Genomic DNA, 189,294 nt, shown 5'->3' with positions numbered 1-189,294 from the left:
CTAATAGGCCGAGGGCTTGTCCTCAGTTGCTCGCGTCCACTGTGTTAGTTCTGAAGCAACGAACAGTTGCTGGTTTCTAGAGCTAGAACACAACTACAGAGTGTGCTTGTTCGCTCGAAACCGATAGGGTTTCGGTGGTCATAGCGTTAGGGAAACGCCCGGTTACATTCCGAACCCGGAAGCTAAGCCTTTCAGCGCCGATGGTACTGCAGGGGGGACCCTGTGGGAGAGTAGGACGCCGCCGAACAATTCTTCAGGACCCCTGGTCCCAGCGTTCACGCTGGGACCAGGGGTCCTTTTGTTTTTTGCTTCACTTTTCCGATGCGCGGCCGAGTGCCGGCTGCGCGAGAATGACTGCAGTACCCGAAGACAGGAGTCACACCGATGTCCACCAACTCTCCCGACGACCGTCCGGAGCGCGAGCCGCGTCGCAGGGACGGTGCCGGTGGCGACCGGGGCGGCTTCCGTGGGCCCCGCCGTGACGACAACCGCGGTGGCGACAACCGTGGCGGTGGCTACCGCCGCGACGACCGCGGTGGCGACAACCGTGGCGGTGGCTTCCGTCGCGATGACCGTGGCGGTGACAACCGCGGTGGTGACAACCGTGGCGGTGACAACCGCGGTGGTGGCTTCCGTCGTGACGATCGCGGTGGTGACAACCGCGGTGGTGGCTTCCGTCGCGATGACCGCGGTGGTGACAACCGTGGCGGTGACAACCGTGGTGGCGGTTTCCGTCGTGACGATCGCGGTGGCGAGCGTCCGTCGTTCCGTCGTGACGACCGTCCCTCGTACGGGCAGCGTGACGACCGCCGTGACGACAACCGCGGTGGCGGCTTCCGCCGTGACGACCGCGGTGGTGACAACCGCGGCGGTGGCTTCCGTCGCGATGACCGCGGTGGTGACAACCGCGGTGGCGGCTTCCGTCGCGACGACCGTCGTGACGACCGTCCCTCGTCGTTCCGTCGTGACGACCGTCCTTCCTACGGGCAGCGTGACGACCGTGGTGGCGACAACCGTGGCGGTGGCTTCCGTCGTGACGACCGCGGTGGCGACAACCGCGGTGGCGGCTTCCGTCGTGACGACCGTCCCTCGTACGGGCAGCGTGACGACCGCCGTGACGACAACCGCGGTGGTGGCTTCCGCCGTGACGACCGTGGTGGCGACAACCGTGGTGGCGGCTTCCGTCGGGATGACCGTCGTGACGAGCGTCCGTCGTCGTTCCGTCGTGACGACCGTCCCTCGTACGGGCAGCGTGACGACCGCCGTGACGACAACCGCGGTGGTGGCTTCCGCCGTGACGACCGTGGTGGCGACAACCGTGGCGGTGGCTTCCGTCGCGACGACCGTCGTGACGAGCGTCCCTCGTCGTTCCGTCGGGACGACCGCCCCTCGTACCCCTCGCGTGACGACCGTGGCGGCGACAACCGCGGTGGCGGCTTCCGTCGCGACGACCGCCGTGACGAGCGTCCCTCGTCGTTCCGCCGGGACGACAGCCGTGGCGGTGGGTTCCGTCGCGACGACCGTGGTGGCGACAGCCGTGGCGGCGGCTTCCGCCGTGACGACCGGGGCGGCGACCGTGGTGGGTACCGCGGCCGTGACGACCGCGGTGGCTTCGGGCGCCGTGACGACCGGGACCGTGGCGACCGCGCGCCCATCAAGCGTCTGCCGATCCCGCCGGAGGTCACCGGTGAGGAGATCGACCCGGACGTGCGTCAGGAGCTCATGAGCCTTCCCAAGGGGCTCGCCGAGGACGTCTCGCGCAACCTGGTCATGGTCGCCCAGCTGATCGACGAGGACCCGGAGAAGGCGTACGGCTACTCCAGGGTCGCCCTGCGGCTCGCGTCCCGTGTCGCTGCCGTCCGCGAGGCCGCCGGCTTCGCCGCGTACGCGACGCAGAAGTACTCCGAGGCGCTGGCCGAGTTCCGCGCCGCGCGCCGGATGAGCGGCGGTGTCGAGCTGTGGCCCGTCATGGCCGACTGCGAGCGCGGCCTCGGCCGCCCCGAGCGGGCCCTCGCCATGGCCGGTGAGCCCGAGGTGTCGAAGCTGGACAAGGCCGGGCAGGTCGAGATGCGGCTCGTCGCCGCCGGGGCCCGCCGGGACCTGGGGCAGCTCGACGCGGCCATCGTGACGCTGCAGAGCCCCGAGCTCGCCTCCAGCGCCGTGCACCCGTGGACCGCGCGTCTGCGGTACGCGTACGCCGACGCGCTGCTGGCCGCCGGTCGTGAGCGCGAGGCCCGGGAGTGGTTCGCCAAGGCGCTGGAGTCCGACAAGGACGGTGCCACGGACGCGTCCGACCGCCTCGCCGAGATGGACGGCGTCGAGTTCGTCGACGCGTTCGACGAGGACGAGGACGAGTCGGACGCGTCGCCGGCGTCGGACATCGTCGATGTCGAGCTCGACATCGACGAGGACGAGGACCTCGACGACGAGGACGATGACGAGGACGACCGGGACAGCGACAAGGGCTGATCCGGCGCACACGTGAGAAGGGCGGCACCCGACGGGTGCCGCCCTTCTTCGTTTCGGTGCGCTCAGTCCAGCGCCAGGCTTCTCAGGACCAGGCCCGTCGCCGGCTTCGGGCCGAAGGAGGTCGACTTGCGGGGCATCGTGACGCCCTGGCGGGCGAGGTCGCGGACGACCTCCTCCTGGACCGGGTGCATGAGGACCGCCGTACCGCCGCGGCGTTCCGCCTGGGCGACCGCGGCCTCCGTGTCGTGGATGTAGGCGATGTCCTCGGGGGCGTCCGGGATGTGCCAGACGTGCTCCAGGAGGGTGGAGTGCAGGACCGTCGCGTCCAGGGTCCGCCACGCCCGGGGGCGGTCCGTGCGGATCGTGCGCTCCAGGAGGGCGGGGTCCGGGCGGTCGAGGAGGTGGAAGGCGCCGTCGCCCGCGAGGAGGAAGGCGTTGCCCTCGGCCGTGGCCTCCGCGAGGGCCTCCAGGGCCGCGGGGAGAGGCTGGTCGATGCGGCGGACCCGGAACGAGCCGCCGAGGGCCGTGAGGGCGTCGGCGACCGGCAGGCGGTTGAGCAGACGGTGGATGGCGCGGACCCGCAGCGGGTAGCGGGCGGTGTCGATGAGGAGGACCAGGCCGTAGTTCCAGGGGCCGGGTGCCGCGTGCTCCTCGCGCAGGCGGAGGTACGTCGCCCAGCGGTGGTGGCCGTCGGCGATGAGGGCCTGGTGTCGCGTCAGTTCACCGGCGATCGTGGCGAGTTCGGCGGGGTCCGTGACCGACCAGAGGCGGTGCTGGAAGCCGTCCTCCGTGGTGGTGGAGAGCAGGGGCTCGCGCCGGACGGTGCGCTCGATGACCGCGTCGGCGCCGCCCTCCTCGTCCCCGACGTAGGTGAGGAGCAGGGGCTCCAGGTTGGCCGCCGTGGTCCGCATCAGGGCGGCGCGGTCCTCGACGACGTGCGGCATGACGTCCTCGTGGGGGAGGACGATGCCCTCCGCCGGGGTGGAGAGCTCCAGCGCGCCGATGACGCCGCGCTGGAGGATGCCGTCGCCGTGCTGCTCGTACACGTAGAGCGCGGGCTGCGGGTCCGGGGCGAGGACGCCGTCCGCGAGCCAGCGGTCGAGGGTGACGGCGGCCTTGCGGTGGCGGGTGCCGGCGGTGATCGCCTGCGGGAGGATCAGCCGGACGATGTTGTGCGGATCCGCGGACTCCAGATGGAGCAGTCCGTCAGGTCGTACGACGACGTCGTAGGGAGGGGACGTCACGGCGGCGAGGCTGCCGACCCGCTCGGGGACGTATCGAAGTCCGCGGAACGGGGTCAGGCGCAGGCCTGTGGCGTCGTCGCGGACGTCGTCGGCCGCGTGACCTGATGTGTTCATCCTGTCATCGTATGTGGGCGGGCATGAGCGATGATCGGGAGAGTGGGGGAATTCACCCGGTGATCTGAGGAGTGTGCGGTGACGGTGCGGAACGGCCAGGGACGGCGCGACGGCGGCAGGAAGTACCCGGGAGCCAGCGCGGTCGCCCTGAGCGAGGCGTACGACACGGCGCTCCTCGATCTGGACGGTGTCGTGTACGCGGGCGGGGAGGCCGTGCCGCACGCCGTGGAGGCGCTCGGGGTGGCCCGCGCCGGCGGGATGCACCTGGCCTACGTCACCAACAACGCGCTGCGGACGCCGGACGAGGTGGCGGAGCATCTGACCGAGCTGGGAGTGCCGGCGGAGGCCGGGGACGTGGTCACCTCCGCGCAGGCGGTGGCCCGGCTGATCGCGGACGAGGTGCCGGCGGGGTCCAGGGTGCTGGTCGTCGGCGGCGAGGGGCTGCGGGTGGCGCTGCGCGAGCGGGGTCTGGTGCCGGTGGAGTCGGCGGACGACGACCCGGTGGCGGTCGTGCAGGGGTACGGCGGGCCGGGGATGCCGTGGGCGCGGTTCGCGGAGGCGGCCTACGCGGTGGGGCGTGGGGTGCCCTGGTACGCCTCGAACACGGACCTGACGATTCCCGGGGCGCGGGGGATCGGACCGGGGAACGGGGCGGCGGTGGAGGTCGTACGGATCGCCACCGGGGGCCGGGCGGAGCCGAAGGTGGCGGGGAAGCCGCTGCCGCCGATGCACCGGGAGACGGTGCTGCGGACAGGGGCGGAGCGGCCGCTGGTGGTGGGGGACCGGCTGGACACGGACATCGAGGGCGCGTTCAACGGCGGGGTGGACTCGCTGCTGGTGCTGACCGGGGTGACGGACGTGGCGCAGTTGCTCGCGGCCGTGCCCGAGCACCGGCCCACGTATGTGGCGGCGGATCTCCGGGGGCTGCTGACGGGGCAGCCGGAGGTCGTCGCGGACGGGGACGGGGGCTTCGTGTGCGGGGGGTGGCGGGCCTCCGTGAGGGGCGGCGAGCTCGTCCTCGTCGGCGTGCCGGGCGAGGGGGCCGATGTGATGGACGGGGTGCGGGCGCTGTGCGGGGCGGCCTGGTCGGAGGCGGACCGTCCGGGTGGGGGCGTGCCGGAGGCGGGGAAGGCGCTGGCGCTGCTGGGGGTGTGAGGTCCCGGCACCGCGGACGGAACGTGAAGTTGGGTAGGCTAACCTAACTCCGCGTGGGTCGTGGTCGTCACCGCCGGATCCGGCCACGGACGAGAAAGCGGGAGTGCGGGTATGGACGGTCGGCAGCAGCAGCGCCTGAGCGCGGAATCGGTCACCCTGGCGTACGAGCAGCGGGTCATCGCCCGCGAGCTGTCCGTCGCGATCCCCGACAACTCGTTCACCGTCATCGTGGGGCCCAACGCCTGCGGCAAATCCACCCTCCTCCGCGCGCTCTCCCGGATGCTGAAGCCCAGCGAGGGCCGTGTCCTGCTCGACGGGCAGTCGATCCACACGATGCCCGCCAAGAAGGTCGCCAAGACCCTCGGGCTGCTGCCCCAGACGTCCGTGGCCCCGGACGGCATCACCGTCGCCGACCTGGTCGCGCGCGGCCGCTACCCGCACCAGGGGCTGCTGCGCCAGTGGTCCCCGGAGGACGAGCGCGTCACGCGCGAGTCCATGGCGGCCACGGGCGTCGCCGAGCTGGCCGACCGGTACGTGGACGAGCTCTCGGGCGGTCAGCGCCAGCGCGTCTGGATCGCCATGGCGCTCGCCCAGCAGACGCCTCTGCTGCTGCTCGACGAGCCCACCACGTACCTCGACATCCAGCACCAGATCGACGTCCTCGACCTGTGCGCCGAGCTGCACGAGACACAGGGGCGGACGCTCGTCGCCGTCCTGCACGACCTCAACCACGCGGCCCGGTACGCGACCCATCTCATCGCGGTCCGCGACGGCGAGGTCGTCGCCGAGGGCCCGCCGTCGGAGGTGGTGACCGCCGAGCTGGTCGAGCGGGTCTTCGGGCTGCGCTGCCAGGTCATCGACGACCCCGAGACGGGGACGCCGCTGGTCGTGCCGGCCGGGCGGAAGGCGCGGGCGCGGACGGCCGTGGTGGCCCAGACCGGGGAGGCCGCCCCGCAGGAGCCCGCGCTGCGGAAGTGACGGGGGCGGGGCGGCTAGAGGAGCGACCGCAGCCGCAGGAGGTCGCGGAAGCCGGCCTCCAGCCTGACCCGGCCGCCGGCCCAGGCCTTCGCGAAGTTCAGCTTGCCGTCCACCATCGCCACCAGATCGTCGCCGGTCATCGAGAGCCGGATCTGCGCCTTGGCCGGCGGCGGGCCCTCCACCGTGCCGTCGACCCGGATCCGGCCGTCCGCGAGACGGCCCGTGAACGTCGTGTCGAGGTCGGTGATGTGGCAGCTCAGGCTGCGGTCGAGCGCGGCCGCACCGCGCACGCCGTCGTCGGCCCGCGCGAGATTGTCCGAAAGTCTGTCCAGTGCGCCGCGGCACTCCGTGATCGTCGCCATCGCCGTCGACGGTACCCCAGGGCTTCGCGGTAGCGTCGGGGCATGAGTGATGAGATGCCGGAGCCCGTCGAGCGGGCGGTGGAGGAGCCCGGCGACGCCGCCGAGGAGACGTACGAGCCCGCGGGGCCCGCGCCGCTCGGTGTCGCCCCGGAGCTCACCGGCCATCCCGCCGTCGACGCCCGTCTCGCGCGTCTCGCCGAGGTGGACCACCTCCCGGCGGACGGACACCTGGAGGTGTACGAGGATGTACACCGTGGACTGCGCGCCGAGCTGACCTCGCTCGACACGCACCCCGCCCCCCGTCCGTACGACAACAGGAGCTGAACCGAACGTGGCAGGAGTGGCACGCCGCCGTCTCGACGCCGAGCTGGTCCGGCGCAAGCTCGCGCGCTCGCGCGAGCACGCCAGCCAGCTGATCGCCGCGGGCCGGGTGACCGTCGGCAAGACCGTCGCCACCAAGCCCGCCACCCAGGTGGAGACCGCCGCGGCCATCGTCGTCGTCCAGGACGACTCCGACCCCGACTACGTCTCGCGCGGCGGCCACAAGCTCGCCGGCGCCTTCGCCGCCTTCGTGCCGCTCGGCCTGAAGGTCGAGGGCCGGCGCGCCCTGGACGCCGGAGCCTCCACCGGCGGCTTCACGGACGTCCTGCTGCGCGCGGGCGCCGCCCATGTCGTCGCCGTCGACGTCGGCTACGGACAGCTCGCCTGGTCGCTGCAGAGCGACGAGCGCGTCACCGTGAAGGACCGCACGAACGTACGCGAGTTGACGGTCGACGCGATCGACGGCGTCCCGGTCGACCTCGTCGTCGGCGATCTGTCCTTCATCCCGCTCGGTCTCGTCCTGCCCGCCCTCGCGGCCTGCACGGCGCCCGGCGCCGACCTCGTCCTCATGGTGAAGCCGCAGTTCGAGGTGGGCAAGGAGCGGCTCGGCACGGGCGGCGTCGTACGGTCCACCGAACTCCGCGCGGACGCCGTGAAGAACGTGGCCCGGCAGGCCGGCGAGCTCGGCCTCGGTGTCCTCGGCGTCACCGCCAGCCCGCTGCCCGGCCCCTCGGGGAACGTCGAGTACTTTCTGTGGCTGCGGGCAGGCGCGCCCGCGCTGGATCCGGCGGACGTCGACCGCGCCGTGGCGGAGGGACCTCGTTGAGCTCAACTGCAGCAGCACCATCGGGAACAACACGCACCGTCTTCCTGCTCGCGCACACGGGCCGGCCGGCCGCCGTGCGCAGCGCCGAACTGGTCGTCCTGGGGCTGCTGCGCTGCGGCATCGGCGTCCGTGTCCTGGAGGCCGAGGCCGCGGACCTGCCGCTGCCGCCGTCCGTCGAGAAGGTGCCGGAGGCCTGCTCCGACGCGCTCGACGGCTGTGAACTCCTCGTCGTCCTCGGCGGCGACGGCACCCTGCTGCGCGGCGCCGAGTTCTCCCGCGCCTCCGGCGTGCCCATGCTCGGCGTCAACCTGGGGCGCGTCGGCTTCCTCGCGGAGGCCGAGCGCGACGACCTCGACAAGGTCGTCGACCGGGTCGTCACCAAGGCGTACGAGGTCGAGGAGCGGATGACCCTCGACGTCGTCGTGTACGAGAACGGCGACGTCCTCCACCGCGACTGGGCGCTCAACGAGGCCGCCGTGCAGAAGGTGTCGCCGGAACGGATGCTGGAGGTCGTGCTCGCGATCGACGGACGCCCGGTGACCGGCTTCGGCTGCGACGGGGTGATCTGCGCGACACCCACCGGCTCCACCGCGTACGCCTTCTCGGCGGGCGGTCCCGTCGTCTGGCCCGAGGTCGAGGCGCTGCTCATGGTCCCCATCGGGGCCCACGCCCTCTTCGCCAAGCCGCTGATCACCACCCCCGAGTCGGTGCTCGCGGTCGAGGTCGAGCCGCACACCCCGCACGGCGTGCTGTGGTGCGACGGGCGGCGGACGGTGGAACTCCCGGCGGGGGCGCGCGTCGAGGTCCGGCGGGGCGCCGTGCCGGTCCGGCTCGCCCGGCTGCACCACGCCTCCTTCACGGACCGGCTCGTCGCCAAGTTCGCCCTGCCCGTGTCGGGCTGGCGGGGCGCTCCGCGCTGACGTCCCGCGTCGGCGCCGTACCGTCCCTCCGGCCCGAACGATCGCCGCGCCGGAGAGTTACGCCCGGGGGCGATGTCGCATCGGACCCGGGAAACCTCGTATGGTCTGGGGCGTGCTGGAGGAGATGCGGATACGGTCGCTCGGGGTCATCGACGACGCGGTGGTCGAGCTGTCGCCCGGCTTCACCGCGGTGACCGGTGAGACCGGTGCGGGCAAGACCATGGTCGTGACCAGCCTGGGGCTGCTGCTCGGCGGACGTGCCGACCCGGCCCTGGTGCGGATCGGCGCGGCCTCGGCCGTCGTCGAGGGGCGGATCAGCGTGCCCGCGGGCGCGCCCGCCGCCGTACGCGCCGAGGAGGCCGGTGCCGAGCTCGACGAGGGCGTGCTCCTCGTCAGCCGTACCGTCTCGGCCGAGGGACGCTCGCGCGCCCACCTCGGCGGGCGCTCCGTGCCCGTCGGGCTGCTCGCCGAACTCGCCGACGAGCTCGTCGCCGTCCACGGCCAGACCGACCAGCAGGGCCTGCTCAAGCCCGCCCGGCAGCGCGGCGCGCTCGACCGGTACGCGGGCGAGGCCGTCTCCGCGCCGCTCGCCGCCTACGGCGAGGCGTACCGCCGGCTGCGCGCCGTCACCGGCGAGCTGGACGAGATCACCACCCGGGCCAGGGAACGCGCCCAGGAGGCCGATCTGCTGCGCTTCGGGCTCGGTGAGATCGAGGCCGTCGCCCCGCTCCCCGGGGAGGACGCCGAACTCGCCGCCGAGGCCGAGCGGCTCGGTCACGCCGAGGCCCTCGCCTCCGCCGCCGCGCTCGCGCACGGCGCGCTCGCCGGGAACCCGGAGGACCCCGAGGCCGTCGACGCCACCACGCTCGTCGCGGGCGCGGGCCGGGCCCTGGAGGCCGTACGGTCGCACGACCCGGCGCTCGCCGGGCTCGCGGACCGGATGGGCGAGATCTCCATCCTGCTGTCGGACGTGGCGCAGGAGCTGGCCGGGTACGCCGACGACCTGGACGCCGACCCGCTGCGGCTCGCCGCAGTCGAGGAGCGCCGGGCGCTGCTCACCCAGCTCACCCGGAAGTACGGGGCGGACATCGCCGCCGTCCTCGCCTGGGCCGAGGAGAGCGCGGGACGGCTCGGCGAGCTCGACGGGGACGACGACCGGATCGAGGAGCTCACCGCCGAGCGGGACCGGCTGCGCGACGAGCTCTCGGTGCTCGCGCAGCGGCTCACCGACGCGCGCACGGAGACCGCCGCCCGGTTCGCCGACGCCGTCACCGCCGAACTCGCCTCGCTGGCCATGCCGCACGCGCGCGTGTCCTTCGCCATCGCCCAGACCGAGGACCCCGAGGGCGTCGAGGTCGGCGGCCGTCGTGTCGCCTACGGGCCGTCCGGGGCCGACGAGGTCGAGCTGCTGCTCGCCCCGCACCCCGGCGCCCCGCCCCGGCCCATCGCCAAGGGCGCGTCCGGTGGTGAGCTGTCCCGGGTGATGCTCGCCGTGGAGGTCGTCTTCGCCGGGGTCGACCCGGTGCCGACGTACCTCTTCGACGAGGTCGACGCGGGCGTCGGCGGCAAGGCGGCCGTCGAGATCGGCCGCCGGCTCGCCAAGCTCGCCAGGTCCGCCCAGGTCGTGGTCGTCACCCACCTCCCGCAGGTCGCGGCCTTCGCCGACCGGCAGCTGCTCGTCGAGAAGACCAACGACGGATCCGTGACCCGGTCCGGCGTCACCGTCCTGGAGGGCGAGGAGCGTGTCCGGGAGCTGTCCCGGATGCTCGCGGGCCAGGAGGACTCCGAGACGGCCAGGGCCCACGCGGAGGAGCTGCTCGCCACGGCCCGGGCCGACGCGTGACCCCGGTCGCGGGGAGGGCCGGTCTCGGGCGGATCGGTACGTTCGCCGCGGCCTTCGGCGCGGCCCGGCTCGCGTACGGGCAGCTGAGGCGGCGGCCTCCGGGGAACCCGCGGAGCTGGGAGCGGACCAACCACGCGGGCCGGCCGGTCACGCTGCTGGCCGGACCGGCCGTCGCGTTCGGCTCGGCGGTCGCGGTCCTGCCCGCGGTTCCCGCCGCCGCCCTGCCCGTCGCGGCGGCGGCCGTGTGCGGGAGGTACGACGACCTGCGCGGCGACCACCGGCGCGGGTTCCGGGCGCATCTGGGGGCGCTCCGCGAGGGTGAGGTGACCAGTGGGGCCGTGAAGCTGTTCGGCATCGGTGCGGCCTCCCTCGTCGCCGGGGCGCTCCTCAAGGAGAAGCCCGTCGACAAGGTCCTCGCCGGAGTCGTCATCGCCGGCACCGCGCACCTGGTGAACCTCGTGGACGTACGGCCGGGGCGCGCGGGCCTCCTCGTGCTCGGGCTCGGCGCGCCGGGGCTGCTGCGGGGACCGCTCGCCGCGGCGCCGATGGGGGCCGCGGCGGCGCTCCTCGGCGACGACCTCGGCGAGGAGACCATGCTCGGCGACACCGGCGCGCACGCGCTCGGCGCCGCCGTCGGCAGCGCCGTCGCCGTCTCCAACGGGCGGCTGGGGCTCGCCGCGCACGCGGCCGGCCTCGTCGCCGCCGCCGTGTGGGGGGAGCGGGCCGCCTCCGCCTGAGGGCGTGGGTGGGGTGCGGGGCGCGGGCGGCGTGCTCGCGCGCTCACCCGTGTGGGTGAACCCGTGGGGTGAGTGCCCGCGTCGTACGCCTACCGCACAGGGGAACGACGCCGTTTCGGTGCCGGAACGTGCGTACGGTCGGTGGCACGGACTGGCATCCTTGGGCGCGTGACACAGCTCCGTACGGTCCAAGTGCTGGGCGGCGGCGGTGCGGGCAGCAGCGCGCACGTCCGATCACTTGCCTCGGGGCTGGTGGCGAGGGGCGTGCGGGTGACCGTGTGCGCCCCGGCCGAACTCGACCGCGCATACGACTACCTGGGCGCCGGCGCGCACTTCGTGCCCCTGCCGCGCCTCGGCGACCCCGCGACCGTGACCGCGCTCCGCAACGCCTGCATCGGCGCGGACGTGGTCCACGCGCACGGGCTCCAGGCCTCCGTACGGGCCGCGCTCGCGCTGGCCGGCGGCGGCCGGGCCCCGCTGGTGACCACCTGGCACAGCCGGAACCACGTGGACGGGGCGCGGGGCGGGGTCCTGCGGCTCCTGGAGCGGAAGGCCGCGCGGGCCGCGACCGTCGTCCTCGGCACCTCCTCCGAACTCGTCGACCGGGCCCGGCGGCGCGGGGCCCGCGACGCCCGCCTCGCCCCCGTCACCGTGCCCGCCGCCCGCGGGCCCGTCTGCCTCCACGACGGCAAGGCCCGCGCCGAACTCGGCGCCGTCGACCGGCCCCTGCTCATGGCCGTCGGCGCGCTCGAACGCGGCCGGGGGTACCGGACGCTGCTCGACGCGGCCCGGGAATGGCGCGACCTCGACCCGCAGCCACTGCTCGTGATCGCCGGGGAGGGCCGCGAACGGGCCTTCCTGCAACGGCGGATCGTCGAGGAACGGCTCTCCGTGCGGCTCATCGGACGCCGGGACGACGTCGCCGAGCTGCTCGCCGCCGCCGACGTCGCCGTCCTGCCGTCGCGCTGGGAGGCCCGCTCCCTGCTCGCGCAGGAGGCGCTCCGGCTCGGGGTGCCGCTCGTCGCGACGGCGGTCGGCGGCGTGCCGGAACTCGTCGGCGACGCGGCGGAGCTGGTGCCGTACGGGGACGCGCGGGCCCTGGCGGGGGCGGTGCGGGGACTCCTGGACGACGTGGACCGTCGGATGGACCTGGCGGCGGCGGGGCGGGTGCAGGCGACGTCCTGGCCTACGGAGGACGAGACGGTGGCGCATGTGCTGTCGGTGTACGACGAGCTGTCGGGACGGTGACCCTGCGGCGCCGTTGTGGGCAGCTGTTCCGCTGGGGCGGAACGGGTGGGCACAACGGAACGGCGCCCTTGCCGGCGCCAGAGGCTTCCGCGCCTGGACCCGCACCCCGTGCACCGTCACGTGGGGTGCGGGTCCAGGCGCGGAACGCGGAGGCGCCGCGAAGGGCGCCGTCCCGTGTGCCCACCCGTCCCGCCCTGCGGGACGATTGCCCACACGGCGGTGGGTGCCGCCCGCAACGGTGGGGCTACGGTGTGTGGCGGCGGGCTCTGAGGGCCAGGGAGAGGGCCAGGACCGTCTGGGGGTCGTCCAGGTCCGTGCCCAGGAGTTCGGAGATGCGGGCCAGGCGGTTGTAGAGGGTCTGGCGGTTGAGATGGAGCTCGCGGGCCGTCTCCGCCTTGCGGCCCGCGTGGGCCAGGTACGTCTCCAGGGTGGGCAGGAGCGGCGGGCGGGACGTGCGGTCGTGGTCCCGCAGGGGGCCGATCGCGCGGTCCACGAAGGCCGCCAGGTCCGGGTGGTCGCGGAGGCGCCACAGGAGCAGGTCGATGTCCAGGCGCCGGGCGTCGTACCAGGGGAGGTCCGAGAGGCCCTGCGCCGCCGTCGCCGTCTCCGCCGCGTGCCGCAGGCCCGCCGAGGCCGCCGCCCAGCCGCCCGCGACGCCGACCACGACGACCGGCGGGTGCGCCCCGGCCCGTTCCAGACCGGCCCGCTCCACGCCCGCGCGCAGCGCCGCCGCCACCCGGTCCGCGACCGCCGTGCGTTCCGATTCCGAGCGCAGGCCCAGGAGCAGAGGGACACGGCCTTCCACCGGGCGGACGCCCAGCAGGGCCGGGACGCCCACCGAGGACAGTTCCTCCAGGACCGCCCGGGCCAGGAGCGCCCAGTTGCCCGAGGGGGACAGCTCCGAGGCCAGGCGCATGACCACCGGGAGGAGCGGGCCGTCCCCGGGCTTGAAGCCCAGGACCCTCGCCTGCGCCGGGGCGTCCTCCGCCGAGATCCGGCCCTCCGCGAGATCGGTCAGGAAGTCGCCCCGGCCGCGTGCGGCGAGCTCCTCCTCCTGGCGTGCCTGCATGAGGACGACCGCGAGGAGCCCCGCCGCCCGCTCGGCCGCCATCCGGTGGACGGGGGAGAGGGCACCGGAGACCGCGAGGAGGACGAGGCGGGCCCGGACCGAGCCCGTACCGGGGCCGCCGCCGGGCACGTCGACGAGGACCGTGCCGGTGGGCGGGCCGGACTCGCGGGCCGCCCGCTGGCCACGCAGTCCGTCCCACACCTGGAGCGGGTCGGCGGGCGCGGACTCGGTGCCCGCCGCGTACAGCAGCTGTCCGTCGGCGGTCTCCAGGAAGACCGGGTTGGCGGCGAAGTCGGAGAGGATGCGGAGCACCTGCGGGACCCCGCCGCCGCCGAGCAGTGCCTCCGTGCACTGGCGGTGGACCTCCTCGGCCTGCCGCTGGAGGGCGTAGTGGCCGTTGACGATCTCGGTGTGGATCTCCTCCGTGACGGCGACGAAGGGGACCTCGCGGTGGAGCTGGACGAGCGGCAGCCCGGCCGCCCGCGCGGTCTCCACTATCGTCGCCGGGAGGCGGGCGAAGCGCGGGCCCAGTTCGACGACGAGCGCGGCGATGCCCCGGTCGGCGAGCCTGCGGACGAACGCCCGCTGTTCGGCCGGGCGGGTGCCCAGGCCGAGGCCCGTCGTGAGCAGCAGCTCGCCGCCCTTGAGCAGCGACGCGATGTTCGGCACCTCGCCCGCGTGCACCCAGCGCACCGTGCGGTGCAGCCGGTCGGCGCCGGCCACGACCTCCGGGAGCCCGCCGCGCAGTCCGGGGAGTTCCAGCGCCCGCTGCACGGTGATCCCGCCCTGATTGTCCATGGGGCCGGACGCTACCCGCGTCCGTGTTTCGGCGACATCACCCCACGGTCACGGCACCGGACAGTTCGTACACCGGGGCGACAACTCGTCGTCCCATGGCGGGAATTGTGCGACCGCATGTCGATTGTGGCCTACGTCACTCGCGAGGATCCTCTCGGGCCATGGCAGAGAACCCCACCCCAGAGGTCCACCGGCTGAAGGCGAACTCGGTCGGACTCGTCGGCGTCGTCTTCATGGCCGTCGCCACCGCGGCCCCGATCACGGCCATGACCGGAAACCTCCCCATCGCCGTCGGCTTCGGCAACGGTACCGGCGCCCCCGCCGGATATCTCTTCGCGACGCTCGTCCTGACCGTCTTCTCGGTCGGCTACGTCGCCATGGCCAAGCGGATCACGGCCGCCGGTGCCTTCTACGGCTACATCTCGCACGGCCTGGGCCGGATCGCCGGCATGGCCTCCGGCATGCTCGCCGTCCTCGCCTACATCGTCTTCGAGGCGTCGATCGTCGGCGTCTTCGCCTACTTCGCGAAGACGACCGTCGCCGACCAGCTCGGCGTGGACCTGCCGTGGATCCTGTACGCGGCGGTCATGCTGGCCGTCACCGCCGTCCTGTCGTACTTCGACATCAACCTGACCGCCAAGGCCCTCGGGGTGATGCTGATCGCCGAGATCGCCGTCCTCTTCGCGGTCGCCACCGCCGTCCTGATCGCCGGCGGCGGCCCCGACGGCATCCCCGTCGAGCCGGTCGACCCCAGGAACGCCTTCACCGGCACCTCCGCCGGGCTCGGCCTCTTCTTCGCCTTCTGGTCGTGGGTCGGCTTCGAGTCGACCGCGATGTACGGCGAGGAGTCCCGCGACCCCAAGCGGGTGATCCCGCGCGCCACCCTGATCTCCGTCATCGGCGTCGGTCTCTTCTACATCTACGTCTCGTGGATGACGATCGCAGGGAACGGGCTCGCCGGATCGGTGAAGCTCTCCGCCTCCTCCTCCCCGCTCGACCTGTTCTTCGCGCCCACCGAGACCTTCATCGGCGCCTGGGCCGTCGACGCCTTCCAGTGGCTGCTGCTCACCGGCTCCTTCGCCTGCGGCATGGCCTTCCACCAGTGCGCCTCCCGCTATCTGTACGCCATCGGCCGGGAGGGCTTCCTCCACCCGGCGCTCGGCCGGACCCACGCCCGGCACGGCTCGCCGTACATCGCCTCGTACGTGCAGAGCGCGATCGCCGTCGCCCTCGTCGCCGCCTTCTGGCTCACCGGCCAGGACCCGTACATCCACCTCTACACGCTGCTCGCGATCCTCGGCACGATGGCGATCCTGATCGTCCAGACCCTCTGCTCCTTCGCCGTCATCGGCTACTTCCGCAGGAACCACCCCGAGGACCGGCACTGGTTCAGGACCCTCACGGCCCCGCTCCTCGGCGGTGTCGGCATGATCGCCGTCGTCGTGCTGCTGATCATGAACATGGAGACCGCGGCCGGTCTCGCCGCCGACTCCCTGTTCTTCGAGGCGATCCCCTGGATCGTCGGAGCCGTCTTCTTCGGCGGCCTCGGCCTCGGCTTCTACCTCAAGGCCAGGCGGCCCGAACGCTACGAGATCATCGGCCGGATCGTCCTGGAGGACGCCGCCGAGCGCACCGACGATGGAGCCCCCGTCCCCGCCCCCGTACCCCAGAGCTGATCCCACCCACCTCCAGGAGCGCCCCATGGCACGCACCAACCCGATGCACCTCCTGAAGAACCTCGCCGCCGAGCACGCCGCCGCCCGACGGCTGAACATCCCCGTCGACGAGCTGCGCGGCAGGAGAGCCGACGCCCTCGGACGCCGGTCCCTGCTCAAGTACGCCACCGCCGCCGGCATCGCCGTCGGTGTCGGTTCGGCCGCCCCCGCCGCGGCCGCCACCCCGACCCCACCCGTGAAGAGCACCGCGCGCGTCGCCGTCGTCGGCGCCGGGATCTCCGGCCTCACCGCCGCCCTCACCCTCCAGGACGCCGGTCTCAGCCCCGTGCTCTACGAGGCGAACCCGTCCAGGGTCGGCGGCCGCATGTGGACCCAGCGGGACCACTGGGCGTACGGCCAGACCTCCGAGATCGGCGGCGAGCTGATCGACACCGGCCACAAGAAGATCCTGGAACTCTGCCGCCGCTTCGGCCTCGCCACCGAGGACTTCCTCGGCGGCGGACCCAACGGCGCCGAGGAAGTCCTGTGGTTCGGCGGCGCCTACTACCCGCGGGACCGGGCCGACGAGGACTTCAACGCCGTCTACCAGTCGCTGCGCCGCGACCTCTCCGACGCCGGTGAGGTCACCTGGAACCGGACCACCCCCACCGGCACCGCCCTCGACGACATGTCGGTGTACGAGTGGATCGAGAGCCGGGTCCCGGGCGGGCACTCCTCACCGCTCGGCCGCTTCCTCGACGTCGCCTACAACGTCGAGTACGGCGCCGACACCACCGAACAGTCCTCGCTCGCCCTCGTCCTGCTCATGGGCTACCAGACCAATCCGGGCAACTTCAACGTCTGGGGCCTGTCCAACGAGCGCTACCACGTCGTCGGCGGCAACGACCGGCTCCCGAACGCCGTCGCCGCAGCGCTCGCCCCCGGCACCCTGAGGATGGGCTGGTCGCTGAACGCCGTACGGGCCGAGGCCGACGGCACCCAGACGCTCACCTTCACCGAGGCGGGCGCCACCCGGACCGTCACCGCCGACCACACGATCCTCTGCGTCCCGCTGCCGATCCTCCAGCAACTCGACCTCTCCCGGGCCGGGTTCGACCCCCTCATGCGCAACCTCCTGCGGGACGCCCGCATGGGCCACTGCACCAAGCTCAACATGCAGTTCGCCACCCGGCCCTGGCGCGGCACCGGCGCCTGGCCGGGGGTCTCCGCCGGCGACTGCTTCACCGACACCGAGGTCCAGCAGACCTGGGACACCACCAAGGTCCAGGGCGGCACCGGCGGCATCCTCCTCCAGTACGGCGGCGGCAGCCTGGCCCGGAACCTGAACCCGGCCGGCCCGTTCTCCACCGAGTCCGACCCGTACGTACGGAACCTGGTCACCCGTCATCTGGCCGGCATCGACGCCTTCTTCCCCGGCACCTCCCGCGCGTACACCGGCCGCGCCCAGCTCTCCGCCTGGCACAAGAACCCGTACTCCCTCGGCGCGTACTCCTGCTGGCCCGTCGGCTACCTCCACCGCTACGCCGGGTACGAGGGCACCGCCCAGGGCAACGTCCACATCGGCGGCGAGCACTGCTCGTACGACTTCCAGGGCTTCATGGAGGGCGGCGCGACCGAGGGCGAGCGCGCCGCCAAGGAGGTGATCACCGCACTGCGCTGAGCCGGCTCAGCCGGCCGGGACGATGTTCTGGTTGTACCGGAACACGTTGTCGGGGTCGTACCGGGCCTTCACGGTGGCGAGCCGGCGGTAGTTCCTCTCCCCGAAGGAGGAGACGATCCGCTGCTCGCCCTCGGCGCCGACGAAGTTCAGATACGTCGCGTCGATCGCCCACGGCCGCGCGTCGGCCCGCACGTCGTGCACCCACTGCCTCGCCGCCTCGTCGAACGCCGGGTCCTCCCAGGTCGCGAAGGGGTGCACCGCCCACGGCGCGGTGCGCCACGGCTGCGGGTACTGCGAGGGCCCGGCGGCCACGGCCCCGCCCATCAGGAACAGCACGTGCTGGGTGGCCGTGGACGCCGGGATGCCCGCGCCGCGGTCGCAGAAGACGTCCACGGCCTCGTCGGGGAACTCCCTCAGGTACTCGGCCGACCAGTAGTTCCGCAGCCCCGGCGGGTCGTCCATCATCGACTGCAGGTCCGCGTACGGGATGTCCGTGACGACCTCCACCGCGGGCTTCAGCGCGAACAGCGGCGCCGCGAACGCGCGGAGCTCCTCGACCGGCCCGGCGTACGTGAACAGCGCCCCGCAGACCAGCTTGCCGACCAGGTCCTCCGGGATGAACGGCTCCGGGGGCGCCGGCATGTAGATGGCGCCACCGCCCATCTCGTCGGGCGCGACGGCGCCGAGGTCGCGGAAGGTGCGCACCACCTCGGGCGCGTTCTCGGGCAGGAACAGCAGCATCGACATGCTCATCCGGGGCAGCGGGTGCACCCGCATCGTCAGCGAGGTCGCCACCCCGAAGTTGCCGCCGCCGCCGTGCAGCGCCCAGAACAGCTCCGGGTTCTCCTGCGCGTCCGTGTGGACGTGCTTGCCCTCGGCGGTGACCAGGTCGGCGGCGAGCAGGTTGTCGCTGGCGAGACCGAACTTCCGCTCCAGCCAGCCCGAACCGCCGCCCAGCGTGAAGCCGCCGACGCCGGTGGTGGACACCCGCCCGCCGGTGGTCGCCACGTGGAACGGCTGGCACGCGTGGTCGAGATGGGCCATGGTCGCCCCGCCCTCGACCCGTACCGTCATGTCCTCCGGGTCCACGACGACGCCGTGCATCCGGCGGAGGTCGACGACCAGCGCGCCGTCGATCATGGAGGTCCCGGCGACGCTGTGCCCGCCGCCGCGGACCGCGATCGGCAGGTCCGCCTCGCGGCCGAACAGGATCGCGTTGGACACGTCGGCCTGGGTGGCGCACTGGGCGATCACCGACGGGCGCCGGTCGATCATGCCGTTGTGCAGGGTCCGGGCCTCGTCGTAGCCCGGACCGCCCGGGGTGATCACCTCGCCGGCCAGGTCCTCGACCAGTCCGGCCAGGGCGCTTTCGGAGACATGGGGAGCCATGGGAGCCCCCCTTTCGTGCGGGGGGACGGGACCTTCTCATCGTAGGTCCGGGTGCCGTCCCCCGCGCGGGACCGGCTCAGCCCCCGTACGCCCCGCTCGCCGTGAGCCGCAGCGCCGTGTCGATCAGCGGGACGTGGCTGAAGGCCTGCGGGAAGTTGCCCACCTGTCGCTGGAGCCGCGGGTCCCACTCCTCGGCGAGCAGCCCGAGGTCGTTGCGGAGCGCGAGCAGCTTCTCGAAGAGGGTGCGCGCCTCGTCGACCCGGCCGATCATCGCCAGGTCGTCCGCCAGCCAGAACGAGCAGGCGAGGAACGCGCCCTCGTCGCCCTCCAGGCCGTCGACCCCGGCCTCCTCGCCGGCCGTCGGATAGCGCAGCACGAAACCGTCCTCCGTGGACAGCTCGCGCTGGATCGCCTCGATCGTGCCGATGACCCGCTTGTCGTCCGGAGGCAGGAAGCCCATCTGCGGGATCAGCAGCAGCGAGGCGTCCAGCTCCCGGGAGCCGTACGACTGCGTGAAGGTGTTCCGCTCCTTGTCGTAGCCCTTCTCGCAGACGTCCCGGTGGATCTCGTCGCGCAGCTCGCGCCAGCGCTCCAGCGGGCCGTCGGCGTCCCCGGACTCGATGAGCTTGATCGTGCGGTCGACGGCCACCCAGGCCATCACCTTGGAGTGGGTGAAGTGCCGGCGCGGGCCGCGGACCTCCCAGATGCCCTCGTCGGGCTGGTCCCAGTTCTTCTCCAGGTAGTTGATCAGCTTGATCTGGAGCAGGGAGGCGTAGTCGTTGCGGGACAGGCCCGTCATGTGCGCGAGGTGGAGGGCCTCCGTGACCTCGCCGTAGACGTCCAGCTGGAGCTGGTTCGCGGCACCGTTGCCGACGCGGACCGGGCCGGAGTTCTCGTACCCCGGGAGCCAGTCGAGCTCCGCCTCGCCGAGCTCCCGCTCGCCCGCGATGCCGTACATGATCTGCAGGTTCTCCGGGTCGCCCGCGACGGCGCGCAGCAGCCAGTCCCGCCAGGCGCGGGCCTCCTCGCGGTAGCCGGTGCGGAGCATCGACGAGAGGGTGATCGCCGCGTCCCGCAGCCAGGTGTAGCGGTAGTCCCAGTTCCGGACGCCGCCGATCTCCTCCGGCAGCGAGGTCGTCGGCGCGGCGACGATCCCGCCGGTCGGCGCGTACGTCAGCGCCTTCAGGGTGATCAGCGAGCGGACCACGGCCTCCCGGTAGGGGCCGTGGTACGTGCAGTGCTCGACCCACTCGCGCCAGAAGTCGGCGGTCGCCTCCAGCGAACCCTCCGGGTCCGGGAGCGCCGGCGGCTCCTTGTGGGAGGGCTGCCAGGAGAGCGTGAAGGTGATCCGCTCGCCGGGCGTGACGGTGAAGTCGGAGTACGTCGTCAGGTCCTTGCCGTGGGTCTCCGCGTCGGTGTCCAGCCACACCGAGTCGGGTCCGGCGACCGCGACCGTGCGGTCCCCGACCTTGTGCACCCAGGGCACGATCCGGCCGTAGCTGAAGCGCATCCGCAGCGAGGACCGCATCCGCACCCGGCCCGAGACGCCCTCGACGATCCGGATCAGCTGCGGCGCGCCGTCGCGCGGCGGCATGAAGTCGGTCACCCGGACCGTGCCGCGCGGGGTGTCCCACTCGGATTCCAGGATCAGCGAGTCGCCCCGGTAGCGGCGACGGTCGGCGGGGGCCGGCTCCGCGTCCGCGGGACCCGCCGGGCCCACCCGCCAGAAGCCGTGTTCCTCGGTGCCGAGCAGCCCGGCGAAGACCGCGTGCGAGTCGAAGCGGGGGAGACACAGCCAGTCGACGCTGCCGTCCCGGCAGACCAGTGCTGCGGTCTGCATGTCTCCGATGAGTGCGTAATCCTCGATGCGCCCGGCCACGTGCTTCACTCCAGTCGAACGGCCACGTCCGCCCCTGAGGGGCGCTTGCTACTGATCTGCGTGATGTCTGTCTGTGCGGTGTCAGCCAGGCCAGTGTGCGGGATGAGCCGGCCTGCGCGGCGGGCGATGCCGGCCTTCTCGGCGGCGGGTGTCCGAGCAGAATACGTGTCGCCCAGGCGACCGTAGTGATCACACGGGCGGCGCGCTGCGCCACACGGGTGAGCTGCGCCTTCCCCCGGCCGCGAAGGCCGCGTCGCCGTCCGTGAACACCCGACTGCCGCGTGTGGCCGGAAGCGGTCTCCTGATGTCGCTGATACCCTGGTACCCCGTGGACCGGTGGGAAACGGCGACAGCCGAGGACCCCGAAACCGCAGCGACGGCACCCCCCGATTCTTCCGGAGGGGGCGCCGGTACGCACCTCCAGAACGCGACCACGGGAGCCCCCTCTTGGCGATGCCGCCCAACACCACGACGACCAAGCACATCTTCGTCACCGGGGGTGTCGCCTCCTCGCTCGGCAAGGGGCTGACCGCCTCCAGCCTGGGTGCGCTCCTCAAGGCCCGCGGCCTGCGGGTCACGATGCAGAAGCTCGACCCGTACCTGAACGTCGACCCGGGCACGATGAACCCCTTCCAGCACGGTGAGGTGTTCGTCACCAACGACGGCGCCGAGACCGACCTGGACATCGGCCACTACGAGCGCTTCCTCGACGTCGACCTCGACGGCTCGGCCAACGTCACCACCGGCCAGGTCTACTCGCAGGTCATCGCCAAGGAGCGGCGCGGCGAGTACCTCGGCGACACCGTGCAGGTCATCCCGCACATCACCAACGAGATCAAGGGCCGCATCCGCCGCATGGCGACGGACGACGTCGACGTCGTCATCACCGAGGTCGGCGGCACGGTCGGCGACATCGAGTCGCTGCCCTTCCTGGAGACCGTCCGCCAGGTCCGCCACGAGGTCGGCCGCGACAACGTCTTCGTCGTGCACATCTCGCTGCTGCCCTACATCGGCCCCTCCGGCGAGCTGAAGACCAAGCCGACCCAGCACTCCGTCGCCGCCCTGCGCAACATCGGCATCCAGCCCGACGCGATCGTGCTGCGCGCCGACCGCGAGGTCCCGACCGCCATCAAGCGCAAGATCTCGCTGATGTGCGACGTCGACGAGGCCGCGGTCGTCGCCGCCATCGACGCCCCGTCGATCTACGACATCCCGAAGGTGCTGCACACCGAGGGCCTGGACGCCTACGTCGTCCGCAAGCTCGACCTGCCCTTCCGCGACGTGGACTGGACCGTCTGGGAGGACCTCCTGGACCGCGTCCACAACCCGGAGCACGAGGTCACCGTCGCGCTCGTCGGCAAGTACATCGACCTGCCCGACGCCTACCTGTCGGTCACCGAGGCCATGCGCGCCGGCGGCTTCGCCAACAAGGCGCGGGTCAAGGTCAAGTGGGTCACCTCCGACGACTGCAAGACCCCGGCCGGCGCCGCGAAGCAGCTCGGCGACGTCGACGGCATCCTCATCCCCGGTGGCTTCGGCGACCGCGGTGTCTCCGGCAAGGTCGGCGCGATCCAGTACGCCCGCGAGAACAAGGTGCCGCTGCTCGGCATCTGCCTCGGCCTGCAGTGCATCGTGATCGAGGCCGCCCGGAACCTGGCCGACATCCCCGAGGCCAACTCCACCGAGTTCGACCCGGCCACCGCGCACCCCGTCGTCTCCACGATGGAGGAGCAGCTGGCCTACGTCGAGGGCGCCGGTGACCTGGGCGGAACGATGCGCCTTGGCCTCTACCCGGCGAAGCTCGCCGAGGGTTCGGTCGTCCGCGAGACCTACAGCGACGAGCCGTACGTCGAGGAGCGCCACCGCCACCGCTACGAGGTGAACAACGCCTACCGCGCGGAGCTGGAGAAGAAGGCCGGTCTGGTCTTCTCCGGCACGTCCCCGGACAACAAGCTCGTCGAGTTCGTCGAGTACCCGAAGGACGTCCACCCCTACCTGGTCGCCACGCAGGCGCACCCGGAGCTGAAGTCCCGCCCGACCCGCCCGCACCCGCTCTTCGCGGGCCTGGTGAAGGCGGCCGTCGAGCGCAAGACGGGCAAGTCGGCGAAGTAACCCCTGGGGGTTAACGTTGCCGGGGTACGGGTTCCCTCACGGGTCCCGTACCCCGGTTCTCGTTTGTGGTTCGTTCGTGGTCGTTCGTGGTTCGTACGTGGGAGGACAGCTCATGCGGCAGGTGCAGGACACCCCGGAGGAGTGGCGGGTCGTCGCCACCACCACCCCCTTCCAGGGCAACAAGACGAGCGTCCGCACGGACGACGTCGTCATGCCGGACGGCTCGGTCCACCGCCGTGACTACCAGGTCCACCCCGGCTCCGTGGCCGTCCTCGCCCTGGACGAGCAGGACCGCGTGGTCGTCCTCCGGCAGTACCGGCACCCCGTACGGCAGAAGCTCTGGGAGATCCCGGCCGGGCTCCTCGACGTGCCCGGCGAGAACCCGCTGCACGCCGCCCAGCGCGAGCTGTACGAGGAGGCGCACGTCAAGGCGGAGGACTGGCGGGTCCTGACCGACGTCTACACGACGCCCGGCGGCTGCGACGAGGCCGTACGGATCTTCCTGGCGCGTGACCTCGCCGAGGCGGAGGGCGAGCGCTTCGAGGTCTCCGAGGAGGAGGCCGACATGGAGCTCGCCCGGGTGCCGCTTCCGGATCTGGTGCGGGGCGTGCTCGCCGGCGAGCTGCACAACAACTGCCTGGTGGTCGGGGTGCTGTCGCTGATGGCGGCGCGGGCGGGGGAGGGCCTTGACGCGCTCCGTCCGGCCGACGCCCCGTGGCCGGCCCGACCGTTCGAGGCATGACCGCGCGAGGCGGTCTGAAGATCTGCTGATCCGATCGGGGGATCCGTCCGCCCTGCTCCGCCAGGTCCGCCTCGCGCCCTGAACTACGCTCGGAATCGCCCGTGCGGAGCCCCCCGCGGGATCGGCTCGTGCGCAGGTGGACGGGAGCGTGGCCCGTGACGGATCAGGCGGTGGCGGCGGCCGGCAGCCGGCAGTTCTTCGGCCGGCAGCGGGAGTTGAAGGCCCTGCGCGCCGACATCGAACGGACCGGCCTCGACACCCTCACCGGCCGCAAGGCACCCCGGGCCCGGGTCCTGCTCATCGCCGGCAAGCCCGGCTCGGGACGGTCGGCGCTCGCCGACGAGCTCGCCGCCGGGCTCGCCGACCGCTACCCCGACGGCGTCTTCCGCGCCCGGCTCACCGAGCCCGGCGGCGATCCCGTCCCCACCGCGCGGGCGGCTCAGGAGCTGCTCGCCGCGCTCGGTGTCGCCGAGCCCCCCGGGGCCGGCGAGGACGAGCTGACGGAGCTGGTCCGGGGCGCCCTCGCCGACCGCCGCGCCGTCCTCGTCCTCGACGACGCCGTCGACGCCGAGCAGGCCGACCCGCTGATCCCCGACAACCCCGACGCCCTGGTGGTGGGGGTCGCCCGCGGGCCGCTCACGGGGATCCCCGACGTACGGCCCTGCACCCTCGGCGGACTCGACCCCAAGTCGGCCATCGAGCTGCTGACCTCCTTCACCGGCTCCGTCCGCATCACCGTCGACCCGCAGGCCGCCGAGACCCTCGTCGAGGAGTGCGGGGGACTGCCCGCCGCGGTCGTCCTCGCCGGCGGCTGGCTGTCCGCACAGCCGAAGGCCTCCGTCGCCGACCTGGCCAAGCGGCTGCGCGGGCTGAGCGGCGATCCCCTCACCCGGACCTTCCTGCTCGCGCACGACGCGCTGCCCGCCACCGCCGCCCGGATACTGCGATTCCTCGCCCTGGCCCCGCTGGGCCGGGCCGACGCGCACACCGCCTCCGCCCTGGCCGGCTGCTCGGTCTCGGCGGCGGCGACCACCCTCGCCGACTTCGCCGCCCTGGGGCTCGTCTCGGGCGGCGAGGACGGGCAGTACGAGGTGCGCGCGCATCTCGTCCCCCTCCTTCGCGCTCAGCTGGAGGAGCGCGACCGGCCCGCCGAGGTGCAGCTCGCCCGGGCCCGGATGCTGGAGCGGACCGTACGGCTCCTCCAGTCCTGCCGTGCGGTCACCGAACCCGAGGGCTCGCCCGCCCGGCGGAAGCTGGCCGGTCTGCCGCGCGCCCTGCGTTTCCCGAGCACGGCCGCGGCCGCCGCCTGGCTGGACTCCCGGCGGCCCGTGCTGCTCGCCTCCGCCCGCCTCGCGGTCGCCGACGGCGAGCTCGACACCCTCGCGCGGCGGCTCGTCGCGTCCCTGGTCAGGGCGCTCGCCGCGCACCGGGGCGCGGAGGCCGCCGCTCCGGAGCTGTACGGCCTGCACCGGCTGGTCCTCGACGTGGCCGAGCGGCGGGGGCTGCACCGGGAGCGGGCCGCCGCCCTGCTCAACCTGGCCGATCTGGATGCCAGGACCGGCAGGACGAAGGACGCTCTGCTGCGATATCGGTCGGCTTTGGATGCCGGACGCGCAGCAAATGACCCGTACGCGACCGGTCGCGCAATGGAATCCGTAGGCGGGTCCTATCAGGAGCTGGGGGACTGGCAGCGGGCCGGCGACTGGTACGGGCGCGCGCTCGCCCAGCGCCTCGCCCGGGACGAGCGTGCCGACCAGGCCCGGCTGTACGCGCGCCTCGGAGCCGTGCAGACCTACGCGGGGCGGTACGGGGAGGCCCTGCGGAGCTGGCGGGCCGCCGCGGCCGGATACCGGCGGCTCTCCGATCTCCCGGGCTACGCGCGGGCGTTGAGCGAGGCGGCCCGGGTCCAGGAGTACGCGGGACGGCCCGAGGAGTCCCTGCGGACCTGCGAGGAGGCGGTGGAGTGGGCCCGCAGGGCCCAGGACACGCGGCTCCAGGCCGCGCTCCAGCTGCGGCTGGCCGACACCCTCGACCGGCTCGGAGACCCCGCCGCGGCCGGATTGCACCGGTCGGCGGCTGAGAGACTCCTGGAAACGGAACCATCAGCCTGCGAAATCCGTAGTGGCTCCGTCGAAGATTAGTACTTTGAAAGGCTAGACAGCAGGAACTCCTTCATTAGACTGGGTGCGCCGCGTTCGAACGTGGTCTGCCCCGGTGCGCCGCAGTGCATCCGGGTATGTATCGCAGTGCCCCATGTATCCCCCCTGATTCAAGGACCGTGATCGACGATGAAGGTCGGCATCCCCCGCGAGGTCAAGAACAACGAGTTCCGCGTGGCCATCACCCCCGCCGGTGTCCACGAGCTCGTCCGCCACGGCCACCAGGTCTTCGTCGAGCAGAACGCCGGTGTCGGCTCCTCGATCACGGACGAGGAGTACGTCTCCGCCGGTGCCGAGATCCTCGCCACCGCCGACGAGGTCTGGGCCACCGCCGACCTGCTGCTCAAGGTCAAGGAGCCCATCGCGGAGGAGTACCACCGCCTCCGCAAGGACCAGACGCTCTTCACCTACCTGCACCTCGCCGCCTCCAAGGAGTGCACGGACGCGCTCCTGGAGTCCGGCACCACCGCCATCGCGTACGAGACGGTCGAGACCGCGAACCGCGCGCTCCCGCTGCTCGCCCCGATGTCCGAGGTCGCGGGCCGCCTGGCCCCGCAGGTCGGCGCCTACCACCTGATGCGCTCGGTCGGCGGCCGCGGTGTCCTCCCCGGCGGCGTCCCCGGCACCCACGCCGGCGAGGCGGTCGTCATCGGCGGCGGCGTCTCCGGCTGGAACGCCACCCAGATCGCCGTCGGCATGGGCTTCCACGTGACCCTGCTCGACCGTGACATCAACAAGCTCCGCGAGGCCGACAAGATCTTCGGCACCAAGGTGAAGACGATCGTCTCCAACGCCTACGAGCTGGAGAAGGCCGTCGTCGAGGCCGACCTCGTCATCGGCGCCGTCCTCATCCCGGGCGCCAAGGCCCCGAAGCTGGTCACCAACGAGCTCGTCGCCAAGATGAAGCCCGGAAGTGTCCTTGTCGACATTGCGATCGACCAGGGCGGCTGCTTCGAGGACTCGCACCCGACCACCCACGCCGAGCCGACCTTCCAGGTCCACAACTCGGTCTTCTACTGCGTCGCCAACATGCCGGGCGCGGTCCCGAACACCTCCACCTACGCCCTCACCAACGCCACGCTGCCCTACATCGTGTCGCTGGCGAACAACGGCTGGGTCGAGGCGCTGCGCCGCGACTCCGCGCTCGCCCTGGGCCTCAACACCCATGACGGCAAGGTGGTTTACAAGGAGGTCGCCGAGGCGCACGGCCTCGAGCACGTCGAGCTGAGCAGCCTCCTGGCCTGACCCCCGAAGGCTCTTTGACGGAGGCCCCGTCAACGCGTGCCGTCAATATCACGCACCCGGCCGGACCTTGTTCGACAAGGTCCGGCCGGCCGTGTCTCCGGCCCCGCCGAAACGTTCGGGCAACTCGCCTCGAACGTAACCCTTTAACCGTTTCGCACACCCCTGAAACGTGTGGATGCATGCCTGCGCACCCTTGACAGAGAGGTGTTCGGTTGCCGACACATCGGGCCGGGTCCGGCGGATTGTGTTGCTGCGGAGCGGTGACACGCCATAGAGTCGCCAACCGTCGGCATGGTGCCACGCTGACCTATCGATAAATGTTCCTGGTGACATCCAAGGAGGTAAGACGACTTGTGAATGAGTCGACAATTACTCCCGGGAGCGGCGCGCCAGGTGCCCCGATCGGCTCCGTCGCGGTGCGGACCTTCGCGACGCACCAGCCCATGACGAGTGCCCACACGATGAAGACGATGGACGGCCTACACGTGAACGCCACGGCCGGCAACGAGATGGGCCGAGAGTCCACCCACTTCGCCGCCTATGACGAGGTGCCCGAGGGGCACTTCTACGACCCCGACGCCGAGTACGAGCCCGACCCGGAGTACGCGGCCACCCTCGCACCCGACGCTGCCCGCCAGCGCCGCGAGCGGATCGGCCCCACCGGACGGCCCCTGCCGTACTTCCCGATCCCGGGTCCCCTGACCGACCACGGACCCGCGAAGATCATCGCGATGTGCAACCAGAAGGGCGGCGTCGGCAAGACCACGTCGACCATCAACCTGGGTGCCGCGCTCGCGGAGTACGGACGACGGGTGCTGCTCGTCGACTTCGACCCGCAGGGAGCCCTGTCGGTCGGCCTCGGCGTGAACCCGATGGAGCTCGACCTCACCGTCTACAACCTGCTCATGGAGCGGGGCATGTCGGCGGACGAGGTGCTCCTCAAGACCGCCGTGCCCAACATGGACCTGCTGCCGAGCAACATCGACCTCTCGGCCGCCGAAGTCCAGCTGGTCAGCGAGGTCGCGCGCGAGTCCACGCTCCAGCGCGCCCTGAAGCCGCTGATGAACGACTACGACTACATCGTGATCGACTGTCAGCCCTCGCTCGGCCTGCTGACCGTGAACGCCCTGACGGCGGCTCACAAGGTCATCGTGCCGCTGGAATGCGAGTTCTTCGCGCTGCGCGGAGTCGCGCTGCTCACCGAGACCATCGAGAAGGTCCAGGAGCGGCTCAACCCCGAGCTGGAGCTCGACGGCATCCTCGCCACGATGTACGACTCCCGGACCGTGCACAGCCGTGAGGTCCTCGCGCGCGTCGTCGAGGCCTTCGACGACCACGTGTACCACACGGTCATCGGGCGGACCGTGCGCTTCCCGGAGACCACGGTCGCCGGCGAGCCCATCACCACGTACGCCTCCAACTCCGTGGGCGCCGCCGCCTACCGTCAGCTCGCCAGGGAGGTGCTCGCCCGGTGTCACGCCGAGTGAGTCTGCCCGGAGCCGACGAACTCTTCCGTACGACCGGGGGGACGGCGCTCCAGGCGTCCGCACCCCGCCGGGCGGTCCCGGCACCGGCTGCCGAGAGCGACACGGCGGCGGCCGAGGGCTCCGCGGAGCACACCGCGGCGGACTCCGAGGCCGCGGAACCCCGCGCGCGGACGGCCGAGCCCGAGGGACCGGCCCCCAAGGCCGCCCCCACCGCCTCGGTGCCCGCCCCCGCGGCGGCGGCCCGGCGGCGCGGCGGCCGCACCGCGAACCGGCGGCCCAGCGGCCGCGAGCGCCACGACGAGAAGATCACGGTCTACGTCTCCGCCGAGGAGCTGATGGACCTGGAGCACGCCCGGCTCGTGCTGCGCGGCGAGCACGGTCTCGCCGTCGACCGGGGCCGGATCGTCCGGGAGGCCGTCGCGGTCGTCCTGGCGGACCTGGAGTCCCGCGGCGACGCGAGCATCCTCGTCCGCCGTCTGCGCGGTCGCTGACGGTAGCCTGCGGGCTGCCGTTCTCCTCGTTCCCCCCTGGACCCCCATGCACCACGCCCCTGACGAAACGTCCCGCCCGCCGCGCCGCCGCCTTCTGGGCCGCGGCCCGGGCGAGCCGGCGGAGGCGGAGGCGCCGGTGCCGGGTGTCCTCCCGACCGCACCCGCCGACGAACCCCCGCCGGCGGGGGCCGGGGCCGCGGGGGACGAGGTCGGGGACGGGCGGTTCACCGTGCGTCTCTCGAACTTCGAGGGGCCCTTCGATCTGCTCCTCCAGCTGATCACCAAGCACAAGCTCGACGTCACCGAGGTCGCCCTCTCCCAGGTCACCGACGAGTTCATGGCCCACCTGCGGGCCCTCGGGCCCGACGGGGACCTCGACCAGACCACCGAGTTCCTCGTCGTCGCCGCCACCCTGCTCGACCTCAAGGCCGCCCGGCTGCTCCCCGCCGCCGAGGTGGAGGACGAGGCCGACCTCGCCCTCCTGGAGGCCCGCGACCTGCTCTTCGCCCGCCTCCTCCAGTACCGCGCGTACAAGCGGATCGCCGCGATCTTCGAGGAGCGGTGGGAGGCCGAGGGCCGCCGCCACCCCCGTACCGTCGGACTCGAACCCCACCACGCCGAGCTGCTCCCCGAGGTCGTCATCTCCATCGGCGCCGAGGGCTTCGCCAGGCTCGCCGTCAAGGCCATGCAGCCCAAGGCCGAGCCCCAGGTGTACGTGGACCACATCCACGCCCCGCTCGTCAGCGTCCGGGACCAGGCGGCGGTGGTCGTCGCGCTGCTCCGCGAGCGCGGGACGGCCGTCTTCCGGGAGCTGATCGAGGACGCCGGCGACACCCTCACCGTCGTCGCGCGCTTCCTCGCCCTCCTGGAGCTCTACCGGGAGAAGGCCGTCGCCCTCGACCAGGAGACCGCCCTCGGGGACCTCACGGTCTCCTGGACCGGCGGGGAGACCGACCCGGCCGCGGCCGTGACCGACGAATTCGACCAGGAGGCCACCGCATGAGCGACCTCAAGCCCGCCCTCGAAGCCGTCCTCATGGTCGTCGACGAGCCCGCCACCGAGGCCCACCTCGCCAAGGTCCTGGAGCGCACCCCGCGCGAGGTGGCCGACGCCCTCCACGAGCTGGCCGACGAGTACACCTCCCAGGGCCGGGGCTTCGAGCTGCGGCGGGTGGCCGGCGGCTGGCGCTACTACACCCGGGCCGCCTTCGCCCCCGCCGTCGAGGCCTTCGTCCTGGAGGGGCAGCAGGCACGGCTCACCCAGGCGGCCCTGGAGACCCTCGCGGTCGTCGCGTACCGCCAGCCGGTCAGCCGTTCCCGGGTCTCCGCGGTCCGCGGAGTCAACTGCGACGGGGTGATGCGGACCCTCCTCCAGCGGGGTCTGGTGGAGGAGGCGGGCGCGGAACCCGAAACAGGTGCGATCCTGTACAGGACGACGAACTACTTCCTGGAGCGGATGGGCCTGCGAGGCCTGGACGAACTCCCCGAGCTCGCGCCCTTCCTCCCCGAGGCGGAGGCGGTCGAGCCGGACTCGCTGGAAGGGGTTCCGTCGTTCGATCCGGATGCGCCGGATCGTGAGGACGACGACAAGACGGAAGTTTGATGCGAAGCAGCAGCGGCAGGAACAGCAGCGGAAACAACGGCGGGAGCCGTGGTGGCAACAGCGGCGGCCGCGGCGGCAGCAGCGGCGGCGGCCGTGGTGGCAGCGGCTCCGGCGGCGGTTACCGGGGCTCCGGCGGTGGCTCCGGCTCCGGCTCCGGTGGCGGCGGCTACCGGGGCGGCAGCGGGGGCTCCGGCTCCGGCGGTGGCGGTTACCGGGGCGGCAGCGGCGGTGGCCGCGGCGGCAGCGGTGGCGGCTACCAGGGTGGCGGCGGTGGCGGCTACCAGGGCGGTGGCGGCCGTGACGACCAGAAGCGCCAGAGCAACCCGCGCCGGCCTCGTCCCGAGGAGCGCTCCTACGACGTGAGCGGCCCGACCGAGGCCCCGCGGAAGGGTCGCGGCTCCGCGGCCCGCGGCGGCGCCAAGGGCGGCCCCAAGGCCCCCCAGGGCGGCACCCCGCCCCGTCGTGGCCCGCACGGGCAGCGTCAGGCCCCGGCCCGTTCGCGCGAGCTCGACGCCAGGATCGAGGAGCGCAACCGGGAGCGGTACGCGGACCGGCCGCAGATCAAGACCCCCAAGACCTTCCCCGGCGCCGAGCAGGAGGGCGAGCGGCTGCAGAAGGTCCTCGCCCGCGCCGGCATGGGCTCGCGGCGCGCCTGCGAGGAGCTCATCGAGCAGGCCCGTGTCGAGGTCAACGGCGAGATCGTCCTGGAGCAGGGCAAGCGCGTCGACCCGGAGAAGGACGAGATCAAGGTGGACGGCCTGACCGTCGCCACCCAGTCGTACCTCTTCTTCGCGCTGAACAAGCCGGCCGGTGTCGTCTCCACCATGGAGGACCCGGACGGCCGCCAGTGCCTCGGCGACTACGTCACCAACCGCGAGACCCGGCTGTTCCACGTCGGCCGGCTCGACACGGAGACCGAGGGCATCATCCTGCTCACCAACCACGGTGAGCTGGCCCACCGCCTCACGCACCCGAAGTACGGCGTGAAGAAGACGTACCTGGCCGCCATCACCGGCCCGCTGCCCCGCGAGGTCGGCAGGCGCCTGAAGGACGGCATCGAGCTGGAGGACGGCTACGCCCGCGCCGACCACTTCCGCGTGGTCGAGCAGACCGGCAAGAACTACCTGGTCGAGGTCACCCTCCACGAGGGCCGGAAGCACATCGTGCGCCGGATGCTCGCCGAGGCGGGCTTCCCGGTCGAGAAGCTGGTCCGCACCGCCTTCGGCCCGATCGCCCTGGGCGACCAGAAGTCGGGCTGGCTGCGCCGTCTCACCAACACCGAGGTCGGCATGCTGATGAAGGAAGTCGGCATGTAAGGCCCTGTTGCCGCTCTCCGAGGAAGCCCGTGACCGCCCGGCGGTCACGGGCTTCTCCGTGTTCCGCGCCCGGACGCGGGGTTCCGCGCGCCCGGCCTTGTGGCCGCGGCCCGGCAGCCTTTATAGTCAATATGACTCTTAAGGAGGCGGGTGTGAGCCTCGCAGACACGGCCGGACCGTCGCGTTCCGACGCCGGCCCGCAGACCGTCCTCACCGCCCCCGCCGCGCACGGCCGGCGGACCTGGACCCACGGGGGTGGACCAGGCTCCGACGGCCCGCTCACGGCGGGGGCGGTGAGGACCCGCACCCCCGCGGTACGCCCCGAGGCGGCGATATGAAGCGCTACGGCCACGGCCTCGTCCCCGGCAGGTTCCATCCGCCGCACGCCGGCCACCACCACCTCGTCCGCACCGCGCGCGACCGCTGCGAGCGCCTCACCGTGCTCGTCCGCGCCTCCGCCGCCGAGAGCCTCCCCCTGGACGACCGGCTCGCCTGGATGCGCGAGATCCACCCCGACGTCCTCGTCGTCGGCGCCGTCGACGACGCCTCCGATCCCGAAGCCCCCGCGGCCGCCCTCAGAGCCGCCGTCCCCGAGCCCGTCGACGCCGTCTTCACCACGGAGCCGTCCGGGGCGGGGCTGGGCCGTCGCCTCGGTGCCGAGACCGTCCTCGGCGACCGGGCCCTCCCCCTCACCGACGCCGCCGTCCGCGCGGACCCCGCCGGCCACTGGGACCTCCTGGAGCCGCCGGTACGGGCCGCGCTCACCCTGCGGATCGTCGTCCTCGGAGCCGAGTCCACCGGCACCACCACCATGGCCCGCGCCCTCGCCGACCACTACCGGCGGCGCGGCGGCGTCTGGACCCGCACGCGCTGCGTACCGGACTACGCGCGCGCGTACGGCGCGCTCAGGCTCGCCGAACTCCGCGCCGCGCACCCCGCCGCCGACCCGTCCGACGTCACCCTCCGCTCCTCCGACTTCCCCGTCATCGCCCAGCGCCAGGCCGAACTGGAGGAGGAGGCCGCACGGGACGGCTCGCCCGTCCTCTTCTGCGACACCGACGCCTTCGCCGCCACCATCCGGCACGAGCGGTACACGGGCACCACCAGCCCCGCCACCGGCGAGATCGCCGCCCACGGACGGCAGCGCCTCTGGCTCCTTACCGACCACCGGGGCGTCACGGCCGAGCACGCGGGGCCGCCCGACGGGGAGCACCTGCGGCCCTGGATGACCGCACGCCTCCTCACCCAGCTCGCCCACACCGGCCGCCGCACGGCCGTCCTCACCGGCCCCCACGAGGAGCGCCTCGCGGCCGCCGTCGCCGCCGTCGACGGACTGCTCGCCGAGGGCTGGCACCTCACCGACACCCCGCCGGAGCGACGATGACCACACCCCGCGCCCCCGAGGGCTACGACCCGTACGCCTTCGCGCCCTTCGCCGTCACCGTCGACCTCGCCGTCCTCACCCTCCGCGAGGAGCGCCTCCACGTCCTGCTCGTCGAGCGCGGCCAGGAGCCCTACGCGGGCGCGTGGGCCCTGCCCGGCGGATTCGTGCTGCCCCGCGAGTCCGCGGAAGCGGCCGCCCGCCGCGAACTCGCCGAGGAGACCGGGCTCTCCGAGGCCACCGTCGCCGGCCTCCACCTCGAACAGCTCCGCACCTACACCGAACCGGACCGCGACCCGAGGATGCGGGTCGTCTCCGTCGCCTTCACCGCGCTCGTGCCCGATCCGCCCGAACCGCGCGGCGGCGGCGACGCGGCCCAGGCCCGGTGGATCCCGTACGGGACGCACGGGCACCTCGCCTTCGACCACGACCGGATCCTCGCCGACGCCCACGAACGGGTCGGCGCCAAGCTCGAGTACACCTGCCTCGCGACCGCCTTCTGCCCGCCCGAGTTCACCCTCGGCGAGCTGCGGCAGGTCTACGAGACGGTCTGGGGCGTCGAACTCGACCGCCCCAACTTCCGGCGCAAGGTCCTCACCACGCCCGGCTTCGTCCAGGCCGTGGAAGGACCGCCGCGCCTCACCGGCGGACGGGGGAAACCGGCCGCTCTCTACCGGGCGGGCGAGGCCACGACCCTCCACCCGCCCCTCCTGCGACCGGAAGGACGCCCCGCATGAACCTCGCACGCACCGCCACCAAGCAGGCCGCGACCGGCTCTCTGATCGGACTCGCGCTCGGCGACGCGCTGGGATTCCCGACCGAGTTCAACGACGTTCCGTCGATCCTCGCCAAGGTCGGGCCCTGGCGAGAGATGGAACTGCCCGTCAGGAACGGGAAGGCGTACGTCACCGACGACACCCAGATGACCCTCGCCTTCGCCCGGGGCATCCGCACGGCCATGGACCGGGGCGTGCTCGCGCCGCTCCGGCTCGCCCGTCCCGTCCGCGACGAGTTCGTCGACTGGTACCACTCCCCGGAGAACAACCGGGCCCCCGGCAACACCTGCCTCCGCGCCTGCCTGCTTCTCGACGGGGACCGGCCCTGGCAGGACGCCAGCCAGATCCACTCCAAGGGCTGCGGCGCCAACATGCGGGTCGCGCCCATCGGGCTCGTCCCCGGGCTCAGCGAGGAGCAGCGGGCGGGCGCCGCCCAGCTCCAGTCGGGCCTGACCCACGGCCACCCCACCGCGCTCGCCGCCTCCGACCTCACCGCCCGCGCCGTGTACCTGCTCGCGCAGGGCGTGGACCCGGCCGGGCTCGTCGGACAGCTGCGCTCGTACGCCTACGAGAACCGCTCCGTCTACCGCGAGCACTGGCTCGGCGACCTGTGGACCCGCTCCCAGGACCCCTCCGCCCGGCACTTCGCCGAGCGCGGCTGGGACGAGTGCCTGGCGGTCCTGGAGCGCCTGGAATCCGTCCAGCGCACGGCCGATCCGGAGCTCGACCCCTGCGCGTACACCGGCGACGGGTGGATCGCCGAGGAAGCCCTCGCGACCGGCCTCCTCTGCTTCCTGCTCTTCCCCGACGAGCCCCTCACCGCCCTCCGCCGCGCCGCCTGCACCCGCGGCGACTCCGACTCGATCGCCGCCCTCGCGGGAGCCTTCGCCGGAGCCCACCTCGGCGCGGACGCCTGGCCGAAGGAATGGGCGGAGCGCGTCGAGTACCGCAGCGACCTGCTGACCTTCGGCGCGCTCTGGGACGCTTGACCCATGACGCTCACCCTGACCCCGGACCTCTCCGCCGTCGTCGCGGAACAGCCCGACCCCCTGCTCTTCGCGACCGTCTCCGGCGCGCACCTGTACGGCTTCCCGTCCCGCGACTCGGACGTGGACCTGCGCGGCGCGCACCTGCTGCCCGTGGACGCCCTGATCGGCCTCCGCGAGCCCGAGGAGACCCGCAGCCGGATGTGGGACCGGGACGGCGTCGAGATGGACCTCGTCACCCATGACCTGCGGAAGTTCGCCCGGCTGATGCTGCGGCGCAACGGCTACGTCCTGGAGCAGCTCACCTCCCCGCTCGTGGCGCACACGACGGAGACCCACGCGGAACTCGTCTCGCTCGTGCCGCGGCTGCTCACCCGCCATCACGCCCACCACTACCGCGGCTTCGCCGGGACGCAGTGGCGGCTCTTCGAGAGCAGCGGCGAGCTCAAGCCGCTGCTCTACACCTACCGGGCGCTGCTCACGGGCATCCACCTGATGCGCTCGGGCGAGGTGCAGGCCCATCTGCCGACCCTGGTGGGGGAGGTGGCCGAGGCTCCCGCCCGGCTGCCCGAGCTCGTCGAGGCGAAGGCGGCCGCCGAGCACGGGCGGGCCGATGTGGACCCCGAGGCCGTACGGGCCGAGACGGAGGCCCTGCACGGCGTCCTGGACGAGGCCCAGGCGGCCTCGGGACTCCCGGAGTCGGTGCACGTCCACGACGCGCTGCACGACCTCGTCGTACGGGCCCGGCTAGAGCACGTCGAGGGCTGAGGCCCGGCGGGCGCGGGTCAGGTAGTCCTGGATCCGGGGCTCGTCCGGGGCATCCGGGAGGGGGGTCCGGTCGTGGGCACGGTCGGCCTCCTCCTGGAGGCGGTTCATCCAGGACTCGACCTCGGCCCAGGGCACCTCGCCGCGCTTGACCTCCAGGAGGCGCTCGCGGTCCTCGCCGACGTCGATGCGGAGCTCGCCCGTGCGCAGCAGGTCCCGGCAGCTGGTCAGGAGCCGCAGCAGATGCATGGCGTGCTTCCAGCGCGGGTGGCCGTACTGGCGGACGTCCGCGTCGAGCTTCCGGCGCTGGCCGCCCGCGTACCGGACGAAGGTCTGGTGGGCCCGGCGGGACAGGAACGCGCTCCGCAGGGAGAGCAGCTCGCGGCCCCGGTCGTCGACGTGCGTGACCACGGGGGAGTGGAGGCACTCCAGGACGTTCGGGTTGTTGCGCAGGGCGAGCTCGCAGAAGCGTTCCAGCTCCCAGCTGAACTGCTCCTCGGCCGGCCCCTCCACATGAGCCGGAGGCTTGTCGAAGCGCCAGAACAGCGGCGTCGGGGCGAGGTAGACGCCCCGTACGTCCGTGTCGCTCCCCTCGGTCGCCAGACCGAAGGCGCGCGAGCCCATCACGCAGGAGTAGATCGTGTGCTCGCGCACCAGCTCTTCCGGAGTCATGCCGGGCAGGTTACGCGAGGGTGATCTCCTCGCCGGAGACATCGATCTGCTCGGCCGGCAGCGGCCGGGGGGCCGGTCCCGCAGCCACCGAGCCGTCGGCGATGCGGAACTTGGAGCCGTGGCAGGGACAGTCGATCGTGCCGTCCGCGACCTTGTTCACGATGCACCCCTGATGGGTGCAGATCGCGGAGAACGCCTTGAACTCGCCCGCTTCGGGCTGGGTCACGACCACCTTCTTCCCCGTGAAGACCGTGCCCCCGCCCACCGGGATCTCGGAGGTCTTCGCCAGCGGGGTGCCGCCGCTCGCGGCGGCACGGGTGCTCGGTGCCGGTGCGGTGCCGGCCGGGGCGCTCGTGCTCGTCCCGCCGTCACCCCCGTCGTCCGAGCCGCAGCCCGTCGTCAGGGCCGCCGCGGCGAACAGGACGGTACGACGTGTCGTGGCGCTTGAAGTCATGCCGTCAGCTTGGTCGCGCACCGCCCCCGGGCCCCGCAACACGCCTGCGCGCGCGGCCCGGCTCCCCCGCACGGCCGTCCCCGCCCGCCGCCTACGCCGAGTGGCGGAACACCCCGGTTCAGGTGACATTGGGCGTGTTCCGTACCGGACGAAAGGCAGGACCATGGCGGGTAACGACCTCGGCAGTCTCCTCGGGAGCCTCCTCGGAGGCGCCGGAGGACAGAGCGGCGGCGCCGGCGGCATCCTCGGCTCCCTCCTCGGGGCCCTCGCCGGCGGCAAGGGCGCCGGCGGAGGCGGGGACGGCTCGAACCCCCTCGGCGGCCTGCTCGACATGCTGACCAGGTCCGGCCTCACCGACCAGACCCGGTCCTGGGTCGGCACCGGCGACAACCAGGCCGTCAGTGGCGCCCAGATCGCCGAGGCCCTCCCGGACGACACCCTCCAGAAGGTCGCTGCGGAGGCCGGCGTCAGCCCGCAGGAGGCCGCCGACGAGATCGCGGCGTCGCTGCCGCAGGCCGTCGACAAGCTGACGCCGAACGGCTCGCTCCCGCAGGGCGCCTCCCTGGAGGAGATCATCCGCCGGCAGCGGCTCTGACCGCCGCACGGCGCCCGCCCCGTCTCGGAGGGCGGGCGCCGCGACGCGCCGTCCCCGCCGCTGACTAGGCTGAACGGAGCACTGACGCAGGCGAAGGAGCACGACGTGGCGGTACGAGCGGTCCGAGGAGCCGTCCAGCTGGAGCGGGACGAGGCCGGACACATGCGCGAGCAGGTCGAGGAGCTGCTCACCGCCGTCCTCGAGCGCAACGGGCTCACCACCGACGACCTCATCAGCATCTGGTTCACGGCCACGCCCGATCTGCACAGCGACTTTCCCGCCGCCGCGGCCCGGCACATCGGGATCGTCGACGTTCCCCTGATCTGCGCACAGGAACTCGACATCGAGGGTGCGATGCCCAGGGTCGTCCGGCTCCTCGCCCACGTCGAGACCGAACTGCCCAAGTCCCGGATCGCGCACGTCTACCTCGGCGCCGCGTCCGCCCTGCGCAAGGACATCGCCCAGTGAGAACAGCGCTCGTCATCGGTACCGGCCTGATCGGCACCTCCGCCGCCATCGCCCTGGCGGGCCGCGGCGTCACCGTCCACCTGCGCGACCACGACCCGGCGCGCGCCCGCACGGCCGCCGCGCTCGGCGCGGGCACCGACGAGGCGCCCGAGGGCCCCGTGGACCTCGCCATCGTCGCCGTGCCCCCGGCGCACGTGGCCGCCACCCTCGCCGAGGCCATGAAGGCGGGCCTGGCCCGCGGCTACCTGGACGTCGCCAGCGTCAAGGGCGGACCGAAGCGGGAGCTGGAGGCGCTGGGCCTCGACCTCACCGCGTACATCGGATCGCACCCCATGTCCGGCAAGGAGCGCTCGGGCCCGCTCGCCGCCACCGCCGACCTCTTCGAGGGCCGGCCCTGGGTCCTCACCCCGACCCGGGACACCGACACCGAGGTCCTCAACCTCGCCCTGGAGCTCGTCGCCCTCTGCCGGGCCGTCCCCGTCGTCATGGACGCCGACGCCCACGACCGGGCCGTGGCCCTGGTCTCCCACACCCCGCAGCTGGTGTCCTCCATGGTCGCCGCGCGCCTGGAGGAGGCCGAGGAGTCCGCCGTACGGCTCTGCGGGCAGGGCATCCGCGACGTCACCCGGATCGCCGCCTCCGACCCGCGCATGTGGGTCGAGATCCTCTCCGCCAACCCCGGCCCCGTCGCCGACGTCCTCGCGGGCGTCGCCGCCGACCTCGACGAGACCGTCCGCGCGCTGCGGTCCCTCCAGTCCGCCTCCGCGGACGAGCGCCGTGACGGCGCGACGGGCGTCGAGGACGTCCTGCGCCGCGGGAACGCCGGCCGGGCGCGCGTGCCCGGCAAGCACGGTGCCGCGCCCACGGCCTACGAGACCGTCGCCGTCCTCATCAGCGACCAGCCGGGCGAGCTCGCCCGCATCTTCGCCGACGCGGGCCGGGCGGGCGTCAACATCGAGGACGTCCGCATCGAGCACGCGACGGGGCAGCAGGCGGGTCTGGTCCAGCTGATGGTCGAGCCGTCGGCGGCGCCGGCGCTGGGGGCTGCGCTCCAGGAACGCGGCTGGTCCCTCCGCACGAGCTGAGGCGCGGCGCGCCGGCCCGTGTGGGCCCGCGCCCCGGCCCGTGGCCCACAACGGGCGGGCCCGGCCCGCGACGGGCGGGGCCGAATGGGGGTCGGGGACTCGGTAACCTTGTGGGGGTCCCCCGCATACCGCCGGGCCCTACCGCTCACCCCAGGAAGGTGTTCCCACCGTGGATTCCGTGATCGTCGCCATCGACGGGCCCTCCGGCACGGGCAAGTCCAGCACCTCCAAGGCGGTCGCCGCCAAGCTGGGGCTGAGCTACCTCGACACCGGCGCCCAGTACCGGGCGATCACCTGGTGGATGATCAGCAACGGCGTCGACGTCACCGACGCCGAGGCCGTCGCGAACGCCGCGTCCAAGCCGGTCATCGTCTCCGGCACCGACCCGGGCCGGCCGACCATCACCGTCGACGGCGCCGACGCCTCCGGCCCCATCCGGACCGAGGAGGTCACCTCCAAGGTCAGCGCCGTCAGCGCCGTCCCCGAGGTGCGGAGCCTGATCACGGAGCTCCAGCGGTCCATCGCGAAGGGCGCCGAGCACGGCATCGTCGTCGAGGGCCGGGACATCGGCACCACCGTCCTGCCCGACGCCGACCTGAAGATCTTCCTCACCGCCTCGCCCGAGGCCCGTGCCGCCCGCCGCTCCGGCGAGCTCAAGGGCGTCGACGTGCACGCGACGAAGGAAGCCCTGATCAAGCGGGACGCGGCCGACTCCAGCCGCAAGACCTCTCCGCTCGCCAAGGCCGGTGACGCCGTCGAGGTCGACACCACCGAGCTCACCCTGGACCAGGTCATCGAGTGCGTCGTCACCCTGGTGGACGAGAAGAGGGCGGCCGCCAAGTGACCGTGCCCTCCGAGAAGGGCGCCGCCGTCGGCCGACGTATCGGCATCGGGCTGATGTACGGCTTCTGGAAGCCGCGCGTCCTCGGCGCCTGGCGGGTGCCGACCGCCGGACCCGTCATCCTCGCCGTCAACCACGCGCACAACATCGACGGCCCCATGCTCATGGGCACCGCCCCGCGACCCGTGCACTTCCTGATCAAGAAGGAGGCGTTCGTCGGCCCGCTCGGCAGCTTCCTGGAGGGCATCGGGCAGCTCAAGGTGGACCGTGACAGCACCGACCGCGCGGCGATAGGCAACGCCCTGGGCGTCCTGGAGCAGGGCGGCGTCCTCGGGATCTTCCCCGAGGGCACCCGCGGCGACGGCGACTTCGCCTCGCTCCGCGCGGGCCTGGCGTACTTCGCCGTCCGCAGCGGTGCGCCGATCGTCCCCGTGGCCGTCCTGGGAAGCACCGAGCGCCGCGGACGGTTGGTCAAGGCACTGCCTCCGCTGCGCGGCCGCGTCGACGTCGTCTTCGGGGACGCCTTCGAGGCGGGGGACGGCTCCGGCCGCCGCACCCGCAAGGCGCTCGACGAGGCCACCGTACGGATCCAGGGGAAGCTCACCGACCACCTGGAAAACGCCAGGCGCCTCACCGGGCGCTGAGCGAGACTCTCAGTAGTGGGCCCCGCCGCCCGGGGACCCACCGACCACGAATGATCAAGGAACGGACTTCATGAACGACCAGCACGACCACGGGGCACTTGGCGACGCCGAGTACGCGGAGTTCATGGAGCTCGCCGCGGAAGAGGGCTTCGACGTCGAGGACGTCGAGGGCGCGATCGAGGAGGCCGGCCACGGCCCGCTCCCCGTTCTCGCCGTCGTCGGCCGCCCGAACGTCGGCAAGTCGACCCTGGTGAACCGCATCATCGGCCGCCGCGAGGCCGTCGTCGAGGACAAGCCGGGCGTCACCCGCGACCGCGTCACCTACGAGGCCGAATGGGCCGGCCGCCGCTTCAAGGTCGTCGACACCGGCGGCTGGGAGCAGGACGTCCTCGGCATCGACGCCTCCGTCGCCGCCCAGGCCGAGTACGCCATCGAGGCCGCCGACGCCTGCCTCTTCGTCGTGGACGCCACCGTCGGCGCCACCGACACCGACGAGGCCGTCGTCAAGCTGCTCCGCCGCGCCGGGAAGCCGGTCGTCCTGGCCGCCAACAAGGTCGACGGCCAGTCCGGCGAGGCCGACGCGGCCATGCTCTGGTCCCTGGGCCTCGGCGAGCCGTTCCCCGTCTCCTCGCTGCACGGCCGTGGCACCGGTGACCTCCTCGACGAGGTCCTGCGGAAGCTGCCCGAGGCCCCCGAGCAGCGCTTCGGCAACGCGGTGGGCGGCCCCCGCCGCATCGCCCTCATCGGCCGCCCGAACGTCGGCAAGTCCTCCCTGCTCAACAAGGTGGCGGGCGAGGACCGGGTCGTCGTCAACGAGCTGGCCGGCACCACCCGCGACCCGGTCGACGAGCTCATCGAGCTCGGCGGCGTGACGTGGAAGTTCGTCGACACCGCCGGCATCCGCAAGAAGGTCCACCTCCAGGCGGGCGCGGACTACTACGCCTCCCTGCGGACCGCCGCCGCCATCGAGAAGGCGGAGGTGGCCGTCATCCTCATCGACACCACCGACAACATCTCGGTCCAGGACCAGCGCATCATCACGATGGCGGTCGAGTCGGGCCGCGCCATCGTCATCGCCTACAACAAGTGGGACGAGCTCGACGAGGAGCGCCGCTACTACCTCGAGCGCGAGATCGAGACCGAGATGCAGCAGGTCGCCTGGGCGCCCCGGGTCAACGTCTCCGCCCTGACCGGCCGCCACATGGAGAAGCTGGTCCCGGCCATCGAGACCGCCCTCGCCGGCTGGGAGACCCGCGTCCCCACCGGCCGGCTCAACGCGTTCCTGGGCGAGATCGTCGCCGCCCACCCGCACCCGGTCCGCGGCGGCAAGCAGCCCCGCATCCTCTTCGGCACGCAGGCCGGCACCAAGCCGCCCCGCTTCGTCCTCTTCGCCTCCGGCTTCCTGGAGGCCGGCTACCGCCGCTTCATCGAGCGCCGGCTGCGCGAGGAGTTCGGCTTCGAGGGCACCCCGATCCACATCTCGGTGCGGGTGCGCGAGAAGCGCGGCCGCAAGAAGTAGCACCCACGGAGTGACGTACGGCTGAGGGCCGGGGCTCGGTCGAGCCCCGGCCCTCAGCCGTACGTCCGTGCTGTTCCGGGCTAGAGACCCCTGCGGGGTCCCGGGGGGAGCGCCGCTGGGGTGTGGGGGTGCTGCTGCGCCGACCACGCCGCCGGGTACGCGGCCGCGTGCCGGTGCCCCTGCCCGTACACGCCCGTGCTCAGGACCGTGCCGAAGGCCCGGAAGCCCAGCTCCTCCTCGCCGCTGCGGTCGCCCGGCAGCGTTCGGAACGACCTGCGGTACTCCGAGTACAGGGCGTCGTAGATCGGCGTGGGCGAAGGGCCCGCCGTGACGTCCTGCGCGGGGCGCATCGAAGGGATCTGGCTCGGATACGGCTGGAGGAACGGGTCGTATGGGTGCACATAGGTGCCAACGACACCGACGCCCGTCGGATGCGGGCGGCTCTCCGAAAGGGGAGCGCCCCGGGGACGTGGAACGGTCGGAACACCCGCCCTCGCCCCGGGGAGCCGCGCCCGCCCTATGCCGGGCCGGCCGTCCTCCATCAGGTGCCGGCCAGCGGCATCGCGGCGGCCACCAGACGGCCGTTCGCGGCGGCCTTCTCCAGGGCGTCGCGCAGCAGGTCCTCGCGCGGCTGCTGGCCGATCGAGCCCACCGGGGCGGCGAAGACCAGGACGGTGTGCGACTTGTTGGCCGCCGCGCGCCAGCCCTCGGTGACCTGGAGCGGCTGGTGCGCCTGCCACCAGGCGGCCTGACCGGCACCGCCCGGCCCCGGCTGGAGCACGGAGTGCAGCTGGCCCATGGCCACCAGCACCGACCAGCCCGGCAGCACCGCCGGCTTCTGGCTCAGGTCCATGACCGGCTGGAAGCCCTGGTCGGCCAGGAGCGGCAGGAACTCGTCGGTGAGGCCGTCCGAACCCGGACGGGCCACCGGGGCGGTCGGCTCCACGACGAGCGCCGGGTGCAGCTCGCCGTCGATCAGGACGAGACCGCTGGTGACCCCGAGCACCGCCTGCTCGGGGTGGGCGGCGGAGAGCGCGTCGGCGGCGTCGGAGGCCGTGATGGAGGCGACGGCGCCCTGGAGCTGCTCCTCGGCGACGCGGACGACCTGCGACGGGATGCAGCTGGCGTGGGCGAACGCGAGGACAGCGGTCTCCTCGCCGACGAACAGCACCGTGCTGGTGCGCTCCTGCTCGGAGTCCCCCGGCGTGCGGCAGGAGGTGCAGTCGTAGCTGCCCGGGGCGTTGTCGCCGGCGAGCAGCCGGTCCGCTTCTTCGTCGCCGATCTCGGCGCGTACGTCCTCGCTGACGTCGAGCATGCGCGGCACGGGGGCTCCCTGGACTCGGTACGGGGGGGGACGCCGGGCCGTTCCCGGGCGCCTCATGCCGAGTTCAACGGGTCAGCCTCGGCCGGGGTCACGCGCGGAAGCGAGGCAACTTGCCGGCGGCTCGTGCGGGAGGGGCGTTCCGGGGCGTGACTCCGACCGGGTGGGGTGTGAACAGTGTTCCGCGCGGCACGGGCCGGGGGTGCCGGGAGGCTGCCTAGCCTTCCCCGATGTCGAAGATCCGATTTTGGACAGCCGGTTCCCTCGTGGCGGCGTCCGCGGCCGCGCTCCTGACCCTGGCCCCGGCGCCCGCCCTCGCCCGGGACGCGGCCCCCGTACCGGAGGACGGGCCCGCCGCCTCGGTCATGGCCCGGGAGGCCGTGGCGGGGGCCCGCGAGGAGGCCTCGGCCGCGCTCCAGGGCGCGGCGGACGCGTTCCGGGAGGCCGCTTCCGTGCCCGCGTACGCCTGCGCGGCGGACCAGTGGCCCTGGGGATGCGTCGCCGAGTGCGAGAGCAGCGGGAACTGGCACACCAACACCGGCAACGGCTTCTACGGCGGACTCCAGTTCTGGCACCCCACCTGGGTGGAGCACGGCGGACTGAAGTACGCCCCGCGCGCCGACCTGGCGACCCGGCAGCAGCAGATCACCGTCGCCGAGGAGGTGCTCCGCACCCAGGGGTGGGGGGCCTGGCCCGTCTGCTCCCAGCGGTACGGCCTGTACGGGCGCGTCCACACCGTCCAGGCCGGCGACACGCTCGGCTCGATCGCCCGCCGCTTCGGGATCAAGGGCGGCTGGCAGGCGCTGTACGCGGCGAACCGGAGCCTGATCGGGCCCGACCCGAACCGGATCGTCGTCGGCACCATGCTGCGGATCGACCCGCTCTGACCCGGGGGCGGCGGCCGCCGTCAGACGTACTCGGCCGGCTCCCCGCTCGACGCGCGGGAGCCGCGCCGCAGCTCGTGCACGAGCGAGCCGGGCGGCAGCCCGTCCGGCACGCGCTGCTCGGCCAGGACCACGGCCGCGCCGTGCTCCGCGGCCAGCGCCGCGAGCATCCGGTACGTACGGGCCGCGACCGGCGGGGCCATGCCGAGCGACGGCTCGTCGACCAGCACCACGCGCGCGCGTGTGAGGAAGGCGCGGGAGAGGGCCACCATCCGGCGCTCCCCGCCGGACAGGGTCCCGGCGGTCCTGGACAGGAGGGGGACGAGCTCGGGGTACGGGGCGCCGGCGTCGGGCGCGCCGGCCCCGGGTGCGGCGAGCGCGAGGTTCTCGGCGACGGTGAGTCCCGCGTACACCGCCCGCAGGTCCGGCACGAAGCACAGACCGCGGCGTGCCCGCGCGCGTGCCGAGAGGCGGGTCACGTCGTCCCCGCGCCACTCGACCCGGCCCGCCGAGAGCCCCACGGTCCCGGCCAGGGCGCGCAGGGCGGTCGTCCGGCCCGCGCCGTTGCGGCCCAGGAGAACGGTCACCGTCCCGGCGGGCACGGGCAGGTCGAGGCCGTGCAGGGCCTCCAGCGGGCCGTAGCGGACCCGCGCGGCGCGCAGGGCGATCTCGACGCTCACGACAGGATCCGGCCCCCCTCCATGGTGTGCACCGTGTGCGCGATCCCGGCGACCAGATCCGGGTCGTGCTCGACGACGAGGACGGTCAGGCCGTCCGCCGCCAGGGCCGCCAGGATCCGGGCGAGGGCGGCCGTCTCGGCGGCGTCGAGCCCGGCCGCCGGTTCGTCCAGGAGGACCGTGTGCGGCCGTCCGGCCAGCGCGCGGGCCAGTTCGACCCGGCGGAGCGTTCCGGTGGGCAGGTCCGCCGCCGCCCGGTGCCGTACGGGCCCGGCCAGTCCGAACAGCCGCAGACTCCGCTCCACGGCGGCCGGGTCCCCGCGTCCGCGGTTCTGCTCCTGGCCGAGGCGGACGTTCTCCTCGACGGTGAGCGACGGGAAGACGGCCAGCCGCTGGAAGGTCCGGGCGATCCCGAGGCGGGTCCGGGCGTGCGCGGACCGGGAGGTGATGTCGGTGCCGTCGAGGGTGACGCGGCCCTCGCCGCGGCGGGGGCGGAGGGTCCCGGCGAGACAGTCGAAGAGGGTGCTCTTGCCGGCGCCGTTGGGGCCGACGAGGGCCGTGACGCGGGCGGGGGCGAGGGCGAGGGTCACGTGGGAGAGGGCGGTGACCCCTCCGGGGTAGGTGAGGGTGAGGTCGTGGACGCGCAGCCCCTCACGTGGGGCGGGCGCGGGGCCCTCGGCGGGCGGCGCCCCGCCTCCGGCCGGGACGGACTTCCCGCCCGCACCGCCCGTGCGGGTGGTGGGGGCCGCAAAGTCGGCGGTCGGCGGGTCGTGGCCGGGCGCCCGGCCTCGGGCCGGAGGGGGGTTCCTGTCCGTGCTCGTCGGCAGACGTGCGGGTCCTCCCGCGGGGGCTGCCGTGCCCTCGGCGGCCGGTGGGCTGTGGCGGCCCGTCCGGCCTCCGGTCGGACCCGCGTCGGTCCGGCCGCCCGCGAGGGGCCGTGCCTGTCGTGAGGCCGAGGGCAGCAGGTTCATCAGTGGGGGGACACGGCCCGTCATCGCCGCCAGGAGGCCGATCAGGGCCGCCGCCGTGCCCGCCTGGGGGCCCGCGTCCAGGGTGATCAGGAGCGCCGCCGCGGCCAGCGGGGTGAGGAGGCTGTCGGCGCCGAGGACCAGGACGGCCGCGAACCAGAGCAGGCCGCGGACCGGGTCGTACTGCTCCGGGTCGAAGGCCCGCAGGCCCAGGCCGAGGAGCCCGCCGCCGAGGGCCGCCAGGGCCGCGCCGAGGACGAAGGCGAGCAGCTTGAGGCGGGGCACCGGGACGCCCGCCGCCTCGGCGCCCGGCTCGTGGTCCCGCAGGGCGGCGAGCGCGCGCCCCGTGCGGCCCCGGCGGAGGGCCGCCACCAGGCCGAGGCAGCCGGCCAGCACGACCAGCTCCAGGGCGTAGAAGGCGCGGTCGTCGGAGAGGCCCGCGGGGCGGCCGAGGGACAGGCCCGCCGTCGCGTACGGCTGGGTGAGGACGAAACGGCTCACCGCCACCCCCACGGCGAGGGTCGCCAGGGCGAGGGCCAGGCCGTGCCGCCGGATCGCCGGCCGGCCCGTCACCAGGCCCGTCACGGCCACCATCGGCACGGCGAGGACCAGCGCGAGCAGCGTGGGGATCCCGGCCGACGCGAGGAGCGCCGTGAACAGCGCGCCGAGCCCCGCGTACGCCGCCTGGCCCAGCGCGATCTGGCCGCCGCGGCCCGCCACCACGACCAGCGACAGGAGGATCACGGCGAGCGCGGGGACCTGCACCGCCGTGTGCAGGTCGGAGCCCGCGAGCCCGAGGGGGAGGAGGAGCAGGACGCCCACCACGAGCCACAGCGCCGGCGGCACGTGGGCGGCCCGCGCCGGCGGCGGCAGCGCGTCCCGGCCCTTGCCGCCGACGCCCGGCAGGACGAGCGCCGCCACCAGGAGCGCCACCACGAACAGGTTCGCCCCGACGGCCTGGAGCAGCGGTCCGGCCCAGCCCTCCGGGTGCAGCCGGGTCAGCTGCGCCTGGGCGACGCCGATCGCGAGCGCGGCCGCCACCGCCACCGGCAGCGACCGCATCCGGGCGATCACCGCGACGGCGATCACCTCGACGACGAGCAGCGGCATCCCGTACGGGTCGAGCCGTACGTACGGGGCGAGCAGGACGCCCGTGAGCCCGGCCGTGAACGAGCCGAAGGCCCAGCCCGCCGCCGCGACCCGGTCCGCGTCGATCCCGGCGAGGACGGCGAGCGGACGGTTGTCGACGACGGCCCGCAGCTCCCGGCCGAACCGCGTCCACCGGGTCACCGCGCCCACCAGGCAGGCCAGCGCCACCACCGCCGCGAGCTGGGTCCACGGATCGTCGCCGAGCAGCACCGGCGCGTCGTCCCGTGCCCCCGGGCCCCACAGCAGCACCGCCCCGCCCACCAGCAGGACGAAGACGCCGATCGTCGCCACCAGGGTCTGTGCCGGGTTCGAGCCGAGGAGCGCCAGCGGACGGAAGACGCCGCGGTCGAGGACGAGGCCGAGGGCCGGTGCCACGACCAGGAGCGTGACCAGAGCCCCCAGAGGCAGCGGCCAGCCCTCCTCGACCACCAGCTGGCGGAGCACGTACGCGCAGATCATGGCGACGGCGCCGTGCGCCAGGTTCAGCACCCCGGTCGCCCGGTAGGTGACGACGAGGCCGATGCCGGTGAGCGCGGCGGCGCTGCCGACCGCGAGGCCGGCGAGCGTCAGCTCGTACGTCAGGGAGGTCACGGCTCGCACACCGGGCAGGGGGCGAGCTCCGCGTCCCCCGCCTCCACGGCGTCCGCCCGGCCGGCCACCAGGGGGCAGTCCGGGCGGTGCGCGAGGGTCCCGCCCGGGACCCGCAGGACGGGGCCGTCCGAGGACGGCGGGGGAGTATCGTCCGGGTCGGGGAGCCGCGGCTCCCGAGGGCGTACGGGAAGCAGCGCCGCCGCCCCGACGAGGACCGCGCCCGCCACGAGCAGCGCCGCCCCCGGCACCGTGCACGAGGCCAGATAGGGCAGCTGACGCTCCGCGAAGCGCTCGCCGGAGATCCCGTACCAGCCGAGCGCGCACAGCACCGCGCCCCCGGCGGCCGCCGCGAGACCGCTCCACAGCAGGGTCCGGGATGTCGGCACGGAGACCTCCCTCGTCTCTTCCTTGCACTATGCCCCGATCCGTCCCACCCTGGTAACACCAGCCGCTCCGGACTGGCGGGACACCCGGTGGTGAGCCAGATGGATGTCGAACGACGCGGTGGGCGCTCGCGCCTCGCGGTCCTCGGGGCCGTCGCCGTCCTCGCCCTGGCGCCCGCCCTCGCGAGCTGCTCGGACGACGACGGCGGGACGAGCGGCGGCACGGTCTCGTCCTCCCCGCCGACCGCCACGACGGCCGAGCCGCCGACGGCGGACGCGCCCGGCGATCCGGTCGCGGCCAAGGCGGAGATCACCAGGAACTGGGCCGCGTTCTTCGACGCGAAGACCCCCGTCGCCGAGAAGGTGAAGCTCCTGGAGAACGGGGAGCAGCTGCGCCCGGTGCTCGCCGCCTTCGCCGCCGACAAGAACGCGGCCATGACCACCGCGAAGGTCACCGGCATCGAGTTCACCTCGGCCACCGACGCGAACGTCACCTACGACCTGCTGGTCGGCGGGGCCCCGGCCCTGTCCGGCTCCCAGGGCACCTCCATCCTCCAGAACGACACCTGGAAGGTCTCCGTGAAGACCCTGTGCGGCCTGGTCGAGCTGAGCGGTGTCACCGTCCCGGGCTGCTGAGGCCGTCGCGGCGCTGCTCCTGGCCCTGCTGCTCGCCCTCCTCACGGGATGCGGCAGCCGGCTCCCGGAACGCGCCTTCGAGACGCGGCCCACCGCCACCCCCTCCGGCGGTGAGCCGCTCCGCGTCGGGATCATCACCAGCGCCACCAGCCCGGTCGGCGGGCAGACCTTCACCGGTCCGCGCGACGGGGCCCGCGCCTGGTTCGACGCCCTCAACGCGCGCGGGGGCCTCGACGGACGCAGGATCGAGGTCGAGACCTGCGACGACGGCGGCAGCGGCGTCGGCAACAACGCGTGCGTGCACCGGCTGATCGACGAGCGCCGAGTCTTCGCCCTCGTCGCCACCACCGCCCTGAACTACGCCGGCGCGCCCCTCGTCGCCCGGGCCGGCGTCCCCGACATCGGCGGCCAGCCCCTCACCCCCGCCTACGACACCTATCCGCACCTCTACGGCATCTACGGCAGCTCCGCCCCGCGCACCGGCCGCGAGCCCGGCTGGGGCGGCACGCTCTACGGCGGTACCGAGGTCTACCACTGGTTCCGCGAGGAACTGGGCGCGCGGACCGCCGCCGTCGTCTCCTACAACCAGGCCGCCTCCGCCGCGTACGCCCGGCTGGTCGCACGGGGACTGCGCGCCGAGGGCTACCGCGTCGTCGAGGAGCAGGTCGACTTCGCCCTGCCCAACTTCCGTGCCGTCGCCGCCGATCTGCGGGCCGAGCACGTCGACGTGCTCTTCGACGCGATGGACACCCACGGCAACGCGCGCCTGTGCGAGGCGATGGAGACACTCGGGGTCAGGGTCGCCGCCAAGGTGACCAACGTGCAGAACTGGTCCTCGGCCGTCCCCCGCGACTACGCCCGGGCGCCCGGCTGCCGGGCCGCGCTGTGGGCGACGGGCTCCAGCCGGAACTACGAGGACACCGGGCACCCGGCGGTCCGCGAGTTCCGTACGGCGATGGGCGACCGGCCCCCGTCCCAATGGCAGTTGGAAGGGTGGGCGGCGGCGATGTGGTTCACCGACGCGGCCCGCTCCTGTCTCGACCGGGGCGCGCTCACCCGGGGCTGCGTCGAGGAGTTCATGAACCGTCCGGAGCCGTACACCGCGCGGGGACTGCTGCTCCCCGTACGGTTCGAACGCCTGGCCAGGCCGCCCGAGACCCGGAACACCTGCCTGTCCGTGGCCCGTTGGCAGGACGGGCGCGGCTGGGTGAGCCAGGGCGACATGACGGAGAACTGCGCGACCGTCCCCCAGCTCGGCTACCGCCCGTGAACGGCGCCCCCCCGCACCGGCAGTACAGTCGGGCACCGACCGACCGAATGAATGAATGACTGACCGGGGGGAACCGGCAGCGCGATGCGTATCTCCTTTCTGCTCCACAACGGCTACCACTACGGCGGGACGATCCGGACCACGTTCACCCTCGCCGAGGAACTGGCGGAACGCCACGAGGTCGAGATCGTCTCGGTGTTCCGCCACCGCGACCGCCCGATCCTCGGACTGCCCTCGGGGGTGACCCTGCGTCACCTCGTCGACCTGCGCCGGGACAGCCCCGGATACGACGGCGACCACCCCGACTTCCACCGTCCCGCCGAGGTCTTCCCGCGCGGCGACGGCCGCTGGAAGCAGTACAGCGCGCTCACCGACGCGCGGATCGGGGAGCACCTGCGCGGGGTGGAGGCCGACGTCGTCGTCGCCACCCGCCCCGGGCTCAACGTGCAACTCGCCCGGCAGGCCCGGCGGGGGCCGGTCCTCGTCGGCCAGGAGCACCTGATACTGGACGGCCACAGCTACCGGCTGCGCCGGGACATCGCGCACGAGTACGCGCTCCTCGACGCGGTCACCACGGTCACCGAGGCCGACGCCCGCGCCTACCGGAAGCTCGGCCTGCCCGGCGTACGGATCGAGGCCGTGCCCAACAGCGTGCCCGCGCCCTCCGTGGGGCCCGCCGACCCCGCGGCGAGAACGGTCGTCGCGGCGGGCCGGCTGACCCGGGTCAAGCGGTACGACGTGCTGATCGACGCCTTCGCGTCCGTGGCCGCGGACCATCCCGACTGGAAGCTGAGGATCTACGGCTCCGGCGACGCCGTCCAGGACCTCAAGGGCCCGCTGGCCCGGCAGATCAAGGACCTCGGCCTCGACGGGCAGGTCTTCCTCATGGGCACCGTCACCCCGATGGAACCGGAGTGGGCCAAGGGCTCGATCGCCGCGGTGACCTCCCAGCGGGAGTCCTTCGGCATGACGATCGTCGAGGCCATGCGGTGCGGACTGCCGGTGGTCTCCACGGACTGCCCGCACGGGCCGCGCGAGATCATCGAGGACGGCGTCGACGGGCGGCTCGTACCGGTCGACGACGTGGCCGCGGTCGCGGGAGCGCTGCGGGAGCTCGTCGAGGACGACGAACTGCGGGCCAAGACGGGGCGGGCCGCGCTGACCGCGTCCGAGCGGTTCGATCCGGTGCGGGTCGCGGCGCGGCACGAGGCGCTGTGGGCGGAGCTCGTCGCGGGGGGCGCTTCTCGGCGGACGCACTCGGGCGGGCGGGTTCGGGTGCACCGGGGGGTGGGGCGTCTGGTCGACGCGGTGTACGCCCAGAAGGCGAGAGCGGGCCGCCTGATCCGCCGCCTCCGCTGACGGACCGGCCCCCCCCGGTGTGGGCAGGCGTTCCGCATGGGGGTCCCCCCTGGACGAAGTCCTTGGGGGAGGGACAGGTGGGCACACGGGACGGCGCCCTCCAGCGGCGCCTCCGCGTTCCGCGCCTGGACCCGCACCACCAGCGCCGGTGCACGGGGGTGCGGGTTCGAGCGCGAGAACCTCTGGCGCCGGCAAGGGCGCCGTCCGTTGTGCCCACCCGTTCCGCCCTGGGGGCACCTCCCGGACGAAGTCTGGGGGAGGAACGCATGCCCACAACGGGCGGGGCGCCGCCCACAACGGCGGGGGCTTGCGGACCGAGGGTGTCCGCATGGGCTGGGAGACTCGGGGCATGTTGGAGACCTCCGCTCGATTGTTGCGGCTGCTTTCGTTGCTTCAGGCTCACCGCGAGTGGTCCGGTGCCGATCTCGCCCAGCGGCTCGGCGTGACCGCGCGCACCGTGCGCCGGGACGTCGACCGGCTGCGGGAGCTCGGGTATCCCGTGCACGCCAGTCCCGGCACGGGCGGCGGGTACCAGCTCGGGGCCGGCGCCGAGCTGCCGCCGCTGCTCCTCGACGACGAGGAGGCCGTCGCGGTCGCGGTCGGGCTGCGGTCCGCCGCAGGCCAGGGCGTCGAGGGCATCGGCGAGAGCTCCGTCCGCGCCCTGGCGAAGCTGGAGCAGGTCCTGCCGGGCCGGCTCCGGCGCCGGATCGGGGCGCTCAACGCGTTCACGGTGCCCCTGCTGCGTACCCCCAGGGACCGGGTCGACCCGGCGGTCCTCACCGAGCTGGCCAACGCCTGCCGGGACAGCGAGCGGCTCCGCTTCGCCTACCGCGACCACGGCGGCACGGCCACCCGCAGGACCGTCGAGCCGCATCGTCTGGTCTGCACGGAGCGGCGCTGGTACCTGGTCGCCTGGGACGTGGACCGGGGCGACTGGCGTACGTTCCGGGTGGACCGGATCGAGCCGACCCCGCCGCACGGCCCCCGCTTCCCGCCCCGCGAGCCGCCCGCCGAGGACCTGGCCGCCTACGTGGCGAAGGGCGTGTCCGGCACGGCCTACGCGCAGGAGGCGACGGTCCGGCTCTTCGTCCCGCTGGCCGAGGCGGCCGCCGTCGTCGGCCCGCTGGACGGCGTGCTGACGGCGGAGGGCGAGGGCGCCTGTCTGCTGCGGACCGGGGCGCGCAGCCTCGACTTCATGGTGTTCCACGTGATGTTCATGGGCTTCGACTTCGAGGTGGTCGAGCCGCCGGAGCTCGTGGAGGCGGTGCGGACGCTCAGGGACCGGTTGTCCCGTGCCCTCGACCGGACGGACGGCGGTCCGGAGGCGGGGCGGTGACCCGCATCCGCTCGTAGGCGGCGAACTCCGGGTGGTGGAGGTCGAAGGCGGGGGCCTCGGAGCGGATCCGGGGGACGGACTCGAAGTTGTGCCGGGGCGGCGGGCAGGAGGTGGCCCACTCCAGGGAGCGCCCGAAGCCCCAGGGGTCGTCGACCTCGACCTTCTCCCCGTGGCGCCAGGTCCGCCAGACGTTGTAGAGGAACGGCAGCGTGGAGATCCCGAGCAGGAAGGCGCCGATGGTGGACACGGTGTTGAGCGTGGTGAAGCCGTCGGCCTGGAGGTAGTCGGCGTACCGCCGGGGCATGCCCTCTGCGCCGAGCCAGTGCTGCACCAGGAAGGTGAGGTGGAAGCCGGTGAAGAGGGTCCAGAAGTGGATCTTCCCGAGCCGTTCGTCGAGCATCCGGCCGGTGAACTTGGGCCACCAGAACGAGAAGCCCGCGAAGGTCGCGAAGACGACCGTGCCGAAGACCGTGTAGTGGAAGTGGGCGACCACGAAGTACGAGTCGGTGACCTGGAAGTCCATCGGCGGCGAGGCGAGGATGACGCCGGTGAGCCCGCCGAGGAGGAAGGACACGAGGAAGCCGACGGACCAGAGCATCGGGGTCTCGAAGGAGAGCGAGCCGCGCAGCATCGTCCCGGTCCAGTTGAAGAACTTCACCCCGGTGGGCACGGCGATGAGGAACGAGAGCATCGAGAAGAACGGCAGGAGCACCGCGCCCGTCGCGAACATGTGGTGGGCCCAGACCACCACCGAGAGGCCGGTGATCGCCATGGTGGCGCCGACCAGGGTCGCGTAGCCGAAGATCGGCTTGCGGGCGAAGACGGGGATGATCTCGCTGATGATCCCGAAGAACGGCAGCGCGATGATGTAGACCTCGGGGTGGCCGAAGAACCAGAAGAGGTGCTGCCAGAGCAGCGCCCCGCCGTTCTCGGGCTGGAAGACCACGGAGCCGAGGCGCCGGTCGGCCTCCAGGACGAGCAGCGCCGCCGCGAGGACGGGGAAGGCGGCGAGCACCAGGATCGCGGTGAAGAGGACGTTCCAGGTGAAGATCGGCATCCGGAACATGGTCATGCCGGGCGCCCGCATGCCGACGATGGTGGCGAGGAAGTTCACCGAGGTGAGGATCGTGCCGAAGCCGGAGAGCGCGAGTCCCATGATCCACAGGTCGACGCCGACGCCCGGTGACCGCTCCAGGCTGTTGAGCGGGGCGTAGGCGGTCCAGCCGAAGGCGGCGGGTCCGGTCGGTGTGAAGAAGGAGCCGAGCACCATCAGGCCGCCGAGGAGGAACAGCCAGTACGAGAACATGTTCAGCCGCGGGAAGGCGACGTCGGGGGAGCCGATCTGCAGCGGCACCAGTTCGTTCGCGAAGCCGGCGAAGGTGGGCGTGGCGAAGAGCAGCAGCATGATCGTGCCGTGCAGGGTGAAGGCCTGGTTGAACTCCTGGTTCGAGACGAGCTGCAGCCCCGGCCGGGCCAGCTCGGCCCGCATCACCATCGCCAAGAGCCCGGCGAGCAGGAAGAAGACGAAGGAAGTGGCCAGATAGAGGTGGCCGATCTTCTTGTGGTCGGTCGTGGTGAGCCAGTCGATCAGGATGCGTCCGTGCCGTTCCCGGGCCGATTCGGTGGTCGCGGTCACTGTCCCGTTGCCCATCGCTGCCTCCGGCTCGCCGTCGTCCCGGCTCCGCGTCTCCGGGCGTTCGGCCAGCGTAAGCATTGTGTAAGGGAAGAGTGTGCGCCTCGCGTGCGCGTCGCCGCGACAATTCGGGACGGGCGGGCGGGACGGGGTGAATTGACGGTGCCTTACCTGCGCTTCCGCGCCCTTCGTGCGAACTGATGGCGGCCGCTCGGAATTACTGGAGAAACGGCCGGAAACCCGCCCTGCGGCCGATGCCGGGCCGGTCGAACTTATGTCGAGAACTTGTGACACAAGCGTGACCGCCAAGGGACTAACGTGGTGTTCATGTCACCCACTTCGCGCACTCCCGAACCGCCCCGCGACGCTCCCGAGTCCTATGTGGGCCTCGACGCCGGGGGGGCCGAGCGGCTCGCCAGGGCCCGTGGCTGGAGCGTCGTCCGCTCCCTGCCGCCCGGCTCGATCATCACCATGGAGTACCTGTCGGGGCGCATCAACTTCGAGGTCGAGGACGGCGCCGTCACCCGCTGCTGGCTCGGCTGAGGCGCGGGCGGGACCGCACGCGGAAGGGCCCCGGCCGATGTGGCCGGGGCCCTTTCCCGTACGCGGAGAAGCGCGGCGGAGGGGTGCGGATCAGCCGCGGGTCACCGGGGCGCCGCGACCGCCGCCCACCGGGGCGCGCCGGCCGCCGGCCACCCCCACGGGCTCCCGGGCGGGCTCCTCGGGCACGGGCGGGCGCGGCGGGAAGAACCCGGGGCGCGGGCCGCCGGAGGCCACGGGCAGCGAGGGCACCAGACGGCGACGCTCGCGCAGCCGCTCCCGCATCCGGTCGCGCGCGGCGAGGATCCAGGCCTCCGCCACGGCGATGACCGGCTCGCACCAGGGCAGCGCGAGCAGGACGAGGAGGCCGGCGGCCCAGCCGAGCAGGACGTCGCTCAGCCAGTGCGTGCCGAGGTAGACGGTGGTGAGACCGACGCCGAGCGCGACCACCGCGGAGAGGGCCGACAGATAGCGCCGGGCCCTCGGGGTGGTCGCCAGATAGGCGAGGATGCCCCAGGTCACGACCGCGTTGGCGGTGTGCCCCGAGGGAAATATGTCGCCGCCCGCGAAGAGCTCCGCGGAGCCGACCTGGGTCGCGTAGTGAGGTCCGAGGCGGCCGAGCCCGAGCTTGACCGCGCCCACCGAGACGTTGAGCAGCAGAAGGGCGGCGCCGAGGCACAGCAGGGGGCGCAGGGTGTGCTGGCGCCAGGAGCGCCAGCCCAGCCAGGCGGCCACCATGACGGCCGTGGGACCGCGCTGGCCCAGGACGACGTAGTAGTCGAGGAAGCCGTGGATCTCGGGCCACTGCTGGTACGGCCGGAAGAGCATGATCTTCCAGTCGAGGGTCACCAGCCACGTCGACAGCAGGACGGCCACGACGATGGCGAGATAGAACGCCGACGTCCCGCCGAAGAGGGCGAGACGCGTGCGGGTCATCCGCGGGACCTCTATCTTCGGCGGTTCCGGCTCCCGGTCCAGCCGGGCAAAGATGTCGGTACGCACCCAATCGACGTTACAGGGAGTGAGAAGCAGACCCGGTCGTTCCGCTCCCTTCGTGATGACCATGTGATGTGGAGTGGGTCTCACCCGGTGGTCTATTCCAGGCGTCCGTCGGGAAATCCGATGACCTTCAGCCCTATTGCCGCGCGGGTCGATTCCGGAAGCGTGTTTGAATGCGCGGGAATTTCCTCAAACAGGCGTCCGTGCGGAATTCCATGCGACGCGCGGCCCGCGCCGAGTGGCGTACGCCACACCGCGAGGCCCACCGGGGTGAGAGCTGCACCACGCGCTCGGGGCTTGAACTCGCGTACGCTGACGGCTCACTCGCCCGTCGATGCCGGGCCGCCCCAGGGGCATACGCCCTGGTCGGGGCCCGCCGAGCGCGAGAGCTTCACTGGGAGGTACGTACATGCAGCGGACGAACACGGCCCAAGGGCGATCGCGTGGCGCCGTCGGCGTCGGCGCCAACCGCTGGGTCGTCCTCCTCGTCCTCTGCGTCAGTCTTCTCCTGGTCGCCCTCGACGCGACCATCCTCCACGTCGCGGTCCCCTCGCTCACCGAGGACCTGCGCCCCAGCTCCACCGCGCTGCTCTGGATCGTCGACGCCTACCCCCTGGTCTGCGCGTCGCTGCTGATCCTCTTCGGCACCCTCGGCGACCGGGTCGGCAGACGGAGGGTCCTCCTCCTCGGCTACGCGCTCTTCGGCATCGCCTCGGCGGTCGCCGCGCTCGCCACCGCGCCCGAGGTCCTCATCGGGGCCCGCGCGCTGCTCGGTGTCGGCGGCGCCATGATCATGCCCGCCACGCTCTCCATCCTCCGGACGGTCTTCCCCGACCGGAGGGAGCGCGCCACCGCGATCGGCATCTGGACCGCCACCGCCGCGATCGGGGCCGCCACCGGGCCGGTGCTCGGCGGCTTCCTCGTCGAGAACTACTGGTGGGGCTCCGTCTTCCTCATCAACATCCCGCTGATGGCGCTGATCCTCCCCCTCGGCCGCCGCCTCCTCCCCGAGTCCCGGGGCGCCGCCGACGGCCCCTGGGACGTGCTCGGCGCGCTGATGGCCGCGGGCGGCGTGCTCGGCTGCGTCCTCGGCGTCAAGCGCGCCGGGGCCGGCGACCCGCTGCTCGCCCTCCCGACCGCGGGGCCCCTGCTGCTGGGCGCCGCGCTCCTCGTCCTCTTCGTCCGGCGGCAGAAGCGGCGCGCGCACCCGCTGATCGACATGCGGCTCTTCTCCCGGGCCGCCTTCACCACCTCGGTCGGCTGCATCGTCATCGGCATGCTGGCCCTGGTCGGCCTGGAGCTCATCGCCGTCCAGTACCTCCAGCTGGTCCTCGGCCTCAGCCCCCTGGAGACCGGGCTCCGGCTCCTCCCGCTGACCTTCGCCGCCATGGCCGCCGGCGCCACCGGCTCGTACACCCTGCGCAGGATCGGGCCGCGCCGGATGGTCGGCTGGGGCTTCCTGCTCACCGCCGGCGCCGTGCTGCTCCTGACACTCATGGGGCAGCACGACCGGCCGCTGCTCCTCACGGCGGGATTCGTACTGCTCGGCTTCGGCCTGCAGACCACGCTCTTCTCGGCGTACGAGTCGATGCTCAGCGAGGCCCCGCAGCGGAGCGCGGGCGGTGCGGCGGCGATCGGCGAGACCTCGTACCAGCTCGGCGCGGGCATGGGCATCGCGCTGCTCGGCAGCGTGATGAACGCGGCGTACGCCCCCGGGCTGGCCTCGGTCCCCGGGGTGCCGGCGGAGGCGAGCCGGGCCGCGGCGAACTCGCTCGGCGAGGCCTACAAGGTCGCGGATCAGCTCGGCGGTGCGGCCGGTGACGCCCTGCACCAGGCCGCCCGGCACTCCTTCGTGACCGGTCTGCACGTCACGCTCTTCGTGAGCGCCGCGCTGCTGCTCGTCGGCGCGCTGATGGCCCGGCGCCTGCCGGAGGTCATGGAGTGTCCGGTGGATCCGGAGGATGCCTTCGACGCACTGGAGGCCGAGGGGGCGCTCGCGGGCCCGGAGAACACGGACGGGGCCGCGGAGCCCCGGGACACGACGGAGCCGCCCGCCCCGTCGGAGCTTCCCGTCTCCCCGGAGGGGACGGGGTCGCCGCGGGTGCCCGCGACGCGGGAAGCGATCGAGCCCGCCGGCTCGGGACGTCCGGCGCACTGACCCGACCCCGTCGGGAGGTGCCCGGCCGGGCCGGCGGACCCGCTCAGCTCTGGTTGAAGAAACCGTCCTGCCGACGCCGGCCCGTCTCACCGCTGACGATCTGGGTGTCGGCGGGGGTCAGCAGGAAGACCCGCGTCGCCACGCGCTCGATCGAGCCGCGCAGACCGAAGGCGAGACCGGCGGCGAAGTCGACGACGCGCTTGGCGTCGTTCGGCTCCATCGCGGTCAGGTTCACGATCACCGGAACCCCGTCCCGGAAGAGCTCGCCGATGCCCCGGGCGTCCCGGAAGCCGTCGGGGGAGACGGTGGCGATCCGGCGGCCCCGCTCCTCGGCGGTGTCCGTGGCCACCCGGACCCGGGGGTCCGTCACCCAGGCGTCGCCGCCCTCGGCACCGTCGGCGTACTCGTCGTCGTAGTAACGCTCGTCGTTGTCCTCGACGAGTCCCAGCCAGGCACTCGCCTTGCGCACCGATCCCATGGACGCCTCCTTTCAGCGCGGTCACTTGTGGTTCCGCAATCCCTATCGTCGTCCATGATGCGGATCGCGCGCCAAGTGGATAGGCGCCGCGCAGGGGATTCGTGACGGTACTGGTGCAGAACGTGAGGGCCGTTTCCTGGCGATTCGTCAGGAAACTTGCGGTATGCGGGGCCTGACGGAGGGCCATGTAGCTGAAAATATGAAAGTCGGGCTGGAAGGGTGACGGCGGGCGCGTACGGGTGAACGGGTCTCCTCGCTACGATGCCGCGAGGCCGCTCGGCGGACCTTCACCCGCCTCAGCCCACGACTCACGGGGGAGTCCTTGTTCGGAATCGTCAGACCCTGCACCCACCGGCTCACGGACGGGCTCAAGACCGAGTGGATGGCCCATCTCTGCGGCCTCTGCCTGGCACTGCGCGCCGACCACGGCCAGTTCGCCCGGGTCGTCACCAACTACGACGGGCTCATCGTCTCCGTCCTGACGGAGGCTCAGACCGGGGTCACCGAGGCGGGCCGCCGCACGGCCGGGCCCTGCGCGCTGCGCGCCATGCGGACCGCCCCCGTCGCCCGCGGCGAGGGCGCCCGGCTCGCCGCCACCGTCTCCCTCGTCCTCGCCTCGGCGAAGGTGCGGGACCACGTCGCCGACCGGGACGGCCTGTTGGCCCGCAGGCCCGTCGCCGCCGCGGCCCGCCGCGTCGCCCGCTCCTGGGACAAGGCAGGGGCCAGGACCGGCCGGGACCTCGGCTTTGACACCGCCGTCCTCGTCGACGCCGTCGACCGCCAGACCGGCATCGAGGCCCTCGCGGGCCCCGGCACCTCCCTGCTCACCGTCACCGAGCCGACCGAGACGGCGACCGCGGCCGCCTTCGCGCACACCGCCGTCCTCGCGGGCCGGCCGGGGAACGCGGCGCCGCTCGCCGAGGCGGGCCGCCTCTTCGGCCGGCTCGCCCACCTCCTCGACGCCGTCGAGGACCAGGCCGCCGACGCCACCACCGGAGCGTGGAACCCGCTCACCGCCACCGGCACCTCCCGCGAGGAGGCGCGCCGGCTCGCCGACGACGCCCTCCACGGCATCCGCCTCGCGCTGCGGGACGCCGAGTTCGCCGACGACAAGCTCGCCCACGTCCTCCTCGCCCACGAGCTGCGCACCTCGATCGACCGCGCCTTCGGCACGACCCGCTGCGCGCACGGGGCGGGCCAGGGACCGGTGCCGGGGAACCCGTACGGGGGCGGGGCGCCCGGCCCGTACGGCGCGCAGAACCCCTACGGCGGGAACCCGTACGGAGGCGGAAACCCCTACGGGGGCGGGCCCATGGGTCCCGGGGGACCTGGCGGCCCCGGCGGACCCGGCGGCCTGCCGCCGCAGTTCGGCGGTGGCGCGCCGCAGGCCCCCAAGCCGCGCGGCTTCCTCGCCGGGTGCGCCATGTTCACCTGGCTCTTCTGCACCTGCCAGATCTGCTGCGCCAAGGAGTACGAGGGCCCCTGGTCCCGCAAGAAGCGCGAGGGCTGCTGCCGGGACTGCGACTGCGGGAACGGCGACTGCGGCGGCTGTGACTGCTGCTGCCCCTGCGACGGCTGCTGACCGTCCGCCGGGTCCCCGCCGGAGCCCCGGGTGCCGTCACTTCTTCGGCGCCGGGATCTCCGGCGGGGAGATCTGCGACCGCTCGATGCCCGAGGCCGTCACCCCCCACTTCCTCAGGATCCTGTCGTACGTCCCGTCGGCCTTCAGTCCGTTCACCGCGGCCTGGAAGGCCGGCGCGAGCGGGGTGCCCTTCCTGAAGGCGAAGCCGACGTCGAGGCGGCGGTACTCGTTGAGGAACTTCAGGTTCTCCTGCTGCGTCACCGCGTACCGCACGCCGTTGATCGTGTTCATCACGACATCGCTGCGGCCCTGCTGGAGCGACATCCAGATCGCCCCGGTCTCGCTGTAGACGTTCACCTCGTACGCCGGCTTCCCGGCCTCCGCGCACCGGCCCTTGTTCTTCTCCAGGGTCCGTTCGAACGTGGTGCCGGCGTTCACGGCCACCTTCAGGCCGCACAGCTGCGTGAGGTCCGTGACCGCCTTCAGGGTGCTGTCGGCGCGCGCGGCGAAGCCCTGCCCGTCGTTGATGTACGTCACGAAGTCGATGGTCTTCCGCCGCTCCTCGGTCACGCCGAAGTTCCCGGTGCCCACGTCGTACTTGCCGCTGCCCAGCGCCGGCAGGATCGCCTCGAAGCCGACCACCTCGCGCTTCAGCTCCAGACCGAGCGCCTTCGTCACGGCGGCCGAGAAGTCGGCGTCCACCCCGACGACGGTCCTGCCGTCGGGCAGGTAGGCGGCGCTGGGCGGATTGCTCACCGAGGCGGCGAACGTCAGGCTGCCGCGCTGCCGCACGTCGGCGGGGAGCAGCTTCGCCGCCGCCTCGTTCTTCCTCACCGCCGCCACCACGTCCTCGGTCGGCAGCGCGCCCTTCGCGGCGCCCGGCGCGCCCGAGGCCCCGGCCGGGGCGGTGGCGGGCTCGCCGCCCGAGCAGGCGGTGAGGCCGAGCGCGGCCGCGGTGATCAGGGCGAAGACGAGGGTGGTGCGTGCGGTGCCGGAACTCGTGCGCGTACTCATGGCTTCGGGTTCTCCAGGAATTTCTCGAACGGCAGCGGGCCGATCGACTCGGGATCGGCGGACACGTCGAAGAGCGGGCGGTAGCCGCTCGCCAGGTAGAGGCCCTTGGCCTCGGGCTGGCGCGGCCCCGTCGTCAGGTAGATGCGGGAGTAGCCGCGGGCGGCGGCCTCCCGTTCGAGCACGGTGAGGACACGGCGGGCGAGACCGCGCCTGCGGTGCGCCGAGTGCGTCCAGATCCGCTTCAGCTCGGCGGTGTCCTCGTCGTAGCGGCGGTAGGCGCCGCCCGCCACGGGCCGGCCCTGCTCCAGGAGGAGAAGGAAGGCGCCGTGCGGAGGGGCGAACTCCGCCGCCGGATAGCGGCTCAGATCGTGTGCGGAGCCGTACCGGGTCGTGTACTCGTACGCCAGCTCGTCGAGGAGCGGGCGGGCCAGGGGGTCGGTGGTCGTGGTCCGGTGCACGGACAACGCGAAGGTCATGACGGTCCTTCAGGGCGAAGGAGGAGACAAGGAACGCAAGGCAGGGCGAGGGGAGGGGAGAGCTCAGGCACTCACGAGGGGCCCGGGTGTGAAGGCGCCGCGGAAAACATCACGCGGGCAGGGAGAAGCAGAAGGTCGGCTCAACAGGAAGAGGACCACACGCGACCGAAGTCGATGTGGGAGCGCGTGACCAGCTGCTGCGGATGCATGGCCCCAGTGGAACAGGCATCCGGTCCCGCGTCAACCGCGATGAGACGTACGGCTCACAGTGCGGACACCCTTGACAGCGGGGCGTGTTGACCGCATAGCCTCGAAGGGCGGATCGGGCTGAGGGGCCCGGATCCGCGGTTCAGCGTGTGAAGGCGCACCCCGTGTTCGATCCGCCCTCTGGCATCCACGGAGCCCTCGCATGTCCGCGACCCTCGTCAAAACGCCTTCCACGGCCCCGCCGGCCGAACCACCCCCGCGCATCGTCCCCACCCGCCGCACCGGCCAGTGGGTGGCCGCCGGAGCCGTCCTCGTCCTGCTCGCGCTCGGGCTCGTCTCGGTCGTCCGCAACAAGGCCTTCCAGTGGGACGTCGTCGCCGAGTACTTCACCTCCGCGTCCGTCCTGCGCGGCCTCGGCCTCACCCTGTGGCTGACCGCCCTCGTCATGGCCCTCGGCTTCGTCCTCGGCACCCTGCTCGCCGTCCTCAGACTCTCCGCCAACCCCGTTCTCCGTGCGGTCAGTTGGGGCTACGTCTGGTTCTTCCGGTCCACCCCGATCCTGGTCCAGCTGCTCTTCTGGTTCAACATCGGCGTGCTCTACCCGCAGATCCTCGGCGTGAACACGGTCAACCTCCTCGGCCCCGTCGCCGTCGCCGTCATCGGCCTCACCCTGCACGAGGCCGCCTACGCCGCCGAGGTCGTCCGCGGCGGCATCCTCTCCGTCGACCGGGGGCAGATCGAGGCCGCCCAGTCCCTCGGCCTCGGCCGGTGGCGCCGGCTCTCCCGGATCGTGCTGCCGCAGGCCATGCGCGCGATCGTCCCGCCCGCCGGGAACATGCTGATCGGCACCCTCAAGGGCACCTCGATCGTCTCCGTCATCGCCGTCCAGGACCTGCTCTACTCGACCCAGCTCGTCTACCACCGCACGTACGAGATCATCCCGCTGCTGCTCGTCGCCACGCTCTGGTACGTCGCCGTCACCTCCGTCCTCTCCCTCGGCCAGCACTACGTCGAGCGGCACTACGCCCGCGGAACGGCCGGTGCGCGATGAGCCCGCGCCGCTCCCTCGTGATCGTGGGCGCCGGGCCGCGGGGGACCGGCTTCCTCGAACGGCTCGCCGCCAACCTGCCCGAGCTGTACGGCGACGAGCCCCTCGACGTCCACCTCGTCGACCCGCACCCGCCCGGCCCCGGCCGGATCTGGCGCACCGCCCAGTCCCCGCTGCTCTGGATGAACTCCCAGGCCGAGGACGTCACGATGTTCACCGACGAGACCGTCGACCTCGAAGGACCCGTCCGCCCCGGACCCACCCTCGCCGAATGGGCCGGCATCGACGGCCGCACCTTCCCCACCCGGCCCCAGCAGGGCGCCTATCTGCGCTGGGTGTACGAACGGGCCCGCGCCGCCCTGCCCGCCTCCGTCACCGTGCACGAGCACCGCACCACCGCCCTGCGGGTCAGCGGCCCCCGCGACGGACGCCAGCGGGTCTGGCTGGCGGGCACCGCCGTCCCCCTCCTCGCCGACCTCGTCGTCCTCACCGTCGGCCACCTCGACGCCGAACCCGACCGGGAGCAGCGGGAACTCGCCGCCTTCGCCGCCCGGCACCGGCTCGTCCACCTCCCGCCCGACTTCACCGCCGACACCGACCTCGCCGCCCTGCCCGCCGGCGAACCCGTCCTCGTCCGCGGCTTCGGCCTCGCCTTCGTCGACCTGATGGTGCTGCTCACCGAGGGCCGCGGCGGACGGTACGAGGGCGAGGGCGAAGCGCTCGTCTACGTCCCCTCCGGCGAGGAGCCGGTGCTGCACGTCGGATCACGCCGGGGCGTCCCGTACCACTCGAAGATCGGCTACGTCCTCGACGGCGAACGTCCCCCGCTGCCCCGCTTCTTCGGCACCGAGCAGACCGACGCCCTGCTCGGCCGCGCCGGGCCGATCGACTTCCGGCGCGACGTCTGGCCGCTCATCGACAAGGAACTCGGCTGGGCCCACTACCACCGGCTCTTCTCCACCCACCCCGAGCGGACCGCGCTCGCCTGGAGCGACTTCGAGAAGGCCTACGAGGAGGCGCCGCCGCGCGGGGCCGAGCTCGCCGCGGTCGTCGCCGCCGCCGTCCCGGACCCCGCCGACCGGCTCGACCTCGACGCCCTCGACCACCCCCTGGACGGCCTCCGCTACGACTCCGCCGAAGCGCTCCAGCAGGGCCTGCGCGACTACATCACCGAGGACCTGACCCGCCGTCACGACCCGGCCCACAGCCCCGACGCCGCCGTCTTCGCCGGCCTGCTCTCCGTCTACGGCCAGCTCCTGCGCCTCGGCAAGCGGCTGGACCCCGGCAGCTGGTGGCACGGCTTCTTCAGCTACCTCGCCTCCGGGCCGCCCGGCCCCCGGCTGCGGCAGCTCCTCGCCCTCTCCCGCGCCGGTGTCGTCCGCTTCCTCGGCCCGCAGGTCACCGTCGAGACCGACGAGGAGCGAGGCCTCTTCCGGGCCGCGTCCGCCGCCGTACCGGGGGAGTGGACCGAGGCCCGCGCCCTCGTCGAGGCCCGGATCCCCGACCCCACCCTGGAGCTCACCGGCAGCACGCTGCTGCGCGCCCTGTACGAGGAGGGGACCAGGGCCACCACCGGCGGCCTCCTCGTCGTCGACCCCGTCGACGGCAGGATCCTGGAGCATGACGGGCGCCCGCACCCGCGCCGCTTCGCCCTCGGCCCGCACACCACCGCCCGCACCGGGAGCGCCTTCACCCGGCCCCGCACCGGCGGGGTCGCCTTCGGGCAGAACGACGTCACCGCGCGGGCCGCCCTGGCCTTCCTGCGCGACCGGGAGTGTCGGCTCCCCGCCCCGCTCAGCGCCTGAACCGCGCCCCCTTCTGCTCCCCGTGCCCCGTTCCCGAGGAACCGCCATGTCTCTCACCAGCGATCCGCCCGCCACCGAAGCCGTCACGAAGGACCCCGGCGCCGACGCGTCCGTGCCCGCACTCGTGGTCGTCCCGGTGCGCCACCCCTGGCGCTGGGTGGCCGTCGCCGCCACCGCCGTGCTGCTCGTCCAGTTCGTCCACGGGCTCGTCACCAACCCCGGCTGGGAATGGGACGTCTTCGCGGCCTTCTTCACCACGGAGACGATCCTCCACGCCGTCTGGGTCACCCTCCAGCTCACCTTCTACGGCACCGCGCTCGGCTTCGCGATCGGCATCGTGCTCGCCTTCATGCGGCTGTCCGCCAGCCCGTTCCTGCGGTCGGTCGCCTTCGGCTACATCTGGGCCTTCCGCTCCATCCCGCTCATCGTCCAGCTGCTCTTCTGGTTCAACCTGGCCTACCTCTACAAGGAACTGAGCATCGGCATCCCCTTCGGGCCGAGCTTCCTCTCCTTCGACACGATGGGCCTCGTCGGCGAGATGGGCGCCGCCGTCCTCGGACTCGCCCTGCACCAGGCGGCCTACGCGGCGGAGATCGTCCGGGGCGGCGTGCTCGCCGTGGACGAGGGCCAGCTGGAGGCCGCGGCCTCCCTCGGCATCCCCAAGCTCCGGCAGGTGCGGCGGATCGTGCTGCCGCAGGCGATGCGCTCGATCCTGCCCAACGCCGCCAACGAGATCATCTCGCTCTTCAAGGGCACCTCGATCGTCTCCGTCATGGCGATCGGCGAACTCTTCTACCAGGTCCAGGTCGTCTACGGCCGCAACGGACGCGTCGTCCCGCTCCTCATGGTCGCCACCGCCTGGTACGTCCTGCTCACCACCGCGCTCTCCGTCGTCCAGCACTACGTCGAACGCCACTACGCGAAGGGGAGCGTCCGATGAGCTCCGTCACCAAGACCGCCGACCCCGTCGACGGGACCACCACCGCCAAGGTCGAGATCCGCGCCGTCCACAAGCGCTTCGGCGCCCTCCACGTCCTGCGCGGCATCGACCTCGACGTCCGGGCCGGCGAGGTCACCGTCGTCCTCGGCCCCTCGGGCTCCGGCAAGTCCACCCTGCTGCGGACCATCAACCACCTGGAGAAGGTCGACAGCGGCACGGTCGGCGTGGACGGCGTCCTCGTCGGCTACCGCCGCTCCGGGAACAAGCTCTACGAGCTGCGCGAGCGCGAGATCCTCAGGCAGCGCACCCGGATCGGCTTCGTCTTCCAGAACTTCCACCTCTTCCCGCACCTCACCGTCCTGGAGAACATCGTCGAGGCGCCCGTCTCGGCCCTGAAGCGCCCCCGCAAGGAGGCCGAGGCCGCGGCCCGGAAGCTGCTGGAACGCGTCGGACTCGCCGACAAGGCGGAGGCGTACCCCAAGCAGCTCTCCGGCGGACAGCAGCAGCGGGTCGCCATCGCCCGCGCGCTCGCCCTGGAACCGAGCCTGCTCCTCTTCGACGAGCCGACCTCCGCGCTCGACCCCGAACTCGTCGGCGAGGTCCTCGACGTCATCAAGGACCTGGCCGCCTCCGGCACCACCATGATCGTCGTCACCCACGAGATCGGCTTCGCCCGCGAGGTCGCCGACACCGTGGTCTTCATGGACGAGGGCCGGATCGTCGAACAGGGCTCGCCGGCCGAGGTGCTCGACAGCCCCCGCCACGAGCGGACCCGCGCCTTCCTCTCCAAGGTCCTCTGACCACCCACCCCTTCACAGGAGCTGTACTGCCATGAAGACCCGTCGCACCCTCCTCACCGCCCTCGCCTCGCTCACCGCCCTCGGGCTCCTCACCGCCTGCGGCTCGGGCGACGCCGCCGTCGGCGAGATCAAGCCGGAGGGCCAGAAGGACACCGGCATCAACGTCGGCCCGAACCAGAACCGCGTCCACACCGCCAAGGTCGACGCGATCGCCGGCAAGCTGCCCGAGGCCGTCCGCAAGAGAGGCACCCTGATCCTGGGCGTCTCCGCCAAGAGCAACCCGCCGCTCGCCTTCCGCGCCACCGACGACAAGACGCTGATCGGCGTCGAGCTCGACCTCGCCACCCTGGTCGCCGACACCCTCGGCCTGAAGCCCGAGTTCAACGCGGTCTCCTGGGAGAACCTCTTCGTCGGCCTGGACAGCGGCAAGTACGACGGCGTCTTCTCCAACGTCACCGTCACCGAGGAGCGCAAGGACAAGTACGACTTCGCGACCTACCGCCTCGACGACCTCGCCTTCGAGGCGAAGAAGGGCTCCGGCTGGACGGTGAAGGGCCCGGAGGACGTGTCCGGGAAGCGGATCGCCGTCGGCAGCGGCACCAACCAGGAGAAGATCCTCGTCGACTGGTCCCGGCAGAACGAGAAGGCCGGCCGCAAGGGCGTCGACATCAAGTACTACGACAACACGACCGACTACTACCTCGCCCTCCAGTCCGGCCGGATCGACGGCTACCTCGGCCCCAACCCCACCGTCGCGTACCACGTGGCCTCCGCCGGACAGACCGAGGCCGTCGGCAAGTTCTCCGGGGCGGGCGCCGGGCTCCAGGGCAAGATCGCGGCCACCACGAAGAAGGACAGCGGCCTGGTCGCCGCCTACGCGGCCGCGATCGACCACATCGTCGAGAACGGCACGTACGCACAGGTCCTCAAGCGGTGGGGGCTGAGCACCGAGGCGGTGGAGAAGTCGGAGATCAACCCGCCCGGCCTGCCCCGCACCAAGAACTGACCCGCGCCCCATCTGTTCCGAGAGAGACCGCATGACCACCAGCACCCGACCGCTCCATCTCGCCGCCGAGCTCGCCCCGGGCTCCGGCCGGGCCGATCCCGGTCCGCACACCGCCGCCCGTACGGTCGCGCTCGCACGGCTCGCCGAGGCCGCCGCGCTCGATTTCCTCACCCACGACGACTCCTTCGCCGGGCCCGGGCTCGACGCGCTCGCCGTGCTCGCCCGGGTCGCCCCCGAGACCCGTTCCGTCGGGCTCGTGCCGACCGTGACCACCACCCACACCGAGCCGTTCCACGTCCAGGCCGCCGTCGCCACCCTCGACTGGGTGAGCCGGGGCCGGGCGGGCTGGCGGATCGCGGTCTCTCCGACGGGGGCCGAGGCCCGGCTCCTCGGCCGCCGCCCGGCCCCGCCCGCCGCCGAACTCTGGCAGGAGGCGGGCGAGGTCGCCGAGGTGTCCCGGAAGCTGTGGGACAGCTGGGAGGACGACGCCGAGATACGGGACGTGGCGACCGGACGGTTCGTCGACCGCCGCAAGCTGCACCACGTGGACTTCCAGGGCGCGACCTTCTCGGTCAAGGGCCCCTCGATCGTGCCCCGGCCGCCGCAGGGCAACCCGGTGACCGTCGTCGACGCCACTCGCCCGGCCGCCCGGGACACCGCGGCCCACCACGCCGACGTGGCCCTGATCAGGGCCACGTCCGCCGAGGAGGCCGCAGCCCTCCGCGCCGAACTGCGCCGGGGGGCCCGCGCCCACGGCCGGGACCCCGGGCAGCTGCGCGTCCTGCTCTCGCTGACCGTCGACCTCGACGCGTACGAGGGCGGGCCCGGGGCGCTCGCCGAGCTGATCGCCGGCTGGCACGGGGGCGGCGCGGTGGACGGCTTCCACCTCGTGCCGGCCGTGCCGGAGCGGGACCTGGAGCGGTTCGCCGCGGGGACGGTGCCCCGGCTCAGGGACCGCGGCCTGTTCCGTACGGCCTACGAGGGCACCACCCTCCGCGACCACCTGGGACTCGCCCGCCCCCTCAGCCAGTACGCCACGACGGGAGCAGGCGCATGAGCACCGCCACGGGCCGGAAGCAGATCCATCTCGCCGCGCACTTCCCCGGCGTCAACTCCACCACCGTCTGGGCCGATCCGCGCTCCGGCTCGCAGATCGACTTCTCCTCCTTCGAGCATCTGGCGAGGACCGCGGAGCGCGGGCTCTTCGACTTCTTCTTCCTGGCCGAGGGGCTGCGGCTGCGCGAGCACGCGGGGCGCATCCACGACCTGGACGTCGTCGGCAGGCCCGAGTCGATCACCGTCCTGAACGCGCTCGCCGCGGTCACCGACCGGCTGGGCCTGGCGGCCACCGTCAACGCCACCTTCAACGAGCCGTACGAACTGGCCCGGCGGCTCTCCTCGCTCGACCACCTCAGCGCGGGCCGGGCCGCCTGGAACGTGGTCACCTCGTCCGACGCCTTCACCGGCGAGAACTTCCGGCGCGGCGGCTATCTGGACCGCGCCGACCGGTACACGCGGGCCGCCGAGTTCCTCGGCACCGTCCGGGAGCTGTGGGACTCCTGGACACCGGACGGCGAGCCGGGGCCCTTCGCGCACAGCGGGCCGCAGTTCCGGATCGAGGGCGAGTTCCCCGTACCGCGCTCGCCGCAGGGGCAGCCGGTGGTCATCCAGGCCGGGGACTCCGCCGAGGGGCGGGAGTTCGCGGCCTCGGCCGCCGACGTGATCTTCACCCGCCACTCCACCCTGGAGGCCGGCCGGGAGTTCTACGCCGACGTCAAGGGGAGGCTCGCCCGGTACGGGAGGGCACCCGGCGACCTGAAGATCATGCCGGGGGTGACGTACGTCCTCGGCGACACCGACGCCGACGCGCAGGAGCGGGCAGCCGAGATCCGCCGGCAGCAGGTCTCCCCGCAGAACGCGATCCTCGCGCTCGAACAGGTCTGGGGCCGCGACCTGTCCGGATACGACCCCGACGGCCCGCTCCCGGACGTCGACCCCGACCCGGACTCCACGCTGGTCCAGGGCAGGGTGCGGGTCGCCGACCCGGTCGCGGTGGCGAGGAGGTGGCGGGCGCTCTCCGAGGAGAAGGGGCTCTCGATCCGTCAGACGGTCATCGAGTCCGGCAGCCGGCAGTCCTTCGTGGGCTCCCCGGCGACGGTCGCGGCGGCCCTGGAGGAGTTCGTCGCCGCCGACGCCGCCGACGGCTTCATCCTCGTCCCGCGCCTCACCCCCGGCGGCCTCGACGCGTTCGTCGACCGGGTCGTCCCGCTGCTCCAGGAGCGCGGGGTCTTCCGTACGGAGTACGCGGGCACCACGCTGCGGTCGCACCTCGGGCTTCCCGAGCCCGTATGGAAAGGTGGAACACCATGAGCACGGATCCACAGCAGGACTGGCAGCACTGGCACGAGCAGCGCGAGGCCGCGGTCGCCTCTTCGTACGGCCCGCTCTCCCTCACGGGCACCCACTGGCTCGCGGACTTCCCCGAGGGGCGCATTCCGGCCGTTCCCGGTGAGTGGCGGGAGGACGGTGACGAGGTGGTCCTGACGGCGGGCGCCGAGGACGGGCTCAGTGTCGACGGCAAGCCCTTCACCGGCACGGTCCGGCTCACCGCCGACCACGGCCCGGTCCACGAGTCCCGGGTCGAGTCCGCGGGCCGGCGGCTCATGGTGCTGCGGCGCGAAGGGCTCTGGGCCGTGCGGGACTTCGACCCCGGCTCGGAGGCGCGCCGCGCCTTCCGGGGCATCGAGGCCACCCCGTACGACGCGCGCTATGTGGTGCCCGGTGTGTTCCGTCCGTACCCGGAGACGCGCAGCGTACGGGTCGAGAACGCCGACGGGCGGGAGCGCGGCCTCGGTCTCTCCGGGGAGCTGGTCTTCGAGCTGCACGGGGGCGAGCACGTCCTCCAGGTGGCGGTCGAGGACGACGGTTCCCTGTGGGCGGTCTTCGCCGACGCCACCAGCGGCCGGGACAGCTACCGCTTCCGCTTCCTGCGGCCGGAGGCTCCGGCGGCGGACGGCTCGGTGACGGTCGACCTCAACCGCGCGCTGCTGCCGCCGTGCGCCTTCGCGGACCACTTCATCTGCCCCTTCCCGCCGCCGGGGAACACGCTCGACACCGCGGTCGCGGCGGGGGAGCGGCAGCTGAGCCCGGCCTGAACAGGTCTTTCTCTGTCCGGTGTACGGACGACGGGCGCCCCCGGCCACGACGGCCGGGGGCGCCCGTGCGTAAGGCGGTCTTGTGCGCCCGCCCGGGGAGGGCCACTATCACTGGCAGCACATGTCAGGAACACGTCATCTGATGGCGCCTCACGGGCCTGCCCCCGGGGCCCCTCCGCTTCCCGGAAGGAAGTGAGGGTGCCCGAGGCGCTCGCCGCGTACCGGGTCGGCCCCGGCCGACCTGCCCCACCGCTGATTCCCCCCACCGTTGGATCCCCCCACAGGAGGAACAAGAAGTGAGGACCACGCGCACCACCCCCACGAAGAAGTTCCGGCTGCTCGCCCTCACCGCCGGTCTCGTCGCCGCCGCCGCGACCCTCGGCGTCCCCACCGCGAACGCCGACTCCGCGCAGACGTTCAGCGCCACCCAGCTCTCCGCCGCGGGCGACGCCGTCCTCGCCGCCGACGTGGCCGGCACCGCCTGGCGCGTCGACACCGCCACCCGCACGCTCGTCGTCACCGCCGACTCCACCGTCTCCCCGGCCGAGATCGCGAAGATCAAGCAGCGGGCCGGGGCCAACGCCGGTGCGCTGCGCATCGAGCGCACCCCCGGCACGTTCAACAAGCTGATCTCCGGCGGCGACGCCATCTACGCGAGCAGCTGGCGCTGCTCCCTCGGCTTCAACGTCAGGGACGGCGCGGGGAACTACTACTTCCTCACCGCCGGTCACTGCACCGACGGCGCGGGCACCTGGTGGTCCAACTCCTCGCACACGACCGTCCTCGGCACCACCGCCGGGTCGAGCTTCCCGACCAACGACTACGGCATCGTGCGCTACACCAACACCTCCGTGACCAAGTCCGGCACGGTCGGCAGCGTCGACATCACCAGCGCCGCCAACGCCACCGTCGGCATGTCCGTCACCCGCCGGGGCTCCACCACCGGCATCCACAGCGGCACGGTGACCGGCCTGAACGCCACCGTGAACTACGGAGGCGGCGACATCGTCTACGGCATGATCCAGACCAACGTCTGCGCCGAGCCCGGCGACTCCGGCGGCCCGCTCTACTCGGGCAGCCGGGCGATCGGCCTCACCTCGGGCGGCAGCGGCAACTGCTCCTCGGGCGGGACGACGTTCTTCCAGCCCGTGACGGAGGCGCTGAGCGCGTACGGGGTCAGCGTCTTCTGACCCCGGCTCCGCGCGGTCCCTCCGGCAGCCGACGCCTGCCGGAGGGACCGCTGCTTCCTGGGTCTTCTCCGTGTCCTCTACGCCGGAGGTCCGCCGACCTCCGAGGCGATCGGCTCGGCCTTCGGCGTCCGCTTCACCGAGGACAGCACCAGGGTGACGGCCGCGCCGACGATCGCCCAGACCGAGAGGACCGCCATCGAGGCGGTCATGCCGTTGCCCTTGAAGTACGCGATCGAGCGCGCCGCCCAGGTGCCCGCGCCCGGGGGCAGATACGGGCCGATCGCCCTCCAGAAGGGCGGCAGCATCGGCAGCGGGAAGGCGCCGCCCGCGCTGGGGTTGCCCGCGATCACGATGAGCAGGATCGCCAGGCCGATGCCGACGATCCCGAACACGGACTGCAGGGCGAGGGTGGCGGCACCCACCGCGAAGACCACCAGGGTGCCCAGGCCCCACAGGGCCGCGACGCTGCCGGGCAGGGCGCCGAGGATCGGGCCGACGATGATCGCGCCGCCGAGACCGCCGAGGGCCGAGTAGAGCGCCAGGACCCCGAGGCGGATGATCGCGCGCTCCCGGTTGGCGGGCCGGGATCCGGCGCTGATCGCCAGGATCGCGGCGCAGATGTAGCCGCCGACGCACCAGCCGATGACCAGGTAGAAGGCGGAGAGCCCGTTGAAGTCCTGGGAGGAGGAAGGGGCCACGTCGACGGTCCGCACGAGACGCTGGTTGGCCGCCTCCAGCTCCGTGATCATCGCCTCCAGGGTCGCGGAGAGCACCTTGCCGCCGCCGGAGGCGACGAGCAGGGTGTCCGTGCGGCCCCGGGGGTCGACGATCAGTGCCCCGTCGATGTCCCGGTTCAGGACCTGGTCCCGCGCCTCGGCCTCGTCCGCGACCACGCGCGGGTCGAGGGGGTCGCCGGGCAGCTTCCCCAGCCGGTCCGCCACGGCGGTGGCGACCTGCTGCTGAGGGGCGACCACGCCGAAGGGGACGTCCGTGGGTTTCGGATTGTGCAGGGCCCCGACGTACGAGGTGATGAACAGGAGCTGAAGGGCGAAGACGCCGACCACGAGCAGGGCGGCTCGGGGGGTGACGGCGCTTTTCAGTTCATCGACGAGGCTCATGCCCCCCACGCTCGGGGGCGGGGGGCGTCCCCGCAGGCGGGTGGGGGCCGAATGGCTGACCGGTTCCGCTTATCGTACGGACGTTCGAAAATGAGTTAGGGTGGAAGCGAGGGGGTGGGAACGTATGTACGAATTCGATGCGGGAGTGCGGGAGGTGCGCCGGCCATGCCAGGTTTCACGCATCTGCACACCGCCTCGGGCTACTCCCTGCGCTACGGCGCCTCGCACCCCGAGCGCCTCGCCGCCCGCGCCGCCGAGCGGGGCATGGACGCCCTCGCCCTGACCGACCGCGACACCCTCTCCGGCGCCGTCCGCTTCGCCAAGGCGTGCGAGAAGGAGGGCGTCCGCCCCCTGTTCGGCGTGGACCTCGCGTACGAGACCCCCGACGCCCCCGGACCGGACGGCCGGGACCCCGCCGACCGGGGATCCGTCCGCCGGGTGCCCGTCCGGGGCGGGGCCTTCGTCGACGAGTCCGCGCCCCGCGCCCTCTTCCTCGCCCGCTCCCGCACCGGCTGGGCCACCCTCTGCGCGATGGTCACCGCCGCCCACGCCGGGGGAGCGGAGCACCCCCTGCTGCCCAGGGCCGCCCTGGCCGGCGACGGCGTGTCCGTGCTGCTCGGCCCCGCCTCCGACGTCGGCCGCGCCCTCGCCGCCGGCCGCCCCGACCGGGCCGCCCGGCTGCTCGCCCCCTGGCGCGAGCGGTACGGCGACGCGCTGTGCCTGGAGGCCGTCCAGCACGGGCGCGCCGGCACCGGCCCCGGTTCCCTGCGGCTCGCCGCCCGTACCGTCGGCTTCGCCGCCGAGCAGGGCGTCCGGCCCGTCCTCGGCAACGCCGTCCGTTACGCCGACCCCGGCCAGGGCCCGGTCGCCGACGTCCTCGACTCCGCCCGCCGCCTCGTCCCCGTCGACCCCCGCAAGGAGCTCGACAGCGGAGAGGCCTGGCTCAAGGGCGCCGACGACATGCTGGCCGCCGCCGAGCGGATCGTCGAGGCCGCGGGCTTCCGCCGGGACGCCGCCCACCGCCTGCTCGACCGGACCGGGGAGGTCGCCGCCGCGTGCCTGGTCGACCCCGAGGACGACCTCGGCATCGGCTCCGCGCACTTCCCGGAGCCGTACCTCGTCGGCGCGGAGCACCGCACCGCCCAGCGCGTCCTCGCCTCCCGGGCCGCCGCCGGCATGATCCTGAAGGGGTACGAGAAGCGGCGCGGCTACTGGGACCGGATGCACCGCGAGCTGGACGTCATCGCCCACCACGGCTTCGCCACCTACTTCCTGACGGTCGCCCAGGTCGTCGACGACGTCCGGTCCATGGGGATCCGGGTCGCCGCCCGCGGCTCCGGCGCCGGCTCCCTCGTGAACCACCTCCTCGGCATCGCCCACGCCGACCCGGTCGAGCACGGCCTGCTGATGGAACGGTTCCTCTCCACACGCCGCACCGCCCTGCCCGACATCGACATCGACGTGGAGTCCGCCCGCCGCCTGGAGGTCTACCGGGCGATCATCGACCGCTTCGGCACCGAACGGGTCGCCACCGTCTCCATGCCCGAGACCTACCGGGTCCGCCACGCGGTACGGGACGTGGGCGCGGCCCTCTCCCTCGACCCGGCCGAGACCGACCGGATCGCCAAGGCCTTCCCGCACATCCGCGCCAGGGACGCGCTCGCCGCCCTCGACGAACTGCCCGAACTGCGCGAACTCGCGGGCGAACGCGAGAAGTTCGGCCGGCTCTGGGAGCTGGTCGAGGCGCTCGACGCGCTGCCGCGCGGAATCGCCATGCACCCCTGCGGGGTCCTGCTCTCGGACGCCTCGCTGCTCACCCGTACCCCCGTCGTCCCCACCAGCGGCGAGGGGTTCCCCATGTCCCAGTTCGACAAGGAGGACGTGGAGGACCTCGGACTGCTCAAGCTCGACGTCCTCGGCGTGCGCATGCAGTCCGCCATGGCCCACGCCGTCACCGAGGTCGAGCGCGCCACCGGCATCCGCCCCGACATCGACGCGGTCCCGGAGGGCGACCCCGAGACGTACCGGCTCATCCGCTCCACCGAGACCCTCGGCTGCTTCCAGATCGAGTCCCCGGGCCAGCGCGACCTGGTCGGCCGGCTCCAGCCCGCGACCTTCCACGACCTCGTCGTCGACATCTCGCTCTTCCGGCCCGGGCCGGTCGCCGCCGACATGGTCCGCCCCTTCATCGAGGCCCGGCACGGCCGCGCCCCCGTCCGCTACCCGCACCCCGACCTGGAGGAGACCCTGAAGGAGACGTACGGCGTGGTCGTCTTCCACGAGCAGATCATCGAGATCGTACGGATCATGACCGGCTGCGACCGGGCCGAGGCCGACCAGGTGCGGCGCGGGCTCTCGGACCCGGGGTCGCAGGGCCGGATCAGGCTCTGGTTCGCCGGCCGGGCCTCGGCCCGGGGATACGCTGACGAGGTCGTCGCCCGCACGTGGGAGATCGTCGAGGCCTTCGGCTCGTACGGCTTCTGCAAGGCGCACGCGGTGGCCTTCGCCGTGCCGACGTACCAGTCGGCCTGGCTCAAGGCGCACCACCCGGCCGCCTTCTACGCGGGGCTGCTCACCCACGACCCCGGCATGTACCCCAAGCGGCTGCTGCTCGCGGACGCCAGGCGGCGCGGGGTGCCGGTGCTGCCGCTCGACGTGAACCGGTCGGCGGTCGCCCACCGTATCGAACTGGTGTCCGATGATCCGAAGGTGTGGGGCCTCCGGCTCGGCCTCGCCGACGTCCACGGCATCAGCGAGAACGAGAGCGCCCGCATCGAGCACGGACAGCCCTACGCCTCCCTGCTCGACTTCTGGGAACGGGCCCGCCCGCGCACCCCCGTCGCCGAACGGCTCGCCCAGGTCGGCGCGCTCGACGCCTTCGGCGCCAACCGCCGCGACCTGCTGCTCCACCTGACCGAACTCCGCCGCATCCACCGGGGAGCCGCCTCCCACGGCGGCCAACTGCCCCTCGCCCAGGGCGGGAAGACCGCCCCCGTCGGCCTGCCCGACCTCGACGACGCCGAACGCCTCAGCGCCGAACTCGGCATCCTCGGCATGGACGCCTCCCGCCACCTCATGAGCGACCACCACGCCTTCCTCCGCGAGCTCGGCGTCGTCTCCGCCCAGCGGCTGCGCTCCGCCGCCCACGGGCAGACCGTCCTCGTCGCGGGCGCCAAGGCCGCCACCCAGACCCCGCCCATCCGCTCCGGGAAACGCGTCATCTTCAGCACCCTCGACGACGGCACCGGCCTGGTCGACCTCGCCTTCTTCGACGACGCCCACGAACGCTGCGCCCACACCGTCTTCCACTCCTGGCTGCTGCTCGTCCGGGGCGTGGTGCAGCGGCGCGGCCCGCGCAGCCTCAGCGTGGTCGGCTCCGCCGCCTGGAACCTCGCCGAACTGGTCGAACTGCGGGCCTCCGGCGGCCTGGACGCGGTGGGGGAGCGGCTGTCCGAACAGCGGCTGTCCGAACAGCGGCTGTCCGAACAGCGGCAGGAGAACCGCCCGGCCGACAACGGACGCCGGATCACGATGCCCACCGGATACGAGATGAACCCCTGGGCCGACCTCCGGCCGGCCGGGGAAGGCGCCGCGACGCCGTCGCGGAAGCTGTGGCACAGCAGCCCCGGGAGCGCCGGATGATCCTCTGCGTACGGTTCCGCCTGGAACCGGCGGACGAAGCGGTACTGCCCCGACTGGTCGACCTGCTCGGCGAGTTCACCCCCGTCGTCGAGGCCGCACCGCCCTGCGAGGCGCTCGCCGACGTGCGCGGCGCGCTGCGCTACTTCGGCCGCACCCCCGCCGAACTCGCCTCGGTCATCCGGGTCCGCGCGCTCGCCCTGTACGGCGTCGACTGCGTCATCGGCGCCGGCCCCAACCCGATGCTGGCCCGGCTGGCGGCCCGCGAGGCCACGCCCGGCACCACCCTGGTCGTCGAGGACCCGGCGGCCTTCCTGCGCGACCGGCCGGTCGTCGCCCTCGACGGCGTCGGCCGCGCCACCGCCAGGACCCTCTGCGGCTACGGACTCGACTCCGCGGGCCGCGTCGCCGACGCGCCGCTCGCCGTGCTCCAGCGGCTCGTCGGGGCGAAGGCCGGCCGCGAGCTGTGGGAGCGGGCGCGGGGCATCGACCGCACCCCCGTCGTGCCGCACGCGGTCTCCCGGTCGGCGGCCGCCGAGCGCGCCTTCCCGCACGACGAGACCGACCGGACCGCGCAGCGCAGGGCCCTCCTCTCGCTCGCCGGCGAGCTCGGCGCCCGGCTGCGGACCGAGGGCCAGGTCTGCCGCTCGCTCGCGGTCACCGTGCGGTACGCCGACCGCAGCACCACGACCCGGAGCCGTACCCTGCCCGAACCGACCGCCCACTCGGCGGCGCTCACCGCCCTCGCCTACGCCGTCCACGACTCCCTCGGCCTCCAGCGGGCCCGGGTGCGGGGCATCGCGCTGCGCGCCGAGGGCCTGACGGACGCCGAGGGGGCCGCGCACCAGCTGTCCCTGGACCCGGCGGACGAGAAGACCCGGCGGATCGAGGCGGTGGCCGACCGGGCACGGGCGAGATTCGGCCCGCGGGCGATCCTCCCGGGCTCCCTCGCGGCCTGACCGCGCGCCCGCCGGCGCCGTGGTGACGACACATCACTTTTTACCGACGCGTAACTTCCCAGCCGAGGCTACCCGTGCGTAATTTGGCTGGAGAGCATCCCCACTTGTGGTCCGGACCGCAGGGCACAGCACCCCCACCTTCCCCTTGAGCCGCAAGGAGATCGCCCGATGCTGCCCCCGAAGTCCTGGAAGCGCGCTGTCAGAGCGCTGTCCGTCCTCCTGCTGACCGCCGCCGCCACCCTCGCCCCCACCGCCGCCGCCCAGGCCGCCGCCGCCCCCAGCCGCGGCTGGAACGACTTCTCCTGCAAGCCGTCCGCCGCGCACCCGCGCCCCGTCGTCCTCGTCCACGGCACCTTCGGGAACTCCGTCGACAACTGGCTGGCCCTCGCGCCCTATCTGGTCAACCGGGGCTACTGCGTCTTCTCGCTCGACTACGGCCAGCTGCCGGGCGTTCCCTTCTTCAACGGACTCGGCCCCATCGCCGCGTCGGCCGGACAGCTCGACACCTACGTCGACCGCGTCCTCGCCGCCACCGGCGCCCCCGAGGCCGACCTCGTCGGACACTCGCAGGGCGGCATGATGCCCCGCTGGTACCTCAAGTTCCTCGGCGGGGCCGAGAAGGTGAACACGCTCGTCGGCATCGCCCCCGACAACCACGGGACCACCCTGCTCGGCCTCACCAAGCTCCTGCCGTACTTCCCCGGGGCCGAGGACCTCATCAGCTCCACGACCCCCGGCCTCGCCGACCAGATCGCCGGCTCGGCCTTCATCACCCAGCTCAACGCGGGCGGCGACACCGTGCCGGGCGTCCGCTACCACGTCATCGCGAGCCAGTACGACGAGGTCGTGACTCCGTACCGCTCCCAGTTCCTGAGCGGCCCGAACGTCACCAACGTCCTCATCCAGGACAAGTGCGCGCTCGACCTGTCCGAGCACGTGGCCATCGGCACGGTGGACCGGGTCACCTTCCACGAGGTGGCCAACGCCCTCGACCCGGCCCACGCGACCCCGACGACCTGCCTCTCGGTGGTCGGCTAGCCGCGGGTCCGGCGCCGCCGGGCCGTCGAGAAGAGCAGGGCCGCACCCAGCGCGAGACCGGCGGCGCCACCGACCGCGACGTACGGGGTGGCGGCGTCGCCGCCCGTCTCCGCCAGCTCCACACCGGAACCCGAACCGGCGGCGGGGGCGGGCGCGTCGGGAGCGGTACCGCCCGTGGACGTGCCGCCCCCGGACGTGCCGGACGACGGTGCGGTGGGTGCGGGGGCCGTCGTCCCGTGCCCGCCGTGCCCGCCGTGCTGGACCGTGGACTTGTCCGCGCCGTCCTCGATCTGCTTCTCGGTGGGCGCGGAGGCGGTCGGAGCGGGAGCGGTCGGGGCGGGGTCCTTCGTCGCCGGGGCCTTACCGCCGTTGTCCTGCCCGAACACCACGTCGGAGCAGGTGTAGAACGCCTCGGGGGAGTCGGAGCGCTGCCAGATCGAGTAGATGAGGTGGCGGCCGGACTTCTTCGGCACGGTCCCCTGGAACACGTAGTCGCCGTTCTGCATCCCCGGGTCCGTCACCGTCACGAACGGCTTCGCCTCCAGGTCCGACCACTTCAGCGGCTTCGACGGGTCGTAGCCGTCCTTCGTCACGTACAGCGCGAACGAGCCCTTGTGCGGGGCGGTCCCCTTGTAGCGGAAGGTGTGGGAACCGGAGCTCAGCTTGCTGGCCGGCCAGTCGGCGCGCGCCAGGTCCAGACCCCGGTACTTGTCGTTGCCGGCGCTGCACAGCTTGCCGTCCGGGATCAGCTGCCGGTGCTGCCCGGCCGCGTTGGCGATGTTCACCGCGTTCCAGTCGTAGAACGCCTGCTTCCCGCTCGCCGCGACGGCCGCCTTGCAGGCCGCCGACGTCGGCGCCTCGGGCCCCTCCGCGTAACAGGCCGCGACCCGGCTCACGGGATCGGTCATCGAACCGTGCGCGAACGCACCGGGCGCGACGGCGAGACCGGACAGGACCAGACCGGTGGTGACGACGGCCGTGGCCGTACGGCGAGAGGTCATGGGGGGACAACTCCTTCACGAGGGTGTGTGGGGGGTTGCCACGGAAGCTAGCCGACCCGGTCGGCGAAAAACCGTCCGGAGAGCGGTATGCGGCGATCCTTAGGACCGCTTTAAGGAACCGGTAAGAGTGGCCTCAGAAAGGGCCGGCGACGCCGATCCGGGGGCCAGGCCGGTGGTTGGCGCGATTCCTCCGTAGCGGCCGGGCCTGCCCGGATACTCTGGGGCGACAGATGACAACCGGCTTGAGGGGGCGGGTTCTTGGATCCGGAGCTGGCCGTGCTCGCGGGCACGGCGGGGACGACGTTGGTCACCCTGCTGACGACCGAGGCGTGGCAGCGCGTCAGCGACGGGATCACCTCGCTGTGGCGTCGCGCCGAGCCGGCGCGGGCCGAGGCGATCTCCGCCGAGCTCGAAGTGACCCGGACGGACCTGCTGGCCGCGCGGGACGGCGGCGATCTCCAGGTCGGCAGCGAACTGGGGGCGGAGTGGCAGGGCCGCATCCGGCGGCTGCTCGTGACCCACCCCGAGGAGGCCGCGGCGCTCCGGAGGCTGATCGACGAACTGCAGCCGCTGACGCCCGACGCCCCGTCGGTGAACCAGCACGCCACCGCCTCCGGACACTCCCGGGTGTACCAGGCGGGCCGCGACCAGCACATCGACCAGCGATGAGCGGCGCCAACGACGCACGGGCCGACGGGTACGGACGGGTGTACCAGGCCTCGGGCGACCAGCACATCGTCGAGCACCATCACCACGCCCCCGAGTGGGCGGGTCCCGACTCCGTACGCCACCCGGCGGTCGGCCGCGCACCCGTCGTACTCCGCGACCGCGTCGGCGAGATGGACCGCCTGCGAGCCGCCGTCGAGCCCGGCGTCGGGAACCGCGCCTATGTCCTCCACGGCATGGGCGGCTGCGGCAAGACCGCCGTCGCGTACACCCTCTTCCGCCATGCCACCCAGCACGCCGAGCGCATCGGACTCTGGGTCAACGCCTCCGACCCGGCCTCCTTGCGGGCAGGCATGCTCGCCGTCGCGGCCGACCGGGGCGCCACCGACGCCGAACTCACCGGTGCGCGCAGCGGGCTTCGCCCCGCCGCCGATCTCGTCTGGCAGTATCTCGACGCCTCCGACCGGCCTTGGCTGCTCGTCCTGGACAACGCGGACACCCCTGCCGTCCTCCGCGACGGCGGGTGGCTGCGGACCAGTCCCACGGGCATCGTCATCGTCACCACCCGTCAGGCGGCGGCCCACTGGTGGCCGGGTGCCGAGCTCCTCCAGTTCGGTGTCCTTCCACGCGAGGACGCCGCTCTCGTGCTCCAGGATCTCGCCCCCCACGCGGGAAGCATGGAGGAGGCGGCAGAGGTCGCCGACCGTCTCGGACGCCTCCCCCTGGCGCTCACCCTCGCCGGCGGCTTCCTCGCCCACCAGGTCATCGACCCGTGGAACCTCGCCGACTACCGGCACGGGCTCGACGGCGGCACCGGCTTCCACCCCATCGAACTCCTGGACCGGGGCGCCGATGCGGGCACGGACTCCCGGCAGCTGCTCAGCCGCACCTGGCAGCTCTCGCTCGACGCCCTCACCGCGCAGGGCCTCCCCGAATCGACCGTCCTGCTGCGCCTGCTCGCCTGCCTGGCGGGGGACCCCCTTCCGCTCACCCTCCTCGCCGGCGCCGAACTCGGCACGGAGCTCCACCCCTCGCGCGTCGAATCCGCCCTGCGCGGCCTCCTCGACCACTCGCTCACCGAGCTCGTACCGGGAACGGTGCGCTGCCTGCGCGTCCACGGGATCCTCCTCGACAGTGTCGCCCGGGCGACTCCCGACGACCGGCGCGAGCGGCTGGCGACGGCGGTCGCCCGCCTCCTCAGAGCCGTCCTGCCGGAGGTTCCCGAGCGGGGCGAGCAGGATCCGGCGGTGATCCTGTTGGCTCCCCACGTCATCGCGTTCCTGCGGCGCGTGACCGACTGGGGCGCCGCCCCGGCCGTCGTGGAGGACGCGGCCGACTGTGCCCTCCGGCTCGTCATCGCGGTGCACAGGTCGGGGGACTACGCCTCCGCGCTCACGCTGGCGAGGGAAGCCCTCGAACTCGCCGTCCGCGGCCTGCCCGACAACAGTGTGTTCGTTCTGAGGCTTCGCATGCGGGCGGGGCGCGCGCTCTTCAGGCTCGGGCGGTTCGAGGAGTCCGAGACCGTTTACGAAGAGGTGCTCGATGACTGCGAGCGGCTCCTCGGACCTGAGGACCCGGACACGCTGGAGGCGTGTCTGCGGCTGGCACTCGTGATGCCCAACCGTGGTCGGCTCCAGGAATCGATGGTCCTGAAGAGGCGGGCGGCCCGCGGTCGGGAGGAGACCCTCGGGAGGTCCCACCCGCTCACGCTCATCGCCCGGAAGTACATCCTCGAGACAGCCGGGCGCCCGGAAGCGGACGCGCTGCCGGACCGGGACGAGATCCTCGCCACGGGCCCTGCCGTCATCGCGGACTGCATCCGTGCCACCGGGGAGGATCACCCCATGACACTCGGAGCCGAGCTGAACTACGCGTTCGCGCTCTCCGCCATGGGAAGGCCGGCCGAGGCACTGCCCCACGCAAGGAGGGCGCTTACCGGATACGAGCGCCTCTTCACCCCTGATTACCCCCTGCTGCTCAACGCGCGACAGAACCTCAGCGTGGCGCTCCACGCCCTGGGACGGCACGCCGAAGCAATCGAGCAGGGAGAGATCCTGGTCGATGGCAGGATCCGGGTGCTGGGCCCGGCGCACCCGTGGACGGTCCACGCCGAGGAACTCCTCCACGAGTACCGGAACGCCGCCGGCTCCTCCTGAGAGCGCCTCACCCCAGCCGCCGGTACCGCCGCTCCGGCCGGCCCGTGCCGCCGTAGCGGAGGGTGACCTCCGCGCGGCCCGTCTCCGCGAAGTACTCCAGGTAGCGGCGGGCGCTCACGCGGGACAGGGAGCCCGCTTCCGCGCACTCCGTCGCCGACAGGCCCTCCGGGTGCGCCCGGAGGACGGAGTCGACCAGGTCGGCCGTGGGGGCGGCGAGACCCTTCGGGAGCTCGCGGGAGCCGCGGGGGCGGGTGCCGAAGATCTGGTCGACGTCCTCCTGGCGGGCCTCGTCGAGCTCGTCGAGGCGGCTGCGGAGGGAGGCGACGTGCCGCAGCTGCTCGTGCAGGGCGGCCTGGGTGAACGGCTTGATCAGATAGTGCAGGGCCCCGGCGCGCAGCGCCGAGCGGATCGTGCCCACGTCCCGCGCCGCCGTGATGAAGAGCGCGTCCATGCCCAGACCGGCGGCGCGCAGCTCGCGCAGCACCCGCACCCCGTCCATGTCCGGCAGGAAGACGTCGAGGAGCACCAGGTCGGGGCGGAGCCGGTCGGCCGCGCGGAGCGCCTCGGCCCCGCTGTGGGCGACCCCGGACACGGTGAAGCCCGGCACCGCCGACACGTAGCGGCAGTGCAGCTTGGCGACCATGAAGTCGTCGTCCACGACCAGCACCTTCGTCACGCCGACCCACGCTAGGTCCCGACCACAACGACCACAACGTCCGTTGATTGCGGAAGAGAGACAGCTTCTTAACGCGAGGGCAACATGTGGGCCACCTCACACCCCCTTTTCCCTCCTATCTGAGAGGCGGCACACGTGCGGTTGCGCACCCCCTTCGCCCTCGTCGGGGCGGCTCTCCTGGTGCTCGTGGGTCCGCCGCTGCTCAGCCCGGGCACCGGCTCCGACACGGGCACCGCGATACCCGGCCTGCGCTTCATGGTCCCCAACACCCCCGGCGGCGGATACGACATCACCGCCCGCACCGCGGCGAAGAACGCCGAGGAAGCCGGCCTCACCGGCGACGTCGAGGTCTTCAACCTGCCCGGCGCGGGCGGCACCGTCGGCCTCACCCGGCTCGTCGGCGAACGCGGCAACGGCCGCCTCGCCATGTCCATGGGCCTCGGTGTCGTCGGCGCCGTGCACACCAACAAGACGCCCAGGACCCTCGCCGACACCACCCCGATCGCCCGGCTCACCGAGGAGCAGGACATCGTCGTGGTCGGCAAGGACTCCCCGTACAAGACGATCCAGGAGCTGCTCGCGGCCTGGAAGAAGGACCCCGGCAAGCTGCCCGTCGGCGGTGGCTCCTCGCCCGGCGGCCCCGACCACCTCGCCCCGATGCTGATGGCGCAGGCCGCCGGGATCGCGCCGAAGGACGTCAACTACGTGCCCTTCGACGGCGGCGGCGAACTCCTCGCCTCCATCCTCGGCAACAAGGTCGGCTTCGGCGTCTCCGGCGTCGGCGAGTACCTCGACCAGATCAAGGCGGGGGAGCTGCGCCTCCTCGCCGTCACCGGCCCCGAGCGCGTCCCCGGCCTCGACGCCCCCACGCTCCGCGAGGCCGGCCTCGACACCGAGTTCACCAACTGGCGCGGCATCGTCGCCCCGCCCGGCCTCTCCGACGCCGAGCGCGAGAAGCTCGTCGCCCTCGTGACCGAGCTGCACGACTCCCCGCAGTGGCGCGAGTCGCTGAAGACACACGGCTGGAACGACGCCTTCCTGCCCGGCGCGGAGTTCGGCACCTTCCTCACCGAGCAGGACCGGCGGGTCGGCTCCGTCCTCAAGGAGCTCGGACTGTGACCACCACCGCCAAGACCCGGCCGACGACCGGATCCACCGTGAAGACCTGGCTGCGGGGGCGATCCGAACTCGGCGTCGGCGCCCTGCTGTTCCTGCTGGGCGTCCTCGTCCTCACCGACGCCCTCACCCTCGACGCCGATGTCGCGGGACGCGGCCCGGTCGGCCCCGCGACCGTGCCCGTCGTCGTCGGCTGCGGTCTCCTCGCCGTCGCCGTCCTCCTCACCGTCGACGTGCTGCGCGGCGGCCGGGGCGAGGCGGAGGGCGGCGAGGACGTCGACCTGACCGAACCCGCCGACTGGCGCACCGTCCTGCTCCTCGCAGGCGTGTTCCTCGCCTTCGCCGTCCTCATCGGCCCCCTCGGCTTCCCCCTCGCCGGCGCCCTCCTCTTCTGGGGCGCGGCCTACGCCCTCGGCAGCCGGCACCTCCACCGGGACCCGCTGATCGCGGCCGTCCTCTCGCTCCTCACCTACGCCGTCTTCGACCAGCTGCTCGGCGTCCCGCTGCCCGGCGGCCCGCTGATGGGAGTGATCTGACATGGATTCCCTGAACTCCCTCATCGACGGCTTCGGGACGGCCCTCACCCCGATGAACCTGCTGTGGGCCGCCATCGGCGTGCTCCTCGGCACGGCCATCGGCGTCCTGCCCGGCATCGGCCCCGCCATGGCCGTCGCCCTGCTGCTCCCCGTCACCTACGGGCTCGAACCGACCGGCGCGTTCATCATGTTCGCCGGCATCTACTACGGCGCCATGTTCGGCGGCTCCACCACCTCGATCCTCCTCAACACCCCCGGCGAGAGCGCGGCCGTCGTCGCCGCCATCGAGGGCAACCCGATGGCCAAGGCCGGCCGCGGCGCACAGGCCCTCGCGGCCGCCGCCATCGGCCACTTCGCCGGCGGCATGATCGGCACGATCCTGCTCGTCGTCCTCGCCCCGACCGTCGCCGCGCTCGCCGTCGACATCGGCGCCCCCGACTACCTCGCCCTCATGGTCCTCGCCTTCATCGCGGTGACCTCCGTCCTCGGCTCCTCCCGCATCCGCGGCCTCGCCTCACTGCTCATCGGCCTCACGATCGGTCTGGTCGGCCTCGACCAGATGACCGGGCAGCAGCGCCTCACCTTCGGCTCCCTCCAGCTCGCCGACGGCGTCGACGTCGTCATCGTCGCGGTCGGACTCTTCGCGATCGGCGAGGCCCTCTGGGTCGCCGCGCACCTGCGCCGCACGGCGGGGGAGGCCATCCCGGTCGGCCGCCCCTGGCTCGGCGGCGACGACGTGCGGCGCACCTGGAAGTCCTGGCTGCGCGGTCCCCTCATCGGCTTCCCGTTCGGCGCGATCCCGGCCGGCGGCGCGGAGATCCCGACCTTCCTCTCGTACGTCACGGAGAAGCGGCTCTCGAAGCACAAGGACCAGTTCGGCAAGGGCGCCATCGAGGGCGTGGCCGGACCCGAGTCCGCCGCCTCGGCCTCCGCCGCCGGCACGCTCGTCTCCATGCTGACCCTCGGCCTGCCCACGACCGCCGTCGCCGCCGTGATGCTGGCCGCGTTCCAGCAGTACGGCATCCAGCCCGGCCCGCTGCTCTTCGAGCGGGAGCCCGAGCTCGTGTGGGGCCTCATCGCCTCGCTGTTCGTCGGCATGGTGCTGCTGCTCGCGCTCAACCTGCCGCTGGCGCCGGTCTGGGCCAAGCTGCTGCGCATCCCGCGCCCGTACCTCTACGCCGGCATCCTCTTCTTCGCCGCCGTCGGCGCGTACGCGGTGGGCGGCGAGGCGCTCGACCTGGTCGTGCTGCTCGTCATCGGCCTGATCGGCCTCGGGATGCGGCGCTACGGCCTTCCGGTCCTGCCGGCGGTCATCGGTGTCATCCTCGGCCCGGCCGCCGAACAGCAGCTGCGCCGCGCGCTCCAGATCAGCGACGGCTCGCTCACGGGCCTGGTGAACACCCCGTTCTCGGTCACCGTCTACACGGTCGTCCTCGTGCTGCTCGCCTGGCCGCTGGTGAGGAGGGCGACCGCCCGGCGCACTCCGCACTGACCGTACGACGGTATGCGCGGCCGTCTCCAACTCGCCCCCGATGGGGTGAGTCTCGGACAGTCGGAGGCCGGATCCGGTATCCCTGGCGGGCAGCACCTTCCCCCCCCACCCCCGAAGGGACCCCCACCCATGCGCGTCCGACTCGTCCTCGCCGCAGCAGCCCTGCTCACCGCTGTCGTCGCCCCTCTCGCCCACGCGCGAGGGGCCGACGGCCTCACCGTCGACGAGTACGGCACCGTCGCCGACGCGACGGTCACCGTCTCCGGCACGTACCGCTGCCTCGACGACAGCGAGGGCCCGGTCTTCGTCAGCTCCACCCTCAAGCAGGGGAGCCGTTCCACCGGCATCGGCGGCACCCGCGCCGTCTGCGACGGGCACCTCCACACCTGGACCAACAGCGCCGTCGTGAAGGAGCCCGCCTACCGTCCGGGAGCCGCCCGGGTCGAGGCCACCCTCCTGCAGCTCACGGCCGGCGAGTCGGGCCTGCCGCTGCCCGGCTTCCGCGCCGCCGAGCAGGCGGACGTCGAACTGCGCTAACCCAGCAGGTCGATCAGGCCCTTCCGGCCGAGCACCTCCAGCTCGTCGAGGGCCACCACGGCACGGGCCGCCGCCTCCGGGTCGGAGGCGGCGAGACCGCTCGCCGCGAACTCGTCCTCGTCGAGCCGCAGCACCTCGCTGCCGTCCGCCGACACCCACAGGTCCAGGTCCAGGTCCTCGACCGCCACCCCCGAACCGTCGATCACGGCCGGCCGGGTGATGTCGCAGTACCAGCCCTTCAGGGAGCCGTCGGCCGACCACACCTCCTTGACCGTGAACCAGCGGTCGCGCCAGTAGTGCTCCACGAACACGTCACCCGGCTCGAAGCGCACGAAGCCGAAGTCCCGCACCCCCTCGGCCGCCCACGGGGCGCGCACCGAGAGCCGGGGACCCTCCTCCGACAGCACCTCGGCCGGGTAACGGATCTTCGTCCGGCCCGCCTTCGTCAGGGTGATCTCAATCGATCGTCCGGACATGCCGCACCTCCGTCGCGCCGATCTCGTATCCGAACCATTCGTTGATCGCCAGCATCGGCCCGTTGTCCGCGTCGTTGCTCGTGAACGCCTCCACGCAGCCCGCGGCCCTCGCCCGGTGCAGCGAGGCGTTCTTGGCGAGCTTCGCGAGCCCGCGCCCCCGGAACGCGGGCGCGGTACCGGTCATCCCCGAGGAGTACCGGCCCAGACCGTCCGTCTGCGCCGCGGTGAAGGCCGCCGGCACCCCGTCCACCACGGCGACCGTCGTCAGCGCCCGGTCCAGCAGCGGATGGCCCCAGGTGGCCTCCAGCCAGTGCGCGTAGTCGTCCAGCTCCGCGCCGACATCGCCCGGCTCGTCCGCCGTCGTCACCGAGTCCAGCTCGAACAGCGGCCGGGGATCGGCCGCGAAGTCCTCGGCCGTACGCAGCTCGACACCGGCCGGCAGGTCCTCCAGCGGCGGCAGCTCGGCCGTCGTCAGGTCGAGCCGCAGGAAGTGCGCGGAACGGCTGGGCGCGTAGCCGCGCCGCTCGGCCCACGCGCGGCTCGCCGGCTCGTCCACGACCCAGCTGTACAGCGTGTGCGCTCCCCGCTCGGCGAGGTGCTCCTCGGCGGCCCGCAGCAGCAGCGTCCCCGCCCCGAGGCCCAGGCGCCGGGGGTCCACGTACACGTTGACGGAGCCGATCCCGGGCTCCGGGGCGTCGTGGGCGATTCTCAGCTGCACGGTCCCGATGACCTCATCGTCCTCGGTCACGGCGACGAGGGGGCGTGCGTGGCTGTCGGGGTGGGCGTGCGCCCAGTCGAAGGCGCACTGCTCGGCGGTCGCGAGCATGTGGGGCACCGCGGCGCGGCGGACCCGGGCGAAGCCCTCGGCGTCAGAGGGCCGTACATCACGGACGATCACAGTCATGGGGTGGCACGCTACGGGCGCGGGACGCACCGCCGCCTCCCATTTTCCGGTGGGGTGGGGGCAGAATCGGCGGGGTGACACTCACCATCGCCGTGGACCACGGATCCACCACCGCTCCCTACGAACAACTGCGAGCCCAGATCTCGGAGCGGGCCCGGTCGGGCAGACTGCCGGTCGGATACAAGCTGCCGACGGTACGGGGGCTCGCGGAGCAGCTGGGCCTCGCCGCGAACACGGTCGCCAAGGCGTACAAGGCCCTGGAGGCCGACGGAGTCATCGAGACGCGCGGGCGCCACGGCACCTTCGTCGCCGCCGCCGGTGACGCGGCGACCCGCCGCGCCGCCACCGCCGCCGCGCAGTACGTCGAGGAGGCCCGCCGTCTGGGCCTCAGCCGCGAGGCCGCGGAGGCGGCCCTGAGCGAGGCCCTGCGGGCGGCGTACGACGACTGACGGGACCGTCCGGTACGGGGCAGGGGACGGGCGTTCCGGACCGGCGGCTCCTTCTCCGGGCGTTACAGGTAGAGACCCGCCCCCGCCGTGCGGGGCTCCGGGAGGTCCGCCGAGGGCGTGCCGCGGCGCAGCGCGAACAGCTCCGCCAGCGTCGCGCCCTCGCGCGGCACGTCCTCCTCGCGGCCGAGCCACTCCACCGACTCGGCCCGGCTCAGCGGCCCGACCTCGATCCGGGCCAGGCAGCGGCCCGGTCGGACGACCGCCGGATGCAGCCGCTCCAGGTCCTCGTTGGTGGTGACGCCGACCAGGACGTTGCGCCCCTGGCCGAGCAGCCCGTCCGTCAGGTTGAGCAGCCGCGACAGGGCCTGCCCCGCCGTGTGCTTCGCCCCGCCCCGGATCAGCTCGTCGCAGTCCTCCAGGAGCAGCAGCCGCCAGCGCTCCTTCGACGTGCCGTCGTCCTCGCCGATGGCGATGTCCATCAGATAGCCGATGTCGTTGAACAGCCGCTCCGGGTCGAGCACGCAGTCCACCTGGCACCAGTCCTGCCACGCGCGGGCCAGCGTCCGCAGCGCCGAGGTCTTGCCCGTGCCCGGCGGACCGTGGAGCAGCAGGAGCCGGCCGGTGATGTCCTCGGGGGTCACCTTCATCAGCCGGTCCATCGCGTCGGCCACCGGCGCCGCGTAGTTGGGCCTGACCTCCTCCCAGGTCCCGGCGCTGATGCTGCGGGTCATGCGGCGCGGGCCGCGCTGCGGAGCCACGTACCAGAAGCCCATCGTCACGTCGTCGGGCTCCGGCTCCGGCTCGTCCTTCGCCCCGTCCGTGGCCTCGTCGAGGATCCGCTTCGCCAGCTCCGGGTCGGTCGCCGTGACGGTCACGTCCGCCCGCCGGTTCCAGCGGGAGGAGAGGATCGTCCAGCCCTCGCCCTCGGCGAGCACCGAGCTGCGGTCGTCGTCCTTGGCGGCCCGCAGCACCCGGGCCCCCTCGGGGAGCAGCGTCGCGTCGGGCTTCGCCCGGTCCAGGGTGGTGCTGTGCGCGTGGGGCTGCTCCCCGGTCGCGAAGCGGTCGAGGAACAGCGCGTCCAGGACGTCCCCCGGCGAGTCGCTGTCGTCGAGGTTGACGATGACGGGCAGCGACGTGGTCGGTGACTGCCGCGAGACGGACGGTACGGAGGGGGTGTCAGACATGGCGCCCATGATCCGGCAGGCGAGGGGACCGCGCACCGGGTTTTGCGGCCTCGGCCCGCAGCCCTGCGAGGTCTCATCAAATGGCTTGATCTCGACGGTCCCTGACGGAGGATCGGCTGACGTTCACTCCCAGTTTTGACATGAACACTTCCGGTCCGGCGGATCCGATGCTACTACCTGGTAACGCAGAGATCCTGCTACAGGGAGGTTCCATGAGACTGTCCCGTTTTGCCGCCCTTTCGTCCTCGCTCCTGCTCGGCGCCGTCCTCGCCCTCACCGGGGCGGGCGCCGCCCAGGCCGCCGAGACCGCCGCACTCGACTACGTGGCCCTGGGGGACTCGTACTCCTCCGGTGTCGGCTCAGGGAGTTACGACAGCGCCAGCGGCGACTGCAAGCGCTCCACGAAGGCGTATCCGGTCCTCTGGAAGAACGCGAACGCCCCCTCCTCGTTCGCGTTCACCGCCTGCTCGGGCGCCCGAACGGGTGATGTGACCGCGAATCAGCTCGGACCCCTCTCGGCCGCCACCGACCTGGTGTCCCTCACGATCGGGGGAAATGACGCCGGTTTCGCCGACGTCATGACGACCTGTGTGCTGCAGTCCGAGGCCACCTGCATCAGCCGTGTGAATCAGGCCAAGGCCTACGTGGACTCCACGCTCCCCGGCAAGCTCGACTCCGTCTACAACGCCATCAGCGGCAAGGCCCCCGCCGCCCACGTCGTCGTCCTCGGCTACCCGCGCTTCTACCAGCTCGGCGGCGGCTGTGTCGCCGGCCTGAGCGAGAACGAGCGCAGTGCCATCAACGGCGCCTCCGACTACCTCAACGCGGCCGTCGCCAAGCGAGCCGCCGACCACGGCTTCACCTTCGCCAGTGTCGTCCCCGCCTTCACCGGGCACGAGATCTGCTCGGGCTCCGCCTGGCTGCACAGCGTCAACTGGCTCAACATCGGCGAGTCGTACCACCCGACCGCCGCCGGACAGTCCGGCGGCTACCTGCCCTCCTTCAGGGGCGCGGTGTAGCCGGTCCGTCGCCGGCGCCCGTGGCGCCGGGCCCCGCCGGAGCGGTGCTCGTGACACCGGCCGGCCCCGGCCCGGTGTCCGGTCCGTCGTCCCGAACCGCCTGATACACCAGCACGCCCACGATCAGCAGCGCCCCGACGATCCCGGCCACGAGGACGGGTCCCCGTCGGGGCGCCGCGCGTCGCGGCCCCGTCCGTCCGGCCGGCGCCGGCGAGGTCCCGGCCCGTGAAGGGGCGCCGTCGTCGTCGCCCCGGCCGGTCCGGGGCGGGGTGGACGCCGTCACCGGCTCCGCCTCCGTCCTCCGCGTGCCCGTCGCGGCCACCTGGCGCAGCTCGCCCTCGACCTGAGCGGCCGTCACGGTGAGCTCCTCGCCCGTCAGCTCGTCGACCACGGCACCCAGCGCCCCGGACCGGTCGTCCGCCGCCGCCTCCAGGAGCGCCCCGAGGGTGCGCAGATCCGTCTCCGGGCCGGTGTCGGCCGGCGCGCCGCCGAACCCGGTGACGACGACCCGCCCGTCGTTCGCGAGGAGCACCTGCCCCGGCCCCACGCCCCGGTGCGGTACGCCCGCCTCCCGGGCGGCCCGCAGGCCGGCCAGGACCTCGGCGCCGACCCGTGCGGCCTCCCGCTCGGGCAGCGGACCGCCCGCGTCCAGGGTCTCGGCGAGGCTGAGGCCGCGGACCAGCTCGGTCACGACCCAGGGCCGGCCGTCCTCGGTGGCCACGCCGAGGACCCGTACGACGGAGGGGTGGGAGATCCGGGCGGCGGCCCGGGCCTCGCGCTCCCGTCGCGCGTACAGCAGGGGCACCTCGTCGGCGGGCAGTCCGGCCGGGGCGCGGAACTCCTTGAGGGCCACCTCGCGGCGGTCCGTCTCGTCCAGGGCGCGCCAGACGGTGCCCGTGGTCCCCTCGGCGAGGACGTCGAGCAGCCGGTAACGACCCGCGATCACCGTCATGGATCCACGGTAGCCGAGGGGGGTTCCGCCGGCTCCGGTCCTGCGCCGGTCCGCGCCCCGAGGTGCTGCGGTGATCTTGGTGGTGGAGATCACACCGGTCCGCGTGTCCGTGGATGACGGTCCGGAGTGCAGGATGGTTCGTGATGGTTCGGCAGGTGTTCGAGTGCTGTCCAACTCGCCCTGGAATCAGATGTATTCGGACAGTGACCGTCAACCCCCGTACGAGTGCGGTGAATCCCGCCGCCGGGATACACGGGTGTCGCGATGGAGCGATAGGGTTAACCTGCCCGGGCCGGGTGCCCTTGTACGGGTGGGGAGTGACATGGAACAGATAGCAATGCGCAGCAGGCCGCGAGTGCCTGCCATCACCTGCGGGAGCAGCGCGACCAGTTCGCGGCTCGACCGCCATCTCGCGGTGCTCGGCGGCCCCGCCGTGCCCCAGCGCGAGGTGGCCGAGGCGACGCTGCTCATGCGGGAACTGACGGCGCGTTCGCACGAGGCGCCGGTGCACAGCCACCGCAGCCGCAGCGCGCGGGTCTCGCTCTTCGCCCCGCTCCGCCGACTGCGCCGCTCGCTCTTCGGCACGCGCCACTAGCGGGCCGTCGGCCGGGACGGAGCCTTCGGCCGCCCGTACGGCCCCGATCGCGACCCCGCCGGACGTGTCCCCGCCCGTCCGGCGTTCCGTCCTGCCCCGGGACGTCCCGCCCAGCCGTGCGGCGGCCCCGTGCCCCGCCCGTGCTCGCCCCGCTCCCCGTCAGGCGATCACGCCCGCGCCCCGCAGCTCCTTCACCTCCGCCTCCGGCACCCCGAGCTCGGCCAGCACCTCGTCCGTGTCCTGCCCGAGGGCCGGGATCCGGTCCATCCGGGGCTCCGGCGCGTCCGGGAACACGATCGGCGGCAGCAGCGAACGCAGCGGTCCCACCGGGGACTCCACCGCCCGCCAGCGGTCACGGGCCGTCAGCTGCGGATGATCCGCCAGCTCCGCGACCGAGTTGAGCCGCGCGCAGGCGATGCCCGCCGCGTCGAGCCGGGCCAGCGCCTCGGCCGCCGTCAGCGGGGCGAGCGCCGCCGCGACCACCGCGTCCGTCGCCGCGCGCCCCGCCACCCGCGCCGTGTTCGTCGCGAACTCCGGGTCCCCGGCCAGCTCGGGCCGGCCGAGGACCCGCTCGGCGAGCCGCCGCCACTCCCGGTCGTTCTGCACGGAGAGCAGCACCAGACCGCCGTCCGCCGTCGGATAGGCGTCGTACGGGGCGATCACCGCGTGCGCGAGCCCCGTGCGCGCCGGGGTCGTGCCCCCATGCATCCCGTGGTGCAGCGGATGCCCCATCCACTCGGCCAGCGAGTCGAGCAGGGAGACCTCCACCGGACCGCCCCTGCCGGTCGTGCCGCGCCGGACGAGGGCCGCGAGGACGCCGGAGAAGGCGTACATCCCGGCCGCGATGTCGGCGGCGGGGATCCCCGACTTGACCGGATGCTCGGGCGTGCCGGTCACCGACACCAGGCCCGCCTCGCACTGGACGAGCATGTCGTACGCCCGCTTGTGCGCGTACGGCCCCTCCGCCCCGTACCCCGAGACGTCCACCGCGATCAGCCGCGGGTGCGCCGCGCAGAGGGTGGCGGCGTCGAGGCCGAGGCGGGCCGCCGCGCCCTGCGCCAGGTTCTGCACGAAGACGTCGGCGCCGGCCACCATCCGCCGGACGAGCGCCAGGCCCCGGGGGTCCTTGAGGTCGACCGCCACCGACTCCTTGCCGCGGTTGCACCACACGAAGTGCGAGGCCAGGCCCCGGGCGGCCGTGTCGTACCCCCGGGCGAAGTCCCCGCCGTCGGGGCGCTCGATCTTGACGACGCGCGCGCCGAGGTCGGCGAGCTGGCGGGTGGCGAAGGGGGCGGCGACGGCCTGTTCGACGGCGACGACCGTGACCCCGGCGAGGGGGAGTGGCTGAGTGCTCATGACCGTCCTGCCTACCGTGCCCGTACGCCTCCTGTCATCAGGGGGTACGTCACGCGGGCCCGTCAGCCCCGGGCGTAGCGGCGCACCGCGAGCGGGGCGAAGACGGCGACGAGGCCGAGCGACCAGAGCAGCGCGCCCGCGACCGGGTGGGCCACCGGCCAGGCCGCGTCCGCCGGGACCTGCGCGTTGCCGAAGAGCTCCCGTACCGCCGTGGTGACCGCCGAGATCGGGTTCCACTCGGCGACCGTCCGCAGCCAGCCGGGCATGCCGTCGGTGGGGATGTACGCGTTCGAGAGCAGCGGCAGCATGAACGTGGCGCTGCCCAGCTGCCCGGCCGCCTCCTCGCTCTTCGACGCCAGGCCGAGCAGGATGCCGACCCACGTCGTCGCGAAGCGGAAGAGCAGCAGCAGGCCGAAGGCGCCCAGGGCCTCGGGGAGCGTGCCCTCGATCCGCCAGCCCATCGCGAGGCCGACGAGGATCAGCGGGATCGTGCCGGCGGCGCTCGCGAGGAGGTCGGCGAGCGCCTGCCCGAGGGGGACGGCGGCCCGGCTCACGGGCATGGTCCGGAAGCGGTCCATGACGCCCCGGTGGGAATCCTGCGCGGCCTGGAACATGCCCGTCATCAGGCCGCCCGCCGCTGTCGCGACGAGCATGCCGGGGACCAGGAAGGCCCGGTACTCGGCGCCGGGCGCGGCGAGCGCGCTGCCGAAGACGTACCCGAAGAAGAGCAGGAAGACGATCGGCATCGTCTGCGTCATGACGGTGATCGCGGGCGCGTGCCTGATCCGCTGGAGGTGGCGGCCGAGGACGGCGGTCCCGTCGTGCACGAGGGCGCTCACGCGACGAGCTCCTTCCGGTCGGTGAGGCGCAGGAACACCTCGTCGAGGGTGGGCGGACGCAGCGAGGCGTCGATGATGTGGACCCCGGCGGCGTCGATCTCCCGGACGATCCGGGGGAGGGTGAGCGTGGTGTCCGTGGTCACCGCGCCGACCGTGCGCCGCTCGGCGTCCAGGACCGGCACCGAACCGGTCAGCTGGTCGAGGACGGCCGCGGCCGCTTCGAGGGACGACGGGCCGGCGACGACGACCTCGGCGTAGCTGCCGACGAGCGCCTTCAGTTCGGCCGGGGTGCCGCGCTGCGCGGCCCGCCCCTCGTCGATCAGCACGATGTCGTCGGCGAGCTGGTCGGCCTCCTCCAGGTACTGCGTGGTGAGCAGCACGGTCGTGCCCTGGTCCGCCAGCTCCCGCACGGCGTCCCAGATCCCGTTGCGGCTGTGCGGGTCGAGTCCGGTCGTGGGCTCGTCGAGGAAGAGCACCCGCGGCGGCACGAGGAGGCTCGCCGCCAGGTCCAGGCGGCGCCGCATGCCGCCGGAGTAGGTGCGGGCGGGCCGTCCGGCCGCGGCGGTCAGGCCGAACCGCTCCAGGAGCTCGTCGGCGCGGGAGCGCGGGGCGCGCAGGAGCCGGGCGAAGAGCCGCAGGTTCTCGGCTCCGGTGAGGTCGCCGTCGACGGAGGCGTACTGCCCGGTGACCGCGATCCGCTTCCGTACCCCCGCCGGGTCGCGCACCACGTCGTGGCCCGCGACCAGCGCGCTGCCCGCGTCGGGCGTGACCAGCGTGGTGAGGACGCGGACGGCGGTGGTCTTGCCGGCGCCGTTGGGGCCGAGGACGCCGCAGACCGTGCCCTCGGGGACGGCGAGATCGAGGCCGCGGAGGGCGTGGACGTCGCCGTAACGCTTCCGCAGGCCTTCACTAAGTACAGCGTACGTAGTCGTCATGGCGTGACCATACCCCACTACGTACGGCGTACGTAACTACGATGGGGAGCGAGGTGATGATCCATGGCGGGCCGAGCGGCCGAACCGGAAGTGATCTGGGCGCGGCCCGAGCGCGCGGGCCGCGGCCCGAAACCGGCCTACAGCCGGCGGGACATCGTGGACGCGGCCGTCCGCATCGCCGACGCGGACGGCATCGACGCGGTCTCCATGCGCCGCGTCGCCGCCGAACTCGGCTGCGGCACCATGTCGCTCTACAACTACGTCCCCCGCAAGGAGGACCTGTACGAGCTGATGGTCGACGCCGTCAGCGGCGAGTACGACCTCCCCGAGGAGCCCAGCGGCGACTGGCGCGCCGACATGACCGCGATCGCCCACCAGAGCCGCGCGATCATGTACCGCCACCCCTGGCTGGCCCGGGTGATGACCACCGCCTACGGCTTCAGCCCCAACGCCCTGCGCTTCCTGGAGTGGTGCCTCGGCTGCCTCGCCCCGCTGGACGTGCCCGCCGGGCTGAAGATGCAGCTGATCGCCATGGTCAACGGCACCGTCATGGCGACCGTCGCCAACGAACAGGCCATCGCCGAACGCGCCCGCGGACTGCCCTGGTCCGAGGCGGAGGAACAGGCGGTGCGCGGTGCCTACCTGATGGGGCAGGTGGCCACCGGCCGCTACCCGCACCTCGCCGGACTGCTCGCCGAGGCCCCCGCCGCCCCCGTCGACGCGGACGAGATCTTCGCGATGACCATCGCCCGCCTGCTCGACTCGTTCGCCCCTCCCGTCACGGGAGAGCCGGTCACGGGAGAGCCGGTCACAGGAGAGCCGGTCACAGGAGAGCCGGTCGCAGGCGAGCCGGTCACGGGAGAGCCGGTCATAGAAGCATGAACTGCCCCTCCGGGCCCTCCTCCTGATGGTCCAGCACGGACGCGGGACGGCGGGACCGGTCCGGCGGCGGCAGCACCCCGGCGGCGCGCAGCTCCTCCCGGCCCACCGCCCTCTCGGCGAAGCGGGCCCGCTCCGGCTCCCGCGACCCGAGCAGCGCGAGCACCGTGACCAGGTCGAGCAGCTCCGAGGTCCACTCCTGCGGCCAGGCCGCCGGCCCGATCGCCTCCAGGGAGCCGCGCTCCGCCGGGGCCGTCCGGTGCGCGAACCACTGCTCCAGGACCCGCACCCCGCCGACCCGGAACTCCCAGGCCTCCGCCGGTACGGGGGAGATCAGGCCCCCGCCGACGTCGAGCGCCTCGGCCTCGGGGTCGTACGTCATCGCCGCAGGCCGCGCCGGGACCGCCGCCCGCACATAGGGCCGGCGCCCACCCGGCAGCCGGGGCCTCGTCCCGCTCAGGGCGCCCCGCAGCTGCACATCGGCGAGCTCCCGGCCGAGCGCCACGCCCGCCGCCCACGCCTCCGGGTCCGCGGGAAGCGGGACACGGCACCCGGCGGGGGAGGGCAGGGCCGCCGCCACCGTCCACGCCAGCCAGTCATGGGCGTCGACCTCGCGCCCGTACCGCTTCCCCAGGAAGCCCAGCAGGCCCGGCGCGAGATTGGGCTCCAGGCCCCCGGGACGCCGGAACAGCGGCCGGATGCGGCCCGGCCGGCCCGCCGGGGAGCGTCCCTCCGGCAGCGCCGCCGTCACCAGGAGCGCGGGCCCCGCCGCCCCCGGCACGTACCCCTGCTCGACGGCGAAGAGCTGCGGCTCCCCGGCGACCCGCCACAGCTCCGGGCGGGCGGTGTCGATCAACCGGTGGTCCGGCAGCAGCCACTGCTCGTCGAAGGGTCCGTGCGCCACCCGCACCGGATCCGGGCACGGCCCCGCCTCGCGCGCGAACCGCGCGGTGCCGGTGCGCTGCCCGGGCAGCGCACCCACCGCGCTCGCCTGGGTCCGCGCCCGGCTCGGCCGGAAGAGCGCCTCCCGCTCGGGGCCCTCGGCGGCCACCAGCCGGTCCCAGCGGATCCGCAGGGTGCGGGCGTCGGGGGCGACGATCCAGGACCGCCCGAACCGCAGCGGTGCCACGGACCACGGCATCAGCTCGTCGAGGAGAGGGGCGTCATCGGCGCGGGGGGCTTCCGCTCGGGGGGCTTCCGTCACGCCCCGCATGCTAACGACGGCTGTCCGTGCGCTTCCACCGTCAGCGCGCTTCGACCGGACCGCGCTTCGACCGGACCGGGCTTCGGTCGGTTACTGCGCTTCGACCGTGACCGTGAAGGAGAAGCGGTCGCCGCGGTAGCGGATGCGGGCCACGTCGACGACGCGTCCGTCCTCGTCGTACGTCACGCCGGTGTAGTGGAGGATCGGGGACAGCAGCGGGACCTGGAGCAGCCCCGCCGTCTCCGGGTCCGCGAGACGGGCCTCGACGGTGTCGGTGATGCGGCTGATCCGCACCCCGACCACGTCCCGCAGCACCTTCGTCATCGGCCAGCGCTTCAGATCGGCCGGGTCGATCGCGGCGGCGAGCTCGGGCCGCACCGCGTTCTCCGCCCAGTTCGTCGGCTCGCCGCTCTCCCCGTCGCTGCGCAGCCGCCGGTACGCCATGACCTCCGGCACGTCCGGGAAGTACTCCGCGAGCTCCCCGGGCACCGGCTCGGTGCCGTGCCCGAGGACCGTCGTCCGCTCGCCCGACTGCTGGGCCACGATCGCGTCGATCGAGCCGAGCAGCCGGCGCGGGGTGGAGCGCCGGGCGCCCGGCTCGATGAAGGTGCCGCGCCGCCGGTGCCGGCTGATCAGGCCCTCCGCCTCCAGCTCCTTGAGGGCCTGGCGCATGGTCAGCACGCTCACGCCGTAGTGGGCCGCGAGCTGCTCCTCGGTGGGCAGCCGCAGCGAGGCGTCGGGCGTGCGGCCCAGTATCGAGGCGCGCAGCGACTGCGAGACCTGATACCAGAGCGGCAGCTTGCGGTTCAGGACCAGTGAGTCGGGAGCGAAGGCGGTCACGGGATCTCCGTACGAAGGCTACGGGCTTACGGCCGAGACATTACGGCCGGAAGTGGCGCTCAAGACCCTGCCATACGTCGTCGTATCCCTTCTGCAGGTGGTCGGCGCCCGCGGCCTGCGGGGTCGCGGTCACCGGCCAGCGGGTCTCGAACATGAAGGCAAGGCCGTCGTCGATCTTGTGCGGCTTCAGCTCGGCGGCGCTGGCCCGGTCGAAGGTCTCCCGGTCGGGGCCGTGCGCCGACATCATGTTGTGCAGCGAGCCGCCGCCCGGCACGAAGCCCTCGGCCTTGGCGTCGTAGGCCCCCTCGATGAGGCCCATGTACTCGCTCATCACGTTCCGGTGGAAGTACGGCGGGCGGAAGGTGTCCTCGCCGACCAGCCAGCGCGGGGCGAAGACCACGAAGTCGACGCCCGCGAGCCCCGGGGTGTCGGAGGGCGCGGTGAGGACCGTGAAGATCGACGGGTCGGGGTGGTCGTAGGAGATCGTCCCGATGACGTTGAAGCGGCGCAGGTCGTAGACGTAGGGGGTGTGGTTGCCGTGCCAGGCGACGACGTCCAGCGGCGAGTGGCCGTACGTCGCCGACCACAGGTTGCCGCAGTACTTGTTGACCACCTCGACCGGGCCCTCGACGTCCTCGTAGGCGGCGACCGGCGCGCGGAAGTCACGGGCGTTGGCGAGGCCGTTGGCGCCGATCGGGCCGAGGTCCGGGAGCTGGAACGGGGCGCCGTAGTTCTCGCAGACGTAACCGCGGGCCGTCTCGTCGAGGAGCTCGACCCGGAAGCGGACGCCGCGCGGGATCAGTGCCACCTCGCCCGGGTGGGCGGCGAGGAGGCCCAGCTCGGTGCGGAGGAGGAGGCCGCCGCGCTCCGGGACGATCAGCAGCTCGCCGTCGGCGTCGCCGAAGACCCGCTCCATGGAGGCGTTGGCGTGGTACAGGTGCACGGCCATACCGGTGCGCTGCGTCGCGTCGCCGTTGCCGCCGAGGGTCCACAGACCCGCCAGCCAGTCGGTGCCGGGCGCCGGCTCGGGCAGCGGGTTCCAGCGCAGCCGGTTGGGGTCGGGCACGGTCTCGGTGAAGGGGGCGCCGGCGAGCGTGCCGTTGTCGATCCGGGTGAACGGCGGGTGCGCGGCCGAGGGGCGGATCCGGTAGAGCCAGGAGCGGCGGTTGTGGGACCGCGGCTCGGTGAAGGCACTGCCGCTGAGCTGCTCGGCGTAGAGACCGAGGGGTGCGCGCTGCGGCGAGTTGCGGCCGTCCGGCAGCGCGCCCGGGACCGCCTCCGAGCTGTGCTCGTTGCCGAAACCGGTGCTGTAGGTGAGCGCCTCGGCCGTCTTCCTGGCCTGCTCCGTGGTCATCGCCCGCTCCTGTCCTGAGCCCACAAGGGAATCCTATGGATGACCGTAGGATTCCGCGCGGCCTACGTCAACGGGGCGCCGAGGGCCCGTGCGCGGATTGGTGCGTGCGCGGGGGTTCAAAAAGATGAACATTGCTCTACTCTCACGCGCATGTCGTGGACCCGAAGGTTCGTCTCCGTGCTCTCGGTCGTGCTCGTGGCGCTCGCCGCGGCCCTGTTCACCGCTCCTGGCGCCCAGGCCCACGAGGAGCGGCCCGTCACCTTCCCCGACGGATCCGGCAGCGTGCCGAAACTCCGCACGGGCGAACCCGACCTCCTCGTCTGCAAGACCGACCGGGCCGACTTCGAGCGCCGGATCTCCGGCTTCCCGGCCGGCCTCAAGGCCCGCAACCTCGCCCTCTTCGAACGCTGCGTCCGCGGCGGCCACCGCCACCTCCAGCAGGCCGTCGACGCGGTCGACCGGCCCGGCCTCACCATCGCCGTCCTCCCCGGCCTCTACGAGGAGGAACCCTCCCTGCCGCCGCCCACCGGAGCCTGCGCCACGCTCAAGGCCCCGAAGTCCGCGCTCGGCTACCAGATCCTCAGCTACGCGCAGCAGCTCCAGTGCCCGCACAACCAGAACCTGGTCGCGATCCTCGGCAAGAAGAACCTCCAGATCGAAGGCACCGGCGCCTCCCGCCTCGACGTCGTCGTCGACGCCAAGTACCAGAAGCTCAACGCGATCCGCGCCGACGGATCCGACGGCGTCTACTTCCGCAACTTCACCGCCCAGCGCACCACCTTCAACTCGCTGTACGTGCTCGCCGCCGACGGCTTCGTCATCGACGACGTCCTCACCCGCTGGAACGACGAGTACGGCTTCCTGACCTTCGCCTCCGACCACGGCCTCTACAAGAACTGCGAGTCCTACGGGAACGGCGACTCCGGCATCTACCCCGGCTCGGCCTCGGACATCAACGACGCCCGCGGCTACGACGTCCCCCGCTACTCCATCGAGATCACCGGCTGCCGCAGCCACCACAACATGGTCGGCTACTCCGGCACCGCCGGGGACTCCGTCTGGGTCCACGACAACGAGTTCGACCACAACATGGGCGGCGCCTCCATGGACTCCGCCTTCCCCGGCCACCCCGGACTGCCCCAGAACCACGCCCGCTTCGAACGCAACCTGATCCACGACAACAACCAGAACTACTACCCCCACGTCGCCGACGGCACCTGCGCCAAGCCGCCCGTCGACCGCGGCTACGAACAGGGCGTCGTCTGCCCCCAGATCTCCATGCCGCCCGGCACCGGCATCATCACCGCCGGAGGCAACTGGAACCTCTACGAGAACAACTGGGTCTACGGCCACCAGCGCGCCGCCTTCTTCCTCAGCGCCGTCCCCGCCTTCATCCGCGGCGAGTCCGCCTGGGGCAAGCAGACCGACACCTCCCACCACAACCGCTACGCCGGCAACCACCTCGGCGTCGACAAGGCCGGCAACGCCCGCCCCAACCGCACCGACGTCTGGTGGGACGGCCAGGGCGGCGGCAACTGCTGGCAGTCCGACGCGGGCGCCGCCACCCCCGGCGCCCCGCCCACCTGCGGCGCCCGCCGCGGCGAGGTCTCCGGCAACACCGACCGGCTCGTCGGCGAACCCGCCAAGCTCGCCCAACTCCTCGTCTGCGCCGACTACAACGTCCAGGCACGCCGCCTCCCGGCAGGCTGCGACTGGTACGGCGCCCGGGGCCTCCAGCGCGTCGAGACCCAGCTCGCCCTCGGCAGCGCCCTCGTCCTCGCCCTCGCCGGCGGCGCCCTCTGGTGGCGCCGGCTCCGCGGCAACCGCCTCGCCGGCGCGGCCACCCTCACCGGCCTCGTCGGGCTCGCCCTGGACGTCGCCGGCTCGACCCTCGCCCTCACCCCGACCCTCCTCCCCGCCGTCGCGCTGCTCCTCACGGGCGTGTGGTGGACCCTCATCGGCCTCGCCCTGCGCCCCACCCGCCCCGTCCTCGCCTGGACCACGGTGGCCCTCGGCGCCCTCACCCTGCTCGACGCCTTCGACAAGGCGGTCCTCATGGTCCCGGGCATCCCCGTCAGCCCCGCCTGGCTCCGCCTCCTGCTCGGCGTCGTCTGGGTGCTCTGGGCGGTGATCGCGGCCGGCACCCGCCCCGACCGCACCCCGGAGCCCCCGCCCGAGCCCTCAGCCGAGCCCCCGTCCGAGCCTCCGTCCGACCGCCCGGACACGGTGACGGCATGACGCTCCCGCGCGCCACCGCCTCACGCGCCCCCGCCCCGCAGCGCATCCACGGGTCGCCGGCCGCCACCCGTCCTCCGGCGGCCGCCACTCCTCCTCCGGTCGCCGCCGCTCCTCCGGTCGGCGCCGCCTGTCCGGTCGCCGCCGTCCCTCCGGCCGCTACTCCTCTTCCGGTCGCCGCCGCTCCTCCACCCGCCCCTGCTCCGCGGGTGCCCGTCGCCCCTCTGGTCGCCGCCGTGACCCTCGTGGCCCTGCTCCTCACGGGCTGCGGCGGCCGGGCCACCACCCACCACAAACCCGGCACCAGCCACCAGGAGGCCACCGGCAGCAGCGGCACCCTCCTGGCCGCCCGGGACGAGGGCGGCCACCGGCTCCGAGAGCTCCCCGCGGCGGACGCGCCCACCGTCAGGGCCGAGGCCCTCCCCGACTCCGAGGGCGGCTGGAACGTCCACCTCACGGTGGAGAGGTTCCGCTTCACCCCGGAGAGCACCGGCGGCGCGGCCCTCCCGGGCCGGGGTCACGCCCGCCTCCTCGTCGACGGCAGGGAGACCGCCCGCCTGTACGGCCCCTGGGGCTACGTGCCGCCCGGCGCCCACACCCTGACCGTCCGGCTCCACGCGGATGACCACACCGTCTGGGCCGTCGCCGGCGCCCCCGTCCAGGCCACCGTCAGCCTGGGCGGCAGCCCCTCCGCTTCGGCGCCGCCGAGCCCCTCCGCTTCCGCGCCGCCGAGCCCCCGGCCGACGGAGCCCGGCCGGACCGTCAGCCTCACCATCACCGGAACGACCGTCCAGCCACCTCCCTCCCGCATCGAGTTGAAGAAGGGCGAGCGCCTCACCCTCCGTGTCACGAGCGACCGCGCCGACACGCTCCACGTGCACGGCTACGACCGTGAACTGCCCCTCTCTCCCGGCACGCCCGCGACCCTCACCCTCACCGCGGACCGCACGGGCCTCTTCGAGGTCGAGACGCACGAGTCCGGACTCGTGCTGACCCAACTCGTCGTCCGATGACGGCCCTCTCCGTCGCCGCCCCTGCCCACGCCGGCCCCCTCGGGCTTCCGCTCGCCCACGGCGTGGGCTCCCGGCACGACCTCCCCCTCTCTCCCTTCTACGCCTACGCAGGTGCCTTCACCGCCCTCCTCGTCTCCTTCCTCGCCCTCGGACTGCTCTGGTCCTCCTCCCGCTTCCGCGGTGACCTCTCCGGCCGCCCGCTCCCGGCCGCCCTCCAGTGGGTGGCGGACGCCCCGGTCACCCGCACCGCCCTCCGCCTCCTCGGCGCCGCGACCGCCCTCGTCTTCCTCCTCCACCTCCTCCTCGGCCCCGACGACCCGGACCGCAACCCCGCCCCCGGCGCCCTCTACGTCCTCCTCTGGGTCGGACTCGTCCCCGCCTCCCTCCTCCTCGGTCCCGTCTGGCGCCTCCTCAACCCCCTGCGCGCCCTCCACGCCCTCCACCCGCCACGGAACCCGCGCCCCCTGCCCGCCTCGCTCGGCATCCGGCCCGCCGCCGCCGGACTCCTCCTCTTCACCTGGCTGGAGCTCGTCGCCCCCGACAACGCCTCCACCACCACCCTCCTGATCGCCCTCGGCATCCACACCGCCGTCCAGCTCCTGGGCGCCGCCCGCCACGGCGACCGATGGTTCGCCCACGCCGACCCCTTCGAGGTGTACTCCTCCCTTCTCGCCCGGCTCTCACCCCTCGGCCGTCGCGCCGACGGCCGGCTCGTCCTGCGCTCCCCCTTCCACGGCCTCGACTCCACCCCGCAGACCCCCGGTCTCGTGGCCACCGTCTGCGTCCTCCTCGGCTCCACCGCCTACGACGGCCTCTCCGACAACCCCCGCTGGATCACCACCCTCCAGACCTCCTCCCTCGGTCCCGTCCCCACCGCCACGCTCGGCCTCGTCGCCGCCGTCGCCCTCGCCGCCGCCTGCTACGGCCTCTGCGCCGGCGCCCTGCGCCTGATGAACCCCGGACTCACCACCCCGCTCACCTCCTTCGCCCACTCGCTGCTGCCCATCGCCCTCGGCTATCTCGTGGCCCACTACTTCTCACTTCTCGTGACCGAAGGGCCACGTACCGTCATCATGGCAGCGGGCACTGACAACGCCCCCTCACCCGCTCCACCGCTGGGTCCCGGAGGCCTCGCCACCCTCCAGGTCGCCGCGATCGTCACCGGCCATGTCCTCGGTGTCGTCGCCGCGCACGACCGGTCCGTGCGCCTCTTCCCGCCCGCCCGGGCCGTCGCCGGCCAACTCCCCCTGTTCGTGCTGATGATCGCGTACACCCTCGGCGGCATCGGCCTGCTGATCGCCTGACCGATCGCCTCGACCGGACCGGAGCGGCATCATGGACCCCGTGCCTCAGACCCGCCCCCGAACCCAGCCCGCGCTCCGCCGCGCCCCCGTGCAGCAGCGCAGCGCCGAGCGACTGGCCCGGATCCTCGACGCCTGCGCCGTACTCCTCGACGAGACCGGGTACGAGCAGTTGAGCACCCGCGCCGTCGCCGCAAGGGCCGGAGTGCCCATCGGCTCCGTCTACCGCTTCTTCGGCAACAAGCGGGCGATGGTCGCCGCCCTCGCCCACCGGAACCTCGACCGGTACGCGGAGCGGGTCTCGGACCGCCTCGCCGGGACGCCGATCCTCGACGCGCACGGCGCCATCGACGGTGTCCTCGACGAGTTCATCGAGATGAAGCGGACCGTCCCGGGCTTCGCCCTCGTCGACTTCGGCGTACCCGCCGCCGCACCCGGAGAGGCCGCGCAGGACGGCCCGGCCGAGGGGCAGGCGGAGGCCGCCGCCGAGGACCCCAACCGGCTTGTCGCCGAACGGATCTGCGCGCTCCTCGCCACCCACCTGGGCCGCGTCGCCGACGAGGACCTGCACCGGAAGGTCCTGGTGGGCGTCGAGACCGCCGACGCCCTGGTCCGGCTCGCGTTCCGCGCGGACCCCGCCGGGGACCCCGCGCTCGTGGCCGAGACGCGGTGTCTGCTCCACGCGTATCTGGCGCCCTCGCTCGCGTGACCTTCCGCAGGCCCCCTCCCGCCCATGCCTACCGGTCGGTATGCTCGGCGCCACCCGACGCCCCCAGGGAGACGCCATGCCCACCGCTCTGCGCATCTGCCCCCTCTGCGAAGCGACCTGCGGACTGACCCTGACACTCGACGGGAGCCGCGTCACCGGGGCGCGCGGCGACCGCGACGACGTCTTCAGCAAGGGGTTCATCTGCCCCAAGGGCGCCTCCTTCCCCGAGATCGACGCCGACCCCGACCGGCTCCGCACCCCCATGGTCCGCAAGGACGGCAGGCTCCAGGAGGCCACCTGGGCCGAGGCCTTCGACACGATCGCCGCCCGAATCCGGCCGATCGTCGAGGAATACGGGCCGGACTCGGTGGGTATCGTCCTGGGCAACCCCAATGCGCACACGATGGCCGGCGCCCTCTACCCGCCCCTGCTGATCGGTGCGTTGCGGACGCGGAACCTCTTCACCGCGTCCACGCTCGACCAGATGCCCAAGCACGTCTCCAGCGGCCTGCTCTTCGGAGACCCCTTCGCCGTCCCCGTGCCGGACCTGGACCGCACCGACCACCTGCTGATCCTCGGAGCCAACCCGCTGGACTCCAACGGCAGCCTGTGCACCGCCCCCGACTTCCCCGGCAGGCTCAAGGCGCTGCGCCGGCGCGGCGGCACCCTCACCGTCGTCGACCCCCGGCGCACCCGCACCGCCCGCCTCGCCGACCGGCACGTCGCGATCCGCCCCGGCGCCGACGCTCTGCTCCTCGCCGCCCTCGTCCACACCCTCTTCGACGAGCGGCTCACCGACCCCGGCCCGCTCGCCGACCATGTGGAGGGCATCGAGGAGGTACGGGCCGCGGTGCGGGAGTTCAGCCCCGAGGCGGTCGCCGCCGCCTGTGACGTCGACGCGGACACCATCCGCGCCCTCGCCCGCGAGCTCGCCGCCGCGCCCACCGCCGCCGTCTACGGGCGGATGGGCAGCTCCACCGTGGCGTACGGCAGCCTCGCCAACTGGCTCGTCGACGTCCTCAACGTCCTCACCGGCAACCTCGACCGGCCCGGCGGCGCGCTCTTCCCGCTCTCCGCCACCGCGCCCGCCCCGCGCCCCGCCGGACCCGGCAGGGGCTTCGCCCTCGGCCGCCGGCACAGCAGGGTCTCGCACCACCCTGAGGCCAAGGGCGAGTTGCCGCTCGTCGCCCTCGCCGAGGAGATCGAGACGCCGGGGGAGGGGCGCATCCGCGCGCTGATCACCGTCGCCGCCAACCCCGTCCTCTCGGCGCCCGACGGGGACCGCCTCGACCGGGCCCTCGGCTGCCTCGACCTGATGGTGGCCGTCGACCCGTACCTCAACGAGACCACGCGCCACGCCGATGTCCTGCTGCCCCCGCCGCCGCCCTCCCGGAGCGCCCACTTCGACTTCGCCTTCAACGCCTTCGCCGTCCGCGACCAGGCCCGTTACACGCCGGCGGTCGTACCCCTCGAAGCGGACCGCATGGACGAGTGCGAGATCCACGCGCGGCTGATCCTCGCCGTGTCCGGGATGCACGGCGCCCCGCCGTCCGCCGTCGACGACCTCGCCATCGACACGACCCTCGCCAAGGCCGTGACGCAGGAGCACTCGCCGGCGTACGGGGCGGATCCCAAGGAGTTCGCCGCGCGGCTCACCGGAGCCAGCGGAGCCGAGCGGCGACTCGACCTGATGCTGCGGCTCGGCCCGTACGACCTCACCCTCGACGAGTTGAAGGCCCACCCGCACGGCATCGACCTCGGGCCCCTGAAGCCGCGCCTGCCCGCGCTCCTCAAGACCCGCAGCGGACGGATCGAACTCTTCCCCGCGCCCCTCGCCGCCGACCTGCCCCGGCTGCGCGCCGCCCTCGACGCCGTACCGGAGCCGGGGACCCTCCAGCTCGTCGGGCGCAGGCATCTGCGCTCGAACAACAGCTGGCTGCACAACACGCCCGCCCTGGGCGGGGGTTCGAACCGCTGCACCCTTCAGGTGCACCCCTTGGACGCGGAGCGGCTCCGGCTGGCCGACGGCGGGGTCGCCCGGGTGAAGGGGGAGGGCGGCGAGGTGGAGGTGCCGGTGGAGGTCACCGACGGCGTACGACCGGGTGTCGTCAGCCTTCCGCACGGCTGGGGGCACGACCGGCCGGGCACCCGGCTCGCCGTCGCGTCCGCGCGCCCCGGCGTCAACGTCAACCAGCTGCTCGACGGGTCCCGGATCGACCCCCTCTCCGGCACCGCCGTGCTGAACGGCTTTCCGGTGGAGGTGTCACCTCTGGAGGCACCCGCCCAGTCGCCCGTGTCGTCGCCGCCGTCCGCGCCGTCCTCGCCGCGGTAGGGCAGGCTGCCGATCACCCCTGCTGTGACCTGGGGTTTTGCTCGTATTGCTCACGCGTCAACATCTTGTTAACGGCGGAAGAGGGCACCTACCGTCATCCGGACCGCCGCTCGGCGGCAGTTCAAGGGTGAACGTGAGGTGTCCTCCATGCTGACCGTCCTCGGCTTCGCCATGATCGCGACCTTCCTGGTCCTGATCATGTTGAAGAAGATGTCGCCGATCGCGGCACTCGTACTGATTCCCGCGTTGTTCTGCGTCGCGGTCGGGCAGGGGGCCCAGCTCGGCGACTACGTCATCGAAGGTGTCGGCAAGCTGGCGCCGACGGCCGCGATGCTGATGTTCGCGATCGTCTACTTCGGCGTCATGATCGACGTCGGTCTCTTCGACCCGATCGTCCGGGGGATCCTGCGCTTCTGCAAGGCCGACCCCGTGCGGGTCGTCGTGGGTACGGCGGTGCTCGCCGCGATCGTCTCCCTGGACGGCGACGGCTCGACCACCTTCATGATCACCGTCTCCGCGATGTATCCGCTGTACAAGCGGCTCGGGATGAGTCTGGTGGTCATGACGGGTGTCGCCGCCACGGCCAACGGCGTCATGAACACCCTGCCGTGGGGTGGCCCCACCGCCCGGGCGGCGACCGCGCTGAAGCTGGACGCCGCCGACATCTTCGTGCCGATGATCCCCGCGCTCGGCGTGGGCCTGCTCTTCGTCTTCGTCCTCGCGTACGTGCTCGGCCGCCGCGAGCGCAAGCGCATCGGCTACCTGACCCTCGACGAGGCCCTGGTCCCGGAGGCCGACGCGGTGCTGGTCACGGCCGGCGGCGGCAAGGGCGGGGACGGCGGCAGGAAGGCGACGGGTGTCACCGGCGACGCTCCCGGGGCGGTGACCGGCGCGGGCGAGGCCGACGGGTTCAAGGGCCTCGACCCGAACCGCGCGACGCTCCGCCCCCGGCTGTACTGGTTCAACGCCGCCCTGACGGTCGCCCTGCTCGCCGCGATGATCCTCGAACTGCTCCCGATCCCGGTGCTGTTCCTCCTCGGCGCCGCCCTCGCGCTGACCGTCAACTACCCGAAGATGGCCGAGCAGAAGGAGCGCATCGCCGCCCACGCGGACAACGTCCTCAACGTCGCCGGCATGGTCTTCGCCGCCGCCGTCTTCACCGGCGTCCTCACCGGCACGGGCATGGTCAAGCACATGGCCGACTGGCTCGTGGGCGCCATCCCCGAGGGCATGGGGCCGCACATGGCCCTGGTCACCGGTGTGCTGAGCCTCCCGCTCACGTACTTCATGTCGAACGACGGCTTCTACTTCGGTGTCCTTCCGGTCCTCGCGGAGGCGGGTGCGGCGCACGGCGTGTCGCCCCTGGAGATCGCCCGGGCCTCGCTGGTCGGACAGGCCCTGCACATGTCGAGCCCGCTGGTGCCCGCCGTGTACGTGCTCGTCGGCATGGCGAAGGTGGAGTTCGGCGACCACACCAGGTTCACGGTGAAGTGGGCCGCGCTGACCTCGCTGGTCGTGCTGGCGGCCGGGATCCTGTTCGGGATCATCTGACCCGGACCGGACCCGCCGCAGGTCACTCGGGGTGGCGGGGACGTGGGCCGGACGAGTGGAAGTCGGAGGGTGGCGCGGCCGGGTCGCCACCCTCTGTGTCCATGTTGTGACAGATAGTCGGATTATCGCAGTAATGCCCGACGTGTTCACGACTGGAGGAGCTCCACCATGACGACACCCCCCACCCGCACTCTGCTCCGTGCCACGCTCGCCACCCTCGCGCTCGGCGCGGTGACCCTCGCGGGTGCCCCGCAGGCCTTCGCCGCACCGGGCGACAACGGCGACGTCAAGGTCCACCGGCAGGGCACCCCCGACACCAGCCAGGCCAACGAGCCCCAGGTCGGCTGCATCTTCCGCTTCGCCGCGTTCAACTTCGACGGTCTGCAGAGCATCCAGTGGAACATCTACGAGCAGCCGGGCCAGCCAGGCAACCAGGATCCCTCGTTGAAGAACGGCAGCATCGCCGTCGACAGCAACGGTGACGGGCACACGGACGACATCACCGGCCTGCCGACCGGCATGTACAAGGTCGAGTGGACGTGGGAGGGCCAGAACGGCGCGGCGAAGTCGAAGGTCTTCCGGGTCGACTGCCCGCCGGTCAACGGGAACGGTGGAAACGGCAACGGGGGCAACGGCAACGGCGGGAACGGGAACGGCGGTAACGGCAACGGGGGGAACGGCAACGGCGGGAACGGGAACGGCGGTAACGGCAACGGAGGCAACGGCGGCGGGCACGGCCACGGCAAGCCCCCGCACGGCGCCGTCGGCGCGGGCGGCGGCGGCAGCGCGCAGATCGCCGCCGAGGACTCCTCCGCCTTCGGCGTCGGGGCGGCCGTCGCCGCCGGCCTCGCCGGAACGGCCGGACTCGTCCTGATCCGCCGCTCGCGCCGCCGGGGCAATGGCGCCGCGTAGGTCCCGCTTCACGCGCAGGCAGCGCCGCCTGATCCGGCTCACCAGGACCGTGGTGATCACCACGGTCCTGGTGACCGGGGGCGTCTGGTGGGCCGGTGACGAGGAACCGGCCGACCCGCCGCTCGCCGCCGGCCCGACCGCTTCCGGAGCGGCCGCTCCCGACCGGGCCGGGGCGGCGGCCGGAGCGCCGGCCGCCGTGGACCACAAGGCGAAGACCAGGGCGCTGCCCAAGGCCACGCCCCCGCCGCGGCCCGCACCCGAGCCCGCGCCGCTGGCCCGTTCGCGCCCCGTCACCGTCGCCGTACCGGCCATCACCATCGAGGCCCCCGTGATCGAGCTCGGCCTCGACGCCACCGGACGGCTCGCCGCGCCGCCCGTCGACAACCCCCGGGTCGTCGGCTGGTACGCCCAGGGCCCCACTCCCGGTGAGCGCGGGACCGCCGTCGTCGTCGGTCACCGCGACACCCGCACCGGGCCCGCCGTCTTCCTCAACCTCAACTCGCTCAGCTCCGGCAACACCGTCCGGGTCGCCCGTGCCGACGGCAAGGTCGCCGTCTTCACGGTCGACCGCGTCCGGACGTACGCCAAGAACGACTTCCCGGACAAGGAGGTGTACGGAGCCACCGGGCGGCCCGAACTCCGGCTGCTCACCTGCGGCGGATCCTTCGACCGCGGCAAGGGCTACGAGGCGAACATCGTCGTCTTCGCCCACCTCACCGAGATCGCCCAGAAGATCTGACGGGGCAGGCGCCGCCGCCCCGCACGTCCGAACCAGCACCCGTACAAGAAGAGACACCAGCACCCACGCCCCGGTCGACGGATCCAGCCGCTCCGTCGACCGGGGCGTGCGTCGTGCCGCCCCCGTCTCCGGGGGCGGGGCAAGGGGGGTTCCGCCAGTTCCGGCGGCGTACGGCTGTGCGGGGCCGACGTGGACAGTCCGTGGGCCGGGGCGGCACGATCGAGCGGCGCCGTGGCGCGCCGCCGGGTGAGACCGGGGGCACTCCCGGGGACCCTGGCGCCCGAAAACTAACAGCGCTAGTTTGGGTCGCGACGGCGAACCGGCCGGTAGCGTCCGGTCGGCAGGCAGGCACGTGAGGAGACAGCGGATGAAGGCCCACGACGCGATGTACATCGGCGGGGAGTGGCGCCCCGCCTCCTCCACGGACACCATCCCGGTGCTGAACCCGGCGGACGAGCAGGTCATCGGCCATGTCCCGGCGGGCACCGCCGAGGACGTCGACGCCGCCGTACGCGCCGCCCGCGCCGCGCTCCCCGGCTGGGCGGCCACCCCGCCCGCCGAGCGCGGAGCCCGGATCGCCGCCCTCCGCGACGCGCTCGCCGCGCGCGCGGAGGAGATCGCCGCCACCGTCACCGCCGAGCTGGGCGCCCCGCCGCAGCTCGCCGCCGCCGTGCACGCGGGCCTGCCGATCGCCGTCGCCGGCTCGTACGCCGAGCTCGCGGCCACCCACCCCTTCGAGGAGAAGGTCGGCAACTCGACCGTCTACGCCGAGCCGGTCGGCGTCGTCGCCGCGATCACCCCCTGGAACTACCCGCTCCACCAGATCGTCGCCAAGGTCGCCCCGGCCCTCGCCGCCGGTTGCACCACGGTCCTCAAGCCCGCCGAGGACACCCCGCTCACCGCGCAGCTCTTCGCCGAGGCCGCCCACGAGGCCGGCCTGCCCGCCGGCGTCTTCAACCTGGTCACCGGCCTCGGCCCGGTCGCCGGCCAGGCGCTGGCCGAGCACCCCGACGTGGACCTCGTCTCCTTCACCGGCTCCACCGCCGTCGGCCGCCGCATCGGCGCCCTCGCGGGCGGCGCCGTCAAGCGGGTCGCCCTCGAACTCGGCGGCAAGTCCGCGAACGTGATCCTGCCGAGCGCCGACCTCGCCAAGGCCGTCGCCGTCGGCATCGCCAACGTCATGTCCAACTCCGGCCAGACGTGCAGCGCCTGGACGCGGATGCTGATCCCCGCCGACCGCTACGAGGAGGCGGTGGCGCTCGCCGCCGAGGCCGTCGCCAAGTACGTCCCCGGCGAGCGCGTCGGTCCCCTCGTCAACGCCAAGCAGCAGGCGCGCGTCCGCGGATACATCGAGAAGGGGATCGAGGAGGGCGCCCGGCTCGTCGCCGGCGGCCCCGAGGCCCCGCGCGAGACCGGCTACTACGTCTCCCCGACCGTCTTCGCCGACGTCACCTCCGACATGACCATCGCCCAGGAGGAGATCTTCGGCCCCGTGGTCTCCCTCCTCCGGTACGAGGACGAGGACGAGGCCCTCGCCATCGCCAACGGCACCGTCTACGGACTCGGCGGAGCCGTCTGGGGCGAGCCCGAGGCGGCCGTCGCCTTCGCCCGCCGCATGGACACCGGCCAGGTCGACATCAACGGAGGCCGTTTCAACCCGCTGGCCCCCTTCGGCGGATACAAGCAGTCCGGCGTCGGCCGGGAGCTCGGGGCGCACGGCCTCGCCGAGTACCTCCAGACCAAGTCCCTCCAGTTCTGAGCGCAGAAGGAGCAACGAGCGTGATCCGCGCCGCCGTCCTGCCCGCCGTCGGCTCTCCCCTGGAGATCACCGGCATCGAACTCCCCGAGCCCGGCCCCGGCCAGGTACGGGTCCGGCTCGCCGCCGCAGGGGTCTGCCACTCCGACCTCTCCCTCACCAACGGCACCATGCGCGTCCCCGTCCCGGCCGTCCTCGGCCACGAGGGCGCGGGCACCGTCGTCTCCGTCGGCGAGGGCGTCACCCATGTCGCCCCCGGCGACGGCGTCGTCCTCAACTGGGCGCCGTCCTGCGGCAGCTGCCACCCCTGCTCGCTCGGCGAGGTCTGGCTCTGCGCGAACGCCCTGACCGGCACCGCGAACGTGCACGCCCGCACCGAGGACGGCACCGAGCTCCACCCCGGCCTCAACGTCGCCGCCTTCGCCGAGGAGACGGTCGTCGCCGCGAACTGCGTCCTGCCCGTCCCCGACGGGGTGCCGCTCACCGACGCCGCCCTCCTGGGCTGCGCCGTCCTCACCGGCTGGGGCGCGGTCCACCACTCCGCCCGGGTCCGGGAGGGCGAGACCGTCGCCGTCTTCGGTGTCGGCGGGGTGGGTCTCGCCACGCTCCAGGCCGCCCGGATCGCGGGCGCGTCGACGATCGTCGCCGTGGACGTCTCCCCGGAGAAGGAGGCGCTCGCGCGGGCGGCCGGTGCCACCGAGTACGTCGTCGCCTCCCAGACCACCGCCAAGGAGATCCGGAAGCTGACCGGGGGCCAGGGCGTCGACGTGGCCGTCGAGTGCGTCGGCCGCGCCGTCACCATCCGCACCGCCTGGGACTCCACCCGGCGCGGTGGCCGCACCACGGTCGTCGGCATCGGCGGCAAGGACCAGCAGGTCAGCTTCAACGCCCTGGAGATCTTCCACTGGGGCCGCACGCTGGCGGGCTGCGTCTACGGCAACTCGAACCCGGCCGAGGACCTGCCCGTGCTCGCCGACCACATCCGGGCCGGCCGGCTGGACCTCGGCGCCCTCGTCACCGAGCGGATCACCCTGGACGGCATCCCGGGCGCCTTCGAGAACATGCTCGCGGGCAAGGGCGGCCGCGCCCTCGTCGTCTTCTGACCCCCGACGCGCGGAAGCCCGTACCGGCGAGCCGTCCGGTACGGGCTTGCGCGCGTCAGAGGTCCAGCACGAGACGGTCGCCGCGCGAGCGGCCCACGCAGATCATCATCGTCGTCCCCGAGGCCTTCTCGTCCTCGCCGAGGACGGAGTCGTGGTGCTCGGGCGTCCCGGCGAGCACCTTCGTCTCACAGGTGCCGCACCAGCCCTCCTCGCAGGAGTACGCCACACCCGGCACCACCTCGCGCACGGTGTCGAGCAGGGTCCGGCCGGGCTCCACGCGCAGAGTCCGCCCGGTCCGCCGCAGCTCGACCTCGAAACCGCCCTCGCCGGAGGGCCTCTCCACCGGTGCCGCACCGAACCGCTCCATGTGCAGCGGCCCCGCCCAGCGGTCCTCGACCGCCCGCAGCAGCCCCTCCGGGCCGCAGCAGTACACGGCCGTGTCCGCCGGCAGCCCGGCGAGGACACCGTCCAGATCGGGCAGCCCCGCCGTGTCCTGCGGGACGAGCGTGACCCCGGGCAGCGCGGAGAGCTCCTCGCGGTACGCCATGGAGGCGAGGCTCCGGCCGCCGTAGAGCAGGGACCACGAACCCGGCGGCAGGGAGCGGATCATCGGCAGCAGTGGGGTGATGCCGATGCCGCCCGCGACGAACAGATAGCGCTCGGCGGGCACCAGCGGGAACCGGTTGAACGGGCCCCGGACCTCCAGGACCGTGCCCTCCCCGACGGAGGTGTGGATCTCCTCGGATCCGCCCCGTCCGCCGGGCTCCCGCAGCACCCCGAGCCGGTACGCGGTCCGGTCGGCCGGGTCGCCGCAGAGCGAGTAGTGCCGGACCGCGCCGGACGGCAGCGTCACCTCCAGATGCGCGCCGGGCTCCCAGGGCGCGAGGTCGGCGCCGGTGGGGTCGGCGAGCAGCAGCCCGCGGACCCCCTCGGCCTCCCGGACGACGGAGCCGACGATGAGCGGGACCCTGGTCATGGCATCACCTCGATGTCGCGGACGGCGGAAGCAGCGGCTCGGGCCACACCCGGCACAGGGCCCCGTACAGCACGGCGGCGACCACGAAGGAGGCCGGCAGGCTCAGGTCCACCCCGCCGGTGACGCCGGTCAGCGGCCCGGTGTACAGCGGGTTGTTGACCCACAGGATCCCGACGACCGAGCCGGCCGCGAAGGCCGTGGCGGCCCTCGGGTTGACCCCGCCCGTGTACCAGTACCGTCCGCCGCCGCCCGTGGTGAACGCGCGCAGCGCCTCCGCGTCGTACCGGCCGCGGTGGAGCACGTAGCCGACGGAGAGCACGGCCGCCCACGGGGCCACGACCGTGAGCAGCAGGGTCACGAACGCCGACATGGCGTCCATGGCGTCGTACACCACCGCCCCGAGGTACAGCACGGCCGCCGCGAGCAGCGCGACCACCGTGGTCACGGCGGCCCGCGAGGAGCGCCAGAACACCGAGTTGGCGGAGAGCCCGGCCGCGTACAGGCAGAGACCGGCCTGCGGGAGGGTGCCCGCGAAGCCGAAGACGACCACCGCCACCGCGAACCAGCCCGGCACCGCGTCCGTCAGCCCCTGCAGCCACGGCTCGTCGGGCACGGGGAAGAGCGTCGTCACGTACGCGCCGGTGAGCAGCGCCGCGAGACTGCTGAGGAACATCGAGATCCCGCTCGCCCGCACCACCCGGCCGGTGGAGGTGCCGGCCGGCATGTAGCGGGTGTAGTCGCCCTGGAAGGTGGCGTACGACAGGGGCACGGTCGCGGACGCGGTCGCCGCGAGCAGCCACGTGTGCAGCGTGCTGTCGAGCGCCAGGGCCCCGCCCGCGTATCCCGCGTCGAACCGGGGGGCGAGCACGAGGGCGGTGCCGAGCAGGACCGCCCCGCCGGTGACCGCCGTGATCCGGTACGTGCGGACCAGCGTCTCGTGGCCGCGGACGGCGACCAGCGCGACCGCCGCCGCCGTCACGAACATCGCCACGGTCAGCGCGCCCGGACCGGTCGGCGTGGAGAAGAGCCGGTGCCCCGCGACCATCACGGCCGTGCCGCCCGTCCACACCGCGATCGCGAAGAAGCCGAGCGCCGTCACCACCGTGAGGACGTTGCCGACGACCCTGCCCCGCACCCCGAAGTGCGCCCCGCTCGACACCGGATCGTTGGTGCCGGTGCGGACGCCGAACCGGGCGAGCGGTGCGAGCAGCGCCGTCCCGACGGCGACGCCCACGGCGATCGCGCTCGCCGACGCCCACCAGCCGAGTCCGAAGACCACGGGCAGCGCGCCGAGCACGACCGTGCCGAAGGAGAACTGCGCGGAGGGCCAGATCCAGCCGAAGTCCGCCGGCGTCGAGGTGCGTTCCGCCTCGGGCACCGGCGCGATGCCGTCGTGGTCGACCGCCGCACGGGGCGGCGTCACGGTGGACGCCGCCCCGGTCGGTGTGGTGGTCATGAGGCGCCCCCGGAGCGGTCCTCGGGACGGTCCTGGCCGGGCAGCACGTCGACCACCCGGAGGGCGGCGCAGGCCGCCCCCGAGGTGCGCTCGCCGCTGGTCAGGTCGAAGGTCGTGTGGTGCAGGGGGCAGGTGATGCGCAGCCTGTCCCCGTCGACCCTGCCGTACTTGAGCCGGCCGCCGCGGTGGGGGCAGACGGCGGCCGCGAGGACCTTGCGGCCGGCGACCTCGACCAGGACCAGGTCCTCGGTCACCTGGCGGACGGTGGGCTCGCCGGAGCCCCGCCGCCCGGCGGGCACGGCCGTCATGCGACGGTCTCCCGCGCCCGCGCGATCGCCGTCTCCGTGGCCTCGCCGACGATGTCGGAGGCCAGCCGCACGCCCGCCCAGATCTTCGCGAGGTCCGGCTCCTCGAGCGCGCGGATCGCCGTACGCATGTGGTTGCTGTGGTACGAGTCGATGTACAGGTGCTCGGTGTAGTAGGCGTCGTGGACGATCCCCAGCCGCCGCGCCGCCCGGGCGAAGCTCTGGAAGGCGTACAGGACGCTCGTCTCGAAGTAGGCGTACGCCCCCAGGAAGTACTGGGGGGACGGCGCCCGGCTCGCCAGCCAGTGGAACATGTTGACGTAGGCGTAGCACTCCGGGGACGTGTCGTCGAGGTAGTCGTCGAGCCGCAGGCTCATCCCGAGCTCGGTGAGCAGGTCCCGGTAGAGCTGGGAGTGCGCCTGCTCCTCGTTGCCGCAGCCGAGTTCGTCGATGAGGACCCGGAAGACGGCCATCGCCGAGCGGTACGGCAGCCGGGGGACGACCGGGAGCAGCGACTCGGACTCGGTGAGCCCGTCGAGGGCGAACTCCCGCACGACCACCTTGAACTGGTCGAGCGTCGCGTGCTCGGCGAGGAAGGTCGCGCTCTCCGGGAGTGCGGCCTCCTCCTCGGACAGGAACTCCTTGAGTGCCTGGAGCAGCTCGCCGGCCGAGCCGAAGCGGGGCGCGGAGGCCTCGTAGGCGCGCGCCTTGGGCAGGATCCACCGCTCCTCGATCGCGGTCATCGAGCCGTAGTCGCCGAGGTTGGGCACCCGCCGGTAGAGGGCGTGCAGTTCGCGCTGGGCGGTCGCGGCCGGGGCCGCGACCGAGTGCGCGGTCACCGGGACGGAGGAGGCGGTGGGGGAGGCGGGGGTGGTGCTCATGCCGCCTTCGCCTCCTCGTGCGTGGTGGGGGAGCTGATCACGCCGCGCTCGTGGAGTTCCTTCTTGACCCAGCGGTACCAGTCGTCGCGGAAGACGCCGTACTTCTCGCAGACGGTGTTGATCTCCGCCTGGCGGTCCGGGGTCGGGTCGACCAGCATCGCGTTGCACAGACCCGGTTCGAGGTTGGCCAGCGGGCCGATGAAGCCCTGGATGCCGCGGGCGTCGACCAGGAGGTTCTCCCAGCCCTCGAAGACGGGGATGCCGGTGCCGGCCTCGGCCATCCTGCGGGTGAAGGCGGCGTCGCCGCTCGACTCCTTGATGCCGACGATCCCGGGGATCTCCTTGCAGATCCGGATCAGGGTCTCGAACTCGATCCGATTGCCCGACAGCGCCTCCTCGTTGTAGAGGAAGATCGGTATGTCGAGGGCCGCGCGGATCGCCCGGTAGTGCTCGACGATCTGGTCCTGCGTCACGTCGGCGCCGAACGGCGTGGTGACGACGACGGCGTCGGCGCCGATCTCGGCGGCCGTGCGGGCCCGGTCGACCACCGAGGCGGTGTCGGGGAGCTGGATCCCGGCGAGCACGGGGAGGCCGTCGGCGTGCTTGACGGTGTACGTGACGACGTCCTGCCACTGCCGGGCGTCGAGCTTCCAGCCCTCGCCGGAGGTCAGGGCCGGCATGAGGCCCGTGACCTCGGCCCGGATGTGGTCCAGGAGCCGGACGACGCTCTGCTCGTCGACGGTGCCGTGCTCGTCGAGAGGGGTGATCAGCGGGACGACGGTCCCGGAGTAGGTGTCAGGCATGACTGGGGTGCCCTTCGGAATGTGTTCAGAGGGTGTCGGAGTCGACCTTCAGCACCAGCGAGCGCTGGTAGAGGTCCTCCAGGTACGCGGGGAACGAGGGCTCCGCGCCGGTGCCGATCGGCACGACGGGCAGGCCGTCGGCCGCCTTGAGCAGCCGGGGGCTCGCCGTGTGCAGCACGCCCCCGCGGCCGATGACCTGGGCGAGCAGCAGGCGTTCGTGCGTGGGCAGTCCGTCGAGCTCGGGGGTGGTGAAGGCCCGCCGGAGGTCGTCCTCGTCGTACGGGACCCGGTCGATGGCCAGGTCGGTGTGGAGGACGTCCATGAACGGGTAGTAGTCGTCCTGCACGCCCCGCTCGTAGCCCCACACGAGGTCGTCGCAGCGGCCGACCTGCTCCCAGTTCATGAAGACCCGGCCGGCGTCCCCCGCGGCGAGACGGGCCGCGAAGAAGGACTTGGCGGCGACGCGGACGGTGTCGTCCTCGCTGTGCATGCCCATGAAGAGCGTGGCGTCGATGAACACCGTGGGGGCGTGCTCGGTCGCCTCGGGGGTGGCGTCAGGCCGCATAGCGCTCGAGCACCTTCCGCATCCGCTCCATCGCGCCGGCGAAGACCTCGGGCTCGCGGGCCAGGGCCAGGCGGACGAAGCGCTCGCCCTTCTCCTTGGTGTTCCAGTAGAAGAAGGTGCCCGGCAGGACGTACACCTCCTCGTCGAAGAGGACGGCCTGCAGCTGGGTGGCGGTCAGGTGCTCCGGCTTGATGCGGAACCAGGCGACGCTGGTGCCGACGACCGGCTCCTGGAACTCCAGGATGGTGCCGTCGAGGGCGGCGCGGGCGGCGTCGCCGTTGGTCCTGATGATGTCGCGGACCGAGGCGAAGCCGTCGGTGATGGAGTCCTCGATGTACTGCGTGACCATGTTGAGGACGAACGGCGACACGTTCAGGAGGACGCTGGTGTGGAGGTTGTAGACCTCCTCCTGGATGTTCCGGCTGGCGGTGATCATGGCGCACTTGGCGTCCTGGATCGGCCAGGTCTTGCCGGTGTCCTCCATGACCATGTAGGTGACGCCGGACTCCTCGAGGAGCTTGTAGATGTCGACCCGGCCGATGCCCTCGTCGCAGAGCGCGAAGGAGGCGAAGCAGAAGTCCATCACGAGGACCTTGTCGTGGTCCACGCAGTAGCGCACGACCTCGGCGAAGCCCTCCAGCTTCTCGGCGAGCAGGGTGAACCCGGTCGGGTTGTTGGGGTCGACCAGGTAGATCGCGTCCGCGTCGATCGACTCGACGAGGCGCTCGTAGATGGCGTCCTTGTCGTGCAGCACCGACTCGTCGACCGGCCCGAGCGGCACCTGCATGTTGCGCAGCAGGTCGACCAGGTTGTCGAAGCAGGGCTCCACCAGCTGCACCGACATGCCGCGCTGCTTGAGGAACATGCCGGCCACCATCGTGGAGACGCTGGCGGAGTACGAAAGAAGCGTGCGGTCCATCGCCCGGGCGGTGGGCTGCTGGTGCAGGCGGAAGAAGGCGTCGACGAACTGGCGCTCGAAGTGCGCCTGCTGCTTCGACTCGGACTCGTGCCAGAGCTCCGGAAGCCGCGAGACGATGCGCTCCTGCGAGGCGGACTGACGCTGGTGGGTGTGGGCGTCGGCCAGGTTGAACCGGGTCTTCAGGGCCTCGATCTCGTGCTGGGTGAGGTCGACGAAGGTGCTGACGTCTGCCTTGTCGGTCAACGACATGAAGAACTCCCGCTGTCGATACGAAACTCGTCCGGAATTCCGGCGGCGTGAATGACTGTAGGAGCTTCGAGCGGCCTTGCGAATAACGGCCGGGTCACGCAATTAATAATCACCGCGATGTTCTGCGGAGGGAAAAAAGGAACGACGGCCAGGCATTCCTCGAATAGGAATGCCTGACCGTCGTTCGCCTTGTTCGGCCGCGCCGGCGGCTTGTTCCGCTATTCAGTGGCGGCCCGCAGCAGGATGTCTTCGTACACCTTCGGGTCGTCCGAGGCGATGACCGGCCAGCCGATGCCGTACGCCCCCTCCCAGCCCACGTCGATGCCGGGGTTGGCGTGGTCGGAGCCGTCGGGCAGGAACAGGTGGGGGCTGCAGTTCACGCGGTCGCTCTTCGACAGCGCGGCCTGGTCGGCGAGGGTCCGGCGGGCCCGCCCGTCGTCCAGCGCCTCGGTGAGGGCGTCGACGTCGACGGCGCCCGTCTCCGCGGCCACGTCCAGGATCACCTTGCGGTGGCTGATGCAGCGCGACTCGGCCCAGAAGGCCCGGCGCAGCCCGAGGTCGAGCTGCTCCGAGGCGTTCAGGCTCTGCTCCTTGGCGGCGAGCACCGCCTCCAGGGCGGGCAGCGTCGTCGAGGGGTACAGCCAGTCCTTGGCCTGCCACAGCTGCCAGCCGGCGGCCGGCTCCAGGCTGGCCATCCGGGCGACCTCGCTGTCCGTGCCGGGGCGCGGGCTCGGGGCGTCGTTCAGCAGTTCCAGGGGGAAGGCGCGCAGGTCGAAGGAGACCTGCTCCTCCAGGCCGAGGCGGGCCCGGGTGGCGTGCAGCCGGTGGATGGCGATGTGCGCGAAGGAACACCAGATGTCGGAGAAGACGGTGACGACTCCGCGCGGCGGGGTCAGGTCGGCGGTGGTCGGGTCGGACATGGTTCTCCTCGGTTCAGGTGCGCGGGCGGAGCGGTGCTCAGCCGGCGGTGGACTCGTGGGCGTCGAGCGCCGCCTCGAGGTCGAGGTCGGCGCCCGGCAGCCAGGCGGGCAGGGACGGGATGCGGGCCATCGCCTCGAAGAGCCGGGGCACGGCGGCCTCCTCGACGGTCGGCCCGTGGGCGCTGAGCAGCCGCGCGGGGCGCAGTGCGGCCAGCTCGTGGACGGGACGGAGGAACTTCGCCTCGTCGACCAGCGCGGTCCACGGGGCTATCGCACGGTTCAGGACCTCGAAGCCGTGGAAGAATTCCTCTTCGGAAAGGTCGGTGAAGTCCTGGCGAATTTCTTCGACGACGGTGCCGAAGCTGTCGGAGCTGTAGAGCGTTCCATCGGAATGGTCGAACACTGCGAGGGTTCCGGGTGAATCGAAGGTGGGCGGCCGGTGAAAACTCAGCTCACGGTCTCCGACTTTCACGCGATTTCCCGGGTTCGCGGTTACTACCCGTTCCTGCGGAATGCTGAACTCTTCCGATATTCGCGTCAGTGATATCGCGTTGGCGAGCACCTTCGCCTGCGGCGCGGCCTCCAGGATCCGGGCGAGGGCGCCGGTGTGGTCGCGGTCGTCGTGGGTCACGACGACCCAGCGCAGATCGGCCGGGTCGATCAGCGACCAGAGGGAGTCCAGGAAGCCCTCCCGGTCGACGGGCATGCCGGTGTCCACGAGGAGCGGCTCTCCGGACCGTAGGAGGAAGGCGTTCACCGGCTGGTCGCCGAGACCGGGGATCGGCAGGGCCGAGGGGAGGACGTGGATGTCCGGCCCGGCGGTGTAGGACGTCTTCATGATCAGCCTTTCATGAGGCACCGATCGGGCCGGGGCCCCCGGGCGGGGACCCGGGGGAGGCCGGCCTCGGTCAGACGAGCTGGATGGTCAGGGAGCCGGCGATCAGCAGGGCGAGGCCCAGGGCGCGCGGCTTGGTCAGGGAGCGCTGCGGGAGCTTGAACAGGCCCTTGTGGTCGATCAGGGCCGAGGTCAGCTGCTGCCCCGTCACGGTCAGGGCGATGGTCACGGCCGCGCCGATGGTGGGGATGAGCAGGAAGGTGCCGGTGACGTACGCGGCGGCGCAGGCGCCACCGAGCCAGCCCCACCAGGGCATCTTCTTCAGCGGGGCGATCTTGGGCTTCGGGGTCTTCCGGGTCGCGTAGAGCACGAGCAGGACGACGGCGATGGTGAAGGTCGCCACGGCGAAGCTGATCACGGCGACGGTGATGGGCTCCTTCAGCTGGGCGCGCAGCTGGGCGTTGACCGCACCCTGGATCGGCAGCACACCGCCGGCGACGATGCCGAGGACGAGCCAGCCGGCGCGGCCGGCGCTCGACATCTTGGGCGCGCCGGGAGGGGCCGCGGCCTTCATGCCCCGGATGATCACGACGATGCCCGCGAGGACGGCGAGGGCGCCGAGGACGATGCCGACGCTCAGGTCCTTCTGCTTGAGGCCGAGGAGACCGAAGAGGTCGAGGGCGAGCGAGGCGAACATCTGGCCGGTGACGAAGAGTCCGACGGCGGCGAGGGCGCCGAGCCGTGGGAACAGCAGGATGCCGCTGGTGATGTACAGGGGGCTGGCGAGTCCGCCGAGCAGCTGCCACCACTCCACGTCGGGCAGCTTGCCGAGCGCGCCGAGCGCGCCGGCCGCCACCGCGAGCACGACGAGCAGCGTGGTCGCGACGCCGAGCTGGATGGTCGAAGCGCCGTACGGGGTGCCGACGGCCGAGTTGAGCTGGAGGTTCACCGAGGCCTGGACGGCCAGGAGGCAGCCGACCAGCAGGGCCGCGGCGAGGAGCGCGGTGTGCATCTGGATCTCCCTGGGGCGGGATGGCGAGCGGATAAGTGGACACTGAGTCCGTTTAGCATGCCATGCAACATGGCAAACGGACAAGGTGTCCACTTAGCCCCGGGGGAAGTAAGGTCTGGTCCATGAGCGAGGAAGAGCAGCGAGGTCGTGGAGCCTCCTCCGTGCACCGGGTCGGCGGGCTCCTCGGTGATCTGCAGGCCGCGGAGGAGCAGCCGGTCGCCCCGCGCAGACGTGCGGACGCGGAGCGCAACCGCGCCCAGATCCTGGCCGCGGCCGAGCGGCTCTTCGCCGAGCAGGATCCGCGGTCGGTCACCATGGACCGGATCGCCAAGGCCGCGGGCGTGGGCCGCGCCACGCTGTACCGGAGCTTCCCCGATCCGTCCTCGGTCGCCGTGGCGCTGCTCGACGAGCACGAGCGCCGGCTGCAGGGGCAGCTCATCTACGGACCGCCGCCGCTCGGCCCCGGCGCGCCGGCGGGGGAGCGGCTCGCGGCGTTCTACCTGGCGATGCTCGATCTGCTGGAACGGCATCTGCCGCTGGCCCTGGGGGCGGAGACCGGTCCCGCGCGCTTCCGGACGGGTGCCTACGGCTTCTGGCGCGTCCACGTCCGGACCCTGCTGGTCGACCACGGGGTCGGGGACCCGGATCCGCTGATCGACATCGCGCTCAGTCCGCTGTCGCCCGAGCTCTTCCAGTTCCAGCGGCACGAACTCGGCCTGTCGACCGAGCGCATCGGGCGTTCACTGGCGGACTTCGCGCGCCAGTTGCTGCAGTCAGGAGGCGGTCGCTGACCGCCCCTGCGACGAGGCCTTCGAGGAGGTCTTCGACGGCGCCGGGGTCGCCGGGCCGGCCGGGTGGACGAGCCCGGGCAGGATCAACTCCCAGATGCGGCGCAGTCGTTCCTCGGCCGGATCGTGCAGGGCTCCGCTCTCCGCGGGCCAGAGCCCGTCGGCCGGCGCGCTCGGCAGGCGCATCTCCAGCTCGACCCCGGTGATCACGTAGCCGATCAGCGCCGCCACCGCCGTCGCGTCCACGCCCGGCCGCAGGGCGTTCTCCGCCACCGCGTAGCGCGCCAGACGGCCCACCTCGCGCCGCCAGGGGCAGTCCTGCCCGGGTCCGGGGTCCGTCGACTGCAGCTCGCGGGCGAGGCGTTCACCGGCCCGCGCCATGTGATCGGTCTCGAAGAGCCGGATCAGCGCATGGGTCGTGATGACCAGCTTGTCGATCGCGGTGCCGCCCACCCCCTCGGTGGATAAGCAGGCCGATTCGACCGTGATCCGGGTGACCGCACGGGCCCGCCCGCGCACCGCGGTCGCCAGGTCCGCCTTGGTGGCGAAGTGGAAGACCAGGGCGCCCGTGGTCACCCGGGCCTCGCCGGCGATCCGCGCCAGGGACGCCCGCTCGTAGCCCACTCTGTCGAACACTCGCGCCGCCGACGACAGGATCTCCTGTCTCGTCCGCTCCGCCCGCTGCTGAATCGCCATGAGCTCCCCCGTGGACTCGCGAGAAAAAGCCGGAGCCGGAGCGTTATCTTCCGGCCCGCGCCTGTGACCGACTCGAAACTATCCGGCCGGGGAGCGGCGAAACGTGGCTTCTCGTCCGCCCGGCCGGAACTGGGGCTTGACGCGCGTCCTTCTCCCAGGTCGCGGGCGCCCGGCCCGTGCGGACCGCCCGCGAACTGACCGGAACCGGGGGTATGGCCTGTCAGGTGGATTCAGCCGTTCCGGCCGTCACGGAAGCCCGCGCCCGGGAGCGGGATACGGCCACGCCCGCCAGGCACAGCGCACCCCCGGCGAGCGTGAGCACGCCCGGCAGCTCGCCCAGGAACACCCAGGCGAGGACCACGACCAGGGCGGGCACGGCGTACGTCGTCGCGCCCATCCGCCCCGCGGTGGTCCGGGCCAGGGCGTAGGCCCAGGTCGTGAACGCGAGGGCGGTCGGGAACACCCCCAGGTAGACCATGTTCAGGGTCGCCGACAGCGGGGCCCGGCCCGCCTCCTCGACCAGCTGCCCCGCGAACGGGAGACAGGCCACCGCCCCCACCAGGCAGCCGAAGGTCGTCACCTGGAGCGCGCTGCCGTGCGCGAGCGCCGGCTTCTGGGCCACCACCCCGCCCGCGTACGCCACCGCGGCGAGCAGGCAGAGGACCACCCCGAGCACGGAGGCGTGCGCGCCGGGGCCGCCGCCGGACATCGACAGGCCGACGGTCACCGCGCCGGCGAAGGAGACCGCCATGCCCGCGAGCAGCCGGGGCGGCAGCGACTCCTTGAGGAACCGCGCGCCGAGCAGGGCGATGAGGATCGGTCCGATGTTCACCACCATCGCCGCCGTGCCCGCGTCGACCTCCTGCTCGCCCCAGTTCAGGACCACCATGTACACCCCGAACCAGAGCAGCCCCGAGGTCACGATCCCCGGCCAGGCGGCCCGCGGCGGGAGTCCCTCCCGTCGCACCAGGAGCACGGTCCCGAGGACGAGAGCCCCGGCGAGCAGCCGGCCGAGGGCGAGGGCGCCGGGGGAGTAGGCCGCCCCGGCGCTGCGGATGGACACGAAGGCGGAGGCCCACAGGACGACGGTGACACCGGCGGCGGCGAGCGCGAGCCGGGCGGGTTGCTTCTGCATGGCTCGACCGTAGGGTGCGGACCCTTCGGCGTTCACCGCAATATCGAGGGGTGCGTGGGCGGGCACCCCGGCCCGCCCGCCCCGCTCATCGCAGCGCCGCGGCCGCGATACCCAGGCCGGCCCGCAGGGCGGTCTCGCCCTCCGGTGTCACCTTCACCGCGCGCTCGGACCCGATGCGGACGCACCACCCGGCGTCCAGCGCGTGCCGGCACAGTGCGGCGCCCGCGATCCCCGCGAGGTGCGGGCGGCGCTCGGTCCAGTCCAGGCAGCCGCGCGCGACGGGCCGCCGCCCCTTCCGTACGAGGGCGATGCCCTGCTCGTCGAACCAGGCGAGGCCCCGGTCGGTGAGCGCGAACCCGGTGTCCTGGCGCAGCAGTCCGCGCTCCGTCATCGCGTCGGTGATCGCGATGCCGAGCCGTCCCGCGAGGTGGTCGTAGCAGGTCCGGCCGCGCGCCATCGCCTGCCCGGCGCTCGCGGCCCGCAGCGAGCGCGGCGGCGCGGGCACCTCGGGCTCGGACCGGGCGGCCAGGTCCTCGACGAGGTGCGCGATCCCGGGGTCGGCGAGGCGCACGTACCGGTGCCGTCCCTGCCGTTCCTCCGCGAGCACCCCGCCCGCGACCAGTTTCCCGAGGTGCTCGCTGGCGGTGGACGGCGCCACCCCGGCGTGCCGGGCGAGCTCCCCGGCGGTCCAGGCCCGGCCGTCGAGCAGGGCGAGCAGGAACGCGGCGCGGCTCTCGTCCGCGAAGAGCGCCGCGAGCGCGGCGAGATCACTGGCTGCCATGGCTCAAGCCTGCCGCACTCACGCTTCGGCGGTGGCCGAACTGTGAGATGTCCGGGGGCGGGCCGGGAGCGCCTCGTACTGGAGCCGCAGACCGTCGAGCAGTGCCGTCAGGCCCGTCTCGAAGGCGCCCTCGTCGACCTTCTGGCGGTGCTCCGCGAGGAGGTGGGCCCGGCCGAGGTGGGGGTAGTCGGCCGGGTCGTAGGCCGTCTCGTCGTCGACGAAGCCGCGGGCGAAGGAGCCGAGGGCGGAGCCGGTGATGAAGTACCGCATCAGCGCCCCGATGGAGGTGGCCTGGGCCGGGGGCCATCCCGCGCGGACCATCGCGCCGAAGACGGCGTCGGCGACCTTCAGGCCGGCCGGGCGGCGGCCGGGGCCCTGGGCGAGCACGGGGACGATGTGCGGGTGGTCGGCGAGGGCGGCGCGGTAGGAGACCGCCCAGTCGTGCAGGGCGGTCCGCCAGTCCCGGCCGTCGTCCTCCGCGAACATCGACAGGTCGATCTTCGCGCTCACCGCGTCAGCGATCGCGTCGAGGATCTCGTCCTTCGTGCGGAAGTGGTTGTAGAGCGAGGGCCCGCTCACCCCGAGTTCGGCGGCGAGCCGCCGGGTGGAGAGCGCGGCGAGGCCCTCCGCGTCCACGAGCGCGCCCGCCGTCTCGACGATGCGTTCTCGGCTGAGCAGGGGCTTGCGCGGTCGGGCCATGGCGCACATAGTAGGCCCGCACAGCAAAAACTAGCAGTGGTAATTAAATGGCCGAGTGGGGTGGCACCGCATGAATCTGGAACTGAGCGAGGAGCAGGAGGCCGTACGGCGGCTCGCCGAGGACTTCGTCGCACGTGAGGTCACCCCGCACGCCGTCGCGTGGGACCGCGCCGAGGAGGTGGGCCGGGGCATCGTGAAGAAGCTCGGCGCCGTCGGCTTCCTCGGGCTCACGATCCCGGAGGAGTACGGCGGTTCGGGCGGCGACCACCTCGCGTACTGCCTCGTCACCGAGGAGCTGGGGCGCGGCGACTCCTCCGTCCGCGGCATCGTCTCCGTCTCCCTCGGCCTGGTCGCCAAGACGATCGCCTCCTGGGGCACCGAGGAGCAGAAGCGGGAGTGGCTGCCCCGGCTCGCGTCCGGCGAGGCGCTCGGCTGCTTCGGCCTGACCGAGCCGGGCACCGGCTCCGACGCCGGGAACCTGGCCACCCGCGCCGTCCGGGACGGCGACGCGTACGTCGTCGACGGCAGCAAGATGTTCATCACCAACGGCACCTGGGCCGATGTCGTACTGCTCTTCGCCCGCACGAACGACACCCCCGGCCACAAGGGCGTCTCCGCCTTCCTCGTCCCCACCGACACCCCCGGCCTCACCCGCCGCCCCGTCCACGGCAAGCTCGGCCTGCGCGGCCAGGCCACCGCCGAACTCGTCCTGGAAGGCGTCCGCGTCCCGGCCGGAGCGATGCTGGGCCCCGAGGGCAAGGGCTTCGCCGTCGCCATGTCCGCTCTCGCCAAGGGGCGCATGTCGGTCGCCGCCGGCTGCGTCGGCATCGCCCAGGCGGCCCTCGACGCGGCCGTACGGTACGCGGGGGAGCGCGAGCAGTTCGGAAAGCCCATCGCCTCGTACCAGCTGGTCCAGGAGCTCCTCAGCGACATCGCCGTCGACGTGGACGCCGCCCGGCTGCTCACCTGGCGGGTCGCCGACCTGATCGACCGGGGCCAGGACTTCGCCACCGCCGCCTCCAAGGCCAAGCTGTACGCCTCCGAGGCCGCCGTCCGCGCCGCGAACAACGCCCTCCAGGTCTTCGGCGGCTACGGCTACATCGACGAGTACCCGGTCGGGAAGCTGGTGCGTGACGCCCGCGTCATGACCCTGTACGAGGGCACCAGCCAGATCCAGAAGCTCATCATCGGCCGCGCGCTGACGGGGGTCTCGGCCTTCTGAGTACCTCGCTGAGTACGCGGACGGATGTGGCACCGGCCACATCCGTCCGATGCTGTGCGGCATGAGCGACACACCGGTCAAGCAGCAGAACACCGCCGCCTACTACATGCAGGCGGTCATCTCCTTCGGGATCGCGATCGCGGCCGTGGCCGTCGGGATCTACCAGCTCGACGCCAGTGGCTGGGTGCGGGCCTTCCTCGCCATCGCGGTCCTCTACCTCACGACCTCGGCCTTCACCCTCGCCAAGGTCGTCCGCGACCGCCAGGAGGCCGGCCAGATCGTCAGCCGGGTGGACCAGGCCCGCCTGGAGAAGCTCCTCGCCGAGCACGACCCCTTCCAGAAGCTCTGAGCGCGGGATCTCGCGGGCCGAGAAGATCTAAGCGCTTGCTCACCCTCGTTGTATGGTGTTCGTCCTGACGGGGTCCGAGAGGGAGTGTGGGATGAGCGCGGCGGAGGAGACGCCCGGGGGCGAGGACATGCCCTGGGGCGAGGTCACGCCCGAGGCGGCCCGGCGGCTGCTCGTGGCCGCCGTCGAGGCGTTCGCCGAGCGCGGCTACCACGCCACCACCACCCGGGACATCGCGGGACGCGCCGGGATGAGCCCGGCCGCGCTCTACATCCACTACAAGACCAAGGAAGAGCTGCTCCACCGGATCAGCCGCATCGGTCACGACAAGGCCCTGGAGATCCTCCGGGCCGCGGCCGACGGCGAGGGCACCGCCGCCGAGCGGCTCGCCGACGCCGTGCGCTCCTTCGTCCGCTGGCACGCCGAGCGCCACACGACCGCGCGCGTCGTCCAGTACGAGCTCGACGCCCTCGGCCCCGAGCACCGCGCCGAGATCGTCGAGCTGCGCCGCGAGTCCGAGGCCGTGATCCGGCGGATCATCAACGAGGGCGTCGCGGCGGGCGAGTTCGCGGTGTCGGACGTGCCCGGCACCACGGTCGCGGTGCTCTCCCTCTGCATCGACGTCTCGCGCTGGTTCAACACGCAGGGCCGCCGGACCGCCGACGAGGTCGGCGCGCTCTACGCCGACCTCGTCCTGCGGATGGCCGGCGCTCAGAAGTAGTAGCGGGAGACCGACTCGGCGACGCAGACGGGCTTCTCGGAGCCCTCGCGCTCCACGGTCACCGCGGCCGTCACCTGCACGCCGCCGCCCGCCTCCTCGACCTTCGTCAGGACGGCGGTGGCGCGCAGTCGCGAGCCGACCGGGACCGGGGCGGGGAAGCGGACCTTCTCCGTCCCGTAGTTGAGGCCCATCTTCATGCCCTCGACCCGCAGCACCTGCGGGACGAACAGCGGCAGCAGCGACAGCGTCAGGTAGCCGTGCGCGATCGTCGTGCCGAAGGGGCCGGCGGCGGCGCGCTCCGGGTCCACGTGGATCCACTGGTGGTCCCCGGTCGCCTCGGCGAAGAGGTCGATCCGCTTCTGGTCGATCTCCACCCAGTCGCTGTGCCCCAGCTGCTCGCCGACCCCCGCGCGCAGCTCCTCGGCGGAGGTGAAGATCCTCGGCTCGGCCATGTTCCCTCGTCCCTTCTCGTACGGCATACCTAATGGTCGGTATCTAAGCGCTTGCTCAGCATGTGGGCTGCGGAGGCCGCTGTCAACGGCCGCCAACGACAGACCAGTAGGGTTCCCCGAGTGCCGCAGATTCCAGAGAAGATCCACGAACTCACCGTCGGCCAGCTGTCCGCCCGCAGCGGGGCCGCCGTCTCCGCCCTGCACTTCTACGAGGCGAAGGGGCTCATCAGCAGCCGCCGCACCGCCGGCAACCAGCGGCGCTACGGCCGCGACACCCTCCGCCGGGTCGCCTTCGTCCGGGCCGCGCAGCGGGTCGGCATCCCCCTGGCCACCATCCGGGAGGCGCTGGCCCAGCTCCCCGAGGAGCGCACCCCCACGAACGAGGACTGGGCCCGCCTCTCCGGGGCCTGGCGCACCGAACTCGACGAGCGCATCAAGCAGCTGGGCCGGCTGCGCGACCACCTGACCGACTGCATCGGCTGCGGCTGCCTGTCCCTGGAGACCTGCGTCCTGTCCAACCCCGACGACCGCTTCGGCGAGCAGATGGCGGGCTCCCGCCTCCTCCCCGTACGCCGCCCGGCGGCCGAGGGCGCCGCCGACTAGAAGCCCGTCCGCCCGTACGCGAGGGCCGCCGTCACCAGTTCGGCGTTGGAGCGCGCCGGGGTGCCGTCCGGCAGGAGCAGGGTGTCCTCCAGACCGATCCGGGCACCGGCACCCAGGCGGCGGGCGAGCCGCAGCACCGGCCAGGCGCCGTCCTCCTCACCGTGCAGCAGAACCGGGAGACCGTGCACCTGTACCGGGAGGCCGTGCGGCGGCGCGGGGGCACTGTGCACCTGTACCGGGAGACCGTGCGGCGGCGCCGGGGGACCGTGCACCTGTACCGGGGGACCGTGCGGCGGCACGGGGAGACCGTGTGCCGGCGCCGGGCGCCCCGGCTGCACGGCGAGCGTCGAGAGCAGGGCGCGGGCCGCGGCCTCCGGATCGCCGTCCGAGCCCGCTGCCGTCACCCTCACCAGGACCCGCCGCACCCCCGGCGCCGGCGGGGAGCTCGCGAACCGCTCCGGGCCGTCCGTACCGGACCACAGCGCGGCCTCGACCCCGACCCCGCGCTCCAGGAGCGCTGCCACCACCGCCTCGGCACCCGGCTCGTGCCAGTCGACCGACACCAGATCGGGGAGCACCGTCCAGGACCGGATCCGCTCCACCCGGCGGCCGGGCTCGGGCTCGGCCGACGCCGCCGTCGTGACCGGCACCGGGGCTCCCGCCACCGCCGACACGGCCGGCCGCAGCTCCGCCAGGACCGGCGCGAGCACCCGGGGGGAGAGCGAGGTCCGGCCGCACGGCGTGCGGGGATGCACCCGCACCTCCCCGGCTCCCGCCGCCACCGCCCGCGCCGCGGACTCCGCGAGCGACTCCGGCGACATCGGGACGACCGCCGAATCCCCCGGCCCCCGCGAGCCGTTGAGACACACCTGCAGCACCGCGGGCGACGCCCGCCTCACGCCGCCGAGGCCAGCGGCCGGCTCCGGTCCCCGCGCGCCCGGGCCAGCGCCCCCGAGGTCAGCACCGCACGCGGGACGCCCACCCCGCAGTCCCCGCACACCGGACCGAGCCACGGGTCGTACGGGTCACCCGGCCCGGCCCACTCGATCCGCGGCCCCGCGCACACCGGACACGCCTCGCCCGGCCCCCGTTCGAGGGCGCCGATCAGCCGCCGCAGCACCTCCGGCAGCGGGTCCGAGGGGTGCACCGCCGGGTCGCCGCAGCGGACCACGCCGTTCCCGCCCCAGACGCGCCGGTGCCATGCGTCGAGCGCGCCGAGCCCGCGCAGCCCCTCGTGCTTCTCGCGCCGCCGCCGGGCGGCGAACCGCTCCTCGTACGCGAGCCACACGGCCCGCGCCTCCTCCAGCTCGTCGAGCGCGGCCACCAGCCGCCCCGGGTCGAGCTCCCGGTCCTCGGGACCGAATCTGTGCCTGCGGCACAGATGGTCCCAGGTCGCACGGTGTCCGTACGGCGCGAACCTCTCCAGGCACTTGCGCAGTGAATACCTGCGCAGCGCCGTGTCGCACCCCGGATCGCGCACCTGTCTCGCGAGACTCCGGAAACCGGCCATCACTCGCCACCTCCGCCGCTGGTCCTTCCGCGCTATCAGAGGGACGAACGAGCGCCCCGCCGTGTTCCATCGAAATTCCGATGGCAGCCATCAGCGGGGTGGAAGAGACGCCCGTCACCCTGCGGAACCAGCGCGTCCGGTGGGTTCTAGCGGCCCGTCCGGGCCGCCGAGACCACCACCCGGGCCAGTTCCGGCCGGCAGATGTCGCTGTGCGAGCGGACCACGTCGGCCACGTCCACGCTCACGCACCCCGAGCCCGGCACCCCCTCGCGCAGGACGTCCGCGAGGCCCCGTCGCACGCCCTCCGGCACCGCCCGCACGCCGTCGTGCCCGATCGCGCCCCAGCGCGGGTCGTCCGCGCCGATCAGCCCCGACCCGGTGCCGGTCAGCGACGCGGAGTCGTTCGCGAGCCGGGACGCCAGCGGGTACATGACCCCCAGCGCCGTGTCGTGCCGCGAGTAGCAGGCCACCACCGGCCCCCGCACCCGGTGCTGCAGGTCCCGCAGCGAACCGGACCGGCCGGGGTCGTGCGGCAGCCGCGCCGCGAACGCGTAGTGCGAGAGGGATCCCTGAAGGAGCGTCAGGGAGGCCACCGGCCGGGCCCCGGCGGGCAGCCCCCGCAGCGCGTACGCGACGAGCCGGGCCCCCATGCTGTGGCCCACGAGGTGGACCCGGAGCCCGGGGGCGGCGCGCGCGACCTCGCCGAGCAGCGGTCCGAGCCCCTGCTCGCCGACCCGCCCGGCCCGCTTCTTCATCACGTAGTACGTGGCCTGCCGCAGCACCTCCTTGGCGCCCTTCCAGTACTTCCTCAGGCCCCCGCCGAAGGCCTCCGCCGGGAGCGTGCCGGCGCTCTCCAGGGCCTCGGTGAACAGGGCGCACACCTCCACCGGGTCCGCGACCAGGAACTCCGGAACCGCATCCGGGACGGCCACGCCCTCCAGGCCCACGCCCTCCAGGCCCACGCCCTCCAGGCCCACGCCCTCCAGGCCCACGCCCTCCACGCCCACGTCGATCAGTTCCCGCAGCAGCGCCCCGAACTCGGCGAACGCCGCCTCCTCCGGCGGCGCCGCGGCCAGCAGCTCCGTGAGCCGCCCTATGACCGGCTCCTTCTCCGGAAGGACCGTCACCAGGGCCCGGTAGTCGGGCACCGGCTCGTCCGTGAACATCATCGAGGGCCAGATCACCCCCGCGTACCCCGCCTCCACCCCGGGCGCGAGCAGCCCGGGGAAGGGCTCGAAGAAGTCGGAGCAGAGACGGGTGGCGCCCGACGGGGAGTTGTTCCACCCGTGCGCGAACACCACCAGGTCGCCGACGCCCCGGCGCGCCAGCGCGACGAGCTCCGAGGCCTGGCCCGGCGGCCCGTCGCCGTCCTTGTCGAAGGTGATCTCCCGGTACGGCTCCACACTCATCCCGGTCACGACCAGACCGTCCCTCCACGTCGAGGGGGCCGCAGCGCCGAGTGCGCCCCGTGCGCGGGCGGCGGCTCCTTGGCCAGCATGCCCGCGCACGGGACCGTCCAGACGTCCGAGGGACCGTCAGCGCAGCCGTGCCGCCGAGATCCTCGGGAAGTGGATCAGGAGGTCGTACGCGGTGGAGTACCGCACGGACGCGACGTCGCCCTCCCAGGGGAACGCCGTCCCGATGTGCCGGGTCGGCCGGGGCACGCCCAGCCAGTCGCGCGCCGCCGGAGCCGTACGCCTCAGGTCCAGGTAGAACGGGCCGGACGCGACCCGGTCCAGGGTGTCGGCGCTGCTGCCGGGGCCGAGCGGGGCGACGGTGAAGGCCCGGAGCGGTTCGCCGGGGGCCGTGGTGTCGTGCGCGTTGAAGGAGCCCTGTCCGAAGGAGGCGCCCACCGTCACGTAGTCCCGGCCGAGGGCGTCCCGCAGGAACGCGCCCTGGGTCCGCGGGTACTGGTCCGGCGTCGCCGTCTCGTAGCCGACGTGCCCGTTGTGCGCGGAGAGCACCATCCGGTCGCCGGTCGCCCGCTGCCACCACACGGTGTTCTCGGCCATGATGCGGTCGCGGTAGAGCATCGCCGCGGCGACCCCCTCCGGCGTCGTCAGGTCGTGGGCGTACTCGGTGCCGGACTGGGCGATCGCGCGCGCGTGCTGCACCGCCCACAGGTGCGCCTCCCGCGCTCCCGGGCCCTTGCCGGGGCTCTGCCGCTCCAGGAGGGCGAGGGCGCGGTTCACGTCGCCGGCCATCCGCTGCCGTTCGGGGCGCGGCTTCTCCATGTAGCCCTTCATCCAGGCCTCCACCGAGCCCGTGGGGCGCGAGTCCCGGTACAGCTCCCGGAAACGGGGGAGGAGCGCCGGGTGGACCCGGGCGACGTACGAGGTGACGGCGTCGAAGAGGTTCGGTCCCGCGTAGCCGAGGTCGTTGCCCATGAAGCGGACCTGGTGTCCGGGGTGGAGCTGGTTGTACCTCCGCATCCACCGGAACAGGTCGAGGTACTCCTCGGTGTTCCAGAGGCGGTACGACTCCTGGAATTCGTCCCGCATGATCTCCCGGATGTCGCCCCGGCCGGTGCGGACCCACTCGTCGACGAGGAGCCCGGTGGACCAGGGGGCCTCCAGGGCGAAGGTGGTGAAGCCCCGGGACTCCACGAGGTGTTCGAAGATCCGGTGCTTCGCGGTGAAGAAGTCCGCCGAGCTGTGGGTGGCCTCGCCGATGCCGACGACCTCGGCCGAGCCGATCATCCGGTCCAGCGGGCGCAGATCGGTCAGGGGCCGGGCGGAGCGAGCGAGTTCGCGCGCGGGATCGGGGCCGGCCGGGGCGGTGGCGGCGCCCGCGGCGGGCGCCAGGGAGCCCAGGCAGGCGGCGAGGAGGAGCCCGACGAGCGGCAGACGACGGCGTCGTAAGGAGAGGTTCATGGGGCAAGCGTGGTCGGCGGGACGCCCGGGGGACATCCCGCCCGCACCCGTACCGGACGGGGGGCAACCCCCACCCGGCGAGACCGGTCAGCGGTACAGCAGATACTCCTCGCGCACCGACCGGAACGCCGCCAGGTCCGTCTCCCACGCCCCGACGACCTCGTCCACGCCCGCGCCCGCGTCGATCAGGGTCCGCACCCGGGTCGAGCCGGTCAGCTTGTCGATCCAGTGGTCCGCCCGCCAGGCGAAGCCGGACCACGAGCTCCGGGCCGTGACCAGGAGCCCGATCCCCGTCCGTACCGGGTCGAAGGACGCACGGTCGTGGACGTGCAGCTGCACGCCGCCGACCGTCTTCCCCTGGAACTTGGAGAAGGTCGGGGCGAAGTACGCCTCGCGGAACCGGACCCCGGGCAGGCCGAGGGCGTTCGCCGCCTCCGCCCACCGCCGGTCGATCCCCTCGGCGCCGAGGAGTTCGAAGGGGCGCGTGGTGCCCCGCCCCTCGGAGAGGTTGGTGCCCTCGAAGAGACACGTGCCGGAGTACACGAGCGCGGTGTCCGGCGTCGGCATGTTCGGGCTGGGCGGCACCCACGGCAGCCCGGTCGCGTCGAAGAAGTCCGACCGCCGCCACCCCGTCATCCGTACGGTCTCCAGGGCGACGGGCGCGGCCAGGAACTCGCGGTCGAACAGCCCGGCCAGCTCGGCGACCGTCATGCCGTGCGCCTGCGCGATCGGCTCCCGCCCGACGAAGGTCGCGAACGCCCGGTCCAGGACGGGACCGAGCGCGGCCCGTCCGGTCACCGGGTTCGGCCGGTCCAGGACCACGAACCGCTTCCCTGCGAGGGCGGCGGCCGCCATGCAGTCGTACAGCGTCCAGATGTACGTGTAGAAGCGGGCGCCGACGTCCTGGATGTCGAAGACGACCGTGTCCACCCCGGAGGCGGTGAAGGCGTCCGCCAGCGGCTGCCCGCTCTTCAGATACGTGTCGTAGACGGGCAGCCCGGTCGCCGGGTCGTCGTACCGCCCCTCGGAGCCGCCCGCCTGGGCGGTGCCCCGGAAGCCGTGCTCGGGGCCGAAGACGGCGACCAGGTCCACCCGCTCGTCGGCGTGCATCACGTCCACGATGTGGCGCGCGTCCAGGGTGATGCCGGTCGGGTTGGTGACGACGCCGACCCGTTCGCCCGCGAGGAGGGCGTATCCGTCGGCCGCGAGCCGCTCGAAGCCGGTCCGCACATGGCCGTGACCCCCGGGCGCGGCGGAGGCGGGGGCGGCCGTGGTGGCCGCCGCCGCCCCGAGGGCGCCTCCGGCGGCCAGCAGACTCCGTCGCGACAGGCTCATGCGGGACCTCCTCGGTGTGGCATGGGCACGCACGCTAGCGCTCCTGACGGCCCCGGGGAACGAGGCGTGCGGAACGGGTCTTCCGCCTCTCCATACCGACCGGTTAGTCTGTCCCGGTCTTCGCAGCGTGCCGTCACGGCGCGCCGTCACAGCCGAGAGGTGGGTCCATGGCCGCGGACACGAACGAGCTCCAGGGCGCCGGTGTCGTCGTCACCGGAGCGGGCGGCGGCATCGGCGCCGCCCTCGCCCGCCGCTTCGCCGCCGAGGGGGCCCGGGTCGTCGTCAACGACCTCGACCCCGGGCGCACCAAGGCCGTCGCCGAGGAGATCGGCGCCGTCCCCGTCCCCGGCGACGCCTCCGCCGTCGTCGACGAGGCCCGCGAGGCCCTCGGCGGCACCGTCGACGTCTGGTGCGCCAACGCCGGACTCTCCTCGCCCGGTGACGCCTTCGCCGACGAGGACGTCTGGGCCGCCGCCTGGGACGTCAACGTCATGGCCCACGTGCGCGCGGCCCGCGCCCTCCTCCCGGAGTGGCTGGAGCGCGGCAGCGGCCGCTTCGTCTCCACCGTCTCCGCCGCCGGACTCCTCACCATGATCGGCGCGGCGCCGTACAGCGTCTCCAAGCACGGCGCGTACGCCTTCGCCGAATGGCTCTCCCTCACCTACCGCCACCGCGGCCTCAAGGTCCACGCCATCTGCCCGCAGGGCGTCCGTACGGACATGCTCACGGCCGCCGGATCCGCCGGCGAGCTCGTCCTCGCCCCCACGGCCATCGAGCCCGAGGACGTCGCCGACGCCCTCGTCGACGCCATCGGGGCCGACCGCTTCCTCGTCCTGCCCCACCCCGAGGTCGCCGGCTACTACCGCAATCGCGCCACCGACCCCGAGCGGTGGCTCGGCACGATGAATCACGTCCAGCGGACCTGGGAGACGGGCACCCGTCAGCCGTAGGCCCCGGCGGATGGGAAGATCTACCGGCGGGAACGCGTTCCCGTGACCGAAAACGATCAGTGAGGAAGGTGGCGGAGCATGGCCAGGACGACGGACGGGAGCGGCGCACCCGTCCCCCAGCGACTCCTCGCCGCCGCCACCCGGCTCTTCGCCGAGCGGGGCTACGACCGCACCTCCGTCCAGGAGATCGTCGAGGCCGCCGGGGTCACCAAGGGTGCGCTCTACCACTACTTCGGCTCCAAGGAGGACCTCCTCCAGGAGGTCTACTCCCGGGTCCTGCGCCTCCAGCAGGAGCGGCTCGACGCCTTCGCGGACGCCGACGCGCCCGTCGAGGAGCGGCTGCGCGCCGCCGCCGCCGACGTCGTCGTCACCACCATCGAGAACCTCGACGACGCCGCCATCTTCTTCCGCTCCATGCACCACCTGAGCCCCGAGAAGAACAAGCAGGTGCGGTCCGAGCGCCGCCGCTACCACGAGCGCTTCCGGGCGCTGATCGAAGAGGGCCAGCGGGCCGGGGTGTTCTCCACCGCGACCCCCGCCGACCTCGTCGTCGACTACCACTTCGGCTCCGTGCACCACCTCTCCACCTGGTACCGCCCGGACGGCCCGCTCACCCCCGAGGAGGTCGCCGGCCACCTCGCCGACCTCCTCCTCCGGGCCCTCCGCCCCTGAGACCCCTCCCACCCCCGCGCGGGATGCCGGTATAACTGGCCCCGTGGACGGGGCGGGCGGGGCGCACGGGACGGACGAGCGGGTCGACCTCGACCGCAGGCTCGTCCTCGTCGGCACCGGCGACTACCGGCACGCCCCCGAACTGCCCCTAGCCGCCGAGGAGTTGCGCGCCGCCGTCCGGCTCTTCGGCGGACTCGGCTACCGCGTCGACGAGCGGATCGCCGACACCGGCCTCGGCGCGACCCGCGACCTGCTCCTCGACTGGGCCTACCGGACACGGCCCACCGGCACCGCCGTCGCCGTCTACTGGACCGGCCACGGCCTCGCGGGCCCCGACCGGCGGCACTACCTGCTCTGCTCCGACAGCCACCCCGACCGTCTCGCCGGAACCGCCCTCGCCGCCGAGGACCTCACCCGCTACGTCCTCGAATCGGGCGCCGACCGGGTCCTCCTCGTCATCGACACCTGCTGGGCGGGACAGGGCGGCACCGACGCCGCCGGCGCCGCCGAACGGCTGCGCACCGCCCTCCGGCAGGGCGCCGCCGGCAGCCGACGCCTCACCGACTTCGCGGTGATAGCCGTCGCGCGGGCCGGCGAGACCGCCTCCCCGATGGTCTTCGCCGCCGCCCTCGAGACCGCGCTCGCCCGGCTCTCCGTCTCCCACAAACAGCGCTACCTCTCCGTGGAACAGGTCGTCGACACCGTCAACGACGTCTACCGGACCGCGGGCGTGCGCCAGACCGCCCGCGCCCACGTCGAGACCGAGGGCTACGCCTTCTTCTCCTTCGAGAACACCGGCTACCGCCCCGAGGCCCGGTACGACGAGGGCGACGTCGCCGAACTGGCGGCCCGGCTCGCCCGCACCGGCCCCGAGGGCCTGCGCCGCCGCGCCGACCTGGAGAACCACTTCGCCCCGCGCGGCCAGGGCTTCGAGCACGCGGCACCCGGACGGCACGGCTCGTACTTCGTCGGCCGCACCGCCGAACTCGACCGCGTCGGCCACTGGCTGGCCCACGGCGACCCCGAATGGGGCCGCGGCGTCCTCGTCACCGGCGGCCCCGGCGTCGGCAAGTCCGCCCTCCTCGGCAAGCTCCTGCTCCGCGCCACGGCCCGCACGGCCGACACCCCCGCGCCCACCGCCGTCCACGCCCGGCACCGCTTCCTCGAAGACCTCGTCACCGCGGTCGCCGACGCCGCCGGGAGCAGCGCCACCACCCCCCAGGCCCTCCTCGGCGCCCTCGCCGCCCGCCGCACCCCGCTCCACCTCATCGTCGACGCCCTCGACGAGGCCGGCGAGGCCCACGGCGACGACACCGAGGCCCGGCGGATCACGACGGAACTGCTCCGCCCGCTGCTCCGCGTCCCCTGCGTCCGGCTCCTCGTCGGCACCCGCCCGCACGTCCTGGACGCGTTCGACGGCGAACCGGCCGTCCTCGACCTCGACGCCTTCCGGGACAGCAGCGGCCAGGACGTCGCCGACTACGCCCGCCGCCTGCTCCAGGCACCCGACGGACCCGGCAGCCGTGGCCCCTACGACGACGCCGGTGCCGAGACCGTGGCCCGGGAGATCGCCGCCCGGGCCGCCGGCAGCTTCCTCTCCGCCCGGATCGCCGCCCGCTACCTGGGCCGCGCCGCCAAGCCCGTCGACACCACCGCACCCGACTGGCACGCGCGCGTGCCCGAGGTCGGGGAGACCCCCGGCGTCACCTTCCTCCGCGTCCTGCGCCACCAGCTCGGCCCGGACACGGCACGCGGCCTCGCCCTGCTGTCCGCCCTCGCCCTCGCCGAGGGCCCCGGCCTTCCCCCGGACCACGTCTGGCGCGCGATGGCGACGGCCTGCGCGGCGGAACCGGACACCGCCTTCGCCTGGGACGACATCGCCTGGCTGCTCGGCGCCGTCGGCGAGCACCTCGTCGAGGAACTCGACCCCGACGGGCGCTCCGTCTACCGGCTCTACCACCAGGCGTACGCGGACGCCCTGCGCGCCACGCTCGCCCCGACGACCCGCACCCGCGTCGCCCACGCCCTGGCCGCCCTCGTCCCGGACACCCGACAGGCCCCGGAGGACCTGGACGGGCCGGAGGACTCGCACGGGGAGCACCTGGACGTGCCCGAGGACTCACACGGGGAGCACCTGGAGGTGCCCGAGGACCCGCCCGGGCCGGAGCACCCGCACGGGCCCGACGACCCTCCAGGGCCCGAGGCTCCACACAGACCCGACGACCCTCCCGGCCCCCAGGACCGCCCGCCCCGCCGGGACTGGGCCGCCGCGCCCCCGTACGTACGCCGCCATCTCGCCGAGCACGCCGAGGGTACGGAGCTGCTCGACGCCCTCGCCCTCGACCCCGCGTACCTGCTCACCGCCGGGACCTCCGCCCTCCAGCGGGTCCTGAACCGGGCCACGACCGAGCCCGCCCGGGCCGCCGCCCGCGCCGTCGCCCACTGCGCCGCCCTCCTGCGCAGCAGCACCGACCCCGGCACCCGCGCCGCCCAACTGCGCCTCTCCGCCTTCCAGTCCGGCGCCGTGGAGCTCGCCGCGGCCGTGCGGCACCGGTATCCCGAGCTCCCCTGGGACACCGAGTGGGCCGAACTCGCCCCCGTGCCCTACACCACCCTCGGCACCTTCGACGGCGGCGTGGACGGTGCCGCGGTCGTCGCCGCGCACGGGCGCCCCGCCCTGGTGACCGCCGAGCGCGAGGGGCCCGTACGGGCCTGGGACGCCGAGGGCGGTGAACTCCTCGCCGAACTCCCCGGCGACCTGGGCCGGATCGCCGCCGTCCACGGCTGCCCCACCCGTCCCTGGGCCGCCCTGAGGACCGCCGAACGGATCTGGATCTGGGACGTGGAGAGCCGCGACCTGATCGGCGCCCCGGCCGCGCCGCCCCACACGGTGGACTGCGCGGTCACCGACCTCGCGGGGGAGTGCCTGATCGCCGCGCTCGACCGGCGGGGCACGGTCACCCTGATGACGGCATCGGGCGAACACCTGCCGCTCACCCTGCGGGCGGGCGCGCGCCGGTCGCTCCTGTGGCGCGCCTTCGACGGCGACCGGCTGGCCGTCGCGCACCACGAGGGGCGGCTCCGTGTGGCCGTGACCCGGGTCCACCGGTGGACCGAGAGGTCGCGCAGGGCCCGCCTCACGGTCTGGGAGCTCGGCGGCGCGTCCGCCGGCACCCTGACCGTCGGGCGGACGTCGCACCGCGCCCTGCGCGGCCGTGACGTGGAGGCCCTCGCGCTCCACCGGGACACGGTCGCCGTCGCCACCCATCTCACCCTGGCCGGGCCCCTGGTGGGGACCTGGTCCAGCGTCCGGTCCGACGCCGTCCGCCTCGTCGAGTGGTCGGGGCACCCCCACGGCCCCGCCCTGCTGATCGCCCCGGGCGACGGACCGGCGTCCGGACCGGGTGCCGGCGGTCCCCGGTCCGGGGCCGGGCTGATGTGCCTCTCGGCGACGGAGTACGCCGTGACCGCCCGGGGTGCCGACGGCATCGTCCTCGGCAGAACCCGCACCGACGCGCCCGTGTGCCGCCTCCTCGCGGCCGGCCAGGGGCCCCACGGGCTCCGGCTGGTCTCCCTGGGTGCCGACGCCTGGTCCGCCAAGGGCTGGCACCTCGAACCGCCGGCCGAGGAGGGGGAGGCCGCCGACGATCCCGCGACGACCGTCCGGGCCGGGTACCGCTCCGGCCGGCCCGTCGTCGTCGTGCGGGACGCCGACGGCACGCGTCTCCTGGACGGCGCGAACGGCGCCGTGCTGGACCGCATGGAGGCGCGGGACGACGGCCCGGTCGTCGACGCCCACCCGGGTGCCCCGGTCCTTCTCCGGGACCCGCCGGCCAGGAGGAAGAGGCAGCGGAAGCGGCAGGCGGTCGGGGTGCGGTTCTGGTCGAGCGGGCCGCCCGTCTCCTTCCCCGCCATGCGAGGACTGGCCGGTGCCTTCCCCGTACCGGGCGTCGGGCCCACCCGGTTCGTCGCCTGTTTCACCCACTACGAGAAGGGCGAGCACCACCTCGCCCTGCACACGGCCGACGGCCGCGTGAAGGATGCCGTGAACGTCGGACTGAACGTGGTCCGTGCGGTACGGCTCGTGCCGGACGGCGCCCGGGTCTTCGCCGTCGTCGTCGGGTACCGGTACCGGAGCGACGGGAGCAGCGACGAAGCGCCGCCGCCCGAGCCCTTCCTGGAGGTGCGCTCGGTGCCGGACGACACGGTCCGCTTCACCATGCACCTGAGGACGGTGGAGGTCGTCCACGACCTGGGCCGGTGGCCGCGGGGCCCCGTCCTGGGCTACGTCACGAGCGACGGCGAGCTCGCCGTCCGCACCCGGTTCCCCGCCTCGTTCAAGGTGGACGCGGGGAAGCCGGACATCGTCACGCGCCCCGACCGGGTCCGTGTCACCGCCCTCCGGCTGCAGACCAGGAACGGCCGCCCGACGGTCCTGACCGCCGGTGCCGACGGCGGCCTGACGCTGTTCGCCGCCGACACCACGGAGGTCCTGCACCGGATCCACCTCGGCGGGGAGATCCTGGGCATGGACTGGCTCGACGACGAACGGCTCTGCGTCCACACCGCCACGGGCATCCTCTGCCTGCGCCTGTCCTGAGGCGTCAGAGGTACTTCTTCAGCTCCCGGCGCGCCAGGGACCTCTGGTGCACCTCGTCCGGTCCGTCCGCCAGCTTCAGCGTCCGCGCCGCCGCCCACAGTTCGGCCAGCGGGGTGTCCTGCGAGACTCCGCCCGCCCCGTGCGCCTGCACGGCCTTGTCGATGATGTCGACGACCGCGCGCGGGGTCGCGATCTTGATGGCCTGGATCTCGGTGTGCGCGCCCCGGTTGCCGACGGTGTCCATGAGCCAGGCCGTCTTGAGGACGAGGAGCCGCAGCTGCTCGATGGTGACCCGGGCGTCGGCGATCCAGTTCTGCACGACGCCCTGCTGGGCGAGCGTCTTGCCGAAGGCGGTACGGGAGACGGCGCGCCGGCACATCAGCTCGACCGCCCGCTCCGCCATGCCGATGAGCCGCATGCAGTGGTGGATGCGGCCGGGGCCGAGCCGGGCCTGCGCGATGGCGAAGCCGCCGCCCTCCTCGCCGACGATGTTCGCCGCCGGGACCCGGACCCCGTCGAAGATCACCTCGGCGTGGCCGCCGTGGTAGTGGTCCTCGTACCCGTAGACCCGCATCGCGCGCCGCACCTCCACGCCGGGGGTGTCGCGCGGCACCAGGATCATCGACTGCTGACGGCGGAGGTCCGGCCCGTCGGGGTCGGTCTTGCCCATGACGATGAAGATCCTGCAGTCGGGGTTCATGGCCCCGGAGATGTACCACTTGCGGCCGTCGACGACGTAGTCGTCGCCGTCCCGCCGGATCCGCGTCTCGATGTTGGTCGCGTCGGAGGAGGCGACCTCGGGCTCGGTCATCGCGAAGGCCGAGCGGATCTCGCCGGAGAGGAGCGGCTCCAGCCACTGCTTCTTCTGGGCCTCGTCGCCGAACTGGGCGAGCAGCTCCATGTTCCCGGTGTCCGGGGCGGCGCAGTTGAGCGCGGTCGGGGCGAGCTGCGGGCTGCGGCCGGTGATCTCGGCGAGCGGTGCGTACTGGAGGTTGGTCAGCCCGGCACCGTACTCGGCGTCGGGAAGGAAGAGGTTCCACAGGCCCTGCCGCTTGGCCTCGGCCTTGAGCTCCTCCACGACCGGCGGGGTGTCCCAGGGGGAGGCGAGCAGCGCGCGCTGCTCCTCGGCGACGGTCTCGGCGGGGTGGACGTGCTCGTCCATGAAGGCGAGGAGCTTCTCGCGCAGTTCCTCGGTGCGCGCGTCGTAGGCGAAGTCCATGGTGGGTCAGCCCTCCTGAAGGGTGGTCAGGCCGTGCTCGATGAAGACGGGGACGAGTTCGCCGATGCGGTCGAAGCCGGCGCCGACGGTCTGCCCGAGGGTCCACCGGTAGTGGATGCCCTCCAGGATCACGGCGAGCTTGAACCAGGCGAAGGCCGTGTACCAGGCGAGGGCGGAGGTGTCGCGGCCCGAGCGGGCCGCGTAGCGCTCGACCAGCTCGGCGGCGCTCGGATGCCCGGGGGCCGTGGCGGTGGTGGAGATGGGGGAGTCCGGCAGGTCGAGCGGCGTGCTGTACATGACGAGGAGGCCGAGGTCGGTGAGCGGGTCGCCGAGGGTGGACATCTCCCAGTCGAGGACGGCCCGGATCCGGTCGTCCTCGCCGACCAGGACGTTGTCGAGCCGGTAGTCGCCGTGGATCACGGTCGGCGGGGGAGAGGCGGGCAGCGCGCGCCCGAGGGCCGCGTGGAGCTCCTCGATTCCCGGGAGCTCGCGGCCGCGCGAGGCGTCGAGCTGCTTGCCCCAGCGGCGGAGCTGCCGGTCGAGGAAGCCCTCGGGGCGCCCGAAGTCGCCCAGGCCCACCGCCGCCGGGTCGACGGCGTGCAGGTCGACGAGCGTGTCGACCAGGCCGAGGACGGCGGCACGGGTGCGCTCGGGGCCGAGCGGGGCGAGCTGGCGGGCCGAGCGGTACGGCGTCCCGTCGACGAACTCCATGACGTAGAACGGCGCGCCGAGCACCGAGTCGTCCTCGCAGAGCAGGACCGTCCCGGGCACGGGCACGTCCGTCGCGTGCAGGGCGCTGATGACGCGGTGCTCGCGCCGCATGTCGTGGGCGGTGGCGAGGACGTGGCCGAGCGGGGGCCGGCGGACCACCCAGCGGCCGGTGCCGTCGCTCACGATGTACGTCAGGTTCGACCGGCCGCCCTCGATCAGCCGTGCTTCGAGGGGGCCGGACACCAGTCCGGGCCGCTCGCGGTCGAGGAATCGGCGCAGCTGCTCGGGGTCGAGTCCTGGCGGCGGGGCGGAACTCATGCGTGCGTACCTCCGGATCGGCTTCGGTCGGCGTTCATGATGACCGACCAGTCGGTATGTCGTCCAGGGGGGTGCCGGGAAAGCGTGTCCCGCGCTCTGGTGGTCGGTCGCATGGCTGAATAGAGTTCACATATGGATGCGAAGCTGATCGTCGACGAAGTCCGGCTGACCCCGATCCTCATCTCCGACCCGCCCCTCCTCAACACCCAGGGCGTCCACCAGCCCTTCACGCCCCGACTGGTGGTCGAAGTGATCACCAGGGGAGGGGTGAGCGGACTCGGCGAGACGTACGGCGACGGCGTCTACCTCGGTCTCGCCCGGCCCCTGGCCGAGGCACTTCCGGGCCGGATGGTCACGGATGTGAACGGTCTCTTCGCTCTGGCGGCCGAGACCGCGGGCGCGCCGCGGCAGGACGCGGACGCGGGGGTCGACGCGAGCGGCCTGCGCGGGGTCCGTACCGCCGACAAGCTCCGCCTCTCCGTGGTCTCCGCCTTCGAGACCGCCTGCCTCGACGCCCTCGGCAAGACCCTCGGACTGCCCGTCCACGCCCTCCTCGGCGGCAAGGTCAGGGACGAGGTCGAGTACAGCGCGTACCTCTTCCACAAGTGGGCGGGCACGGACGACTGGGGCGCCGCCCTCGACCCGGCCGGCGTGGTCGCCCAGGCCCGCCGCTTCGACCGGGAGTACGGCTTCCGCTCCTTCAAGCTCAAGGGCGGCGTGTTCGAGCCCGAGCGGGAGATCGCCGCGATCCGGGCGCTCGCCGAGGCCTTCCCCGGCCGCCCGCTCCGCCTCGACCCCAACGGGGCCTGGTCCGTGGAGACCTCGCTCGCCGTCGCCCGTGAACTGAAGGACGTCCTGGAGTACCTGGAGGACCCGGCGAGCGGCACCGCCGCCATGGCCGAGATCGCCGCCCGCACGGACCTCCCGCTCGCCACCAACATGTGCGTGACCACCTTCGAGGAGATCCCGCGCGCCTTCGCCGGGAACGCGGTACGGATCGTCCTCTGCGACCACCACTACTGGGGCGGACTCCACCGCACCCGCGAACTGGCCGCGCTCTGCCGGACGTTCGGTGTCGGGCTCTCCATGCACTCCAACACCCACCTGGGCATCAGCCTCGCCGCCATGACCCAGGTCGCCGCCACCCTGCCCGGCCTCCACCACGCCTGCGACACCCACTACCCGTGGCAGACGGAGGACGTCGTCACCACCCGCCCCGTCTTCCGCGCGGGCCGCCTCGCGGTCTCCGACGCCCCCGGGCTCGGCGTCGACCTGGACCGCGAGGCGCTGGCCGTCCTGCACCGCCGCTGGCTGGAGGACGACGGCACGTACCGCGACCGGGACGACGCGGCCGCGATGCGGGCGGTGGATCCGGACTGGACCCCAAGTCGCTGGTGAAAGATGCCCGTCGAGGGCAGAAGGCAGGCCCGGGCCGGACCGCTGTCCGACCTGGGCCCCGGAGGCGTGCTCCTTCTTCAGGGTGCTACTTCTTGCAGAGCGCCGACGCCAGTACGGCCGCCGCTCCCGCGTTGTAGCCCTTCTCGTAGTTCGGGTCCAGCGCGGCCACACCCTGCTTGGGCGCGTCCTTCTTGCAGTCCGCCTTCGTGTCGGCGACACCCTGCCGGTAGCCCGCCCGGTACTGCTCCTGGGCGTCCTTCTGGTCGGTCTCCTTGGCCGTGCCGCAGGTGGCCTCGGGAACGCCGGGCTGGAGCGCCGTGATCGTGGCGCCCGCGGGGAAGAAGCCGGTGCTGGAGAACTCGCCGTTGGCATTCGTCTTCAGGGACGAGGTGTGGGTGTTGTTGGCTTCGAGGAAGATCGTCTTCCCGGGCTTCCAGCCCTTGCCCGAGACGTCGAACTTGCCCGCCGTCTTGCTGTCCGTCACCGTGCAGGTGGCCGACGGCACTGCCTGCGCCGAGCTCATGGTGAGCGCCACGGACCCCAGCAGCAGCGAGGAGATGGTCAGCGGAGCCAACACGGCCAAGCGGATTTTCCTGGTCACTTTTCTTCCCTCCGGTGGCAGGCTCGCACCCTCGGGCACGGGCCGAGAGGTTGAAGGCACGGAGGGGCGCAGCGATGAACAGGTATCCGCGTCTCTTCGACGCGAGCGGGTGGGGCCGTCCACGGCCCCGTCCTCGTACGGCTGCCCACCCCATCCGTGGCGGCCCTGAGGGACCTCAAGCCCTTCCATCCTCTCGCGGCCCACCTGGCCTGTCGATTCGGGCCCGGCCCGGCCACTATGCGTGACAGGCCACCGGAACCCCGCCGTTCATCGCCGCCATGTCCCCGAACACCGCCACCGGGTCCAGCGGCGCGCCCTCCGGCAGCCCCTCCAGCTCCGCGTACGCACGGTGCAGGTTCGCCACGAGCCGCTCGCTCTCCCGCCACGCCGCGAACTCGCCCGGCTCCGCCCGCCGTGCCGTCTCCAGCGGCGTCTCGCCCTTCGCGTACCCCTCGGAGGCCAGCTCCCCCACCCAGCGCAGGTACCGCTCCGTGGTGTCGTACACCGAGGGGTCGGTCACCCGCCCGTGCCCCGGCACCACCGTCGGCGCGTCGAGGGAGCGCAGCAGGTCGAGCGCGCGCAGCGAACCGGCCAGCGAACCCATCGGCAGGAACGGCGTCCCCCCGTGGAAGACCAGGTCGCCGGTGAACACGACGCCCTGCTCCGGGAGATGGACGATCGAGTCGCCCGTGGTGTGCGCGGCGCCCGGGTGGATCACCCGCACCTCGATCCCGCCGACGTACAGCGTGAGCCGCTCGCTGTACGTCACGGTGGGCGGCAGGATGTCGACCCGCCCGAAGTCGGTCTGCGGCCACAGCAGATGGAGCTGGTGCCCGGCCGCGAGCTGCTCGGACCGGCAGTTCTCGTGTCCCACGATCCGCGCCTCCGGGCTGAACACCCCGTTGCCGTAGGTGTGGTCGCCGTGGTGGTGGGTGGTGACGATGGTCCGCGGCAGCGGCAGGCCCTCGGCGAGCACCGCCTCGCGCAGCAGCCGCGCACGGCGTTCGGTGGCGGCGGTGTCGACGAGCAGCGACTCGTCCGTGTCGCCGATGAACCCGGCGTTGTTCAGGCACCAGCCGCCGTCGGGCTGGACGAAGGCGTGCACGTGCGGAGCGAGCGCGACCACATAGGGATCGGTGGCAGACAAAGGAATTCCCCCGGATGAGAGCCCGACTGGACAGGGGAAGAGTGCCAGGCGCCGCCCGCCGCTGAAAACCCGGAACCGTTCATCCCGCTTCCTCCTCGTCCCACCCCTGCGCCGCCACGAACGCGTCCCCGTACTCCGCCGACCACCGGCCCAGCGCCTCGATCGGCCCGAGCAGCGAACGCCCGAGCGCGGTCAGCGCGTACTCGACCCGGGGCGGCGTCTCCTCGAACGCCCGCCGTTCCACCAGCGCGTACCCCTCGAGGCGCCGCAGCGTCTGCGTCAGCACCTTCGCGCTGATCCCGCCGATCGCCGTCCGCAGCTCGCCGGGCCGGCGCGGCCCCTCCGCGAGCGCGTACAGCACGACCCCGTTCCAGGTGTGGGCGAGCAGGTCGAAGCCGAGCCGCGCCCGGCAGTCCGCGAGAAGCCGGTCGGGAACCATGCGGTAAGTCGCCCCCTGCCTACGGTCGTTCACGACAGCACGCACAACGGTACGTGAGGGAGGACGCCCCATGCGGGTGGGAGTACTGGGCACGGGAGCGATGGCACGGGCGCTCGGCGGAGGATGGGCCCGGGCGGGCCACGAGGTGCTCGTCGGCGGACGGGACGCGGAGCGGACCGCCGCGCTGGCCGCGAGCACGGGGGCCAGGCCGGGCACCCTCGCCGAGGCCGCCCGCTTCGGCGAGGCGAGCCTCCTGGCGCTGCCGTACGACGCGGTCCTGCCGGTCCTCGGGACGGCGGGGACCGCAGGCTCGTTCGACGGGCGGATCCTGATCGACTGCACCAACGCGGTCGGCCCGGGCCCCGTCCTCACCACCGGAGAGGGCCCCGGCGCCGCACGGGCGCTCGCCGCCGCCACCGGCGCCCGGGTGGTCAAGGCCTTCAACCACCTCACGCCCGCGGTGTGGAGCCGTACCCCGCCCGTCTTCGCGGACGGACCGGTCGCCGTCCCCCTCTGCGGGGACGACGAGGAGGCGCTCGCGCTCGTCTCCACCCTCGCCTCCGACCTGGGCTGCGCCCCCTTCGTCGCCGGCCCGCTGGCCCACGCGGACCTCCTGGAGGCGGCCACCGCCTTCCTCATCGGCCTCTGGACCTCGGGCCGCGACCCGCGCGCCATGCTCCCGCCGCCGGCGGCACTCGGCGGCTGACGGGACGGCCGCCGCCCCGGCTTGCGGACGGGACCGGACGCACCGAGGGTCGGAGGTATGAAGGCGATCAGCTACAGGCGGTACGGCGGGCCCGAGGTCCTGGAGTACGGCGAGCTGCCCGAGCCCAAGATCGGACCGGACGCGGTCCTGATCGAGGTGCGGGCGGCCGCCGTGAACCCGGTCGACTGGAAGTGCCAGGCCGGATACCTCGACGGCATGATGGACGCGGTCTTCCCCGTCGTCCCCGGCTGGGACGTCTCCGGCGTCGTCGTCCGGCTCGGCGTCTCCGTACCCGAGTTCGCCGTCGGCGACGAGGTCATGGGGTACGTCCGCGAGGACTTCCTCTCCCGGGGCACCTTCGCCGAGTACGTCGCCGCCCCCGTCCGCACCCTCGCCCGCAAGCCCCGCACCTTCGACTTCGAGGAGGCCGCGGCCCTCCCGCTCGCCGGCCTCACCGCGTACCAGGTGCTGCATCAGGACCAGGCCCTCGCGGTACGCCCCGGCGAGACCGTCCTCGTGCACGCGGCGGCCGGCGGGGTCGGCTCGATGGCCGTGCAGATCGCCCGCCACCTCGGCTGCCGGGTCATCGGCGCGGCCAGGGACGCCGGCCTGGAGCGGGTCGCGGAGCTCGGCGCCGAGCCCGTCCGCTACGACGAGGAGACGTTCTCCGACCAGGTCCGGGCCCTCGCCCCGCTGGGCGTGGACGCCGTGCTCGACACCATCGGGGGCCCGTTCCTGAAGCTCTCCGCCCGGCTCCTCGCCCCGCAGGGACGCCTGGCCTCGATCGCCGACGGCGAGGTCCTCGCCCTCGGCGGCCGCTACTTCTGGGTCCGCCCCGACGCCGCCGACCTCGCGGCCCTCGCCGATCTGGCCGACGCGGGCGTCCTCACCGTACGGGTGGCCAGGTCGTTCCCCCTGGAACAGGCGGCCGAGGCCCAGCGCGCCAACGCGGCGGGCGGCCTCAACGGCAAGGTCGTGGTGACCGTCCCGTAGGACGTGTCCGGAAAGTCCCGCCTGGCTCGCCCCAGGACCGCCTCACCAGATCACCGCCGCCCCGAAGACCGCGAGCGCGATCGTGCACACCGCCGCGAGCAGCGCGCCCCGGTGGGAGAGCGGGAGCGGCCGCGCCGCCCCCAGGGCACGGATCCGGCGGTGGGCCACGGCCAGGAAGGCGACCCACACCAGGGACGAGAGCGCGAGCCCGGTCAGTTCCTTCGCCGTGATCTCGTCGCTGACGGTCAGCTTCACGGCGAGCACCGCGACGACCGTGCACGACAGGGTCGTACGCCGCCACGCGAGCCGGGTCCGCTCCGGCTGGAGCCCGGGATCCCGGGCCTCGGCCGCCGCGTTCACCGCCCGGCCCAGCCGAAGACGACGAGGACCACCATCGCCAGCGCCACGACGGCCACGGAGAGGCTGAGCACCGCCGGGAACCGGGACACCGGCAGGTCCTCGCCGCGCCGCATCGCCCGCTCGCAGCGCACCCAGTGGTTCACCGCCCGCAGGGCGCACAGCACGCCGCCGGCCAGCAGCGCGAGCGCGAGCCCGACGCGCACGCCCCAGCGCAGGTCCGGCAGGAACTGGTCGACGGCGAAGCCTCCGCCGACGAGGGCGAGCGCGGTCCGGATCCAGGCCAGGAAGGTCCGTTCGTTGGCGAGGGAGAACCGGTAGTCGGGGGTCTCGCCCTCGTCCCGGATCCGCTGCGGCGCGAACCACAGCCGCAGGCTCTGCACGAAATCGCTCACCCGTGCACCCTAACGGCCGGACGATCACCCCGCCGGACGCGCACCGCGCAGCAGCTCGTACGCGGCGAGGCCGTCCGGCACCCACTCCCAGGCGCCCGGCTCGCCGGGCAGCCGCTCGGCCAGCTCCCCGTCGGTGAGGAAGCCGTGCCAGGCGACCTCCTCCACCTGCGGGCTGACCGGCAGCTCGCAGCGCACCTCGTAGACCGCAGACCACCACTTCCCGGCCACGCCCCCGGAGTCGTACAGGAAGCGCAGCACCGGCTCGGGGCGGGGCAGCCCGGAGACCCCGAGCTCCTCCTCGGCCTCCCGCAGCGCGGCCTCGTCGTAGGACTCGCCCGCGCCGACGACCCCGCCGACGAACATGTCGTACATCGAGGGGAAGACCAGCTTCGTCGGCGTCCTGCGGTGGACGAAGACCCTGCCCCCGGCGTCGCGGACCCGGACGAAGACGCAGCGATGGATCAGGCCCCGTGCGTAGACCTCGCCGCGCGGGGCCCGCCCGACCACCCGGTCGTGCTCGTCGACGACGTCGAGAATCTCCTCGGAGGCGCTCATGCCCCCATGAAATCACTGCCCCATGACGTACTTGACGGTCGGGCCGGTCGTCCAGCCGCCGTCCACGGCCAGCTCCGCGCCCGTCACGTACGAGGCGGCGTCGGAGAGCAGGAAGACGACCGCGCCCGCGATCTCGTCGGCCTCGCCGACCCGGCCCATCGGCGTGTTCGGGTACTTGCCCTCGCCGCGCTCGATGCCGACGGAGGCGGTCATCGGGGTGTACGTCATACCGGGGTGGACGGAGTTGACGCGGATCTTCGCCGTGCCGAGCTCCACCGCGCCGATCTTCGTCAGGCCGCGCACGCCCCACTTGGAGGCGCCGTACCCGGCGGTCAGGGCCAGGCCCATCAGACCCGCGGCCGAGGAGATGTTGACGATCGAGCCGCCGCCGGCCTCCTTCATCGCCGGGATCGCGGCCTTCATGCCGATGAAGACACCGGTCAGGTTGATGTCGAGGACCTTGCGGAAGTGCTCGACGGACTCGGTCTCCAGGAACGCGCCGGTGGAGATGCCGGCGTTGTTCACCAGGCCGTGCAGACCGCCGAACTCCGCCACCGCGAAGGCGACGGCCGCCGCCCACTCCTCCTCGGAGGTCACGTCGTGGTGGAGGAAGCGGGCCCGGTCGCCGAGCGCCTCGGCCGTGGCCTTGCCGTCCTCGTCGAGGACGTCGGTGATCACGACGTTCGCGCCGGAGGCCACGGCCAGCCGGGCGGCCTCGGCGCCCAGGCCGCGGGCGCCGCCGGTGATGAGCACGGTCTTGCCGGTGAGGTCGTTCATGAGAGGAGGTCCCTTCGGGGGTGTTTCAGACGCTCCGGGGCTGTGCGGCCCGGAGAAGCGCGGTGGTGGTCTCGACGAGGTCGGCGAGGAAGAGCGGCTCGTCCGTGAGGGGCTCGGCGCCGTCGAGGTACTGCCGGGCCCGGTCCGCCATGGCCGCGCCCACCACGGTCAGCGCCAGGTCGAGGCGCTCCAGGAGCAGCGGCTCGGGGAGCCCGCCGTCGGCCAGGCGGTCCGCGATCCGCTCGATCAGGCGCCAGTAGCCGGTGCCGGCGAGCGTGGGATGGGGGATGCGGGTGCGGATGCCGCTCTCGTGGCTGAGCTGCGCGGAGATCCGCAGGCAGCGGCGGCCCCGGTCGGTGCGCAGCTCGCTCGCCTCGGCGGTGACGAGCGCGGCGACCAGCTGCCTCAGGTCCTCGCCGGCGCCGTCGAGGAGGGGGGCGAGCACCTGTTCCGTGCGGGTCTGGCGGCCGGCCATGACCGCGTCGAGCAGCCCGGCGCGCGAGCCGAAGTGGTACTGCACCGCGGAGGGGTTGGCCTGTCCGGCCAGCGCCACGACGTCCCGGAGCTGTGCGCCGTCGACGCCCTGTGCGGCGAAGAGCTCCTCCGCCGCGCGGATCAGTTTCTCCCGGGTCTCGGGTCCCGACGTCCTCGCCATACCGTCATATTAATGCTCGACATTAGGAAAGGAAAAGGCCGGACTGTTGACTCGATACATTCGTGTATCCAAGATGCGGTCCATGTCCTACGACGCTGATGTGATCGTGATCGGGGCGGGCCTCGCCGGCCTCGTCGCCACCGCCGAGCTGGTGGACGCCGGCCGCACCGTGATCCTCCTCGACCAGGAACCCGAGCAGTCCCTCGGCGGCCAGGCCCACTGGTCCTTCGGCGGCCTGTTCCTCGTCGACTCGCCCGAACAGCGCAGGATGCGCGTCAAGGACAGCCACGCCCTGGCCCTCCAGGACTGGTTCGGCACCGCGGGCTTCGACCGCACCGAGGACCACTGGCCGAGGAAGTGGGCCGAGGCGTACGTCGACTTCGCCGCCGGCGAGAAGCGCGCCTGGCTCCACGCGCGCGGGGTGCGCTTCTTCCCCGTCGTCGGATGGGCCGAGCGCGGCGGCTACGACGCGAACGGCCACGGCAACTCCGTCCCCCGCTTCCACATCACCTGGGGCACCGGACCCGGCCTCGTCGCCCCCTTCGAGCGCAAGGTCCGCGAGGGTGCCGCCCGCGGCCTCGTCGACCTCCGCTTCCGCCACCGCGTCACCGGTCTCGGCCGCACGGCCGGAACGGTCGACACGGTCTCCGGCGAGATCCTGGCCCCCTCCACGGCCGCCCGCGGCACCGCGTCGAGCCGCGAGACCACGGGCGCCTTCGAACTGCGGGCCCAGGCCGTGATCGTCACCTCCGGCGGCATCGGCGGCAACCACGACCTCGTCCGCGCGCAGTGGCCCGCCCGGCTCGGCACCCCGCCCGCCAAGCTGCTCTCCGGCGTCCCCGCCCACGTCGACGGACTGATGCTCGGCGTCGCCGAGAAGGCCGGCGCCCGCCACATCAACCGCGACCGGATGTGGCACTACACCGAGGGCATCGAGAACTGGAACCCCATCTGGGCCCGCCACGGCATCCGCATCCTGCCCGGACCGTCCTCCCTCTGGCTGGACGCGACCGGCAAGCGGCTGCCCGTCCCGCTCTTCCCGGGCTTCGACACCCTCGGCACCCTCGAACACATCATGCGGACCGGCCACGACCACACCTGGTTCGTCCTCGACAAGCGCATCATCGGCAAGGAGTTCGCCCTCTCCGGCTCCGAACAGAACCCCGACCTCACGGGCAAGTCCGTCCGTGACGTCCTCGGCCGCGCCCGCGCCGACGTGCCGGCCCCCGTGCGCGCCTTCATGGACCACGGCGTCGACTTCGTCGTCGAGAACGACCTCTCCGCCCTCGTCCGCGGCATGAACGCGCTCACCGACGAACCCCTCATCGACGAGGCCGCCCTGCGCCGCGAGATCACCGCCCGCGACCGCGAGATCGCCAACCCCTTCACCAAGGACCTCCAGGTCACGGCGATGCGGGGCGCCCGCAGGTACCTGGGCGACAAGCTCATCCGCACGGCGTCCCCGCACCGCATCCTCGACCCGAAGGCGGGCCCGCTGATCGCGGTCCGCCTCAACATCCTCACCCGCAAGTCCCTCGGCGGCCTGGAGACCGACCTCGACTCCCGCGTCCTGACGGAGGGCGGCGAACCCCTGGACGGCCTGTACGCGGCGGGCGAGGCGGCCGGCTTCGGCGGCGGCGGAGTCCACGGCTACCGCTCCCTCGAAGGCACCTTCCTCGGCGGCTGCATCTTCTCGGGCCGCGCGGCGGGCAGAGCGGCGGCGCGGGCGGTGAGCTGACGGCGGACCCGGCCCGCCGGGGCGTGTGGCGCGGGTCACACGCCGAGCCCTTCGTGTCGCGGCCCGTCACGACGGCCAGGATGAGGCCATGGAGATAGGCATCGCACTGCCCCAGTACGGCACCCACGCCCGCGCCGACCGCATCGCGGCCTTCGCGCGGGACGCCGAGGACGCCGGGTTCGACTCGTTCTGGGTCGGCGACCGCGCCCTGACCCCGGTCGCCCCCAGCGACCTCTATCCGGGGCACACACCGGAGAACCCGTACCCCCCTCAGTACAAGACCTTCCTCGACCCGCTGACCGTGCTCACCGTCGCCGCCGGCGCGACCTCCCGCGCCCGGCTCGGCATGAGCACCCTCAACGGCCCGTGGTACCCGCCGGCCCTGCTCGCCCGCTCCCTCACCTCGCTCGACCAGGTCAGCGGCGGACGCCTCGACGTCGGCCTCGGCATCGGCTGGCTGCGGGACGAGTACACCGCCGTCGGCGCCGACTTCGGCCGGCGCGGCGCCCTCCTGGACGAGCTGCTCGACGTCCTCGACGGCATCTGGACCCGGGAGGAGTTCGGACACGAGGGGCCCCGCTGGACGATCCCCGTCTCGTACGTCGGCCTCCGCCCCGTCCAGCCCGCCGGACCGCCCGTCTACCTCGGCGGCTTCAGCCCGGCCGCCCTGCGCCGGGTCGGCCGCCGCGCCGCCGGCTGGGTCGGCGCCGTCCTGCCGCCCGGCGCGGCCGAGGGCCTGTGGGACGTGGCCCGGCGCGCCGCCGACGAGGCGGGCCGCGACCCGGAGGCGCTGCGCCGTCAGATCCGCCACAACCCCGCCCCCGGAGCCACGGCGGACGCGATCGCCGGCGTCCTCTCGGGCGTGCGCGACACCGGCGCCGACGGCTGCTTCGTCGACCTCCAGCAGTCCGTCGACTCGCCCGAAGAGGCCCTGGAACTCGGGGTGAAGGTCCTGGGCCTGCTGCGGGGCTGAGCACGGCGGAGGGGCCCCGGATCTCCGGGGCCCCTCCGCACGTACGGGCTCGCCTACAGCACCAGCGACAGCAGCAGCACGAACACGATGCCCACGACCGAGATGATCGTCTCCATCACCGACCAGGTCTTGATCGTCTGGCCGACGTTCATGCCGAAGTACTCCTTCACCAGCCAGAACCCGGCGTCGTTGACGTGGCTGAAGAAGAGCGAGCCGGCACCGATGGCGAGGACGAGCAGCGAGACCTCACCGGTCGACATGCCCTCGGCGAGCGGGGCCACCAGGCCGGCCGCCGAGATCGTCGCCACGGTGGCCGAGCCGGTCGCGAGCCGGATCGCGACCGCGATCAGCCAGGCGAGCAGCAGGGCCGGGATCGACCAGTTCTTCGAGAAGTCGAGGATCATCTGGCCGACGCCGATGTCGATCAGGGTCTGCTTGAAGCCGCCGCCCGCGCCGACGATCAGCAGGATGCCGGCGATGGGAGCGAGGGACTTCTCGACGGTCGAGTTCAGCCGCTCCTTGGTGAAGCCGGCCGCCCGGCCCAGCGTGAACATCCCGACTATGACGGCCGCGAGCAGGGCGATCAGCGGGGAGCCGATGACGTCGGTGACCTTCTGCACGCCGTTCTCGGGGTCGTCGACCACGATGTCGACGAGCGCCTTGACCAGCATCAGGACGACGGGCAGCAGGATGGTCGCGACGGTGGCGCCGAAGCCGGGACGCTTCTCCAGGTCCTCGGAGGGGCGGGTCGGGATCATGCTCTCCGGGGCCTGGATGTCCACCCAGCGGGCGGCGTACCTGGAGAAGACCGGGCCGGCGATGATCACGGTGGGGACGGCGACGACCAGGCCGAGCGCGAGGGTCACGCCCAGGTTGGCGCCGACCGCGTCGATCGCGACGAGCGGGCCGGGGTGCGGCGGGATGAGGCCGTGCATCACGGACAGTCCGGCCAGGGCCGGGATGCCGATGCGCATCAGCGAGTAGTTGCCGCGCTTGGCGACCATGAGGACCACCGGGATCAGCAGCACGATGCCGACCTCGAAGAAGAGCGGCAGACCGATCACGGAGGCGATCAGGACCATCGCCCACGGCATGGCCCGCTTGCCGGTCTTCGCCAGGATCGTGTCCACGATCTGGTCGGCGCCGCCGGAGTCGGCGAGCAGCTTGCCGAGGATCGCGCCGAGCGCGATGAGCACGCCCACACCGGCCACGGTGTTGCCGAGTCCGGTGCTGAACGACTTGATGGTGTCCGCGAGCGGGGCACCCGCGAACGCGCCGAGCGCCAGCGACCCGATGGTCAGCGCCAGGAACGCGTGCAGCTTGAACTTGGTGATGAGCAGGACGATGACGGCGATGCCGGCGAGCACGGCGATCCCGAGCTGGGCGTTGCCTGCCGAGGTGATCGGTTCGGCGGCGTCCGCTGCCAGGGTCTCGACGCTGAGACTGGTCACGGTGGTGTGTCCTTCGTACGGGCAGGAAGGGGGGGCGGGGGTGCGGGGGAGTACGGGGGAGAGTCAGCCGTCCAGGCCGTCCAGGCCGCGCAGGGCGGCGACGGCACGGGCGGTGATCTCCTCCGGCGTGCCGGAGACGTCGACGGCGACGCCGGCCTCGTCGTCCTGCAGCGGCTGCAGGGTGGCGAACTGGGAGTCGAGGAGCGCCGTGGGCATGAAGTGGCCCTTGCGCGCGGCCATCCGCCCCTCGATCAGCTCCCGGTCACCGGTCAGATGCAGGAAGACGACCCCGGGCGCGGCGGCACGCAGCCGGTCCCGGTAGACCCGCTTGAGCGCCGAGCTGCTCACGACCCCGCCGAGCCCGGCCCGGCCGTGCGCCCACTCCCCGATGGCGTCGAGCCAGGGCCCCCGGTCCGTGTCGTCCAGCGGGACGCCGGCCGACATCTTGGCGACGTTGGCCGCCGGGTGGAAGTCGTCGCCCTCGGCGTACGGCAGGCCGAGCGCCTCCGCGACCAGCGGACCGATGGTGGTCTTGCCGGTCCCGGCGACGCCCATCACGACGACGACCGGGGGAGCGGAGAGGGGGGTGGTGCTCATGGGGGGGTGCCTCGCTGTCTTCATCGACATCGATTCGGTGAATCCGTCGCGCTCATGAAACCCATTGGGTACGACGTATTCAAGAGTCTGTGACGTAAAAGTCGTACTTTTCATTCCCGGGTGTGGCCACGGGGTCCCGCGCGCATAGGCTGATCGCCATGACGACACCGGCCCAGGGGCTCCACTCACACGTCCTGGCCACCCTGGGTCTCGCGATCACCGCCGGGGAGTACCCGCCGGGCACCGTGCTGCGCACCGACGAGCTCGCCCAACGCTTCGACGTCTCCCGGACCGTGGTCCGCGAGGTCGTGCGGGTCCTGGAGTCCATGCACCTCGTCGAGTCGCGCCGCCGCGTCGGTGTGACCGTGCTCCCCACGGCCAGCTGGAACGTGTACGACCCCCAGGTCATCCGCTGGCGCCTCGCCGGCGCCGACCGCCCCCGCCAGCTCCGCTCGCTCACCGTGCTCCGCTCGGCCGTCGAGCCGGTCGCCGCCGGACTGGCCGCCCTGCACGCCACCCCCGAGCAGTGCCGCGAACTCACCGAGCAGGCCCTCGGCATGGTCGCCACTTCGCGCGGCCGGCGCCTGGAGGAGTACCTCGTCCACGACATCGCCTTCCACCGGGTCGTGCTCAACGCCTCCGGGAACGAGATGTTCGCCCGGCTCGGCGACGTCGTCGCCGAGGTCCTCACCGGCCGCACCCACCACCACGTGATGTTCGAGGACCCCGACCCGGCCGCCGTCACCCTCCACGTCCAGGTCGCCGAGGCCGTACGGGAGCGGGACGCGGCGCGCGCCGAGGAGCTCACGCGTCAGATCGCCGTCGGCGCCCTCCAGGAGCTGGACGTCCTCGCCCCGTAGTTCATCCGGGCGTTACCCGTCCGTAAGCTCTGAACTAGCTCAAATATGGGCGTTCAGTGACATGCGTCACAGTCAGTGGGGCGCCGTTGCCGTGAGTATGTGCGCTGGCCGTGCCGGGGACACCCCCCATCCAGGTACGGCCGGGTACCGCACAGCCCCCTCACGAAGGCGAACAACTCCATGACTGACCGCGTCACCGCGGCCGAGCCGCTGTCCGCCGCTCCGGCGAACCCGGCCGCCTCCCCCCACGTCGACGCAGGCGACGCCGGATACCGCAAGGACCTCAAGTCCCGGCACATCAACATGATCGCGATCGGCGGCGCCATCGGTACCGGCCTCTTCCTGGGCGCCGGCGGCCGCATGTCCCAGGCGGGCCCGTCGCTCTTCATCGCGTACGCCGTCTGCGGCGTCTTCGCCTTCTTCGTGGTGCGCGCCCTCGGCGAGCTGGTGCTCTACCGTCCCTCCTCCGGCGCCTTCGTCTCCTACGCCCGTGAGTTCATGGGCGAGAAGGGCGCCTACACGGCCGGCTGGCTGTACTTCCTCAACTGGTCGACCACCGCCGTCGCCGACATCACCGCGGCCGCCACCTACGCCCACTTCTGGGCCATGTTCAGCGACGTCCCCCAGTGGGTCCTCGCCCTCATCGCCCTCGCGGTCGTCCTCGCCGCCAACCTCATCTCCGTGAAGTACTTCGGCGAGATGGAGTTCTGGTTCGCCATCATCAAGGTCGCCGCCCTGGTCGCCTTCATGCTCGTCGGCATCTTCCTCGTCGTCACCTCGCACGACGTCGGCGGCCACACCCCGGGCCTCGCCAACATCACCGACAACGGCGGCATCTTCCCCAACGGCATGATGCCGATGCTGCTGCTCATCCAGGGCGTCGTCTTCGCCTACGCCTCCGTCGAACTCTGCGGCGTCGCCGCAGGCGAGACCGAGAACCCCGAGAAGATCATGCCGAAGGCGATCAACTCGATCATGTGGCGCGTGGGCCTCTTCTACGTCGGCTCCGTGATCCTGCTCGCCCTGATCCTCCCGTACACCGCGTACTCCGGTGACCAGAGCCCCTTCGTCACCGTCTTCGACAAGCTGGGCATCCCCGGCGCCGCCGGCGTGATGAACCTCGTCGTCCTCACCGCCGCCCTCTCCAGCCTCAACTCGGGCCTCTACTCCACCGGCCGCATCCTGCGCTCCATGTCGCTCGCCGGCTCCGCGCCCAAGTTCACCGGCGTCATGAACAAGGGCGGCGTCCCCTACGGCGGCATCCTGCTCACCGCGGGCTTCGGCGTCCTCGGCGTAGCCCTCAACTACGTCATGCCCGGCGAGGCCTTCGAACTGGTCCTCAACTTCGCCTCCATCGGCATCATCGGCACCTGGGCCATGATCATGGTCTGCTCGCTGCTCTTCTGGCGCAGCGCCGAGAAGGGCCGGGTCACCCGCCCCGGCTACAACCTGCCCTGGGCCCCGTACACCCAGATCGTGACCCTGGGCTTCCTCGCCTCCGTCCTCGTCCTGATGTGGATGGACGGCGGCATCGGCCGCACCACCGTGAACTGCCTGCCGCTCATCGCCGCGGCGCTCGTCGGCGGCTGGTTCCTGGTCCGCCGCCGGGTCCGCACCACCTCCGCGGCACACCAGGACTGAGACTCCCCCCACGGGAGACGGCGGGACCCCCACAGGCACGGCCTGCGGGGGTCTCGCCTTTTGTCAGGAGATAGTGGTACGCAAGAGCCTTACAAGATCCGCTCGGAGGAAGGGAAGTTCGCGATGCCGCAGCACGTCCAGGGGGTCATCGCCCCGGGCAGGAACGAACCGGTACGCGTCGAGACCATCGTGATCCCCGATCCCGGCCCCGGCGAGGCCGTCGTGAAGATCCAGGCCTGCGGCGTCTGCCACACCGATCTGCACTACAAGCAGGGCGCGATCAACGACGAGTTCCCCTTCCTGCTCGGCCACGAGGCCGCGGGAATCGTCGAGTCCGTCGGCGAGGGCGTCACCGACGTCGTCCCCGGCGACTTCGTGATCCTCAACTGGCGCGCCGTCTGCGGGACCTGCCGTGCCTGTCTCCGCGGCCGTCCCTGGTACTGCTTCGCCACCCACAACGCGAAGCAGAAGATGACCCTGCTCGACGGGACGGAGCTCTCCCCGGCCCTCGGCATCGGCGCCTTCGCCGAGAAGACCCTCGTCGCCGCCGGCCAGTGCACCAAGGTCGACCCGGCCGTCGCGCCCGAGGTCGCGGGCCTCCTCGGCTGCGGCGTGATGGCCGGCATCGGCGCCGCGATCAACACCGGGAACGTCGGCCGCGGCGACACCGTCGCCGTCATCGGCTGCGGCGGCGTCGGCGACGCGGCCGTCGTCGGCGCCCGCCTCGCCGGAGCCGCGAAGATCATCGCCGTCGACATCGACGACCGGAAGCTCGACAAGGCCCGGGAGATGGGCGCCACCCACACCGTCAACTCCCGCACCGCCGACGCCGTCGAGGCGATCCGCGAGCTCACCGGCGGCTTCGGCGCCGACGTCGTCATCGAGGCCGTCGGCCGCCCCGAGACGTACGAGCAGGCCTTCTACGCCCGCGACCTCGCCGGCACCGTCGTCCTCGTCGGCGTCCCCAGCCCCGAGATGAAGCTGGAACTCCCGCTCCTCGACGTCTTCGGCCGCGGCGGCTCGCTCAAGTCCTCCTGGTACGGGGACTGTCTGCCGTCGCGCGACTTCCCGATGCTCATCGACCTGCACCAGCAGGGGCGCATCGACCTCGCCGCCTTCGTCACCGAGACCATCGGCCTCGGCGACGTCGAGAAGGCCTTCGCCCGCATGCACGAGGGCGACGTCCTCCGCTCGGTGGTGGTCCTCTGATGTCCGTCCGCATCGACCACCTGGTCACCTCCGGAACGTTCAGCCTCGACGGCGGCACCTGGGACGTCGACAACAACGTCTGGATCGTCGGCGACGACACCGAGGCCCTCGTCATCGACGCCGCCCACGACGCCGAGGCGATCCTCGCGGCGCTGGACGGCCGGGCCCTGCGCGCCATCGTCTGCACGCACGCCCACGACGACCACATCGACGCCGCCCCGGCCCTCGCCGCCGCCACCGGCGCCCGGATCCTCCTCCACCCGGCCGACCAGCCGCTGTGGAAGCTCACCCACCCCGACCACAGCCCGGACGGCGAGCTCGCCGACGGCCAGGTCCTCACCATCGCAGGCACGGACCTCACGGTCCTCCACACCCCGGGCCACGCCCCCGGGGCGGTCTCCCTGCACGCCCCCGACCTCGGCACGGTCTTCACCGGCGACACCCTCTTCCAGGGCGGCCCCGGCGCGACCGGCCGGTCCTACTCGGACTTCCCGACGATCGTGGACTCGATCCGCGAGAAGCTCCTGACCCTGCCGCCGGAGACGGTCGTCCGCACCGGCCACGGCGACACCACCACGATCGGCGCCGAGGCCCCCCACCTGGAGGAGTGGATCAGCAGGGGCCACTGAGCCGCAGCCGGCTCCCGAAGCTCCTGGCATCGCCCGTGAACGGGTCGGTGAACTCCAGCGTCCGCGCGAGCAGTCGCAGCGGACGCGAGAAGTCCTCCGGCCCGTCCTCACGGACCACCGGATAGACCGGATCGTCGAGGATCGGCAGCCCCAGGGCGTTCATGTGCACCCGCAGCTGATGGGTCCGCCCGGTCACGGGCACCAGCCGGTACCGCCCGAGCCCGCCCGCGTGCGCCACCAGCTCGATCCGGCTCTCGGCGTTCGGCTCGCCCGGCACCTCCCGGGCGGCCATCACCCCGCGCTCCTTCTCGATCCGGCTCCGCACGGTCACCGGCAGCTCGACCGCCGGGTCGTACGGCGCCACCGCCTCGTACTCCTTGCGCACGGCCCGGTCCCGGAACAGCGTCTGGTACGCCCCCCGGTCCTCCGGCCGTACGACGAACAGCACGAGCCCCGCCGTCAGCCGGTCCAGCCGGTGCGCGGGCTGAAGGAACGGAAGCCCCAGGTCACGCCGTAGCCGGGCGAGCGCGGTCTCCGTCACATGCCGCCCCCGGGGCATGGTCGCCAGGAAGTGCGGCTTGTCGGCCACCACGATCCGCTCGTCCCGGTGCACGACCGCGACCTCGAAGGGCACGGGCGTCTCGGCCGGAAAGTCCCGGTGGAACCAGAGGTACCGCCCCGCGACGTACGGCTCGTCCGCGCCGACCGGCCCGTCGACCCCGACGAACCGCCCGTCCCGCAGCATCTCCTCGACCCGCCCGGCCCCGACGGCGGCCCCGTACCGTCCGACCAGATACTCCCGGACGGTCGTCCAGCCCTCCTCGGGATCCTCCGGCAACCGCACCCGCACGGGATCGATCCCGAGCCGCTGGGGGAGGGGCGAGGAAGGGGCCTTGGATCTGCGTCGCACCGGTACCGCCGTGAGTCCTGCCGCCGTAACAAGAAGGACCCCACAAGATGTGGGGTCCTTCGCTGGTGTCCGAGGGGGGACTTGAACCCCCACGCCCGATAAAGGGCACTAGCACCTCAAGCTAGCGCGTCTGCCATTCCGCCACCCGGACAAGGTGTCTGTCTTCCTGGCCGCTGGGCCCTTCCGACGAGGAAAACCATAGCAAACATTCGGAGTGGTCGATCACCACCCCCGGTCGGCCTCCGGCATGTGACAGCAGCGTGTCGGCCGACCGGCGCCCTTGGGCGCCGAGGGGGCCACGCGGGAGGATGGGGGAGATCACAAGGAATCACGTGGGGCACGGAGTGGGAGGAAGCAGCGTGAGCGAGTCGAACACGACCCGGAACGTCAGCGGCGAGGACGAGGTGGTGGACCTCTGTCGCGACCTCATCCGCATCGACACCAGCAACTACGGCGACCACTCCGGACCGGGAGAGCGGGCGGCGGCCGAGTACGTCGCCGAGAAGCTCGCGGAGGTCGGCCTCGAGCCGAAGATCATCGAGTCGCACAAGGGGCGGGCCTCCACCGTCGCCCGGATCGAGGGCGAGGACCCGTCGCGTCCGGCCCTGCTCATCCACGGTCACACCGACGTCGTCCCGGCCAACGCCGAGGACTGGACCCACCACCCCTTCTCGGGCGAGATCGCCGACGGCTGCGTCTGGGGCCGCGGGGCCGTCGACATGAAGGACATGGACGCGATGACCCTCGCGGTCGTCCGGGACCGGCTGCGCAGCGGCCGCAAGCCCCCGCGCGACATCGTCCTCGCCTTCCTCGCCGACGAGGAGGCCGGCGGCACCTACGGCGCCCGGCACCTGGTCGACAAGCACCGCGACCTCTTCGACGGGGTCACGGAGGCGATCGGCGAGGTCGGCGGCTTCTCCTTCACCGTCAACGAGAACCTGCGGCTCTACCTGGTCGAGACGGCCCAGAAGGGCATGCACTGGATGCGGCTGACCGTCGAGGGCACGGCGGGCCACGGCTCCATGACCAATGACGACAACGCCATCACGGAGCTCTGCGAGGCCGTGGGCCGCCTCGGCCGCCACCAGTGGCCGGTGAGGGTCACCAAGACCGTGCGGTCCTTCCTGGACGAGCTCTCGGACGCCCTGGGCACCCCGCTCGACCCCGAGGACATGGACGGCACCCTCGCCAAGCTCGGCGGCATCGCCAAGATGGTCGGCGCCACCCTCCGCAACTCGGCCGCCCCGACGATGCTGGGTGCCGGCTACAAGGTGAACGTGATCCCCGGCCAGGCCACGGCCCACGTCGACGGCCGCTTCCTGCCCGGGTACGAGCAGGAGTTCCTGGCCGACCTCGACCGGATCCTCGGGCCCCGCGTGAAGCGCGAGGACGTGCACGGCGACAAGGCCCTGGAGACCAGCTTCGACGGCGCCCTGGTGGACGCCATGCAGCTGGCGCTGCGCGCCGAGGACCCGATCGCCCGCGCCGTGCCGTACATGCTCTCGGGCGGCACCGACGCCAAGTCCTTCGACGACCTCGGCATCCGCTGCTTCGGCTTCGCGCCGCTCCAGCTGCCGCCGGAGCTCGACTTCGCCGGCATGTTCCACGGCGTGGACGAGCGGGTCCCGGTGGACGGCCTCAAGTTCGGCGTCCGCGTCCTGGACCGCTTCCTCGACGCCTGCTGAATTCGACCGCGCGTTTGCATGTGACCGGAAAGAGTGAATGAACTCGGGCACTCGTAGCCCCCACCATTCCCCCTCGTTACAGGTGATGCGGTCCGCGGCTGGGGCCGCATTGTCAACTAGGAGGAATAATGCTCAAGAAGGTCGTCGCTGCTGCGGCTGCCACCGGCGGTCTCGTTCTCGCGGGTGCGGGCATGGCCGTTGCCGACGCGGGTGCCCAGGGTGCCGCCATCGGTTCCCCCGGCGTGCTCTCGGGCAACGTCGTCCAGGTGCCGGTTCACGTCCCCGTGAACGTGTGCGGCAACACGGTCTCCGTGATCGGCCTGCTGAACCCCGCCTTCGGCAACACCTGCGTCAACGCCTGACGTTGTGCCTCGCCCCGTGAGGGTGTGAGCCGGTCCGGCCCCGGAGTGCGTGCCATGCACTCCGGGGCCGGTGGCCATTTCCGCCCCGGGCCGTCCGCCCGGTGGCACTCTTTCGAAGCCGAGCAGGCAGGGAACAAGCTATGCGACAGGTCACGCGCAAGGGCCTTATCACCGTCGCGGCCGCCGGAGGCGTTTTCGCCGCCGTCGGCGGCGGATATGCGCACGCCGATTCCGGCGCGAACGGTACGGCCACGAATTCCCCGGGCGTCGCGTCCGGAAATTCCGTCCAGGTCCCGGTGCACGTACCGGTGAACGCCTGCGGAAACACCGTCAATGTCGTCGGAGTGCTCAATCCGGCCTTCGCCAACAAGTGCGCCAACAGGTCCCCGTACGGCGGCGGCTCCTCCGCCGGCGGGCACACGAGCAACTCCCCGGGCGTGGGCTCCGGCAACAACGTCCAGGTGCCGGTCGACGTCCCGGTCAACGTGTGCGGCAACAGTGTCACGGGCGTCGGCCTGGGCAACGCCGTCACGGGCAACGACTGCGCCAACGGCGGGGACACGGGCTACGGGGAGGAGGAGCCGGGCAATCCCGGTAACCCGGGCAACCCCGGTAACCCTGGGAACCCGGGCAACCCTGGCAATCCCGGTAACCCGGGTAACCCTGGGAATCCGGGCAACCCCGGTAACCCGGGCAACCCTGGTAACCCCGGCACTCCGGGGAACCCTGGTACGCCCGGCAACCCTGGTACCCCTGGCACTCCTGGTACCCCGGGTACTCCCGGTACCCCTGGCACCCCCGGTACTCCCGGCAACGAGGGTGGGCCGAACACTCCCGGTGCGCACCAGGTCACTCCGCCGCGTGCCGTCGAGGAGCTCGCCGAGACCGGCTCCGGTTCGCTCGGTGTGATCCTTCCCGCAGGTGCCGGGATGCTGCTCGCCGGTTCGCTGATCTACCGACGCGCCCGCAGCGCCGCCTGAGCCCGCGGCGGTCACGCACCACGCACAGGGGCCCCGCACACCGCGGGGCCCCTTCTCGTCGATCCACTTCTCCCTACCAGGTCGCCCTGACCTGGCGGATGATCCGCCGCTTCAGCCGCACTCTGCGGCTCCCGTCCCGGTGCAGGCTCAGACGGTCCAACTCCCAGTGTCCGTACTCGGCATGGTCGGTCAGGAGCCGCGTCGCCTCCTTGCGGGAGACACCGCGCGGCACGTACACGTCGACAAATTCGTATTCCGGCATCGCATCTATTGTGCGGGCACGGGCCCGGTACGGATAGCGTCTGTCCCATGTCTGATGCTGCGCAGCCCACCGCTGCCGAGGTACGTGCCGCCGCCGAGGCGGTCAAAGCCGCACTGGACCGTCACCTCGCGGCGGTCGAACGCCGCACGGGAGACGACGACACGGCCGTCTACGAAGCGTTCAACGCCCTCGCCACGGCGGCCGAGGCGTACGACGAACTCCTCTACGACCGCTACGACGAGGTCACCCCCTTCGAGATCCCCGGAGCCGACGGCAACCTGCCGCCGTACACCGGACCTGACGAACCCCACGCCCTCAGCCTCCTGATCCGCCGCGACTACGCCGTGGCCGAACCGCAACGCCTGCTGGCCCAGGCCCGCCGCGTCGCCGAGCTCGACAGCGAAGCGGACACCGGGGCCGCCGCCAAGGCGGGCGTCTCGCCGCTCGCCGCGCTCGGCGTGCTCTTCGGCGAGTACGAACCGGACGAGATCGCCTCCCGGCACAAGGAGTTCGGCCTGGAGGAGGGGGACTCCACGCTCTGGGTCACCGCCGCCGAGGAACTCCCGGAACCGGGGGAGTGGCTGGGCGCCCCCTTCGACCACGCCGATCCCGAGCGGATCGTCTGCCGCTTCGACGTCAGCTCCGTCTTCGACGAGGAGGAGGACGAGGACGGGCCCGTGGACGCGGCGGCCCCCGGCGCGGACGCCTGACGGGACGCGGGAGGGCCCGGACACCGTGTGCGGTGTCCGGGCCCTCCGTCGTCCATGTGGCCGCTCAGGTGGCCGCTACTCCTCGCCGCCGACGGCCAGCAGCCCCTCCAGGAGCGGCCGCAGCCGCGTCGTACGCTCCGGCGCCACCCCCTCGGCCACCGCGCGGGCCAGCGCCTGGTCCACGCCGTGCACGACCGAGAGATGGCGCTCCGCCCGGCCGAACGCCGTGTACACCCAAGGCCGGCTCAGGCCGCCCGCGGCGTCCCCGGGCAGCACCACGACCACCGCGGGCCAGCGCGCCCCGGCCGCCTGGTGCGCCGTGAGCGCCCAGCCGTGCCGCAGCGCCGACTCCACACGCTCCCTCGGTACGAGGAGCTCGTCGTCCCCGCAGCGCAGCCGCAGCCCGTCGGTGTCGGCCGAGAGGACCGTGCCCGTCACCGTGTGCCCCGGCGCGGGCGCGTAGGCCACCCGGTCGCCGATGTCGTAGCCGCCGAACCGGCCGGGGCCGGGGTTCAGCCGCTGCTTGAGGGCCGCGTTCAGCGCGCGCGTACCGGCGGAGCCGCCGTGGCCGACCGTGACGACCTGCGTCTGCTCGGACGGCACCCCGATCGCCCGGGGCACCGAGTCCGCGACCAGCTGGACCGTGCGGTGCACGGCCTCGCCCGCGTCCCGCACCGGGACGATCACGACCTCCTTGCCCGGGGCCTCGACCTGGTTCAGCTCGCCGACGCCGATGCCCGACACCAGCTCGCCGAGCGGTCCGGGATCGGGGACGCGGGAGGCGATCCTCGGGCACACCCGCGCCGCGAGCACGTCCGCGAAGACCCGGCCCGCGCCCGGTGCGCCGAGCACCTCCGGGTCGCCGCTCAGCACCAGCCGGCAGCCGTCCGGCAGCGACTCCACGAGCATCGCGCCGGTCTCCACGTCCAGCTGCGGCGCGTCGAGCACCACGAGGAGGTCCAGGGCGAGGGCGCCCTCCTCGTCGCGGCCCGGACCGGCCGTCCCGGAGAGCAGATCGGCGACCGTGACCGCGTCCAGGCCGGCGGCGCGCCGCCCGTCGCCCGCGTGGACGGCGACCAGGGTGCGCAGTCCGCGCTCACGGGCCGCCGCGGCGAGCGCCACCGGCTCGGCGCGGGAGGCCTCTCCACCGGTGTGGAGGACGAGCCCGTGCGCACCGGCGGCGCGCTCCAGCTCGCCGCCCTCCCAGGTGTCGGCGGTCGCCGTCCTGACCAGCCGGGCGAGGCCGTCCGCGAGGCTCTCCTCCGCCAGCGCGTACCGGTCGAGCCCGAGCAGGACGGGAGCGGCGGGCTCCTGCTCCGGCGCGGAGCTCTCCTCCCCGGCGTCCTCGTCGCCGTCGGGCTCCTCCGCCGTCTCCTCCTCCTGGAAGACGAGGACCGCGGCCTCGGAGACCGCCGTCTCCACGGCCTCCTCCGGGTCCGGCACCGCGTGCCCGGCGAGTCCGGCGCGCACGGTCTGGATCTCCAGGGCCGTGTGCCCCTGGAGGGCGGCCCGCTCCAGGAGCCACACGGTCAGGGCGACCGTGCGGCGCGGGTCGCCCGGGCCGCACGCGGAGCCCAGCAGCGCCCGCGCGAAACCGTCGGCCTGCTCCGGCCGGACCCCGGAGACCGTGAGCAGCTGCCACGGGTCCTCGCGGAGCGCCGTGGCCGCGCCCTCGCCGAGCGCGGCGGCGACCTGACCGGCCAGCGCCTCCGGGGCGCCGCCCTCGGCGAGGACCTCGCGGACGGCGGCCGTGGTCCCGGGCGCCGGAGCCGTCGGCCGCTCCGGTGCGGGGGGCCGCACGGTCATCGCCGGGGCGGTCTCGGCGGCGGGGCGGCGGGGTGCGGGCTCGGGGGCCTCGTAGAACGTGCTGCCCGAGGCGGAGCCTCCCTCCACGGCCCGGACGGCCGCGAGGAGGTCGGCGGCGGTGCCGCTCAGCTTGGCCCCGCTCGTGAGGGGGCCGCTCTTCTCGGCCTTGCGGGCCTCGATCCTCGCCCGCAGCTCCCGCTGCGCGGCGAGCTCGGCCTGCGCGTCACTCAACTCGGGCGCGTCGCCGCCCGACGCCCCGGCGTCACCCTGCCCGCCGCCGGCCTCCTGCGCCGTGCCGGGCTCTTCGCCCGCACCGTGCTCCTCGCCCGCGCCGGGCTCTTCACGGGGGCTGGGCTCGTCGGCCGCGTCCGGCTCTTCGCCGGTGCCGGGCTGCTCGCCCGCGTCCGGCTGCTCGCCCGCGCCCGCGGCCGTGCTGGGTTCCTCGCCCGCGCCGGGCACTTCGCCTGCGCTGGGCTCATCGCCCGCGCCCGGTTCCTCGGTGGTGGCCGGCTCTTCGGCCGGGACGGGCTCCTCGGACGGCGTCGGCTCTTCGGTCGCTTCGGGGCCCGGGGCCGGAGCCCCGGCGGCTCCCTCCCGCAGGTCCTCGGCGGCGGGCTCCACGGCCTCGGGCGCGGTCTCCCCGGAAGGCTCGGTCACAAGGTGCTCCAGTCGTGATCCGGATAGCGGTGCACGGGCGCCGACACATCGTCCAGCGCCCGACAGATCTCGTCAGGAAGACTAAGGGCCTCCACTGACAACGCGGTCGTGAGCTGGCGCGCCGTGCGCGCGCCGACGATCGGCGCGGTCACCCCGGGCCGGTCGCGGACCCAGGCGAGCGCCACGTGGAGCGGGGTCGTCGCGAGCCCGTCGGCCGCCGTCGCCACGGCGTCCACGATCCGGCTCGCCGCCTCGTCCAGGTACGGCTCCACGAACGGCGCCATCGTCTCCGAGGCGCCCCGCGAGTCGTTCGGCGTGCCGCTGCGGTACTTCCCCGTCAGGACCCCGCGTCCCAGCGGCGAGGAGGGCAGCAGACCTATGCCGAGGTCCTGCGCGGCCGGCAGCACCTCACGCTCGACGCCCCGTTGGAGCAGCGAGTACTCGAGCTGGGCCCCCGCGAGCCGGGTCCGGTCGCCGCCGAGCTGCCAGGTGCCCGCCTTGGCGAGCTGCCAGCCGCAGAAGTTGGCCACCCCCGCGTACCGCGCCCGGCCGCTGCGTACGGCGATGTCGAGGGCCTGGAGCGACTCCTCCAGGGGCGTGTACGGGTCGAAGGCGTGCAGCTGCCACAGGTCGACGTGGTCGGTGCCCAGGCGGGCGAGGGAGGCGTCGAGGGCGGCGAGCAGGTGCCCGCGCGAGCCGTCCGTGCGCCGGTCGGGGTCCGGGACGCTGCCCGCCTTGGTCGACAGGACGAGGTCCTGCCGGGGCACCAGGCGCTCCATCAGACGCCCGAGCAGATACTCCGCCTCGCCCCCGCCGTACACGTCGGCGGTGTCCACGAGCGTGCCGCCCGCGTCCCAGAACGCCTTCAACTGCTCGGCGGCGTCGTGCTCGTCGGTGTCCCGGCCCCAGGTGAGGGTGCCGAGTCCGATGCGCGACACACGCAGGCCGGTACGTCCGAGATGCCTCTGCTCCATGGGCGCGAGAGTACTGGCCAGGGCACCACGCGGAGAGAGCCTGTGGACAACCGCGTCCTGACGGATGGCCCGCACGCGCGCTAGAGTCCGCCCCACGTGACGTTACCGATGGGTAAGGGGTGTGTGGAATGCGGCTCGGCATCAACCTCGGCTACTGGGGCGCCGGCATGGACGGCGACAACCTCGCCGTCGCCCAGGAGGCGGACCGCCTCGGCTACGACGTGTGCTGGGCCGCCGAGGCCTACGGCTCCGACGCACCCACCGTCCTGGCCTGGGTCGCGGCGAAGACCGAGCGGATCGACGTCGGCTCCGCGATCATGCAGATCCCGGCCCGGCAGCCCGCCATGACGGCGATGACGGCGGCCACCCTCGACTCGCTGACCGGCGGCCGTTTCCGCCTCGGCCTCGGCGTCTCGGGACCGCAGGTCTCCGAGGGCTGGTACGGCGTGAAGTTCGACAAGCCGCTCGCCCGGACCCGCGAGTACGTCGAGATCGTCCGCAAGGCCATGACCCGTGAGCGGCTCAGCTACGACGGCGAGCACTGGACCCTGCCGCTGCCCGGCGGCCCCGGCAAGCCCATCAAGCTCACCGTCCACCCGCAGCGCGAGCACATCCCGCTCTACATCGCCGCGATCGGGCCCAAGAACCTGGAGCAGACGGGCGAGATCGCCGACGGCGCCCTGCTGATCTTCCCCTCCGCCGAGCACCTGGAGGAGACCGCGCTCCGGCACCTGCGCGCGGGCCGCGAGAAGGCCGGCCTGACCATGGACGGCTTCGACGTCTGTCCGACCCTGCCGCTCGCCCTCGGCGACGACGTGAACGCGCTGGCCGACGTGTTCCGGCCGTACACCGCGCTCTACGTCGGCGGCATGGGCAGCCGCAAGCAGAACTTCTACAACCAGCTCGCCCAGCGCATGGGGTACGAGAAGGAGGCCGCCGAGATCCAGGACAAGTACCTGGCCGGCGACAAGACCGGGGCCGCGGCCGCGGTGCCCCACTCCCTGATCGACCAGACCACGCTGCTCGGCTCCGTCGAGCGGATCGCCGAGCGGATGACGGCCTACGCGGAGGCCGGGGTCACCACCCTCACCCTCGCCCCGGCCGGCTTCACCCTGGACGAGCGGCTGGCGGCGCTGCGGGCGGGCGTCGAGGCGATGGAGCGGGCCGGACTGGCCTGACCGCGGGAGCGCGGCGCCGGACCCCGGCGGACGGAGTCCGGCGCAGGCGGTCGAAGCCCGTGAGCCCCCAGGGGCCGATCGGTGCGAGGGCGCCGTCGACGACGAAGAGAGGTCTGCGGCCGTGGTGGGGGCTCGGGGGTCTTCCCCGCCACGGCCGTCATGCAGCACAACGCTCCACGGGGCCCCCGGTTACGCCCTCGGGTCTCACTCTTTCGGCCGAGTCGCCACGCCCTCCTGTTGCCCGCCGCCCGGGACCCGACTTGACTCGATCTCCCCGGACGTACCGGAGTACGGACGTCCGCACGGAGGTGGCGGCGATGCTCACGGCCAAGGGCCTGTTCCAGGAAATCATCGACAACGACGAGTCCTTCCGGCTCTTCTGCTCCATCGCCGCGAGCGGCGAGTCGCAGGGCGGCTGGGAGAACGCCCGGATCGCGGCCCTCGTCGCGCCCGGCATGCGCTCCCTCGCGCCCAAGATCACCCGGCACGGCGCCGACGAGGACAAGCACGGCCGGATCTTCAACGCGCTGATGAGGAAACGCGGCCTCGAACCCGTCCCCGTGCCGCCCGACACCGACTACACGATGCTGCTGGAGCACCGCGGCATCGGCCTCGCGCACGAGAAGCTCCGCGCCGACCGGCCGCTGACCGAGGAGGACGTCGTCGTCTACCTCGCCCACAGCCGGGTCACCGAGCAGCGCGCCGCCGACCAGATGGACATGCTCGTCAGGTACTTCGGGGACCATCCCGAACTGGGCAAGGCCATCCACATGATCGACAACGACGAGGTGAACCATCTCGCCTACTGCCACGAGGAACTGCTCCGGCTCGCCCGTCAGGGCCACGGCCGACTCATCCAGCGGACCCTGCGCGAGTCCGCCCTGGCCGAGATCCAGGTCTACCGCGACGTCAGCCTCGCCGTGATGCGCCACATGGGCCGCATCCTGAACTGGCCGAAGCCCAAGGCGGCCGTCCTCGTCGCAGGGATCCACACCACGTACGCGTACGAGCGCGCCGCCGGCTGGCACAAGATGGTCGACCTGCGGATGCCCGAGCGGCTGAACGCCCTCGGCGGCCCCGCGACCCCCGCCCCCGCCTTCTGAGGCCGCCCGGCGCCGACGGGGCTCACATCCAGCCGCGCCGCTTGAACACCCGGTACAGCCCGGCGACGATGCCCGCCATCACCACGATCACCACCGGGTACGAGCCCTCCCAGCGCAGCTCCGGCATGTGGTCGAAGTTCATCCCGTAGATCCCCGCGACCATCGTGGGGACCGCGGCCATGGCCGCCCACGCCGAGATCTTCCGCATGTCGTCGTTCTGCCGGACCCCCATCTGCGCGAGATGGGCCGACAGCACGTCGGACAGGAGCCGGTCGAGGCCCTCCACCTGCTCGTTGGAGCGCAGCAGATGGTCGTTGACGTCACGGAAGAAGGGCTGCGCGCGCTCGTTCACGAACGGCACCGAACCGGCCGTCAGCCGCGCCACCGGCCCGGCCAGCGGACCGCTCGCCCGCCGGAACTCCAGGACCTGCCGCTTCGCCGTGTAGATCCGTTCCGCCGTGTTGGCCGGATTGCCGCCGCTCGGCGCGAAGACGTCCGCCTCCAGCTCCTCCAGGTCGACCTGGAGCTCGCCCGCCACATCGAGGTAGTGGTCCACGATCGCGTCGCTCACCGCGTACAGCACCGCCGTCGGCCCGTGCTTCAGGACCTCCCGGTCGGCCTCCAGGCGCCGGCGCACCGCCGCGAGGGGGGCGCCCTCACCGTGCCGGACCGTCACGACGAACGAGTCGCCCATGAACACCATCAGTTCGCCCGAGGACACCCGGTCGCTCTCCGGCTCGTACACGATCGGCTTGAGCACCACGAAGAGCGAGTCGTCGTAGACCTCCAGCTTGGGCCGCTGGTGGGCCTTGAGGGCGTCCTCGACGGCCAGCGGGTGCAGCGCGAACTCCGAGGCGACATGGGCGAACTCCGCCTCCGACGGCTCGTGCAGCCCGACCCACAGGAACGCGTCCCCCGTCGCCCGCGCCTCGTCCAGGGCGTCGGAGAGGTCGGCGGGGCCGTCCGTACGGCGCCCGTCCCGGTAGATGGCAGAGTCCACGATCACGCCGCGCATTCTCCCCCGAACGCCGCCGCCACGCACGCGTGTGCGGCAGCCGCGGCCCGTCGGCACCACCCCGCACGCGTGCACCCGCCCTCCGTTCCCGTCGCCGAGTGCCCCCGCCCCCGTCGCCGCGCGCGCCCGGCCCGGCCTCCGGCATCCCGCGCACCGGCCCCCGCCCCCGTCGTCCCGTGCGCCCGCCCCGCCGCATCGGCACCGCCTAGGCTGGACCGCATGGCCACCCTGATCCTCGTCCGGCACGGACGCTCCACCGCCAACACCTCCGGGGTCCTCGCCGGGCGCACGCCCGGGATCGCGCTCGACGAGCGCGGGGCCGCCCAGGCCGCCGCCCTCCCCGGGCGCCTCGCGGACGTCCCGCTCGCCGCGGTCGTCACCAGCCCCCTCCAGCGCTGCCGGGAGACCCTGCGGCCGCTCCTGGACGCCCGCCCCGGCCTCCCGCTCCACGTCGAGGACCGGATCAGCGAGTGCGACTACGGCGACTGGTCCGGCCGCAAACTGGCCGAGCTGGCCGACGAACCGCTGATGGAGATCGTCCAGGGACACGCCTCGGCGGCCGCCTTCCCCGGCGGCGAGTCCATGCGCGCCATGCAGAACCGCGCCGTCGAGGCCGTGCGCGACTGGAACGCCCGCGTGGAGGCCGAGCACGGCGAGGACGCCACGTACCTGATGTGCTCCCACGGGGACATCGTGAAGGCGATCGTCGCCGACGCCCTCGGGCTCCACCTCGACCTCTTCCAGCGCATCCACGTCGACCCCTGCTCGGTCACCGCGATCCGCTACACGCGCCTGCGCCCCTTCCTCCTCCGCCTCGGCGACACCGGGGACTTCGCCGGGTTCGCCCCCCGGGAGCACCCCGGCGGCGGTGGGACGGCCGAGGTCGGTGGTGGTGCGGGCGCACCGTGATCCCCGCGCGCAGTAGGGTGGACGCGCCGCTGTAGTACGACTGTCGAGACTCAAGGGAGCCGGGAACGTGTCCCGTCAGGTGTTCCTCTACGACCCACCGGAGCGTTTCGTGGCCGGTACGGTCGGGCTGCCTGGCCGCCGTACGTTCTTCCTCCAGGCGTCCGCCGGCGGCCGGGTCACCAGCGTCGCGCTGGAGAAGACCCAGGTCGCGGCCCTCGCCGAGCGCATCGACGAACTGCTCGACGAGGTCGTGCGCCGCACCGGGGGCAACGCGCCGGTGCCCGCCGTCGCCCCCGCCGAGATCGCGGACACCGCCCCCCTCGACGTGCCCGTCGAGGAGGAGTTCAGGGTCGGGACCATGGCCCTCGCCTGGGACGGCGAGGAGCAGCGCATGATCGTCGAGGCGCAGGCGCTCGTCGAGCTCGACGCGGACTCCGAGGAGGACCTCGCCGAGGCCGAGGAGCGGCTGCTGCAGGACGAGGAGAACGGTCCGCCGATGCTCCGGGTCCGCCTCAGCGGTGCCCAGGCCCGGGCCTTCGCCAAGCGGGCCCTGGACGTCGTCAACGCGGGCCGCCCGCCCTGCCCGCTGTGCAGCCTGCCGCTCGACCCCGAGGGGCACGTCTGCCCGCGCCAGAACGGATACCGCCGCGGAGCATGAGCAGCCCCGAGAGCCCGCGCGACACGGAGCTCCTCGCGCGCGGTGAGCTGACCGTGCGCGGACGGGTCCGCGAGGCGTCCAACGCCGTGCTGTACTGCTCCGTCGCCCACGAGGGCCGCGAGGCCGCCTGCGTCTACAAGCCGGTCGCGGGGGAGCAGCCCCTGTGGGACTTCCCCGACGGCACCCTCGCCCAGCGCGAGGTCGCCGCGTACGAGATCTCCGAGGCGACCGGCTGGGGCCTGGTCCCGCCGACCGTGCTCCGCGACGGGCCGTACGGGGAGGGCATGGTCCAGCTGTGGATCGAGGCCGATCCCGGGGCTCGGCTGCTGGCCCTCACCGAGGACGAGGAGGCGGGCGAAGGGTGGAAGGCCGTGGGGCCCGCGCAGATCGACGAGGACCGCACCGCGCTCCTCGTCCACGCCGACACCCCCGAGCTGCGCCGCCTCGCCGTCCTGGACGCCGTCATCAACAACGGTGACCGCAAGGGCGGGCACCTGCTGCCGGCCCCGGGCGGACGCCTGTACGGCATCGACCACGGGGTGACCTTCCACGTCGAGGACAAGCTGCGCACGCTGCTGTGGGGCTGGGCGGGCGAGGAGCTGCCCGCCGAGGCGGCCGCCGTGCTCGACTCGCTCGACCGGTCCCTGGCCCCGGGAGCGCCGCTCGCCACCCGACTGGCGGAACTCCTGACCGGCGCCGAGGTCGCGGCCGTACGCGCCCGCGTGGAGGCGCTGCGCACCACCGGACGGCACCCGGAACCCTCGGGGCAGTGGCCCTCGATCCCCTGGCCGCCGGTCTGATTCCTTGGCCGAAAGGTTTCGGCCAAGGCCGTCGGAGGGGTAGGCACCCCTGGGGGGTATGCACGCACGCCTCCGACCCGCAAGAGCGCCTAATCGGTCAAGATCCCGGATCCGGTTCGTATCCGGAACACCTGTCCGGTTACGCTCGGGTCATGCATGCCTGGCCCGCTTCTGAGGTCCCCGCCCTTCCCGGCAAGGGCCGCGACCTCCGGATCCACGACACCGCGACCGGTGGACGAGTCACCCTCGCCCCCGGTCCCGTCGCCCGTATCTACGTCTGCGGCATCACGCCGTACGACGCGACCCACATGGGTCACGCGGCGACCTACAACGCGTTCGACCTCGTTCAGCGCGTGTGGCTCGACACCAAGCGGCAGGTGCACTACGTCCAGAACGTGACGGACGTGGACGATCCGCTCCTGGAGCGCGCGATCCGCGACGGCGTCGACTGGGTCGGCCTCGCCGAGCGCGAGACCGCCCTCTTCCGCGAGGACATGACGGCCCTGCGGATGCTGCCCCCGCAGCACTACATCGGCGCGGTCGAGGCCATACCGGGCATCGTCCCGCTCGTCGAGCGCCTCCGGGACTCAGGCGCCGCGTACGAGCTCGACGGCGACATCTACTTCTCCGTCGAGGCCGACCCGCACTTCGGTCAGGTCTCGCACTACGACACCGAGCTGATGCGCCACCTCTCCGCCGAGCGCGGCGGCGACCCGGACCGTCCGGGCAAGAAGAACCCGCTCGACCCGATGCTCTGGATGGCTGCCCGTGAGGGCGAGCCGAGCTGGGACGGCGGCAGCCTCGGCGCAGGCCGCCCCGGCTGGCACATCGAGTGCGTCGCCATCGCCCTCGATCACCTCGGCATGGGCTTCGACGTGCAGGGCGGCGGCTCCGACCTGATCTTCCCGCACCACGAGATGGGCGCCTCCCACGCCCAGGCCCTCACGGGCGAGTTCCCCATGGCCAAGGCGTACGTCCACGCCGGCATGGTCGCCCTGCACGGCGAGAAGATGTCGAAGTCCAAGGGCAACCTGGTCTTCGTCTCCAAGCTCCGTCGGGACGGAGTCGACCCGGCCGCCATCCGGCTCGCGCTGCTCTCGCACCGCTACCGCGACGACTGGGAGTGGACCGACCAGGTCCTGGAGACGGCCGTGGAGCGTCTCGGCCGCTGGCGCGCCGCCGTCTCGCGTCCCGACGGCCCGTCCGCCGACGCGCTCGTCGAGGAGCTCCGCGAGGCCCTCTCCGACGACCTCGACACGCCCACCGCGCTCGCCGCGGTCGACCGCTGGGCCGAGCTCCAGACGGCCGAGGGCGGTGAGGACGAGTCCGCTCCCGGCCTCGTCTCGCGCGCTGTCGACGCACTGCTCGGTGTGGCCCTGTAGCGAGCAGGACCGCACAACTCCCTTTCAGGCAACCGCCCCTGGACTTCTCGTCGAAGTCCAGGGGCGGTTCCGTTTTGTCCTGGCGGGGATGCTCGTTCCTGCGCTAAATAAGCTCCATGCAATCATCATCGCGCATGAAAGTTGCACTTGCCGGGGCCGTCCTCGGGCTCCTCGCGGCCTTCGCGGGACCCGGCTCCACCGCGTCGGCCACCCCCACCGACACCCCATCCACCGACACCACCGTCGGCGACATCACCGGCTTCGCCGCCGACGGAGCCGTCTACCGGCTGACCGCCGGGCACACGGAGGCCCGCGTCTCCTTCGTCACCGCCGACACCTTCCGCATCGAACTCGCCCCCGACGGCAGGTTCACCGACCCCACCGGCACCGACATCACGCTGCCCCAGGGCCCGCCGCCGGCCACCCGCTGGCGCGACCTCGGCGACCGCTACGAACTCGCCACCTCCCGGGTGACCCTGCGCGCCACCAAGTCACCGCTGCGGTTCTCGGCCGTGCGCGCCGACGGCACCCCGCTCTGGACCGAGACCCAGGGCCTCACCTGGAACCAGGACCGCACCGTCCAGACCCTCGCCCGCGGCGCCGACGAGCAGTTCTACGGCGCCGGCATGCAGAACGGCCGCGGCAACACCTCCCACCGCGACAAGACCGTCGAGGTCGGCGTCGACTACAACTGGAACGACGGCGGCCACCCCAACTCCGTCCCCTTCTACCTCTCCTCCGCGGGCTACGGCGTCTACCGCAACACCTACGCCCCCAACACCTACGCCTTCACCGAGCCCGTCACCACCAGCGCGAAGGAACAGCGCTTCGACGCCTACTACTTCGCCGGCAGCGGCCGGGACGCCCTCAAGGACGTCATCGGGCAGTACACCAAGCTCACCGGCAAGCCCTTCCTGCCGCCCGTGTACGGCCTGGAGATAGGCGACGCCGACTGCTACCTCCACAACGCCAACCGGGGCGAGCGCCGCACCCTAGACGCCCTGAAGGTCGCCGACGGCTACGTCGAGAACGACATGCCCAACGGCTGGATGCTCGTCAACGACGGCTACGGCTGCGGCTACGAGAACCTCGCCGAGGCCTCCACCGGCCTGGGCGAGCGGAACATGAAGCTCGGCCTGTGGACCGAGGACGGCATCGACCGCCTCGGCGATCAGGTCAAGGCCGGCCAGCGGGTCGCCAAGCTCGACGTCGCCTGGGTCGGCGAGGGCTACAAGTTCGCCCTCGACGGCTGCAAGGACGCCCACGCCGGCATCGAGGCCAACAGCGACGCCCGCGGCTTCACCTGGGCCCCCGAGAGCTGGTCCGGCGCCCAGCGCTGCGGCGTCCAGTGGTCCGGCGACCAGTCCGGCAGCTGGGAGTACATCCGCTGGCAGATCCCGACCTACGCGGGCGCGTCCATGTCCGGACTCGCCTACACCACCGGAGACGTCGACGGCATCTTCGGCGGCAGCGCCAAGACGTACACCCGCGACCTCCAGTGGAAGACCTTCCTGCCCGTCACCATGACCATGGACGGCTGGGCCGCCAACGACAAGCAGCCCTTCCGGTACGGCGAGCCGTACACCAGCATCAACCGCGCCTCGCTCAAGCTCCACGAGTCCCTGCTCCCGTACATCTACAGCCACGCCCACCGGGCCACGAAGACCGGCGTGGGCCTCGCCCGGCCGCTCGCCCTGGAGTACCCGGACGACCCGAAGGCCGCGACCGAGGCCGCGAAGTACGAGTTCCTCAGCGGGGAGGACTTCCTCGTCGCCCCCGTCTACCAGGACGCCGTCGAGCGCGACGGCATCTACCTCCCCGAGGGCACCTGGATCGACTACTGGAGCGGGCGCACCTACCGGGGCCCCGTCACCGTCGACGACTACAGCGCCCCGCTCGACACCCTGCCCCTCTTCGTCCGGGCCGGGGCGGTCGTCCCCATGTGGCCCGGCTCCATCCGCTCGTACCAGGACCGCGCCCCCGGCGACCCGATCGCCTGGGACGTCTACCCGAAGGGCAGCTCCTCCTTCGAGCTGTACGAGGACGACGGCGTCACCCGCGAGCACCGCACCGGGAAGTACGCCACCCAGCGTGCCGAGGTCCGCGCCCCGCAGGCCGGCCCCGGTGACGTCACCGTCCGCATCGGCGCGAGCACCGGCACGTACACCGGCAAGCCGGCCGCCCGGCCGTACGCCTTCACCGTCCACACCGGCGACGCCCCCGGCACGGTGAGGCTCGACGGGCGCAAGCTGCCCGGCCTCACCTCGCGCGCCGCCTTCGACGCGGCGGCCGAGGGCTGGTGGTACGACCGCGACGAGCGCGGGGGAGTGGTCCGGATCAAGACCGCCGACCGGTCCACCGCCCGCGGCTTCGAGCTGCGCCTGACCGACACCAGCGCCGTCGGCGGGGCCGTCCCCGGCGCCTCCGCCGTCCTCGCCGCCCCCGCCGGGCAGGAGCTCGGCGCCGGGACGCCCGGCACCGTCGCCGTGGACGTCACCGCGGGCACCCGGGACGCCACCGACGTACGCGTCTCCCTCGACGCCCCCGCCGGCTGGCAGGTCACCCCGGCCGCCCCGATCTCCCGCGTCCCGGCCGGCACCACCCGGCGGGTCGAGGTGGCCGTCACCCCGGCGGCCGAGGCGAAGCCCGGCGAGGCCACGCTCACGGCCACCGTCCGGCACCGCGCCGCGGGCACCGACCGCACGGCCGTCCAGCGCTTCGCACTCGGGGTGATGCCCCCGGCACCGACCGGCGACGCCTGGGCGAGCGACCTCGTCTGGCTGCGCTCCACCAACGGCTGGGGACCGCCCGAACGCGACCGCTCCAACGGCGAGTCCGGCGCCGCCGACGGCCGCGCGCTCACCCTGGCCGGAAAGACCTACGAGAAGGGCATCGGCGGCCACGCCGACTCCGACATCGAGGTCTACCTCGGCGGCCGCTGCACCACCTTCACCGCCGACGTCGGCATCGACGACGAGATCAACGGCTACGGGGACGTGGCCTTCTCCGTCGAGGCGGACGGCCGGGTGCTGTGGACCTCGCCCCGGCTGACCGGGGCCTCCGCGACCCTGCCCGTGAACGTCGACGTGACCGGCGCCCGGCACGTCCGGCTCCGGATCACGGACACCAACGGGTCGAAGAGCGGGGACCACGGCGACTGGGCGGCGGCCCGGTTCGGCTGCGCCTGACGCACGAACGGGAGGGGCGCCCTCGGGCACCCCTCCCGTTCCGTCCGCTGCTCCGAGCCGCTACTTCCCGGCCCCGCCGTCCACGTCGGGCGACGGGCCTTCGGGCCCCTCGGGCCCGTCGGCGGAAGCCTCGGCGGGTCCGTCCCCGGATACGTCGGCGGAACCCTCGGCCGGTCCCTCGCCGCGTTCCTCGCCGGGTTCCTCGGCCGGCCCCTCGGCGGCGTCCGCCCCCGGGACCGACTCGGGGCCCGGCTGCACCGGCTTCGGCGGGCGGGTCCGGCCGCTCCCCGGGTCCCGCAGGAACGCCGTGTCGCCGCCCTCCGTCGCCAGCCCCGGCCCGGAGCCGGGCTCGCGCCGCCGCAGATACCGCTCGAACTCGCGGGCGATCGCCTCGCCCGAGGCCTCCGGCAGCTCCGCCGTGTCCCGCGCCTCCTCCAGGGTCTGCACGTACTCGGCGACCTCGCTGTCCTCGGCGGCCAGCTGGTCCACGCCCAGCTGCCAGGCCCGCGCGTCCTCCGGCAGCTCGCCGAGCGGGATGCGCAGCCCGATCAGGTCCTCCAGGCGGTTGAGGAGCGCCAGGGTCGCCTTCGGGTTCGGCGGCTGCGACACGTAGTGCGGCACCGCCGCCCACAGACTCACCGCCGGCACGCCCGCGTGCGTGCACGCCTCCTGGAGGATCCCCACGATGCCCGTCGGGCCCTCGTACCGGGTCTCCTCCAGGTCCATCGTCCGCGCCAGGTCCGGATCGGAGGTCACCCCGCTGACCGGGACCGGCCGGGTGTGCGGGGTGTCGCCGAGCAGCGCGCCCAGGATCACCACCATCTCCACGCCCAGCTCGTGCGCGAAGGCGAGCAGCTCGTTGCAGAAGGAGCGCCAGCGCATCGAGGGCTCGATCCCGCGCACGAGCACCAGGTCGCGGGGCTTGTCGCCGCCGACCCGGACCACCGAGAGCCGGGTCGTCGGCCAGGTGATCTTTCTGACCCCGTTGTCCAGGAAGACCGTGGGGCGGTTGACCTGGAAGTCGTAGTAGTCCTCGGCGTCGAGCGCCGCGAACACCTCGCCCTTCCATTCCCGGTCGAGATGGGCGACCGCGGTGGAGGCGGCGTCGCCGGCGTCGTTCCAGCCCTCGAACGCGGCCACCATGACCGGGTCGATCAGCTCGGGTACCCCCTCGAGCTCGATCACCCAGCGCCTCCTTATTCGAAGTTCCTGTCGTACGGCCCCACCTTACGGCTTTCCGGCGGGCCGCCCGCAGTCCCCGGACTTCCCCGAAAACCCGTGCGGCCTTGATCGACTACCCAGGAACTCACCTCCGCACACGGCGGTGTCACTCCTCCCACAGAGTGCTCGGAGCCTCCCTCCGCACGACCGGCGCGATCTCCTCGGCGAAGCGCTGGAGCGTCTCCTCCTGCTCGGCCGTCGACTGGCCGAAGGTGTCGACCGTGACGGACTGCAGGTCGTGCCCGTAGTGCTCGTGGTAGCCGAGGATCTTGTCGATGATCTGCTGCGGCGAGCCGATCAGCTGGGGGCCGCCGGCGATCGCGTCCTCGATCGTCCGGAACGGCGTGTTGTACCCCGCCTTGCCCTCCAGGTGCGGCTTGAAGCTCTGCCGCACCTTCGCCTCGTACAGCTCCTTGTACCGGGCGACCGCCTGCTCGGGGGTGTCGGCGATGAGGAGCCCGCCGGAACCGGCCGCCACGCGCGCGTGGGCGGGATCGTGCCCGTACTCCTCGAACTTCTCGCGGTAGTGGGCGATGAGCTTCGCGTACGCCTCGCGCGGCTGGATCGCGTTGGCGGTGAAGAGCGGGTCACCGTGGATCGCCGCGAGCTCGGGGGAGTTGAGGCTGGTGGCCGAGCCGTGCCAGATCCGGGGCGGACCCGCGTACGGCCGGGGGACCGTGGTCACGTTCTTCAGCGGAGGCCGGAACTCGCCCTCCCAGTCGACGCCCTCCTCCGTCCAGAGACGGCGGAGCAGCTCGTACTTCTCCTTCTGGAGGTCCCACTGCCGCTCCTCGTCCAGGCCGAAGAGGTCGAAGTGACCGGCCTCCGCCCCCTTGCCGACGACGAGTTCGAGCCGGCCGCGGGAGAGCTGGTCGAGCGTCGCGTAGTCCTCGGCGACCCGGACGGGGTCGAGGATCGCGACCACGGTGACGCCGGTGAGCAGCCTGATCCGGCTGGTGCGGGCGGCCAGCGCGGCGAGCAGCACGGTCGGCGACGAGGAGAGGAACGCGCCCGCGTGCCGCTCGCCGACCGCGTACGCGTCGAAGCCGAGCCGTTCGGCGGTCTCGCCGAGCGTGACGACCTGCTCCAACCGGTCGGCGGCGGACAGCAGTTCGCCGGTGAGCGGGTGCGGGGAGTGGTGGACGATCGAGAGCACCTGAAACTTCATGTCTCAACTCTGCGCGCCGAGTGTTGCGGGCGTGTGGACGGCGCATGGCACGCGTGAGGGGCGGCCCCTCGGAGAGGAACCGCCCCTGTGCGCAAGGGAGTTGCGTGCGCGAGTTACTTGCGCAGCATCGACTCGACCCCGGCGCGGATCTCGTCCGTCGCGAGACCGCGGATGGTCAGCGTCGTCCGGCGGCGCAGCACGTCGTCCGCCGTCTCGGCCCACTCGTGGTCGCGGGCGTAGGCCACCTGCGCCCAGATCTCCGGCGCGTCCGGGTGGATCCGGCGGGCCAGCTCCGGGTTCTCGTTCGCCATCCGGGCGATGTCGAAGGAGAGCGAGCCGTAGTGCGTGGCCAGGTGCTTGGCGGTGTCGGCGGCCATGCGCGGGCCGGGCGCCGGACCGTCGACGAGCAGCCGGTGGGCGACCGCGTTCGGGTTGGCTATGCCGGGCAGCGGCAGCCGCTTCGGCAGCGCGGACACCGGCTCGTAGTCCTCGCCGAGCGGGTGGCCGGGGAGCTGCTCCAGCTTCTTCATCACCGTGCGGCCGATGTGGCGGAAGGTCGTCCACTTGCCGCCGGCCACGGACAGCATGCCGCCGCGGCCCTCGGTGACGACCGTCTCGCGCTTGGCCTTCGAGGTGTCGCCGGGACCGCCCGGGAGCACCCGCAGACCGGCGAAGGAGTACGTGATCAGGTCGCGCGAGAGCTGCTGGTCGCGGATGGAGAAGGCGGCCTCGTCCAGGATCTGGGCGGTGTCCTTCTCGGTGACCTCGACCTGACCGGGGTCGCCCTCGTACTCCTCGTCGGTGGTGCCGAGGAGCAGCATGTCCTCCCAGGGGAGGGCGAAGGTGATGCGGTACTTGTCGATCGGGGTGGCCAGCGCGGCCTTCCACGGCGAGGTCCGCTTGAGGACCAGGTGCGCACCCTTGGAGAGGCGGATGGAGGGGGCCGCGTTCGGGTCCTCCATCCTGCGCAGGTGGTCGACCCACGGGCCGGTCGCGTTGAGCACGAGCCGGGCGCTCACGCCGAACTCGTCGCCGGTGGTGCGGTCCTTCAGCTCCGCGCCGGTGACCCGGCCCCGGGTGAAGCGCAGGCCGGTGACCTCGGCGTGGTTGAGGACGGTGGCACCGGCGTCGACGGCGGCGCGGACCGTCATCAGCGCCATGCGGGCGTCGTTCATCTGGTCGTCGCCGTAGACGGCGACGGCCTTCAGGTTGTCGGTGCGCAGCTCCGGCACGTCCTGTGCGGCCTTGGCGGGGGAGAGCAGGTGCCCGACGCCGTCGCCGAAGGCCGAGAGGGCGCTGTAGGCGAAGACACCGGCACCGAGCTTGGCCGCGCCGTGCGGGCCGCCCTTGTAGACGGGCAGGTAGAAGGTGAGCGGGTTGGCGAGGTGCGGTGCCACCTGGCGCGAGACCGCACGCCGCTCGAAGTGGTTCTCCGCCACCAGCTTCACCGCGCCGGTCTGCAGGTAGCGCAGGCCGCCGTGGAGCAGCTTGGAGGAGGCGGAGGAGGTGGCGCCGGCGAAGTCGCCGGCGTCCACCAGGGCCACCCGCAGGCCCGACTGCGCGGCGTGCCAGGCGGTGGAGATGCCCAGGATGCCGCCGCCGATCACCAGGAGGTCGTACGTCGCCTTGGAAAGCTGTTCCCGGGTCTCGGCGCGGCTCGGCAGGGAACCGGCAGCCGGGTGCGTCCCCAGGGCAGGGACGCTCTGCAGGGTGGTCATCTCGTATTACTCCTCGTCCTCGATCCAGCCCATGGTCCGCTCGACGGCCTTGAGCCAGCTCTTGTACTCGCGGTCACGCTTGTCGGCGTCCATGCGAGGGGTCCATTCCGCCGCCCGGCGCCAGTTGGCGCGCAGCGCGTCGGTGTCCGGCCAGAAGCCGACGGCCAGGCCGGCGGCGTAGGCGGCGCCGAGGCAGGTGGTCTCGGCGACCATCGGACGCACGACGGGCGCGTCCAGGAAGTCCGAGAGGGTCTGCATCAGCAGGTTGTTGGAGGTCATGCCGCCGTCGACCTTGAGCGCGGTCAGCTCGACGCCGGAGTCCTTCGTCATGGCGTCGGTGATCTCGCGGGTCTGCCAGGCGGTGGCCTCCAGGACGGCGCGGGCGATGTGCGCCTTGGTGACGTACCGGGTGAGGCCGGCGATGACACCGCGCGCGTCGGAGCGCCAGTACGGGGCGAACAGGCCGGAGAAGGCCGGCACGAAGTAGGCGCCGCCGTTGTCCTCGACCGAGGACGCGAGGGTCTCGATCTCGGCGGCGGACTTGATCAGGCCCATCTGGTCGCGCATCCACTGCACCAGCGAACCGGTGACGGCGATCGAGCCCTCCAGGGCGTAGACCGGCTTCGCGTCGCCGATCTGGTAGCCGACCGTGGTCAGCAGGCCGCTGTAGGAGTTGATGATCTTGTCGCCGGTGTTCATCAGCATGAAGGTGCCGGTGCCGTACGTGGACTTGGCCTCGCCCTCGGCGAAACACGTCTGGCCGAACAGGGCGGCCTGCTGGTCGCCGAGCGCGGAGGCGACCGGGACGCCGTCGAGGATGCCGCCCTTGACCGCGCCGTACACCTCGGCGGAGGAGCGGATCTCCGGCAGCACGGCGGCCGGGATCTCCATGGACTGGAGGATCTTCTCGTCCCAGCTCATGGTGTGGAGGTTCATGAGCATGGTGCGGGAGGCGTTGGTGACGTCGGTGACGTGGTGGCCGCCGTCGACGCCGCCCGTGAGGTTCCAGATGACCCAGGAGTCCATGGTGCCGAAGAGGATGTCGCCGCGCTCGGCGCGCTCGCGCAGGCCCTCGACGTTGTCCAGCAGCCAGCGGACCTTCGGGCCGGAGAAGTAGCTCGCCAGCGGCAGGCCGGTCTCGCGGCGGAAGCGGTCCTGGCCGACGTTGCGGCCGAGCTCCTTGCAGAGGGCGTCGGTGCGGGTGTCCTGCCAGACGAGGGCGTTGTGGACGGGCTCACCGGTGTTCTTGTCCCAGAGCAGCGTGGTCTCGCGCTGGTTGGTGATGCCGATGGCCTTGACGTCGGCGGCGGTGATCTCCGCCTTCTCCAGGGCGCCGGTGACGACCTCCTGGACGTTGGCCCAGATCTCGGCGGCGTCGTGCTCGACCCAGCCCGGCTTCGGGAAGATCTGCTCGTGCTCCTTCTGGTCGACCGAGACGATCCGGCCGTCCTTGTCGAAGACGATGCAGCGCGAGGAGGTGGTGCCCTGGTCGATGGCCGCGATGAAGGGGCCGGAGGTGTGTGCGTCGGTCACGGTGTGCTCCAAGGGAAGTCTGGAAGAAGGACGGCTCAGGCGAACGCGATGTTGTAGATACCCGCGGCGAGGGCGCCACCGATCAGCGGACCGGCGACCGGGATCCAGGCGTAGCTCCAGTCGGAGCCGCCCTTGTTCGGCAGCGGGAGCAGGGCGTGCACGATGCGCGGGCCGAGGTCACGGGCCGGGTTGATGGCGTAACCGGTCGGGCCGCCGAGCGAGAGGCCGATGGAGACCACGACGAACGCGGTGATCAGGGCGCCGATGACGCCGAGGCCCTTGCCGCTGTCGTTGAGGCCCTGGGTGAGCACGGCCAGGACCAGCACGACGGTGCCGATGATCTCGGTGGCCAGGTTCTGCCAGGTGTTACGGATCTCGGGGCCCGTGGAGAAGACGCCGAGCACCGGGCCGGGGCCCTCGATCGGCGTCTCGCCGACGGTCTCCGGGTCCGTGAGGTGGGCCCGGAACTGGCCGTAGTAGGCCACCCAGACCAACGCCGCGCCGATCATCGCGCCGAGCATCTGGCCGGCGATGTAGACGGGGACGTTGTCCCACTCCCCGTCCTTGATCGCGATTCCGACCGTGACGGCGGGGTTCAGATGGGCGCCCGAGAGGGAAGCGGTCATGTAGACGGCCGTCATGACGGCGAAGCCCCACCCGAAGGTGATCGCGAGCCAGCCCGCGTTGCGGGCCTTGGAGCTCTTGAGCGTGACGGCGGCGCACACACCGCCGCCGAGCAGAATGAGAACGGCGGTACCGATGGTCTCGCCGAGGAAGATGTCGGAGCTGGACACCCGCGACTCCTTTGTCCTTCGTCCAGGGGAAGGCGAACCCCGGGTCCCTCCGGTGGTCCGCGCCCTCGTGTGAGGGCGTTGCCGGCCCTTGGCACTGCCACACTCTAGCGTGTATTGCCGTTAGGTGTTCGACAATGCCGACCGATGAACGGAAGTTTTGCCCCCGGGTTAACAGCGCGTCAAGGGTCTGGGAAGTGAAAAACCCGCCGATAACGCGATCGTTACCGGCGGGTTCGGTTCTGTACGGCGGGCGGTCGGGGCCGCCGCGCGTACGGGCGGTCAGAAGCGGCCGGCCCCCAGGTCCCGGGAGACCGCGCGGGCGCAGTCCCGCACGGCGGCCACCAGCTCCGGACGCAGCTCCCCGCCCGGACAGACCCGCTCCACGGCGCCCGTGACCGCCACCGCGCCCACCGGCATCCGCCGCCGGTCGTGGATCGGCGCCGCCACCGACGCCACGCCCTCCCAGGTCTCCTCCACGTCCGCCGCCCAGCCCCGGGCCCGCGTCATGTCGAGCAGCGACTCGAAGTCGACCAGCTCCGTGGTCGTCCGGGGCGTGAACGCCTCCCGGTCGACCTCCAGCACCTCGCTGTGCGCCACCGGGTCGTACGCCGACAGGACCTTGCCCAGCGCCGTGGAGTGCAGCGGCTGCATGGCCCCCACCTCCAGGACCTGACGGCTGTCGTCCGGCCGGAAGACGTGGTGCACGATCAGCACACCCTTCTGGTGCAGCACCCCCAGGTGCACGCTCTCGCCGCTGGACCGCGCCAGATCGTCCGTCCAGACCAGGGCGCGCGCCCGCAGCTCGTGCACGTCCAGATAGCTGTTGCCGAGGCGCAGCAGCTCCGCGCCCAGCTGGTAGCGGCCCGAGGCGGCGTCCTGCTCCACGAAGCCCTCCGCCTGGAGGGTGCGCAGGATGCCGTGGGCCGTCCCCTTGGCGAGTCCGATCGAGGACGCGATGTCGGACAGGCCGAGCCGGCGCTCGCCGCCCGCGAGCAGTCGCAGCATGGCCGCCGCTCTTTCAAGCGACTGGATGTTCTTCGCCATCGCCCGGCCCCTCACCCTTCTCATACTGTTCGACAATGCTGAACACTATCGGTCGATGCCGACCTTGCGTCACACCACACAGTGTCGGCCAAGGAGGGGCAGGACCGGGAGTCCCCGCACACAGGATGCCGTCCGGCCCGTGGGACGCCGTGTCCACCCCGGCCCCCACGCGGTTACGCTGGCCCCGTGCACCCTCCCCCGAGGGTGCAAAGCCGACAGCCGTCGCATCCCAGGGAGCTCATCCATGGCCTCGTTGCCGACCCCTTCCGCTGACAGCCGGACCCGCGCCGCCGCACTCCGCGAGGCACTCGCCAGCCGAGTCGTCGTCGCCGACGGAGCCATGGGCACCATGCTCCAGGCCCAGGACCCCACCCTCGAGGACTTCCAGAACCTCGAAGGATGCAACGAGATCCTGAACGTCACGCGGCCCGACATCGTCCGTTCGGTGCACGAGGCGTACTTCGAGGTCGGCGTCGACTGCGTCGAGACCAACACGTTCGGCTCCAACCACTCGGCCGCGGGCGAGTACGAGATCGCGGACCGGATCTTCGAGCTCTCCGAGGCCGGTGCCCGGATCGCCCGCGAGGTCGCCGACGAGTTCGGCGCCAAGGACGGCCGCCAGCGCTGGGTGCTCGGCTCGATCGGCCCGGGCACCAAGCTGCCCTCCCTCGGCCACATCGGGTACGGCGTGCTGCGCGACGGCTACCAGCAGAACGCCGAGGGCCTGCTGGCCGGCGGCGCCGACGCCCTGATCGTGGAGACGACCCAGGACCTGCTGCAGACCAAGTCCAGCATCATCGGCGCGCGCCGCGCGATGGACGCCCTCGGCGTGGACGTGCCGCTGATCTGTTCGCTCGCCTTCGAGACCACCGGCGTCATGCTGCTCGGCTCCGAGATCGGGGCGGCGCTGACCGCCCTGGAGCCCCTCGGCATCGACCTCATCGGCCTGAACTGCTCGACCGGCCCGGCCGAGATGAGCGAGCACCTGCGCTACCTCGCCCGCCACTCGCGCACGCCGCTCATGTGCATGCCGAACGCCGGCCTGCCCATCCTCACCAAGGACGGCGCGTACTTCCCGCTCACGGCCCCCGAGATGGCCGACGCGCAGGAGAACTTCGTCCGCGACTACGGCCTGTCCCTGGTCGGCGGCTGCTGCGGCTCGACGCCCGAGCACCTGCGCCACGTCGTCGAGCGGGTCCAGGGCCTCACGCCCCCCGAGCGCTCCCCGCGCCCCGAGCCGGGCGCCGCCTCGCTGTACCAGACCGTCCCGTTCCGGCAGGACACCTCGTACATGGCGATCGGCGAGCGGACGAACGCCAACGGTTCGAAGAAGTTCCGCGAGGCCATGCTCGAAGGCCGCTGGGACGACTGCGTCGAGATGGCCCGCGACCAGATCCGCGAGGGCGCGCACATGCTCGACCTCTGCGTGGACTACGTGGGCCGCGACGGCGTCGCCGACATGGAGGAGCTCGCCGGCCGCTTCGCCACCGCCTCCACCCTGCCGATCGTCCTCGACTCCACCGAGGTGGACGTCCTGCGGGCCGGCCTGGAGAAGCTCGGCGGCCGGGCCGTCATCAACTCGGTCAACTACGAGGACGGCGACGGACCCGAGTCCCGCTTCGCGAAGGTCACCCGACTGGCCCAGGAGCACGGCGCCGCCCTCATCGCCCTCACCATCGACGAGGAGGGTCAGGCCCGTAGCACCGAGCACAAGGTCGCCGTGGCCGAGCGCCTCATCGAGGACCTCACCGGCAACTGGGGCATCCACGAGTCGGACATCCTCATCGACGCCCTGACCTTCACGATCTGCACGGGCCAGGAGGAGTCGCGGAAGGACGGCATCGCCACGATCGAGGCGATCCGCGAGCTGAAGCGCCGCCGCCCGGACGTCCAGACCACGCTGGGCCTGTCGAACATCTCCTTCGGTCTCAACCCGGCCGCCCGGATCCTGCTCAACTCGGTCTTCCTCGACGAGTGCGTGAAGGCGGGCCTGGACTCGGCGATCGTCCACGCGTCGAAGATCCTGCCCATCGCCCGCTTCGACGAGGAGCAGGTCACCACCGCCCTCGACCTGATCTACGACCGGCGCGCCGAGGGCTACGACCCGCTGCAGAAGCTGATGGCCCTCTTCGAGGGCGCCACCACCAAGTCGATGAAGGCCGGCAAGACCGAGGAGCTCCTCGCGCTGCCGCTGGACGAGCGCCTCAAGCGGCGGATCGTCGACGGCGAGAAGAACGGCCTGGAGGCCGACCTCGACGAGGCCCTGGAGACCCGCCCGGCCCTCGACATCGTCAACGACACCCTCCTCGACGGCATGAAGACCGTCGGCGAGCTGTTCGGCTCGGGGCAGATGCAGCTGC

Annotated in this window: 173 protein-coding genes, 1 tRNA gene, 1 rRNA gene and 1 pseudogene; 102 read left to right on the top strand and 74 right to left on the bottom strand. The window is 73.0% G+C overall.

What is annotated here, in order from left to right; translation table 11 throughout:
• Positions 1 to 130: 130 nt before the first annotated feature.
• The 3 genes and pseudogenes from rrf to IE237_RS40440 all read left to right on the top strand — a co-directional run bounded on the left by rrf (position 131) and on the right by IE237_RS40440 (position 2,469).
• A 5S ribosomal RNA gene (rrf, locus tag IE237_RS31320) occupies positions 131 to 247 on the top strand.
• Positions 248 to 597: 350 nt separating this feature from the next.
• Positions 598 to 1,647: pseudogene (locus tag IE237_RS41730) on the top strand (hypothetical protein); the annotation flags it as partial.
• A gap of 15 nt (positions 1,648 to 1,662) precedes the next feature.
• Positions 1,663 to 2,469, top strand: coding sequence for a tetratricopeptide repeat protein (locus IE237_RS40440; RefSeq protein WP_194523930.1), 807 nt, complete (start codon positions 1,663 to 1,665; stop codon positions 2,467 to 2,469).
• Between the two features lie 62 nt (positions 2,470 to 2,531).
• Here IE237_RS40440 and IE237_RS31310 read toward each other — a convergent pair whose 3' ends face one another.
• Positions 2,532 to 3,827, bottom strand: a complete 1,296-nt coding sequence (locus IE237_RS31310) for a DUF1015 domain-containing protein (protein ID WP_189805506.1) — start codon at positions 3,825 to 3,827, stop codon at positions 2,532 to 2,534.
• A 78-nt stretch (positions 3,828 to 3,905) separates the two neighbouring features.
• Between IE237_RS31310 and IE237_RS31305 the strand changes: the two genes are divergently transcribed.
• A complete protein-coding gene (locus IE237_RS31305) occupies positions 3,906 to 4,982 on the top strand; it encodes an HAD hydrolase-like protein (RefSeq protein ID WP_370468320.1) in 1,077 nt (358 codons plus the stop codon).
• A 111-nt stretch (positions 4,983 to 5,093) separates the two neighbouring features.
• On the top strand, positions 5,094 to 5,960 hold the full coding sequence (locus IE237_RS31300) for an ABC transporter ATP-binding protein (protein ID WP_189805505.1): 867 nt from the start codon (positions 5,094 to 5,096) through the stop codon (positions 5,958 to 5,960).
• 14 nt (positions 5,961 to 5,974) lie between these two features.
• On the opposite strand, the gene IE237_RS31295 is transcribed toward IE237_RS31300, so the two are convergent.
• Entirely contained in the window at positions 5,975 to 6,322 is a 348-nt protein-coding gene (locus tag IE237_RS31295) for an SCP2 sterol-binding domain-containing protein (RefSeq protein ID WP_189805504.1), read from the bottom strand.
• A 42-nt stretch (positions 6,323 to 6,364) separates the two neighbouring features.
• On the opposite strand from IE237_RS31295, the gene IE237_RS31290 reads away from it, so the two are divergent.
• From IE237_RS31290 to IE237_RS31265, 6 genes are all read left to right on the top strand, one after another.
• On the top strand, positions 6,365 to 6,646 hold the full coding sequence (locus IE237_RS31290; protein ID WP_189805503.1) for a hypothetical protein: 282 nt from the start codon (positions 6,365 to 6,367) through the stop codon (positions 6,644 to 6,646).
• A gap of 7 nt (positions 6,647 to 6,653) precedes the next feature.
• Complete coding sequence (locus IE237_RS31285) at positions 6,654 to 7,469, top strand: TlyA family RNA methyltransferase (RefSeq protein ID WP_189805502.1); 816 nt, start codon at positions 6,654 to 6,656, stop codon at positions 7,467 to 7,469.
• The gene (locus IE237_RS31280; RefSeq protein WP_189805501.1) at positions 7,466 to 8,389 is read left to right on the top strand and encodes an NAD kinase; all 924 of its coding nucleotides are present in this window, start codon (positions 7,466 to 7,468) and stop codon (positions 8,387 to 8,389) included. Before IE237_RS31285 ends, IE237_RS31280 begins: the two co-directional genes overlap by 4 nt.
• A 100-nt stretch (positions 8,390 to 8,489) precedes the next feature.
• The gene (gene recN / locus IE237_RS31275) at positions 8,490 to 10,232 is read left to right on the top strand and encodes a DNA repair protein RecN (protein WP_189805500.1); all 1,743 of its coding nucleotides are present in this window, start codon (positions 8,490 to 8,492) and stop codon (positions 10,230 to 10,232) included.
• Positions 10,229 to 10,969, top strand: coding sequence for a hypothetical protein (locus IE237_RS31270; protein WP_189805499.1), 741 nt, complete (start codon positions 10,229 to 10,231; stop codon positions 10,967 to 10,969). Before recN ends, IE237_RS31270 begins: the two co-directional genes overlap by 4 nt.
• Before the next feature lie 168 nt (positions 10,970 to 11,137).
• Positions 11,138 to 12,217 (top strand): glycosyltransferase family 4 protein, encoded by a 1,080-nt coding sequence (locus tag IE237_RS31265; protein WP_189805498.1) that lies wholly within the window; start codon positions 11,138 to 11,140, stop codon positions 12,215 to 12,217.
• 244 nt (positions 12,218 to 12,461) lie between these two features.
• On the opposite strand, the gene IE237_RS31260 is transcribed toward IE237_RS31265, so the two are convergent.
• Positions 12,462 to 14,084 (bottom strand): PucR family transcriptional regulator, encoded by a 1,623-nt coding sequence (locus IE237_RS31260; RefSeq protein ID WP_189805497.1) that lies wholly within the window; start codon positions 14,082 to 14,084, stop codon positions 12,462 to 12,464.
• 161 nt (positions 14,085 to 14,245) lie between these two features.
• On the opposite strand from IE237_RS31260, the gene IE237_RS31255 reads away from it, so the two are divergent.
• On the top strand, positions 14,246 to 15,760 hold the full coding sequence (locus IE237_RS31255) for an APC family permease (protein ID WP_189805496.1): 1,515 nt from the start codon (positions 14,246 to 14,248) through the stop codon (positions 15,758 to 15,760).
• Between the two features lie 25 nt (positions 15,761 to 15,785).
• The gene (locus IE237_RS31250) at positions 15,786 to 17,420 is read left to right on the top strand and encodes a flavin monoamine oxidase family protein (RefSeq protein WP_189805495.1); all 1,635 of its coding nucleotides are present in this window, start codon (positions 15,786 to 15,788) and stop codon (positions 17,418 to 17,420) included.
• Positions 17,421 to 17,426: 6 nt separating this feature from the next.
• Here the strand turns inward: IE237_RS31250 and IE237_RS31245 are convergent, their stop codons facing one another.
• Together IE237_RS31245 and IE237_RS31240 are read right to left on the bottom strand one after the other, a co-directional pair.
• Positions 17,427 to 18,809, bottom strand: a complete 1,383-nt coding sequence (locus IE237_RS31245; RefSeq protein WP_189805494.1) for an FAD-binding oxidoreductase — start codon at positions 18,807 to 18,809, stop codon at positions 17,427 to 17,429.
• A 76-nt stretch (positions 18,810 to 18,885) separates the two neighbouring features.
• Positions 18,886 to 20,688, bottom strand: a complete 1,803-nt coding sequence (locus IE237_RS31240; RefSeq protein ID WP_189805493.1) for a glycoside hydrolase family 15 protein — start codon at positions 20,686 to 20,688, stop codon at positions 18,886 to 18,888.
• Positions 20,689 to 21,141: 453 nt separating this feature from the next.
• On the opposite strand from IE237_RS31240, the gene pyrG reads away from it, so the two are divergent.
• From pyrG to IE237_RS31170, 14 genes are all read left to right on the top strand, one after another.
• Positions 21,142 to 22,800: a CTP synthase gene (gene pyrG / locus IE237_RS31235; RefSeq protein WP_189805517.1), complete on the top strand. Its 1,659-nt coding sequence runs from the start codon at positions 21,142 to 21,144 to the stop codon at positions 22,798 to 22,800.
• Between the two features lie 112 nt (positions 22,801 to 22,912).
• Positions 22,913 to 23,542 (top strand): NUDIX domain-containing protein, encoded by a 630-nt coding sequence (locus IE237_RS31230; RefSeq protein ID WP_189805492.1) that lies wholly within the window; start codon positions 22,913 to 22,915, stop codon positions 23,540 to 23,542.
• Positions 23,543 to 23,697: 155 nt separating this feature from the next.
• Entirely contained in the window at positions 23,698 to 25,683 is a 1,986-nt protein-coding gene (locus tag IE237_RS31225; RefSeq protein ID WP_229842998.1) for an AAA family ATPase, read from the top strand.
• Between the two features lie 147 nt (positions 25,684 to 25,830).
• Positions 25,831 to 26,946 carry an alanine dehydrogenase gene (gene ald / locus IE237_RS31220; protein WP_189805490.1) on the top strand — a complete coding sequence of 372 codons (1,116 nt, stop codon included), beginning with the start codon at positions 25,831 to 25,833 and terminating at the stop codon, positions 26,944 to 26,946.
• Between the two features lie 461 nt (positions 26,947 to 27,407).
• Complete coding sequence (locus IE237_RS31215; protein WP_030212665.1) at positions 27,408 to 28,433, top strand: ParA family protein; 1,026 nt, start codon at positions 27,408 to 27,410, stop codon at positions 28,431 to 28,433.
• The gene (locus IE237_RS31210; protein WP_189805488.1) at positions 28,418 to 28,924 is read left to right on the top strand and encodes a hypothetical protein; all 507 of its coding nucleotides are present in this window, start codon (positions 28,418 to 28,420) and stop codon (positions 28,922 to 28,924) included. Before IE237_RS31215 ends, IE237_RS31210 begins: the two co-directional genes overlap by 16 nt.
• 46 nt (positions 28,925 to 28,970) lie before the next feature.
• Complete coding sequence (locus IE237_RS31205) at positions 28,971 to 29,927, top strand: segregation and condensation protein A (RefSeq protein ID WP_189805487.1); 957 nt, start codon at positions 28,971 to 28,973, stop codon at positions 29,925 to 29,927.
• A complete protein-coding gene (scpB, locus tag IE237_RS31200; RefSeq protein WP_189805486.1) occupies positions 29,924 to 30,526 on the top strand; it encodes an SMC-Scp complex subunit ScpB in 603 nt (200 codons plus the stop codon). The genes IE237_RS31205 and scpB overlap by 4 nt, the downstream gene beginning before the upstream one ends.
• On the top strand, positions 30,526 to 31,842 hold the full coding sequence (locus IE237_RS31195) for a pseudouridine synthase (protein ID WP_189805485.1): 1,317 nt from the start codon (positions 30,526 to 30,528) through the stop codon (positions 31,840 to 31,842). Before scpB ends, IE237_RS31195 begins: the two co-directional genes overlap by 1 nt.
• A gap of 152 nt (positions 31,843 to 31,994) precedes the next feature.
• Complete coding sequence (locus IE237_RS31190; RefSeq protein WP_189805484.1) at positions 31,995 to 32,180, top strand: hypothetical protein; 186 nt, start codon at positions 31,995 to 31,997, stop codon at positions 32,178 to 32,180.
• Complete coding sequence (locus tag IE237_RS31185) at positions 32,177 to 33,226, top strand: AAA family ATPase (protein ID WP_189805483.1); 1,050 nt, start codon at positions 32,177 to 32,179, stop codon at positions 33,224 to 33,226. Before IE237_RS31190 ends, IE237_RS31185 begins: the two co-directional genes overlap by 4 nt.
• The gene (locus IE237_RS31180; RefSeq protein WP_189805482.1) at positions 33,223 to 33,960 is read left to right on the top strand and encodes an NUDIX hydrolase; all 738 of its coding nucleotides are present in this window, start codon (positions 33,223 to 33,225) and stop codon (positions 33,958 to 33,960) included. Before IE237_RS31185 ends, IE237_RS31180 begins: the two co-directional genes overlap by 4 nt.
• The gene (locus IE237_RS31175; RefSeq protein WP_189805481.1) at positions 33,957 to 34,988 is read left to right on the top strand and encodes an ADP-ribosylglycohydrolase family protein; all 1,032 of its coding nucleotides are present in this window, start codon (positions 33,957 to 33,959) and stop codon (positions 34,986 to 34,988) included. Before IE237_RS31180 ends, IE237_RS31175 begins: the two co-directional genes overlap by 4 nt.
• 3 nt (positions 34,989 to 34,991) lie before the next feature.
• Positions 34,992 to 35,753: a nucleotidyltransferase domain-containing protein gene (locus IE237_RS31170; RefSeq protein WP_189805480.1), complete on the top strand. Its 762-nt coding sequence runs from the start codon at positions 34,992 to 34,994 to the stop codon at positions 35,751 to 35,753.
• Here IE237_RS31170 and IE237_RS31165 read toward each other — a convergent pair.
• Together IE237_RS31165 and IE237_RS31160 are read right to left on the bottom strand one after the other, a co-directional pair.
• Positions 35,733 to 36,422, bottom strand: coding sequence for a nucleotidyltransferase domain-containing protein (locus IE237_RS31165; protein ID WP_189805479.1), 690 nt, complete (start codon positions 36,420 to 36,422; stop codon positions 35,733 to 35,735). The two genes, IE237_RS31170 and IE237_RS31165, sit on opposite strands and share 21 nt — an antisense overlap.
• A 10-nt stretch (positions 36,423 to 36,432) precedes the next feature.
• The gene (locus IE237_RS31160; protein ID WP_189805478.1) at positions 36,433 to 36,876 is read right to left on the bottom strand and encodes a Rieske (2Fe-2S) protein; all 444 of its coding nucleotides are present in this window, start codon (positions 36,874 to 36,876) and stop codon (positions 36,433 to 36,435) included.
• A 100-nt stretch (positions 36,877 to 36,976) separates the two neighbouring features.
• On the opposite strand from IE237_RS31160, the gene IE237_RS31155 reads away from it, so the two are divergent.
• From IE237_RS31155 to der, 6 genes are all read left to right on the top strand, one after another.
• A complete protein-coding gene (locus tag IE237_RS31155; protein WP_469882180.1) occupies positions 36,977 to 37,471 on the top strand; it encodes a YidB family protein in 495 nt (164 codons plus the stop codon).
• Positions 37,472 to 37,576: 105 nt separating this feature from the next.
• Positions 37,577 to 37,939, top strand: a complete 363-nt coding sequence (gene aroH, locus IE237_RS31150) for a chorismate mutase (RefSeq protein WP_189805476.1) — start codon at positions 37,577 to 37,579, stop codon at positions 37,937 to 37,939.
• Positions 37,936 to 39,024, top strand: coding sequence for a prephenate dehydrogenase (locus tag IE237_RS31145; RefSeq protein ID WP_189805475.1), 1,089 nt, complete (start codon positions 37,936 to 37,938; stop codon positions 39,022 to 39,024). Before aroH ends, IE237_RS31145 begins: the two co-directional genes overlap by 4 nt.
• 169 nt (positions 39,025 to 39,193) lie before the next feature.
• Positions 39,194 to 39,868, top strand: coding sequence for a (d)CMP kinase (gene cmk / locus IE237_RS31140; RefSeq protein WP_229842996.1), 675 nt, complete (start codon positions 39,194 to 39,196; stop codon positions 39,866 to 39,868).
• On the top strand, positions 39,865 to 40,509 hold the full coding sequence (locus tag IE237_RS31135) for a lysophospholipid acyltransferase family protein (protein ID WP_189805474.1): 645 nt from the start codon (positions 39,865 to 39,867) through the stop codon (positions 40,507 to 40,509). The genes cmk and IE237_RS31135 overlap by 4 nt, the downstream gene beginning before the upstream one ends.
• Before the next feature lie 70 nt (positions 40,510 to 40,579).
• On the top strand, positions 40,580 to 42,028 hold the full coding sequence (gene der, locus IE237_RS31130; protein ID WP_189805473.1) for a ribosome biogenesis GTPase Der: 1,449 nt from the start codon (positions 40,580 to 40,582) through the stop codon (positions 42,026 to 42,028).
• Positions 42,029 to 42,108: 80 nt separating this feature from the next.
• On the opposite strand, the gene IE237_RS31125 is transcribed toward der, so the two are convergent.
• Together IE237_RS31125 and IE237_RS31120 are read right to left on the bottom strand one after the other, a co-directional pair.
• Positions 42,109 to 42,378, bottom strand: a complete 270-nt coding sequence (locus IE237_RS31125) for a hypothetical protein (protein ID WP_308433130.1) — start codon at positions 42,376 to 42,378, stop codon at positions 42,109 to 42,111.
• Between the two features lie 191 nt (positions 42,379 to 42,569).
• Complete coding sequence (locus IE237_RS31120; RefSeq protein ID WP_189805471.1) at positions 42,570 to 43,352, bottom strand: DUF8842 C-terminal domain-containing protein; 783 nt, start codon at positions 43,350 to 43,352, stop codon at positions 42,570 to 42,572.
• A gap of 227 nt (positions 43,353 to 43,579) precedes the next feature.
• Here IE237_RS31120 and IE237_RS31115 point away from each other — a divergent pair, with 227 nt between their 5' ends.
• The gene (locus IE237_RS31115) at positions 43,580 to 44,236 is read left to right on the top strand and encodes a LysM peptidoglycan-binding domain-containing protein (RefSeq protein WP_229842994.1); all 657 of its coding nucleotides are present in this window, start codon (positions 43,580 to 43,582) and stop codon (positions 44,234 to 44,236) included.
• A gap of 20 nt (positions 44,237 to 44,256) precedes the next feature.
• Here IE237_RS31115 and IE237_RS31110 read toward each other — a convergent pair whose 3' ends face one another.
• The 3 genes from IE237_RS31110 to IE237_RS31100 are packed head-to-tail and all read right to left on the bottom strand — an operon-like array spanning position 44,257 to position 48,004.
• A complete protein-coding gene (locus IE237_RS31110; protein ID WP_189805470.1) occupies positions 44,257 to 44,913 on the bottom strand; it encodes an ATP-binding cassette domain-containing protein in 657 nt (218 codons plus the stop codon).
• The gene (locus tag IE237_RS31105; protein WP_189805469.1) at positions 44,910 to 47,618 is read right to left on the bottom strand and encodes an ABC transporter permease subunit; all 2,709 of its coding nucleotides are present in this window, start codon (positions 47,616 to 47,618) and stop codon (positions 44,910 to 44,912) included. The genes IE237_RS31110 and IE237_RS31105 overlap by 4 nt, the downstream gene beginning before the upstream one ends.
• A complete protein-coding gene (locus IE237_RS31100) occupies positions 47,615 to 48,004 on the bottom strand; it encodes a hypothetical protein (RefSeq protein ID WP_189805468.1) in 390 nt (129 codons plus the stop codon). Before IE237_RS31100 ends, IE237_RS31105 begins: the two co-directional genes overlap by 4 nt.
• Before the next feature lie 99 nt (positions 48,005 to 48,103).
• On the opposite strand from IE237_RS31100, the gene IE237_RS31095 reads away from it, so the two are divergent.
• From IE237_RS31095 to IE237_RS31080, 4 genes are all read left to right on the top strand, one after another.
• On the top strand, positions 48,104 to 48,637 hold the full coding sequence (locus tag IE237_RS31095) for an MTB12 C-terminal domain-containing protein (RefSeq protein ID WP_229842993.1): 534 nt from the start codon (positions 48,104 to 48,106) through the stop codon (positions 48,635 to 48,637).
• Positions 48,615 to 49,907, top strand: a complete 1,293-nt coding sequence (locus IE237_RS31090) for an ABC transporter substrate-binding protein (protein WP_189805466.1) — start codon at positions 48,615 to 48,617, stop codon at positions 49,905 to 49,907. The genes IE237_RS31095 and IE237_RS31090 overlap by 23 nt, the downstream gene beginning before the upstream one ends.
• Positions 49,908 to 49,991: 84 nt before the next feature.
• A complete protein-coding gene (locus IE237_RS31085; RefSeq protein WP_189805465.1) occupies positions 49,992 to 51,266 on the top strand; it encodes a glycosyltransferase family 4 protein in 1,275 nt (424 codons plus the stop codon).
• A gap of 349 nt (positions 51,267 to 51,615) precedes the next feature.
• A complete protein-coding gene (locus IE237_RS31080) occupies positions 51,616 to 52,602 on the top strand; it encodes a helix-turn-helix transcriptional regulator (protein WP_189805464.1) in 987 nt (328 codons plus the stop codon).
• Here the strand turns inward: IE237_RS31080 and ctaD are convergent.
• Positions 52,541 to 54,253 carry an aa3-type cytochrome oxidase subunit I gene (gene ctaD, locus IE237_RS31075; protein WP_189805514.1) on the bottom strand — a complete coding sequence of 571 codons (1,713 nt, stop codon included), beginning with the start codon at positions 54,251 to 54,253 and terminating at the stop codon, positions 52,541 to 52,543. The genes IE237_RS31080 and ctaD overlap by 62 nt on opposite strands.
• Before the next feature lie 309 nt (positions 54,254 to 54,562).
• Between ctaD and IE237_RS31070 the strand changes: the two genes are divergently transcribed.
• On the top strand, positions 54,563 to 54,778 hold the full coding sequence (locus tag IE237_RS31070) for an I78 family peptidase inhibitor (RefSeq protein ID WP_189805463.1): 216 nt from the start codon (positions 54,563 to 54,565) through the stop codon (positions 54,776 to 54,778).
• Positions 54,779 to 54,868: 90 nt separating this feature from the next.
• Here the strand turns inward: IE237_RS31070 and IE237_RS31065 are convergent, their stop codons facing one another.
• The gene (locus tag IE237_RS31065; RefSeq protein ID WP_370468319.1) at positions 54,869 to 55,711 is read right to left on the bottom strand and encodes a phosphatase PAP2 family protein; all 843 of its coding nucleotides are present in this window, start codon (positions 55,709 to 55,711) and stop codon (positions 54,869 to 54,871) included.
• Positions 55,712 to 56,183: 472 nt separating this feature from the next.
• Between IE237_RS31065 and IE237_RS31060 the strand changes: the two genes are divergently transcribed.
• Positions 56,184 to 57,932 carry an MFS transporter gene (locus tag IE237_RS31060; RefSeq protein ID WP_189805461.1) on the top strand — a complete coding sequence of 583 codons (1,749 nt, stop codon included), beginning with the start codon at positions 56,184 to 56,186 and terminating at the stop codon, positions 57,930 to 57,932.
• Between the two features lie 43 nt (positions 57,933 to 57,975).
• On the opposite strand, the gene IE237_RS31055 is transcribed toward IE237_RS31060, so the two are convergent.
• Positions 57,976 to 58,410 carry a cell division protein SepF gene (locus IE237_RS31055; RefSeq protein WP_189805460.1) on the bottom strand — a complete coding sequence of 145 codons (435 nt, stop codon included), beginning with the start codon at positions 58,408 to 58,410 and terminating at the stop codon, positions 57,976 to 57,978.
• 322 nt (positions 58,411 to 58,732) lie between these two features.
• Here IE237_RS31055 and IE237_RS31050 point away from each other — a divergent pair, with 322 nt between their 5' ends.
• Positions 58,733 to 59,992 carry a DUF5685 family protein gene (locus tag IE237_RS31050; RefSeq protein WP_189805459.1) on the top strand — a complete coding sequence of 420 codons (1,260 nt, stop codon included), beginning with the start codon at positions 58,733 to 58,735 and terminating at the stop codon, positions 59,990 to 59,992.
• 36 nt (positions 59,993 to 60,028) lie between these two features.
• On the opposite strand, the gene IE237_RS31045 is transcribed toward IE237_RS31050, so the two are convergent.
• Both IE237_RS31045 and IE237_RS31040 read right to left on the bottom strand, forming a co-directional pair.
• On the bottom strand, positions 60,029 to 61,006 hold the full coding sequence (locus tag IE237_RS31045; RefSeq protein WP_189805458.1) for an ABC transporter substrate-binding protein: 978 nt from the start codon (positions 61,004 to 61,006) through the stop codon (positions 60,029 to 60,031).
• Positions 61,003 to 61,482: a GNAT family N-acetyltransferase gene (locus IE237_RS31040; RefSeq protein WP_189805457.1), complete on the bottom strand. Its 480-nt coding sequence runs from the start codon at positions 61,480 to 61,482 to the stop codon at positions 61,003 to 61,005. Before IE237_RS31040 ends, IE237_RS31045 begins: the two co-directional genes overlap by 4 nt.
• Before the next feature lie 409 nt (positions 61,483 to 61,891).
• On the opposite strand from IE237_RS31040, the gene IE237_RS31035 reads away from it, so the two are divergent.
• From IE237_RS31035 to IE237_RS30995, 9 genes are all read left to right on the top strand, one after another.
• The gene (locus tag IE237_RS31035) at positions 61,892 to 62,740 is read left to right on the top strand and encodes an amino acid ABC transporter permease (RefSeq protein WP_189805456.1); all 849 of its coding nucleotides are present in this window, start codon (positions 61,892 to 61,894) and stop codon (positions 62,738 to 62,740) included.
• Complete coding sequence (locus IE237_RS31030) at positions 62,737 to 64,542, top strand: FAD/NAD(P)-binding protein (RefSeq protein ID WP_189805455.1); 1,806 nt, start codon at positions 62,737 to 62,739, stop codon at positions 64,540 to 64,542. The genes IE237_RS31035 and IE237_RS31030 overlap by 4 nt, the downstream gene beginning before the upstream one ends.
• A 46-nt stretch (positions 64,543 to 64,588) precedes the next feature.
• Positions 64,589 to 65,482, top strand: coding sequence for an amino acid ABC transporter permease (locus IE237_RS31025; protein WP_189805454.1), 894 nt, complete (start codon positions 64,589 to 64,591; stop codon positions 65,480 to 65,482).
• On the top strand, positions 65,479 to 66,282 hold the full coding sequence (locus IE237_RS31020) for an amino acid ABC transporter ATP-binding protein (RefSeq protein ID WP_189805453.1): 804 nt from the start codon (positions 65,479 to 65,481) through the stop codon (positions 66,280 to 66,282). Before IE237_RS31025 ends, IE237_RS31020 begins: the two co-directional genes overlap by 4 nt.
• Before the next feature lie 31 nt (positions 66,283 to 66,313).
• Complete coding sequence (locus IE237_RS31015; RefSeq protein ID WP_189805452.1) at positions 66,314 to 67,288, top strand: ABC transporter substrate-binding protein; 975 nt, start codon at positions 66,314 to 66,316, stop codon at positions 67,286 to 67,288.
• 31 nt (positions 67,289 to 67,319) lie between these two features.
• Positions 67,320 to 68,345: an LLM class flavin-dependent oxidoreductase gene (locus tag IE237_RS31010; RefSeq protein WP_189805451.1), complete on the top strand. Its 1,026-nt coding sequence runs from the start codon at positions 67,320 to 67,322 to the stop codon at positions 68,343 to 68,345.
• Complete coding sequence (locus tag IE237_RS31005; protein ID WP_189805450.1) at positions 68,342 to 69,658, top strand: NtaA/DmoA family FMN-dependent monooxygenase; 1,317 nt, start codon at positions 68,342 to 68,344, stop codon at positions 69,656 to 69,658. The genes IE237_RS31010 and IE237_RS31005 overlap by 4 nt, the downstream gene beginning before the upstream one ends.
• Complete coding sequence (locus IE237_RS31000) at positions 69,655 to 70,443, top strand: DUF1684 domain-containing protein (RefSeq protein ID WP_189805449.1); 789 nt, start codon at positions 69,655 to 69,657, stop codon at positions 70,441 to 70,443. Before IE237_RS31005 ends, IE237_RS31000 begins: the two co-directional genes overlap by 4 nt.
• A 296-nt stretch (positions 70,444 to 70,739) precedes the next feature.
• Positions 70,740 to 71,633 (top strand): S1 family peptidase, encoded by an 894-nt coding sequence (locus tag IE237_RS30995; protein WP_189805448.1) that lies wholly within the window; start codon positions 70,740 to 70,742, stop codon positions 71,631 to 71,633.
• A gap of 77 nt (positions 71,634 to 71,710) precedes the next feature.
• Here IE237_RS30995 and IE237_RS30990 read toward each other — a convergent pair whose 3' ends face one another.
• Positions 71,711 to 72,751, bottom strand: coding sequence for an ABC-2 transporter permease (locus tag IE237_RS30990; RefSeq protein ID WP_189805447.1), 1,041 nt, complete (start codon positions 72,749 to 72,751; stop codon positions 71,711 to 71,713).
• Between the two features lie 165 nt (positions 72,752 to 72,916).
• On the opposite strand from IE237_RS30990, the gene IE237_RS30985 reads away from it, so the two are divergent.
• The 3 genes from IE237_RS30985 (at position 72,917) to IE237_RS30975 (ending at position 78,387) form a co-directional block, all read left to right on the top strand.
• Positions 72,917 to 76,393 carry a DNA polymerase III subunit alpha gene (locus IE237_RS30985; protein WP_189805446.1) on the top strand — a complete coding sequence of 1,159 codons (3,477 nt, stop codon included), beginning with the start codon at positions 72,917 to 72,919 and terminating at the stop codon, positions 76,391 to 76,393.
• The gene (locus tag IE237_RS30980; RefSeq protein ID WP_189805513.1) at positions 76,390 to 77,349 is read left to right on the top strand and encodes a DNA polymerase Y family protein; all 960 of its coding nucleotides are present in this window, start codon (positions 76,390 to 76,392) and stop codon (positions 77,347 to 77,349) included. The genes IE237_RS30985 and IE237_RS30980 overlap by 4 nt, the downstream gene beginning before the upstream one ends.
• Before the next feature lie 168 nt (positions 77,350 to 77,517).
• A complete protein-coding gene (locus IE237_RS30975; protein WP_189805445.1) occupies positions 77,518 to 78,387 on the top strand; it encodes an esterase/lipase family protein in 870 nt (289 codons plus the stop codon).
• On the opposite strand, the gene IE237_RS30970 is transcribed toward IE237_RS30975, so the two are convergent.
• Positions 78,384 to 79,388 carry a lytic polysaccharide monooxygenase auxiliary activity family 9 protein gene (locus IE237_RS30970; protein ID WP_189805444.1) on the bottom strand — a complete coding sequence of 335 codons (1,005 nt, stop codon included), beginning with the start codon at positions 79,386 to 79,388 and terminating at the stop codon, positions 78,384 to 78,386. The two genes, IE237_RS30975 and IE237_RS30970, sit on opposite strands and share 4 nt — an antisense overlap.
• Positions 79,389 to 79,646: 258 nt before the next feature.
• Between IE237_RS30970 and IE237_RS30965 the strand changes: the two genes are divergently transcribed.
• Together IE237_RS30965 and IE237_RS30960 are read left to right on the top strand one after the other, a co-directional pair.
• Positions 79,647 to 80,057 carry a hypothetical protein gene (locus IE237_RS30965; protein WP_189805443.1) on the top strand — a complete coding sequence of 137 codons (411 nt, stop codon included), beginning with the start codon at positions 79,647 to 79,649 and terminating at the stop codon, positions 80,055 to 80,057.
• Entirely contained in the window at positions 80,054 to 82,210 is a 2,157-nt protein-coding gene (locus IE237_RS30960; protein WP_189805442.1) for a tetratricopeptide repeat protein, read from the top strand. The genes IE237_RS30965 and IE237_RS30960 overlap by 4 nt, the downstream gene beginning before the upstream one ends.
• Positions 82,211 to 82,217: 7 nt before the next feature.
• Here IE237_RS30960 and IE237_RS30955 read toward each other — a convergent pair whose 3' ends face one another.
• Positions 82,218 to 82,886 carry a response regulator gene (locus tag IE237_RS30955; protein ID WP_189805441.1) on the bottom strand — a complete coding sequence of 223 codons (669 nt, stop codon included), beginning with the start codon at positions 82,884 to 82,886 and terminating at the stop codon, positions 82,218 to 82,220.
• Between the two features lie 135 nt (positions 82,887 to 83,021).
• On the opposite strand from IE237_RS30955, the gene IE237_RS30950 reads away from it, so the two are divergent.
• The 4 genes from IE237_RS30950 to IE237_RS30935 all read left to right on the top strand — a co-directional run bounded on the left by IE237_RS30950 (position 83,022) and on the right by IE237_RS30935 (position 86,567).
• On the top strand, positions 83,022 to 84,005 hold the full coding sequence (locus IE237_RS30950) for a Bug family tripartite tricarboxylate transporter substrate binding protein (RefSeq protein ID WP_189805440.1): 984 nt from the start codon (positions 83,022 to 83,024) through the stop codon (positions 84,003 to 84,005).
• Positions 84,002 to 84,538, top strand: coding sequence for a tripartite tricarboxylate transporter TctB family protein (locus tag IE237_RS30945; protein ID WP_189805439.1), 537 nt, complete (start codon positions 84,002 to 84,004; stop codon positions 84,536 to 84,538). The genes IE237_RS30950 and IE237_RS30945 overlap by 4 nt, the downstream gene beginning before the upstream one ends.
• Before the next feature lies 1 nt (position 84,539).
• Positions 84,540 to 86,030, top strand: a complete 1,491-nt coding sequence (locus IE237_RS30940; RefSeq protein ID WP_189805438.1) for a tripartite tricarboxylate transporter permease — start codon at positions 84,540 to 84,542, stop codon at positions 86,028 to 86,030.
• A gap of 129 nt (positions 86,031 to 86,159) precedes the next feature.
• Complete coding sequence (locus IE237_RS30935; protein ID WP_189805437.1) at positions 86,160 to 86,567, top strand: DUF6299 family protein; 408 nt, start codon at positions 86,160 to 86,162, stop codon at positions 86,565 to 86,567.
• Here IE237_RS30935 and IE237_RS30930 read toward each other — a convergent pair.
• Positions 86,564 to 87,043 (bottom strand): ribonuclease FAU-1 family protein, encoded by a 480-nt coding sequence (locus IE237_RS30930; RefSeq protein WP_189805436.1) that lies wholly within the window; start codon positions 87,041 to 87,043, stop codon positions 86,564 to 86,566. The two genes, IE237_RS30935 and IE237_RS30930, sit on opposite strands and share 4 nt — an antisense overlap.
• Positions 87,024 to 87,947 (bottom strand): GNAT family N-acetyltransferase, encoded by a 924-nt coding sequence (locus tag IE237_RS30925; RefSeq protein WP_189805435.1) that lies wholly within the window; start codon positions 87,945 to 87,947, stop codon positions 87,024 to 87,026. Before IE237_RS30925 ends, IE237_RS30930 begins: the two co-directional genes overlap by 20 nt.
• A gap of 74 nt (positions 87,948 to 88,021) precedes the next feature.
• Here IE237_RS30925 and IE237_RS30920 point away from each other — a divergent pair, with 74 nt between their 5' ends.
• On the top strand, positions 88,022 to 88,396 hold the full coding sequence (locus IE237_RS30920) for a GntR family transcriptional regulator (RefSeq protein ID WP_189805434.1): 375 nt from the start codon (positions 88,022 to 88,024) through the stop codon (positions 88,394 to 88,396).
• A gap of 62 nt (positions 88,397 to 88,458) precedes the next feature.
• On the opposite strand, the gene IE237_RS30915 is transcribed toward IE237_RS30920, so the two are convergent.
• Positions 88,459 to 89,580 carry a DUF5925 domain-containing protein gene (locus tag IE237_RS30915; protein ID WP_370468318.1) on the bottom strand — a complete coding sequence of 374 codons (1,122 nt, stop codon included), beginning with the start codon at positions 89,578 to 89,580 and terminating at the stop codon, positions 88,459 to 88,461.
• 212 nt (positions 89,581 to 89,792) lie between these two features.
• On the opposite strand from IE237_RS30915, the gene IE237_RS30910 reads away from it, so the two are divergent.
• Entirely contained in the window at positions 89,793 to 90,599 is an 807-nt protein-coding gene (locus IE237_RS30910; protein ID WP_189805432.1) for an SGNH/GDSL hydrolase family protein, read from the top strand.
• Here IE237_RS30910 and IE237_RS30905 read toward each other — a convergent pair.
• Complete coding sequence (locus IE237_RS30905; protein ID WP_189805431.1) at positions 90,583 to 91,551, bottom strand: protein kinase domain-containing protein; 969 nt, start codon at positions 91,549 to 91,551, stop codon at positions 90,583 to 90,585. The two genes, IE237_RS30910 and IE237_RS30905, sit on opposite strands and share 17 nt — an antisense overlap.
• A gap of 322 nt (positions 91,552 to 91,873) precedes the next feature.
• Here IE237_RS30905 and IE237_RS30900 point away from each other — a divergent pair, with 322 nt between their 5' ends.
• Positions 91,874 to 92,146, top strand: a complete 273-nt coding sequence (locus tag IE237_RS30900) for a hypothetical protein (RefSeq protein ID WP_189805430.1) — start codon at positions 91,874 to 91,876, stop codon at positions 92,144 to 92,146.
• A gap of 159 nt (positions 92,147 to 92,305) precedes the next feature.
• Here IE237_RS30900 and IE237_RS30895 read toward each other — a convergent pair whose 3' ends face one another.
• The 3 genes from IE237_RS30895 to IE237_RS30885 form a co-directional block, all read right to left on the bottom strand.
• Positions 92,306 to 93,502, bottom strand: coding sequence for a CaiB/BaiF CoA transferase family protein (locus IE237_RS30895; RefSeq protein ID WP_189805429.1), 1,197 nt, complete (start codon positions 93,500 to 93,502; stop codon positions 92,306 to 92,308).
• Positions 93,503 to 93,564: 62 nt separating this feature from the next.
• Positions 93,565 to 94,341 (bottom strand): ABC transporter permease, encoded by a 777-nt coding sequence (locus IE237_RS30890; RefSeq protein WP_189805428.1) that lies wholly within the window; start codon positions 94,339 to 94,341, stop codon positions 93,565 to 93,567.
• Positions 94,338 to 95,276, bottom strand: a complete 939-nt coding sequence (locus IE237_RS30885; RefSeq protein ID WP_189805427.1) for an ATP-binding cassette domain-containing protein — start codon at positions 95,274 to 95,276, stop codon at positions 94,338 to 94,340. The genes IE237_RS30890 and IE237_RS30885 overlap by 4 nt, the downstream gene beginning before the upstream one ends.
• 63 nt (positions 95,277 to 95,339) lie before the next feature.
• Here IE237_RS30885 and IE237_RS30880 point away from each other — a divergent pair, with 63 nt between their 5' ends.
• The gene (locus tag IE237_RS30880; RefSeq protein WP_229842991.1) at positions 95,340 to 96,158 is read left to right on the top strand and encodes a TetR/AcrR family transcriptional regulator; all 819 of its coding nucleotides are present in this window, start codon (positions 95,340 to 95,342) and stop codon (positions 96,156 to 96,158) included.
• Here the strand turns inward: IE237_RS30880 and IE237_RS30875 are convergent.
• The 3 genes from IE237_RS30875 to hmgA all read right to left on the bottom strand — a co-directional run bounded on the left by IE237_RS30875 (position 96,145) and on the right by hmgA (position 99,553).
• Positions 96,145 to 97,368 (bottom strand): type ISP restriction/modification enzyme, encoded by a 1,224-nt coding sequence (locus tag IE237_RS30875; RefSeq protein ID WP_189805426.1) that lies wholly within the window; start codon positions 97,366 to 97,368, stop codon positions 96,145 to 96,147. The two genes, IE237_RS30880 and IE237_RS30875, sit on opposite strands and share 14 nt — an antisense overlap.
• A gap of 81 nt (positions 97,369 to 97,449) precedes the next feature.
• Positions 97,450 to 98,199, bottom strand: a complete 750-nt coding sequence (locus IE237_RS30870; protein WP_189805425.1) for a GntR family transcriptional regulator — start codon at positions 98,197 to 98,199, stop codon at positions 97,450 to 97,452.
• A 40-nt stretch (positions 98,200 to 98,239) separates the two neighbouring features.
• On the bottom strand, positions 98,240 to 99,553 hold the full coding sequence (hmgA, locus tag IE237_RS30865; RefSeq protein ID WP_189805424.1) for a homogentisate 1,2-dioxygenase: 1,314 nt from the start codon (positions 99,551 to 99,553) through the stop codon (positions 98,240 to 98,242).
• Between the two features lie 150 nt (positions 99,554 to 99,703).
• Between hmgA and IE237_RS30860 the strand changes: the two genes are divergently transcribed.
• The 10 genes from IE237_RS30860 to IE237_RS30815 all read left to right on the top strand — a co-directional run bounded on the left by IE237_RS30860 (position 99,704) and on the right by IE237_RS30815 (position 113,204).
• A complete protein-coding gene (locus tag IE237_RS30860) occupies positions 99,704 to 101,791 on the top strand; it encodes a right-handed parallel beta-helix repeat-containing protein (RefSeq protein ID WP_189805423.1) in 2,088 nt (695 codons plus the stop codon).
• A gap of 206 nt (positions 101,792 to 101,997) precedes the next feature.
• Positions 101,998 to 102,801 (top strand): cupredoxin domain-containing protein, encoded by an 804-nt coding sequence (locus IE237_RS30855; protein WP_189805512.1) that lies wholly within the window; start codon positions 101,998 to 102,000, stop codon positions 102,799 to 102,801.
• On the top strand, positions 102,798 to 104,105 hold the full coding sequence (locus tag IE237_RS30850; protein ID WP_189805422.1) for a hypothetical protein: 1,308 nt from the start codon (positions 102,798 to 102,800) through the stop codon (positions 104,103 to 104,105). Before IE237_RS30855 ends, IE237_RS30850 begins: the two co-directional genes overlap by 4 nt.
• A gap of 31 nt (positions 104,106 to 104,136) precedes the next feature.
• A complete protein-coding gene (locus IE237_RS30845) occupies positions 104,137 to 104,811 on the top strand; it encodes a TetR/AcrR family transcriptional regulator (protein WP_189805421.1) in 675 nt (224 codons plus the stop codon).
• A 76-nt stretch (positions 104,812 to 104,887) separates the two neighbouring features.
• Complete coding sequence (locus IE237_RS30840; RefSeq protein WP_189805420.1) at positions 104,888 to 107,143, top strand: molybdopterin-dependent oxidoreductase; 2,256 nt, start codon at positions 104,888 to 104,890, stop codon at positions 107,141 to 107,143.
• A 147-nt stretch (positions 107,144 to 107,290) separates the two neighbouring features.
• Positions 107,291 to 108,694: a CitMHS family transporter gene (locus tag IE237_RS30835; protein WP_189805419.1), complete on the top strand. Its 1,404-nt coding sequence runs from the start codon at positions 107,291 to 107,293 to the stop codon at positions 108,692 to 108,694.
• A 168-nt stretch (positions 108,695 to 108,862) separates the two neighbouring features.
• Positions 108,863 to 109,606, top strand: coding sequence for a hypothetical protein (locus IE237_RS30830; RefSeq protein ID WP_189805418.1), 744 nt, complete (start codon positions 108,863 to 108,865; stop codon positions 109,604 to 109,606).
• Entirely contained in the window at positions 109,593 to 110,345 is a 753-nt protein-coding gene (locus IE237_RS30825; protein WP_189805417.1) for a class F sortase, read from the top strand. Before IE237_RS30830 ends, IE237_RS30825 begins: the two co-directional genes overlap by 14 nt.
• Positions 110,346 to 110,712: 367 nt before the next feature.
• Positions 110,713 to 112,104 (top strand): aldehyde dehydrogenase family protein, encoded by a 1,392-nt coding sequence (locus tag IE237_RS30820; RefSeq protein ID WP_189805416.1) that lies wholly within the window; start codon positions 110,713 to 110,715, stop codon positions 112,102 to 112,104.
• Positions 112,105 to 112,124: 20 nt separating this feature from the next.
• On the top strand, positions 112,125 to 113,204 hold the full coding sequence (locus tag IE237_RS30815) for a Zn-dependent alcohol dehydrogenase (RefSeq protein WP_189805415.1): 1,080 nt from the start codon (positions 112,125 to 112,127) through the stop codon (positions 113,202 to 113,204).
• A 55-nt stretch (positions 113,205 to 113,259) separates the two neighbouring features.
• Here IE237_RS30815 and IE237_RS30810 read toward each other — a convergent pair whose 3' ends face one another.
• From IE237_RS30810 to IE237_RS30765, 10 genes are all read right to left on the bottom strand, one after another.
• Positions 113,260 to 114,180, bottom strand: coding sequence for a PDR/VanB family oxidoreductase (locus IE237_RS30810; RefSeq protein ID WP_189805414.1), 921 nt, complete (start codon positions 114,178 to 114,180; stop codon positions 113,260 to 113,262).
• A gap of 4 nt (positions 114,181 to 114,184) precedes the next feature.
• Positions 114,185 to 115,636, bottom strand: coding sequence for a purine-cytosine permease family protein (locus tag IE237_RS30805; protein ID WP_229842989.1), 1,452 nt, complete (start codon positions 115,634 to 115,636; stop codon positions 114,185 to 114,187).
• Entirely contained in the window at positions 115,633 to 115,944 is a 312-nt protein-coding gene (locus IE237_RS30800) for a Rieske (2Fe-2S) protein (RefSeq protein ID WP_189805413.1), read from the bottom strand. Before IE237_RS30800 ends, IE237_RS30805 begins: the two co-directional genes overlap by 4 nt.
• The gene (locus IE237_RS30795) at positions 115,941 to 116,822 is read right to left on the bottom strand and encodes an iron-containing redox enzyme family protein (protein WP_189805412.1); all 882 of its coding nucleotides are present in this window, start codon (positions 116,820 to 116,822) and stop codon (positions 115,941 to 115,943) included. Before IE237_RS30795 ends, IE237_RS30800 begins: the two co-directional genes overlap by 4 nt.
• Positions 116,819 to 117,625: a dihydrodipicolinate synthase family protein gene (locus tag IE237_RS30790; protein ID WP_189805411.1), complete on the bottom strand. Its 807-nt coding sequence runs from the start codon at positions 117,623 to 117,625 to the stop codon at positions 116,819 to 116,821. The genes IE237_RS30795 and IE237_RS30790 overlap by 4 nt, the downstream gene beginning before the upstream one ends.
• A gap of 25 nt (positions 117,626 to 117,650) precedes the next feature.
• A complete protein-coding gene (locus IE237_RS30785; protein ID WP_189805410.1) occupies positions 117,651 to 118,190 on the bottom strand; it encodes a DUF6190 family protein in 540 nt (179 codons plus the stop codon).
• On the bottom strand, positions 118,180 to 119,358 hold the full coding sequence (locus IE237_RS30780; protein ID WP_189805409.1) for an aminotransferase class I/II-fold pyridoxal phosphate-dependent enzyme: 1,179 nt from the start codon (positions 119,356 to 119,358) through the stop codon (positions 118,180 to 118,182). The genes IE237_RS30785 and IE237_RS30780 overlap by 11 nt, the downstream gene beginning before the upstream one ends.
• A gap of 218 nt (positions 119,359 to 119,576) precedes the next feature.
• Positions 119,577 to 120,278, bottom strand: coding sequence for a DsbA family oxidoreductase (locus IE237_RS30775; RefSeq protein WP_030691206.1), 702 nt, complete (start codon positions 120,276 to 120,278; stop codon positions 119,577 to 119,579).
• Positions 120,279 to 120,315: 37 nt separating this feature from the next.
• Positions 120,316 to 121,116 (bottom strand): MBL fold metallo-hydrolase, encoded by an 801-nt coding sequence (locus tag IE237_RS30770; protein WP_189805408.1) that lies wholly within the window; start codon positions 121,114 to 121,116, stop codon positions 120,316 to 120,318.
• 70 nt (positions 121,117 to 121,186) lie between these two features.
• Positions 121,187 to 122,125, bottom strand: a complete 939-nt coding sequence (locus tag IE237_RS30765) for a DMT family transporter (protein WP_189805407.1) — start codon at positions 122,123 to 122,125, stop codon at positions 121,187 to 121,189.
• Between the two features lie 122 nt (positions 122,126 to 122,247).
• Here IE237_RS30765 and IE237_RS30760 point away from each other — a divergent pair, with 122 nt between their 5' ends.
• Positions 122,248 to 122,916, top strand: a complete 669-nt coding sequence (locus IE237_RS30760) for a TetR/AcrR family transcriptional regulator (protein ID WP_189805406.1) — start codon at positions 122,248 to 122,250, stop codon at positions 122,914 to 122,916.
• Here IE237_RS30760 and IE237_RS30755 read toward each other — a convergent pair.
• The 4 genes from IE237_RS30755 to IE237_RS30740 all read right to left on the bottom strand — a co-directional run bounded on the left by IE237_RS30755 (position 122,899) and on the right by IE237_RS30740 (position 126,233).
• Complete coding sequence (locus IE237_RS30755) at positions 122,899 to 123,609, bottom strand: TetR family transcriptional regulator (RefSeq protein WP_189805405.1); 711 nt, start codon at positions 123,607 to 123,609, stop codon at positions 122,899 to 122,901. The two genes, IE237_RS30760 and IE237_RS30755, sit on opposite strands and share 18 nt — an antisense overlap.
• 220 nt (positions 123,610 to 123,829) lie before the next feature.
• Positions 123,830 to 124,744, bottom strand: coding sequence for a DMT family transporter (locus IE237_RS30750; protein WP_189805404.1), 915 nt, complete (start codon positions 124,742 to 124,744; stop codon positions 123,830 to 123,832).
• Between the two features lie 85 nt (positions 124,745 to 124,829).
• Positions 124,830 to 125,525 (bottom strand): ArsR/SmtB family transcription factor, encoded by a 696-nt coding sequence (locus IE237_RS30745; RefSeq protein ID WP_189805403.1) that lies wholly within the window; start codon positions 125,523 to 125,525, stop codon positions 124,830 to 124,832.
• 18 nt (positions 125,526 to 125,543) lie between these two features.
• Positions 125,544 to 126,233, bottom strand: coding sequence for a TetR/AcrR family transcriptional regulator (locus tag IE237_RS30740; protein ID WP_189805402.1), 690 nt, complete (start codon positions 126,231 to 126,233; stop codon positions 125,544 to 125,546).
• A gap of 61 nt (positions 126,234 to 126,294) precedes the next feature.
• Here IE237_RS30740 and IE237_RS30735 point away from each other — a divergent pair, with 61 nt between their 5' ends.
• The 3 genes from IE237_RS30735 (at position 126,295) to IE237_RS30725 (ending at position 128,513) form a co-directional block, all read left to right on the top strand.
• The gene (locus IE237_RS30735) at positions 126,295 to 127,446 is read left to right on the top strand and encodes an acyl-CoA dehydrogenase family protein (RefSeq protein WP_189805401.1); all 1,152 of its coding nucleotides are present in this window, start codon (positions 126,295 to 126,297) and stop codon (positions 127,444 to 127,446) included.
• A 61-nt stretch (positions 127,447 to 127,507) separates the two neighbouring features.
• Entirely contained in the window at positions 127,508 to 127,795 is a 288-nt protein-coding gene (locus tag IE237_RS30730; protein ID WP_189805400.1) for a YiaA/YiaB family inner membrane protein, read from the top strand.
• Between the two features lie 91 nt (positions 127,796 to 127,886).
• Positions 127,887 to 128,513: a TetR/AcrR family transcriptional regulator gene (locus IE237_RS30725; RefSeq protein WP_189805399.1), complete on the top strand. Its 627-nt coding sequence runs from the start codon at positions 127,887 to 127,889 to the stop codon at positions 128,511 to 128,513.
• Here the strand turns inward: IE237_RS30725 and IE237_RS30720 are convergent.
• Positions 128,504 to 128,965, bottom strand: coding sequence for a MaoC family dehydratase (locus tag IE237_RS30720; protein WP_150159851.1), 462 nt, complete (start codon positions 128,963 to 128,965; stop codon positions 128,504 to 128,506). The genes IE237_RS30725 and IE237_RS30720 overlap by 10 nt on opposite strands.
• 120 nt (positions 128,966 to 129,085) lie before the next feature.
• On the opposite strand from IE237_RS30720, the gene soxR reads away from it, so the two are divergent.
• Positions 129,086 to 129,568 carry a redox-sensitive transcriptional activator SoxR gene (gene soxR, locus IE237_RS30715; protein WP_189805398.1) on the top strand — a complete coding sequence of 161 codons (483 nt, stop codon included), beginning with the start codon at positions 129,086 to 129,088 and terminating at the stop codon, positions 129,566 to 129,568.
• On the opposite strand, the gene IE237_RS40980 is transcribed toward soxR, so the two are convergent.
• The 5 genes from IE237_RS40980 to IE237_RS30690 form a co-directional block, all read right to left on the bottom strand.
• Positions 129,565 to 130,446 (bottom strand): 3-keto-5-aminohexanoate cleavage protein, encoded by an 882-nt coding sequence (locus IE237_RS40980; RefSeq protein WP_229842987.1) that lies wholly within the window; start codon positions 130,444 to 130,446, stop codon positions 129,565 to 129,567. The two genes, soxR and IE237_RS40980, sit on opposite strands and share 4 nt — an antisense overlap.
• Positions 130,447 to 130,463: 17 nt before the next feature.
• Positions 130,464 to 131,078, bottom strand: coding sequence for a hypothetical protein (locus IE237_RS30705; protein ID WP_189805397.1), 615 nt, complete (start codon positions 131,076 to 131,078; stop codon positions 130,464 to 130,466).
• Positions 131,079 to 131,224: 146 nt separating this feature from the next.
• Positions 131,225 to 132,487 carry an alpha/beta fold hydrolase gene (locus tag IE237_RS30700; RefSeq protein ID WP_189805510.1) on the bottom strand — a complete coding sequence of 421 codons (1,263 nt, stop codon included), beginning with the start codon at positions 132,485 to 132,487 and terminating at the stop codon, positions 131,225 to 131,227.
• A 126-nt stretch (positions 132,488 to 132,613) separates the two neighbouring features.
• A complete protein-coding gene (locus IE237_RS30695; RefSeq protein WP_189805396.1) occupies positions 132,614 to 133,951 on the bottom strand; it encodes an erythromycin esterase family protein in 1,338 nt (445 codons plus the stop codon).
• 87 nt (positions 133,952 to 134,038) lie between these two features.
• The gene (locus tag IE237_RS30690) at positions 134,039 to 135,286 is read right to left on the bottom strand and encodes an exo-beta-N-acetylmuramidase NamZ family protein (protein WP_189805395.1); all 1,248 of its coding nucleotides are present in this window, start codon (positions 135,284 to 135,286) and stop codon (positions 134,039 to 134,041) included.
• 167 nt (positions 135,287 to 135,453) lie between these two features.
• Here IE237_RS30690 and IE237_RS30685 point away from each other — a divergent pair, with 167 nt between their 5' ends.
• The 3 genes from IE237_RS30685 to IE237_RS30675 all read left to right on the top strand — a co-directional run bounded on the left by IE237_RS30685 (position 135,454) and on the right by IE237_RS30675 (position 141,508).
• A complete protein-coding gene (locus IE237_RS30685; RefSeq protein ID WP_189805394.1) occupies positions 135,454 to 136,236 on the top strand; it encodes an SDR family oxidoreductase in 783 nt (260 codons plus the stop codon).
• A gap of 78 nt (positions 136,237 to 136,314) precedes the next feature.
• The gene (locus tag IE237_RS30680) at positions 136,315 to 136,908 is read left to right on the top strand and encodes a TetR/AcrR family transcriptional regulator (protein WP_189805393.1); all 594 of its coding nucleotides are present in this window, start codon (positions 136,315 to 136,317) and stop codon (positions 136,906 to 136,908) included.
• Between the two features lie 43 nt (positions 136,909 to 136,951).
• Positions 136,952 to 141,508 (top strand): ATP-binding protein, encoded by a 4,557-nt coding sequence (locus IE237_RS30675; RefSeq protein WP_189805392.1) that lies wholly within the window; start codon positions 136,952 to 136,954, stop codon positions 141,506 to 141,508.
• A gap of 4 nt (positions 141,509 to 141,512) precedes the next feature.
• Here IE237_RS30675 and IE237_RS30670 read toward each other — a convergent pair whose 3' ends face one another.
• Together IE237_RS30670 and IE237_RS30665 are read right to left on the bottom strand one after the other, a co-directional pair.
• The gene (locus IE237_RS30670; RefSeq protein WP_189805391.1) at positions 141,513 to 142,727 is read right to left on the bottom strand and encodes an acyl-CoA dehydrogenase family protein; all 1,215 of its coding nucleotides are present in this window, start codon (positions 142,725 to 142,727) and stop codon (positions 141,513 to 141,515) included.
• Between the two features lie 6 nt (positions 142,728 to 142,733).
• Positions 142,734 to 143,756, bottom strand: a complete 1,023-nt coding sequence (locus IE237_RS30665; protein WP_189805390.1) for a phosphotransferase — start codon at positions 143,754 to 143,756, stop codon at positions 142,734 to 142,736.
• Between the two features lie 132 nt (positions 143,757 to 143,888).
• Here IE237_RS30665 and IE237_RS30660 point away from each other — a divergent pair, with 132 nt between their 5' ends.
• The gene (locus IE237_RS30660; protein ID WP_189805389.1) at positions 143,889 to 145,154 is read left to right on the top strand and encodes an enolase C-terminal domain-like protein; all 1,266 of its coding nucleotides are present in this window, start codon (positions 143,889 to 143,891) and stop codon (positions 145,152 to 145,154) included.
• Between the two features lie 85 nt (positions 145,155 to 145,239).
• On the opposite strand, the gene IE237_RS30655 is transcribed toward IE237_RS30660, so the two are convergent.
• From IE237_RS30655 to IE237_RS30645, 3 genes are all read right to left on the bottom strand, one after another.
• Positions 145,240 to 145,737 (bottom strand): immunoglobulin domain-containing protein, encoded by a 498-nt coding sequence (locus IE237_RS30655; RefSeq protein ID WP_189805388.1) that lies wholly within the window; start codon positions 145,735 to 145,737, stop codon positions 145,240 to 145,242.
• Between the two features lie 253 nt (positions 145,738 to 145,990).
• On the bottom strand, positions 145,991 to 146,902 hold the full coding sequence (locus tag IE237_RS30650; protein ID WP_189805387.1) for an MBL fold metallo-hydrolase: 912 nt from the start codon (positions 146,900 to 146,902) through the stop codon (positions 145,991 to 145,993).
• 79 nt (positions 146,903 to 146,981) lie between these two features.
• Entirely contained in the window at positions 146,982 to 147,341 is a 360-nt protein-coding gene (locus IE237_RS30645) for a winged helix-turn-helix transcriptional regulator (protein ID WP_189805386.1), read from the bottom strand.
• A gap of 70 nt (positions 147,342 to 147,411) precedes the next feature.
• Here IE237_RS30645 and IE237_RS30640 point away from each other — a divergent pair, with 70 nt between their 5' ends.
• Positions 147,412 to 148,047, top strand: a complete 636-nt coding sequence (locus IE237_RS30640; protein WP_189805385.1) for an NADPH-dependent F420 reductase — start codon at positions 147,412 to 147,414, stop codon at positions 148,045 to 148,047.
• Between the two features lie 57 nt (positions 148,048 to 148,104).
• Positions 148,105 to 149,040: an NADP-dependent oxidoreductase gene (locus IE237_RS30635; protein ID WP_189805384.1), complete on the top strand. Its 936-nt coding sequence runs from the start codon at positions 148,105 to 148,107 to the stop codon at positions 149,038 to 149,040.
• Positions 149,041 to 149,082: 42 nt separating this feature from the next.
• Here the strand turns inward: IE237_RS30635 and IE237_RS30630 are convergent, their stop codons facing one another.
• From IE237_RS30630 to IE237_RS30610, 5 genes are read right to left on the bottom strand one after another with little or no spacing between them, the layout of a single operon-like run.
• Complete coding sequence (locus IE237_RS30630) at positions 149,083 to 149,400, bottom strand: DUF202 domain-containing protein (protein WP_189805383.1); 318 nt, start codon at positions 149,398 to 149,400, stop codon at positions 149,083 to 149,085.
• Positions 149,397 to 149,792 carry a YidH family protein gene (locus IE237_RS30625; protein WP_189805382.1) on the bottom strand — a complete coding sequence of 132 codons (396 nt, stop codon included), beginning with the start codon at positions 149,790 to 149,792 and terminating at the stop codon, positions 149,397 to 149,399. The genes IE237_RS30630 and IE237_RS30625 overlap by 4 nt, the downstream gene beginning before the upstream one ends.
• 24 nt (positions 149,793 to 149,816) lie before the next feature.
• Positions 149,817 to 150,347 carry an NUDIX domain-containing protein gene (locus IE237_RS30620; RefSeq protein ID WP_189805381.1) on the bottom strand — a complete coding sequence of 177 codons (531 nt, stop codon included), beginning with the start codon at positions 150,345 to 150,347 and terminating at the stop codon, positions 149,817 to 149,819.
• 12 nt (positions 150,348 to 150,359) lie between these two features.
• Entirely contained in the window at positions 150,360 to 151,124 is a 765-nt protein-coding gene (locus IE237_RS30615; protein ID WP_189805380.1) for a glucose 1-dehydrogenase, read from the bottom strand.
• 25 nt (positions 151,125 to 151,149) lie between these two features.
• The gene (locus IE237_RS30610) at positions 151,150 to 151,779 is read right to left on the bottom strand and encodes a TetR/AcrR family transcriptional regulator (protein WP_189805379.1); all 630 of its coding nucleotides are present in this window, start codon (positions 151,777 to 151,779) and stop codon (positions 151,150 to 151,152) included.
• An 82-nt stretch (positions 151,780 to 151,861) separates the two neighbouring features.
• Between IE237_RS30610 and IE237_RS30605 the strand changes: the two genes are divergently transcribed.
• Both IE237_RS30605 and IE237_RS30600 read left to right on the top strand, forming a co-directional pair.
• On the top strand, positions 151,862 to 153,517 hold the full coding sequence (locus IE237_RS30605) for an FAD-binding dehydrogenase (protein WP_189805378.1): 1,656 nt from the start codon (positions 151,862 to 151,864) through the stop codon (positions 153,515 to 153,517).
• Positions 153,518 to 153,605: 88 nt separating this feature from the next.
• Positions 153,606 to 154,490, top strand: coding sequence for a TIGR03619 family F420-dependent LLM class oxidoreductase (locus tag IE237_RS30600; protein WP_189805377.1), 885 nt, complete (start codon positions 153,606 to 153,608; stop codon positions 154,488 to 154,490).
• A gap of 53 nt (positions 154,491 to 154,543) precedes the next feature.
• Here IE237_RS30600 and IE237_RS30595 read toward each other — a convergent pair whose 3' ends face one another.
• Together IE237_RS30595 and IE237_RS30590 are read right to left on the bottom strand one after the other, a co-directional pair.
• Positions 154,544 to 155,941 carry a GntP family permease gene (locus tag IE237_RS30595; RefSeq protein ID WP_189805376.1) on the bottom strand — a complete coding sequence of 466 codons (1,398 nt, stop codon included), beginning with the start codon at positions 155,939 to 155,941 and terminating at the stop codon, positions 154,544 to 154,546.
• A 63-nt stretch (positions 155,942 to 156,004) separates the two neighbouring features.
• Positions 156,005 to 156,538 (bottom strand): gluconokinase, encoded by a 534-nt coding sequence (locus IE237_RS30590; protein ID WP_189805375.1) that lies wholly within the window; start codon positions 156,536 to 156,538, stop codon positions 156,005 to 156,007.
• A 158-nt stretch (positions 156,539 to 156,696) separates the two neighbouring features.
• Between IE237_RS30590 and IE237_RS30585 the strand changes: the two genes are divergently transcribed.
• The 4 genes from IE237_RS30585 to IE237_RS30570 all read left to right on the top strand — a co-directional run bounded on the left by IE237_RS30585 (position 156,697) and on the right by IE237_RS30570 (position 160,877).
• Positions 156,697 to 157,398, top strand: coding sequence for a FadR/GntR family transcriptional regulator (locus IE237_RS30585; RefSeq protein ID WP_125749411.1), 702 nt, complete (start codon positions 156,697 to 156,699; stop codon positions 157,396 to 157,398).
• Between the two features lie 180 nt (positions 157,399 to 157,578).
• Positions 157,579 to 159,039, top strand: coding sequence for an amino acid permease (locus tag IE237_RS30580; RefSeq protein ID WP_189805374.1), 1,461 nt, complete (start codon positions 157,579 to 157,581; stop codon positions 159,037 to 159,039).
• 123 nt (positions 159,040 to 159,162) lie between these two features.
• Positions 159,163 to 160,248, top strand: a complete 1,086-nt coding sequence (locus IE237_RS30575) for an S-(hydroxymethyl)mycothiol dehydrogenase (protein WP_189805373.1) — start codon at positions 159,163 to 159,165, stop codon at positions 160,246 to 160,248.
• On the top strand, positions 160,248 to 160,877 hold the full coding sequence (locus IE237_RS30570; RefSeq protein WP_189805372.1) for an MBL fold metallo-hydrolase: 630 nt from the start codon (positions 160,248 to 160,250) through the stop codon (positions 160,875 to 160,877). The genes IE237_RS30575 and IE237_RS30570 overlap by 1 nt, the downstream gene beginning before the upstream one ends.
• Here the strand turns inward: IE237_RS30570 and IE237_RS30565 are convergent.
• Positions 160,861 to 161,787 carry an RluA family pseudouridine synthase gene (locus tag IE237_RS30565; RefSeq protein WP_189805371.1) on the bottom strand — a complete coding sequence of 309 codons (927 nt, stop codon included), beginning with the start codon at positions 161,785 to 161,787 and terminating at the stop codon, positions 160,861 to 160,863. The two genes, IE237_RS30570 and IE237_RS30565, sit on opposite strands and share 17 nt — an antisense overlap.
• 63 nt (positions 161,788 to 161,850) lie before the next feature.
• Positions 161,851 to 161,938: transfer RNA gene (locus tag IE237_RS30560), tRNA-Leu, on the bottom strand.
• Positions 161,939 to 162,146: 208 nt separating this feature from the next.
• On the opposite strand from IE237_RS30560, the gene IE237_RS30555 reads away from it, so the two are divergent.
• From IE237_RS30555 to IE237_RS41550, 3 genes are all read left to right on the top strand, one after another.
• Positions 162,147 to 163,472: a M20/M25/M40 family metallo-hydrolase gene (locus IE237_RS30555; protein WP_189805370.1), complete on the top strand. Its 1,326-nt coding sequence runs from the start codon at positions 162,147 to 162,149 to the stop codon at positions 163,470 to 163,472.
• Between the two features lie 128 nt (positions 163,473 to 163,600).
• Positions 163,601 to 163,834 (top strand): chaplin ChpH, encoded by a 234-nt coding sequence (chpH, locus tag IE237_RS30550; RefSeq protein WP_037925746.1) that lies wholly within the window; start codon positions 163,601 to 163,603, stop codon positions 163,832 to 163,834.
• A 140-nt stretch (positions 163,835 to 163,974) separates the two neighbouring features.
• Positions 163,975 to 164,814: a chaplin gene (locus IE237_RS41550; RefSeq protein WP_189805369.1), complete on the top strand. Its 840-nt coding sequence runs from the start codon at positions 163,975 to 163,977 to the stop codon at positions 164,812 to 164,814.
• Positions 164,815 to 164,887: 73 nt separating this feature from the next.
• Here the strand turns inward: IE237_RS41550 and IE237_RS30540 are convergent, their stop codons facing one another.
• Positions 164,888 to 165,076 carry a DUF5703 family protein gene (locus IE237_RS30540; RefSeq protein ID WP_015032473.1) on the bottom strand — a complete coding sequence of 63 codons (189 nt, stop codon included), beginning with the start codon at positions 165,074 to 165,076 and terminating at the stop codon, positions 164,888 to 164,890.
• 47 nt (positions 165,077 to 165,123) lie between these two features.
• Between IE237_RS30540 and IE237_RS30535 the strand changes: the two genes are divergently transcribed.
• The gene (locus IE237_RS30535) at positions 165,124 to 165,786 is read left to right on the top strand and encodes a hypothetical protein (protein WP_189805368.1); all 663 of its coding nucleotides are present in this window, start codon (positions 165,124 to 165,126) and stop codon (positions 165,784 to 165,786) included.
• Between the two features lie 75 nt (positions 165,787 to 165,861).
• On the opposite strand, the gene IE237_RS30530 is transcribed toward IE237_RS30535, so the two are convergent.
• Together IE237_RS30530 and IE237_RS30525 are read right to left on the bottom strand one after the other, a co-directional pair.
• A complete protein-coding gene (locus IE237_RS30530) occupies positions 165,862 to 168,249 on the bottom strand; it encodes a helix-hairpin-helix domain-containing protein (RefSeq protein WP_229842986.1) in 2,388 nt (795 codons plus the stop codon).
• The gene (locus tag IE237_RS30525) at positions 168,246 to 169,223 is read right to left on the bottom strand and encodes an aldo/keto reductase (protein WP_189805367.1); all 978 of its coding nucleotides are present in this window, start codon (positions 169,221 to 169,223) and stop codon (positions 168,246 to 168,248) included. Before IE237_RS30525 ends, IE237_RS30530 begins: the two co-directional genes overlap by 4 nt.
• A 128-nt stretch (positions 169,224 to 169,351) precedes the next feature.
• Between IE237_RS30525 and IE237_RS30520 the strand changes: the two genes are divergently transcribed.
• Together IE237_RS30520 and IE237_RS30515 are read left to right on the top strand one after the other, a co-directional pair.
• Positions 169,352 to 170,401, top strand: coding sequence for an LLM class F420-dependent oxidoreductase (locus tag IE237_RS30520; RefSeq protein WP_189805366.1), 1,050 nt, complete (start codon positions 169,352 to 169,354; stop codon positions 170,399 to 170,401).
• Between the two features lie 317 nt (positions 170,402 to 170,718).
• Complete coding sequence (locus tag IE237_RS30515) at positions 170,719 to 171,504, top strand: ferritin-like domain-containing protein (protein WP_189805365.1); 786 nt, start codon at positions 170,719 to 170,721, stop codon at positions 171,502 to 171,504.
• A gap of 22 nt (positions 171,505 to 171,526) precedes the next feature.
• Here IE237_RS30515 and IE237_RS30510 read toward each other — a convergent pair whose 3' ends face one another.
• Positions 171,527 to 172,519: a magnesium and cobalt transport protein CorA gene (locus IE237_RS30510; RefSeq protein ID WP_189805364.1), complete on the bottom strand. Its 993-nt coding sequence runs from the start codon at positions 172,517 to 172,519 to the stop codon at positions 171,527 to 171,529.
• A gap of 219 nt (positions 172,520 to 172,738) precedes the next feature.
• On the opposite strand from IE237_RS30510, the gene IE237_RS30505 reads away from it, so the two are divergent.
• From IE237_RS30505 to IE237_RS30485, 5 genes are all read left to right on the top strand, one after another.
• Positions 172,739 to 173,428 (top strand): histidine phosphatase family protein, encoded by a 690-nt coding sequence (locus tag IE237_RS30505; protein ID WP_189805363.1) that lies wholly within the window; start codon positions 172,739 to 172,741, stop codon positions 173,426 to 173,428.
• 67 nt (positions 173,429 to 173,495) lie between these two features.
• Positions 173,496 to 174,086, top strand: a complete 591-nt coding sequence (locus IE237_RS30500; RefSeq protein WP_189805362.1) for a DUF3090 domain-containing protein — start codon at positions 173,496 to 173,498, stop codon at positions 174,084 to 174,086.
• The gene (locus IE237_RS30495) at positions 174,050 to 174,886 is read left to right on the top strand and encodes an SCO1664 family protein (protein ID WP_189805508.1); all 837 of its coding nucleotides are present in this window, start codon (positions 174,050 to 174,052) and stop codon (positions 174,884 to 174,886) included. Before IE237_RS30500 ends, IE237_RS30495 begins: the two co-directional genes overlap by 37 nt.
• Positions 174,887 to 175,038: 152 nt before the next feature.
• Entirely contained in the window at positions 175,039 to 176,268 is a 1,230-nt protein-coding gene (mshC, locus tag IE237_RS30490; RefSeq protein WP_189805361.1) for a cysteine--1-D-myo-inosityl 2-amino-2-deoxy-alpha-D-glucopyranoside ligase, read from the top strand.
• 116 nt (positions 176,269 to 176,384) lie between these two features.
• Entirely contained in the window at positions 176,385 to 179,456 is a 3,072-nt protein-coding gene (locus IE237_RS30485) for an NPCBM/NEW2 domain-containing protein (protein WP_189805360.1), read from the top strand.
• Positions 179,457 to 179,516: 60 nt separating this feature from the next.
• On the opposite strand, the gene IE237_RS30480 is transcribed toward IE237_RS30485, so the two are convergent.
• From IE237_RS30480 to IE237_RS30455, 6 genes are all read right to left on the bottom strand, one after another.
• Positions 179,517 to 180,641, bottom strand: coding sequence for a PAC2 family protein (locus IE237_RS30480; RefSeq protein WP_189805359.1), 1,125 nt, complete (start codon positions 180,639 to 180,641; stop codon positions 179,517 to 179,519).
• 142 nt (positions 180,642 to 180,783) lie between these two features.
• On the bottom strand, positions 180,784 to 181,845 hold the full coding sequence (locus IE237_RS30475; RefSeq protein ID WP_189805358.1) for an LLM class flavin-dependent oxidoreductase: 1,062 nt from the start codon (positions 181,843 to 181,845) through the stop codon (positions 180,784 to 180,786).
• Positions 181,846 to 181,958: 113 nt separating this feature from the next.
• A complete protein-coding gene (locus IE237_RS30470) occupies positions 181,959 to 183,563 on the bottom strand; it encodes a glycerol-3-phosphate dehydrogenase/oxidase (protein ID WP_189805357.1) in 1,605 nt (534 codons plus the stop codon).
• Positions 183,564 to 183,569: 6 nt separating this feature from the next.
• The gene (gene glpK / locus IE237_RS30465; protein ID WP_189805356.1) at positions 183,570 to 185,096 is read right to left on the bottom strand and encodes a glycerol kinase GlpK; all 1,527 of its coding nucleotides are present in this window, start codon (positions 185,094 to 185,096) and stop codon (positions 183,570 to 183,572) included.
• A gap of 35 nt (positions 185,097 to 185,131) precedes the next feature.
• On the bottom strand, positions 185,132 to 185,890 hold the full coding sequence (locus IE237_RS30460; protein ID WP_189805355.1) for an MIP/aquaporin family protein: 759 nt from the start codon (positions 185,888 to 185,890) through the stop codon (positions 185,132 to 185,134).
• Between the two features lie 279 nt (positions 185,891 to 186,169).
• On the bottom strand, positions 186,170 to 186,934 hold the full coding sequence (locus tag IE237_RS30455) for an IclR family transcriptional regulator (protein WP_189805354.1): 765 nt from the start codon (positions 186,932 to 186,934) through the stop codon (positions 186,170 to 186,172).
• 244 nt (positions 186,935 to 187,178) lie between these two features.
• Between IE237_RS30455 and IE237_RS30450 the strand changes: the two genes are divergently transcribed.
• Positions 187,179 to 189,294 (top strand): homocysteine S-methyltransferase family protein (locus tag IE237_RS30450; RefSeq protein ID WP_189805353.1); only part of this gene is annotated, 2,116 nt, incomplete at its 3' end.

The organism is Streptomyces tanashiensis (assembly GCF_014648895.1).
GTDB lineage: Bacteria > Actinomycetota > Actinomycetes > Streptomycetales > Streptomycetaceae > Streptomyces > Streptomyces tanashiensis.
The sequence above is the reverse complement of the archived record's forward strand: the minus strand, read 5'-3'. Positions and strand labels throughout refer to the sequence as shown.

Bases quoted from the DNA above. Each gene is read 5' to 3' on its own strand.
- IE237_RS31310 (WP_189805506.1), bottom strand. From the start codon at position 3,827: ATGAACACATCAGGTCACGCGGCCGACGACGTCCGCGACGACGCCACA.
- IE237_RS31300 (WP_189805505.1), top strand. From the start codon at position 5,094: ATGGACGGTCGGCAGCAGCAGCGCCTGAGCGCGGAATCGGTCACCCTG.
- IE237_RS31295 (WP_189805504.1), bottom strand. From the start codon at position 6,322: ATGGCGACGATCACGGAGTGCCGCGGCGCACTGGACAGACTTTCGGAC.
- IE237_RS31290 (WP_189805503.1), top strand. From the start codon at position 6,365: ATGAGTGATGAGATGCCGGAGCCCGTCGAGCGGGCGGTGGAGGAGCCC.
- recN (WP_189805500.1), top strand. From the start codon at position 8,490: ATGGTCTGGGGCGTGCTGGAGGAGATGCGGATACGGTCGCTCGGGGTC.
- IE237_RS31260 (WP_189805497.1), bottom strand. From the start codon at position 14,084: ATGGACAATCAGGGCGGGATCACCGTGCAGCGGGCGCTGGAACTCCCC.
- IE237_RS31255 (WP_189805496.1), top strand. From the start codon at position 14,246: ATGGCAGAGAACCCCACCCCAGAGGTCCACCGGCTGAAGGCGAACTCG.
- IE237_RS31250 (WP_189805495.1), top strand. From the start codon at position 15,786: ATGGCACGCACCAACCCGATGCACCTCCTGAAGAACCTCGCCGCCGAG.
- IE237_RS31245 (WP_189805494.1), bottom strand. From the start codon at position 18,809: ATGGCTCCCCATGTCTCCGAAAGCGCCCTGGCCGGACTGGTCGAGGAC.
- pyrG (WP_189805517.1), top strand. From the start codon at position 21,142: ATGCCGCCCAACACCACGACGACCAAGCACATCTTCGTCACCGGGGGT.
- IE237_RS31230 (WP_189805492.1), top strand. From the start codon at position 22,913: ATGCGGCAGGTGCAGGACACCCCGGAGGAGTGGCGGGTCGTCGCCACC.
- ald (WP_189805490.1), top strand. From the start codon at position 25,831: ATGAAGGTCGGCATCCCCCGCGAGGTCAAGAACAACGAGTTCCGCGTG.
- IE237_RS31215 (WP_030212665.1), top strand. From the start codon at position 27,408: ATGAAGACGATGGACGGCCTACACGTGAACGCCACGGCCGGCAACGAG.
- IE237_RS31205 (WP_189805487.1), top strand. From the start codon at position 28,971: ATGCACCACGCCCCTGACGAAACGTCCCGCCCGCCGCGCCGCCGCCTT.
- scpB (WP_189805486.1), top strand. From the start codon at position 29,924: ATGAGCGACCTCAAGCCCGCCCTCGAAGCCGTCCTCATGGTCGTCGAC.
- IE237_RS31195 (WP_189805485.1), top strand. From the start codon at position 30,526: ATGCGAAGCAGCAGCGGCAGGAACAGCAGCGGAAACAACGGCGGGAGC.
- IE237_RS31185 (WP_189805483.1), top strand. From the start codon at position 32,177: ATGAAGCGCTACGGCCACGGCCTCGTCCCCGGCAGGTTCCATCCGCCG.
- IE237_RS31180 (WP_189805482.1), top strand. From the start codon at position 33,223: ATGACCACACCCCGCGCCCCCGAGGGCTACGACCCGTACGCCTTCGCG.
- IE237_RS31175 (WP_189805481.1), top strand. From the start codon at position 33,957: ATGAACCTCGCACGCACCGCCACCAAGCAGGCCGCGACCGGCTCTCTG.
- IE237_RS31170 (WP_189805480.1), top strand. From the start codon at position 34,992: ATGACGCTCACCCTGACCCCGGACCTCTCCGCCGTCGTCGCGGAACAG.
- IE237_RS31165 (WP_189805479.1), bottom strand. From the start codon at position 36,422: ATGACTCCGGAAGAGCTGGTGCGCGAGCACACGATCTACTCCTGCGTG.
- IE237_RS31160 (WP_189805478.1), bottom strand. From the start codon at position 36,876: ATGACTTCAAGCGCCACGACACGTCGTACCGTCCTGTTCGCCGCGGCG.
- der (WP_189805473.1), top strand. From the start codon at position 40,580: ATGAACGACCAGCACGACCACGGGGCACTTGGCGACGCCGAGTACGCG.
- IE237_RS31125 (WP_308433130.1), bottom strand. From the start codon at position 42,378: ATGCGCCCCGCGCAGGACGTCACGGCGGGCCCTTCGCCCACGCCGATC.
- IE237_RS31115 (WP_229842994.1), top strand. From the start codon at position 43,580: ATGTCGAAGATCCGATTTTGGACAGCCGGTTCCCTCGTGGCGGCGTCC.
- IE237_RS31095 (WP_229842993.1), top strand. From the start codon at position 48,104: ATGGATGTCGAACGACGCGGTGGGCGCTCGCGCCTCGCGGTCCTCGGG.
- IE237_RS31085 (WP_189805465.1), top strand. From the start codon at position 49,992: ATGCGTATCTCCTTTCTGCTCCACAACGGCTACCACTACGGCGGGACG.
- IE237_RS31080 (WP_189805464.1), top strand. From the start codon at position 51,616: ATGTTGGAGACCTCCGCTCGATTGTTGCGGCTGCTTTCGTTGCTTCAG.
- ctaD (WP_189805514.1), bottom strand. From the start codon at position 54,253: ATGGGCAACGGGACAGTGACCGCGACCACCGAATCGGCCCGGGAACGG.
- IE237_RS31070 (WP_189805463.1), top strand. From the start codon at position 54,563: ATGTCACCCACTTCGCGCACTCCCGAACCGCCCCGCGACGCTCCCGAG.
- IE237_RS31065 (WP_370468319.1), bottom strand. From the start codon at position 55,711: ATGACCCGCACGCGTCTCGCCCTCTTCGGCGGGACGTCGGCGTTCTAT.
- IE237_RS31060 (WP_189805461.1), top strand. From the start codon at position 56,184: ATGCAGCGGACGAACACGGCCCAAGGGCGATCGCGTGGCGCCGTCGGC.
- IE237_RS31055 (WP_189805460.1), bottom strand. From the start codon at position 58,410: ATGGGATCGGTGCGCAAGGCGAGTGCCTGGCTGGGACTCGTCGAGGAC.
- IE237_RS31045 (WP_189805458.1), bottom strand. From the start codon at position 61,006: ATGAGTACGCGCACGAGTTCCGGCACCGCACGCACCACCCTCGTCTTC.
- IE237_RS31040 (WP_189805457.1), bottom strand. From the start codon at position 61,482: ATGACCTTCGCGTTGTCCGTGCACCGGACCACGACCACCGACCCCCTG.
- IE237_RS31035 (WP_189805456.1), top strand. From the start codon at position 61,892: ATGTCCGCGACCCTCGTCAAAACGCCTTCCACGGCCCCGCCGGCCGAA.
- IE237_RS31030 (WP_189805455.1), top strand. From the start codon at position 62,737: ATGAGCCCGCGCCGCTCCCTCGTGATCGTGGGCGCCGGGCCGCGGGGG.
- IE237_RS31025 (WP_189805454.1), top strand. From the start codon at position 64,589: ATGTCTCTCACCAGCGATCCGCCCGCCACCGAAGCCGTCACGAAGGAC.
- IE237_RS31020 (WP_189805453.1), top strand. From the start codon at position 65,479: ATGAGCTCCGTCACCAAGACCGCCGACCCCGTCGACGGGACCACCACC.
- IE237_RS31015 (WP_189805452.1), top strand. From the start codon at position 66,314: ATGAAGACCCGTCGCACCCTCCTCACCGCCCTCGCCTCGCTCACCGCC.
- IE237_RS31010 (WP_189805451.1), top strand. From the start codon at position 67,320: ATGACCACCAGCACCCGACCGCTCCATCTCGCCGCCGAGCTCGCCCCG.
- IE237_RS31005 (WP_189805450.1), top strand. From the start codon at position 68,342: ATGAGCACCGCCACGGGCCGGAAGCAGATCCATCTCGCCGCGCACTTC.
- IE237_RS31000 (WP_189805449.1), top strand. From the start codon at position 69,655: ATGAGCACGGATCCACAGCAGGACTGGCAGCACTGGCACGAGCAGCGC.
- IE237_RS30990 (WP_189805447.1), bottom strand. From the start codon at position 72,751: ATGAGCCTCGTCGATGAACTGAAAAGCGCCGTCACCCCCCGAGCCGCC.
- IE237_RS30985 (WP_189805446.1), top strand. From the start codon at position 72,917: ATGCCAGGTTTCACGCATCTGCACACCGCCTCGGGCTACTCCCTGCGC.
- IE237_RS30980 (WP_189805513.1), top strand. From the start codon at position 76,390: ATGATCCTCTGCGTACGGTTCCGCCTGGAACCGGCGGACGAAGCGGTA.
- IE237_RS30975 (WP_189805445.1), top strand. From the start codon at position 77,518: ATGCTGCCCCCGAAGTCCTGGAAGCGCGCTGTCAGAGCGCTGTCCGTC.
- IE237_RS30970 (WP_189805444.1), bottom strand. From the start codon at position 79,388: ATGACCTCTCGCCGTACGGCCACGGCCGTCGTCACCACCGGTCTGGTC.
- IE237_RS30960 (WP_189805442.1), top strand. From the start codon at position 80,054: ATGAGCGGCGCCAACGACGCACGGGCCGACGGGTACGGACGGGTGTAC.
- IE237_RS30940 (WP_189805438.1), top strand. From the start codon at position 84,540: ATGGATTCCCTGAACTCCCTCATCGACGGCTTCGGGACGGCCCTCACC.
- IE237_RS30935 (WP_189805437.1), top strand. From the start codon at position 86,160: ATGCGCGTCCGACTCGTCCTCGCCGCAGCAGCCCTGCTCACCGCTGTC.
- IE237_RS30930 (WP_189805436.1), bottom strand. From the start codon at position 87,043: ATGTCCGGACGATCGATTGAGATCACCCTGACGAAGGCGGGCCGGACG.
- IE237_RS30925 (WP_189805435.1), bottom strand. From the start codon at position 87,947: ATGACTGTGATCGTCCGTGATGTACGGCCCTCTGACGCCGAGGGCTTC.
- IE237_RS30915 (WP_370468318.1), bottom strand. From the start codon at position 89,580: ATGTCTGACACCCCCTCCGTACCGTCCGTCTCGCGGCAGTCACCGACC.
- IE237_RS30910 (WP_189805432.1), top strand. From the start codon at position 89,793: ATGAGACTGTCCCGTTTTGCCGCCCTTTCGTCCTCGCTCCTGCTCGGC.
- IE237_RS30905 (WP_189805431.1), bottom strand. From the start codon at position 91,551: ATGACGGTGATCGCGGGTCGTTACCGGCTGCTCGACGTCCTCGCCGAG.
- IE237_RS30900 (WP_189805430.1), top strand. From the start codon at position 91,874: ATGGAACAGATAGCAATGCGCAGCAGGCCGCGAGTGCCTGCCATCACC.
- IE237_RS30895 (WP_189805429.1), bottom strand. From the start codon at position 93,502: ATGAGCACTCAGCCACTCCCCCTCGCCGGGGTCACGGTCGTCGCCGTC.
- IE237_RS30885 (WP_189805427.1), bottom strand. From the start codon at position 95,276: ATGACGACTACGTACGCTGTACTTAGTGAAGGCCTGCGGAAGCGTTAC.
- IE237_RS30880 (WP_229842991.1), top strand. From the start codon at position 95,340: ATGGCGGGCCGAGCGGCCGAACCGGAAGTGATCTGGGCGCGGCCCGAG.
- IE237_RS30875 (WP_189805426.1), bottom strand. From the start codon at position 97,368: ATGCGGGGCGTGACGGAAGCCCCCCGAGCGGAAGCCCCCCGCGCCGAT.
- hmgA (WP_189805424.1), bottom strand. From the start codon at position 99,553: ATGACCACGGAGCAGGCCAGGAAGACGGCCGAGGCGCTCACCTACAGC.
- IE237_RS30860 (WP_189805423.1), top strand. From the start codon at position 99,704: ATGTCGTGGACCCGAAGGTTCGTCTCCGTGCTCTCGGTCGTGCTCGTG.
- IE237_RS30850 (WP_189805422.1), top strand. From the start codon at position 102,798: ATGACGGCCCTCTCCGTCGCCGCCCCTGCCCACGCCGGCCCCCTCGGG.
- IE237_RS30845 (WP_189805421.1), top strand. From the start codon at position 104,137: ATGGACCCCGTGCCTCAGACCCGCCCCCGAACCCAGCCCGCGCTCCGC.
- IE237_RS30840 (WP_189805420.1), top strand. From the start codon at position 104,888: ATGCCCACCGCTCTGCGCATCTGCCCCCTCTGCGAAGCGACCTGCGGA.
- IE237_RS30835 (WP_189805419.1), top strand. From the start codon at position 107,291: ATGCTGACCGTCCTCGGCTTCGCCATGATCGCGACCTTCCTGGTCCTG.
- IE237_RS30830 (WP_189805418.1), top strand. From the start codon at position 108,863: ATGACGACACCCCCCACCCGCACTCTGCTCCGTGCCACGCTCGCCACC.
- IE237_RS30825 (WP_189805417.1), top strand. From the start codon at position 109,593: ATGGCGCCGCGTAGGTCCCGCTTCACGCGCAGGCAGCGCCGCCTGATC.
- IE237_RS30820 (WP_189805416.1), top strand. From the start codon at position 110,713: ATGAAGGCCCACGACGCGATGTACATCGGCGGGGAGTGGCGCCCCGCC.
- IE237_RS30810 (WP_189805414.1), bottom strand. From the start codon at position 114,180: ATGACCAGGGTCCCGCTCATCGTCGGCTCCGTCGTCCGGGAGGCCGAG.
- IE237_RS30805 (WP_229842989.1), bottom strand. From the start codon at position 115,636: ATGACCACCACACCGACCGGGGCGGCGTCCACCGTGACGCCGCCCCGT.
- IE237_RS30800 (WP_189805413.1), bottom strand. From the start codon at position 115,944: ATGACGGCCGTGCCCGCCGGGCGGCGGGGCTCCGGCGAGCCCACCGTC.
- IE237_RS30795 (WP_189805412.1), bottom strand. From the start codon at position 116,822: ATGAGCACCACCCCCGCCTCCCCCACCGCCTCCTCCGTCCCGGTGACC.
- IE237_RS30790 (WP_189805411.1), bottom strand. From the start codon at position 117,625: ATGCCTGACACCTACTCCGGGACCGTCGTCCCGCTGATCACCCCTCTC.
- IE237_RS30785 (WP_189805410.1), bottom strand. From the start codon at position 118,190: ATGCGGCCTGACGCCACCCCCGAGGCGACCGAGCACGCCCCCACGGTG.
- IE237_RS30780 (WP_189805409.1), bottom strand. From the start codon at position 119,358: ATGTCGTTGACCGACAAGGCAGACGTCAGCACCTTCGTCGACCTCACC.
- IE237_RS30775 (WP_030691206.1), bottom strand. From the start codon at position 120,278: ATGTCCGACCCGACCACCGCCGACCTGACCCCGCCGCGCGGAGTCGTC.
- IE237_RS30770 (WP_189805408.1), bottom strand. From the start codon at position 121,116: ATGAAGACGTCCTACACCGCCGGGCCGGACATCCACGTCCTCCCCTCG.
- IE237_RS30765 (WP_189805407.1), bottom strand. From the start codon at position 122,125: ATGCACACCGCGCTCCTCGCCGCGGCCCTGCTGGTCGGCTGCCTCCTG.
- IE237_RS30760 (WP_189805406.1), top strand. From the start codon at position 122,248: ATGAGCGAGGAAGAGCAGCGAGGTCGTGGAGCCTCCTCCGTGCACCGG.
- IE237_RS30755 (WP_189805405.1), bottom strand. From the start codon at position 123,609: ATGGCGATTCAGCAGCGGGCGGAGCGGACGAGACAGGAGATCCTGTCG.
- IE237_RS30750 (WP_189805404.1), bottom strand. From the start codon at position 124,744: ATGCAGAAGCAACCCGCCCGGCTCGCGCTCGCCGCCGCCGGTGTCACC.
- IE237_RS30745 (WP_189805403.1), bottom strand. From the start codon at position 125,525: ATGGCAGCCAGTGATCTCGCCGCGCTCGCGGCGCTCTTCGCGGACGAG.
- IE237_RS30740 (WP_189805402.1), bottom strand. From the start codon at position 126,233: ATGTGCGCCATGGCCCGACCGCGCAAGCCCCTGCTCAGCCGAGAACGC.
- IE237_RS30735 (WP_189805401.1), top strand. From the start codon at position 126,295: ATGAATCTGGAACTGAGCGAGGAGCAGGAGGCCGTACGGCGGCTCGCC.
- IE237_RS30730 (WP_189805400.1), top strand. From the start codon at position 127,508: ATGAGCGACACACCGGTCAAGCAGCAGAACACCGCCGCCTACTACATG.
- IE237_RS30725 (WP_189805399.1), top strand. From the start codon at position 127,887: ATGAGCGCGGCGGAGGAGACGCCCGGGGGCGAGGACATGCCCTGGGGC.
- IE237_RS30720 (WP_150159851.1), bottom strand. From the start codon at position 128,965: ATGGCCGAGCCGAGGATCTTCACCTCCGCCGAGGAGCTGCGCGCGGGG.
- IE237_RS30705 (WP_189805397.1), bottom strand. From the start codon at position 131,078: ATGGCCGGTTTCCGGAGTCTCGCGAGACAGGTGCGCGATCCGGGGTGC.
- IE237_RS30700 (WP_189805510.1), bottom strand. From the start codon at position 132,487: ATGAGTGTGGAGCCGTACCGGGAGATCACCTTCGACAAGGACGGCGAC.
- IE237_RS30695 (WP_189805396.1), bottom strand. From the start codon at position 133,951: ATGAACCTCTCCTTACGACGCCGTCGTCTGCCGCTCGTCGGGCTCCTC.
- IE237_RS30690 (WP_189805395.1), bottom strand. From the start codon at position 135,286: ATGAGCCTGTCGCGACGGAGTCTGCTGGCCGCCGGAGGCGCCCTCGGG.
- IE237_RS30685 (WP_189805394.1), top strand. From the start codon at position 135,454: ATGGCCGCGGACACGAACGAGCTCCAGGGCGCCGGTGTCGTCGTCACC.
- IE237_RS30680 (WP_189805393.1), top strand. From the start codon at position 136,315: ATGGCCAGGACGACGGACGGGAGCGGCGCACCCGTCCCCCAGCGACTC.
- IE237_RS30670 (WP_189805391.1), bottom strand. From the start codon at position 142,727: ATGGACTTCGCCTACGACGCGCGCACCGAGGAACTGCGCGAGAAGCTC.
- IE237_RS30665 (WP_189805390.1), bottom strand. From the start codon at position 143,756: ATGAGTTCCGCCCCGCCGCCAGGACTCGACCCCGAGCAGCTGCGCCGA.
- IE237_RS30660 (WP_189805389.1), top strand. From the start codon at position 143,889: ATGGATGCGAAGCTGATCGTCGACGAAGTCCGGCTGACCCCGATCCTC.
- IE237_RS30645 (WP_189805386.1), bottom strand. From the start codon at position 147,341: ATGGTTCCCGACCGGCTTCTCGCGGACTGCCGGGCGCGGCTCGGCTTC.
- IE237_RS30640 (WP_189805385.1), top strand. From the start codon at position 147,412: ATGCGGGTGGGAGTACTGGGCACGGGAGCGATGGCACGGGCGCTCGGC.
- IE237_RS30635 (WP_189805384.1), top strand. From the start codon at position 148,105: ATGAAGGCGATCAGCTACAGGCGGTACGGCGGGCCCGAGGTCCTGGAG.
- IE237_RS30620 (WP_189805381.1), bottom strand. From the start codon at position 150,347: ATGAGCGCCTCCGAGGAGATTCTCGACGTCGTCGACGAGCACGACCGG.
- IE237_RS30615 (WP_189805380.1), bottom strand. From the start codon at position 151,124: ATGAACGACCTCACCGGCAAGACCGTGCTCATCACCGGCGGCGCCCGC.
- IE237_RS30610 (WP_189805379.1), bottom strand. From the start codon at position 151,779: ATGGCGAGGACGTCGGGACCCGAGACCCGGGAGAAACTGATCCGCGCG.
- IE237_RS30605 (WP_189805378.1), top strand. From the start codon at position 151,862: ATGTCCTACGACGCTGATGTGATCGTGATCGGGGCGGGCCTCGCCGGC.
- IE237_RS30600 (WP_189805377.1), top strand. From the start codon at position 153,606: ATGGAGATAGGCATCGCACTGCCCCAGTACGGCACCCACGCCCGCGCC.
- IE237_RS30590 (WP_189805375.1), bottom strand. From the start codon at position 156,538: ATGAGCACCACCCCCCTCTCCGCTCCCCCGGTCGTCGTCGTGATGGGC.
- IE237_RS30585 (WP_125749411.1), top strand. From the start codon at position 156,697: ATGACGACACCGGCCCAGGGGCTCCACTCACACGTCCTGGCCACCCTG.
- IE237_RS30580 (WP_189805374.1), top strand. From the start codon at position 157,579: ATGACTGACCGCGTCACCGCGGCCGAGCCGCTGTCCGCCGCTCCGGCG.
- IE237_RS30575 (WP_189805373.1), top strand. From the start codon at position 159,163: ATGCCGCAGCACGTCCAGGGGGTCATCGCCCCGGGCAGGAACGAACCG.
- IE237_RS30570 (WP_189805372.1), top strand. From the start codon at position 160,248: ATGTCCGTCCGCATCGACCACCTGGTCACCTCCGGAACGTTCAGCCTC.
- chpH (WP_037925746.1), top strand. From the start codon at position 163,601: ATGCTCAAGAAGGTCGTCGCTGCTGCGGCTGCCACCGGCGGTCTCGTT.
- IE237_RS41550 (WP_189805369.1), top strand. From the start codon at position 163,975: ATGCGACAGGTCACGCGCAAGGGCCTTATCACCGTCGCGGCCGCCGGA.
- IE237_RS30540 (WP_015032473.1), bottom strand. From the start codon at position 165,076: ATGCCGGAATACGAATTTGTCGACGTGTACGTGCCGCGCGGTGTCTCC.
- IE237_RS30535 (WP_189805368.1), top strand. From the start codon at position 165,124: ATGTCTGATGCTGCGCAGCCCACCGCTGCCGAGGTACGTGCCGCCGCC.
- IE237_RS30525 (WP_189805367.1), bottom strand. From the start codon at position 169,223: ATGGAGCAGAGGCATCTCGGACGTACCGGCCTGCGTGTGTCGCGCATC.
- IE237_RS30520 (WP_189805366.1), top strand. From the start codon at position 169,352: ATGCGGCTCGGCATCAACCTCGGCTACTGGGGCGCCGGCATGGACGGC.
- IE237_RS30515 (WP_189805365.1), top strand. From the start codon at position 170,719: ATGCTCACGGCCAAGGGCCTGTTCCAGGAAATCATCGACAACGACGAG.
- IE237_RS30510 (WP_189805364.1), bottom strand. From the start codon at position 172,519: ATGCGCGGCGTGATCGTGGACTCTGCCATCTACCGGGACGGGCGCCGT.
- IE237_RS30505 (WP_189805363.1), top strand. From the start codon at position 172,739: ATGGCCACCCTGATCCTCGTCCGGCACGGACGCTCCACCGCCAACACC.
- mshC (WP_189805361.1), top strand. From the start codon at position 175,039: ATGCATGCCTGGCCCGCTTCTGAGGTCCCCGCCCTTCCCGGCAAGGGC.
- IE237_RS30485 (WP_189805360.1), top strand. From the start codon at position 176,385: ATGCAATCATCATCGCGCATGAAAGTTGCACTTGCCGGGGCCGTCCTC.
- IE237_RS30475 (WP_189805358.1), bottom strand. From the start codon at position 181,845: ATGAAGTTTCAGGTGCTCTCGATCGTCCACCACTCCCCGCACCCGCTC.
- IE237_RS30470 (WP_189805357.1), bottom strand. From the start codon at position 183,563: ATGACCACCCTGCAGAGCGTCCCTGCCCTGGGGACGCACCCGGCTGCC.
- IE237_RS30455 (WP_189805354.1), bottom strand. From the start codon at position 186,934: ATGGCGAAGAACATCCAGTCGCTTGAAAGAGCGGCGGCCATGCTGCGA.